Annotated in this window: 192 protein-coding genes, 1 tRNA gene, 2 pseudogenes and 1 CRISPR repeat array (2 of these 196 only partly in view); of the genes and pseudogenes, 144 read left to right on the forward strand and 51 right to left on the reverse strand. The window is 56.5% G+C overall.

The genetic code is table 11. From position 1 onward, the window contains the following. Together JS530_RS06580 and JS530_RS06585 are read left to right on the forward strand one after the other, a co-directional pair. Positions 1-193, forward strand: partial view of a GNAT family N-acetyltransferase gene (locus tag JS530_RS06580; RefSeq protein WP_214376394.1) — the final stretch only. It extends 467 nt beyond the left edge of the window; only the last 193 of its 660 coding nucleotides appear in the window; the start codon falls outside the window, past its left edge; it ends in the stop codon at positions 191-193. 33 nt (positions 194-226) lie between these two features. Further along, positions 227-412: a hypothetical protein gene (locus JS530_RS06585; protein WP_214376395.1), complete on the forward strand. Its 186-nt coding sequence runs from the start codon at positions 227-229 to the stop codon at positions 410-412. Positions 413-564: 152 nt separating this feature from the next. On the opposite strand, the gene JS530_RS06590 is transcribed toward JS530_RS06585, so the two are convergent. Together JS530_RS06590 and JS530_RS06595 are read right to left on the reverse strand one after the other, a co-directional pair. Next, positions 565-768, reverse strand: a complete 204-nt coding sequence (locus tag JS530_RS06590; protein WP_214376396.1) for a hypothetical protein — start codon at positions 766-768, stop codon at positions 565-567. Continuing rightward, a complete protein-coding gene (locus JS530_RS06595; protein ID WP_214376397.1) occupies positions 765-911 on the reverse strand; it encodes a hypothetical protein in 147 nt (48 codons plus the stop codon). Before JS530_RS06595 ends, JS530_RS06590 begins: the two co-directional genes overlap by 4 nt. Positions 912-1,205: 294 nt before the next feature. On the opposite strand from JS530_RS06595, the gene JS530_RS06600 reads away from it, so the two are divergent. From JS530_RS06600 to JS530_RS10815, 3 genes are all read left to right on the forward strand, one after another. Then, the gene (locus JS530_RS06600) at positions 1,206-1,790 is read left to right on the forward strand and encodes a VG15 protein (RefSeq protein ID WP_214376398.1); all 585 of its coding nucleotides are present in this window, start codon (positions 1,206-1,208) and stop codon (positions 1,788-1,790) included. Positions 1,791-1,863: 73 nt separating this feature from the next. Then, positions 1,864-2,178, forward strand: coding sequence for a hypothetical protein (locus JS530_RS06605; protein WP_214376399.1), 315 nt, complete (start codon positions 1,864-1,866; stop codon positions 2,176-2,178). Positions 2,179-2,341: 163 nt separating this feature from the next. Beyond that, positions 2,342-2,938: a hypothetical protein gene (locus tag JS530_RS10815; RefSeq protein ID WP_240541124.1), complete on the forward strand. Its 597-nt coding sequence runs from the start codon at positions 2,342-2,344 to the stop codon at positions 2,936-2,938. 81 nt (positions 2,939-3,019) lie between these two features. Here JS530_RS10815 and JS530_RS06615 read toward each other — a convergent pair whose 3' ends face one another. Continuing rightward, entirely contained in the window at positions 3,020-4,531 is a 1,512-nt protein-coding gene (locus JS530_RS06615; RefSeq protein ID WP_214376400.1) for an MFS transporter, read from the reverse strand. 142 nt (positions 4,532-4,673) lie between these two features. On the opposite strand from JS530_RS06615, the gene JS530_RS06620 reads away from it, so the two are divergent. The 12 genes from JS530_RS06620 to JS530_RS06675 all read left to right on the forward strand — a co-directional run bounded on the left by JS530_RS06620 (position 4,674) and on the right by JS530_RS06675 (position 22,537). Beyond that, positions 4,674-5,294 carry a TetR family transcriptional regulator gene (locus JS530_RS06620; RefSeq protein ID WP_214376401.1) on the forward strand — a complete coding sequence of 207 codons (621 nt, stop codon included), beginning with the start codon at positions 4,674-4,676 and terminating at the stop codon, positions 5,292-5,294. Continuing rightward, the gene (gene cas3, locus JS530_RS06625; RefSeq protein ID WP_214376402.1) at positions 5,260-7,812 is read left to right on the forward strand and encodes a CRISPR-associated helicase Cas3'; all 2,553 of its coding nucleotides are present in this window, start codon (positions 5,260-5,262) and stop codon (positions 7,810-7,812) included. Before JS530_RS06620 ends, cas3 begins: the two co-directional genes overlap by 35 nt. 318 nt (positions 7,813-8,130) lie before the next feature. Next, positions 8,131-8,787, forward strand: coding sequence for a type I-C CRISPR-associated protein Cas5c (cas5c, locus tag JS530_RS06630; protein WP_214376403.1), 657 nt, complete (start codon positions 8,131-8,133; stop codon positions 8,785-8,787). After that, positions 8,784-10,580, forward strand: coding sequence for a type I-C CRISPR-associated protein Cas8c/Csd1 (gene cas8c / locus JS530_RS06635; RefSeq protein WP_214376404.1), 1,797 nt, complete (start codon positions 8,784-8,786; stop codon positions 10,578-10,580). The genes cas5c and cas8c overlap by 4 nt, the downstream gene beginning before the upstream one ends. Further along, positions 10,573-11,505 (forward strand): type I-C CRISPR-associated protein Cas7/Csd2, encoded by a 933-nt coding sequence (cas7c, locus tag JS530_RS06640; RefSeq protein WP_214376405.1) that lies wholly within the window; start codon positions 10,573-10,575, stop codon positions 11,503-11,505. Before cas8c ends, cas7c begins: the two co-directional genes overlap by 8 nt. A 107-nt stretch (positions 11,506-11,612) precedes the next feature. Then, entirely contained in the window at positions 11,613-12,326 is a 714-nt protein-coding gene (gene cas4, locus JS530_RS06645) for a CRISPR-associated protein Cas4 (RefSeq protein WP_214376406.1), read from the forward strand. Further along, entirely contained in the window at positions 12,326-13,357 is a 1,032-nt protein-coding gene (gene cas1c, locus JS530_RS06650) for a type I-C CRISPR-associated endonuclease Cas1c (RefSeq protein WP_214376407.1), read from the forward strand. Before cas4 ends, cas1c begins: the two co-directional genes overlap by 1 nt. 5 nt (positions 13,358-13,362) lie before the next feature. Beyond that, positions 13,363-13,653 (forward strand): CRISPR-associated endonuclease Cas2, encoded by a 291-nt coding sequence (cas2, locus tag JS530_RS06655; protein WP_214376408.1) that lies wholly within the window; start codon positions 13,363-13,365, stop codon positions 13,651-13,653. 328 nt (positions 13,654-13,981) lie between these two features. Beyond that, positions 13,982-19,617: a CRISPR direct-repeat array (repeat unit 33 nt; unit sequence GTCACCCTCCTCACGGAGGGTGCGGATTGAAAT). Positions 19,618-19,891: 274 nt separating this feature from the next. Next, the gene (locus JS530_RS06660; protein ID WP_214376633.1) at positions 19,892-20,098 is read left to right on the forward strand and encodes a helix-turn-helix domain-containing protein; all 207 of its coding nucleotides are present in this window, start codon (positions 19,892-19,894) and stop codon (positions 20,096-20,098) included. Positions 20,099-20,311: 213 nt separating this feature from the next. Continuing rightward, complete coding sequence (locus tag JS530_RS06665) at positions 20,312-20,545, forward strand: hypothetical protein (protein ID WP_214376409.1); 234 nt, start codon at positions 20,312-20,314, stop codon at positions 20,543-20,545. After that, positions 20,538-20,927 carry a type II toxin-antitoxin system YafQ family toxin gene (locus tag JS530_RS06670; RefSeq protein ID WP_214376410.1) on the forward strand — a complete coding sequence of 130 codons (390 nt, stop codon included), beginning with the start codon at positions 20,538-20,540 and terminating at the stop codon, positions 20,925-20,927. The genes JS530_RS06665 and JS530_RS06670 overlap by 8 nt, the downstream gene beginning before the upstream one ends. 449 nt (positions 20,928-21,376) lie before the next feature. Then, positions 21,377-22,537: an MFS transporter gene (locus JS530_RS06675; protein ID WP_214376411.1), complete on the forward strand. Its 1,161-nt coding sequence runs from the start codon at positions 21,377-21,379 to the stop codon at positions 22,535-22,537. 32 nt (positions 22,538-22,569) lie between these two features. Here the strand turns inward: JS530_RS06675 and mmuM are convergent, their stop codons facing one another. Both mmuM and JS530_RS06685 read right to left on the reverse strand, forming a co-directional pair. Beyond that, complete coding sequence (gene mmuM, locus JS530_RS06680) at positions 22,570-23,541, reverse strand: homocysteine S-methyltransferase (RefSeq protein ID WP_214376412.1); 972 nt, start codon at positions 23,539-23,541, stop codon at positions 22,570-22,572. A gap of 121 nt (positions 23,542-23,662) precedes the next feature. Beyond that, entirely contained in the window at positions 23,663-24,223 is a 561-nt protein-coding gene (locus tag JS530_RS06685; protein ID WP_214376413.1) for a DUF3592 domain-containing protein, read from the reverse strand. A 153-nt stretch (positions 24,224-24,376) separates the two neighbouring features. On the opposite strand from JS530_RS06685, the gene dtd reads away from it, so the two are divergent. After that, positions 24,377-24,862, forward strand: coding sequence for a D-aminoacyl-tRNA deacylase (gene dtd, locus JS530_RS06690; RefSeq protein WP_214376414.1), 486 nt, complete (start codon positions 24,377-24,379; stop codon positions 24,860-24,862). 93 nt (positions 24,863-24,955) lie between these two features. Here the strand turns inward: dtd and JS530_RS06695 are convergent, their stop codons facing one another. Beyond that, positions 24,956-26,566: a PolC-type DNA polymerase III domain-containing protein gene (locus JS530_RS06695; RefSeq protein WP_214376415.1), complete on the reverse strand. Its 1,611-nt coding sequence runs from the start codon at positions 26,564-26,566 to the stop codon at positions 24,956-24,958. 224 nt (positions 26,567-26,790) lie between these two features. On the opposite strand from JS530_RS06695, the gene JS530_RS06700 reads away from it, so the two are divergent. From JS530_RS06700 to JS530_RS06710, 3 genes are all read left to right on the forward strand, one after another. Further along, the gene (locus JS530_RS06700) at positions 26,791-27,621 is read left to right on the forward strand and encodes a histidine phosphatase family protein (RefSeq protein WP_214376416.1); all 831 of its coding nucleotides are present in this window, start codon (positions 26,791-26,793) and stop codon (positions 27,619-27,621) included. A gap of 119 nt (positions 27,622-27,740) precedes the next feature. Beyond that, the gene (locus tag JS530_RS06705; protein ID WP_214376417.1) at positions 27,741-29,030 is read left to right on the forward strand and encodes a uracil-xanthine permease family protein; all 1,290 of its coding nucleotides are present in this window, start codon (positions 27,741-27,743) and stop codon (positions 29,028-29,030) included. A 337-nt stretch (positions 29,031-29,367) separates the two neighbouring features. Then, positions 29,368-31,278, forward strand: coding sequence for a DEAD/DEAH box helicase (locus JS530_RS06710; RefSeq protein ID WP_214376418.1), 1,911 nt, complete (start codon positions 29,368-29,370; stop codon positions 31,276-31,278). A gap of 102 nt (positions 31,279-31,380) precedes the next feature. On the opposite strand, the gene JS530_RS06715 is transcribed toward JS530_RS06710, so the two are convergent. Then, the gene (locus tag JS530_RS06715) at positions 31,381-32,673 is read right to left on the reverse strand and encodes an alpha-amylase family protein (RefSeq protein WP_214376419.1); all 1,293 of its coding nucleotides are present in this window, start codon (positions 32,671-32,673) and stop codon (positions 31,381-31,383) included. A gap of 181 nt (positions 32,674-32,854) precedes the next feature. On the opposite strand from JS530_RS06715, the gene JS530_RS06720 reads away from it, so the two are divergent. Together JS530_RS06720 and JS530_RS06725 are read left to right on the forward strand one after the other, a co-directional pair. Continuing rightward, a complete protein-coding gene (locus JS530_RS06720) occupies positions 32,855-33,907 on the forward strand; it encodes an inorganic phosphate transporter (RefSeq protein WP_214376420.1) in 1,053 nt (350 codons plus the stop codon). Positions 33,908-33,921: 14 nt separating this feature from the next. Continuing rightward, positions 33,922-34,545, forward strand: a complete 624-nt coding sequence (locus tag JS530_RS06725) for a DUF47 domain-containing protein (RefSeq protein ID WP_214376421.1) — start codon at positions 33,922-33,924, stop codon at positions 34,543-34,545. Between the two features lie 3 nt (positions 34,546-34,548). Here the strand turns inward: JS530_RS06725 and JS530_RS06730 are convergent, their stop codons facing one another. Together JS530_RS06730 and JS530_RS06735 are read right to left on the reverse strand one after the other, a co-directional pair. Then, positions 34,549-35,199: a response regulator transcription factor gene (locus tag JS530_RS06730; protein ID WP_214376422.1), complete on the reverse strand. Its 651-nt coding sequence runs from the start codon at positions 35,197-35,199 to the stop codon at positions 34,549-34,551. After that, complete coding sequence (locus tag JS530_RS06735; RefSeq protein ID WP_214376423.1) at positions 35,196-36,563, reverse strand: sensor histidine kinase; 1,368 nt, start codon at positions 36,561-36,563, stop codon at positions 35,196-35,198. The genes JS530_RS06730 and JS530_RS06735 overlap by 4 nt, the downstream gene beginning before the upstream one ends. A 182-nt stretch (positions 36,564-36,745) precedes the next feature. Here JS530_RS06735 and JS530_RS06740 point away from each other — a divergent pair, with 182 nt between their 5' ends. Genes JS530_RS06740 through JS530_RS06750 form a run of 3 tightly spaced genes read left to right on the forward strand, consistent with a single transcriptional unit; the run spans position 36,746 to position 40,456 of the window. Beyond that, positions 36,746-37,735 (forward strand): ABC transporter ATP-binding protein, encoded by a 990-nt coding sequence (locus JS530_RS06740; protein ID WP_214376424.1) that lies wholly within the window; start codon positions 36,746-36,748, stop codon positions 37,733-37,735. A gap of 32 nt (positions 37,736-37,767) precedes the next feature. Then, the gene (locus tag JS530_RS06745; protein ID WP_214376425.1) at positions 37,768-39,027 is read left to right on the forward strand and encodes an ABC transporter permease; all 1,260 of its coding nucleotides are present in this window, start codon (positions 37,768-37,770) and stop codon (positions 39,025-39,027) included. Continuing rightward, complete coding sequence (locus tag JS530_RS06750; protein ID WP_214376426.1) at positions 39,014-40,456, forward strand: ABC transporter permease; 1,443 nt, start codon at positions 39,014-39,016, stop codon at positions 40,454-40,456. Before JS530_RS06745 ends, JS530_RS06750 begins: the two co-directional genes overlap by 14 nt. 14 nt (positions 40,457-40,470) lie before the next feature. Here JS530_RS06750 and JS530_RS06755 read toward each other — a convergent pair whose 3' ends face one another. From JS530_RS06755 to JS530_RS06765, 3 genes are all read right to left on the reverse strand, one after another. Further along, entirely contained in the window at positions 40,471-41,952 is a 1,482-nt protein-coding gene (locus JS530_RS06755; protein WP_214376427.1) for an ATP-binding protein, read from the reverse strand. Between the two features lie 276 nt (positions 41,953-42,228). Next, positions 42,229-43,590 carry a nucleobase:cation symporter-2 family protein gene (locus JS530_RS06760; RefSeq protein WP_214376428.1) on the reverse strand — a complete coding sequence of 454 codons (1,362 nt, stop codon included), beginning with the start codon at positions 43,588-43,590 and terminating at the stop codon, positions 42,229-42,231. Between the two features lie 35 nt (positions 43,591-43,625). Continuing rightward, the gene (locus JS530_RS06765) at positions 43,626-44,207 is read right to left on the reverse strand and encodes a xanthine phosphoribosyltransferase (protein ID WP_214376429.1); all 582 of its coding nucleotides are present in this window, start codon (positions 44,205-44,207) and stop codon (positions 43,626-43,628) included. 170 nt (positions 44,208-44,377) lie between these two features. Between JS530_RS06765 and JS530_RS06770 the strand changes: the two genes are divergently transcribed. The 11 genes from JS530_RS06770 to mltG all read left to right on the forward strand — a co-directional run bounded on the left by JS530_RS06770 (position 44,378) and on the right by mltG (position 56,501). Further along, entirely contained in the window at positions 44,378-47,014 is a 2,637-nt protein-coding gene (locus tag JS530_RS06770) for an ATP-dependent helicase (RefSeq protein WP_214376430.1), read from the forward strand. Positions 47,015-47,254: 240 nt separating this feature from the next. Next, complete coding sequence (locus JS530_RS06775; RefSeq protein ID WP_214376431.1) at positions 47,255-47,653, forward strand: DUF4418 family protein; 399 nt, start codon at positions 47,255-47,257, stop codon at positions 47,651-47,653. A gap of 11 nt (positions 47,654-47,664) precedes the next feature. Continuing rightward, positions 47,665-48,882, forward strand: coding sequence for an ABC transporter permease (locus tag JS530_RS06780; RefSeq protein WP_214376432.1), 1,218 nt, complete (start codon positions 47,665-47,667; stop codon positions 48,880-48,882). A 1-nt stretch (position 48,883) separates the two neighbouring features. Beyond that, on the forward strand, positions 48,884-49,732 hold the full coding sequence (locus JS530_RS06785; RefSeq protein ID WP_214376433.1) for an ABC transporter ATP-binding protein: 849 nt from the start codon (positions 48,884-48,886) through the stop codon (positions 49,730-49,732). Positions 49,733-49,934: 202 nt separating this feature from the next. After that, on the forward strand, positions 49,935-50,561 hold the full coding sequence (rpsD, locus tag JS530_RS06790; protein ID WP_214376434.1) for a 30S ribosomal protein S4: 627 nt from the start codon (positions 49,935-49,937) through the stop codon (positions 50,559-50,561). 106 nt (positions 50,562-50,667) lie between these two features. Continuing rightward, the gene (locus JS530_RS06795) at positions 50,668-51,342 is read left to right on the forward strand and encodes a histidine phosphatase family protein (RefSeq protein ID WP_214376435.1); all 675 of its coding nucleotides are present in this window, start codon (positions 50,668-50,670) and stop codon (positions 51,340-51,342) included. 51 nt (positions 51,343-51,393) lie between these two features. Then, on the forward strand, positions 51,394-51,777 hold the full coding sequence (locus tag JS530_RS06800; RefSeq protein WP_214376436.1) for a DUF948 domain-containing protein: 384 nt from the start codon (positions 51,394-51,396) through the stop codon (positions 51,775-51,777). After that, positions 51,777-52,013, forward strand: coding sequence for a hypothetical protein (locus JS530_RS06805; RefSeq protein ID WP_214376437.1), 237 nt, complete (start codon positions 51,777-51,779; stop codon positions 52,011-52,013). Before JS530_RS06800 ends, JS530_RS06805 begins: the two co-directional genes overlap by 1 nt. Before the next feature lie 131 nt (positions 52,014-52,144). Further along, on the forward strand, positions 52,145-54,826 hold the full coding sequence (gene alaS, locus JS530_RS06810) for an alanine--tRNA ligase (protein WP_214376438.1): 2,682 nt from the start codon (positions 52,145-52,147) through the stop codon (positions 54,824-54,826). Positions 54,827-54,831: 5 nt separating this feature from the next. After that, positions 54,832-55,305, forward strand: a complete 474-nt coding sequence (gene ruvX / locus JS530_RS06815) for a Holliday junction resolvase RuvX (RefSeq protein WP_214376439.1) — start codon at positions 54,832-54,834, stop codon at positions 55,303-55,305. A gap of 11 nt (positions 55,306-55,316) precedes the next feature. Further along, positions 55,317-56,501 (forward strand): endolytic transglycosylase MltG, encoded by a 1,185-nt coding sequence (gene mltG / locus JS530_RS06820; protein WP_214376440.1) that lies wholly within the window; start codon positions 55,317-55,319, stop codon positions 56,499-56,501. 129 nt (positions 56,502-56,630) lie between these two features. On the opposite strand, the gene JS530_RS06825 is transcribed toward mltG, so the two are convergent. Then, positions 56,631-57,101 carry a peptidase A24 gene (locus JS530_RS06825; protein WP_214376441.1) on the reverse strand — a complete coding sequence of 157 codons (471 nt, stop codon included), beginning with the start codon at positions 57,099-57,101 and terminating at the stop codon, positions 56,631-56,633. Positions 57,102-57,153: 52 nt separating this feature from the next. On the opposite strand from JS530_RS06825, the gene aroC reads away from it, so the two are divergent. The 11 genes from aroC (at position 57,154) to JS530_RS06880 (ending at position 70,217) form a co-directional block, all read left to right on the forward strand. Continuing rightward, a complete protein-coding gene (aroC, locus tag JS530_RS06830) occupies positions 57,154-58,341 on the forward strand; it encodes a chorismate synthase (protein WP_214376442.1) in 1,188 nt (395 codons plus the stop codon). A gap of 18 nt (positions 58,342-58,359) precedes the next feature. Further along, positions 58,360-59,982, forward strand: a complete 1,623-nt coding sequence (locus tag JS530_RS06835; protein WP_214376443.1) for a bifunctional shikimate kinase/3-dehydroquinate synthase — start codon at positions 58,360-58,362, stop codon at positions 59,980-59,982. 9 nt (positions 59,983-59,991) lie between these two features. Continuing rightward, positions 59,992-60,438 (forward strand): type II 3-dehydroquinate dehydratase, encoded by a 447-nt coding sequence (aroQ, locus tag JS530_RS06840; protein ID WP_214376444.1) that lies wholly within the window; start codon positions 59,992-59,994, stop codon positions 60,436-60,438. Between the two features lie 97 nt (positions 60,439-60,535). Then, the gene (locus JS530_RS06845; protein ID WP_214376445.1) at positions 60,536-62,200 is read left to right on the forward strand and encodes a CTP synthase; all 1,665 of its coding nucleotides are present in this window, start codon (positions 60,536-60,538) and stop codon (positions 62,198-62,200) included. Positions 62,201-62,350: 150 nt separating this feature from the next. Continuing rightward, a complete protein-coding gene (locus JS530_RS06850) occupies positions 62,351-64,015 on the forward strand; it encodes a L,D-transpeptidase (RefSeq protein ID WP_214376446.1) in 1,665 nt (554 codons plus the stop codon). 193 nt (positions 64,016-64,208) lie between these two features. Beyond that, complete coding sequence (gene sufB, locus JS530_RS06855) at positions 64,209-65,708, forward strand: Fe-S cluster assembly protein SufB (protein WP_281067690.1); 1,500 nt, start codon at positions 64,209-64,211, stop codon at positions 65,706-65,708. Positions 65,709-65,713: 5 nt separating this feature from the next. After that, entirely contained in the window at positions 65,714-66,949 is a 1,236-nt protein-coding gene (gene sufD, locus JS530_RS06860) for a Fe-S cluster assembly protein SufD (RefSeq protein ID WP_214376447.1), read from the forward strand. A gap of 25 nt (positions 66,950-66,974) precedes the next feature. After that, positions 66,975-67,754, forward strand: coding sequence for a Fe-S cluster assembly ATPase SufC (gene sufC, locus JS530_RS06865; protein WP_214376448.1), 780 nt, complete (start codon positions 66,975-66,977; stop codon positions 67,752-67,754). A 24-nt stretch (positions 67,755-67,778) separates the two neighbouring features. Continuing rightward, entirely contained in the window at positions 67,779-69,053 is a 1,275-nt protein-coding gene (locus tag JS530_RS06870; protein ID WP_214376449.1) for a cysteine desulfurase, read from the forward strand. Between the two features lie 11 nt (positions 69,054-69,064). Then, positions 69,065-69,619 carry a Fe-S cluster assembly sulfur transfer protein SufU gene (gene sufU, locus JS530_RS06875; protein WP_214376450.1) on the forward strand — a complete coding sequence of 185 codons (555 nt, stop codon included), beginning with the start codon at positions 69,065-69,067 and terminating at the stop codon, positions 69,617-69,619. 7 nt (positions 69,620-69,626) lie between these two features. Then, complete coding sequence (locus tag JS530_RS06880) at positions 69,627-70,217, forward strand: metal-sulfur cluster assembly factor (protein ID WP_214376451.1); 591 nt, start codon at positions 69,627-69,629, stop codon at positions 70,215-70,217. Between the two features lie 68 nt (positions 70,218-70,285). Here JS530_RS06880 and glgC read toward each other — a convergent pair whose 3' ends face one another. The 3 genes from glgC to JS530_RS06895 form a co-directional block, all read right to left on the reverse strand. Then, positions 70,286-71,530: a glucose-1-phosphate adenylyltransferase gene (gene glgC, locus JS530_RS06885; protein WP_214376452.1), complete on the reverse strand. Its 1,245-nt coding sequence runs from the start codon at positions 71,528-71,530 to the stop codon at positions 70,286-70,288. 221 nt (positions 71,531-71,751) lie between these two features. After that, positions 71,752-72,633, reverse strand: coding sequence for a TrmH family RNA methyltransferase (locus JS530_RS06890; RefSeq protein ID WP_214376453.1), 882 nt, complete (start codon positions 72,631-72,633; stop codon positions 71,752-71,754). A gap of 89 nt (positions 72,634-72,722) precedes the next feature. After that, a tRNA-Leu gene (locus tag JS530_RS06895) sits at positions 72,723-72,810 on the reverse strand. Between the two features lie 96 nt (positions 72,811-72,906). Here JS530_RS06895 and JS530_RS06900 point away from each other — a divergent pair. The 6 genes from JS530_RS06900 to era all read left to right on the forward strand — a co-directional run bounded on the left by JS530_RS06900 (position 72,907) and on the right by era (position 78,352). Then, positions 72,907-73,704, forward strand: a complete 798-nt coding sequence (locus tag JS530_RS06900) for a 16S rRNA (uracil(1498)-N(3))-methyltransferase (RefSeq protein ID WP_214376454.1) — start codon at positions 72,907-72,909, stop codon at positions 73,702-73,704. A gap of 62 nt (positions 73,705-73,766) precedes the next feature. Next, complete coding sequence (locus JS530_RS06905; RefSeq protein WP_214376455.1) at positions 73,767-74,105, forward strand: histidine triad nucleotide-binding protein; 339 nt, start codon at positions 73,767-73,769, stop codon at positions 74,103-74,105. A 12-nt stretch (positions 74,106-74,117) separates the two neighbouring features. Next, positions 74,118-75,284 (forward strand): PhoH family protein, encoded by a 1,167-nt coding sequence (locus JS530_RS06910; RefSeq protein WP_214376456.1) that lies wholly within the window; start codon positions 74,118-74,120, stop codon positions 75,282-75,284. Continuing rightward, positions 75,274-75,822, forward strand: a complete 549-nt coding sequence (gene ybeY, locus JS530_RS06915) for an rRNA maturation RNase YbeY (protein ID WP_214376457.1) — start codon at positions 75,274-75,276, stop codon at positions 75,820-75,822. The genes JS530_RS06910 and ybeY overlap by 11 nt, the downstream gene beginning before the upstream one ends. A gap of 102 nt (positions 75,823-75,924) precedes the next feature. Further along, the gene (locus JS530_RS06920) at positions 75,925-77,358 is read left to right on the forward strand and encodes a hemolysin family protein (RefSeq protein WP_214376458.1); all 1,434 of its coding nucleotides are present in this window, start codon (positions 75,925-75,927) and stop codon (positions 77,356-77,358) included. Position 77,359: 1 nt separating this feature from the next. Next, positions 77,360-78,352 carry a GTPase Era gene (gene era, locus JS530_RS06925; protein ID WP_214376459.1) on the forward strand — a complete coding sequence of 331 codons (993 nt, stop codon included), beginning with the start codon at positions 77,360-77,362 and terminating at the stop codon, positions 78,350-78,352. 201 nt (positions 78,353-78,553) lie between these two features. Here the strand turns inward: era and JS530_RS06930 are convergent, their stop codons facing one another. Next, positions 78,554-80,590, reverse strand: a complete 2,037-nt coding sequence (locus JS530_RS06930; protein ID WP_214376460.1) for an AMP-dependent synthetase/ligase — start codon at positions 80,588-80,590, stop codon at positions 78,554-78,556. 224 nt (positions 80,591-80,814) lie between these two features. Between JS530_RS06930 and JS530_RS06935 the strand changes: the two genes are divergently transcribed. Genes JS530_RS06935 through JS530_RS06945 form a run of 3 tightly spaced genes read left to right on the forward strand, consistent with a single transcriptional unit; the run spans position 80,815 to position 83,738 of the window. After that, a complete protein-coding gene (locus tag JS530_RS06935) occupies positions 80,815-81,987 on the forward strand; it encodes an NAD(P) transhydrogenase subunit alpha (protein ID WP_214376461.1) in 1,173 nt (390 codons plus the stop codon). A gap of 21 nt (positions 81,988-82,008) precedes the next feature. Continuing rightward, positions 82,009-82,314: an NAD(P) transhydrogenase subunit alpha part 2 gene (locus JS530_RS06940; protein ID WP_033890970.1), complete on the forward strand. Its 306-nt coding sequence runs from the start codon at positions 82,009-82,011 to the stop codon at positions 82,312-82,314. Continuing rightward, positions 82,314-83,738 carry an NAD(P)(+) transhydrogenase (Re/Si-specific) subunit beta gene (locus JS530_RS06945; protein ID WP_214376462.1) on the forward strand — a complete coding sequence of 475 codons (1,425 nt, stop codon included), beginning with the start codon at positions 82,314-82,316 and terminating at the stop codon, positions 83,736-83,738. The genes JS530_RS06940 and JS530_RS06945 overlap by 1 nt, the downstream gene beginning before the upstream one ends. Before the next feature lie 232 nt (positions 83,739-83,970). Here the strand turns inward: JS530_RS06945 and JS530_RS06950 are convergent, their stop codons facing one another. After that, complete coding sequence (locus JS530_RS06950) at positions 83,971-84,969, reverse strand: alpha/beta hydrolase (RefSeq protein ID WP_214376463.1); 999 nt, start codon at positions 84,967-84,969, stop codon at positions 83,971-83,973. A 340-nt stretch (positions 84,970-85,309) separates the two neighbouring features. Here JS530_RS06950 and JS530_RS06955 point away from each other — a divergent pair, with 340 nt between their 5' ends. The 5 genes from JS530_RS06955 to JS530_RS06975 all read left to right on the forward strand — a co-directional run bounded on the left by JS530_RS06955 (position 85,310) and on the right by JS530_RS06975 (position 90,007). Beyond that, positions 85,310-85,933: a 50S ribosomal protein L25/general stress protein Ctc gene (locus JS530_RS06955; protein ID WP_214376464.1), complete on the forward strand. Its 624-nt coding sequence runs from the start codon at positions 85,310-85,312 to the stop codon at positions 85,931-85,933. Positions 85,934-86,154: 221 nt separating this feature from the next. Then, positions 86,155-87,282, forward strand: coding sequence for a branched-chain amino acid aminotransferase (locus JS530_RS06960; RefSeq protein ID WP_214376465.1), 1,128 nt, complete (start codon positions 86,155-86,157; stop codon positions 87,280-87,282). A 169-nt stretch (positions 87,283-87,451) separates the two neighbouring features. Further along, on the forward strand, positions 87,452-88,216 hold the full coding sequence (locus JS530_RS06965) for a metallophosphoesterase family protein (RefSeq protein ID WP_214376466.1): 765 nt from the start codon (positions 87,452-87,454) through the stop codon (positions 88,214-88,216). Positions 88,217-88,225: 9 nt separating this feature from the next. Beyond that, the gene (locus JS530_RS06970) at positions 88,226-89,209 is read left to right on the forward strand and encodes a T4 RnlA family RNA ligase (protein WP_214376467.1); all 984 of its coding nucleotides are present in this window, start codon (positions 88,226-88,228) and stop codon (positions 89,207-89,209) included. Between the two features lie 51 nt (positions 89,210-89,260). Beyond that, positions 89,261-90,007, forward strand: a complete 747-nt coding sequence (locus JS530_RS06975) for a trimeric intracellular cation channel family protein (protein ID WP_214376468.1) — start codon at positions 89,261-89,263, stop codon at positions 90,005-90,007. 104 nt (positions 90,008-90,111) lie between these two features. Here JS530_RS06975 and rpsT read toward each other — a convergent pair whose 3' ends face one another. Further along, on the reverse strand, positions 90,112-90,372 hold the full coding sequence (gene rpsT, locus JS530_RS06980; protein ID WP_033890964.1) for a 30S ribosomal protein S20: 261 nt from the start codon (positions 90,370-90,372) through the stop codon (positions 90,112-90,114). Positions 90,373-90,518: 146 nt separating this feature from the next. On the opposite strand from rpsT, the gene lepA reads away from it, so the two are divergent. Together lepA and hemW are read left to right on the forward strand one after the other, a co-directional pair. Beyond that, positions 90,519-92,399: a translation elongation factor 4 gene (gene lepA, locus JS530_RS06985; RefSeq protein ID WP_214376469.1), complete on the forward strand. Its 1,881-nt coding sequence runs from the start codon at positions 90,519-90,521 to the stop codon at positions 92,397-92,399. A 133-nt stretch (positions 92,400-92,532) separates the two neighbouring features. After that, complete coding sequence (gene hemW, locus JS530_RS06990; RefSeq protein ID WP_214376470.1) at positions 92,533-93,771, forward strand: radical SAM family heme chaperone HemW; 1,239 nt, start codon at positions 92,533-92,535, stop codon at positions 93,769-93,771. A 30-nt stretch (positions 93,772-93,801) separates the two neighbouring features. On the opposite strand, the gene JS530_RS06995 is transcribed toward hemW, so the two are convergent. Then, the gene (locus tag JS530_RS06995; RefSeq protein ID WP_214376471.1) at positions 93,802-94,389 is read right to left on the reverse strand and encodes a TetR/AcrR family transcriptional regulator; all 588 of its coding nucleotides are present in this window, start codon (positions 94,387-94,389) and stop codon (positions 93,802-93,804) included. Between the two features lie 167 nt (positions 94,390-94,556). Here JS530_RS06995 and JS530_RS07000 point away from each other — a divergent pair, with 167 nt between their 5' ends. The 3 genes from JS530_RS07000 to JS530_RS07010 all read left to right on the forward strand — a co-directional run bounded on the left by JS530_RS07000 (position 94,557) and on the right by JS530_RS07010 (position 98,108). Next, complete coding sequence (locus JS530_RS07000; RefSeq protein WP_214376472.1) at positions 94,557-95,852, forward strand: NADH:flavin oxidoreductase/NADH oxidase family protein; 1,296 nt, start codon at positions 94,557-94,559, stop codon at positions 95,850-95,852. Between the two features lie 93 nt (positions 95,853-95,945). After that, positions 95,946-96,356 carry an SDR family NAD(P)-dependent oxidoreductase gene (locus JS530_RS07005; RefSeq protein ID WP_214376473.1) on the forward strand — a complete coding sequence of 137 codons (411 nt, stop codon included), beginning with the start codon at positions 95,946-95,948 and terminating at the stop codon, positions 96,354-96,356. Between the two features lie 408 nt (positions 96,357-96,764). After that, positions 96,765-98,108, forward strand: coding sequence for a metal-dependent hydrolase family protein (locus tag JS530_RS07010; protein WP_214376474.1), 1,344 nt, complete (start codon positions 96,765-96,767; stop codon positions 98,106-98,108). Positions 98,109-98,348: 240 nt separating this feature from the next. Here JS530_RS07010 and JS530_RS10945 read toward each other — a convergent pair whose 3' ends face one another. After that, on the reverse strand, positions 98,349-98,477 hold the full coding sequence (locus tag JS530_RS10945; protein ID WP_264371451.1) for a hypothetical protein: 129 nt from the start codon (positions 98,475-98,477) through the stop codon (positions 98,349-98,351). A 358-nt stretch (positions 98,478-98,835) separates the two neighbouring features. Between JS530_RS10945 and JS530_RS07015 the strand changes: the two genes are divergently transcribed. Next, positions 98,836-99,864 carry a LacI family DNA-binding transcriptional regulator gene (locus tag JS530_RS07015; RefSeq protein ID WP_214376475.1) on the forward strand — a complete coding sequence of 343 codons (1,029 nt, stop codon included), beginning with the start codon at positions 98,836-98,838 and terminating at the stop codon, positions 99,862-99,864. Here JS530_RS07015 and JS530_RS07020 read toward each other — a convergent pair. Then, a complete protein-coding gene (locus JS530_RS07020; protein WP_214376476.1) occupies positions 99,861-100,394 on the reverse strand; it encodes a peroxiredoxin in 534 nt (177 codons plus the stop codon). The genes JS530_RS07015 and JS530_RS07020 overlap by 4 nt on opposite strands. Positions 100,395-100,641: 247 nt before the next feature. Here JS530_RS07020 and JS530_RS07025 point away from each other — a divergent pair, with 247 nt between their 5' ends. Further along, a complete protein-coding gene (locus tag JS530_RS07025; protein ID WP_214376477.1) occupies positions 100,642-101,964 on the forward strand; it encodes an ATP-binding protein in 1,323 nt (440 codons plus the stop codon). A 65-nt stretch (positions 101,965-102,029) separates the two neighbouring features. Here the strand turns inward: JS530_RS07025 and JS530_RS07030 are convergent, their stop codons facing one another. Both JS530_RS07030 and JS530_RS07035 read right to left on the reverse strand, forming a co-directional pair. After that, positions 102,030-102,689 (reverse strand): YczE/YyaS/YitT family protein, encoded by a 660-nt coding sequence (locus tag JS530_RS07030; RefSeq protein WP_214376478.1) that lies wholly within the window; start codon positions 102,687-102,689, stop codon positions 102,030-102,032. A gap of 3 nt (positions 102,690-102,692) precedes the next feature. Next, positions 102,693-103,124, reverse strand: a complete 432-nt coding sequence (locus JS530_RS07035) for a MarR family winged helix-turn-helix transcriptional regulator (RefSeq protein WP_214376479.1) — start codon at positions 103,122-103,124, stop codon at positions 102,693-102,695. Between the two features lie 177 nt (positions 103,125-103,301). Between JS530_RS07035 and JS530_RS07040 the strand changes: the two genes are divergently transcribed. Further along, the gene (locus JS530_RS07040) at positions 103,302-104,330 is read left to right on the forward strand and encodes a PPK2 family polyphosphate kinase (RefSeq protein ID WP_214376480.1); all 1,029 of its coding nucleotides are present in this window, start codon (positions 103,302-103,304) and stop codon (positions 104,328-104,330) included. Between the two features lie 77 nt (positions 104,331-104,407). Here the strand turns inward: JS530_RS07040 and JS530_RS07045 are convergent, their stop codons facing one another. Next, complete coding sequence (locus JS530_RS07045) at positions 104,408-105,667, reverse strand: MFS transporter (protein ID WP_214376481.1); 1,260 nt, start codon at positions 105,665-105,667, stop codon at positions 104,408-104,410. A 429-nt stretch (positions 105,668-106,096) separates the two neighbouring features. Here JS530_RS07045 and JS530_RS07050 point away from each other — a divergent pair, with 429 nt between their 5' ends. The 7 genes from JS530_RS07050 to JS530_RS07080 all read left to right on the forward strand — a co-directional run bounded on the left by JS530_RS07050 (position 106,097) and on the right by JS530_RS07080 (position 115,920). Continuing rightward, a complete protein-coding gene (locus JS530_RS07050; RefSeq protein WP_214376482.1) occupies positions 106,097-107,461 on the forward strand; it encodes a glycoside hydrolase family 28 protein in 1,365 nt (454 codons plus the stop codon). A 49-nt stretch (positions 107,462-107,510) separates the two neighbouring features. Further along, positions 107,511-109,736, forward strand: a complete 2,226-nt coding sequence (locus tag JS530_RS07055) for an alpha-galactosidase (RefSeq protein ID WP_214376483.1) — start codon at positions 107,511-107,513, stop codon at positions 109,734-109,736. Positions 109,737-109,771: 35 nt separating this feature from the next. Next, positions 109,772-111,445 carry a glycoside hydrolase family 43 protein gene (locus JS530_RS07060; RefSeq protein ID WP_214376484.1) on the forward strand — a complete coding sequence of 558 codons (1,674 nt, stop codon included), beginning with the start codon at positions 109,772-109,774 and terminating at the stop codon, positions 111,443-111,445. Positions 111,446-111,594: 149 nt separating this feature from the next. Further along, entirely contained in the window at positions 111,595-112,908 is a 1,314-nt protein-coding gene (locus tag JS530_RS07065; protein ID WP_214376485.1) for an ABC transporter substrate-binding protein, read from the forward strand. A gap of 59 nt (positions 112,909-112,967) precedes the next feature. Next, positions 112,968-113,921, forward strand: coding sequence for a carbohydrate ABC transporter permease (locus tag JS530_RS07070; RefSeq protein ID WP_214376486.1), 954 nt, complete (start codon positions 112,968-112,970; stop codon positions 113,919-113,921). Continuing rightward, positions 113,921-114,835 (forward strand): carbohydrate ABC transporter permease, encoded by a 915-nt coding sequence (locus tag JS530_RS07075; protein WP_214376487.1) that lies wholly within the window; start codon positions 113,921-113,923, stop codon positions 114,833-114,835. Before JS530_RS07070 ends, JS530_RS07075 begins: the two co-directional genes overlap by 1 nt. Before the next feature lie 5 nt (positions 114,836-114,840). Then, on the forward strand, positions 114,841-115,920 hold the full coding sequence (locus JS530_RS07080; RefSeq protein WP_214376488.1) for a LacI family DNA-binding transcriptional regulator: 1,080 nt from the start codon (positions 114,841-114,843) through the stop codon (positions 115,918-115,920). On the opposite strand, the gene JS530_RS07085 is transcribed toward JS530_RS07080, so the two are convergent. After that, positions 115,921-116,532 carry a TetR/AcrR family transcriptional regulator gene (locus JS530_RS07085; protein WP_214376489.1) on the reverse strand — a complete coding sequence of 204 codons (612 nt, stop codon included), beginning with the start codon at positions 116,530-116,532 and terminating at the stop codon, positions 115,921-115,923. It abuts the gene before it with no gap. A 213-nt stretch (positions 116,533-116,745) separates the two neighbouring features. On the opposite strand from JS530_RS07085, the gene JS530_RS07090 reads away from it, so the two are divergent. From JS530_RS07090 to JS530_RS07120, 7 genes are all read left to right on the forward strand, one after another. Continuing rightward, positions 116,746-117,447 (forward strand): ABC transporter ATP-binding protein, encoded by a 702-nt coding sequence (locus JS530_RS07090; protein WP_214376490.1) that lies wholly within the window; start codon positions 116,746-116,748, stop codon positions 117,445-117,447. A 2-nt stretch (positions 117,448-117,449) separates the two neighbouring features. Continuing rightward, the gene (locus tag JS530_RS07095) at positions 117,450-120,848 is read left to right on the forward strand and encodes an ABC transporter permease (RefSeq protein WP_240541127.1); all 3,399 of its coding nucleotides are present in this window, start codon (positions 117,450-117,452) and stop codon (positions 120,846-120,848) included. A 367-nt stretch (positions 120,849-121,215) separates the two neighbouring features. Continuing rightward, positions 121,216-125,787 (forward strand): glutamate synthase large subunit, encoded by a 4,572-nt coding sequence (gene gltB / locus JS530_RS07100; protein WP_214376491.1) that lies wholly within the window; start codon positions 121,216-121,218, stop codon positions 125,785-125,787. Between the two features lies 1 nt (position 125,788). Beyond that, positions 125,789-127,327: a glutamate synthase subunit beta gene (locus JS530_RS07105; protein ID WP_214376492.1), complete on the forward strand. Its 1,539-nt coding sequence runs from the start codon at positions 125,789-125,791 to the stop codon at positions 127,325-127,327. Positions 127,328-127,548: 221 nt separating this feature from the next. Continuing rightward, a complete protein-coding gene (locus tag JS530_RS07110; RefSeq protein WP_214376493.1) occupies positions 127,549-129,189 on the forward strand; it encodes a peptide ABC transporter substrate-binding protein in 1,641 nt (546 codons plus the stop codon). 278 nt (positions 129,190-129,467) lie between these two features. Beyond that, entirely contained in the window at positions 129,468-131,351 is a 1,884-nt protein-coding gene (locus tag JS530_RS07115) for a DUF5696 domain-containing protein (RefSeq protein WP_214376494.1), read from the forward strand. Positions 131,352-131,390: 39 nt separating this feature from the next. Further along, entirely contained in the window at positions 131,391-131,855 is a 465-nt protein-coding gene (locus JS530_RS07120; RefSeq protein ID WP_214376495.1) for a tripartite tricarboxylate transporter TctB family protein, read from the forward strand. 423 nt (positions 131,856-132,278) lie between these two features. On the opposite strand, the gene JS530_RS07125 is transcribed toward JS530_RS07120, so the two are convergent. From JS530_RS07125 to JS530_RS07130, 3 genes and pseudogenes are all read right to left on the reverse strand, one after another. Then, the gene (locus tag JS530_RS07125; protein ID WP_214376496.1) at positions 132,279-133,010 is read right to left on the reverse strand and encodes a hypothetical protein; all 732 of its coding nucleotides are present in this window, start codon (positions 133,008-133,010) and stop codon (positions 132,279-132,281) included. A gap of 174 nt (positions 133,011-133,184) precedes the next feature. Next, a pseudogene (locus tag JS530_RS11090) lies at positions 133,185-133,250 on the reverse strand (zinc-ribbon domain-containing protein); the annotation flags it as partial. A gap of 244 nt (positions 133,251-133,494) precedes the next feature. Further along, positions 133,495-134,625 carry a hypothetical protein gene (locus JS530_RS07130; protein ID WP_214376497.1) on the reverse strand — a complete coding sequence of 377 codons (1,131 nt, stop codon included), beginning with the start codon at positions 134,623-134,625 and terminating at the stop codon, positions 133,495-133,497. 591 nt (positions 134,626-135,216) lie between these two features. Here JS530_RS07130 and glgA point away from each other — a divergent pair. The 8 genes from glgA (at position 135,217) to JS530_RS07170 (ending at position 144,387) form a co-directional block, all read left to right on the forward strand. Beyond that, the gene (gene glgA / locus JS530_RS07135) at positions 135,217-136,467 is read left to right on the forward strand and encodes a glycogen synthase (protein ID WP_214376498.1); all 1,251 of its coding nucleotides are present in this window, start codon (positions 135,217-135,219) and stop codon (positions 136,465-136,467) included. A 128-nt stretch (positions 136,468-136,595) separates the two neighbouring features. Further along, complete coding sequence (locus JS530_RS07140; protein ID WP_214376499.1) at positions 136,596-137,444, forward strand: ABC transporter ATP-binding protein; 849 nt, start codon at positions 136,596-136,598, stop codon at positions 137,442-137,444. Between the two features lie 104 nt (positions 137,445-137,548). Further along, positions 137,549-138,976, forward strand: a complete 1,428-nt coding sequence (locus JS530_RS07145) for an ATP-binding protein (protein ID WP_214376500.1) — start codon at positions 137,549-137,551, stop codon at positions 138,974-138,976. Positions 138,977-139,055: 79 nt separating this feature from the next. Further along, positions 139,056-139,898 (forward strand): HAD family hydrolase, encoded by an 843-nt coding sequence (locus JS530_RS07150; RefSeq protein ID WP_214376501.1) that lies wholly within the window; start codon positions 139,056-139,058, stop codon positions 139,896-139,898. Positions 139,899-140,005: 107 nt separating this feature from the next. Beyond that, positions 140,006-141,601, forward strand: a complete 1,596-nt coding sequence (locus JS530_RS07155) for a hypothetical protein (protein ID WP_214376502.1) — start codon at positions 140,006-140,008, stop codon at positions 141,599-141,601. Positions 141,602-141,624: 23 nt separating this feature from the next. Beyond that, the gene (locus JS530_RS07160) at positions 141,625-142,527 is read left to right on the forward strand and encodes a tellurite resistance TerB family protein (RefSeq protein ID WP_214376503.1); all 903 of its coding nucleotides are present in this window, start codon (positions 141,625-141,627) and stop codon (positions 142,525-142,527) included. Positions 142,528-142,552: 25 nt separating this feature from the next. After that, positions 142,553-143,548, forward strand: a complete 996-nt coding sequence (locus JS530_RS07165) for a hypothetical protein (RefSeq protein ID WP_214376504.1) — start codon at positions 142,553-142,555, stop codon at positions 143,546-143,548. A gap of 11 nt (positions 143,549-143,559) precedes the next feature. After that, complete coding sequence (locus tag JS530_RS07170; protein WP_214376505.1) at positions 143,560-144,387, forward strand: nitrilase-related carbon-nitrogen hydrolase; 828 nt, start codon at positions 143,560-143,562, stop codon at positions 144,385-144,387. A gap of 89 nt (positions 144,388-144,476) precedes the next feature. On the opposite strand, the gene JS530_RS07175 is transcribed toward JS530_RS07170, so the two are convergent. The 3 genes from JS530_RS07175 to JS530_RS07185 all read right to left on the reverse strand — a co-directional run bounded on the left by JS530_RS07175 (position 144,477) and on the right by JS530_RS07185 (position 148,858). Further along, entirely contained in the window at positions 144,477-146,564 is a 2,088-nt protein-coding gene (locus JS530_RS07175; RefSeq protein WP_214376506.1) for an SWIM zinc finger family protein, read from the reverse strand. Between the two features lie 424 nt (positions 146,565-146,988). After that, positions 146,989-147,840, reverse strand: a complete 852-nt coding sequence (locus JS530_RS07180; RefSeq protein ID WP_240541128.1) for an SDR family NAD(P)-dependent oxidoreductase — start codon at positions 147,838-147,840, stop codon at positions 146,989-146,991. A 163-nt stretch (positions 147,841-148,003) separates the two neighbouring features. After that, a complete protein-coding gene (locus JS530_RS07185) occupies positions 148,004-148,858 on the reverse strand; it encodes an aldo/keto reductase (protein ID WP_214376508.1) in 855 nt (284 codons plus the stop codon). A 307-nt stretch (positions 148,859-149,165) separates the two neighbouring features. On the opposite strand from JS530_RS07185, the gene tenA reads away from it, so the two are divergent. Then, the gene (gene tenA / locus JS530_RS07190; RefSeq protein ID WP_214376509.1) at positions 149,166-149,903 is read left to right on the forward strand and encodes a thiaminase II; all 738 of its coding nucleotides are present in this window, start codon (positions 149,166-149,168) and stop codon (positions 149,901-149,903) included. A gap of 391 nt (positions 149,904-150,294) precedes the next feature. Here the strand turns inward: tenA and JS530_RS07195 are convergent, their stop codons facing one another. Together JS530_RS07195 and JS530_RS07200 are read right to left on the reverse strand one after the other, a co-directional pair. Continuing rightward, complete coding sequence (locus JS530_RS07195) at positions 150,295-150,912, reverse strand: alpha/beta hydrolase (RefSeq protein ID WP_214376510.1); 618 nt, start codon at positions 150,910-150,912, stop codon at positions 150,295-150,297. 100 nt (positions 150,913-151,012) lie between these two features. Then, a complete protein-coding gene (locus JS530_RS07200; RefSeq protein WP_214376511.1) occupies positions 151,013-151,378 on the reverse strand; it encodes a nucleotide pyrophosphohydrolase in 366 nt (121 codons plus the stop codon). A gap of 70 nt (positions 151,379-151,448) precedes the next feature. On the opposite strand from JS530_RS07200, the gene JS530_RS07205 reads away from it, so the two are divergent. The 16 genes from JS530_RS07205 to JS530_RS07280 all read left to right on the forward strand — a co-directional run bounded on the left by JS530_RS07205 (position 151,449) and on the right by JS530_RS07280 (position 171,665). Next, positions 151,449-153,623, forward strand: a complete 2,175-nt coding sequence (locus JS530_RS07205) for a DUF2075 domain-containing protein (protein WP_240541129.1) — start codon at positions 151,449-151,451, stop codon at positions 153,621-153,623. A 93-nt stretch (positions 153,624-153,716) separates the two neighbouring features. Further along, on the forward strand, positions 153,717-154,796 hold the full coding sequence (locus tag JS530_RS07210) for a tRNA (adenine-N1)-methyltransferase (RefSeq protein WP_214376512.1): 1,080 nt from the start codon (positions 153,717-153,719) through the stop codon (positions 154,794-154,796). 94 nt (positions 154,797-154,890) lie between these two features. Next, positions 154,891-155,448: a SixA phosphatase family protein gene (locus JS530_RS07215; RefSeq protein WP_214376513.1), complete on the forward strand. Its 558-nt coding sequence runs from the start codon at positions 154,891-154,893 to the stop codon at positions 155,446-155,448. A gap of 115 nt (positions 155,449-155,563) precedes the next feature. Further along, positions 155,564-157,867 carry a 5-methyltetrahydropteroyltriglutamate--homocysteine S-methyltransferase gene (gene metE / locus JS530_RS07220; RefSeq protein WP_214376514.1) on the forward strand — a complete coding sequence of 768 codons (2,304 nt, stop codon included), beginning with the start codon at positions 155,564-155,566 and terminating at the stop codon, positions 157,865-157,867. Positions 157,868-157,924: 57 nt separating this feature from the next. After that, positions 157,925-158,770 carry a methylenetetrahydrofolate reductase [NAD(P)H] gene (metF, locus tag JS530_RS07225; protein ID WP_214376515.1) on the forward strand — a complete coding sequence of 282 codons (846 nt, stop codon included), beginning with the start codon at positions 157,925-157,927 and terminating at the stop codon, positions 158,768-158,770. Between the two features lie 161 nt (positions 158,771-158,931). Beyond that, a complete protein-coding gene (locus JS530_RS07230) occupies positions 158,932-162,162 on the forward strand; it encodes a bifunctional [glutamine synthetase] adenylyltransferase/[glutamine synthetase]-adenylyl-L-tyrosine phosphorylase (protein WP_425350861.1) in 3,231 nt (1,076 codons plus the stop codon). Between the two features lie 117 nt (positions 162,163-162,279). Next, positions 162,280-163,242: an aspartate carbamoyltransferase gene (pyrB, locus tag JS530_RS07235; RefSeq protein ID WP_214376637.1), complete on the forward strand. Its 963-nt coding sequence runs from the start codon at positions 162,280-162,282 to the stop codon at positions 163,240-163,242. After that, on the forward strand, positions 163,242-163,661 hold the full coding sequence (locus tag JS530_RS07240; RefSeq protein WP_214376517.1) for an aspartate carbamoyltransferase regulatory subunit: 420 nt from the start codon (positions 163,242-163,244) through the stop codon (positions 163,659-163,661). Before pyrB ends, JS530_RS07240 begins: the two co-directional genes overlap by 1 nt. Further along, entirely contained in the window at positions 163,658-165,190 is a 1,533-nt protein-coding gene (locus tag JS530_RS07245; protein WP_214376518.1) for a dihydroorotase, read from the forward strand. The genes JS530_RS07240 and JS530_RS07245 overlap by 4 nt, the downstream gene beginning before the upstream one ends. A 17-nt stretch (positions 165,191-165,207) precedes the next feature. Further along, complete coding sequence (gene pyrF, locus JS530_RS07250) at positions 165,208-166,182, forward strand: orotidine-5'-phosphate decarboxylase (protein WP_214376519.1); 975 nt, start codon at positions 165,208-165,210, stop codon at positions 166,180-166,182. A 31-nt stretch (positions 166,183-166,213) separates the two neighbouring features. Next, on the forward strand, positions 166,214-167,038 hold the full coding sequence (locus JS530_RS07255; protein WP_214376520.1) for a dihydroorotate dehydrogenase electron transfer subunit: 825 nt from the start codon (positions 166,214-166,216) through the stop codon (positions 167,036-167,038). Then, positions 167,026-168,018 (forward strand): dihydroorotate dehydrogenase, encoded by a 993-nt coding sequence (locus tag JS530_RS07260; RefSeq protein WP_214376521.1) that lies wholly within the window; start codon positions 167,026-167,028, stop codon positions 168,016-168,018. Before JS530_RS07255 ends, JS530_RS07260 begins: the two co-directional genes overlap by 13 nt. Before the next feature lie 5 nt (positions 168,019-168,023). Continuing rightward, entirely contained in the window at positions 168,024-168,719 is a 696-nt protein-coding gene (gene pyrE / locus JS530_RS07265) for an orotate phosphoribosyltransferase (protein ID WP_214376522.1), read from the forward strand. 100 nt (positions 168,720-168,819) lie between these two features. Beyond that, positions 168,820-169,962, forward strand: coding sequence for a DUF2974 domain-containing protein (locus JS530_RS07270; RefSeq protein ID WP_214376523.1), 1,143 nt, complete (start codon positions 168,820-168,822; stop codon positions 169,960-169,962). Positions 169,963-170,082: 120 nt separating this feature from the next. Further along, positions 170,083-170,778, forward strand: a complete 696-nt coding sequence (locus JS530_RS07275) for a hypothetical protein (RefSeq protein WP_214376524.1) — start codon at positions 170,083-170,085, stop codon at positions 170,776-170,778. Next, the gene (locus tag JS530_RS07280; RefSeq protein ID WP_214376525.1) at positions 170,775-171,665 is read left to right on the forward strand and encodes a hypothetical protein; all 891 of its coding nucleotides are present in this window, start codon (positions 170,775-170,777) and stop codon (positions 171,663-171,665) included. The genes JS530_RS07275 and JS530_RS07280 overlap by 4 nt, the downstream gene beginning before the upstream one ends. 163 nt (positions 171,666-171,828) lie before the next feature. Here JS530_RS07280 and JS530_RS07285 read toward each other — a convergent pair whose 3' ends face one another. Further along, positions 171,829-172,752 carry a LysR family transcriptional regulator gene (locus tag JS530_RS07285; RefSeq protein ID WP_214376526.1) on the reverse strand — a complete coding sequence of 308 codons (924 nt, stop codon included), beginning with the start codon at positions 172,750-172,752 and terminating at the stop codon, positions 171,829-171,831. Between the two features lie 145 nt (positions 172,753-172,897). Here JS530_RS07285 and JS530_RS07290 point away from each other — a divergent pair, with 145 nt between their 5' ends. Next, complete coding sequence (locus JS530_RS07290; protein ID WP_214376527.1) at positions 172,898-173,134, forward strand: helix-turn-helix domain-containing protein; 237 nt, start codon at positions 172,898-172,900, stop codon at positions 173,132-173,134. Positions 173,135-173,374: 240 nt separating this feature from the next. Here the strand turns inward: JS530_RS07290 and JS530_RS07295 are convergent, their stop codons facing one another. Together JS530_RS07295 and JS530_RS07300 are read right to left on the reverse strand one after the other, a co-directional pair. Then, positions 173,375-174,004: an HAD family hydrolase gene (locus JS530_RS07295; RefSeq protein WP_214376528.1), complete on the reverse strand. Its 630-nt coding sequence runs from the start codon at positions 174,002-174,004 to the stop codon at positions 173,375-173,377. A 58-nt stretch (positions 174,005-174,062) separates the two neighbouring features. After that, the gene (locus JS530_RS07300; RefSeq protein ID WP_214376638.1) at positions 174,063-175,940 is read right to left on the reverse strand and encodes a bifunctional ADP-dependent NAD(P)H-hydrate dehydratase/NAD(P)H-hydrate epimerase; all 1,878 of its coding nucleotides are present in this window, start codon (positions 175,938-175,940) and stop codon (positions 174,063-174,065) included. Between the two features lie 198 nt (positions 175,941-176,138). Between JS530_RS07300 and JS530_RS07305 the strand changes: the two genes are divergently transcribed. Continuing rightward, positions 176,139-177,740 (forward strand): ABC-F family ATP-binding cassette domain-containing protein, encoded by a 1,602-nt coding sequence (locus JS530_RS07305; RefSeq protein ID WP_214376529.1) that lies wholly within the window; start codon positions 176,139-176,141, stop codon positions 177,738-177,740. 11 nt (positions 177,741-177,751) lie between these two features. Beyond that, positions 177,752-178,459, forward strand: a complete 708-nt coding sequence (locus JS530_RS07310) for an SDR family NAD(P)-dependent oxidoreductase (protein ID WP_214376530.1) — start codon at positions 177,752-177,754, stop codon at positions 178,457-178,459. A gap of 75 nt (positions 178,460-178,534) precedes the next feature. On the opposite strand, the gene JS530_RS07315 is transcribed toward JS530_RS07310, so the two are convergent. From JS530_RS07315 to JS530_RS07340, 6 genes are all read right to left on the reverse strand, one after another. Continuing rightward, positions 178,535-179,179: a hypothetical protein gene (locus tag JS530_RS07315; RefSeq protein ID WP_214376531.1), complete on the reverse strand. Its 645-nt coding sequence runs from the start codon at positions 179,177-179,179 to the stop codon at positions 178,535-178,537. Between the two features lie 16 nt (positions 179,180-179,195). After that, entirely contained in the window at positions 179,196-180,719 is a 1,524-nt protein-coding gene (locus tag JS530_RS07320; RefSeq protein WP_214376532.1) for an ABC transporter ATP-binding protein, read from the reverse strand. Further along, on the reverse strand, positions 180,719-181,408 hold the full coding sequence (locus tag JS530_RS07325; RefSeq protein ID WP_214376533.1) for an energy-coupling factor transporter transmembrane component T: 690 nt from the start codon (positions 181,406-181,408) through the stop codon (positions 180,719-180,721). Before JS530_RS07325 ends, JS530_RS07320 begins: the two co-directional genes overlap by 1 nt. Further along, positions 181,408-182,070: an MptD family putative ECF transporter S component gene (locus JS530_RS07330; RefSeq protein ID WP_214376534.1), complete on the reverse strand. Its 663-nt coding sequence runs from the start codon at positions 182,068-182,070 to the stop codon at positions 181,408-181,410. The genes JS530_RS07325 and JS530_RS07330 overlap by 1 nt, the downstream gene beginning before the upstream one ends. A gap of 73 nt (positions 182,071-182,143) precedes the next feature. Then, positions 182,144-183,577, reverse strand: a complete 1,434-nt coding sequence (locus tag JS530_RS07335) for a sensor histidine kinase (protein WP_214376535.1) — start codon at positions 183,575-183,577, stop codon at positions 182,144-182,146. Positions 183,578-183,652: 75 nt separating this feature from the next. Then, positions 183,653-184,324 carry a response regulator transcription factor gene (locus JS530_RS07340; protein WP_214376536.1) on the reverse strand — a complete coding sequence of 224 codons (672 nt, stop codon included), beginning with the start codon at positions 184,322-184,324 and terminating at the stop codon, positions 183,653-183,655. A gap of 135 nt (positions 184,325-184,459) precedes the next feature. Here JS530_RS07340 and JS530_RS07345 point away from each other — a divergent pair, with 135 nt between their 5' ends. From JS530_RS07345 to JS530_RS07385, 9 genes and pseudogenes are all read left to right on the forward strand, one after another. Beyond that, positions 184,460-185,407 carry a hypothetical protein gene (locus JS530_RS07345; RefSeq protein ID WP_214376537.1) on the forward strand — a complete coding sequence of 316 codons (948 nt, stop codon included), beginning with the start codon at positions 184,460-184,462 and terminating at the stop codon, positions 185,405-185,407. A 212-nt stretch (positions 185,408-185,619) separates the two neighbouring features. Next, positions 185,620-186,453: a hypothetical protein gene (locus JS530_RS07350; protein ID WP_214376538.1), complete on the forward strand. Its 834-nt coding sequence runs from the start codon at positions 185,620-185,622 to the stop codon at positions 186,451-186,453. A gap of 41 nt (positions 186,454-186,494) precedes the next feature. Beyond that, entirely contained in the window at positions 186,495-187,610 is a 1,116-nt protein-coding gene (locus tag JS530_RS07355) for a peptidoglycan-binding protein (protein WP_214376539.1), read from the forward strand. Further along, positions 187,607-188,305 (forward strand): ABC transporter ATP-binding protein, encoded by a 699-nt coding sequence (locus JS530_RS07360; protein WP_214376540.1) that lies wholly within the window; start codon positions 187,607-187,609, stop codon positions 188,303-188,305. The genes JS530_RS07355 and JS530_RS07360 overlap by 4 nt, the downstream gene beginning before the upstream one ends. Continuing rightward, entirely contained in the window at positions 188,298-189,497 is a 1,200-nt protein-coding gene (locus JS530_RS07365; RefSeq protein WP_214376541.1) for an ABC transporter permease, read from the forward strand. The genes JS530_RS07360 and JS530_RS07365 overlap by 8 nt, the downstream gene beginning before the upstream one ends. Positions 189,498-189,555: 58 nt before the next feature. Beyond that, on the forward strand, positions 189,556-191,094 hold the full coding sequence (locus JS530_RS07370; RefSeq protein WP_214376542.1) for a DUF3375 domain-containing protein: 1,539 nt from the start codon (positions 189,556-189,558) through the stop codon (positions 191,092-191,094). Next, positions 191,091-191,723, forward strand: a pseudogene (locus tag JS530_RS07375) (DUF4194 domain-containing protein); the annotation flags it as partial. The gene JS530_RS07370 and the pseudogene JS530_RS07375, both read left to right, overlap by 4 nt. A 187-nt stretch (positions 191,724-191,910) precedes the next feature. Next, positions 191,911-195,441 (forward strand): ATP-binding protein, encoded by a 3,531-nt coding sequence (locus JS530_RS07380; protein WP_214376544.1) that lies wholly within the window; start codon positions 191,911-191,913, stop codon positions 195,439-195,441. Between the two features lie 39 nt (positions 195,442-195,480). Further along, a complete protein-coding gene (locus tag JS530_RS07385; RefSeq protein WP_214376545.1) occupies positions 195,481-195,660 on the forward strand; it encodes a hypothetical protein in 180 nt (59 codons plus the stop codon). A 50-nt stretch (positions 195,661-195,710) separates the two neighbouring features. Here JS530_RS07385 and JS530_RS07390 read toward each other — a convergent pair whose 3' ends face one another. From JS530_RS07390 to JS530_RS07405, 4 genes are all read right to left on the reverse strand, one after another. Beyond that, complete coding sequence (locus tag JS530_RS07390; protein ID WP_214376546.1) at positions 195,711-196,589, reverse strand: nucleoside triphosphate pyrophosphohydrolase; 879 nt, start codon at positions 196,587-196,589, stop codon at positions 195,711-195,713. 131 nt (positions 196,590-196,720) lie between these two features. Further along, positions 196,721-197,032 (reverse strand): VapC50 family PIN domain-containing toxin, encoded by a 312-nt coding sequence (locus JS530_RS07395; protein WP_214376547.1) that lies wholly within the window; start codon positions 197,030-197,032, stop codon positions 196,721-196,723. Then, positions 197,013-197,387 carry a helix-turn-helix domain-containing protein gene (locus JS530_RS07400; RefSeq protein WP_214376548.1) on the reverse strand — a complete coding sequence of 125 codons (375 nt, stop codon included), beginning with the start codon at positions 197,385-197,387 and terminating at the stop codon, positions 197,013-197,015. Before JS530_RS07400 ends, JS530_RS07395 begins: the two co-directional genes overlap by 20 nt. A 159-nt stretch (positions 197,388-197,546) precedes the next feature. After that, positions 197,547-198,863: an MFS transporter gene (locus tag JS530_RS07405; protein ID WP_214376549.1), complete on the reverse strand. Its 1,317-nt coding sequence runs from the start codon at positions 198,861-198,863 to the stop codon at positions 197,547-197,549. 399 nt (positions 198,864-199,262) lie between these two features. Between JS530_RS07405 and JS530_RS07410 the strand changes: the two genes are divergently transcribed. The 20 genes from JS530_RS07410 to JS530_RS07505 all read left to right on the forward strand — a co-directional run bounded on the left by JS530_RS07410 (position 199,263) and on the right by JS530_RS07505 (position 220,509). Next, a complete protein-coding gene (locus JS530_RS07410; RefSeq protein WP_214376639.1) occupies positions 199,263-199,664 on the forward strand; it encodes a VOC family protein in 402 nt (133 codons plus the stop codon). Positions 199,665-199,759: 95 nt separating this feature from the next. Further along, positions 199,760-200,626 (forward strand): EamA family transporter, encoded by an 867-nt coding sequence (locus JS530_RS07415; RefSeq protein WP_342590061.1) that lies wholly within the window; start codon positions 199,760-199,762, stop codon positions 200,624-200,626. 35 nt (positions 200,627-200,661) lie between these two features. After that, on the forward strand, positions 200,662-201,150 hold the full coding sequence (locus tag JS530_RS07420; RefSeq protein WP_214376550.1) for a GNAT family N-acetyltransferase: 489 nt from the start codon (positions 200,662-200,664) through the stop codon (positions 201,148-201,150). Positions 201,151-201,289: 139 nt separating this feature from the next. Further along, complete coding sequence (locus tag JS530_RS07425; RefSeq protein WP_214376551.1) at positions 201,290-201,526, forward strand: hypothetical protein; 237 nt, start codon at positions 201,290-201,292, stop codon at positions 201,524-201,526. Then, positions 201,519-201,788, forward strand: coding sequence for a DUF4160 domain-containing protein (locus tag JS530_RS07430; protein WP_214376552.1), 270 nt, complete (start codon positions 201,519-201,521; stop codon positions 201,786-201,788). The genes JS530_RS07425 and JS530_RS07430 overlap by 8 nt, the downstream gene beginning before the upstream one ends. A gap of 11 nt (positions 201,789-201,799) precedes the next feature. Continuing rightward, the gene (locus JS530_RS07435; protein ID WP_214376553.1) at positions 201,800-202,099 is read left to right on the forward strand and encodes a DUF2316 family protein; all 300 of its coding nucleotides are present in this window, start codon (positions 201,800-201,802) and stop codon (positions 202,097-202,099) included. Positions 202,100-202,245: 146 nt separating this feature from the next. Next, positions 202,246-203,472: an MFS transporter gene (locus JS530_RS07440; protein WP_214376554.1), complete on the forward strand. Its 1,227-nt coding sequence runs from the start codon at positions 202,246-202,248 to the stop codon at positions 203,470-203,472. A 209-nt stretch (positions 203,473-203,681) separates the two neighbouring features. Beyond that, a complete protein-coding gene (gene uvrA / locus JS530_RS07445) occupies positions 203,682-206,711 on the forward strand; it encodes an excinuclease ABC subunit UvrA (protein WP_214376641.1) in 3,030 nt (1,009 codons plus the stop codon). Positions 206,712-206,841: 130 nt separating this feature from the next. After that, complete coding sequence (uvrC, locus tag JS530_RS07450; protein ID WP_214376555.1) at positions 206,842-209,178, forward strand: excinuclease ABC subunit UvrC; 2,337 nt, start codon at positions 206,842-206,844, stop codon at positions 209,176-209,178. Positions 209,179-209,286: 108 nt separating this feature from the next. After that, positions 209,287-210,258, forward strand: a complete 972-nt coding sequence (locus tag JS530_RS07455) for a shikimate dehydrogenase family protein (RefSeq protein ID WP_214376556.1) — start codon at positions 209,287-209,289, stop codon at positions 210,256-210,258. Further along, the gene (gene rapZ / locus JS530_RS07460; RefSeq protein ID WP_214376557.1) at positions 210,258-211,223 is read left to right on the forward strand and encodes an RNase adapter RapZ; all 966 of its coding nucleotides are present in this window, start codon (positions 210,258-210,260) and stop codon (positions 211,221-211,223) included. Before JS530_RS07455 ends, rapZ begins: the two co-directional genes overlap by 1 nt. A gap of 155 nt (positions 211,224-211,378) precedes the next feature. After that, a complete protein-coding gene (gene whiA / locus JS530_RS07465) occupies positions 211,379-212,329 on the forward strand; it encodes a DNA-binding protein WhiA (RefSeq protein ID WP_214376558.1) in 951 nt (316 codons plus the stop codon). 152 nt (positions 212,330-212,481) lie between these two features. Beyond that, positions 212,482-213,687 carry a phosphoglycerate kinase gene (locus JS530_RS07470; RefSeq protein WP_214376559.1) on the forward strand — a complete coding sequence of 402 codons (1,206 nt, stop codon included), beginning with the start codon at positions 212,482-212,484 and terminating at the stop codon, positions 213,685-213,687. A gap of 76 nt (positions 213,688-213,763) precedes the next feature. Next, complete coding sequence (gene tpiA / locus JS530_RS07475; protein WP_214376560.1) at positions 213,764-214,567, forward strand: triose-phosphate isomerase; 804 nt, start codon at positions 213,764-213,766, stop codon at positions 214,565-214,567. A gap of 63 nt (positions 214,568-214,630) precedes the next feature. Then, entirely contained in the window at positions 214,631-214,879 is a 249-nt protein-coding gene (gene secG, locus JS530_RS07480) for a preprotein translocase subunit SecG (RefSeq protein ID WP_033890868.1), read from the forward strand. Positions 214,880-214,994: 115 nt separating this feature from the next. Next, positions 214,995-215,945 (forward strand): L-lactate dehydrogenase, encoded by a 951-nt coding sequence (locus JS530_RS07485; protein WP_214376561.1) that lies wholly within the window; start codon positions 214,995-214,997, stop codon positions 215,943-215,945. Then, entirely contained in the window at positions 215,942-216,850 is a 909-nt protein-coding gene (locus tag JS530_RS07490) for an HAD family hydrolase (protein ID WP_214376562.1), read from the forward strand. The genes JS530_RS07485 and JS530_RS07490 overlap by 4 nt, the downstream gene beginning before the upstream one ends. A gap of 5 nt (positions 216,851-216,855) precedes the next feature. Beyond that, on the forward strand, positions 216,856-217,920 hold the full coding sequence (locus JS530_RS07495; protein WP_240541132.1) for an ADP-ribosylglycohydrolase family protein: 1,065 nt from the start codon (positions 216,856-216,858) through the stop codon (positions 217,918-217,920). After that, positions 217,917-218,852 carry a PfkB family carbohydrate kinase gene (locus JS530_RS07500; RefSeq protein ID WP_214376563.1) on the forward strand — a complete coding sequence of 312 codons (936 nt, stop codon included), beginning with the start codon at positions 217,917-217,919 and terminating at the stop codon, positions 218,850-218,852. Before JS530_RS07495 ends, JS530_RS07500 begins: the two co-directional genes overlap by 4 nt. Before the next feature lie 112 nt (positions 218,853-218,964). After that, positions 218,965-220,509 (forward strand): aminotransferase class I/II-fold pyridoxal phosphate-dependent enzyme, encoded by a 1,545-nt coding sequence (locus JS530_RS07505; RefSeq protein ID WP_240541133.1) that lies wholly within the window; start codon positions 218,965-218,967, stop codon positions 220,507-220,509. Positions 220,510-220,640: 131 nt separating this feature from the next. Here JS530_RS07505 and JS530_RS07510 read toward each other — a convergent pair whose 3' ends face one another. Together JS530_RS07510 and brnQ are read right to left on the reverse strand one after the other, a co-directional pair. After that, a complete protein-coding gene (locus JS530_RS07510) occupies positions 220,641-221,750 on the reverse strand; it encodes a 5-methyltetrahydropteroyltriglutamate--homocysteine S-methyltransferase (RefSeq protein WP_214376564.1) in 1,110 nt (369 codons plus the stop codon). Positions 221,751-221,976: 226 nt separating this feature from the next. Beyond that, entirely contained in the window at positions 221,977-223,332 is a 1,356-nt protein-coding gene (brnQ, locus tag JS530_RS07515; RefSeq protein ID WP_214376565.1) for a branched-chain amino acid transport system II carrier protein, read from the reverse strand. A gap of 295 nt (positions 223,333-223,627) precedes the next feature. Here brnQ and JS530_RS07520 point away from each other — a divergent pair, with 295 nt between their 5' ends. Continuing rightward, positions 223,628-224,791: a pyridoxal phosphate-dependent aminotransferase gene (locus tag JS530_RS07520; RefSeq protein ID WP_214376566.1), complete on the forward strand. Its 1,164-nt coding sequence runs from the start codon at positions 223,628-223,630 to the stop codon at positions 224,789-224,791. Positions 224,792-224,926: 135 nt separating this feature from the next. On the opposite strand, the gene tal is transcribed toward JS530_RS07520, so the two are convergent. Both tal and tkt read right to left on the reverse strand, forming a co-directional pair. Continuing rightward, on the reverse strand, positions 224,927-226,030 hold the full coding sequence (gene tal, locus JS530_RS07525; protein ID WP_094729408.1) for a transaldolase: 1,104 nt from the start codon (positions 226,028-226,030) through the stop codon (positions 224,927-224,929). A gap of 81 nt (positions 226,031-226,111) precedes the next feature. Beyond that, complete coding sequence (gene tkt, locus JS530_RS07530) at positions 226,112-228,214, reverse strand: transketolase (protein ID WP_214376567.1); 2,103 nt, start codon at positions 228,212-228,214, stop codon at positions 226,112-226,114. Between the two features lie 473 nt (positions 228,215-228,687). Between tkt and hrcA the strand changes: the two genes are divergently transcribed. After that, entirely contained in the window at positions 228,688-229,782 is a 1,095-nt protein-coding gene (gene hrcA, locus JS530_RS07535; RefSeq protein WP_214376568.1) for a heat-inducible transcriptional repressor HrcA, read from the forward strand. 94 nt (positions 229,783-229,876) lie between these two features. Next, positions 229,877-230,686: the 5' portion of a molecular chaperone DnaJ gene (dnaJ, locus tag JS530_RS07540; protein WP_214376569.1), read on the forward strand. 336 nt of this gene lie beyond the right edge of the window; the window shows 810 of its 1,146 coding nt (coding positions 1-810); the start codon lies at positions 229,877-229,879; its stop codon lies off the right edge, out of view.

The following is a 230,686-nucleotide window of genomic DNA, read 5'->3' on the forward strand; positions in this document are numbered from 1 at the left end:
CCAATCCGGTCGCGTGATGGCCAAATGCGGCATGAAGACGGTCTGTGAGTCGAAGCATGACTACTTCGGACTCATTGACGAATACCATGATGATGTCTTCCACATCATCATCGCCGACGAATGGAGATCGGAACATGAGGTTATCGGATATGCGAGTGACTTTGCGCTGAAGATGTCGGAAGAAGCAGAATGATAGAGCCTTCCGGGTTGCGCACTGTGAGGAGGCGTGGAAGGCTGCTATTGGTTTGAATCCTATTGCGTGACCATGACCGTGCACAAGCCGATTGCCGGCGAGCTGTTGGCGGTTCCCTGCACCACAGCCGACTTCTGGACCAACCCTCAGACCGATTGCGACCTGCTCACCTTCGGCCCTAATGCCCTCGGTGATATCCATCTGCTTGTGGATGTCTGACCCGAAGGGTTCTTGACAAAGACGCATACTGCCGTCGTGTATATGTCCATAGTGGTCATTTCCATACCTGCGGTACGGGACTGACAAAGCGCCTACATCATCGAAGTTCGTCTTCACGACGGCCTACGACATGATGCGGGCGCTTTCGCATATCAGTTCTTGTTTTTCCTTGGCCTGCCGCCGCCGACTCCACGGCCGGGACGATTGGCGTTCCATTCGTCGATGGTCTCGGGGAGCCAGCCGCGTGTGCGTCCGATCGTCGCGTCGGGTTCTGGCAGCTTGTAGGCGCTGACCGCCGCGGTGGATATGTCTAGCCGTTTGGCGACGTCGGTGACGCTCATGTAATGCACGGTCATTTTGCCCACCCCACTGCTATGCACATGATGCCCGCCGCGATGGAGAACAGTCCTGCTGCGAGTGTATGTCCGGTGATGCCATTGGCGAGTCCTGCGATGCCGAGCGCGAGCCCTGCGATTGCGAGTAGCTTTCTTGTGTTCATAGTGTTCCGATGTGTACTCTGGGAGAGGGGTTCCGACTAATTGGTCTAGCCGGAACCTTTGTCACTTCTTGCGACGCTTCGGCGCTGGCCTGTCGTCCCGTTCGATTGTCGCCATCGCGGCTGCGATGATGCCGAGCGCCGTGTTGACGTCTTCCAGAATCCTCATCGTTCACCTCCTTTCTCTGTTATGTTTTCCTTGGCATAAATAATATTATCGCAGATAATAAAGATAAATAAGGTGGTAACGTGCGACATGCTGAGTATTCCAACGATTTCAGGAAATAGGCCTATGGGTTGGTTGGTTTGCTCCACGCCGAGCGCTACCAATTGGGGGAGATCAACTGCAGCCGCAGCCGGTTCCCCGATGCCATGAAACGCGGTCTCGTGGCGAACGTGGAAAGAATGGTGAGGGTCGGAGACCGCGAAACCATCGGCAAGGCCGTGAGGAACGACCCGCACGGTGCCCGTTACGCCAGAATCCCCAACGGCCCTACCTGCGGCTTCTGCATCATGCTCGCATCCCGCGGCACGATCGAGGACATGCTGACCGAGAAACACTACAGGGAAACCTACGTGGACACGTTCATCCCCCAATTCGAGGATGATGAGCCGGTCAGCTTCGACAAGTGGGCGATGCGGCAGATCGCCGCCGAAAAATGGATACGCGCGACCGTCAATGGCTGTTCGACGGAGCCGAACCGAAGCGGACACAAGGGGATGGGGCCGATTCGTCTCCAAAGGAAATCGGAGTGGCTGAACGGATGGAACGCAGCGGATTCCGAAAACAATTCTGGAAAACCGCAGAATAATCGAGAACGTGGTAGCCGCCGGGGAGAAACGCGGAATAGTCATTGGTATGATCGATGGCATCACGATTAACGTCGCTTTCGCCAAAACCGGTAACAACCCGGTGCGAGTGACGAGCATCCATCCTGTGGGGAAAGGGTAATCCATGGCACGCTCGATAGAGCAGATAAGGCTCTCCGAACAGCGAGGAGACCAGCTCGCCCTTGCCATGATCACCTTCCTCAAGGCAAACGGATATGACAATGACGCCGCCTACGCGCAGGAATTGTTCGATCATGACGGATCAACCTATCCGATAGAAACCGGATTGGAGGTCATCATGGACAATCATCTTGATCCCGCGCCGGCGTTGCCTCTATTCAACCTCTTATATGAGGATGATGACTTGTTCCGCGAGGAGTATCGTGATTTCCATGATTACATCGCTCGGTGGCGGTCTGACCACCAACAACGACAGTAATTAGATTCGTGAAGCCACTCATTCGAGTGGCTTTTCTCATATTCATAGGACTTACGCCCATACGTTTCGGCATGGGTGGGCGCAGCCATGCGCATTGCAACAAGAATGGCAGTCCACGCGCGGCTTCAGCGCGGCAAACCAGCAACAGACAGGAGCCAACATCATGGCAGAAGAACAGGTGGAACAGCAGTCATCTCCGGAAAGCGGCGAACAGACTCATGATACGGATAGGAGCACTGCGAAGCCGAACGTTCCGGCGCAGCGCACCTATTCGGAAGAGGATGTGAACCGCATCGTCAAGGAACGATTGGCCCGGGAGCGAGCCAAGAAAGCCGATTACGACGAATTCAGGGAAAAGGCTGGCAAGGCCGACGAGCTGCAATCCGAACTGGAGAAATCCAAGGCCGAGACGGCCGAGCTCCGTGCGAAGGTCGAACAGGCCGAACATGAGAAGCAGCTGGCGAACATCCGTTCCAACGTGGCCGCGAAATACGGTATCGCCGATCCGACCATGAATCGTAAATCCGCAGGTCTTGACCTGACCCCGGAGACCCAAGCCGAAATCTGGCAGAAAGCGGCATACCAGAGCGCGTTCATGCAGCTCGTCCCGCAGATCAACCTGCCGGGCAAGGGCGTGCGCGTGCCTATCATCACCGGCGACCCGGTCGGCAGCGTCGCGCTCAAGCCCGTCAGCCATTACACCATTGACCCGGTCGAGGCCGATGATGCACTGCGGATGAATGGCATACTGCATAGCTAGATTATTCCGGTTGTGCGTAATGCGTAGACGTTGTCGTTAGAAAAACAACGCGGCTTCCACGTTACTTATAGATCTGGGTCCTTATTGCATGGCCTTACGTGATATCAGCGCAACGATTCCGAGAGTGACGATAATGATTGCGGCTGCTGCGGCGAAGCTGCCAATCATCGCAGATTCGTAGGCGTGGGAAGCTGTCTGTCGTATCAGCTCACCTGTCACGTTAGTGAATTCAGTTGCCTGTTGGAAGTCCAGCGTTACGGAACCGGCGGATTGCGGATTCAGTCGGGCGGATTGTGCGAGATGATGGAATCCCGTCACGTACAATCCACTTTGTATGCTGCCGAAGATTCCCACACCGATGATGGATCCAAATTGACGGAACACCGTCAGCAGACTGGAACCGGCGCCGGACTGCTCAATAGGCACCCGGCCCATCGCCCAAGTCAGCATTGCCGGCTGGCCTGCCCCCAGTCCGAATCCTGCCACGATCTGACCGATCAGCACTGTCGACTGTTTCGCGATTTCGCTAGGCCACCACATCGCGGCGCCAATCATCAGCATACCGGCAGCCAAACATCCCAAAGACAATAAGCTCGCTCCGCGCGAATTCATCCGAGCAACAATCCAATCGTTCATCCGTGCTCCCACAATGGATGCGATGACCAGTGGCGTCAACAGCATTCCGCCAATGAACGCGTCGTGACGCAGCACCGTTTCTAGGTAAGCCGGCATGATGAATATAATGCCGTACATTGAGAAGTTCAGCATCATCAATGCCGGTGCGCAAGCGGCAAACGACGGATCCTTCATCAATCCGATTTCCATCAGCGGATTGTGGGATGCGCGATCATGCAGTACGAATCCAGCAATCATCACAACGCCAACCAGCATCGGAATCCAGGCGTTCACGGCCAGAACACCATGCTGTGCATTGACCAGGCCAGCGGAGAACAGGGCGAATCCGGTGAACATCATCGCAACCGACAGCCACGGCATATGCAACGATTGGACTTTGCGCGACGCGTTCGCCTGCGGAACAATCGCGCGGATAATCATGATTACAGCAAGGAACACTAGGCCATCAAATCCGAAGATACCGCGCCAACCCAGCGACGCGGTGAGCGCGCCGCCGACGAGCGGGCCGAACGGGACACCTAGCGTGCCGGCTATCGCCCATGTGGTCATGGCGCGGGACAGTTCGGGACCTCGAAAGAGGATGCCGAGCAGCGCCTGTCCCATCGGGATGACCACACCTGCGCCGGCGCCCATGACCGCCCGTGAGACGAGCAATACCGGTACATTGCCGGCTGTAAGACCGATTACCGATGCGACGACGAACAATCCCAATCCGGCAAGCATGGTTTTCAGATGGCCGAGTCGGTCGCCGAGAAATCCCGCCAGCAGAACTACGGCCGCGAATACAAGATTGTAGATGGACACGACCCATTGTTGCTCCGCCATATTCGCTCCGAATGATTCGGCGATGTTCGGCAGCGCCACATTAAACGCCGTGGTGTTGATCATCATCACCAGTTCGGCTGCGCATAAGCAAAGCAAGGCATGATTCAGTTGCTGAGTACTTGTGTTATTCATTCTTCATCCACTAAGATACGAATCCGTTTCTTATAAACAACATGTGATTATAGAGAGCTTTAAATAAGAAACGCCGTAGTATCCTGTAGGGGGCAATATAAAGAGTGATTATCCACAACGCCCATGCCATTGGAGATAGCCCATGGAAGCGAGCACCGCATCAAAACAAACGCGCCGTAGAGGTAAAGCTTTGGAAGCAGCCATTCTGGAGGCCGCATGGGAGCAGCTATCCACATGCAGTGCCGAAGAGTTCACCTTCGACAATGTGGCCGCCAAAGCGCACACCAGCAAGCCGGTGCTGTACCGACGCTGGCCGAATCGCACGGAATTGTTCGTGGCCGCCATGAAGCAGCATCGTGTCCATGCCGCCATTGAGCGGCCGAACACCGGCACGCTCAGGGGTGATGTCATCTCCATTCTCCAGCAGCTCAACAGCAAGCAATCCGATGCGGTGATGGTGCTAGCCAAGTTCGGCGTCTACGCCAACTGGCTCGGTGTGAGCGCGCATGAACTGTATGAGCGCACGATGATTAGCGACCAGCCCAGTATCATGATGGCCATCGAAAACGCGCGGGCGCGCGGCGACATCACCTGTGAACTGCCGGAGTCATTGTTGCGTATGTCCGGAGAACTCGGGCGTGCGACCATCGTGCGAGACATGCGTCCGTTGTCCGAAGCGGACATCATTGCCACGGTCGACGAGCTGTTCCTTCCGCTCGTTGACCATTATGAGCATCAAGCGCGAATCGCCGCCAAGAAGTAATGTATTACATGTAGCTAGATGGACAGTGCAGAAAGGTCCAACGGTGCAAAGTGGCAATAATACCGTGAACTCCACGATTCGATATGCAACTTCTAACCCTTTTTACGCTCGCACGAGTGATCACGGGTATGAGACTTGCGTGGAACACTTGTGCATGACGGGGTGCCTGGCTGGCGGTTTTGCGCAGCAATTCAGACACCTTGATGACGGATTGTTAGCTGGCCTGTTTCATGATCTCGGCAAGTACTCGCAGGGTTTTCAAAAAAGGATTCGAGATCCTGAGCATACTGGCAAGGTGGATCATTCTACTGCAGGGGCAATGTTATTGGTGCAGAATCGTCGCTTTGCGTCAGCTTTGGCGGTGGCAGGTCATCACGCAGGATTGGGTGATTTTGGAAGTGCAGGGGACCGAGAGGGTTCGACATTCAGTGCGCGTATGAACAGAGCTTTTAACGCGGGTGATAATAATCCGCTTGCCTTAGCGAGTGCGTGGAAAAAGCAAATAGACGTCCCGCAGTCAGCATTACAGGCGAGGAGTGTGACTGCTTCAGAAAAGAACTCTCAAGTCAAACAATCAGAGGACGACCATTGCTACTCCGACATGATGCTAACGCGCATGCTGCTGTCGGCATTGGTAGATGGAGACCGGCTTGATGCGGAATTCTTCACCTCCAATCGTGAAGATCGTGCCGAGCATCAGCTGTTGGAGCGGCTGAAAGAACAACTAGGTTCGGAAACTCTGTCGGGATGCCGAGCTCCGGAGTGGAATGATCTGCGTGAAGCAGCATTGGCAACATCCGCTGATTATCAAGCAGGGAATCACAGTCGGATTAATTATCTGGCCGATGCCGTGGAAAACGTGGCTCGTCGGTATCTCGAAAGCTCGCACAAAACACCTCTTGATGTTAAGAGGTGTGAACTTCTTACTCAGTGCCTTAACCAAGGCCGTAGTGAATCACACAAGCCTGGCTTGTATACTCTCACAGCTCCTACTGGCAGCGGCAAAACCATTGCGTCAATTACGTTTGCGCTTGAACATGCTCGTACGAATAACATGCAGCGAATCATTTACGTAATTCCCTACACGTCGATTATTGACCAGACTGTTGGCCAATTTGAGAAGATTTTTGGTGAGGGCCCCGTGTTGCCGCATTATGCGGAAGCGTCGTATCAGCTTAAAGATGAGTCCGATATGGACGGAATCGATCTTCGGCGTGCGCTTGCGGCGGAGAACTGGAACGCGCCAATTGTAGTCACTACAGCGGTGCAATTCTTTGAGAGTTTGTACTCGAATAAGACCTCGCGATGTCGCAAATTGCATAACATCGCAAACTCTGTCATCGTGTTTGATGAAGCGCAAACGTTGCCGGTGCCGTACTTGCGACCATGCGTTAAGGCAATTGCCGAACTTGTGGAGCACTATGGCGCCACTGCAGTTCTTTGTACCGCCACGCAACCGGAATTACAACGGTTATTTGTCCAATCGTTTAGTGATGGAAGATGCGCTGATATTCCTGAAATATCGCCATTCACAAATGAGGATTATGAACAATTCCGACGTGTGACGGTTGAGCGCATTGGGGATATCGAGTTGGATGCACTCGCAAATCGACTGGATAAGCATGCGCAAGTGCTGTGTGTGGTAAACACGCGTAAGAAAGCGCAGTACCTGTATAACCGTCTGAATCGAGAGAGTGAGTCGGAAGGAACATTCTGCCTTACAACGCTGCAGTGTGCTGCTGATCGAAAGCGTTTGCTCACTAGGATTCGAAGTCGTCTTGCGGCAGGGGAGACATGTCGTGTGGTGTCTACTTCATTGATTGAGGCTGGTGTAGATGTGGATTTCCCGGTTGCTTATCGTGAGGAGACAGGCCTTGACTCCATTATTCAAACGGCCGGACGATGCAATCGCGAAGGTAAACATGCCGCAGATGAGAGTATGGTGTACGTGTTCTCCACTGCAGGTGGTCAGGCGCCGTTTTTGCAGCAGAATCTTGTGGCATATCGTGAAACGGCAGCACGATATCCAGATTTGATTTCAAATGATGCGATTCGTACATATTTTGGGGAACTATTGGGGATGCTGGGCGATAATAACAGCAATATGGTTGCTGGTAATGATGCGCTCGATGTACATCGAATCATTTCTTTGCACGGGTGCGGCAGGGGCATGCCCTTTGAGCGTATTGCTCGATTGTTCAAACTTATCGATACGCCAACAGTGCCGGTGTATATTCCGTTGTCTGATGATGAGTTGGGTGATGAAGGTGCGCGATTATGTAATCAGCTGGAGCAAGGTGATATTGATCGTGCGCTATTTCGTAAACTAGGCAAATATGCGGTTAACGTATGGCCGCAGCATCTTGAAAAGTTACTGTCGGCAGGTGCGGTGTTGTCTGTTGGGGGAGAGACTGGGGCTGCAGAAGAGAACTGCTATATTCTGAGAGATTTGAGCCGGTACTCGTCACAGCTGGGGTTGCAGCTGGAGAATGTGGCTGCCGATGGCATTTTTGTTTAAGAGCATCGGTGTGCTCGACTTTATATGAGAGCCGAGCACACCGGGTGGCCTGTACTCCTAGACAAAAGCCAGTAAATTCCAATCCACGTCTTCGGAAAGAAGACGGCTGTGAAAAAGTAGAGCACAGATGGGCACTCATCTACGTTCATCAAGAGCGCTTCTGATTGCCATAGTACATAATATCAATGTTCTTTTTAGATTAAAACAAATAAGAGTAGTATTTCTTACTTGCTTTAGTCTAAAATATGATTTATAGTTATCTGTGTTGGAAACATTGACGTTCCCGGAGTAACCACCACTCCATGAAAAGGAGGGTATATGCCGATTCGCTTAGAAGTTTGGGGCGATTATGCGCTTTTCTCGCGTCCCGAGATGAAGACAGAACGCGTCACCTACGATGTTATGACACCATCGGCGGCGCGCGGAATCCTGGAAGCTATTTTCTGGCATCCAGGATTGTGCTGGCGGATAGATCGTATCTATGTGCTCAATCCTATCCGTTTTGACAGCATTCGCCGTAATGAGGTCGACAGCGTCATCAATGTAAGCAAAATTAGATCGATGGCGGAAGGGAAAGGCGACGGCGGTGCTATTAATACATCCGAATCCATCCAACAACGTTCAGCTACCGTTTTACGCAATGTCAGATATGTGATTGATGCGCATTTCACGATTGACCGCAGAAAAGCAGCGCCTGAAGATTCTGCCGAGAAATTCCAAAGTATGTTCATGCGGCGTGCCGCGAAAGGCCAATATTTCCATCACCCGTATCTGGGTACGAGAGAATTTCCTGCAGACTTTCGACTCTGGGAGAAGAATGAGGATCCGATTGGATTCGAGCAAGGGCATCGTGATTTGGGATTCATGCTCTTTGATTTTGACTACCGCAATCCCGCGTCTCCAAAACCATCATTCTTCCGTGCCGCGTTGAATGACGGTGTGCTTGACGTTGCATCGGCGGAGGTGAAGTCATGATTATTAGTGATTTGTGCAACGAGTACAACGTATTAGTGTCCAAGCAACAGGCTCCGGTCTACGGCTATGACAACATCAATGTTCCGTATGGGTTGGTCATCGATGATAAGGGTACTTTGGTCTCAGTGCGTCCACTGGGTGACCATACCAATAAGAAACCGGTAAATATTATCCCGGTACCAGCTCGAGTCACCAGGTCATCTGGTATAGCGGCGAACTTCCTGTGCGATACCGTTGCATACATGCTGGGGTTTGATGCCAAAGGCAAGCCGGAACGCGCACTGCAGGCATTCCAGGCATGTGCTGAGTTACATCAGCGCATATTGGAAGGCATTACCGATGCTCCCGCTATAGCTACTCTTGCGTTCTTCGAGAATGCGCCCCAGTGGGAAACCGCTCAACAGTTGATGGGGAACAAGGTATGGGACTCTTCGCTGACATTGAATTTCGTTTTGCAATTTAGCGATGGGGGAAGCGTCATGTTTGTCGGTGATTGCCCCGCGGTACAGGAAGCTTGGAACATATATTACGATCGGGAAGCTAACGATGAAGCTGCGTTGTCATGTAGTCTGATTTCAGGTGTCCCGGTCATTCCGGCTAAGACCCATCCTAAGATCAAGGGAGTCGCTGGTGCTCAGTCATCTGGTGCATCATTGATTTCATTCAACGCGCCAGCATTCTGTTCACATGGCGCGGAGCAAAATGCAAATGCGCCGATGAGCAAACGAGAAGCGTACGAATATACGACGGCGCTTAACACGCTGCTTGCGGATCGTGATCGTGTTCAACGCATTGGGGACGACACCGTTGTTTCTTGGGCCCAATGTGGTGAGACCGCGTACGTCGATTCATTCGGCGGAATGGCTTTTACCTGGTCGTCAAATAATTCGGAAAAGCAATCCGCTGGTCTGGACGAATTGACAGTCAAGAAAGCTACGCAGGCCTTGGCTCAAGGCCAACCGTACGATTTCGAGGGAGTCCGCCTCAATCCCAATGAGGAATTCCATGTCCTTGCATTGTCGCCGAATGCTGCTCGGTTGTCGGTGCGCTTTTACCTGACAAACACATTCGGTGCATTCGCACGAAATATATGGCAGCATTACCGCGACCTTGAGATACGACGCCCCAGTTACGATACGACGATGTTCCTACCAACATGGCGATTGCTGAATCAAACTATCAGGCAACAGAGCAAAAATGCGAAGATATCGTCTGAGATGGCAGGATCTGTTATGAAGGCGATTCTCAATGGCACTGCGTATCCCACGAGTCTTATTAATGCTATTGAGATACGCATCAATGCCGAGCGTGATATTTCACCTGATAAAGCGGCAATCATCAAAGCATATTACTTACGAAAAACAACAAACGAGCAGTTCAAGGAGGTACTGCAAGTGGATATTAATAGAGACAGTGATTATGTGCCATATGTGCTTGGCCGATTGTTCTCTATATACGAACAGATTCAGTTGGCGGCCATTCCTGGCATTAATACGACGATTAAGGATAAATACTTCACCAGTGCATCCACGACGCCTGCTCGTATATTCCCGATTCTGGGTGACCTTGCAGCGAAACATATGCGCAAAACCTGGCAGTCGCAAGGCTATAAGGTCAAATTGGAAAAGGCTTTAGGCGAATTGACGGGGAAGGTGGGCGACCACTATCCGTCGAGACTTACGCTCGAAGAGCGTGGGGCTTTCCAGCTTGGATACTATTTCGAAAATCAACAGCGATTCAACAAGACCAGTAAAGCCATCGAGGATAATAACCAAGGAGCAGACAATGACTGAACGTAAACCCATTGAAAATCGTTATGACTTTACGATTCTTTTTGACGTGGAAAATGGTAACCCCAACGGCGACCCTGATTCGGGTAACATGCCGCGCGTCGATCTTGAAACTGGTAACGGACTCGTGACTGATGTGTGTATCAAGCGTAAGATTCGCGACTATGTGCAAACTGCTATGAGCGAAGAATCTCCGTGGCGCATCTATATTCAGAATCGGAAGACACTCAATCGTCTTGACAGTGAGGCGTTGGAGGCTGAACACATTGATGCAAGGCCTGAAGACAAGGACTTCGCTAAAGAAATTAAAGCCTTGAAAAAAGATAATCCTGAACTGGATCGTCGCCTACGTGATTATATGTGTGCGAACTTCTTCGACATTCGCACCTTTGGTGCAGTAATGACTACCTTCGTCAAAGGCAGTCTAGCCTGTGGGCAAGTTCGCGGCCCAGTTCAGCTTGGATTTGCCCGTTCAATCGATCCGGTGAGTATTCAGGAGATTTCCATCACTCGTGTTGCTGTGACGACAGAAGCGGATGCTGCGGAAAAGAATAATACGATGGGTAACAAGTTCATCATCCCTTACGGCTTGTATCGCATGAACGGTTATGTATCCGCAAAGCTTGCGCAGAATGTCACCGGGTTCAGCGACGAAGATCTTAACTTGTTGTGGCAATCGATTCTGAACATGTTTGAATTTGATCGTTCTGCAGCGAGAGGCAGCATGGCAGTGCGTAAGCTGTACGTGTTCAAGCATGATAGTGCGCTTGGCGATGCACCTTCGTGGAAGCTGTTCGATAGTGTCGATGTTCACAAACGTGATGGCATTGATATTGCGCGTAGCTTTGGGGATTATGTAGTGAACGTAAACAAGGAATTGATTCCAGATTCCATCTCCGTAAGTGAAATGGTTGATGGCGAACTATAAATAGGCGGCGTGGCCGGACTGGTGGTTCTTTCATCAGCTCGGCCACGCTCATATGCGTAGCGCATCTTTGGATGAGCTTTGTAAAGACATGAGACAAAGGGGTCTGCGTGGTGGAACCGGCAAGTTATCCAGAAGAAGATTGGCTGGTTCTTTCGGGTATCCAGCATTTCTCATTTTGTCGGCGACAGTGGGCGTTGATTCATATTGAGCAGTTGTGGGAAGACAATGTGTTGACTACGGCTGGTTCATTGGAACATGAGCGGGCACATGATTATGATGCTTCGGAAAAGCGAGGAGATCTGCTTGTTCTCCGTGATTTGAAGGTATTCTCACGCCGATTAGGGGTGACTGGAGCCTGCGATGTTGTAGAGTTTCGGCTGTCTCCGGATGGCGTGCCACTGCAGGGGCGCAGCGGCACGTGGCTACCTTATCCGATTGAGTATAAGCACGGTCGGCCTAAAACGCAGGATGCCGATAGGCTGCAATTATGTGCTGAGGCGATATGTTTAGAGGAAATGTTGGCCTGTAATATACGTGAAGGAGCGTTATTTTATCAGGGAACAAGGCATCGAGAAGTTGTCGAATTTGATGAATCATTACGTAGTGCAGTAACGGAAATGTTCCGTCAGATGCATGACCTTTATGCACGTGGGCATACGCCAAAAGTCAGAGTCAGGAAAGAATGTCGCGCATGCTCGCTTAAAGACATATGTCTACCTGAATTATCGAAGAAAAAATCAGTGCGCGTTTATATTGATACGCGTATTCGTGAAATCATGAGCGCTTCTGAAACCGAAGATATGAATCAAGGAGGTGAATAATGCGAACTATGTTGAATACACTGTTTGTAACCAGTGAGGATGCTTATCTCTCATTGGAGACTGACAACGTAGTTGTTCAGAATGGTGAAAAGACCTTGGCAAAGGTTCCGCTTCGTTCTATTGAGCAGATTCTTTGTTTTTCATACAAAGGAGCATCTCCTGCCCTTATGGGTAAATGTGCTCGTCTGGGCGTTGGCCTGTCATTCTATTCGCCTCGCGGACGGTTCTATTGCTCGGTGCTTGGCGAGAATAACCGCAATGTTCTGTTGCGAAGAGAACAGTTTCGTAGAGCAGATTCTCCAAACCAGGCTCGAGATTTCGCTGCCGCATTCGTGATTGGGAAAGTGTTCAACTGCCGTTGGGTTGTGGAGCGCACGAAACGTGATCATGCACTACGGGTGAATGTGGAAAGATTAACGCAACAGAGCGCGTTGTTAAAAGATGAGGTAGGAAGAATTATGGCTTCTACTTCGGTGGACGAGGTACGAGGCATTGAAGGCAAGGCAGCAAAAGACTACTTCTTTGCGTTCGACGACTTGATTCTGCGGGACAAGGACTCGTTCTTCTTCGAACAGCGTAGTCGGCGTCCTCCTATGGACAGGATGAATGCGTTGCTATCGTTCACATATGCTTTGCTGACGAATGATTGTGTTGCGGCACTGCAGGGAGTTGGCTTAGATCCATATGTGGGATTCCTGCATGTCGACCGACCGGGTCGGCCTTCTCTCGCTTTAGATCTTATGGAAGAGTTTCGTCCGGTTGTGGCTGATCGTTTTGCTTTGACTCTGGTTAATACTGGTGCCGTGCGAGTTTCCCATTTTGCAGAACGGGAGAACGGTGGCATATTTTTGACTGATGCAGGACGAAAAGTTGTACTTGCAGCGTGGCAGCGGCGGAAGACCGAACAGATTACACATCCTTTTCTAGGGGAGAAGATTCCATGGGGATTGGTTCCGCATGTGCAGTCATTGTTATTGGCGCGATGCATACGCGGTGATTTGGACGCCTACCCTCCATTCATGTGGAAGTGATAATAATGATGGTTGTAGTTGCATACGATGTGAATACTGAAACGGATTCCGGAAGAAGACGTTTGAGGCTCGTATCAAAAGCTTGCATGAAATATGGTCAGCGTGTGCAGAACAGTGTTTTTGAATGTTCGGTTTCGCCGTCAGACTATTTGCAGCTTCGTCATGAGCTGAATGACATCATCGACATGGACAGCGACAGTCTGCGTTTTTATAATCTGGGTGCGAAGTATTCGGATCGTATCGAGAATGTCGGTAAACAACGGCATCTGCCAGTTGATGATGTCATGTTGATATAAGACGGTTCGATGTGCTGCGTATCTTCGTTTGCCTTGAATTTGTTTCTGGGGAATAGGATGCTCAGGAGCGAATGGTGCGATGTATGAGCTGTCATAAAACTAACAGAGGTTCGCACCGCCGTTGGTGGGGCGAAGGATAATCTTTAGGTGATTTGGCATATATTCCCAATATCGCTTGCAGCTTGATAACAAAAGAGTGGTTAGAGATTAGCCCGATATGTAGGATGTGACGTGAGTTTAGGATGATACGAGGAATGAATATTTGATACACTTCAGATATCCATGAACATGTCGTCCAATATGTGGGCTTATATATCTCATGGATGCTGTCACCCTCCTCACGGAGGGTGCGGATTGAAATGCTTAATCATTTTCAGCGTCCTTCCAGCCCATCAGGTCACCCTCCTCACGGAGGGTGCGGATTGAAATTGGCTTATGTTTTGTTGTTAATATCAATATAACACGTCACCCTCCTCACGGAGGGTGCGGATTGAAATGGAACCTATGGGCAAACCCTCTGGTGGAATACATGTCACCCTCCTCACGGAGGGTGCGGATTGAAATTACGACGGAAACGATTGCGTTGAAAATCGCTCCGAAGTCACCCTCCTCACGGAGGGTGCGGATTGAAATGTGCAGAGTTCCCACGAGTAGGGAATGGGGGCCATGGTCACCCTCCTCACGGAGGGTGCGGATTGAAATTAACCTGAAGCTGGATAAGCTGAATAACGTCGTCGTCACCCTCCTCACGGAGGGTGCGGATTGAAATAGCTTGGAGGTGCAAATTACGCCGACTCGCGGCACGTCACCCTCCTCACGGAGGGTGCGGATTGAAATCTCGTCACTGCGTCTCAGAGCATTAGACTCACTCCGTCACCCTCCTCACGGAGGGTGCGGATTGAAATCGATGGTTCGATTGAACTGGACGCGACGATTGACGTCACCCTCCTCACGGAGGGTGCGGATTGAAATAATAAGGCCATAATGGATTTGGGTATGACTGACGGTCACCCTCCTCACGGAGGGTGCGGATTGAAATACGCTATTGTCTAAATCCATGCTGAGGCTCCCAACAGTCACCCTCCTCACGGAGGGTGCGGATTGAAATTGGATAGTCTCATTGCCAGTCCTTTACTTGGTTTGGGTCACCCTCCTCACGGAGGGTGCGGATTGAAATGTTTAGATGGTCTAGGAGGCAGATGTAGACGAGTGTCACCCTCCTCACGGAGGGTGCGGATTGAAATGGCTGTGCTGGTGGCCTTAATCATGTTCGCGCCAGTCACCCTCCTCACGGAGGGTGCGGATTGAAATTTGATGATTATGTTAGCGATATCTGTAATAGCGGTCACCCTCCTCACGGAGGGTGCGGATTGAAATACGTAATCGCGTCCGTTAATCTGGAAAACGTCACCGTCACCCTCCTCACGGAGGGTGCGGATTGAAATAACAGTTCGGGATGAACGACCCTATCGCGGTATGGTCACCCTCCTCACGGAGGGTGCGGATTGAAATTGAGCATAATTGACTCCGACTACTGGCAGGTTATGGTCACCCTCCTCACGGAGGGTGCGGATTGAAATCCATCCATTATCATCGAAACGCAGGTGAAAAAAGTCACCCTCCTCACGGAGGGTGCGGATTGAAATGAGGATTAGCGCTAATGCTACTGTGGTGCTTTTGGTCACCCTCCTCACGGAGGGTGCGGATTGAAATAGTATTTATGGAATGCAACCCGCGCCCAAAGGCTCGTCACCCTCCTCACGGAGGGTGCGGATTGAAATTATTTGATGAATACACCAGTGTGGTAGACCGGACAGGTCACCCTCCTCACGGAGGGTGCGGATTGAAATATTCATGCTCCGAAAAAAAGTATCACGCTCCGAAGTCACCCTCCTCACGGAGGGTGCGGATTGAAATCTCCGGGAACCACCATAGGCTATCCGGCTCGAAGTCACCCTCCTCACGGAGGGTGCGGATTGAAATGGGTAGAGGTCGTATCGTTTTGCTTTTTGCGCGTAGTCACCCTCCTCACGGAGGGTGCGGATTGAAATATGTATCGGCAGAAATCACAGGTCTTCGCGTCGTGTCACCCTCCTCACGGAGGGTGCGGATTGAAATTGAAATTCGCGGGTGCAGAGCACGCGAATAGGATGGTCACCCTCCTCACGGAGGGTGCGGATTGAAATTTGATGATTCGATTGTCAGCTTTACTCCTTTTCAGTCACCCTCCTCACGGAGGGTGCGGATTGAAATGTAGCGTGCTCGAAAAACTATCCCATCGTAGCCAGGTCACCCTCCTCACGGAGGGTGCGGATTGAAATGGTTCGAAGGTCGCCGTTGCATCACCCCAAAGATGTCACCCTCCTCACGGAGGGTGCGGATTGAAATTTAATTGTTCGTCTCGAATGTCCTCGTTGCGTCTGGTCACCCTCCTCACGGAGGGTGCGGATTGAAATATGTCGGTCATGATGGAGCGGAATTTGCCGAGGTCGTCACCCTCCTCACGGAGGGTGCGGATTGAAATTTTGGCGTTACCCGCGTAGGGCACTAGCTCTGCTAGGTCACCCTCCTCACGGAGGGTGCGGATTGAAATATTACGGGGTTCCGTTCGATGTGTCCGGCGAGGGTCACCCTCCTCACGGAGGGTGCGGATTGAAATTCCTTCCGTTGGTCGCCGCGCCGGTCGCCCGTCGTGTCACCCTCCTCACGGAGGGTGCGGATTGAAATTGCTGGGTCATGCCCTGGCCGCCCTCGTCCTTCGGCGTCACCCTCCTCACGGAGGGTGCGGATTGAAATACAGTGTCGCTGGGAGACCCGTTCGGCTTGGAGGGTCACCCTCCTCACGGAGGGTGCGGATTGAAATGAGCAATTCCGAGCCTTATGGATGGCCAGAGGCAGTCACCCTCCTCACGGAGGGTGCGGATTGAAATACGGTGAGCGAGGACTACAGCCGAGGGTATGGCGCGTCACCCTCCTCACGGAGGGTGCGGATTGAAATCCGTATTTTCGCGCGTAATATCGTTGAGCCATCTGTCACCCTCCTCACGGAGGGTGCGGATTGAAATACGGTTCCGGCCGTGTTGGGCACCCACTCGAACGGGTCACCCTCCTCACGGAGGGTGCGGATTGAAATATGAATTGGCAGCCCGGTGATTGCGGTCTGAAGGTCACCCTCCTCACGGAGGGTGCGGATTGAAATATGACGTCTTCGGACACGCCGAGACGGGTGAGAGACGTCACCCTCCTCACGGAGGGTGCGGATTGAAATCATGCGTGCCGTGTCGAACTCGGTGGCGCTCCAGTCACCCTCCTCACGGAGGGTGCGGATTGAAATACCGAGGCACGCTATCTCAAATCGCCGGTTAATTGTCACCCTCCTCACGGAGGGTGCGGATTGAAATAAAAAAGGCGGGAACGTCGTTCACCTTTTTCTGTTGTCACCCTCCTCACGGAGGGTGCGGATTGAAATAATCAGGCCATAATGGATTTGGGTATGACTGACGTGTCACCCTCCTCACGGAGGGTGCGGATTGAAATAGCTACGTTTGATAGGGGAGGTAAACAATGGCTCGTCACCCTCCTCACGGAGGGTGCGGATTGAAATAGCACGATTGGCGGCACGCTCGCAGACATGGTGGGGTCACCCTCCTCACGGAGGGTGCGGATTGAAATCCTGATTATTCGCATGGGAAGGTTCGCGTGCTCGGCGTCACCCTCCTCACGGAGGGTGCGGATTGAAATTCTGAGTATCCGAGAGGGCGTGATATCCGTATGAAGTCACCCTCCTCACGGAGGGTGCGGATTGAAATTACTGGTCAGGTATCCGGTGGTGCTGTGGGGTGGGTCACCCTCCTCACGGAGGGTGCGGATTGAAATACGCTGAAGCCAATGACTACGGACGTGTATTTCACGTCACCCTCCTCACGGAGGGTGCGGATTGAAATAAGTACAGTCTCAACGATGTGAGCGCGACTGGCAGTCACCCTCCTCACGGAGGGTGCGGATTGAAATACCGTGAGCGAGGACTACAGCCGAGGATATGGGGTCACCCTCCTCACGGAGGGTGCGGATTGAAATACGCCGGGCTGAGCTTGCGCCCACTCACGCCGCGGTCACCCTCCTCACGGAGGGTGCGGATTGAAATCCCGTAGTCTATTACGAGGGCGGGAGCGATAACAGTCACCCTCCTCACGGAGGGTGCGGATTGAAATACACTGGTTTTCACCGCGTTGGTGATGGCGTCCGCGTCACCCTCCTCACGGAGGGTGCGGATTGAAATTCAATCTTGACAGGCAGATCCAGGAAAGGCAGCAGTCACCCTCCTCACGGAGGGTGCGGATTGAAATTTGAAATGGTCGCCCGCGTCCTTGCCGGTTTGCGTCACCCTCCTCACGGAGGGTGCGGATTGAAATAACATGAACCAGCCCTGGTATCCGCGTCACCGCATGTCACCCTCCTCACGGAGGGTGCGGATTGAAATCTGTAGTCCGGCATATAGGTTTTCATATGCCTCGAGTCACCCTCCTCACGGAGGGTGCGGATTGAAATATCACCCATAAGTCAAGGTCGGCCAACTCGTACAAGTCACCCTCCTCACGGAGGGTGCGGATTGAAATGTCTCGTCGGTTGCCGAACGCGCGCGCCCATCCTGTCACCCTCCTCACGGAGGGTGCGGATTGAAATAACAAACGGCTTGACTCATGCCGTGCCGGCGCGCGTCACCCTCCTCACGGAGGGTGCGGATTGAAATTTGTTCTTCGTCTTCACGTCGCCGCCGAAGGCGAGTCACCCTCCTCACGGAGGGTGCGGATTGAAATCGACATAGCGCGAGGATTGGTCGCGGAAGCCCTGTCACCCTCCTCACGGAGGGTGCGGATTGAAATGATATCGTGTCCGCCGCTGGAGATTCAACTGGCCGAGTCACCCTCCTCACGGAGGGTGCGGATTGAAATGATAATCAGGGAGGGGAAGCGCGCTTCAGAGTCTAGTCACCCTTCTCACGGAGGGTGCGGATTGAAATACTATCGGCCTGTACCCCTCGGGTACTGTGCCGAGTCACCCTCCTCATGGAGGGTGCGGATTGAAATATCGATGATTGCAAAATCAATGCAGTCAATCACCTGTCACCCTCCTCACGGAGGGTGCGGATTGAAATTCTTTCCGAGTCCCCTCGTCAAGCAACCTACGCGGTCACCCTCCTCACGGAGGGTGCGGATTGAAATACTGGCCCTTATGCGATGCGGGTGAGGCTGACCCGTCACCCTCCTCACGGAGGGTGCGGATTGAAATCTGTTGTGCTCGCGCTGCCATGAGCAGTACGTGGTCACCCTCCTCACGGAGGGTGCGGATTGAAAAATGACCCGTTGCAATACAGAACCTACATTCTGAAAGTCACCCTCCTCACGGAGGGTGCGGATTGAAATGATTTTCTCGAGTCGCTGCGGCACGGGGCGTGGCGGTCACCCTCCTCACGGAGGGTGCGGATTGAAATAACTAACAAAAAGAAAACCCTCCACTCCACAAGGAGTCACCCTCCTCACGGAGGGTGCGGATTGAAATTTCAGCACCCACCTCGCCGAAACCGGAGCCCCCGAGTCACCCTCCTCACGGAGGGTGCGGATTGAAATTCGACGGGCACACCGAGGGCGGCAGCCAGACCGGTCACCCTCCTCACGGAGGGTGCGGATTGAAATAACGCGGTGCCCAGCAGCGGGAACTTCTGGCCGGCGTCACCCTCCTCACGGAGGGTGCGGATTGAAATACCTGCAAGGTGAGGCGCTCCTTGAGGCGGATGGCGTCACCCTCCTCACGGAGGGTGCGGATTGAAATTCAGATGCCGGTGGTGGATGCTGTGGCCGCTCCACGTCACCCTCCTCACGGAGGGTGCGAATTGAAATCACGGGCACGAGCTGGAGGCGTGGCTGATCTGCTGTCACCCTCCTCGCGCAGGGTGTGGATTGAAATTACAAGCCGGTGGCCGCACTGGTCATGGCGGCCAGGTCAACCCTCCTCGCGGAGGTATGGATTGGAATGCCATTGTCCGCACGATAATCGCTTAAGGCCACGTTGCTTGCCTCTAATACTGATTAAGCAACGGCACTTTACCGGCCACGGTATCGGTGGCGGTGTCATGTTCACAAAGTGGACTCGGTTGTTTAAGCCGGATACCCTCACTAGACGTGAATACGATAAGCGATTGATAGGATAAGGTTCACAGATCTAAGGATAGGTGGGCGTTATGGGCTTAAGGGAATTGCGACTGAAACGCGGCTTGACGCAACAACAGCTAGGCGAAAAAGTTGGCATGAGTCAGGGTAATCTTGGTGATTATGAGACTGGACGCCGGCCAATCGAGAACATGACGTTAGGAATGTCTCTCAGACTTTGCGACGCTTTGCGTGTGTCTAATCCGCGTAAGTTGCTGGATGATTCCCCTAAATCCTAGGTCAATCCGTACGGCTGACATTATGTCAGGTTGGGCGAGTGGTAAGGCTAGGTCTCCATTGTTGGAGTGGTGCTATACCGGCGTAAAGGTCGGTGGTTGCCAACATGCTTACATCATTTGTCTTTATGGCGTGATGTAGGCGCGTAGACAATTTTTAGCGTGTCTTAACGTTGTTGGGATACGCTCACTACTACTAGCGAAAGGTGGTGTGCTATGACAATGGTTGAAAGTTTGCCGGCTTACGCTTCGGCTGAGGCAGTGGCCAAAAGAAAAGGCGACAATCTGATTAGTCTGCTTAACGCTTACCTTGCTGGGTATGCATCTGCCGGTACGCCGGTTGATGATGCCGCTATGGGTAAGGTACTGCATGCGCTGCCGACCGATACCGTCCTACGCACTGACGCTGATTTCGATGCGTTCGAGCGTGAGGTGTTGGAGGATGATTGAGGTTGCTTATTCAGAATTGGCTAAGGCTGACGTTAAGCGACTGAAGCGTTACCGTCGTGATTACGCGGCTGAGGTGCTGCGTATCGTGCGTGAGGAATTGCGCGTAAGTGGTTGCGTTGATGCAGCGTATAAGCCTCATATCTTGACCAAGACCGATTTGCCTTATTCGGGTTATCTGGAATTTCATGCGTTCGATGATGTTCTCGTACTGTATTATCCGCCTTACCCGAACGGGTTTGTTCGAGTCATGCGAGTATGTACTCATTGGGAACTTCATACCGGTGTGTTTGGTTCTGAGTGGCCTGATCCTAAGATTGAGTCTGTGGCTAAGGCTGAATACGGTTTGACTGATGATGCCATAGAGGCTGAATGGTTCAAATAGGTTATTAAAGCAATCTAATAACCGTCAGGTTCAATCGGACAAAACCTGAGATTTGAAGTGGTCTGTTTTTGTTCCGACTCTGCTAAGAGACGGTTTGTGTCAGCTGTATTTGATGTAGTTTTTCATCTGATGCAACTCGACATGTCGACAACCTTTCTAATGATGACTTATCTGTATTTTTCTAGACTGTTGCAAAAATCACCGTGCACGGTTTAAACGTTTGTGCCAAGGCTTATTGGCGGTTCTTGATTCGCTGATTTCTTCGCCTTAGATGAGTTCGTTGTAATGTGAATGGTTTCTATGCTCACGGATTCTGAACAGCGAAACAGGGTTGCATATAACATTGACCTCCAACCCGCGGCATATACTCGGGGACGGTTTGTTAGCGCGCACAAAAACAGCGCAATGGCTATGCAAGACTGCAAACTGCTAGGGGAGGGAACCGTCGCATGAAGAAAAGCCTGCTATCGATTGCTGCAGGAGCATTCGTGCTCGGTGCGGCCGAATTCGTGATGATGGGCATTCTGCCGCAGACGGCAGCCGCCATGAACGTGTTCATTCCAACTGCGGGCCACTTCATCTCCGCCTACGCCATCGGTGTATGCATCGGCGTCACCATGCTCGTCTTCGGCCGTAAAACCAGTCCGAAACATCTGGTGATTCTCTTCATGGCGCTCGCATTGATCGGTAACGCGCTGAGTGCTGCCGCGCCGAATGCCATTGTGCTGGTTATTGCCCGATTCATCGCAGGCCTGCCCCACGGAGCATTCTTCGGCACAGGCACGGTGATTGCCAAAGCGCTTGCCGACAAAGGGCGCGAGGGCAAAGCCGTATCCGTGATGGTCACCGGTCAGACCCTCGCCAATATGCTCGGCGTGCCAGCAGGCACACTGCTTGCCGAATATCTCAACTGGCGACTCGCGTTCATCATTCTGGCTCTTGGCGCAGGACTCACCATCGTGTTGACGCTGGCTTGGATGCCGCTTATCGCAGCCGTGCCGGATGCCGGCCTCGCCGGTCAATTCCGATTTCTCGCCAAGCCCGGCCCTTGGCTGGTGCTTGGTGCCGTGTTCGTCGGCAATTCCGGCGTGTTTTGCTGGTGGAGCTACGTGTCTCCATGGTTGCAGAAAACCGGTGGCTATGATCCGCAGCTGATTCCACTGCTGATGATGCTGGCCGGATTCGGCATGGTGGTCGGTGGTCTCGCTGGAGGTCATCTCGCTGACCGTTGGCTGCACTCAGTAACCGCAGCAGTCGGTCAATCAATCTCAGCAGCAGGATTGCTGATGGTGTTCGTAGTGCCCGGCAATCTGGCGACCTGTGCAATGCTGACCTTCTGGATTGCTTTCGGATTGTTCTTCATCAATGGCCCGCAGATGCTCCTGATGGCCGAAGCAGGCAAGGGAGGCGGTGAGCTCATCGGCGGTGCAGCCGTACAGATCGCGTTCAACGGCGGCAATGCGGTCGGCTCTCTGATCGGTGGCATGGCATTAAACGCATCCGGCATGAACTATCACGTTATTGGTCTTGCGGGTCTGCCATTCACGCTGGTCGCAGTCGTGCTGCTTGTGATGTTTGCGCTGCTGTACGAGAGGAAGAAAGCGCAGTAGTTTGCAGAGGCTAGGTGCTGCAGAAGAACTCATTACTGATGCACAGCCTTGGCCAGATGGTAAATATCCGCAGGGGAGGTGCGGCAACAGCCGCCGATAAGCATGGCTCCCGCTTCAACCCATCGGGGAGCCATGTTGCTCAGAGACAAAGCCCCTGCACATCGCGTCCAGGTCTTGGTGTCAGGATGATAGACGTCGCCATTGTTCGGATATACGATAATCGGTTTGGCGGTAACGGCCGCTATATGGCCGATTGCGGCAGTGACGAGCTCCGGTTGCACGCAATTGACGCCGATTGCACTGATTTGCGGGCATGCATCGGCAATGGCTGCAGCAGTCTCCAACGCTGTGCCATCGCATAAATGCCCCGAATCACCAAGACTGAACGACACCCATGCCTCGCGATCAGGGAACTCCGCACTCAGCAGGTCGATCAACGCTTGAACCTCGCCGATATTGGGCATAGTCTCAAAAGCGAAGAGATCTATACCGCTGTCAGACAGAATCTGCATTCGTCTGCGATGAAAATCCTGATAGGCAGTATGCGAAAGATGATAGCTGCCGGTATATTCGCTGCCATCTGCAAGAAAGGCACCATACGGGCCCACACTGCCAGCAACCAGCAACGGTCTCGCATCATCAAGGAAGGAATCATCCGATAAACCATTACCGGCATTGGCAAGATGATGCCGGTAATGCTCGCGGGCATCCAGTGCAACGGATACAGCTGTACCGATAAGATGCTCTGCCTCTCCGGTTGTCAGACCAGCCTTTTCAAATGCGGGAATATTCGCCTGATACGTGTCCGTAATGGCGATATTGGCTCCTGCCTGGAAATATGCTTCATGCACATCGCGTACCAATTGAGGAGAATCAATCAACGCAGTTGCAGACCATAGCGCATTCGCGGTATCCACGCCTCGATGTTCCAATTCGCTGGCCATCGCGCCATCAACGATCAGCGGAGATTGTGCGGTGAGAGCTTGCCTGATGACGCCGAGCATGGTTGCCTCCTTGTCCTTCTTGTATATGGTATGCGCCATAGACGTAATCACTATGGGCATACGCCAATTAATAGGACAGCCGAGAATGTAACAGCGAGATAGCTATCTTGCTCTGTCTTATTCAGTACGGCAGCTGCTGTGATGCTTTGCTGCTGGGATTATTGTTTTTGTGAATCACCACTGCTATGGGCAGCACTGATGTGAATCCTATGCACATGAGCATGAGGGCGAGCAACAACACGAGAGCGGAATTATCGCCCTTTACCACATAACGGCTCGGATTGGTTGGGTCATACAATATCGCAACAGCCTGGCCGACCTTGTATTTCGGCGGCGATGATGATATCGAAAATCTTTGCTCGTATGTCTGTCCGTTGACACTGTACCGGAATACCGGCGTCCATGTATCTGAGGAATCATCATCGGATTCGTCGGCAGGATTCAACACGAGCTGTGTTACGATTCCGTCAGTCAGCTCGGTACAGTCTCTGCGGAGTTGTATCTCATTGACTAGGGACATGATATTGACCACGAGCATAATCGCGCCAACTATGCTGAATAAACCGCAGATGAGGATCCATGATTTGTCGCTTTTGGAGCTGCGAGTCTTGCGGTGTCCATGAGCATAGTTGTGATTGATGGTGTTAGTTGGTGCGGATGTGCCGTTCTGCTCCGATGCCATGATTCCTGCTCTCTATGAGTGCCTGTGATGAACCGCATACAAGGCGACGGTGACGTTGCGAAAACCACTCGATTCAAGCGTATCAGTCGTGTCCGCCGCGCTCGCCGGAAAGCCAGGTGCATCCTGTTTCCTGAAGATGGCATAATCGGGCGTATGCGTATTGTGATTCAGCGAGTAAGCCATGCCAGCGTTGACGTTGTCAACGAACTGGGAACCCTTGACCCCACATTCGAGCCGCAGCAGATTGGCCCCGGCTACATGATTCTGGTCGGTGTTTCCGATATGGATGGCGATGCCGAAGTGGCATGGCTTGCCCATAAGGTATTGAATCTGCGTGTTTTCGAAGACGAACAAGGCAAGATGAATCGTTCGATTCAGGATATCGGAGGTGAGATTCTCTCCATCTCACAGTTCACTCTGTACGCCGACGTGCACAAGGGCAATCGCCCAAGCTTCATCAAAGCTGGTAAGCCCGAGCACGCGGATATCACATGGATCAAATTCAATGAAGCGCTGCGTTCCGGGGGAGTGCCGGTCAGGGAAGGCCGTTTCGGTGCGCACATGCGCGTTGGCCTCGTTAACGACGGTCCGGTAACCATCATCGTCGATACCGAAACCGATATGCCACATAAAAACTAGCATTCAAAAAATGGCGCTAGCCTCTCTGATTGAGAAACTAGCGCCATCTACTATTTGCTTACTAGTTGTTGTGTGCTATTGCGCTATTGGCGTTCAGTCATAAATCGGCGTGCGGCGTTCGTGACGCACGAAATGACGCTTCTTGGTGATGCGTTTGCCGCCTACGCCGGGCTTGCCGTCAGGGCCCCAGGGGCCGCGAGCCTCAGCCTTGAGCTGCGTGAGATGATGCTTCATCGCCAGCAGCATGATATGCGTATCCTCTAGACCCAAATGGCGTTCATTGTCATCCTCACGAAGCGCGCCCTGACGCTTGGCATATGCGTCCAACGTATTGTCGCCATCCGGATGGCCTTCGCAAGGAATCGAACCCTCATCCCACAGGCGGCTCATCGGCAGTGTATCGATGATGGTCACATGGCCATTGCGGTATGCCTCGGCATAGCCAGCCACATTGAGCATGAAGAAGCTGTGTTCGAACGTGGCCATATGCGCCACGAACGGCTGCGAAGTCAGACGCTTCAACAAATCGGCCTGAGCTTCAGTATCCTCATCGAACAACGGATACTCATCGCCCACACGCTGGCTCACATCAATACCTGTCAACTGGATGATGAACGGGTTACCATGACGCGCCGCCTCAGGCGTCACGCCAAACGAGAAACGGTGCTGATCATACGCATCACCACCCTGATAGTAATCCTTATCGTAGGTGTAATCGGATGGAGCATCCGCCGGACGCGGCGACTTCATGTTCATGTATTCAAAGCCAACATCGATGATGTAGGTGCGGTACGGTTCGGTGCCATTGGTCTCCAGATCGATGCCCATCACCTTGTCCACATCGCGGCCAGGCAAGAACACGGCACGCCAATACTCCTTGGACTCAGCATTCTGGCGCGATGCCACATGTTCGGCGGCGGCATGACGGAACCGGGCGAACGTCGGCTCGGATACGGCGGTTTCATCCACCGCAATCTGTTGCGTATCCGGCACCGCAGGATTGTCATCGTTGATAACCGGCTGACCTTCGATTAAATAATCGGGAGAGCCGGCATCCGAACTGGAATCAGCCGGCGCGGATTCATCAGGGCCGGCCTCAACGGAACCATATTTGACCTCATCGGCATTGAACAATGCCATCTGACGATGATGCCGTTGTGCCTCGCGCGCAGCCCTATCGGCCTTGCGCTGTTCGGCGCGCGCGTTGATGATTTCCGCAGTGTGATCCTGAATATCATCGACCACAACACCATCGCGGGCTGCCGTCAGCACCGGCACCGTGACGCGCTGACGTTCCTCATCGGTAACGGTCCACAGTCCTTCCGCCACACCGCGATCGCGCAGCAGCACAATCTGATCATTCAAACGACGATTGGCATATGCCAGCGCGCGTGGCAGCTCATAGGTCTTGATATGACGGTCGAAATCACGCATGAACACCATGCTCATCTTCGCGATGATCGCCTCAAGACGGTCGCGAATCTGCAAATCAGCCTTCAGCAAGTCATGAACATTCGACTCAGCACCTGACTCGTAGTCAGCCGGCGTCGCTACGCCGATGCCGTGTTCGAGATCGAGCGAACGCACCCAATCCCAATCAATATCGTTGTTATCTGCATCCTTCAACATAATGTACGACCACTGGCCAATGCTCTCCTTAGCGGAGGTAAGCCATGAACGGTCAATTCTTGAGTTATTCCCCATAGTTTCCTATCGTAGTGCGTTCAGGTTTCGGCTTGAACGCATGAACCAATATTGCAGTTGAGCTATGGCTGAATTGATGGTGAATTCTTTGACCCAGCTTGGTGAGGAATCGCACGGTTCACCGGCGATTCGACTAGGCTGGTGGTCAATTCTGATTACCAGATCGTGTATTTACCTAAACGTTATGGATAGCACCATAACCACAGATAAAGGAATGACTCAATATGAGCATGCCGCTTGATTTGTATGTGATTCGGCATGGCGAATCCGAAGCGAATGTGATTGTACAAGCCGGTGAACAGGGTGACGAATCCTTGTATACGCAGGATAATGTCACGGTTCCCGACCGCTCGTGGAGGCTCACGGCCACAGGACGCAAGCAAGCTGACTGCATCGGCCGCTGGATTGTAAGCCAGCAGCAGCTGTTCGACCGATATCTGGTGTCCCCGTATGTGCGCACGCGCGAAACCGCCGCCACCATGGCGCTGCCGAAGGCCAAATGGGAGGAGAATCGCGTGATTCGCGAACGCTCCTGGGGTGAAATCAACACCATCACCAAAGATGAGTTCAAAACCAACTATGCGCGCAATTGGATGTTCAAGAACACCGATCCGCTGTATTGGCGTCCGCCGGCAGGCGAATCCATCGCCGACGTGGCTGAGGACCGCGTGCACAATGTGCTCACATCGCTGAGCCGCAAATCGGATGCCGAATCAGTGGTGATGGTCACCCACGGTGATTTCATGCTGGCCATGATGCTTACCATCGAGGATCTGTCCGATGAGGAATTCCTGCACCGTGCGGATGCCGACGAATGGCGAATCACAAACTGCACCTGCCTGCATTATTCCCGTCGCGACCCGGAAACCGGCCGCACATCCAAGCGAGTGCGGTGGGAACAGACCGCTCGTCCGGTACAGGATGAGGAAACCGGGCGTTGGGAGGTCAAAGTGGAGCCGTGGCGCGAATTCAAGCGCCCATATCTGTCCAACGGCGATTTGGTGGATGTGGTGCGCACCGTCGATCCGCATCTGCTGGAGTATTACGGTAAGTAAACGCAGTTAATACTTGCTGTCGAGAGTGCCATTTCGGGCTATCTCCATGCGATACAATGGCGAGCAGTGCGCGGCCGGAGGTATGGCCGCGCCCTCAGCCACAAGCGAGGAGAGAAGTAATGTCCAATCTATTCACATGGCAACTGCACGGCGACGGCAAGACGCTGCAGCCCGGTGAAGTCGTTGAACCCGATGAGCGCCTGACCTGGGTGCGTACTGCGGGTATCGGCGCACAGCATGTCATCGCTATGTTCGGCGCCACCTTCCTGGTGCCGATCCTGACGGGATTCGACCCGTCCACCACACTGTTCTTCACGGCAATGTCCACCGCACTGTTCCTGCTGATCAACAAGAACGTGCTGCCAAGCTACCTTGGCTCGTCCTTCGGCTTCATCGCCCCGATCACCGCGGTCACCACCGCGCATAAGGGCATCGCCGTAGCCAGCTTCGGCATCATGGTCACCGGTATCCTGCTCGCCTTGATCGGCGTACTCGTGCATTACGCCGGTGCCAAGTGGATCGATATCATCATGCCGCCGGTGGTCAACGGTGCCATTGTGGCCATCATCGGCTTCAACCTGGCTCCCTCGGTGTGGACGAACTTCCAGGCCGCGCCGGACACCGCCATCGTCACGCTGGTGGCAGTGCTGCTCGTAGCCGTACTGTTCAAGGGTTTGCTCGGCCGACTCAACATCCTGATCGGTGTGCTCATCGGCTACATCTACGCATGCTTCCGCGGTCAGGTTGATTTCTCCGCCATCGCTGATGCCGGCTGGATTGGCTTCCCGAAGTTCCACCTTCCGCAGGCCGACTTCTCGATTCTGCCGATGTTCATTCCGGTGGTGCTGGTGCTCGTGGCCGAAAACGTCGGCCATGTGAAGTCCGTGGCACAGATGACCGGTCGTGATTATGACAATCAGATTGGCACCGCGCTTATGGCCGATGGTTTGGGCACTACGCTCGCCGGCTTCGGCGGCGGCTCCGGAACCACCACCTACGGCGAGAACATCGGTGTGATGGCGGCCACCAAGGTCTACTCCACCGCAGCCTACTGGTGCGCAGCCGTATTCGCCCTGATTCTGTCGCTGTGCCCGAAGTTCGGTGCTGTGATCAACACGATCCCGGCCGGCGTGCTCGGCGGTGTGACCACGCTGCTGTATGGCATGATCGGCATGATCGGCGTGCGCATCTGGGTGGAGAACAAGGTCAACTTCGATAAGCCGTTGAACATCATGGTGGCTGCCATCACGATGATCATCGCCATCGGCCAGTTCGCCTTCACCATTGCCGGAACGTCCTTCAACGGCATCGCCATCGGCACCATCGTGATTCTGGTGGCCTACCACGGCCTCAAGGCCATCGGCAAAGCGACCGGCACCATCGACAAGGATGACCCGGACATCCTGTAATGCATGATGCGGGGGCAAGCCCACCGTGTGGTGAAATTCTCACCGTGTGGTATCCAAAATGGCGGAATTCCGCCAAACCTAAAAATGGCGATACCACACCGTGGATGGATTGCCACACGGTGGGCTTTTTTATGCCATGAGTAGACGCTCCATTACACGGTATTGCGTTGGATGCCCATAAAGTGCCCATAAAGTAGGGGGCTCGGGCTAGTCTCGGATAGTTTGCATATTTCACGCGATTATTATGCGTGCCTGATGATGAAAGGCCACTGTGCCCTATACAGCATTTGATGATACCGCTGATGACACTTTGAGCAGCGGGGAAGAAACCCGTCCGATGACTTTCGGAGAACTTGGCGTACCCGGACCGATTGTCCGTGAACTTGCCCGCGATGATAAGAAAACCGCTTTCCCCATCCAAGCCGATACGTTGCCCGATTCCCTCTCCGGCCGCGATATCCTCGGCCGCGGCCGTACTGGTTCCGGCAAAACCCTGGCGTTCTCCATTCCACTGGTCGCACGTCTTGGCGAATACGATTCGCTCGGTGAATTGGCGATGGAGGAATTCCGCCGCGAAATCAAACGCCGCAAGCAGGAGAAACTGGAGGAACGTCGCGCCGACGATTTCCTGCCGCATCCACGCGGATTGGTGTTGGCTCCGACCCGCGAGCTCGCCAATCAGATCAATGATGTGATTGCTCCATTGGCCCACGTATACGGCATTAGCACCACTACGGTGTATGGCGGTGTGAACCAGAACCGTCAGGTTCGTGACTTGCGTCAAGGCGCGGATATTGTGGTCGCATGCCCCGGCCGTCTCGAAGACCTGCTGCGACAGAAGCATCTGACGCTGTCCAGCGTGGAGGTCGTGGTTATCGACGAGGCCGATGAAATGGCCGACATGGGCTTCCTGCCGCCAGTCAAGCGACTGCTTGAACAGGTTCGTCCGGATGCCCAGCACATGCTGTTCTCCGCCACGCTCGATCATGGCGTGGACACGGTGGTGGAGGAGTTCCTTAAGGATCCGAAGGTACACAGCGTGGATGAGGCCAACGCTGAGCCTGATTTGATGACCCATCATGTGTTCGAAACCACGCGTGCGGATAAGCATGAACTGGTGCGCACGTTGGCTTCCGGCGCAGGCCAGCGCATCCTGTTCACGCGTACCAAGTTCCAAACCAAGAAACTGGCGAAGAACCTTACGCAGAATGGTATTCCGGCTGCCGAATTGCATGGCAATCTGAATCAGAACCAGCGAGACCGCAACCTTGCGGCGTTCGAATCCGGCGATGTGCATGTTATGGTGGCCACGGACGTGGCTGCCCGAGGCATCGACGTATCCGGTGTGGAACTGGTGGTGCAGGTCGAGCCTCCGGAAGACCCGAAGGCTTTCCTTCACCGTTCCGGTCGTACCGCTCGCGCCGGTCGCGCCGGCGATGTGGTCACCATCGTGCTGCCTGAACAGCGCCGACAGACCCGTCGTATGCTGCGTGAAGCTGGAATCACCGTCAAACCGGTTGAAGTAACCCACGAGTCCCCCGAGGTAATCGAACTGGTGGGGGAGCGCGCGCCTATCGTCAATGATTGGAACTTGGATAAGTCCCAGCCGGTGGGTGGCAAGCGTCGCGGTGGCAAACCGGAGACTCCGCGTCTGAGCAAGGAGGAGCGCGAGGCTCGCGCGCGTCAGCTTGAGCAGGAGCGCAACGCCCGTAAGAAGGATCGCCGTCGTCGCCGTGCTGCCGAACGGTTGGAAGCCGCCGAGCGAGCCAAGCTCGATATGGAGCGTCAGGCTCGTGATGAAAAGCCGAGCAAACCGCGCAAGCAGAATCGTGCTGAGCGTCGAGCTGGTTTAAGCGACCGTGAGGCCGAACGTCGCGACTACTTGTTCGAGCATCCCGAGGAGCGTAGACGTTCAGGCGGTAAGCGTCGTCAAGATCGTCGACAGGAAACCGGCAAACGCGGTGATTGGCGTAATGACACTCATCGTGGTGCGGATGCCCACAGCCGTCGTCATGATGATCATGCTGGTTTCAACGGTGGCAAGCGCATTCATCGTCGCAATGAGAACCGCATCATCGTGGACGAGCGCGGAGAGGCCGCAAAGCGTCACGAACGCCGCATGCAGGCAAAGTACGGTAATGGCAGTGCGGAAGGCTCGCAGCAGCGCCACACCAAGCATTTCGGTAAGCAGTCCAAAACCAGGCGTGCCCCGTTCCGCATGCAAGGCACCCGTTCAGGTCGCCGCTAATGTGCCTCTCTCCCTCAGTCGCACTGCGTGCGCCAGCTCCCTCATCAGAGGGAGCCGAATAGAGGTGCAGCCGACTGAGGGAGAGTCTGTCAAACAAACTGGCTAATACCGGTACAGCACGGTACCGTTGACGTCGGTAATCGTAAACGTGGGCGTTGCCTCAACGTTCAGCGCCACGGTCAATGCCTGACTGCCATCCGCGCTGACCGAACGGTACATGAATCGCTTGTTTTCCAGTTCGAGTGCTTCGGTGCGCGCGTCCAACAGCCAAGCATTGCGTCGGCGCAAAGCGATCAGCGCCTGATGCAATCGATACGTGGGCTCACCGAGCTTGGAAAGCTCGGTAGGGGAGAGCGGGAACTTAGGACGAACATCATCGTCGCCGCCGAAGCGCTCCTGCTTGATGCCCACATAACCCTGCTCGTCGCCGTAATAGATGCTCGGCACGCCGCCAACGGTCATCAGCACAGCCAAGGCCAGTGCGGCCTTAGCTGGTCCGATCTGCGAGGCGATGCGCGTCACATCATGATTGCCGATAAACGTCTGAGGAACAAACGAATCCAGGAACGCATTATGGCGCTTGAGATTCCAATCCAGCTCGAAGAAATTCTCGGTTTCCAACGCATGCTGAATCGACTTCCACAGTTCATATTGCGTGACCGAATCCAAACTCGCATCCGCAACGATCTGCGGATAATCACCATGAATCACCTCGCCGAACACCCAGGAATACGGGTGTGCAGCCTTAACCTGCGGCAACACCTTGGCCCAGAACGAGGTCGGTACGGCGTATGCGGCATCCAAACGCCAGCCTGCGGCGCCACGGTCCAGCCAATGGTTCATCACGCGGGCCACATATTCCACGGTTTCCGGCGCATCATGATCGAGGTCGACCAGATCGCCATGCCCCTCGAACACGTCGAGCTGCGGTTGCCCATCCTGTCCCATATGGGCGCGTACCAAACCATGCCAAGGATTATCCGGCGTACCGTTACCGGCGACTTCGTCCAGTGCGGCCTGCACTGCCGGATGTTGCCGGCTCACATGATTGAATACGCCATCGAGAATAAGCTGCAAGCCCATATTCCGACACGCTTCGGCCAGTCGGTCGAACGACTCATCCCCACCAAGGCGCACGTCAATATGCGTATGATCCAGTGTGTCATAGCCGTGCGTGGCCGATTCGAAGACCGGTCCCAACAGTAGACCGGATGCACCAAGATCACGGGCATACTCCAGCCAGTCGATCATCGAATCAAGGCCACGGCCGTTGAAGGTGCGAGGGCCGTGCGGGCGAATATCCGCACCACAGAATCCCAATGGGTACACCTGCCAGAACACGCCGTAGCGCACCCAATCCGGCAGATCGCGGCTTGAATCAGTGGTCACAACCATCACACACCTCCTGTTGACACTGCGTCTATTTTCTCATATCGGGTCACGCAACACGGTGCGACACGGAATCGAGCGCGTTTTGCTAGGGCGACGCCACCAATGCAAGCTACGTAGTCACCAATCGGTTACAATCGGTGTGACGACTTTCCGCCGCCCCCGAAGAAGAAGGTGAAGATTAGCCGTGGACGTATCCTTGGCCTATTTCATCCAGCAGGTATTCTCCAATCCGGCCTTGGCTGTAACAACGTTGTTGACGCTCGGAGTCATCTTCGTCAATGGTTGGACCGATGCGCCCAACGCCATCGCCACATGCGTCACCACCCGCTGCATGCGTGTACGCTCTGCGGTCATCATGGCTGCCGTCTTCAACTTCCTCGGTGTGTTCCTGATGACGCAATTCAACGCATCCGTGGCTTCCACCATCTCCAACATGGTCGATTTCGGAGGGAACACGCATGCGGCGCTGATCGCCCTATGCGCGGCGCTTTTCTCCATCGTGGTCTACAGCGTGGGTGCATCGATGCTGGGCATCCCCACGTCCGAAAGCCATAGCCTGATCGCCGGCCTGACCGGTGCTGCCATCGCCATCCAGGGTGGTATCGCCGGCGTCAACATGGGCGAATGGGTCAAAGTGCTGTATGGTTTGGTGGCGAGCCTCGTCATCGGTTTCGGCATGGGCTGGGTGGTGTGCAAGATCGTGACCCTGATCTGCGCAGGCTTCGACCGCCGCCGTACGAATGGGGTCTTCACCTACGCGCAGATCGTTGGCGCGGCCGCCAACAGCTTCATGCACGGTGCACAGGATGGTCAGAAATTCATCGGTGTTTTGTTCCTTGGCATGGCTTTCTGCAATGGTCAGTCCACTGTGGTCGGCGTGGTGATTCCGGTATGGCTGATGATTCTGTGCAGCACCATCATGGGTGTGGGCACTTCGGTCGGCGGTGAGAAGATCATCAAGTCCGTGGGCATGGACATGGTCAAACTGGAGAAATACCAAGGCTTCTCCGCTGATCTTTCCAGTGCCCTATGTCTGCTGGTGATGACCGTGCTCGGCATCCCGGTCTCCACCACGCACACCAAAACCAGCGCCATCATGGGTGTGGGCGCGGTCCGTCGCCTTTCCGCCATCAACTTCGGCGTGGTACGCGACATGATGCTCACATGGGTGTTCACCTTCCCCGGTTGCGGCATCATCAGCTTCGCCATGGCCAAACTCTTCATGTTCGTGTTCTAGAAAGGAACCCAGCAATGGCAAGAAAAAACGATTCCTTTTACTTCGACGGATTCCGCGAAAGCGCCGCATACGCGTGTCAGGCGGCTCACCTGCTGAGCGAAGTGATGCATGACTTCGACCCTGAACGGTTGAAGGACAGCATGGAGCAGATGCATCGCATCGAACAGTCGGCCGACAAGGTACGCCACCGTTTGATGGACGAGTTGGTGACCGCGTTCATCACCCCGTTCGACCGTGAAGATATCGGTCAGCTGAGCTACGTGCTCGATGATGTGATCGATAGCATCGAAGGCGTGCTCGATCGCATGTACTACGACAATGTGACGGTGATGCGTCCGGAGGCGCTGCAACTGACCGAAATGGTGGTGCACGGCTGCGAACAGATCGAAGCCCTGGTCGGTGAACTGCCGCAGTTCAAGCGTTCGAAGACGCTGCGCGAGCGCGTGTTCGCCATCAACACCATCGAAACCGATGCCGATCACGTGTTCATCGAGGCCATGCGCACCCTGCACACCACCTGCACCGATCCGCTGCAGGTTTTCGCATGGCATGACGTGTTCCGTCATCTCGAACAGTGCGCCGACGACTGCGAATCCGTGGCCAACGTGGTCGACAGTATCGTCATGAAAAACAGCTGATTGCTACCGGTGCTCACGAATCCACTCAATCGCCAGCTGAGTGCGATTCGTGAGCCCTAACTTATCCAAAGCGGCACTGATGCGATTGCGCACGGTACCCTCGCTTAAGCACAGTCGCGCAGCGATATCGCGATTATCCAAACCTTCGGCCACCAGTGCCGCGATTTCCTGCTCTCTCTCGTTGAGCAGACTTGCGATGGGCTTGCCTGATTCATTTGCGGCCTCGTCGGATTCGGCTACTTGACTGCCAGTCAATTTGCCCAACACTTCCGCGCCGAGCACCACCTGTCCGGCCATCACCGCTTGCAATGCTGGGCCCACAGCAGCCACATCCTGCTTGATGAGATAGCCTTTGGCGCCAAGCGCCATCGCCTGCGCAATATACGACTGGTCGGCGAATGTAGTGAGAAACAGGATACGGGCGGCAGGATCCTTCTGCAGTATTTCGTGAGCAGCCTGAAGCCCGTCCTTACCAGGCATCTGCACGTCGATGAGTAGCACATCCGGATGATTCGAAGGCCCCGAAAAATAACGCGTGACCGCCATATCGCCATCATTCGCCGTCCACAGCACATCTGCAGTATTCGTGGCGGAAAGAATCGTCGCCAACGACTGGCAGACAATGGGATCATCATCCACAATTGCGATTCTCATCGTTTCCCTGTCTCCTTCATCCACGGTTGCTTGGGAATGGAAACGAACACCCTCCAACCATGATTGTACGGTCCGCAGGTCGATGTGCCGCCGATGGCGCGCACACGAGAATCGATGTCGGCCAATCCCATACCGCGCTGCAGCTCATGGTTGGCTTTATTTGCCGGTTTGCCATGGGTCGATAAGTTGTTCACCGGCCCGTCATCCTGAACCACCAATTGCCAGAACGCCGGAAAATCACGCAACGTCACATTGGCGCTCGTCGCTTCACTATGGCGCACCACATTGGTCAACGACTCGCGAATCACCGTTGCCAAGCATCGGGAGACCGGTGCGGGCGCAGCGGCAATGTCATTGACGAGACGTACTGAGAAACCGGGGGAGATGCCATCGAACGACGCAACCGCATCGTGTATTTGCGCAGCGAAATCGGTACCATCATCCTCCAAATCATGCACAGATCTGCGCACCATCGTCATTGCACTGTTCAACGTGTCACCCAGTGCGGCAAAGCCATGGGCCGCAGTCGTATCATTGGTGGCATCAGCCACCGTTTTGCCGGCTTGTGCCTGCATGATCGCACGGGTCAGCAGATGACCGACATTGTCGTGGATTTCTCGAGCGATGCGTGTGCGTTCGCCGAGGGTGGCCATGCGAATCGACTGTGCACGCTCTTCATCCACATCGGCGAGCCTCAGTTGGTGGACTCGGGCGGACTGCCTTGTCTGATCCTGCATCACGCGCAGCCCATGGCGTAAAGCGGACTCCTTGTTCGCCCGGGAACCCAAGGCAAAGCTCACCGCGCAGATTCCCATGATGACTGCACAGTCGCGAATAGTGAACAGTGTGGTCCACGCAATGTCTGCAATGAGGCAAACCTTGCCGAACGCCACGGTTATCGGCATCAGCCACAGCCATCGCGCTACCGCATTGCCGAGCAGCAGTATGCGTTGCCACGATGGTTCAGCAGATGGTTCAACAGTAGGTGATGCCGCAGAAGACGGCGCAATGCCATGAGCTGGGGTTGAAGGGCTCTGCAGTGCGCGCAGGGTTCGAATAGTGGCGGGCAATGGCTGGGTGGTCCTTGCGGCGTCATACGCCATGACTGGCAGGAACATAATCCACGAGGGTGCCAGTAGCGTAGCGATGGCATAGCAACAGGCCGGCAGCCAAGACCAGGTCCGTCTGCCCAACCATGTCGCCAGTCCTGTGGCGGATACCGCAATCAACAGACCTGCGATCAACTCCACATAATGTTGCGATGCATACGCGTATGACGGACCGGAATCGGCAGCAATGGACGATGTGAGCATCAGAGCCATGCTGAACATCAGCAGCAGCCCCTTCTCTATCATCGTCCACATGGCATCCTCCCGCCGTTCGCAATGGACTTCCCAGATTCCAAGCCTACTCGAGTAAGAGTGCTTTGTCGTTGATCCGATGCACATGACAAATGTCACGACATCTGGCGGCACTCGTGACGAATGTGGCTGGTTCTATGCGCTCGCGCTTGGGATGATGGAATCATCCAAGGAAGGGAGTGATTATGGCAAGCGAAACCAACACCAACGCTCAGCCCATCCAAGCCGCTCAAGCAACTGTCCCGGCCGTACATGTGAGCCAGCTCGTCAAACGGTATGGCGACATGGTGGCACTCGACTACTTCGACCTCGATGTGAAGCAAGGTGAGATCTTCGGTCTGCTGGGTCCCAATGGTTCCGGCAAGACCACGGCCATCAACTGCATTCTGGCGTTGCTCACCTACGATAAAGGCACAGTTCGCGTATTCGGCGAGCCGATGACCCCTACCAGTTATGCGTTGAAGCGCCGTATCGGCATCGTGCCACAGAACGTGGCCGTATTCAACGAGCTGACTGTGACCGAGAACATCGACTACTTCTGCTCGCTATATGTGCCGAAGAAAGCCGACCGCGCACCCTTGGTCGAGGAAGCCATCGAATTTGCCGGATTGCAGGACTTCCGCAAATTCCGTCCCGGCAAACTCTCCGGTGGCCTGCTGCGCAGACTCAATATCGCCTGCGGTATTGCGCATAAGCCCGACCTGATCTTCTTCGACGAGCCCACCGTCGCCGTCGACCCGCAAAGCCGCAACGCGATACTCGAAGGCATCCAGAAGCTCAACAAAGCCGGCGCCACCGTGATCTACACCAGCCACTACATGGAGGAAGTCGAACAGATCTGCGACCGCATTCTCATCATGGATCATGGTCGTCACCTTGCGCTCGGCACCGCCGACGAACTCAAAGCCATGATCGACACAGGCGAGCGCATCACCATCGAAACGCTCGACCTGACCGATGAGACACTTGCCGCCGTACGCGCGCTCGCATTCGTCATCGAAGCTTCCTATGACGGGCGCGAACTGGAGGTGCGTTGCCGTCGCGGTGAGCACAACCTCGTTGACCTCATCGGCGTGCTACGCACTTCAGGCGCGAACATTGGACACCTGACCAGCCGGCCGCCAAGCCTCAACGACGTGTTCCTAGAACTCACCGGCAAGGCGTTACGCGACTAAGGATCCTCCCAATCCAAGGAAAGGAGAACGCCATGTGGAGCACTTTCATAGTCACGCTGAAGGCGAACCTCAGAGATAAAAGCTCGTTGTTCTGGCTCATCGTGTTCCCAATCGCTCTGGCGACCATGTTCAATGGCGTGTTCGGCAACCTGGACCAAGCCATGAGCATCACCCCGGTATCCGTGGCCGTGGTCGAAGACACGAATTGGACGAACGCGATCGGTGCAGACACGCTTATCACGGCATTGTCCGGCAAGAGCAGTGATACGAGCAAGACTCACGATGACAATGGTACGAATGCCGTGAATATCGATCCCGGCGTAACCCTGCTGAACGCCACCAAGGTCGACTCGACGCTACAGGCGCGCGAACTAGTATCCCAAGGCAAAACCGACGGTTACCTCAAAGCTGACGACGATGGTCGCATCGAGCTCACGCTCAGCGACGATACCGTGACCGTGGCCAACAACGGCACGCAGGAAGCGGGACTCGACGTCTCCCTCTCGGCGCTTGACAACGTGCTCGACCAGTACAACCGCACCAGTGCCACAGTGAAATCCGTGCTTGAAGACAATCCGACTGCCCCAATCACTCGCACATTCTGGAACGGCATCAACGCATCCATGAATGCCACCAAGGAAGTCACGCTCACCAACTTCAAACCCAGCGTGATGGCGAGATACTATTACGCGCTCATGGGCATGGCATGCCTGGTCGCCATGTCGTACATGATCCATACCGTCACCACCGCGCAGGCGAACCTCTCCGCGCTCGGCATCCGCCGCACCGTCGCGCCGCTCGGGCGAGCCAAGCAGCTCGTGGCAGGATTCCTTGCAGGATGGCTGTGCTCCTGCGTCTGCCTGCTCGTAGCGCTCGCCTACATCCGCTACGGTTGCGGCATCGAAGTCGGTGGACGCGAACCGGCAGCTGTGATCGCCGTGGTCGTCGCCTCATTCATGACCTGCGCGTTCGGCACGATGATCGGCGCAATCCCCAAGCTCACGACTGGCGTCAAACAGGGCATGGCCACCGCCATCGCCTGCTCGCTATCCCTGTTCAGCGGACTGTATGGCGGATTCGCCATGGAACTGAGCGACCTGATCTCACGCAAGGCGCCACTGCTCGCCGCCATCAACCCCGCCCAACAGGTGACCGACCTGTTCTACTCACTCATGTACTACGACAGCTACCAGCCGTTCATCCGCACCTGCGCCATCCTACTTGCGATGAGTACGGTGTTCCTCGCGGCCGGCGTGATTATGCTCAGGAGGCAACGCTATGAACACCTGTAAAGCCACCGTGCGCGTACTGCTCGCACACCGCACGTACATCATCATCTATTTGGTGCTCATGGGTATCATGATGTTCACGCTCAGCTGGTCACAGATTAGTGCAGCCACCCGTACGGTGGCCGACACCTACGAGCCGGAGAAGGTCAACGTCGCCGTCATCGACCGGGATACGAACCGAGGCGGTATCGCTGAGGGACTGCGTGACTATCTGTCCGATTCCGCCACGTTGGTCGAACTGAATGACGATGCCGAATCGTTGCAGCAGGCCGTCGCTTCGAACTGGACCGATCTTATCGTCATCATCCCACGCGGTTACGCCGCCGACTTCCTCAAGGCCGCGCAATCCGGCGCTGACATGCCGAAGGTCGAAACGGTCACCAGCTACACGTCCGGCGCCGGCACCATCGGCGGTATGAACGTGAACGGGTTCCTTACCCTGACTCGTATCGCATTAATCGGCGGGAATGTGAAGATCGACGACAGTGCGCTTGCCGCATGGTATGCACAGTATGCAAGCAGCTCTGCCGTCTCCGGGCAGAATGGCGATTGGTCGCAGGTCATGGACGGCTCATCCACGTTCGACCTTAACTCGCTGCCAGAGGGAACGTTGTCCGATCTGACGACGAGAGACGTACAGTCCGCCGCCAAGCGAGCCGCACGTACGGCACACGATGCGAAAGTCAACCGTCCAGTTGCCGTGGAGAACGTCACAACACAGAACGACCGGGAGACAACTACGACGAACTCCGGCGCCTCCGGATTCGGCGACACGATGAAGACGGCGATCTATCCGTTGTTCCTGACGCTCAGCGTATGCGTGAGCCTGGTGGCCCGCGTGTTCGGCGCGGGGGAGCTGCGTCGCAGGCTTATGGCCTCTCCCTCCACGGCTTCGATTGGACTCAAACGCATGGGAGTCCTGTGCGGTTTCGCGCTGCTGATCTGCGTGGGCTATCTGGCCGTTGCGCTTGGATTGATCGCAGCGGCAGGCGTGGATATCGCATCGATACCGGTGAGTGGTGTCGTAATGACCTTTGTCTCGATCTGCATGTTCGCTCTCATGTGCACGGCTTGTGGATTCATGCTTGGTGAATTCGGCGCTTCAGACATGGTGGCCAACGGTTTCGCCAACGTGTTCGGCCTGCTCATCCTGTTCACCTCGGGTATCGCATTCCCGATGAGCATGATGCCGGACATGATGGTCACCATTGCACGGTTCACGCCCGGCTGGTGGTACTGCACGGCAATTGACAACGCGCTCGGTTTCGGCTCCGCCACATCCGGCGTGGACGTTGGGGACTGGGCTGTGGCCACAGTCATCGTGATGCTGTTCTCCCTCGCATTCGTCTGCGTGGGACTCGCCGCCGGGAAATACCGCCGCTCCCGGCCGAATGCAGTCGCCTCGACCGTCACTCAGCTCGCCGAAGCATAGGTGGAGTACAGCTCTTACATTCCCTTCAACCTATATCGCTGGGTCGGATCGTCTTGGAATTTCACCTTGGCGACCCGACCTTCGCATATCAGCTCACGCATGCCGGAGGTAGCGGCTAGAGGAGTCAATTGCAGTTCGCGGATAATTTCCTTGATGCTCATCGCCGAATGGCGCTCCAGCACGGTCAGAATCGCTTTGGAAACATCACTCGGCGTACTGTTCTTCGCCGTGCGCTGCTTGGTGATGGTCATCGTGAACGTATTGATATCGTTCTGTGTGGTTGCCGGCTCTATGCCGGCTTCGCGCAGCGCGGCAGCGATACGTTGCAAGCCATCGCCGCCTTCCGGATTCACGAATCCGCCATCCGGATAAGGAGTGGACTCCAACAGGGTGAACAGGAACTGGTTGCGGGTGGAAACGAATGGGACCCCGGTCACTGGATTCGGATTCGCCAGTACGTCATGGGTTACCGTGCCGTACAGGCCGCCGGGATTCGTGATTTCAATACGGTTGGTGAATACGCTGATGCGAACCTGCGTGCCGCGCGCATCGGGGGAGTAGTCGCGGTGGGTGAGTGCGTTCGCAATGGCCTCGCGCAGTACTACAGGTGGATAGTCGAGTTTCTTGGCTCCCACCCATTGCATTAAGGATTCCACGGCGTCATTGATCATCACCGGAATCGGCCCCACGATGGTTTTTGTGGCTACCAGGCGTTCGTCGCCGCGGAACACCTCATCCCGGTTCGTACCGGGGAACACGGCGATGGCGATGGACAGTCGTGGGTAATACTTCTGCGGGTACCGGCCCAATGCCAGCAATCCGGCAAGTGTGGGTCGCAGCACGCCGCCCACTTCGCTGTCGTCGGAATCATCATGGCGCAGCACTTGCAAGTCGAGCAGCGTATGCGTGGCATCGCGGTCGGCGAACACATGCGGATGCTGTTCGCGGGCGCGAGCCAACAACCCTGCAATCAGTGCCGGATCGAGATCATCGGTGGTGGCATGCGGCACAATATCCAAGTCATAGGTGGGCTGCAGATGCTCTTCAATGAGCCTGTCCACCTCATAGGCGGTCATTCGTCGGTCGCCGTCGCCGGTGCGGATGAATGAGCCGCTGTGCGGGCCAAGCGCAGTGGTGAAACAGGGCTTGTCACGTGGCAGCATTTCATCGACTCTGGCGAATACCAGATTCGAACCTTCGAACGGGCAGGTCACAATCACCGGGCGGACTACAGGAGTCATCTTCTCGCAGGCTTGACTTAATGCCTCTTGCATGGCACGCGCATTGAAATCCTCAACTGGCGTAAAACCGGCTTTTTCGGAAAGCCCGAGAATAATCCAGCCGCCAGAGCCATTGGAGAATGCGGACAGCGTATCGGTGATAGTGGAGGAGATGCGACGTTTGCATTCCTTGACTTCGCACTGCTGTGTGTCATTGCCGATCATGCGCATCAGCTCGATGAGCTCAGTCATTTTTGCGGTGTAGTCGTCAACCATGGGAGCGCCTCCTTGCCACTATTGTGCCGCATAAGTATGTGCTACGGCGTGCTGTGGGCAAGCATAGGTTGCCAATTCATGGAAAATTCACTCGTCGGGCATACTCGACTATTCCCGGCAGACAGCCCAAGCTTGACAGGAGAATAAGAAAAGTCCTCTTAGCCAATATCAGCTAAGAGGACTCCGAAGTAGCGGTATGTGCTTACTCTTCCTTCGTGGCAGGGGCGCTCAGCCTGTGCTTATGCTTCCTTCGTGGATGGCGCGCTCAGGCTGTGCTTATTCTTCCTTCGCGGCGGGCGCGCTCAGGAAGTGCTCCTCACTGGGCAGAACGGCGTTGAGGATTACGGCGACCACGAAGGCCACGGCGATGCAGTTGGAGGCGAAGATCTGCTGGAACAGGGAGGGGAAGTTCACGAAGATATCGCTCACCTGGGTGAAGCCGATGCCAATGGTCAGCGACAGCGCGGCAATGGTGATGTTACGCTGCGAGAAGCCGGCCTCAGCAATCATCTGGAAGCCGGAGAGAATGATGTTGCCGAACATCATGATCGTGCAGCCACCGAGCACCGCCTGAGGCAAGGAGTTGAATACTTCGGCGATAGCCGGTACGAAGCTGGCAAGAATCAGAATCAGGCCGCCGGAGAGAATCACCTTACGGTTGACCACCTTGGTCATGGCCACGAGACCAATGTTCTGAGCGAAGGAGGTCAGCGGCAGGCAGCCGAACAGGCCAGACACCGAGGAGATCAGACCATCGCCAGCGATGGCGCCAGCGGTTTCACGCTCAGTAGGCGTACGGTTCAGACCCACCTTGGTCAGGGCGGCGGTGTCGCCCAACACCTCAACCGAAGAGACCACATAGAGCAGTCCGATGGAGATGATGGCGCCCCAGTCGAACTCGGGCTTGAATGGCATCAGCTGCGGTACGGAAACGATGGCGAGATCTTGGAAACCGGAGAAATCAACCTTACCCATGCAGATGGCCACCACATAGCCCACGACCAGGCCGAACAGCACGGACAGCTGCTTGGCGGTGCCCTTCATCAGCAGTTGGAAGGCAAGGCAGGCCACCAAGGAGATCAGGCCCAGCGTTAGGTTCTGCCAGGAACCGAAGTCCTTGGCCCCTGAGCCTCCGCCGAACGAGGTCGCACCCACGTTGAGCAACGAGAAACCGATGGAAGTCACCACGATGGCGGAGACGATGGGCGGCACGAATCGGCGCCAGTACTTGGCGGTCAGACCAAGCACCAGCTCCAACAGGCCGCCGACCAACACGGCACCGACCACCGCGCCATAGCCCTTATCCGCGCAAATGGCCACGGCAGCGGCCACGTAGGTGAAGGAAATACCGGTGACCATCGGGAGCCTAGAGCCGATGCGCCATGCGCCGTACAGTTGCAGACAAGTGCCGAGACCTGCCACCAACAGGCCTGCCTGAATCACGGCGGCTGACTGTGCCGGCGTCATCTTGGCAGCGGACGCCACAATGAAAATCGGGGCCAGATTCGCCACAAACATGGCCATGACATGCTGCAGACCGAACGGAATACCCTTCCAGAAGGAAACGGGTGCGTCCAGCGAGCTCAATGCCTCAAACGAAACAGCGGATGCCTTGGAAGATTGCTTCTCGTCGCTCATACTTTTTGTTCTCTCTCACTTTCTCCAGCGGATGCTCAGTGACGGAATTCGATCTTGCCGGTTTCCGGATCCATGGATTCCACGATGGCCAGGGAATCCACGTCGTAGCCGTCCGCACGCAGTTGATCGCCGCCTCCTTGGAAACCTTTCTCCACGGCGATGCCAATGCCTTCGACCGTGGCGCCCGCCTCTTCGCACAGTTCGATCAGACCGCGCAGTGCTTTGCCATTGGCGAGGAAGTCATCGATGAGCAGCACGTGATCGCCCGGGTTCAGATACTTCTTGGAGACGATGACCGGGAATTCCTTCTGCTTGGTGAAGGAATACACGGTAGTGGTGTACTGATCACCGTCCAGATTGATGGATTGGGCTTTCTTGGCGAACACCACGGGCACATCGCCGAAATGACGGGCCGCACAGCAGGCGATGCCAATGCCGGAAGCCTCGATGGTCAGGATCTTGGTAATGGTCTTGCCTGCAAAGTGCTCGGCCCAAGCCGCACCCATGTGGTCGAACAGGCGCACATCGCACTGGTGGTTCAGGAATGCGTCCACCTTCAGCACATCGCCTGCCTTGACGGTGCCTTCGGCCTGGATTCGTTCCTCAAGTTCCTGCACTGGAATACCTCCTTGTTGACATCACAATGACATAGCCATCGGCATAGCTATCCGATATGGCAAACCAGCTTACGCTGACCGGCGCATATGGTAGATATGAATGTCGCGCGAAGAAGGAACAGGATTGTCCGCGCGCGTTCATCACGGTAGGTTGTCAAGGGGAGAGCATCATGTTCGATGAGCCGGAAGTCATTGCGCGCAGCGCCCAGGAACTGGTAGGTGATCTGAACCCGCAGCAATCCGAAGCCGTGCAGTATCGTGGCCAGGCGCTGCTGATCGGCGCAGGCGCAGGCTCTGGCAAAACCCGTGTGCTGACCCGCCGCATCGCTTGGATTTTAAGCCAGTTCGGTGCATGGCCGAGCCAGGTGCTCGCCATCACCTTCACCAACAAGGCAGCCGCCGAGATGCGCGAACGACTGGGCTCCCTGATCGGCCCGGTGGCGCAGCGCATGTGGGTTTCCACTTTCCATTCCGCTTGCGTGCGTATCCTGCGCCGTGATGGCAAATCCATCGGGCTGAAGTCAGGCTTCTCCATTTATGATTCCGCCGATTCCGAACGCCTTGTCAAAATCATCGCCACCGAATTCAACTTGGATATCAAGCGATACACGCCGCGTTCTATTCTCGGCCATATTTCCGATTTGAAGAACAACCTCACCGGTTGGAAGGAATATCTGGCCCTGCATGCCCCGGACTTCACTCCCGGCCAGCGCGGCTACCAATTCGGCACCGTAGGTGACCTTGAAGCCATCTATGCGGTGATTTACGCCGAATACGAACATCGACTGGCGCTCGCCAATGCCGTGGATTTCGATGACCTGATCGGGCGGACCGTGGAACTGCTGCGCTCCGACCCGCAGGTGGCCGAGTACTACCACCATCGTTTCCGCTACATTCTGGTCGATGAGTATCAGGACACCAATCATGCGCAGTATGTATTGGTGCGCGAACTCGCCGGCGTCGATACCGGCGAACGCAGCGTTCCGGGCGCTCCGAACGCCGGTAAGACAGGCCCGGCGTGGATTACCGTGGTGGGTGATTCCGACCAGTCCATCTACGCATTCCGCGGCGCGGACATCCGCAACATTCAGGATTTCGAGCAGGACTTCCCGAATGCCAAAACCATCATGCTGGAACAGAACTATCGTTCCACGCAAACCATTCTGGACGCCGCCAATGCCGTAATCAGCAACAATGAAGGCCGCAAGCCGAAGAAACTGTGGACCGCGCTCGGCAAAGGCGAGCCGATTGTGGGCTATGCAGCGGACAACGCCCAGCAGGAAGCCCAGTGGGTTGCCAGCGAAATCGCGCGACTGCACGCCGAAGAATCCATCGCCTACTCGGATATGGCCATCATGTACCGAGCCAACGCACAGTCCCGCTCGCTGGAAGAGGCATTGATCAACGCAGGATTGCCATACCAGTTGGTCGGTGGCACCAAGTTCTACGAGCGTCGTGAAATCAAGGACGCCTTGGCCTACCTGCAGGCATTGGTGAATCCCGATGACGACGTGAATCTGCGCCGTATCCTGAATGTGCCGAAGCGCGGCCTGGGCGATCGAGCCGAGGGAATCCTGCTCGCCTATGCGCGTGAACATGGCACGAGCTTCTTCTATGCGTTGATGCACTTGGACGAGATTCAGAACATTCCAACTCGTACGGCAAACCAACTCAAAGCATTCCGCGAACTCATGGGTGCACTTTCGCAATTCACCCGCGCGCATGACAATAAGCCAAGCGAAGTCGTTGCCGAAGTGTTGGAGAAGTCGGGGCTCAGGGCGGAACTGGAGAAATCCGTCGATCCACAGGATGCCTCGCGTCTGGAAAACCTCTCCCAGCTGCAATCCACCGCAGCTGAATTCGAGCAGAACACGCCGGACGCCACGCTGTCCGCTTTCTTGGAAACGACCGCTCTGGTGGCTGACTCCGATCAGCTGCCTGGTGAAGCCGAGGATTCAGGCAAGGTGACACTGATGACCTTGCACACCGCCAAAGGCTTGGAGTATCCAGTGGTGTTCCTGACCGGTATGGAACAAGGCACATTCCCGCATTCGCGCTCGATGGAAGACACCACCGAATTGCAGGAGGAGCGTCGACTCGCATACGTGGGCATCACCCGCGCCAAGCGCCGTCTGTATGTGACTCGTGCCGCCGTGCGTTCGCAGTGGGGACAGGCCGCGGACATGATGCCGAGCCAGTTCCTCGATGAGATTCCTGCCGAACTCATCGATTGGAAGAGTAAGGACGCCGGTGTGGAGCGCATGCGTTCAAGTTGGCAATCCGATGGCGATGGCTTCTCCGATGATTTCGGCGGCTGGGATGACGATGATTTCGGCGGTACCACGTTTGGTGGAACCTCGACATTCGGCAGCCGTGGTTCGGGATCCTCGTATGGTTCACGCTCGCGTTACGGCTCCTCATATGGCTCGGGTTCATCATCGTATGGCTCAAGGTCCTACGGTTCCAGGTCTTCCTATGGCTCCAGCTCCTATGGGTCACGTGGCTCGGGGTCTTCCTCCTATGGCTCCCGTTCCGGCTCATCTTCGGATTCCTACGGCCATACGCGCGGCGGCAAGGTGACGACCCGTCATACCACGCCAAAGACCTCTGCTTCGGCGGCCAAGAAAGACAATGGTCTGAATGCCGCTGATTTCGCCATCGGAGACAAGGTGGTTCACGATAAGTTCGGCCTTGGCACAGTCATGGATATTCAAGACAAGGGCATCAAGTCGGTGATTACCGTAGACTTCGGCTCGGCCGGAGTCAAGCGCCTGATGCTGCGCGTAGCGCCTATTGAAAAGCTCTGATGAGCTTTCAATAGGCGCCCGTCGAGGCAAGCCTCTCCCTTCGGCTACAGGCAGTCCACTGGACTGCCTGCTTCACGCCTCAGCTATTGAAAAGCTCTGATGAGCTTTCAATAGGCGCCCGTCACGGGCGATAGCAGAAAAGGGAACAAAAAACAAGACTTGTTTTTCTGCTTACGGCATGGGCATAATGCGAAGGTTGTGCTCGCGAACCCCGCCTCAGGGGAGAGAAAGTAAGAGAAAATGAAGAACAAGCTGTTTGCATCCGTTCCCAATATTCTGCTCGGCCTGCTGATCGCCGTTGCCCCGCAGACTTTCGCCCACGCCTGCATCGGCCATGATATGCCGGGCGCATGCCACTACTCACAGCAGGCCGCCACCGGTATCGGCGTGGTTATTCTCGTGCTTGGCACCGTCGCTCTGTTTGTCAATCATCAGATTCGCGTCGGTTTGAATATTGCGGCCATTGCTAATGCATTGCTGCTGCTCGCGGTGCCGACCTTCCTTATCGGCGTATGCAAAGGTGCCATGATGCACTGCCGCATGGTTATGCTGCCTGCGCTTATTGTGCTTGGCGTGCTTACGATGGTGTTCGCGGGCATCGCCATCTGGCTTGACTCTCGCTCCACTGCGCGCGGCTGAAAGAGCCAACCATGCATTCCGTAATCACATTACGTGGACTGCCATATGAGAATCTCAAGCGTAAGCCATTGCGCACGGCAGCATTGCTCACCATTGTCACTGTCCTGTCGCTGACGTTCTTTGGCGGAACCATGCTGACGATGAACCTCAATACAGGCATGACCAGCATGGAACAGCGCCTTGGCGCCGATCTTATGGTCGTGCCGCAGAACACCGCGCAGCAAGCGGAAGCTTTACTAACCAACGGCAGTCCAAGCACGTTTTATTTCACTACCGATATTGCGGACACAATCAAGAGCGCCGATGGCATCGAACAAGCCAGCGAGCAGACCTACATATCATCACTGGCTGCTGCTTGCTGCGATGAAAAACTGCAGATTATCGGATTCGATCCCGATTCCGACTTCGTTATTGAGCCTTGGATTGCTTCCCAATTTGATGGCACACTTCAAGACGGACAGATGATTGCCGGAGCCAACGTGAATGTGTCTGTTGACGGCACTATTGAACTGTATGGACGTGATTGGCCAGTCGTCGCTCAGCTTGCCAACACCGGTACCAATCTCGACAATTCGGTGTTCATCAATACAGCCACTGTGCCTCAGATGGTGTCTGTTTCATCGAAGATGACCAAAAACAGTGCGTTCGCCAAGAATGCCGATAAAGCTGTTTCGACCGTACTCATCAAAGTGAAGCAGGGATATGATGCGCAGACGGTGGCTGACAACATCAAACATCTTGATTCCCGTTTTTCCGATTTGGGCTATGTGTATCCAGGCGGTATCACTGCCACTACGAAAAACTCGCTGAACGCACTGGTCTCCTATCTTGCAGCGTTTGTGTCTGCTATTTGGGCGATGGGTGTGATTGTGCTGCTTGCGGTTTTCACCTCGTCGGTGAACGAACGCAAACGTGAATTTGCATCGTTGCGTATCATGGGTGCCACTCGCGGCATGTTGAATGCGATTATCGTGAAGGAATCGATAATGATTGGGGCATCCGGTGGCGTTGTCGGAGTCGGGCTGGCCAGCTTGATGATTTTCCCATTCAGCTCGCTCATCGGTACGCAACTGCAACTGCCGTATCTTCAAGCTGGACCCATCGCGATTATTGGGTGTGCGGTAGTGACTCTTGTTTGCTCCACTGTCATCGGCATTGCTGGATCGATGCTGACTATGTGGCGGTTAAGCAAGCCGGAAGCATATCTCACCTTGCGGGAAGGGGACTGACATGGCAAGTACTTCCCATTTGCTTGTGCTTTGCGAAGTGACCCGTCAGTTCATTCGCCGTGGCAAGCCGTTCAACGCCGTAGATCATGTGAATCTTATTGTTGATGAAGGCGAATTTATTGCAGTCGTTGGCCGATCCGGCAATGGTAAAAGCACATTGATTAATATGGTCGCTGGACTGATTCGCCCTACTTCAGGATCAGTGACCGTCGATGATCGCAATGTGGCCGCTCTCTCGGACAATGAGCTTTCCAGGCTCAGGAACCGCACTCTCGGTTTCGTGACCCAAGGTCATACTCTGTTGGGTAACCTGACGGTGCTGGACAATGTGATATTGCCGGCCACAATGTTCCCCGATCCTTTGCCGTTTGCCTGCGATGGTGAGGACGAGGTTTCCGAAGAAGGTCAGTCATTATCCGATGGTGAGGCGTTGGCGGCTGATTCCAGCCTGCCGGACACCATTGTCCCCTTTGCCGATGATTCCGGCGCCAAGTCAGCGGATGCGCAGAATATTCAGGCCGGTCAGAGGCGTGCGCTGATTTCTCGTGCACAAGACCTGCTGAACCAGCTTGGCATCGCTGATCTGGCGGATAGTTACCCGCGCGAGCTGTCCGGAGGAGAGATGAGGCGCGTATCCATCGCTCGTGCGTTGATGAATCAGCCGAAATTGCTGATTGCTGATGAGCCGACCGGCGATCTTGACCAAGAGAGTACTGATATTGTGATGCGTCTGCTCAGGGCTCAAGCCGACAATGGCATGGCGATTCTTATGGTCACTCATGATCCTGATGCTCTCGCATGGGCGGACACGGTATATCGCATGGATGCTGGAGTGCTGTCCAAGGTATAGGTGTATCATTGCCTGCTGGTGTCTGCTGTACGGCAGATGCCGTCTGGAGTCATAGCCCATCAACGGGTCGGTGGATGTGTTCGTATGAGTGCAGCCATTCGTGAGCAATCACGACGAAGCGTTGGAGAGGCCCGACTCAGCGTGCGGCGTCAGTAGTGAAGTCGCGCGTTCCGTTCAAATAACGACAGAAGGATTAATCCAAATGACGAACGTTCAGCGTTCTCGCCGTCAGGTGCGCCTTTCCCGCGCCCTCGGCATCGCACTGACCCCTAAGGCTCAGCGCATCTTCGAAAAGCGTCCGTACGCTCCTGGCGAGCACGGCCGTGACCGTCGCCGCACCGAATCCGATTACGCGGTGCGTATGCGCGAAAAGCAGCGTCTGCGCGCTCAGTACGGCGTCTCCGAGAAGCAGCTTCGCGCCGCTTACGAGAAGGCCACCCGTACCGCAGGCCAGACCGGTAACGCTATGCTGGTCGACCTCGAAACCCGTCTTGACAACCTGGTGCTGCGTGCCGGCTTTGCCCGCACCACCGCTCAGGCTCGCCAGTTCGTGGTGCACCGTCACATCCTCGTTGACGGCAACGTTGTGGACCGCCCGTCCTACCGCGTCAAGCCCGGCCAGACCATTCAGGTCAAGGCTAAGAGCCAGACCATGGTTCCGTTCCAGATCGCCGCTGAAGGCGTGCACCGCGATGTGCTGCCGGCGGTTCCTGGTTACCTCGACGTGAACCTTGCCTCCCTGAAGGCCACTGTGACCCGTAAGCCTGAGGTCGAAGAGATCCCGGTGCAGGTCAACATCCAGTACGTGGTCGAATACTACGCCCGCTGATCCGGGCCCCTCTGGTCAAAACAATCCAGGACATACCGCTCGAACCCCGCGCACAACTGCGCGGGGTTCCTGCGTTCTGGAGTCCAATGGGCGTAGCATAGACGCTATGATTCTTCATTTGCATCTGGTTCGCCACGGACAAACCTATTTCAACCGATACAATCGCCTGCAAGGCTGGTCCAACTCGCCGTTGACCGAGTCAGGCATCGCCGACGCTGCCAAAGCGGGGGAAAAGCTCAAAAACCTGACGTTCGCTGCAGCCTATTGTTCGGACACCACTCGAGCCCAACAAACCGCGGAAACGATTCTTGACATCAACGAAGCTGCCGGCAATCCGCGTCCAGCATTGGTTGCGGACATGCATTTCCGCGAACAGTTCTACGGTTACTACGAAGGCCTTGACATGGCCATGGCATGGTATGCCGCCGGTGCGCCACATGGCGCAAAAACCTATAACGAGATCGTGGAACGATTCGGTCTTGGCGCATCGCGCGACTTCCTCAAAGAAGCCGACCCGTTTCACGATGCGGAATCCGATCAGGAATATTGGACACGTGTGGAAGGCGCGTTCAGGCTCATCGCCAGTAATCCCGATCTACACGACGGCGACGATATACTGCAGATTTCCCACGGCAATACGTTGCTCAGCTTGGCTCACCGGTTCGGTGGCCCTGATCTTGATTTGAGTGAACGCCCCGCAAACGGTTCCGTGACGGTGATCGATTTCGATACCGATAAGCCGTTCAATGAGGCCGTAACCATCATTTCCTATGGGAAATAGAGCGCAAGTGCTACTCTTGTGCGAGTATATGTGACCTCAAGGAGGCAACAAATGGGAGTCGGAGAGATCGCTGGCCTGATTGCGGCCATCGCGTTCGCAGTATTGGCCGGTTTCATGATCTATCCGCTGATTAGGCTCGGCAGGATGTTCGACCAGATTGCGCTGACGGTTAAGGAATCAGGCGAACATGCCATTCCAGCGTTGGATGAGAGTGTGACCACCGTACAACAGGTGAACAAGTCCCTTGAGGACGTCAACCGTATTTCCGCTGCAGCATCCACCACAGCCAATAATGTTGGCGCACTGACCGATTTGTATGGCTCCTTCCTGGGCAAGCCCGTCATCAAGATTGCATCCGCCATCTACGCGCTGAAGTCCACCGCCCAGTCCTTCATCGCCAAGAACGCTGGTGACAACGCTCAGAAGGGGGAGTGATGTTCAAACGCATCTTCTGGGTCGCAGTCGGTGTGGGCATCGGCATCGTGACCGTTACTAAAGCGCAGGCGTATGTGAAAGCCAACACGCCTGATGCTGCCCGCCAGTTTTTGCTGGGGCCAGATCAGTCCAACGTGCCGATGAGAACGCTTGAAGGCCTGGTCAAGGAATTCAACGAGACCCGTCGAGCCCGTGAGGCTGAGCTCAACAATAGATACAACGTGCAAGCCGACTGAGGGGTTTACCTCAATCGCCGAGAATCCTCAAACCGCGGTCAGTACCACGTACTGCACGGATTAATCAAGTCTTTCCAATTTAATGCCAAGGCGTTATTACGCCCAAAATCAAACAAGGAGTACATCCCGACATGCGCACTGCGGAAATCGCAAAGCGATACCTCGATTACTTCGCCAAGCATGACCACCTCGTCGTGCCTTCGGCGTCGCTGATCTCCCCGAATCCCACCACGCTGTTCACCATCGCAGGCATGGTGCCGTTCATCCCATACCTGATGGGTGAGCAGACCCCGCCGAAGCATCGTATGGCCTCCAACCAGAAGTGCGTGCGTACCCTTGACATCGACGAGGTCGGCAAGACCACGCGTCACGGCACCTTCTTCCAGATGCTTGGCAACTTCTCCTTCGGCGACTACTTCAAGGAGGAGGCTATCCACTATGCATGGGAGCTGCTGACCACCCCGCAGGATCAGGGCGGTTACGGTTTCGACCCCGAGAAGCTGTGGATGACCACCTTCACCGACGATGACGAGGCCCGTTCCCTGTGGATCAACGAAGGCGTGGACCCCGAGCATATCCAGAAGATGGGTATGGAAGACAACTTCTGGACCACCGGTGGCCCCGGCCCTGGCGGCCCGTGCTCCGAAATCTACGTTGATCGCGGTCCGGAATTCGGTAAGGAAGGCGGCCCGATCGCCGACGAAAACCGTTACATCGAAATCTGGGATCTCGTGTTCGAGAACTATGAGGTCGATAACGTCAAGTCCAAGACCGACCTGCATATCGTTGGCGAACTTGAGAACAAGAACATCGATACCGGTGCTGGTCTGGAACGTCTTGCCTACCTGCTGCAGGGCAAGAACAACATCTACGAGACCGATGAGGTCTTCCCGGTTATTGCCGCCGCCGAGCAGCTGTCCGGCCTGAAGTACGGCGAAAACGAGGAAGCCGATGTACGCTTCCGTGTGGTGGCCGACCACGTGCGTTCCGCGCTGATGATCATGTCCGACGGCGTGCGTCCTTCCAACGTCGGCCGTGGCTACGTGTTGCGCCGCCTGCTGCGTCGTACCGTGCGCTCCATGCGTATGCTCGGTGTGACCGATCCGGTGCTGCCCACTCTGTTCCCGACCTCCAAGACTGCCATGGAAGCCAGCTACCCGGAGCTCAACGACACCTTCCATGAGGTGTCCGAGTCCGCATATGGTGAGGAAGACGCTTTCCGCCGCACGCTGGAAACTGGTACCACCATTCTTGACGTGGCCGTGAACAAGGCCAAGCACGACTCCTCCGAGCCGACTGTGACCGGTGAGGATGCGTTCAAGCTGCACGACACCTACGGCTTCCCGATCGAGCTGACCCTTGAAATGGCCGCCGAGCAGGGTGTGAAGGTCGATGAGGCCAAGTTCCGCGAACTGATGGCCGAACAGAAGTCCCGCGCCCGCGCCGATGCGCTGAAGAAGCGTCACAACGTGGACCTGTCCGTCTACGACGACTTCAAGAAGACGCTGGCCAAGCCGATTGACTTCCTCGGCTACACCGACATGTCCGCTCGTGCCAAGGTGATTGGCATTATGCAGGAGGGCAAGGGCTCCGTGCCCGCCGTGACCGGCCCGGCCAACATCGAGGTCATCCTCGACCGTACCCCGTTCTATGCGGAGGCCGGCGGCCAGCTTGCCGATCAGGGTGAGATTCTCTCCGATGATGGCGCCGTGCTCGAAGTCGACGATGTGCAGAAGCCCATCAAGGACCTCATCGTCCACCAGTGCCGCCTGACCGAAGGCACCCTGGTGGTCGGCGCCGAGGTGAACGCCAACATCGATCTGAACCGTCGTGGCGCCATCGCCCGTTCCCACACCGCCACCCACATGGTGCACAAGGCACTGCGCGAGGAGCTTGGCCCGCAGGCCACCCAGCGTGGTTCCGAGGATGCTCCGAACCGTCTGCGCTTCGACTTCCAGTGGTCCAAGGCCCCGGCGAAGTCCGTGATCTCCGCAGTCGAGGAGCGCGTGAACGACAAGCTGCGTGACAACCTTGCCGTGACCACCAAGGAAATGAAGTTCGATGACGCCATCGCCCTCGGTGCCATGCACCTGTTCGGCGAGAAGTACGGCGACATCGTGCGCGTGGTCTCCATCGGTGAAGACGGTTGGAGCCGCGAGCTGTGCGGTGGTACTCACGTTGACCACGTCGGCAAGATCGGTATGGTGAACATCCTTTCCGAAGCTTCCATTGGCCAGGGCGTGCGTCGTGTGGATGCCGTGGTCGGTCAGGGCGCTTACGACTTCAACGCTCGTGAACATGCACTGGTTTCCCAGCTTTCCGATAAGCTCAACGCCCGTCCGGACGAGCTTGCCGAGCGAATCAACACGCTGCTCGCCAAGCTCAAGGAATCCGACCGTCGTTTGGCCGCCATGTACGAAGGCCAGTTGGCTGCTGCCGTACCGGCACTCGTCGCCGATGCAAAGGCATCCGACGCTCCGGTCAAGGCCGCGGTCAAGAACGTTGGCCACTTCGGCACCTTCGACGCGCTGCGCAAGACTGTGTTGGATATCCGCGGTCAGCTTGGCGAGGATGCTCCGGCCATCGTGGCTCTCGCCGGTGTGAACGAGGATGACAAGCCTATGGTGGCCGTGGCCACCAATGAGGCCGCCCGCAAGGCCGGCATCAAGGCCGGTGATTTGGTGCGCGGCGCATCCAAGATCCTCGGCGGTGGCGGCGGCGGTAAGCCAGACTTCGCCCAGGGCGGCGGTGCTGACGCATCCAAGATCGATGAAGCGCTCGAAGCTCTGACGCACGAGGCACAGAAGGCCTGACGCCTGTGGTGTGGTTAGGCGTTGATTTGGGTAATGCTCGGATCGGACTGGCACTGTCCGATCCCGAGCTTACCTTTGCTCACCCGGCAGGCGATATCTATGTTGCCGGGGACTATTTCTTTGCTATCGACGATGTGCTCGACGTGATTGAAGACGAGCATGTGACCCATGTGGTTGTGGGTCTTCCCTTGCAGATGGACGGCACCGAAGGCAAAAGCGCTAAAAAAGCGAAACGGTGGGCTGACAATCTGCGCAAGCGTCTGCAGCAGATTCAGGACGAAGCGCAGACGGACAATGATGCATTAGCGGAACATTGCAACATACAGGTATCATTGGTAGACGAGCGGTTGACTACGGTCAGTGCCCATCGCCAGCTGTTCGAGGCGAACAAATCCTCGAATAAGCACAGGCCTCTGGTCGATCAGCAGTCGGCAGTGGTGATTTTGCAAACGGCACTCGACCGTGCCGGGAAACAATGAGGTACGGGTTCATGTCAGACGATATTCATGATTTCTTTGACGAAAACACGCATTGGGTCGAGCAGGGGACCGGATCTTTGAACGGTGGCAGTGAGCCGCCGCGTCCACCTAAATCTCGCAGGGAGATGCGCAAGCGTCGCAAAGCGCGCAAGCAGAAACGATTCGGCATGCTCATCGTCATTATTGCGGTGATTGCATTGGTCGTCGGTGGCGGGTTTTTCGGTGTGCGCAAGCTGCATGAGATTCGTGACAGCCGTAATCAGGAGAGCGCGGCAGTCGCGGATTATCCGGGGCCTGGCTACGGCGAAGTGACCTTCACCGTCAAGGAAGGCCAAGGTGCCGTTGAAGTCGCGGATGCGTTGGTGAAGGCCGATGTCATCAAATCCGCTGCCGCATTCACCAGTGTGGTCGGGGCCAATGATGCGAAACTGTATCCCGGCACCTTTACCCTGAAAAAGCATATGGCTGCAAGCGATGTGCTGACGGTGCTTTCCGATAGTTCCAAAGCTGCCGGATTCCTTGAAGTCAGGCCAGGTGAACGCGTCAGTGCCGTTATCAGCGACGCTGTCTCGCTATCCGGCATTGCGCAAAGCGAGTTCGATACCATCATCAACAACAAGGGCGATGGCATACTCCCGGCGGAAGCGAACGGTAGCTTCGAAGGTTGGCTGGAACCCGGCACCTACAATGTCAAGGGCATGGGTAGTGCATCGGACATTATGAAGGCCATGGTCGATAAGCGAATCGCCAAGCTGGATGATCTGGGAGTGCCGACCGGTGCCGATCGCGAAAAGATCATGATTATTGCGTCCATTGCCGAAGCCGAGGTCAACAAGGCCGACTACTACGGCAAGGTGACGCGTGTAATCGAAAACCGACTTGATCAGGACATGGCACTGGGCATGGATTCCACCGTGGCCTACGGCAATAATGTGAAGCCGGGCGATGTCACCACCGCGATGATTCAGGACGATTCCAATCCATACAACACGTATGTGAATAAAGGATTGCCGCCTACACCGATCAGCAATCCCGGTGACAACGCCATTGAAGCGGCGTTGAACCCGGAGAGCGGCGATTGGTTGTACTTCTGCACGGTGAATCTTGATACCGGTGAAACCAAGTTCGCCACTACCGCGGAAGAACATGATAAGAACGTCGCCGAGCTGCGTCAGTGGCAGGCGAACAATCAGTGATTCGCCAGTGATACTCGAACAAAAGCGCCTTCCTCGTAAGGAAGGCGCTTTTGCATAGTGTCATAGTTTCTCAGTTGCATGCATATATGCAGCAGATACATGTGCATGCGATGATACTGGCTGCGGATCTTACAGAATCCAATTCAAAGCCAGAGCGATTATTGCCGCAATAAAAATCACCGGCACATAGGGCACTTTGCCATCGCCGTCAGTGTCTGACTGTTTGAATAAACGAGTCCCGCACCAGATCCATAGGAGACCACAAACGCCCATGGCCAGCCACCAGAGCACCACAGTGGAAAGTCCAAACATGCCGACTGCAAGTCCCGCGGGAATCAGTGCGGTCACATCACCGAACCCCAAAGAGCGTGGCACAATCAGTGCCAAAGCCAGCTGAATCAGGCAGCAGAGCAGCGTAAACAGCAGTGCCTGCACCAGTACGAATAAATCATTGGTGATCACGCCATAGACGAACACGGCAATCAGTTGCAGTAGAGCGCCCACACCGACCCAAGGCAGGGGAACTCGCCTCATTCGCATGTCTTCGATGGACAGTGCAAGCTCACATAGCAGACCGGGAAGAGTGAACAGGTATGGCATGACTTACCATTATCCCCTAGTTATTGACCATTAGGCATGAGAGGAAATGGCTATGTTGCGCTGGCAGACGGCGGGGGAGTCTCACGGAGAGGCCTTGGTGGCCATGATTGAAGGGCTGCCGGCTGGCGTCCGGATCAGTACAAGCGATATCGTCGGTGCTTTGGCGCGTCGTCGTCTGGGATACGGTCGCGGCGCCCGCATGAAGTTCGAACAGGATCAGGTGCGTTTGCTCACCGGCGTTCGCCATGGACTGACCCTTGGCTCGCCGGTTGCCATTGAAATCGCCAACACCGAATGGCCCAAGTGGACCGAGGTGATGAGCGCGGATGCACTCGACCACGAACTGCCGCGTGAAGGCCGCAATGCGCCGTTGAGCCGTCCTCGCCCGGGCCACGCCGATTTGACCGGTATGCGCAAATATGGTTTTGATGATGCCCGTCCGGTGCTGGAGCGTTCCAGTGCTCGTGAAACCGCATCCCGCGTGGCGCTTGGTGAAGTGGCTCGTCAGTTCCTGGAGCAGGCATTTGGCATTCGCACGGTGTCTCATGTAGTGGCGCTCGGTGGTGTGGCCACGAACCCTGATTTGCCACTGCCTACGCCGGATGACGTGGACGCCCTTGACGCATCACCCGTACGCACTTTGGACAAGGAAGCCGAGCAGCGCATTATCGAGCGCATCGATGAAGCAAAGAAAGCAGCCGATACGCTGGGCGGCGTGGTAGAAGTGCTGGCATATGGCGTGCCGGCTGGCATTGGTACTTACGTGGAATCCGATCGTAGGCTTGACGCTGCATTGGCCAGCGCCATTATGGGCATTCAGGCGTTCAAGGGTGTGGAAATCGGCGACGGTTTCCTCGAGGCCGCCCGTCCGGGATCCGAAGCGCATGACGAAATCGTGGTCAATGCTGATGGCCGCATCGATCGCCTGTCCAACCGTGCCGGCGGCATCGAAGGCGGCATGTCCAATGGGCAGGTGATCCGCGTACGCGGTGCCATGAAGCCGATCCCATCCATTCCGAAAGCATTGCGCACGGTCGATGTGCTGACCGGCGAGGCGGCAAAAGCCATCAATCAGCGTTCCGACAGCACCGCAGTTCCGGCTGCCGCGGTAGTTGCCGAAGCCATGGTTCGCCTGACGCTTGCCCAGTATGCTCTGGATAAGTTCGGTGGCGATAGCGTTGAGGAAACGCATCGCAATCTTGAGGCCTACCTGGCATCCTGGCCTGAGCACATGCGCTGATTGGCGGGACGTAAAGCTATGGCAGCACATCCCTATGCAGTGATTCTCGGCATGATGGGTGCCGGCAAAACACGAGTCGGCAAAGAAGTGGCACATATGCTGCACCTTCCATTCGCCGATGCGGACGCTGAAATCGAACGTGAAGTCGGCATGAAGATTCCCGCATACTTTGAACAGTATGGTGAACCTGCTTTCCGCGAAGTGGAAGCGGATGTGATTGCCGATTTCCTCGAAGATTTCGACGGCATTTTCTCCCTCGGCGGGGGAGCGCCGATGACACCTTCCACACAACGCGAATTGGCCGCGTACATCGACCGAGGCGGTAAGGTCGTCTATCTTGACGCTGATCCGCAGGAGGCTATGGAACGCGCAAACCGGGGCGGTGGTAGGCCGATGCTCAACGGTGACGCCAATGCACGGTGGAAGAAGCTGTATAAACAGCGTGACCCGGTATTCCATGAAGTATCCAACGTCCATGTGCATACGCGCGGACTCACCCCTCAAGGTGCCGCCAAGAAAGTGATAGATATGGTATCTCAGCGAATCGTTCATGTGGATGGCGCAGCCATCGAACCATATGTTGTGGCCATTGGCGAAGGTTCAATGAATCGCTTGGTCGATGTACTTGGCACCAAACCGCGGAAAATCGCCCTTATTCATACTCAGCCGGTGCAGCGTCACTCCGATCGCGCGCGTGCATTGCTCCGCCAAGGTGGCTACGACGTATCGGATATCGTGATTCCGGATGCCGAACCGGGCAAGACCATCACCGTGGCTAACGGTATCTGGGAGAGACTCGGCAATGAAGGATTCACCCGATCGGATGCCGTGGTCGGTCTCGGTGGTGGCGCGGCAACCGATTTGGCTGGTTTTGTGGCGGCAACATGGATGCGTGGTATCCGCTATGTGAATTGCCCGACCTCACTGCTTGCCATGGTTGACGCATCCACCGGTGGTAAAACCGGCATCAATACGCCGCAGGGTAAGAACCTTGTCGGATCGTTCTACACGCCGGCCGGTGTTCTGGCGGATGTGACCACGCTGTCTTCGCTGCCCAATGACATTTTCATCGAAGGTTTGGGCGAAGTCGCGAAGTCCGGTTTCATTCGTGACACCGAGATTCTCCATATTCTTGAAGAACATGCGAGCGAATTGAAGCACTTCGACGGCCAAACATTCCTGGGCTCGCCGTTGGAAGAGGTCGTGGCTGAGCTGATTGAACGCACGGTTCGAGTCAAGGCCTACCATGTATCCTCCGATCTGAAGGAAAAAGGCTTACGCGAATTCCTCAACTACGGTCACACCTTGGGACACGCCATCGAAAAGCTGGAGCATTTCCGTTGGCGCCATGGCAATGCGGTGGCTGTGGGCATGGTATACGCCGCAGAGCTCGCCAATATCATGGGGCTCATCGATCGCGATGTGGTGGATTATCATCGTTCGCTGCTTTCTTCCTTGGGACTACCGATTTCGTGGAATGGCGGCTCCTTTGAAGATGTGCTGGCTCTTATGCACCGTGATAAGAAGGCGCGTGGCAATGAGTTGCGTTTTGTGGTGCTCGATTCCATTGGCCACGTAGTGCATCTTGACAATCCATCCACCGAAGATGTGAAAGAGGCGTTCCGCCGTATCCAGCAGTAAGGAGTACACATGACCAAAGTCATCGTTGTCAATGGGCCGAATCTCGGTCGTCTCGGCGTTCGCCAGCCAGATGTCTATGGACGACAGGATCTCGAGGAATTGCGCCGCCTGTGCACCGAGTGGGGCAAGGAGCTCGGCCTTGAGGTCGAGGTGCGTCAAACCGATGACGAAGCTGAAATGGTGCATTGGATGCATCAGGCTGCGGATGAAAAAACGCCTGTGGTGATGAATCCCGCTGCATTCACCCATTACAGCTACGCACTCGCCGATGCCGCGCATATGGTGGGCGATGCCGGTCTGCCGTTGATGGAAGTGCATATTTCCAACCCTTCCGCACGTGACGAATTCCGCAAGCGCTCGGTGATCAGTCCGGTGGCCACCGGTACGATCACCGGTATGGGCTTCTTCGGTTACAAGCTGGCTCTTGAGGCGGTTGCGCATATCGTCGCCGAATAACTGCCTTCAGTGAGTCACACGAAATCACGTATTGATTCGGCTGGGAGGGAACACACGGCTGACACCGCGTCATGTGAGGATGATAGAGTGAAATTCCATGGTTAGAAGAACACATGGTAATGCTCAAGAACACGTCACCAAGCATATTTTCGTCACCGGTGGTGTTGTTTCCTCCCTCGGTAAAGGTCTGACCGCTTCCTCCCTTGGACGCTTGCTGCGCAGCCGTGGCATCCACGTGCTCCAGCAGAAGCTCGATCCTTACATCAATGTGGATCCGGGTACCATGAACCCGTTCCAGCATGGCGAAGTCTACGTGACCGAAGATGGTGCGGAAACCGATCTCGACATCGGACACTACGAGCGCTTCCTTGATGTCTTCCTCTCTCAGAAGGCCAATGTGACCACTGGCCAGATCTATCAGGAAGTGCTGCGCAAGGAACGTGCCGGCGAATACCTTGGCCAGTGCGTCCAGGTCATTCCGCACATCACCAACGAAATCAAGTCCCGCATGCGCGCCCAGGCATCCGATGATGTCGATGTAATCATCACCGAAATCGGCGGTACCGTGGGCGATATCGAATCCCAGCCGTTCCTCGAGGCGGCACGTGAAGTGCGTCGCGATTTGGGTCCGGAGAACTGCATGTTCGTGCATGTTTCTCTGGTGCCGTATATTTCCGCCGCCCATGAGCTCAAGACCAAGCCGACTCAGCATTCTGTGATGATGCTGCGTCAGCTCGGTATCTCCCCGGACGCTCTGGTGCTACGTTCCGACCGACCGCTGAACCAAGGCATCAAAGATAAGATCTCCCTGATGTGCGATGTGGATCCGGAAGGCGTGGTCAACTGCGTGGATGCCCCGAGCATCTACGATGTGCCGAAGATCCTGTTCGAAGAGGGTCTCGATGCCTACGTGGTTCGTGAACTGGGACTTCCGTTCCATGATGTCGACTGGGATGAGTGGGCGGATTTGCTTGAGCGCGTGCATCACCCCAAGCATGAGGTCAATATCGCCATTGTCGGCAAGTACATCGACCTGCCGGATGCCTACCTGTCCGTCACCGAGGCCATCAAGGCTGGCGGTTTCGCCAACTGGGCCAAGGTCAACGTCAAGTGGGTTGCCGCCGATCGTTGCGAAACCACTGAAGGCGCTGCTGCCGCACTCGACAACATCGACGGCATCGTGATTCCGGGCGGCTTCGGCATCCGCGGTATCGAGGGCAAGATCGGCGCGCTGAAGTTCGCTCGTGAGAACGGTCTGCCGGCTCTTGGTCTGTGCCTCGGTCTGCAGTCGATGGTCATCGAATATGCTCGCCACGTGCTGGGCATCGAAGACGCCAACTCCACCGAGTTCGAGCCGGATTGCGCCAACCCGGTCATCGCCACGATGGAAGAGCAAAAGGATATCGTGGCCGGCAAGGGCGATATGGGACACACCATGCGCCTTGGCTCCTACCCGGCAGAGCTGGAGGAAGGTTCCCTGGTCGCCGAGCTGTATGGCACCACCCATGTCACCGAGCGTCACCGCCATCGTTATGAGGTCAATGTGGCCTACAAGGATCGTCTGCGTGAGGGCGGTCTGCGTATCTCCGGCCAGAGCCCGGATGGTGAGCTCACTGAGTTCGTGGAGCTTCCGCAGGATGTTCATCCGTTCTACGTGGCCACCCAGGCCCACCCGGAGTTCAAGTCCCGCCCGACCAAGCCGCACCCGCTGTTCGCTGGTCTGGTCAAGGCCGCGCTGGATCACCAGGAAGCACGCAGCTGAACATCAATACGGCTAACGTGATGTAAATCACGTACGCTCAATGAGTATTAAGGCCATGAATTCGCTTGGAATTCATGGCCTTAGTGCATAATGAGACCCAAGGTGCTTACGGCACTCAAGGAACAGTAAGAAGATACGTAAGAGTTCGATATGACTGATAACTATCAACCGGCTATGGGCGCATCCGAGCCCGATGCCATGAAGTCTGTGAGCGATGCTGAATCCACAGCGGTGTTTACTCCGTTTGAAGTCGCACAGCCGCCGATTGAAGATGGTGCAGGTAACGGCGCGCATACCAAGGCAGTGAAGCGTCACGTTTGGCCTTGGATCGTACTTGGGGCAGTTGCTGTTCTCGCTGCCGTGAGTGGTGGCAGTTACTGGTACTTCCAGTCTCACGCGTTGCCTGGCGTGACATTGTGGGGTAACCCGGTAATGGGTCAGAGCCAGAGCCACATTGCAGCCAAGATCAACGATGTTGTGGAATCCACCACCGTGCCGGTGAAGTACAACGGCAAGACGGTGAACGTGTCCATGAAGGATCTGGGCCTTACCGTTGACTCCGATGCCATCGCTTCCGATGTGGTGAACGCCAAGCGCGGTGATGGATGGCAGCAGTACGCATTCTGGGTCAAGAAGGATGTCACTGTTGCGCCCGCCAGCGCAGATGCCGCGGATTGTGCAACGCTGAACAGCAAGCTCTCGGTGAGCGAGGTCAAGGCCGTTGACGCTGTTGTGCAGCTCAATGGAGACAAGAATGGTTTCGATGTCTCTGGCGGTCAGCAAGGCAAGGGCATTGACGCCACTCCGGTGGCCAAGGCTGCTATCGCTTCCGTGAAGTCCCTCGGCAAGGATCAGCCGCAAGCTGTTACTGTGTCGCTTCGTGACACCGAGCCTGTGGTGAGCGACACTGTAGCCAACGAAGCTAAGGCTACGCTGGACAACCTGATCAAGAACCCGGTAACCATTAAGGTTGAGGGACATGATATCGCCTCCATTGATGCTGCAGCTCTGGCTGCATCTACTCGCATCGATGCCAATAAGAACGGTAAGCTCAAGGCCAACGAAACCCGTAATGGTTATGTGGTGTTCGATGCTGACAAGCTTCAGCAGTACTACGAAAACACCATCAAGAAGAGCCTGCATACCGGCCGAGAGGATCGTGACGTTATCGTCAACGGTGTCGGCGATGTGCTGAAAGTCAATTCCGAAGGCCATGACGGCGTGACCGTCGCCGATGGCGCGGATACCAATGTTGGCCGTGATGCTGTCAAGGCGCTGGCCAAGGGTAGTGGTTCCGTGACCGTGAAGGGTCAGGTCGACCCGATGCAGACCAAGACCACCAAGCGCACCGTGGTGGTTGACCTTTCCGATCATACTGTCACTGCATATGAGAACGATAAAGTTGTCATGAAGTTCAACGCTGGCGTTGGTCGTAACAACAATCCCACCACTGGTGAATGCAATGGTGATTTGTGCACACCGACCTACTGCGATCCGAACAAGTATGACAACTGCACCGCGTACGGTGATTTCAAGATTTGGCTCAAGTACCGTAGCCAGAACATGACTGGCAACCTGACTCTGAGCGATGGCAGTAACGAGACTTGGGATGCGAAGAATGTTGGCTTTGTCAACTACTTCTCCAAGACCGGTTGCGCAATTCACCGTGTCGCTACTCAGTCCGCATTTAACAATGCCCAGCTGGTCAACGGTGGTGGTCTGTGGTCCCATGGATGTGTTGGCATTGGTTGGGATGTTGCCCAGCAGTTCTATGATTGGGCGCTCATGGGTACTACCGTGCATGTTCAGGCATGAGTTTGCAGTGCCTTAGTTGCTGCTAGTTCATAAGAAAAGGATTCATCTTCGGATGAATCCTTTTTCTGTTTATCTGTCCGATATGTGCGCCACATCACGTAAGCGCACAGCCAATATTCAGTGTGGCTAGTAGTGTTTCAGCACAGGTTCTGTTAGGTTTGCTTAGGACTAAGCGAGCAATAAGGAAGGCAGGATGGTGAGCGAAAACAAAGCGCCAAACGCCGCCGCTGATGTGGAGATGAGCCAGTACGTGGCTGATCGAACCCGCGTCAACGAGGATAAAATCAAAAAAGATGATGAGATCATCAGCCAATTCGGCGATTACAGCTATGGTTGGCATGATTCTGACGCCGCCGGCGAGGCCGCAAAACGAGGCATTGATGAGAATGTAGTACGTGCCATCAGCGCGGATAAGGGCGAGCCGCAATGGATGCTGGACATGCGTCTACGTGGATTCAAGGCATTTCTGGAAAAGCCCATGCCCAAGTGGGGTGTTGACCTATCCGGCTTTAACGCGGATGATTTCAAGTACTACGTCAAGCCCATCGACAAGCAGGCCAAGAGCTGGGATGAACTGCCGGACGATATCCGCAACACCTATGATCGACTCGGCATTCCGGAAGCTGAGAAGAAGCGTCTGGTCTCCGGTGTGGCTGCTCAGTACGAGTCCGAGGTGATTTACAACTCCATCCAGGAGGATCTAAAGAAGAAGGGCGTTATCTTCGTGGACACCGATACGGCTGTACGCGAATACCCTGATTTGGTGAAGAAATATTTCGGCACCGTCGTTCCGCCGGAAGACAACAAATTCGGTGCGTTGAACACCGCCGCATGGTCCGGCGGCTCCTTTGTCTATGTGCCAAAGGGCGTACACGTGGATATTCCGCTGCAGGCCTACTTCCGTATTAACACGCCGGCAATGGGTCAGTTCGAACGCACCCTGATCATCGCCGATGAAGGCTCCTACGTGCACTACGTGGAAGGCTGCACCGCACCGATTTGGTCCGAGGATTCCCTGCATGCCGCCATTGTGGAGATCATCGTCGAAAAGCATGCACGCGTTCGCTACACCACCGTGCAGAACTGGTCGAACAACGTGTACAACCTGGTGACCCAGCGCGCGTACGTGCGTGAGGGCGGCACCATGGAATGGGTCGACGGCAACATCGGCTCCAAGGCCACGATGAAATACCCGGCATGCATCCTCGCCGAGCCATACGCCAAGGCTTCCACCATGTCTCTGGGCTTCGCAGGCAAGGGGCAATACCAGGACACCGGCGCTAAGATGATTCATCTGGCACCGCATACTTCCTCCACGATTGTGGCCAAGTCCATTTCCCGTGGCGGTGGCCGATCCGCTTACCGCGGTTTGGTCAAGATCGTCAAGGGCGCGGAAGGTTCTTCCAATTCCACTGTGTGCGACGCACTGTTGGTGGATGATTTCTCCCGCTCCGACACATACCCGCATGTGGATGTTCGTGAAGACGACGTGTCCATGGCTCATGAGGCCACCGTTTCCAAAATCTCGGAAGACCAGCTCTTCTACCTGATGAGCCGAGGTCTGACCGAGGAGGAAGCGCAGGGCATGATTGTGCGCGGCTTCGTTGAACCGATCAGCCGTGAGCTGCCTATGGAATACGCGCTCGAACTCAATAGACTTGTGGAACTTCAGATGGAAGGATCGGTGGGCTGATACCAATGGCCGATACAACAACACCCGTCAAGGAAATCAAGATTCCAGTCGCGGATCCGAATGACCCGTATGCCATTCCGGCAGCCATGCCGTCATCGGTGGATCATGCCGTGCGCTCGTTCGATGCGAATGATTATCCGATGCCTGATCGCAAGCAGGACGACTGGCGATACACCCCGATTGAACGCATCAACGAGTTCTTCACTGTGTTCAAACCATCCGGTGAAACGCAGATTGAAGTGTCCATGATTGATGGTTCTGAACTCGCCGAAGGAGTGAACCTCTCACAGGTGAAGCTTGGCGAAGGCCTCTCCGGCACGGTGTCCAAGCCAAACGACCGCGTTTCCGCTGTGGAATGGAATTCCGGAGCCACCGCAACCGTTCTTGAACTGAACGGTGAAATCGAACAGCCGGTACTGGTCAAGGTGCATGGCGCAGGTGAGGATCTTGATGCCTTCCATCTGGTGATCGCCGCTGCAGACCGTGCACATGCCGATGTGGTCGTGGAACATGACGGTGACACTCGCCTCGCCGAGGGTGTGGAAATCACCACCGGCAAGGATTCCCATGTTTCCACCACCTTCATTCAGGAATGGGCGAAAACCGCCAAGCACGTGGGCAATCACCGCATTCATGTAGGCGAGGGCGCCTCCCTGCGCCATTCCGTCGTGACCTTAAGCGGCGATATCGTTCGACTCCGTATGGATCAGGATTTCGGCGGTGAGCAAGGCGACCTCAACATGCTCGGCATCTACTTCGTCGATCCTGGCGAACACATCGAACATCGCACGATGGTGGTGCACAACCACCCTGATTGCAAGTCTCGTGTAGTGTACAAAGGCGCATTGGACGGAAAGGGCGCACATTCCACGTGGGTCGGTAACGCGCTTATCCAGCCCACTGCGCCTGGCACGGATTCCTATGAGCTGAACCGCAACTTGGTATTGACGCCGGGAGCCATTGCCGATTCCGAGCCGAACCTCGAGATCGAGAACGGCAATATCATCGGTGCCGGTCATGCCTCCTCGGTGGGTCGTTTCGATGATGAGGAACTGTTCTACCTCGAATCCCGCGGCATCCCTGAAGCTGAAGCCCGCAAGCTTGTGGTGCGTGGCTTCTTCGGCGAGCTGGTGGAGGAAATTGGCATCCCCGCCATTTCCGAACATTTGATGGACGTAATCGACCGTCGTTTGGCTCGCGGAGAAGATGCAGCCATGACGCAGGTCCTCGAAGACAAGTAAGAACAATCGTTTTAGGAGCAATAACATGTCAACACTCGAAATCAAGGACCTGCACGTCCATGTGGAAACCAAGGAAGGCACCAAGGAGATTCTGAAGGGTGCCAGCCTCACCGTACACTCTGGCGAAACGCACGCCATCATGGGTCCCAACGGCTCCGGCAAGTCCACGCTGGCCTACACCCTTGCTGGTCACCCCAAGTACGTGGTCGACTCCGGCGAAGCGCTGCTGGACGGCCAGGATCTGCTGAAGATGACCCCGGATGAGCGTGCCAAGGCCGGCCTGTTCCTTGCCATGCAGTATCCGGTGGAAGTGCCGGGCGTCTCCATGACCAACTTCCTGAGGACCGCCAAAACCGAAATCGATGGCGAAGCCCCTGGCATCCGTCAGTGGGCCAAGGATCTTTCCGCGGCCATGAAGCGTCTCAAGATGGATCCGAAGTTCGCTTCCCGTTCCGTGAATGAAGGTTTCTCCGGCGGTGAGAAGAAGCGCGCGGAAGTTCTGCAGCTCGAACTGTTGAAGCCGAAGTTCGCGATTCTCGACGAAACCGATTCCGGCCTTGACGTGGATGCCTTGCGCATCGTGTCCGAAGGTGTGAACCGCGCTAAGGAAGCCAACCAGTTCGGCATCCTGATGGTGACCCACTACACCCGTATCTTGAAGTACATCAAGCCGGACATTGTGCATGTGTTCGCAGATGGCCACTTCGTTAAGACCGGTGGCCCGGAGTTGGCTGACGAGCTGGAAGAGAACGGTTACGACGCTTACTTGCCGGAAGGCGCCGATTCCGAGTCCGCTCTTGCCTGAAACCGCGGATAAGAGGAGAAACTGATGGTTGATTTCAAGGCGATTCGGGATGAGTTCCCGATTCTGGATCAGGAGATCCACGGGCATCCGCTCGTCTATCTCGACTCTGCGGCGACTTCGCAGAAGCCCGAGTGCGTGATTGACGCTGAGGCGAACTTCTACCGCACGATCAATGCCGGTGTGCACCGCGGTGCCCATGAGCTGGCAGCCCGTTCCACTGTGGCTTTTGAGGAAGCCCGCGCCAAGGTGGCCAAGCTGGTTGGCGCCAATGCCGAAGAAGGCCAGGAAGAGATCGTGGTCACCGGTGGTGCCACCGCGGGTTTGAACCTGCTGGCTACCGCGTTTGGCAATGCATCATTGGGGCGTGGGGGAGAAGCCGCCAAGCGTTTCGCCCTGAAGCCCGGTGACGAAATCGTCGTCTCCCGCGCGGAACATCATTCCGTGCTGCTGCCATTCCAGGAGCTGGCCTACCGTACCGGTGCCACATTCAAGTGGATTGACCTGACCGAAGACGGTCGTGTGCGCACGGACAACCTCGACGAGGTCATCACCGAGCGCACCAAGGTGGTGGCGGTGACCCATGTGGGCAACACGACTGGAGCGATCACCAATGTGGCTCCAATCATCAAGCGTGCCCATGAAGTGGGTGCTGTATTCATTCTAGATGCCTGCCAGTCCGTGCCGCATCTCAAGGTTGATTTCCATGCACTGGATGTTGACTTCGCCGCTTGGAGTGCCCACAAAATGTATGGTCCAACCGGCGTCGGCTTCCTCTACGGTAAGCGTGACATGCTCGAAGCATTGCCCCCGGCCAATTTCGGTGGTTCTATGGTGGAGCTCGCCTACATGGATCATGAGGCGCAGTACATGGCGCCGCCTGCACGTTTTGAAGCTGGCACCCAGCCGGTCGCCCAAGTGGTAGCCGCAGGTGTAGCCGCTGAATGGATGATGCACATCGGCTTGGAAAACATCGAAGCCCATGAGCGTACGATTACCGACGAGCTGTTGAAGCTCGGCGATATTGAAGGCATCAGGATTCTCGGACCTCGTGAGAACAAGGACCGCATCGGAACCGTGGCGTTCGATGTTGCCGGTGTGCATCCGCATGATGTAGGTCAGTACATCGATGCTCAAGGCATTGCCATTCGCGTGGGTCACCATTGTGCTCAGCCCGTACATCGCCATTTCGGTCTGTACGCATCTAACCGCGCCTCCAGCGGCGTCTACAATTCCGTGGATGATGCCAAGGCGTTGGTCGATGCAGCCAAGGGCATTCGTAAGTTCTTTGAAGTGGAGTAGTAACAGTAATCATGAGTGATTTCGGTATGACCGGAGATGAGCTGGAGCAGATGTATCAGGAAGTGATTCTTGAGGCATCCAAGCACCCGCACGGCAAAGAGTCTTTCGCGCCGGACATGGCTTCGGAAGCCTCCGGCGACACCGCTGGTAATACCACGGTTCAGGCGACGCATGAATATTGCACCCCAGGCGAATCCCACCAGTTCAATCCGACCTGCGGTGATGAAGCCACCGTGCATGTTGAGGTCTCTGATGAGGAGCCCCATACCATCAAACGTCTGGTATGGGATGGTCATGGTTGCTCGATTTCCCAGGCCAGCCTGTCGGTGATGGTTGATTTGGTAGACGGCAAAACCGTGGATGAGGCCATGCAACTGGAGCAGGTATTCCATAAGCTGATGGAATCTCGTGGTGCCGGCCTCAGTGATGAAGCGTTGGAAGACGAACTTGGTGATGCCGTGGTGTTCCAAGGCGTCTCGAAATACCCTATGCGCATCAAGTGCGCTCTGCTAGGCTGGGAAGGGCTGAAGGACTCCATTGCCAAAGCCCTTGCCGCAAAGAACTGAGGTAACAATGACGGATAACAATCTGGTTCCCGAACCGCAGCCATCCATTTTTGACGCTGTGAACGAAGTGCTTCAGGATGAAGAGGCCTCCCGACGCGTCATGATGAATCCGTCACTGGCCAAGGGATTCCCCAACGGACACCCGGTGGAACCCGCTGAACAGGCCGACGATACGTGCGCGTGCGGCAATCATCATGGCAAGTGCGGATGCTCTGATGATGAGCAATCCGATGGTAACGATATCCCGCTGAAGGCAGTGGATGATATCGGTCGTGCGACAGCCGAGGACGTACGCGAAGCGCTGCACCAGGTCATCGATCCCGAACTGGGTATTGATGTCATCGATCTGGGTCTGGTCTACGGCATCGAAATCGATGAGCTGGGCCGCGCCATCATCACGATGACGCTGACCACGCCGGCATGCCCGCTGACCGATCTTATCGAAGACGAATGCGCTTCCACGCTTGCCGGTTTGGTGGAGGAGTTCCGCATCGACTGGACGTGGGATCCACGCTGGACGATGGATCGTATTACGCCGGAAGGCCGCGATCAGCTTGCGGCACTCGGCTTCAACTTTGAAAACATGCCGAAGTACTGATTGCCGGCAAACGGATATGGGAAAGCCCCGCAACCTTTTGGTCGCGGGGCTTTCCCATTGATGCTGAATCAGTCGTCAACGATAGTGTTCTTCGGCACCACCGTGATGCCGTCCGGTGTGACGGTGAAACCACGAGCCAAATCATGCTCGGTATCAATGCCCACCGTGGAGTTCTCGGTCAGCACCACGTTCTTGTCGAGAATGGCCTTGTACACGCGTGCACGACGGTTGATGACCACGCCATCGAAGAGCACGGAGTCAACGATCTGCGCCCAGGAGTGGATGCGAACGTTGGGGGAGAGCACGGAGTGATGCACTTCACCGCCGGAGACAATCACACCCGGGGAGACGATGGAATCCGTGGCATGTCCCAGACGGTCGCGGCCGGCATGCACGAACTTTGCCGGCGGCAGGTTGCCGGACATCGTGTAAATCGGCCAATCCTGGTTGTACAGGTTGAATTCCGGCACATAGGCAATCAGATCCATGTGTGCATCGTAGAACTGCTTGATGGTACCCACGTCGCGCCAGTAGGCGTGATCGGTGGCGGTGGAGCCCGGGATCTCATTGGAGTTGAAGTCGTAGACGCCGGCCTCGTTACGGGCTGCGAAGTACGGGGCGATATCGCCACCCATATCATGCTTGGTGTCGGCGGCCTTTTCATCGAGGGCCAGAGCCTCGAACAGCGCCTTGGTGTTGGCCACATAGTTGCCCATGGACGCCAGAATCTGGTTCGGATTATCCGGCAGACCAGTGGTTGTGGCCGGCTTCTCCTGGAAGTTCTTGATCATGTTCGGGTGATCCGGATCGACCTCAATCACACCGAACTGATTGGATTGCTCGATGGGCTGGCGAATACCGGCGACGGTGAACTCGGCGCCGGACTCGATGTGCTGCTGCACCATCTGTTCGAAGTCCATACGGTACACGTGATCAGCGCCGACAATCACCACGATGTCAGGCTGCACGTCCTCGATGATGTTGATGGTCTGGTAAATGGCATCTGCGGAACCGAGATACCAATGCTTACCAAGACGCTGCTGGGCAGGCACAGGGGACACGTAGGAGCCCAGAAGCGGGGAGAAGCGCCACACCTGGGAGATGTGACGGTCCAGCGAATGAGACTTGTACTGGGTGAGCACGACTACCTGACGGTATCCGGAATTCACCAGATTGCTGAGGGGGAAGTCAATCAAACGGTACACGCCGCCAAAGGGTACGGCGGGCTTCGCTCGATCCCTGGTTAACGGCATCAGACGGGTCCCCTCGCCGCCTGCAAGCACAATCGACAGAATCTTGGGATTCTTGGCCATCGCTACTGTCCTCTCTTGTCGTAAGCGTCTTTCGACACCGCACTACTTGGCCAAGCGCATCGTTGCGTTTGGTTTACATAGTTAATAATTGCAGAAAAAAACGAACACGCAAGGCTATCGCTTCCGCGTGCCGTGAACTTGTGATGAATAGTTGTGCGATTTTGTGAAAAAATCCCGGTTTTCTGCGGATGAGAGACTGTTCGGATAGTGGTTGAAAAAAATCAGTGGCGCGTCGCATAGAATGCCACGGCGCTGGATGCAGCCACATTCAGGCTGTCCACACCGTGACTCATCGGAATCTTCACCGTGAGGTCCGCTCTGGCAATGGTGTGATGGGACAGGCCATCGCCTTCGGTGCCGAAAATCAGCGCGAGCTTGCCGATATGCGTGGGATCGTTTTCCGGGGCATGGAGACGGCGGGTGAGTTCGTCCAGAGAGATGGAGCGATCCTCAAGTGCCATAGCCACGGTGGTGAAGCCCAGGGACTTCAGTTCATCGATGCCTTTGAACGGCCAGTAATGCTTATCTTCAGTGCCGTCGTCGTTGAAGCCGGTGATGCGGGTCCATGGCACTTGGAACACCGTTCCCATCGACACGCGTGCGGCACGACGATACAATGGATCGCCGCACGAGGGGGTGACCAATACGGCATCCACATCAAGTGCGGCGGCGGAGCGCATTAACGCGCCAACATTCGTATGATCGACGATGTTCTCCATCACTGCCACTCGGGTGGCGTTCGCACATACTTCGGCGACCGAGGGGAGCGGCCAACGACGCATGGCGCACAGGGCGCCACGGTGCAGTCGATACCCGGTGAGCCTCTTGAGTTGCTCTGGAGAAGCCACATACACAGGAATGTCGTTTCCCCAATGCTGGTCAATGAAGTCGAAGGTGTCTTTCATGCCTTCGAGCCAAGGTTCTTCAACCAGCAGGGAAAGCGGTTCTCGCATCGCAGCCAGCGCACGGTCAATGACTTTCGGGGATTCGGCGATGAACACGCCTTTTTGCGGCTCGAGCTTGTTGCGCAACTGCATTTCTGTCAGGCTCACGTACGCTTCGACGCGTGGATCATCAACGGATTGAAGCGGAACGAACTGCATGATGCCCTTCCTGATGAGGCCTGGACCGGCCTGATGGCTATTTTGGGGAAGATACTGAAAAACCCCTTGCAATGCAAGGGGTTTATCTGTGCCCGAGACGGGACTTGAACCCGTACGCCTGTATAAAATAGGCACTAGCACCTCAAGCTAGCGCGTCTACCATTCCGCCACCCGGGCAGGTGTCGTTTGGACAACGAGTAGATACTTTAGCATGGAATTGCGGGGATGCAATTTGAGCGTGTCTTTCGGCGTGTCGCGTGTAGCCTAGTAGGCATGACAGATGCGCTTTTCCTTTTCGATCCAACGGTTGACGATGTTCCGGTCAACAGCGATGAACTGCACGCTGGCTGGAAGCTCACGCTACCGGCACACATCAAGCGTCACGCCGTGCAGGCCATGCGTCTTCAACGAGGCGATGGCTTGCAGCTTTCCGATGGCAACGGTTTGCGGGTTCATGCCGTGATGGCCGATCCGGAAGCGGGACTGGCTGAAGTCGATGAAGTATGGCGTGAGCCTGAACCGGTCACGCGACTGGCGCTGATTCAGGCGTTGGCGAAAACCGGGCATGATGAGCAGGCCATCGATATGGCCACGCAAATTGGAGTTGATCAGGTAGTGCCATGGCAGGCCGACCGGTCCATCGCCAAATGGAAGGCCGGGAGAACAGACAAGAAATGGTCCGCCGTACTGACCGCCGCCACTGAACAGTCACGGCGAGCCTTCAAACCGCAGCTGGACGAATGCGTCTCCAGCAAGCAGGTAGTGGCCATTTGCCGCAGGGCATGCGTGCATGGCGACCTGGTGGTGGTGCTGCATCAGGATGCCACAGATACCTGGAGCGGAGTGGAATCCAAGGTCGCACAATTGATGGAACGCAGTTTGGCTGACGGTAAACCGCGTACCGTCAACGTTGTCGTTGGACCGGAAGGTGGCATCAGCGAACAGGAGGTCGAACAGTTCACTGAAGTCGGAGCCATCAGCTGCGTATTGGGGAAGAACATCCTTCGCGCAGCCACGGCAGGACCGGTTGCGCTGTCGTTGCTGTCCCGGGCATTGGGCCGATACGAATAAGGGGACATGCCCCCGCGCTAAGCTGATGATTAGCACAACAATCAAAAACAACGAGGAGCATGATGAGCGAATCCAGCGATTGCCTGTTCTGCAAAATCATTGCAGGCGAGATTCCGAGCAGCAAGGTGTATGAAGACGAATCCACATACGCTTTCAAAGACATCAATCCGAAAGCCAAGGTTCATGTGCTGATTGTGCCGAAGAAGCACTACGCCAATGCCGCCGAACTGGCCGCCGCCGATCCTGCCGAACTCGCGCACATCGTCTCCATTGCCCAGCAGATCGCCAATGAATCCTTCCATGGGGCGTATCGACTGGTGTTCAATACCGGTCTGGATGCAGGCCAGACCGTATTCCATGTGCATGCGCATGTACTGACCGGCGAAAAGCTCGACGAATAGGAACCGTTATTCGTGGCAACGACTACACGTACCATCACCGTCCCGTCCCAGCTTGATCCGGTGGCTGTATTCGGTCCGATCGACGAGGTCATTCGTGAGGTGGAACGCGCGTTTCCTGAGCTGACCATCATTGTCCGCGGAAATCGTGTGGCCATCGTATCCAGAGCCAAGCAGACCGAAGCGCAGGCCGCACAAGCAGAGGATCTGATTCATACCATCATTCAAGCAGCCTTCACGGCACCGATGGATGCGGATACCGTGCGTCGCATGCTCGACCAGAATGTGCTGAAGAACCATGTGCGTCTGGAACATCCGGGGCATGGTCCGGCGCACGATAAGCTGGTGCATTCCACAGCTGCAGACAAGGGCAATGCGCGCGGCGGGGGAGCGCAGAACACCAACTATCGAAAACCTACGGTGCCCGGTGTCATCACCTTTGCCGCAGGCGTGCCGGTTCGTGCGAAAACCGCTGGCCAGGTGGCGTATGTGAATGCCATTGAATCGCATACCATCACGTTTGGCATCGGCCCGGCAGGCACCGGTAAAACGTATTTGGCGGTAGCCAAAGCCGTACGCGCATTCCAAGACAAGCAGATTCGGCGAATCATTCTCACGCGTCCCGCCGTGGAGGCGGGAGAGAATCTGGGATTCCTCCCGGGAACGCTCAACGATAAGGTCGACCCGTATCTGCGTCCGCTGTACGATGCCTTAGGCGACATGCTGGGTGCCGATCAGCTCAAGCGTCTTATGGACGACAACACCATCGAAGTGGCTCCGCTTGCCTATATGCGCGGTCGCACGCTGAACGATGCCTACGTTATCCTCGATGAGGCGCAGAACACCACCGAACAGCAAATGAAGATGTTTCTGACCCGACTCGGATTCAACACCAGAATGGTGATTACCGGCGATATCACACAGGTGGATCTTGCTGTACCGCGTTCCGGATTGGCCACAATCGAACGCATTCTCGGCGGTATCGATGACATCGCCTTCGTGCACTTGAACACTGAGGATGTTGTGCGTCACCAATTGGTCGGTAAAATCGTGGCCGCCTATGACCGCCATGCCGCCATTGCCGGTGACCATCGTCGCATGAGTCAGCGAACCAACCACAGCGAAACAGATAAGCCGGGTATCCGGAACAGCGATGCAAGCGAGGAAACCGATGAGCGTTGATGTGACCAACGAAACCCAATGGAATATCGATCCCAAGGTGTTCTCCGATTTGGGTATCTGGGTGCTTGACCAGATGAGGGTGAGTACCCAGTCCGATTTGACCATCATGTTCGTCGATCCCGATCCCATCGCAGAGCTGCATATGCGCTGGATGAGGTTGGAAGGGCCGACCGATGTGATGAGCTTCCCGATGGACGAACTTCGTCCTGGTGATGGTAAAACCGTGATGGAAGGCGTGCTGGGTGATATCGTAATCTGCCCGTGGGTGGCGGCTCAGCAGGCCGCCGCCGCAGGACACAGTACGATGCAGGAGATGCTGCTGCTCACCATTCACGGCATCCTTCATCTGCTTGGTTATGACCATGTGACTCCGGATCAGGAACGGCAGATGTTCGGGTTGCAGCGTCAGCTGCTGCTCACCTTCTTCGCGTTGCGCCAAGATGCCAACGTGCAGGCCACGTTGCCGGCGGGCACGCCAGACGCCTTGGCTCTCTATGATGCATCGCACGGCACCGGTCGCGACTTGAACGCGCAGTAAACGCATACCGATGCAGTAACCCGTACTCAATCAATTCATACCCACCGCACAACCACATTCACAATCACATCCACATCAAACCCAAGGATGGCATCGAACATTATGGAGTATCTCAGTACCACCGACATCGCACTCACCGTTGTTTTGGTGTTGGTCGCAGCGCTCTTCGTATGGCTTTCCCTGACTATGGCGGCGGCCGAAGGCGCAGTGGCGCGCGTAACCCGCGCAAGCCTCAATAATCTCATCCTTGAGGTGCAAACGGACTCCGAGACGAGCCAGTTCCTCAAGATGAAGAAGATTGACAAGATTCATCGCGTGCAGCGGCTGATCGCCAACCGTTACGCCACCGCGGGAAGCTGCGCCTTCTTCCGTATCACCTGCAATGTGCTCGACGGCGTGCTGGTATGCTCCATCACCTCACTGTGGGGAGCGCCCCTGTGGGCGAGTCTGCTGGTCGGCTTCCTGTTCGCCATCATCGTGGCAGTAGTTTCCGTATTGGTGCGACCGCGTACTGCGGGCATGGCCAAGCCGGTCGATATCATGCTCGCACATTCGCGCATCGTCTCGCTGGGTTGCCATCTGACTCCTTTCGCTCGCATCGGTTCGGAGAAAAGCGGCAAGTCGCAAGGTCGCCGATCCTCCAAGGATTCGGATTTGTCCGACGATGAGGAACTGGAGAAAATACAGCTGGAGCAAGGCAAAGCAGCCATCGACCGACTCGTGGAATCCAATGATTTCGACCCTGAGGTCTCCGAAATGCTGCGCAATGTGCTGACGCTTTCCGATACGCTGACGCGTGAGATCATGGTGCCGCGCACCGACATGATTTGCATGGAACGAGACACCACGCTGGCTTCGGCACTGAAATTGTTCTCGCGATCGGGCTTCTCTCGTGTGCCGGTTATCGGCGAAGACGTTGATGATCTGATTGGCGTTGCGTATCTGAAGGATGCCGTACGTGCCACGGCGTTTAATCCGCAGGCGCTTGATCGTGAGGTTGAATCCATTGTGCGTCAGCCTCTGCTGGTGCCGGAATCCAAACCTGTGGATGACTTGTTCCATGAAATGCAGCGTTCTCGTCAACATGTGGCCGTGGTTGTTGACGAATATGGTGGCATTGCCGGCATGGTGACCATTGAGGACACGCTCGAGCAGATTGTGGGTGAACTCGAGGACGAGCATGATCGTACGCAACGCAGCGAGCCGGAGAAGGTCGGCGACAACAAATGGAAGATGCCGGCACGCACCCCCATTGCCGATTTGGAGGAGATTTTCGAGATCGATATCGATGAGGATGATGTCGATACTGTGTATGGTCTCTTGACCAAGCTGCTTGGTCGTGTGCCGATTGTAGGCGCTTCCGCTGTGACCCGTGGACTCAGATTGACCGCTGTGGATTCCGCAGGCAGGCGTAAGAAAGTCTCCACCATTGTGGTAGAGCCGGCGCACGTCGAGGGTGACGGGGAAGATAGCAAGACCAGTGAAGAAGCCGGCGACGATATCGCCGAGGATGATTCGACCGCCAGCAAGGAGTGAGATGAGCGATCAGAACAATACAGTGAATGCTGCCAAGCCGGCAACGCAGGACGTGCCGTACCGTTCCGGTTTCGTGGCTGTGGTAGGCCGTCCGAACGTCGGCAAGTCCACGCTGATCAATGCGCTTATCGGCAAGCAGATTGCGATTGCCTCTTCTCGCCCAGAAACCACGCGTAAAGCCATCCGTGGCATTTTGACCACCGAGCATGCGCAGTTGGTGTTGGTGGATACGCCTGGCATTCACCGTCCGCGCACGTTGCTCGGCCAGCGTCTGAATGATGTGGTTGAGGAGTCCCTATCCGACGTGGATGAAGTGGCTTTCCTGCTGCCGGCCGATCAGGAGATCGGATCTGGCGATAAGCGCATTCTTTCCCGTTTGCGCGCCGACTTCGCCACCAAACGTGATGACGGCACCTTTGCATGGAAGGTGCCGCTGATTGCCATTGTGACCAAAATCGATGAGCTCAATCGTACCGAACTGATTAATAAGCTCATGGAGATTAATGAGTTCGCTGATTTTGCGGATATCGTGCCGGTGAGCGCTCTGGAGCACGATAACTTGGCTGAAGTCAAGAACGTGCTGATTGAGCACATGCCGGAAGGCCCGCAGATGTATCCGGATGATCAGATTAGTGAGGAACGTCCGGAAGAGACCATCGCCGAACTGATTCGCGGCACCTTCCTGGAAGCATTGGATGATGAGCTGCCGCACTCTCTGGCAGTGGTGGTTGATTCCATCGACTATCCGGAAGACAATGAGACCGGTGTCGGCTATGACGGTAAGGCACAGGTGCATGTGTCGATTTATGTGGAGCGTGATTCCCAGAAGCCGATTATCATCGGCAAGGGCGCTTCGAACCTGACGTATGTGAAGAAGAAGCTTCGTACGCCGGTCAACCGTATCGTTGGACAGAAAGCCAAGCTCGACCTGCATGTCAAGGTGGCCAAGGGCTGGCAGTCCGATCCTAAGCAGTTGGAGAAATTAGGATTCTAATTTCTCCAACTGCTTAGGATCGCCTCGCAGCTCGCTATCGCGGCTGCTCACTTCGCCTACAGACAGTCCACTGGACTGTCTGCTTTACGGCTCAGCTCAGCAGTTGGAGAAGCTTGGCTTCTAGCCAATTGCTGAGTTTGTTTGTCATACAAAAGAAGGCTTCCTCATACGAGGAAGCCTTCTTGGGTTAATACGCAGCTACTACTTTTTGCGGGCTACGTACATTTGGGTGTTGAGCAGGGTGGTGTAGCGCTTGATGACCTTCGGACGAATCACCTTCATGGAAGCGGTCATCAAACCGTTCTCCTGCGTGAACTCCTCGGGCAGAATGATGAATTTGCGCACGGATTCAGCGCGGGACACGCCTTCGTTCGCCTGATCGACCCACTTCTGCACTTCGGCACGAACCGCGGCGTTTTGCGTGGCGTCTTCCATGGACATGTTCTCATCCAAGCCCTTGGAAGCGAGCCACGGCCGCAACGATTCCTCATCCAGAGTCACCAGCGCAGAGATGAACGGGCGCTTATCGCCCAGCACCAGCGCCTGAGAGACAATCTCGCAACGCTGAATGACTTCCTCAATCGGACCAGGCGAGACGTTCTTACCGCCAGCGGTGATGATCAGATCCTTCTTGCGGCCGGTGATGTACAGGAATCCATCGTTGTCGATACGGCCCAAATCGCCGGTGGCATACCAGCCATCCTCGGTGAAGGACAGTTCGGTTGCCTCGTCGTTCTTGTGGTAACGGGGGAACACAGCGCGACCCTTGACCTGAATCTCGCCATCCTCGGCAATACGCAGCGAGAAGCCAGGGAATGCGATGCCCACGGAACCGGCATGGAACGGAGTGCCCAACGGGTTGAACGCGCAAGGAGCGGTGGTTTCGGTCAAACCATAGCCCTCGTACACTGGCACGCCGGCACCACGGAAGAATGCGAGCAGATCCGGATCCAGCGGAGCGCCGCCGGCCACAATCCACTTGGCGCGACCGCCCAGTACCTCACGCAGCGAGGAGTACACCACCGGGTCGAACGCCGCACGCTTGGTGCGGGTCAGCGCGCCGGCCTTGCCGTTGGCGGAAATCTCCTTCATATAGTTCTGCGCGGCCACTACGGCGGAGGCGAACACCACACCCTTCGGGCCATGGCCGGCCTTCTGGGATGCCGCGTTATACACCTTTTCCAGCACACGGGGCACCACAATCATGATGGACGGCTTGGCTACCTGCAGATCGGAAATCAAGGTTTTGATACCCTGTGCAATATAAATGTGGATATTCGAGGCCACCACAATGTAGTTGATGGCACGGGCGAAGGAATGTGCCTGCGGAAGGAACAGCAGAATGGTGTTCTTCTTATCGTGCAACAAATCCGGCATGTAATCCGGCAGGTTGAGTGCGGTCTGGCAGTAGTGCTCATGGGTCATCTCCACGCCCTTCGGCGCGGCGGTGGAACCGGAGGTGTACACGATCGAGCACAGGTCGGTCTTCTTAATCGAATCGATGCGCTCGTCCAGCTGCGCGTCGGAGATGCCGGCACCATATGCCTTGATTTCGTCGAGACCGCCATTGTCGATGCAGATGATGTGCTCCAGTGAGGGGCATTCCTCGACGGCGCCATCGGCTTTGTCGCGCATATCCGTGGTCTGCACAATGAGCAGGCGTGCATCGGAGTTGTTCACGATATTGCGAATCTGCTCAGCGGAATCGGTATCGTAAATCGTGGCCAACACACCGCCGCAGGCCATGACAGCCGCATCCGTCAAATCCCACTCATAGGAGGTGCGGCACATGAAGGCCACGCCGTCGCCCTTCTTCAGACCATAATGCAACAGGCCCTTGGCGATGGCGCGCACTTCGGCGAGGAACTCATTGGCGGTGACCGTGGTCCACTCGTTGCCGGACTTGTAGGTGTACAGGGGCTCATCACCCATGCGCGCGGCGCGATCGGCATACAGGTCGTAGATGGATGTGCCTTCATCCAGCTCAGGGTTGCCTTCGGTGGAGGTAGTCAACAGGCCGGTCGCCGGATCGATTTCAGTGGTGGTCAGATGGCCATCGTCCCAATCATCGGTATGAGGCAGTTCGATGTTCGATTCGTTGGGCACATCCGCATTGGACAGGTAATCGGGTTCGTCCGGGGTGTCGTCGTGCACCGGATGAACGAAGTCAGCGCCGAGCCTCAGCGCTTTACGCGTAAGGTCGATGGTGTGCTGCGTGAAGGAATTGATAACCGACAATTCTTGCTCCTGCTATACATGTCACTGTCGTTTGGCCGCGGCAAACCGTACCCAAACGCTTCTCAACGGTTAAATTGTAATCGGGTGAGCCGAACTCGTCACCTTACGCAACCGTAGGAAAACCCTACGTAATCGTAAGAAATAGCCATACTTTTCCGTGATTTGCGGTTACACTGTGGAGTTGGATAACCATTTCCATTCAATGTAGAACAGAAAGGGCTCTCATGGTTGAAACCCAAGAAGCCACCGTGGTCTTCGGCGTGTTGAATGAAACGTCCGAAACGGAATCCCGAGTGGCGCTGACGCCGGATATCGTCACCCGGCTGAAGAGGAGCGGAGTCTCCTCGATAATTGAATCCGGTGCCGGCATCGCAGCTGAATACACCGATGAGGATTACGAAAAGGCAGGCGCGAAGGTCGCTGATCGTGCCACAGTGCTGGCTGAAGCCGATGCGCTTGGCTTCGTGGACAGGCCGTCCGCGGATATTGTGGCTTCATTGAAGCCGGGGCAGTGGGTAATCGGTATGCTCGGTTCCTTCACCGATACTGAATACATTGCTTCCCTTGAACAGGCTGGGTTGGTTGGTATCGGCATTGAAAAACTGCCGCGTAAGCTGTCCAGCGCACAGTCGATGGATGAGATGACTTCACAGAATTCGGTGATGGGCTACAAGGCTGCCATCACTGCAGCTGATGCGTATGGTTCCTTCCTGCCGATGATGACCACGGCAGCCGGCACTATTCGCCCCGCCAAGGCGCTTGTTCTTGGTGCTGGTATCGCTGGCCTGCAGGCCATTGGTACGTTGCGTCGATTGGGTGCCGTCGTCACCGCGTACGATGTGCGTCCGGCTTCGCAGGGTGAAGTCGAATCCCTCGGCGCCAAGTTCCTCGATTTGGGCCTTGACTTCTCCAAGGGGCAGGGTGAAGGCGGCTATGCCCGCGCGTTGAGCGCCGAAGAGCAGGCGCAGCAGCAGGCTGCGGTCGACGAGAAGGCTTCAGGTTTCGACATCATCATTACCACTGCCAAGGTTCCCGGCCGCAAACCTCCGGTACTGCTTACCGCGGCAGGCGTGAACGGTTTGCATCGCGGCGCCGTGATCGTGGACTGCGCGGCTTCCGAACTTGGCGGCAACGTTGAAGGCTCCACAGTGGGGGAGCAGGTCACCGAGGGCGGTGTCACGATTATCGGCGCCCCGTATCTCGCGTCCGGCGTAGCCACTACCGCATCGAATCTGCTGGCTCGCAATGTGGCTGACATCCTCGTGCATTTCATCCGTGATGGCAAGCTCAGCCAGGATCTCACGGAAGAACTGGACGATGCTCTGGTGGTTGCCGGTCGTACTGAAGCTGCCGGTACTGCCGAGACAGACGAAGAACCAGCCGCGAAGTCCGAGTGAGACAAGGAAGAAGGAAAAATCATGCCTACACTCGTTGTATCCATCACCTTATTCGTACTCGCACTGCTCATTGGTATTGAGGTTATCGGCAAAGTGCCGGCGACCCTGCACACGCCGTTGATGTCCGGTGCGAATTCCATTCACGGCATCGTCATTGTCGGTGTGGTGATTGTGGCCGCCGAGGCCAATAGTCCTTTGGCTTACGTGTTCATCTTCCTCGCCGCAGTGCTCGGCACGATGAACGTGGTCGGCGGCTATGTGGTCACCGACCGCATGCTGGAGATGTTCAAGTCCAACAAGAATGAGAAGAAGGGAGAGTCGAAGTAATGACCTCCGCAACCGTGGGAACCATCGACATCGTCGCATGGTTCGTATACCTGTTCTCGGCCGTCATGTTCGTAGTCGGCCTGCACTTCATGAACTCACCGAAGACCGCGCGTAAGGGCAACCAGATCTCCGCGTTCGGCATGGTCGTGGCCGTGCTGATGGCGTTCGTGGTGCTCTTCGCCAAGGGATTCGTGAATATCGTGGCCGTGGTGGTGCTCGTTGTCGGCATCCTGATTGGTGCAGTGGCTGGCGTGGTCTCCGCCAAGAAGGTCAAGATGACCGACATGCCGCAGCTGGTCTCCGTGTTCAATACCGTGGGTGGTGGCGCAGCCGCACTCGTGGCGCTGAATGACATCCTTACCAAAGATGGCACCCCGGATATCGTGGTGTTGATCACCGCCGGCCTCGGCATCCTGATCGGTTCCGTGACCTTCACCGGCTCGCTGATCGCAGCCGGCAAGCTGCAGGGCATCAAGTGGGTCAAGAAGTTGGCTTTGCCGGGCAAGGGTGTGTGGAACATTCTGTTCGCAGTGCTCTCCATCGCTTCTCTGGTGATGCTGTGCGTGCAGCCTGAGCAGCGACTGCTCTGGTCGATTCTGACCACCGTGTTCGCTCTATGCTATGGCTTGGTGTTCGTGATTCCGATCGGCGGCGCCGACATGCCGGTCGTGATTTCCGTGCTCAACGCCTGCACCGGTACCGCAGTGGCCATGTCCGGCCTCGCCATCGACAACGTTGCCCTGATTGTGGCCGGCGCACTGGTCGGTTCCGCAGGCGTGACCCTGTCCATCCTGATGGCTCAAGCCATGAACCGTCCGCTGATTTCCGTGCTCGCCGGCGGCTTCGGAGGCGGTTCCGGTGCCGCCGCAGCCGGTGACGGTCCGGAAGGCACAATGAAGGAAACCACGCCCGACGATTTGGCTGTGCAGCTCGTCTACGCCGAGAAGGTCATCTTCGTGCCCGGCTTCGGCCTGGCTCAGGCACAGGCTCAGCGTGAACTCGCCGACCTTGGTGAACTGCTCAAGAATCATGGTGTTGAGGTTTCCTACGCCATTCATCCGGTGGCAGGCCGTATGCCGGGCCATATGAACGTGCTGCTGGCTGAAGCCAATGTGCCGTACGAGGAGCTTGTCGATCTCGAGGAGATCAACCCGCAGTTCCCGCAGGCCAACGTGGCGCTGGTCGTTGGTGCGAACGACGTGACCAACCCGGCCGCCCGCCGTCCGGGCACCCCGGTCTCCGGCATGCCGATTCTCGATGTCGACAAGGCTCAGAACGTCGTGGTCATGAAGCGCGGCCGCGGTATGGGCTATGCCGGCATCCAGAACGAACTCTACTTCGAGGACAACACGCAGATGCTGTTCGGCGACGCGAAGAAGAGTTTGCAAGCTGTCATCGCCGCCGTCAAAGAATTGTTGGCCTGATGGAGTGTCAGCTTCGATAAGCCGTTAAACGGACAGTCCAGTGGACTGTCCGTAGGCGAAGTGAGCGGCTGTGCCGCGAGGGCTGTGCAGAGCACAGCTCCTCAGTCGCGGTACCTTGTGTACCGCTTCCTTCGGTGCGCCTTGCTGACACACGCATTACACAAGCAATTTCATTGTTGGCCTGATGAAGTTGCTATGGCTCCCCTCGATGAGGGGAGCTTTTTTTGTGTTTCTACAGGTTGAAGGTGCGTGCCACGAAGTTGGTGACGCGCTTCCAATAGAGTTCAGGTTGCGTGCTGGCGCTCATGGCGTGCGTGGCTCCCGGAACCAAGAGACGTTCGCGGTCGATACTGGCGCAGGCTGCGAAGTTACGATCCAGAAAAGCCGGATCAACGAATACGTCATCGCTGCCATGAATGAACATCATAGGAATCGTCGTATGTCGCAGTGAGTTGACGCTCGATGCTTCTGCGAAATCATATCCGGCTACATGTTTTGCAATCTTGCTCATAGCAGCCACTGTTGGTATTGCCATCCAGCGCCGGGGAAGATGATACATACCTTTCGCGTTATAGAGGAACTGATCCCAAACCGAGGAATATCCGCAATCCTCAATGGCGGCTACTACATTGCGTGGCAAATCCGGTTCGCCAACCGCCATCATCACGGTGGCAGCGCCCATGGAGATGCCGTCCAGCAGAATGCGTGCCTCGGAGTCGCTTTCCACAATCAAATGAATCCATCGCATAAGATCGCGGCGTTCCAGCCATCCCATGCCTACGAATCTGCCTTCGCTTAGTTCGTGGCATCGTTGGGCAGGGACTAGTACGGTGAATCCCATGCGTGCGAATCGATGTGCGTATTTGGCCATCTCGGCGGGTGTGCCCGTATAGCCATGCATGCAGATGGCATACAAATGCGGCGCTGGTGAGGCATTGTCCGGTTCGAATATCCAACCATGCAGTTTCAACCCATCCTCGCTGGTAATGGTGACCGGTTGCTTGGTGCTTTCGAACCATTGCGCAGCTTCTCGTTCTTCGTCCGCATCGGCGTGCGGTGTTTCCAGATAATCAGCCGCGGCATCATGAGCCATCAGCTTTACCATCCACTTTGCGCAACGCTTATCGAGCGAAAGATGGAACATAACATCAGCGACGGCAAAGGTGCCTGCGCTGAGTACAGCGGTTGCTGATGCCGCAGCGATAATAAGATTTCTAGTAATGCGCTTCATCGCGGCCCTCGATTCTGTATTTCACTATCAAATATAGGACCAATACATGAAAGTCATGGCCTTGTGTATACTTGACTGCTGTTGCTTTGGCAGGCTGAGCCGTGAAGCGGACAGTCCGGTGGACTGTCTGTAGGCGAGGGGAGCGTGGTTTACCGCGCGACCTTGTACCGAGCCAAAGCGTGTTGCTTTGGCGAGGGAAGAAAAGGTCTCGTAAGAGTCCGGATCTTCCGTTATCGACTCGGCGTGAGATGTTCACCTCCTTGGGTGTTTGTTCTGCGGCGCGTCGTGGCGTCAAACAGACAAAACGATAAGTAACACCAGTAAACAAGGAGTACCCATTATGGCTACCACTATCAAGCTCGAAGGCGAAGCCCGCACCGAGTTCGGCAAGGGCGTTGCCCGCCGTCTGCGCGTTGCCAAGAAGATTCCGGCCACCATCTACGCTGGCGGCACCGAGCCTGCCTTCGTGACCCTGCCGATGCGTGAGACCACCCTGGCTCTGCGTCACACCAACGCTCTGTTCTCCATCTCCTTCGGCGGCGAGACCAAGATGGCCGTCGTCAAGGACGTGCAGAAGAACCCGGTCAAGCGCATCATCGAGCACGTTGACTTCCTCGAGGTCAAGGCTGGCGAGAAGATCGACGTTGAGGTGCCGGTGTTCGTTGAAGGCACCCCGAAGGGCGCTGCTGTGGCCTTCGTCGACATTCAGGAGCTCAAGGTTCGCGCTGACGTTGCCAACCTGCCTGAGAAGATCGTGGTGAGCGTTGAAGGCCTGACCGACGGCACCAAGGTGTTCGCTAAGGATGTCGTGCTGCCTGAGGGCGTTGAGCTCGACGTTGAGGATCCGGAAGAGTCCGTGGTCACCGTTGAGGTGCCGGAGGACGCCACCGAGTCCACCGCTGCTCCGGAAGCTGCCGCTCCCGCTGCTGACGCCGATGCCGCTCCGGCTGCTGACGCCAAGTGAGTTACGCGGCTGAAGCATAATCGCATACAGCCGAACTCATAGGAATCGTTGAACCCGCGCCCACAAGAGATCTGGGCGCGGGTTCCTCGTTTTCACCATGTGAAACCTCTTGCACACCGCACGCGATGGTGTGCGAGAGTATGCACAGAGCTTGCGCCACAAGCGCAGCAGACCATTATCACGGCGGTTCACACCGCCAAGTCAAGAAGAAGTAACGACTAATGACTGAAAACACGCACCACGATCCGGCGGCGCTTGATAAGCTCACCGAACCGTTCACCGTACTGCCGAACGAGAACCCCGCATCCGATGAGAAGCGTCAATCCCTCATCGATAAGCCGGCTTTCGGCCAGGTGTTCTCCGATAACATGACCCACATGACTTGGACCAAGGGCGAAGGCTGGTCCGATCGTCGCGTTGAGCCGTACGCTCCGCTGAAGATGGATCCGGGTGCTTCCGTGCTGCACTACGCACAGGAGTGCTTCGAAGGTCTGAAGGCTTACCGTCATGCTGATGGCTCCACGTGGCTGTTCCGTCCGGATGCCAACGCCGAGCGTTTCCAGAACTCCGCCAAGCGTCTGTACCTGCCGGAACTGCCGATCGATGACTTCCTTGGTTCCGTGGCCGCACTGGTCAAGCGTGATGCCGCATGGGTTCCGTCCCGTCGTGAGTACACGCTGTACATGCGTCCGTTCATGTTCGCTTCCGAGCCGTTCCTTGGTGTGCGCGCTCCGCAGGAAGTCGATTACTGCGTGATCGCTTCTCCGTCCGGCCCGTACTTCCCGGGCGGTGTGAAGCCGGTGAGCATCTGGGTTGAAGACAAGTGGTTCCGCACTGGCCCTGGCGGCACTGGTTTCGCCAAGTGCGGCGGCAACTACGCAGCATCCCTGCTCGGCGAATACACTGGTATTGCCAACGGCTGCCAGCAGGTCTGCTTCGTGGACGCTGCCACCAAGACCTACCTTGAGGAGCTCGGCGGCATGAACATGATGGTCGTCCACAAGGATGGCCATGTGGAGACCCCGTCCCTGACTGGCAACATTCTGCCGGGCGTCACCCGTCGCTCCCTGATTCAGCTGCTGCAGGATAAGGGTCGTGACGTGGTCGAGACCATGATTCCGCTTGAGCAGCTGCTCGAGGACATCAAGTCCGGCGAAGTCACCGAGGTGTTCGCTTGCGGTACCGCCGCTATCATCACCCCGATTGGCCGCTTCAAGTCCGAGAAGTTCGACGTCACCGTTGCCGATGGCAACTCTGGCGAGCTGACCGTTGCATTGCGCAACGAGCTGCTCGGCATCCAGCTTGGCGAGATCGAAGATCCGCACAACTGGATGTGGAAGGTGTGCTGATTAGCAGACTCCGATAGACATTCGAACCCCTTGGAATCCCAATGATTCCAAGGGGTTTCGTTTTGCGCTGGGAAGCCCTGACAGTACGGATTCTGCAATATTCCACAACATCGGCGGACACGTTATGTGAGTAAGCCTTAAGCATGACAACAGCAGAAAAGAGAACACAATGAAGTATTTCACTACTGACACGCATTTCGGACATCCATTGGTGAGTGCGTTGCGCGGATTCACCACGTTCGATCCGGACAGAGCCCAGTACACGAATATTATGAACGCAGAAGGCCGCAAAGCTGCCGAGGATTGGGTGAAGCACATCATCCTTGATGATTCCAGACTCAACTTCCGCAAGGCTGCTAACACGGATGCACATGATGCTGCGGTGGTCGCGAACATCAATGACATCGTTGGAGAAGACGATGAGCTGTGGATTCTCGGCGATATCGGATTCCGTACGTCCGTCAAGCATCTCAAGGATTGCTTGCGCCAGCTCAATTGCCGCCATCTGCATGCGGTGATCGGCAACCATGACGACTGGTGGATGGACAATCAGCCTGCATTGAACCTGTTCGAGAGCATCGAACCGAACGATGCGGTCGAGTTGACAGGCTGTAATCCCGATAATCCAGAGATGCTGGAAACGGTGAATATGTCGCATTTCCCGTATCGCGAGGATCTCGCCTACGGTTGGCCGGATGATGCGGTGCGCTTCCATGATCAGGCATTGCCGTTCGACGGTCACAAGCTGCTGTACGGCCACACGCATCAGTTGTCTCCGGCTGGCGCACGACCGGAATCGTTGAATGTGGGCCTTGATGCTTGGGACTTGATGCCGGTCTCACAAAATCAAGTGGCGGCTTGGTTCCGTGATCATTGCGGTCATAATGCTGATGCCACTACAGCGCCAGCGCATCTTGAAATGCCCTCGTTCTAGAGGCGAATCATGCGTAAGAGCAGCATGGAGATGATGCAGGCGGATCCGGATGTTCGAGTCGTGCCGGTGAACAATGAAACCGGTTTTTTCGCATGTAATTTCACGCCGCAGGCTTTTCGTGAGGGACATTGGAATACGCATACGATTAATGCGCGTGGCCTGTTCGTGAATACGGATGGGCATGTGGTCCAACGTGGATTTGAGAAGTTCTTTGCTGTGGATGAAACGCCGGCAACCCAGTATGACAAGGTGATCACGCACGGTGATGTCAATCCACAAGCGTACCCGGTGCGTGTGGAGCGTAAGGAGAACGGCTTCCTCGGATTGATCGGGGCGGCTCAGGAACACGGTAGATTCCGCTTCTGGTCGAAGTCCGGACAAACCGATTACTCTGCCTTGATTGAACGATTGTTCCCGAAGGATTCAGATGTCCGAGAACGTTTATGGCTTCGGTTGCGTGCATGGAACGACACTGCCGCATGCGAGGTCATCGATATGGAATCCGATAGGCATATCGTTGGATATGACAATTCAGGACTGCGTTTGCTGCATCTTATTCGTAACCGGCAGGACTTCGCCATTGATTACGCGCATGAGGAGGAGTTTACGGAAATTGGAGGATTCCAGCGTCCTGAAGTAGTCGCTATTTGCAATAGTGCCGCTGAAGTGGCCAAGGCCATTGATGATGCACGGCAAACCACTCGTGAAGGCGTGGTGCTGTACTTCTCCGACGGCTGTATGGTGAAGGTCAAATCCGATCATTACAAGTTGGTCAAGTCGATGCGTCCTCTGCTGCAACGTGTGGTGCTTCGCGGCCGCTCGTTCAATAAGGCAGGTGAGATCGCCGATCTGGCAAGACAAGTCATCGATTATGCGAAGCTTCACGACATTGACCTTACGTACCAGCGCCAGGCATTTGGCGAACGTGATATCGATATGATTGCAGCCGGTGCCATTCTTTCGGCAATACTTCGGGACAAGCCCATGTTGTAGTCTCGTGATGGCTAGTGCCAAGCTCTGCGGTCCAGGGGAAGGGAGCGGCTCATGCAGGTGGCGTTGGAGAGCAACGCGGTATTCATCGGCATCGAATATCTCGCCATCCTATGCTGGGGGCTGTCGGGAGGTTTGGCGGCGATCCAAAAAGGCTATGACATTTTTTCCATCATGCTGTGCGGTTGGTTGACCGCTCTCGGCGGTGGTCTGTTCCGTGATGTGATGCTGGGAGACTTGCCGCCGGTGGGCATTACCGACAAAGGGTATGTGTTGACCACGTTGTTCTCCGGCGTGGTGGTTGTGATCGCTCATCCGGAAATCAAAAAATTCAAATGGACGATGACCTTCATCGACGCGTTAGGACTGGGACTATTCGCAGTCAATGGTACGGCCAAAGCCTTGGCGTTCGGCACTTCCGGTATGACGGCGGTGTTCCTCGGCATGTTCACCGCACTGGCTGGCGGCTTGATTCGTGACATTTTCATCGGTGATGTGCCGATGATTATTCGCGACAAGCACCTGTATGCGATTCCCTCATTCGTCGGATGCATATTAACCGTACTGGTATGGCGAGGCGTGCGCTACGGATGGTTTGATTTACGCTCCGAAATGGTACTTGATGTGCTGATTGTCATCATCGTGGTGGCGATTCGACTGCTGTCGGTAGCATTCAATGTCACGATGCCGGGCGCCATGCCACGAACCCATGTATATCTGCCGGGGGAGAAGCGTTACTTGGAGCGCCCGGATATCACGCCACACAAGTCCGGAAAGGATGACGATACGAACGGCGAGTGATTTCACACGTAAGTATGATTCGTTAGCAGTCCGCAAACAAACACAAAGCCCTGCAACCCGAAAAGGATTGCAGGGCTTTGTTCAAACCTTGAAAAGGCTTATGCTCACAGAGCGTTGATTGCCACAGCGAGGCCGGACTTGCGGTTAGCGGCCTGGTTCTTGTGGATCACGCCAGCGCCAGCAGCCTTGTCGAGCTTCTGGGCAGCGACCTTGTAGGCGGCCTCGGCGGCAGCCTTGTCACCGGCGGCGATGGCTTCGCGAGTGGCGCGGATAGCGGTCTTCAGGCCGGACTTCACAGCCACGTTGCGAAGGTGACGCTTCTCATTGGTGAGCACGCGCTTCTTCTGCGACTTAATGTTTGCCACGTTTACTCCAAACGATGTGTTTTACAAGGACATACAAAAGTAAGAGGATAGCATGTACCCCGGAAAAACCCGCGCAGTGCCACGCCGAATACAGTCCCTCGGCTACACTAGGTGAAGTTTGAGTATATGCCAAGAGGAGGAATGCGTTGGTCGTCCAACACAATCAGCCGGGTTCCACTGATCAGTCACTGATTCGTAACTTCTGTATTATCGCGCATATCGATCACGGTAAGTCCACCGTGGCCGATCGCATTCTGCAGTTGAGCGGTATCGTGCCCGAACGTGAGATGCGTGACCGTTTCCTGGATCGTATGGATATTGAGCAGGAGCGTGGCATCACTATCAAGTCCCAGGCTGTGCGTGTGCCGTGGACGTTCGATGGTACTGAATATACGCTTGGCATGATTGATACTCCTGGCCACGTGGATTTCACATACGAGGTTTCCCGTGCACTTGCGGCATGCGAAGGCGCGGTGCTGCTCGTGGATGCCACGCAGGGCATTGAGGCGCAGACCCTCTCCAACCTGTACATGGCCATCGATCATGACCTGACCATCATTCCGGTGCTCAACAAGATCGACTTGCCGTCCGCAGAGCCGGACAAGCACGCCGAGGAGATCGCGGGTCTGATTGGTTGCAAGCCTGATGATGTGCTGCGTGTGTCCGGCAAGACCGGAGAAGGTGTGGCTGAACTGCTCGACCGTATCGTGTTGGAAGTGCCTGCGCCGCACGGAGACCCGGAAGCTCCTGCCCGTGCGCTGATCTTCGATTCCGTCTACGACTCCTACCGTGGCATTGTGACCTACATCCGTATGGAAGACGGCGAGTTGCGCGACCGCGAAAAAGTGCACATGATGGGCATCGGCATGACCCATGATCCGATTGAAATCGGCGTCATCAGCCCGGATATGATGCGCACCAAGGCGCTCGGTGCTGGCGAAGTCGGCTATATTATCACCGGCGCCAAGGATGTCAGCCAATCCAAGGTGGGCGACACTCTGACCTCTGCCGTACGCCCGGCAACTGAACCGTTGCCCGGTTATCGCGATCCGAAGCCGATGGTGTACGCGGGATTGTTCCCAATTGATAATGCACAGTTCCCGGAACTGCGCGACGCGCTCGATAAGCTCAAGCTCAACGATGCAGCGCTCATCTATACTCCGGAAACCTCCGTGGCATTGGGCTTTGGCTTCCGCTGTGGCTTCCTTGGTTTGCTGCATATGGAAATCGTCAACGAGCGACTGTCTCGCGAGTTTGGTCTGGACCTGATTCAGACCGCGCCGAACGTCACCTACGATGTGACTGCGGAAGATGGCAGCGAGCATCACGTGACCAACCCGAGCGAATTCCCGGACGGCAAGATCAAGAAGATCGTGGAGCCGATGGTTGCCGCCGACATCATCACGCCGAAAGAATTCATCGGCGCTGTGATGGACCTGTGCCAGGATCACCGTGGCATTATGGGCACGATGGAATACATTTCCACCGACCGTGTGGAAATGCATTACCGCATTCCGCTGGCCGAAATCGTGTTCGACTTCTTCGACCAGCTGAAGTCCCGCACCAAGGGCTACGCGTCGCTCGACTACCACGAGGACGGCGAACAGACCGCCGATCTGGTCAAGGTGGATATCCTCATCCAAGGCGAGAAAGTCGATGCGTTCAGCGCCATCGTGCACCGCGATAAGGCCTACAGCTACGGTGTGATGATGACCAAGAAGCTGCGTGGCCTTATTCCGCGCCAGCAGTTCGAGATTCCTATTCAGGCTGCTATCGGTTCGCGCATCATCGCCCGAGAGAACATCCGCGCATTACGCAAGGACGTGTTGGCCAAGTGCTACGGCGGCGATATCACCCGTAAGCGCAAGCTGCTGGAAAAGCAGAAGGCCGGCAAGAAGCGTATGAAGATGCTCGGCCATGTGGAGGTCCCGCAGGAGGCGTTCATCGCAGCGCTCTCCACCGGTGAGGAGTCCAACGACCGCGACACCAAGGACAAGATTCGCGCCGCCCAAAAGACGGAAGGCTGATTGATTGTTAGCTCGGCTCCCTCTGACGAGGGAGCTGTCAGCGAAGCTGACTGAGGGAGAGACCGCAGTAACGACTGTTGGAATGGTTGAACCGGTCTTCGCGCTATCTCCCTCATGAGAGGGAGTCATACCCATGACCTACGAAATCTACATCCATGTCCCGTTCTGCCTTCGTCGCTGCGGATACTGTGATTTCAACACGTACACGGCGGTCGATCTCGGTGCTGGTGCCTCACGCGGCAATTATGCCAATATGGTCATTCGCGAGATGAAACTGACCAAGCAATGGCAACTTAACCACGGCATCAAAGAGCCGCCAGCGTCCACGGTGTTCTTCGGCGGTGGCACGCCCACGATTCTGTCCGCCGATGATTTGGTGTCCACGCTGAATGCCATTCGTGAGACTTGGGGCATCGCGTCGAACGCTGAAATCACCACCGAAGCCAATCCGGACACGGTCAACGAGTACTACATCAACCGTCTTGCCGAGGGTGGCTTCACCCGCGTTTCTTTCGGCATGCAGTCCGCCGTGCCGCATGTGCTCAAGACCCTTGATCGCACCCACACGCCGGCCAATGTAGCCGCCGGTGTCGAGGCGGCGAACAAGGCCGGACTGCGCTCGAGCGTCGATTTGATTTATGGAGCGCCAGGGGAGAGCTTGGATGATTGGCGCACCTCGGTCAAGACTGCCATCGATTTGGGCGTTAACCACATTTCCGCATATGCGCTGACCGTGGAACCGACCACCAAAATGGGGCGGCAAATCGCGTCCGGTACCCTGCCCAAGCCGAATGACGACGATGAAGCGGCCAAATACGAGATTGCTGACGAGTTGTTTACCGCGTCTGGACTGCAATGGTACGAGGTCTCTAATTGGGCAAAACCCGGATATGAAAGCCAGCACAATCTCGGTTATTGGCGCAATGTCGACTGGGTGGGGCTTGGTCCGGGCGCGCACAGCCACTACAATGCCCGACCGTCGTTCGATGCTCTGCGCGCGTGGGATATCGCGCATCCGCGTCTATGGGGCACCGCCATCAACGAGAACCGCATCCCCTGGGGCGGCAGTGAGGAAATCACGCCGACTGAAAACCTCGAGGAGCTCATCATGCTTGGGCTGCGTATCCGCGAGGGCTTCGATCTGAAGCGCATCAACAATGCGATTGCCGCGATGGGGGAGCAGCCCACCGAGGCCGGTGATGGAACGAGATTAAAGCCCATCGATGTGGCTCAGCTGCAGCCGATGGTCGAGGAAGGGCTTATCACCATCGTCTCTGATGACGACGGCCACAGCCGGGTCGTCCCTACCCGCAAGGGTCGTCTGCTGAACGACGCCGTCATCGAACAATTCTTCGATCTCGCTGGCATCTGAAGCTGCATAGACCTGATCTGTTCACTCCAATCAGAGTGATTCCGTGAATTCCACGCCGCGCAGCAAAGCGTGTGCGTAGGCATGCAATTGCTTTCGGGTGAGCATATGGCCGCGTAAGTACGACCAGTCGAGCACGAGCATCACCGTGTTTGCGTAGTGGTCGGCAATCAGCTCGACCGGCAAGTCAAGACGATTGCGATCAATGCAGGTGAGCATCAGTTCCCGTGCACGCTGCTCGATGAACATATGCAGACTGGAGAACAATGGGCCCTGAGGTGGGTTGTATTCCAGGATTGATCGAAGCAGATCGGCGTGGGCTTCTAGCAAGTCAGCCATGGAATCCAGCGCCACATCCACGCGGCGGGAGGATTCAACCGCGGTAAGGTCAGCGGAGCCCGTCTGTTGGGACAGCGCAGTCCAGCAGTAGTTCAGCAGGTCGTCGCGGTCTTCGAAGTAGTTATAGAACGTGGCACGTGGATAACCGGCGTGTTCGCAGAGTTCGTTGATGCTGATGTCAGTGAACGATTTCGCGGCAAGTAGTGCGGTCATCGCGTCGAAGAAAGCATCCAATGTACGTTGTGTGCCACGTGTGAGTTTTGCATTGATGTCTTTCTTCATTTCCCTTTGTGTTCCGTGTCTGCGCAACCTGCCAAAGCAGTTTTGCGCTTGTCTGGGGCGTATTGCTTGGACTTCAGCATAGCCTATCGTCCATATTTTTACAATCGTCTAAATCTATGTTATTTTAGACAACTGTAAAAATATGGACGCATGGAAAGATGAGAATCATGACTAACGATAGTGTGCCAATGGTGATCGCCGAGCCCTTGACCTTGCCTTGCGGAGCGACCATCAAGAACCGGTTCTACAAGTCCGCAATGAACGAGGCGCTCGCCGGCCGTGACTGTGCACCGACCGAAGCGCACGCACGCCTGTATCGCACGTGGGCGCAGGGTGGCGCTGGTGTGCTCGTCACCGGCAATGTGATGGTCGACCATACTCAGCTGGGAGAGCCCGGCAATGTTGCGGTGGAGGACGAACGCGACCTCGCGATGCTGCGACGTTGGGCGGAGGCCGGCACCGAAAACGGCGCGCACTGCTGGATGCAAATCAATCACCCAGGTCGCCAGTCGCCGATTACCATCAATCCGCATCCATTCGCGCCCAGCGGCGGCGCAGTCGACGGTGAATACGGTCGGTTCTTTGCCGAGCCAACCGAACTGACGCGCGAACAGATTCACGACATCATCCGCCGCTTCGCCAACGCCGCCCGCATCGCCAAGAAGGCCGGATTCACCGGCGTTGAGATCCATGCGGCGCACGGCTACCTCATCAACCAGTTCCTCTCGCCGCTTGACAATCGCCGCACCGACGAATACGGTGGCAGCCTCGAAAATCGTGCGCGCTTCCTGTTTGACGTATTCGATGCGGTGCGTGAGGCGGTCGGTCCGAAATTCCCGATTGCGGTAAAGCTCAACTCGTCCGATGTGCCGATTGCCATCAAGATCAATGAACAGAACGGCGCGCCGGGAGGGTTCAGTAAAGAGGAATCCATCTGGGTGATGAAGCGGCTCGAAGCCCGCGGCGTCGACCTCATCGATATTTCCGGTGGCACGTACTCCAAGCCGGTTATCCAGACCAATGACGGTGCGGCCGAAGATCTCCGTCGCGGTGTCTACTTCACCGACTTTGCACGCCGCATCAAAGGCGAATTGACTGTGCCGGTCGCGCTGACTGGTGGATTCCGCAACGCCGACGATATGGATCAGGCACTCAGCGAGGGCATTACGCAGATGATCGGCATCGCCCGTCCGCTTGCTCTCGTACCCGACCTGCCGAACCGCGTCATTCGCGACGGCTGGCGCGGAAACGTGGACCTGCCAAGGATTTCGATCGGCATCAAGTCGCTCGACAAGGCGTTCGGCGGCATCCTTGTCATCAGCTGGTTCGAACTGCAGATGAACCGCATTGCGCGCGGCCGCCGCCCAGATTCGCGCATCGGCGGTATGCGCGCGTTGCTGTTCGCCATTAGACAGCATGGTCCCGCAGCGCTCACCCCGCGCCGCCGCAAAGGGCATCAGTGATTTGAGGACATCAACGATCGACCAGGCAAACCACCTGTACACGTCGAAACGGTGCCGATGGGGGATACACGGAAATACAGGAAGGACAACACAATGGGAATCGCCATCATCACTGGCGCATCATCCGGTCTCGGATGTGAATTCGCGCCAATGCCGTGGCAGGCGGTCTATGGGGCCAGTAAAGCATATATGCGTTCGCTCGTATTCGCGATTTGCGAGGAGGAACGCCGCCACGGCGTGAACATCATGCTGCTCAGTCCTGGCAACATGGACACCGAGATGAACGTGCGCGGTTCGGGTGGCGGCAAAATCGGCATGCTGCCGTACTTGGACCTTGCCAGGACGGTCGAACGGTCGTTGAGTCTCGCTGAGCGTGGCTGCGGCGAATACACGCCGGTGTTGTTCTACAAGGCGTACCGTTTGCTGGCCAAGCTTGTTCCCGCAACGCTTATAGCGCGGTTTACTCGTCTGGACTCGGGCGGCACGAATGGCCGGGGACTATAAGCCTTACGGGGGTAATAAGAGGCTTCGGAATGACTGTATGTTCGCGCAATGACGAAGGCTGCGCGTACTTAAGGATGATTGAGGTGCCATATTCGTCACTATGTACGCGCATGGTTCGTCCGTGCGCGTACCTAGTGACGAATTCACGAATTACAGTACCATGATCATCGTCGACGAAGCCGCAGAACGATGGGCTTCGTCGACGCAATGAGACGAATCAGATGGGAAGCGGATGGCGCTGAGGAACCTGGCTGCCTCGACATCGTCGTAGCCTACGTGCAGGGTCGGTGGAATCAGATTCCGTATGTCGCGTATTGCATGCACGCAGTTCTTCGAGAGTATTCTTGTAGGTTAGGCATGGATACTGAGGTTCATCCGTATCGGTTTTCCAATGAAGGAGCATATGCCATGAGTCGCTACCAGACTGTTATCGAACCGTTCGCGCTCGCCCATGTAAGGGTTGTCTCAGGGGACGCTTCAGGAACCGTGCGCAATAACATGACCATTCTGGTGAACGCGGCCGGTCGTATCGAACAGGTGGCACCCAGCATCGAAACAAGTATTCCCGAGGAATATCACTACTTGGACGGCACTGGTAAAACCGTGATGCCTGGTCTGATTAACGCGCATACGCATTTGTTCGCTCAGGGCAAGCCTCTGAATCCCAAACTCGCCACACCGCAAGGTCAGCGCGTGGTGTCCAAGTTGGTGCATTCAGCGCTGGGCAAGCCATATATGGCGACAACGGTGAAAGCCAATGCACAGACATTGCTGCAATCCGGCGTGACCACTATTCGTACGCTTGGCGATGCGGGTTATGAGGTGGTGGATCTGCGCGATCGTATCGTCGCCGGAGAGGTCGCCGGGCCGAGAATTCTGGCATCCGGCCCATTGCTGGCGATTCCGGAAGGACACGGAGCACCACTGATCGCGTTGACGAGTTCCACGCCCGAGGAAGCCCGCGAGAATGTGCTACGCAATATTGAGCATGGTGTCAATGCCATCAAGATTGCGGCTACCGGGGGAGTGACTGATGCACAGAAGATCGGTGAGGCCGGCAGCCCGCAGATGAGTGTGGAGCAGATGCGCGCCATCTGTGAAGTGGCTCATACGCATGGCATTATCGTAGGCGCGCATGCGCAAAGCGCCGAGGGAGTGCGTCGTGCGCTTGAAGCCGGCGTGGACACGATTGAGCATGGCAGCGTGCTGGATGATGAGCTGATTGCGTTGTTCCGCCATAATCCGAATGCATTGCGTGGTTATTCCGCTCTGGTGCCGACGTTGTCTGCGGGATTGCCGCTGACGATGATCGATCAGAAGGTGACCGGTATCACGGATATCCAATTGGAGAATTCCAAGACCGTGGTCGAGGGCATGGTGACCGGTGCTCGTCAGGCGCATGAGGCAGGCCTCATGGTGGGGGTCGGCACGGATACGGGTATGACGTTTGTGCCGCAGTATGCCACATGGCGCGAACTGGTGCTGTTGACTCGCTTCGCTGGTTTTACGCCGGCTCAGGCGATTCATGCCGCCACGCAGGTGAATGCTCAAGTGCTTGGCGTGGATGATGTGACCGGTTCTCTGGATGCCGGTAAGGCGGCTGATCTGCTAGTGCTCAACTCAAATCCGTTGGAGGATTTGCATGCGCTGGAGCGCCCGGCGTTAGTGGTAGCTGCTGGACGACCGGTATTCCGGCCCACGGTAGAGCATTTCCAACAAGTCGATGAACTGCTGGACCGTGTGTACGAGTGACTTGCAACCAAGCTCCCCTCTGTGAGGCTGTGAGGGGAGCTGTCAGTCGAGCTGACTGATAAGGCTGTAGTAGTGCACATACGCGCGAAAAAAATGAAGCGGACGCCGTTGTCCGATTATTCAGTTATGCCAGCTTGATACTGACTGTTGAATTATCGAATCTTCAGTTGTGTGACCTGTTCGGTCCGGTGAGAAACGCCGCTATATGCGATTCTCCATGAGCGTCTGAGCGCCGGTGATTCAGCGAGCGATCTTCTCGGAATCGTTGACGATGTCAGCGACGACCTGGCCGTTCTTCATGCCCGGCTGAGCCACAGAGTTGGCGCCGTAGAGAGCGAGACCGCGCAGCATAGAATCCTTGAGAGACATGATTGTTTCCTTTCGTTAGTCAAAGCCGGTTGGCTTTGATTGTTTGTCGGCTTCGTTTGAAACCGGTTTCAGAATACCGTGGAATACGATGCTTGGCAAGTTACCCGATGGTCATCGGCGTTTCGCGCCATTTTCCGCCATTCTTACTCCCGCTTGAATCGAACCGGTTCGATATGTTCGAGGGGCTTTCGGCTTTGCGCAATCACCATCGATGGGCGCGGGGAAGAGCTCATGCGCGATTTCGCTGAGGCTGGCTTCGCCCATTCCTGATTGTGCCGGCGTTTTCCTATGCTTAAGACTGGCAGTGTATTGCTGAACAATACAGAACCTAAACGGTTGACTTCGAAGGGGTGGGGACATGGCGAGGAGCACAGGGCATTCACGCCCGGTCATCAAGGATGTGGCCAAACTTGCCGGCGTTTCGGCTCCCACGGTATCCCGATATTTGAACGGCACCGCGAACATCGCCGAGGATAAGCGCAAGCGAATAGCCCAAGCCATCAAGGAATTAGGCTACGCACCCAGCATGGCAGCTCGTGCACTGTCTAACCGAGAGATGGATGCTGTTGTGGTCTTTGCCTCCAAACCGGACGAGTTCTCTACTTCCGCCACGAATCATGGTGTCGAGGCGGCAGCTCGCAAGCGCGGCTTTCTGCTCAATATCGTCTCGCTTGATGAGTCGGATATTGCTTCCGTCGAAGCTCGTGTACGGATGGGTTTGGCGGTGCGGCCCGCCGGAGTGCTCGTCTACGAGTATGGCTGGGCTGGCGTGGAGGCATTGAAGGTAATTCCGCAAGGGGTGCCAACCGTGGTGGTCGGCGGCGGGTTTGGCGATGGCGATTACCAGGTCATTAACGCCGAACGTGATGGTGGCCGCTGGATGACCATGCGACTGCTGGATTTAGGGCACAAGACGGTATTCCATGTGCAGTGGGATCAGGAATCGGGCGACAATTCCCGTACCAACGGTTGGCGGGATGCGCTTGAAGAGCGTGGGCTCGATGTGCCTGAGCCAATGGTGGTGCCTGTCGGTGATTTGCAAAAGGCAGTGGCGGCAGGCCGAAAACTGGGACGCCACAAGGATGTTACAGCGGTTTTCGCCGCCACCGATGAACTGGCTATTGCGGTAATGAAAGGCTTGCGTGAAGTAGGGCGCAGAATTCCTCAGGAGGTGAGTGTGATTGGCTTCGACGATATGGCGTTCGATGCCATGTGGGAGCCGCCGCTGACCAGCTACACCCAGAACTTTCATGAGATGGGTCAGCGTGCGTTCCGTATGCTCTTCGACCAGATCCAAGCGAAGCGAGACGGAATGGAATCGCCTCCCGCACAAGTCGAAATCGTGCAGGGGCGCCCGTGCCTGCGTTCCTCGGAAGCGGCTCGTTAGCTCAGCTTCTTGAGCAGTGATTCCACATGCCTTTTGGCGCGCACATTGTAGCGGGCCAGTTCAATGGTTCCATTGGAGCCGACGGCAAAGGTGGAGCGCAATACGCCCACATGCGTCTTACCGTACAGTTTCTTCTCGCCGTAGGCGGCGTAGAGCTTATGTACGGTCAGGTCTGGGTCGGAAAGCAGCGGGAACGAGAGATGATCGCGCTCGCGGAACTTCTGCAGCTTGGCCATTGAATCCTTGGAGACGCCCAGAACGGTGTATCCAAGCGTGCCAAGCCGCGCCATATTGTCGCGAAAATCGCAGGCTTCCGTGGTGCAACCGGGTGTCATAGCCGCTGGATAGAAGTAGAGAATTACGCTCTTGCCTTGTGCGGTAAGCGAGGAAAGAGTAATCGTTGATTCACTGCCGTCCGGGTTGACGGCCGGCAAAGTGAAGTCTGGTGCCTGTGTTCCCTCGTTCAGTCGTGCTGGCAGTTCGGTAGGAGTCAATTCGGTTTGTTGTTCTGTGTTTGTCATGATTCCCATCGTAATCGTGAGGGTTACTGTTAAGCGTTTTGATTCACTGCGGCTGTTGTCGAAGCGCTATTGGGCAACTGCGGTGAGACGAAGGTCAAATTCGTGAAAATGTCGAAATAATGAAGATAAAATTAAGAAAAATGCTAAATGTCGCTATTTGAAATAGGGGAAAACTGTTAATTCAGCAAATCAGAAATTCAGAAAACTGTTATTTCCGCTATAGTTGATTCATGGAAGCTGTGAGAAAGGCATAGTGATGGTGGCACTGCAGCGTAAGGCATACAGTCGGTTCGAGTTCTGGAAGCAGCACAAGTCAAAGCAGGCGTTGCTGGTAACCGGCGCCCGACAGGTTGGAAAGACGTTTCTTATCCGTGAATTCATGAAGGCGAACTATTCCAATGTCGTTGAGATTAACCTTGCTGATGATGCTGCGGCCCGTCGGTCATTCGCCGCTGCCGAAGATGCCGATGATTTGATGTTGAGAATCTCCGTCGCCGCAAGTACCCGGCTTGTTCCGCGCGAAACTGCCATATTCTTTGACGAGATTCAAGAATGCCTAAGTGTAATGAGGCACATCAAGCAGCTTGTGGATAAAGGTGACTATGATTTCATTCTTTCTGGTTCCCTGCTCGGTGTGAAACTGGAAGGGGTCGATACCCTCCCAGGGGGTTATCTGACCCAGGTGGAGATGTTCCCCCTTGATTTCGAGGAATTCTGCTGGGCGAACGGGCTACCGCAGAAAGCATGGGAAAAAGCGCGTGAATCATGCCTGGCACATGTTCCAGTTGTTGACTTCATCCATGAACAATTAATGAAGCTGTTCCACCGATATCTTCTTGTAGGGGGAATGCCTGATGCGGTTAATGCTTTTCTCAAGAGCGGAACGATTGATCAGGTGCGAGTTGTGCAATCAGAAATCATTCGTGTGTATAAGCGTGATATCGCTCAATACGCTCCAAAAACTCATCGTTTGGTTATCCAGAACATTTATGATTTGGTTCCCAGCGAGTTGACGGGAACGAGCAAGAGATTCAAGTTCAGTTCCATAGAAAACGTTAAGCGGTTCAATCAGGTGACCGATGAGTTTTTGTGGCTAATTAATGCTGATGTGGCTATCGCCACATATAACGCGACGGAACCGAAGCATCCGCTACTCATCTCGAAAAACGACAACCGTTTCAAGCTTTTCTACTCAGACGTAGGTTTGCTGACTAGTACATTCATTAAGCGTGCTTCTATTGACCTGCTCGATGGAGGAACCAGTATGAATATCGGAGGAGTATATGAGAATGCTGTGGCTCAGGAACTGAATTCACATGGCTTCGCTACCTATTATTGCGCAAACAAGCGGTTAGGGGAACTTGATTTCGTTACCGAGCGGGCCAATGGGGATGTACTGGTTTTTGAGGTGAAATCAGGTTCTTCGTACCGAACACATGCTTCGTTGACTCGTGCCTTGAACGACCCTGGTAATGGCATCAGCCAAGCATTCGTTCTAGCTGAAACCAATGTGGAAGTATATGGGGACGTAACATATTTGCCGATATATGCGGTGGCGATGTTCCACATTGACGATTAGGGAAAGCGATGCTCCGGTACTAGAGGAACTATCTGCTCCGATGACGGTGGCGCATCATGGTGATGCTATATCTTCTTAGAGTCCGTTTCCGGCTCGACGGGGGAGACGAAACGAACATGGCGGTTGAAGAAGTTCACAATCAGCCCGGTGATGGCCGCGGCGATGATCGTGCCGATGCCAAGTCCGTTAAGTCTGCCGAAGAAGATGAATGAGAGCACGCTGGCGATGACGATCAGCGAAATGTCGAAGCAGACCTTGACTGTGCCGAAGCGCACTTTGGTCACCATCGAAAACGCGCGCACGATGCCTTCGCCGGGCACCATGATGAGTTTTGGGGCCACTTCCATGCAAATGCCGAATGCCAACAGTATGGTACCCAGCAGCAGGCCAATGCCGCGAAGCCACCAGGAATCAGGGGAGAACCAGCACAGCAACAACATGCTCACGTCGAGCGTGGCGGCGAACCAGAAGGTAACCGCCAATTGCAGATACTGCACGGCGTGAAAGTCACGGCGCAGCAACAAAACCTCAATCAACACGAATATCGCGTTCATCGCAAACGTAGTGACGCCGAAACTGATCCATGGGAATCTGAGCGTCACCACCCATGCGATGCTGGAGATCGGGGAGGTGCCCAGATTGCTTTTGGTAATCAATGCGATGCCGAACGATTCGATGGCAAGTCCCACAAGCATGGAAACAGAACGCTTGACGAAATATGGCATGATTTATTCCTTCCCCTCTTGCTCTATGTTGGCGATGACATGACGTAGCCCCTCGCGTAGAGTTTCCCGTTCGGTTTCGCTCATGCCTTGCATGGCTGTTTCATCGGCCTGTTGCATGATTGCAGCAATACGCGAGGCATAGTCATGCCCTGATTCGGTGAGGAAGACCCGGTATGACCGTTTGTCGGTTTCATGGATTTCACGCCGCACAAGTCCGCGCAGTTCCATGCGGTTCAGGAGTCCGGTCATCGTGGATTTGTCAAGAATGCATTCAGCGCAAATTTCCTTGGCGGTGCGGCCATCCTGCTCGGCCAGACATTCGATGATTTTTGGCTGACCCGGTAGGAGCCCTATGCGTCGGATTGCCTCATCGATTCTCCGGTTGGAATGGTTGAACGCGCGCAACAGCAGGAAATGCAATTCGTCATCCAGCATGATATACGGCTTCCTTCGATATGAGAGAGATCTACAGAAATGTATGAATTCATTCGATTTCCTATAATAGCATTTTTAGTTGGCATGCAAACTATAAATGCGGTGTACGATGAATGTATTTGATGGAAACAATGTGGTTTTTGTGGTTTCGCTGATGCGGCCAATGGGGGTGTACTGATGAGCAAGGAACGCGACATGATTGGCAAAAGCACCAAGCATAAGGATACAGCCAAACATCAGCGTGAACAGTCGAAACGAATCAATAGGACGCTTGATCGTGCAGCCGACTGTCTATCGGCACTCGGTGAAGCGAAAGCTGAGGTCGAACGACGTGATATGGCTGAGCGTGCGAGCGATCTGCTGAGCAGCGTATGGTCGCTGCCTCCCGCGCAACGGCTTGTGTTTACGGAGAGCATGAATCTTACGGATGTGGATCCTGGTTCCACGCCGGGATTCGAGGGGACCAAGGCCGATGGTGAGCGCTTCATTGAGGTGTCCGCCGACGATTTGGCCCGGTGCCAGATGCTGATGTATGCCAATGGCGTGCGAGGGTCCAAGCGTAGGCTGCTCATTGTGCTGCAGGGCATGGATGCCTCCGGCAAAGGCGGCATCGTGCGCCATGTGTTCAGCCAGGGCAATCCGATGGGTATGCACTACAAAGGATTCGGCAAGCCCACCGAGGATGAGCTGCGCCATGATTTCCTGTGGCGGGTGGATAGGGAATTGCCGCAACCTGGTTGGATTTCCATCTTTGACCGCTCGCATTACGAGGATGTGGTCATGCCGCATGTATACGGCACTTATCCGGAATCGGTATGGCGGCCGCGCTACGAACGCATCAATGAGTTTGAGTCGCAGCTGGTTGCCGACGGTTGCGTGATCATCAAAATCTTCCTGGTATCCAGCAGGGAGGAGCAGCGCAGGCATTTTTTGGGGCGGCTCGAGGACCCCACGAAATACTGGAAGTTCGATATCTCCGACTTGGATGCTCGTGATCGATGGGATGACTATATGGCCGCATGGCAGGAGGTATTCGAGCTCACGAGCACTGCGGCTGCCCCGTGGTACTTGGTCCCTGCCGACAATCGTTGGTATTCCCGTGCAGTAGTCAGCGAATTATTACGCGATGCAATGCGACGCATGGACCAACACTGGCCCGAATTGAACGTCGACCCAGATGAGGTGCGCAAGCGTTTGGCGAAGTAGGGGGCGGAGTACAGAAAAAGGGCGTGGCCATGACGAGCCACGCCCCTTGAGCAGGAGTAGTCAGAAGCTGACGAGAATCACTTCACGTTCTTCATACCGAGGATGGACAGTGCGCCGAGGGTCAGCACGATGAAGCCCATCGGGAACAGGCCGGCGTAACCGAACTGGTGGAAGACCCAGGCGCCCAGCAACGGAGCCAGCATCTGGCCGACGGTGCCCATGGCGTTGATGAAGGACAGATCCTTGGCGGCCTGATCCGGGTTCGGCAGCACGGAGGTCATCAGGGACTGGTCGATGGCGATGAACAGACCGCCGCCGATGCCGGAGAGAGCCACGTAGATGGTGTACATAAGCGGGGTCGGAACGATGAGCGGCAGCCAGCACGGGACACCGACAAGGAACATGCCCACGGCAGCCGGAATCTTCATGCCGCCCTTGAACAGCATGGAAACAGGGCCGGAGAGAGCGGACATAATGATGGCGAAGATGAGGCTCAGCATGGACATCAAAGCCATCCAGGTAGCTGCGGATGCAGCAGAGGTGTGCATCCAGTCGGTCAGGGTGTACAGACGGTAGGTGCCAATACCGCCAGGCAGCATGTAGAGCAGACGGGAGATGCAGGCGAACCAGTAGTCACGGCCAGCGTGGGTCGGGGGCAGGAACTGCTTGAAAGCGGAGAGATCCAGCTTGACCGGCGGAATGTCTTTGTTGGACGGCTCAGCGGTGACGATCACAGCGATGATCATGGCGATATCGGCGATCACCAAGGTGACGAACACGCCGTTGGACACGGCGCCGACGGAGGCGACGAACAGGGAGCACAGGGACTGGAAGCCATTCAGGCCAATCTGAGTAGCAATACCGAAGGAAGAAGAAGCGGAACCGCGGTACTTCTCAGGAATAAGGTCATGCATCCAAGCCATACCGGCGGACATCATAGCGCTGTAGCAGGCGGTGTACACGAACCAAGCGGCCATGGCGATGGCGGTGTTGTCGTTGACAGCGAAGATGATGAGGCAGACAGTGGCGACGACAGAAGTGCCAATCAGCCACGGGGTACGGGCGCCGAAGCGGGAACGGGTCATATCGGACAGTGCGCCGAAGATGATACCGGCGAACACGGAGATAATCAGGGTCACCGTGGTCGCGGTAGCGGTCAGGTTCACCTTGTTGACCGGATCAATGAAGCCGATCTTGGCCGGCAGCAGGATGCCGCTGATGCCGAAGAACGGGCCGTAGAAGGCGATGGTGCAGAAGAACTGGCCGATAACCGGGCGCCATGGGTATTTGCCCGAGTCCTTCGGCTCCATAGTCTTGGTGGATTCTGCATTACTCATTGTGTTGTTTCTCCCTCCTCAGGAAAAAACGCATGGCCGCGATGCCTGGGCAAGCTGCCGTGCTTGGTTTTGTAATTAGTTACATCGTAACATCATTTTCTGTAACGGCAAACTCAGGTAATGCAAAAGTGTGAGCGTTCACGGCGTGTCACGTACTTCTTACCTCTGGTTAAGAAAACGATTTCATTAGTCGTAAAGTGTTGAAAATAAAGGGTTTTCGCGATTATCAAAAAATGGAAAATCGCAATTACCGATAAACCAAATTTACGGCGTGTCGCATGTAACTGGTTTCACAAAATGACGGAAACATGTTACATTGAATTCAGCAAAACAGTCAGTGTTGCAGTATCCGACTTACAGGTTGGGTATTGACTCTGAGACAAAGCGGTCGAAGCAAAGACCTGAATACAGAGGATGGAAACAGTAATCATGACTACGCATGATGTACGTGATTATGGAGCGGTAGCTGATGGCGTCACCAACAATGCCAAAGCCATTCAGGCTGCAATCGATGATTGTGCGGCCAATGGCGGCGGCATGGTGACGCTCGCAGGCGGCACCTATATGTCCGGCACCCTTTGGATGAAGTCGAACGTCACGCTCAACATCGACGTCACCGCTATTCTGCTGGCGAGTCCGAATATCGAAGATTATTCGGCCGAACATGTGCACCACCAGCGTTACCGCAACGAGACCAACCTGGACCGTTGCTTTATCTATGCTGAGGATGCCCATGACTTCGCCGTCATCGGCCATGGTGAGATCAACGGCAGTAACAAGGCCTTCCCGAATGAGGGTTCCATCTACCGCCCGATGATGTTCCGCATGCTGCGCTGCAACCATGTGCGTCTTGAAGGCATCAAGATGGTCGACTCCTCATCCTGGACCTGCGCATTGCTCGACAGCGAATACTTCTGGGCCCACGGCATCGACATCCACAATTCCGGTAAGCCCAACGGCGACGGCCTTGATTTCGATGGCACGTCGCACGTCTATATTTCCGACTGCCACATCCAGGGCACCGATGACAACATCTGCCTGCAGTCCAGCTCCAAGGACTACCCGGTCCACGACTACCACATCACCAACTGCGAGCTGTCCAGCATTTGCGGCGGCATCCGCATCGGCCTGAAGTCCATCGGCGACATCCATGACGTGACCATCTCCAACTGCACGTTCAACCGCATCTGGCGCGAAGGCATTAAAATCGAATGCACCGAGGGCGGCTCCATCTCCGACATCACCGTCTCCAACTGCACGATGCGTGACGTGACCCGCCCGCTGTTCGTGATTCTCAACAACCGCTACGAGCCGGACGGATGGGGCAGCTCTGTGGAACTCGACCACATGCCCGAGATCGGTACATTGGAGCGTCTGTCCTTCTCCAATCTCACCATCACCGATAGCGAGGAGATGGCCAACGTGCACCACGGCTTCGGCAACGATATTCAAGGCCAGCCCAAGTTCGCAGGATTCCGCTTCGACGCAGCGGAAGGCCACCCGATTAAGGACGTGACGCTGCGCGACATCCGCTACACCTACATCGGTGGCGTGAAGAAGTCCGATATTCCATCCGATTACCCACGTCTTGTGGACAAGATGGTCGAGCCGGACGTTAAGTCCAGCGAAAACTACTGGCCGGACTGGTCCCGTACCACGTTCATGGATATTCGCAATGTAGATGGTCTCGATGCTCAAGGCGTTCGTCTGCATGCCATCCATGCCGATGAACGCCCGGCGACGCAATTCGACGGTACCCGATTCGTCACGAAGCCGGACATCGTTGTTGCGTAAGTAATCAGTACACATGAGTAATCGGTAGTTTTCAAAGGAGAACGACATCATGTCCATCATCAATCAATATGAGGGAACCGGCTCAGACGGTACTGCCATCAGTGTGGTGTACGCCGAGCAGCCAGAGGCGAACATCGCGTTCGCGCTGGCATTCACCGGTGACCAACTGCCTCGACTTGTGCATTGGGGGAGGCCGCTTGCAGATCCCCAGGCTGCCTTGGCGCTCTACGATGCTGTCCGCCCGCAGCGCGTTTCAGGTGTGCTCGACTACACGCCGTGGCCGTCAGTGCTGCCTACCCAAGCTGAAGGTTGGATGGGCACGTCACGCTTCAATGTGGCCCGCGATGGTGTGGAACTGTTCTGCAAATTCACAGTCAGCAATGTGACCATCGGCAAGCATGATGATGGCATCCCCGGTGCCGATGTGCCGACCGTGACTGTGGATGCGGCGGATGATGAGCAGGGCGTCGGTCTCGTCTGGACCGCGGAACTGCTGCCGGGCGGACTCATTCGTCAGCATGCCACCGTGCGTAATCTCACCGACGGCGAGCTGGAAGTAAACAAAGTGGAGCTTGGCTTCGCTCTGCCGGCAAATGCCAACGAAGTGCTCACCACCACCGGACATCACCTGCGTGAACGCCAGCCGCAGCGGCATCTGCTCGGCGTGGAACGTATCGAAAAGAACTCCGTGATCGGTCGCCCGGACTTTGATGCTTCGCTGCTGCTTGCAGCTGGCGAACCAGGATTTGGATTCGAGCATGGTGATGTATATGCCGCGCATGTGGCATGGAGTGGCAATTCCACATTGACTGCGGAACGCACCCCGTACACGCAGACCCTGATCGGTGGCGGTGAAGTGCTGCTGGCCGGCGAAATCGCTCTGACCAAGGGTGGCGAATATGCTACTCCTTCAGTGTTCGGCGCATATGGCGATGGACTGAATGAAATCGGCAAACGCTTCCACTCCTATGTGCGCTCCCTGCACCCGGAACTGATTGCAAAGCCGCGCCCGGTAATGCTGAACACGTGGGAGGCCGTGTTCTTCGACCACAATTTCGATACGTTGAAGGCTCTGGCGGACAAGGCAGCAGCCTCGGGCGTGGAACGCTATGTGGTGGATGATGGTTGGTTCGGCTCCCGTCGTGATGACACCTCCGGCCTCGGCGATTGGCAAATCGCCCAGGACATCTGGCCGGACGGTCCCAAGTCCCTGAAGGCATTGGCCGACTATGTGCATGCCAAGGGCATGGAATTCGGCCTGTGGTTCGAACCAGAGATGATCAACCCAAACTCCAACACGTATCGTGCCCATCCGGATTGGGTGTTGAAGCCCACCAAGAACCGTATGCCGATGGAAGGTCGCCATCAGCAGGTGCTCGACCTGAGTAATCCGGACGCCTACCAGTACATCTACAATTCCATTAATGGTCTGGTCGATGAGCTTGGCATCGACTACATCAAGTGGGATCACAACAAGCAGGTCACTGAGGGCGTTTCCCCATACACCGGCCGCCCTGCGGTGCATAGCCAGACCCTTGCCGTCTACCGCATCTGGCGTGATCTTAAAGCTGCCCACCCTGACCTCGAAATGGAAAGCTGCTCTTCCGGCGGTGGACGTATGGATCTGGGTATTCTGCGCTATGCCAGCCGAGTCTGGACATCCGATTGCGTGGATCCGGTGGAGCGCGAGGACACCCAGCGCTACACGTCATTGGTTGTGCCGCCGTGCATGATGGGCGAACATATTGGCCACAGTCCCGCATATGCCACTCATCGCGCCACCAGTCAGGAGATGCGCATGGCGATGGCCTTCTTCGGCCACATGGGCATCGAATGGAACCTGCTCAAGGAACCTGACGAGGCATTGGCCAAGCTGGGGCAGTGGGTCACAGAATACAAGCAGCATCGCGAATGGTTCGCTCAGGATACCTGCGTGCACGCCGACCAATGCGATCCCGCGGTGCGCGTGGATGGCATGGTCAAGCCAGACAAGTCCGCAGCCATCTATCGCTACACGATGCTCACCACGTCCAGCACTTACCCGACCGCTCCGGTGCATCTGCCCGGACTCGACCCGGATGCCAACTACCGCGTATATCCGTTGGCCATCAACCTCGACCTTGACGCCTCCGGCGCCAATGTTGGATTCTCGCCACTTGGCTGGTGGAATGAACAGGGTATCGTGCTGCCTGGCCGGGCTCTCACCACCTATGGCATTCGCCCGCCGGAATTAAACCCTGCTCAAGCCGCACTCTTCGCCGCCGTCAAGGCATAAACGACATAATCAGATTAAGGAAAGGAACACTACCAATGACCACGATGATCACCAACCCGATTCTCAGGGGCTTCCATCCGGATTCCAGCGCACTGCGTGTTGGAGACGATTACTACATTGCCACCTCCACCTTCGAATGGTGGCCGGGCATCGACATCTACCATTCCAAGGATTTGGTGAACTGGGAGTGGGTCGCCGCCCCTGTCAACCGCGAATCCCAGGTGAACCTGCTTGGCAACTACAACTCCGGTTCTCTGTGGGCACCGCACCTGAGCTACTCGGACGGCAAGTTCTGGCTCGTCTACACGGATGTGAAGACCTTCGGGCCGATCATGAACACGCTCAACTACGTGATTACCGCCCCGACCATCACCGGTCCGTGGAGCGAACCACACTTCCTGACCGCCTCCGGCTTCGACCCGTCCATCTACCATGACGACGACGGCCGCAAGTGGTTCCTCAACATGCTCTACGATCCGCGCCCGGGCCATCAGCTGTTTTCCGGCACCGTGATTCAGGAATTCGATCCAGACACGATGGAACTCATCGGCGAGCGTAAGCACTTCTACAAGGGCACCAAGCTCGGCGTGTGCGAAGCCCCGCAGATCCTGAAGAAGGACGGTTGGTACTACCTGCTGTGCGCTGCCGGCGGTACCGGCTATATGCACGCCGCCACCGTGGCCCGCGCCCGCAGCCTCGAAGGCCCGTTCGAAGATTCGCCATACACGCCGATTATGACGACTCGCGACGAGCCGACCAACCCATTGCAGAAGTCCGGCCACTGCTGCTTCCTGCAGATTGGCGACGAATGGTACATCACCCAGATTTGCGCCCGCCCGCTCACCGAACGCGGCAACTGCACCCTCGGCCGTGAAACCGGCATCCAGAAGATTTACTGGACTGAAGACGGCTGGCCGCGCATGATCAACGACTCCATCAGCCCGATGCTCGAGGTGCCGGCGCCGAAGGGCTCTCAGGGCGTGGTGCAGAAGACCGACCATTCCGAGCGCATCGAGTTCGAGGCGAACTGGGATGTGCAGAAGAACGCGCCGCTCACCTCGGTGACCGATCCGTCCATTCCGTCGAGCTTCAAGACGCTGCGTACCGCGCTCGTGGCCGAAGAGAATTATTCGCTCACCGCACGACCGGGTTGGCTGCGTTTGCAGGGTGGCCAGACGCTGTGCTCCCTGTTCAAGCAGTCTTTGTTCGCCCGCCGTTGGCAGTCCTATGACTTCGATGCGGAGACCGTGCTCGACTTCGACCCGAAGAACTATCAACAGCAGGCCGGCCTGGTACTGTTCTATGACACCGACAACTGGATCTACGCCTACGTGTCCTTCGATACCGAAGGCACGGACCGCCGCGTGGTTCAGGTGCTGCGGAACGATCACGGCAACCTCACCCAGGGTTCCGACTTGGTGCCGCTGGAGGACGGCCTGGTGCGTCTGAAGGTCGAAGTGCGCCACGATAAGGCCAACTTCTTTGTGACACAGGGCGAGAACATGTACGGCGACAACCCTGAGTGGAAGGCCGTCGGAAGCGATCAGCCGGCCGACCACATCAGCGACGACTACCTCGAAAAGCACAGCAACCCGTTCCGCTGCGCATTCACCGGCGGCATGGTTGGTATCTGCGCCCAGGATACCGACGCCCACAAGTCATACGCCGACTTCCAGTACTTCGACTATCAGGAGAAGCACGAGAAGTAAGTTGGTACTGTTGTCTTCCCGCAACGCGGGAGGGCAACAGGCAAAATGGATTGCATTGGACCTGGTTCTTTGGCTTCCCAAGTAAAAGGAGCCAAAGAAAACCAAGTCAACAAGAGATATCGCAAGATTAAGAATTAGGATTGAAGGTTATGAAAGGTTTGCATCGTTGGGGCCGCATTATGGCAGCCCTTACGGCGGCATCGGCATTGATCATGCCGGTAGCCGCCTGTGGTTCCAGCACCGCTCAAGATGGCCGCGTAACCATCGAATGGTGGGGCTACGAGCAAGGCCAGCAGGAGCAGGCCGATGCCTTCAATCAATCGCAGGACAAGATTCGGGTGGTTTACCATCGGCAAGCCACCAATGTCAAAGCCGAGGAGTCTCTGGTCAATGCCGTCAAAGCTGGTCAGGATGTTCCTGACCTGTTCGAGGCGGATATGGATTCCACCATTTCGCTGCTTGCGGATGGCACCATCCAAAACATAGGCGCATACCACCCGGATCTTTCCAACGTCAATCCCAATGCAGTTAAGTCGTTCACCGTGGCGAACCGTCTCGCCGCGATACCGTTCAAATTCAGCCCGCAATTCATCATCGCCAACCAGCGCACGTTCGATGAACATGGTGTCACCGTCCCCACCAATTGGGACGAGTACATTCAAGCCGGCGAGCAGCTGAAAGCAGCCGATCCGAACATCAAGATCATGAACCTGGCCGGCGAGGATCCCACCATGCTGGTGGTGCTCGCCCAGCAGTTTGGCGCGCAATGGTATTCGGTCAACGGGGATAGCTGGATCATCGACATCAATGGCGCACCCACCAGAAAGGCCATCGGCTATCTGCAACGCATCGTGGATGAGGGGCTGTTCAGCCAGAAGACCTTCATCGAATGGGACGCCCTGATGCAATTCTTCCAGTCCGGTGATTTGGCCACGATTCTCACCTCCACTTGGCAACTTTCCGCCTACCAGTCCAACTTCCAGAAATCATTGGGGGACTGGAAGGCCTACGACTGGCCCAAAGAGTCAGCGGATTCGCCGCTGGTCTCACCATTGAACGTGCAAGGCTATGCGCTTCCCACGGGAGCGAAGCATCCCGAAGAAGCTTTGGAATTCGCGCTGTGGCTCGCCACCAACAGTAAAGCCGCCCATATCGCCGCCAGCCCAACAACTGGTAACGGCACTTTCCCGGCAATGAAGGATGCTACGCCGTATATCGCCGATTCGTTGCCGGATAAACTGTTACAGGATAAATCCGACGCCGAGCAGGTAGTCAAGGATTCCATTGATTCCGCAACCCCATATTCAACAGGCATCAACTGGTCCAGCATGTACAAGCAATTGCAAGATCAATGGGCCAAATTCCTCAACAAGCAGGTCACCGGCGAGCAGATGCTTGATTATCTGCAGCGGTGGACCGTCGCGGATTTGGAGAACAAAGGTATTAATGTTCGCGAGGCTTAGGTGATGATCATTCGTAACACTCATATGCGCCAGCGTTGGAGGGCATGATGACGAACACTATGACAAAGCCCAGTGAAGTGGCTCAAGAACCTCAAAATAACCGCGCCATGAATCCAGTGGCTGCATGGCATCGCCATCGTGGGCTCAAAGGTGCGTTGTTCTCTCTTCCGTTCTTCGCGCTATTCCTGTTCTCCTTCATTCTGCCGTTCCTATACGCGTTGTGGGAAAGCTTGTTTGTGCTGAAGTACAGTGGACTGGGCTTGGACGGTCCTCATCCTCGGTTTGCTGGTTTGACGCAGTATGCTCGCGCTTTCCGGGATGCGGCATTCTGGAGCGGCATGGGGCGCGTGGCATTGTTCACCTGCGTTGCCACGCCGTTGATTATGGCTTTCGCGGCCGTAGAGGCTTTGTTGCTGGATGCTGCCAAGCGTTCCGCCAAGAAAGCCTATCGGTTCCTGCTGCTCGTGCCATACATGGTGCCGACCATCGTCTCCACACTGGTGTGGGTATACCTGTATTCGCCGGATATCGGCCCGTTGAAGCGATTCTTCGCGCTACTTGGTTTCTCCGTGGATTTCTTCAGCCCCCAGTTGCTTTGGGTCTCCATGGCGAACCTGCTGCTGTGGGTCAACGTCGGCTTCAACATGCTCATCATGTATGGTTCGCTGACGGCCATCGATCCGTCGCTCTATGAAAGCGCACGCATCGACGGTGCCAGCGAACTACGCATCGCTTGGTCCATCAAACTGCCAATGATTCGCGGCACCTTGCTGCTTACGGGTTTGCTATCGATGATCGGCATGCTGCAGCTATTCGACCAGCCGTTGTTGTTCCGCTCCGCCTCGCCGCAGACCGTCACCGCGAACTTCACGCCGATTATGACCATCTATAACTACACGTTCTCGGCCGGCGGCGACTACAACTATGCAGCGGCGCTTTCGGTGGTGCTGGCACTGGTAATCGCGGCTATCTCCGCAGTCGTATATGGCGTGACCAATAGGAAGGGGAAGTGATGGCACAGCAATTCATGAAGCCCCGATACGGCAAGGCGGCTGATGGTTCGTCGACGGCTGCTCGTTCTCGTGCGTCCAAGTGGAGCCGGCCGGGCGTGCTCATTGGTCTGGTGCTGCTCACGTTCTACTCGATTGCACCATTATGGTGGCTGGTGGTCTCCGTGACCAAAAGCCGTGTGGAACTGTACAACTCCAGTGGACTCTGGTTCGGTTCGCAAAACCATATCGTCGAGAATTTCCGCCAGCTGTTCACCTATGAAGACGGTATTTTCTTCCGTTGGATGGGTAACTCCATTCTTTACGCAGGCGTGGGTGCCATCGTGTGCACCGTCATCTCCATCGCAGCCGGATACTCGTTGAGTAAGTTCGAGTTTCCTGGCAAGAAGATCGAGATGGCGCTTGTCATGGTGTCGTTCCTGGTGCCTACGGCGTTGCTGACTCTTCCGCTCTACCTGTTATTCGCTGGCATGCATCTGACGAATACCGTATGGGCGGTGCTGATTCCATCGTTCGTCAATGCGTTCGATGTGTATCTCGCCAAGGAATACATCGATGGCACGGTGCCGGATGAGCTACTTGAGGCCGCCCGTGTGGATGGTGCAGGAGAATTGCGTATCTTCGGCCAGATTGTGGTGCCGATGCTTTCCACGCCGGCCGCTACCATTTTCATTCTGACGTTCGTGTTGCAATGGAATAATTTCTATCTGCCGATCACCATGTTGCGTGGCTCGGATAAGTGGACGCTGGCACTTGGCTTGTATAGCTTCATGCAAACCAAGCAGTCCTCGTTGTTCGATCCGACCACCATCGCGCTTGCCGGTTCGGTGGTCTCCATTATCCCGTTGGCAGTGGTGATGATTCTGATGCAACGGTTCTGGCGTTCAGGTGTGGCACTTGGCGCGGTGAAGGGGTGAATGATATGACTGAAACAACGGATGCTGTTGTAAAAACATCCAAAGGTCCCGCTAAAACCGGCAACGCCAATATCAGGGATATCGCCGCAGCCGCTGGGGTTTCCGTGGCTACCGTATCTCGTGTGATGCGCGGCAATGCCCGTGTCTCTGATGCGACTCGAGCCAAAGTTGAGCAGGCGGTGAAAGCGTTGGGATATGTGCCCAATGCGCATGCCCGTGCGTTGACCACACCGCCGAATTCCATCACGCTGGTGATGCGCGCATTGTCGGGCGGAACCTACAATGCCATGGCGGGGGCGCTTGCTGAGGAAACCGTGCGTAGGGAAATGTCGTTCCGCGTCATCGTGACTGGCGGCGCGTATACAGGCTCCCGTGTTGATGCCAAAGTGGTGCTTACCGATTTGCTGGGGCAGCGCCCGCGTGTGGCAGTTATTACGGCTGATGACGATCCGGGTTCCATCAAAGATGATGAGCTGAACACCTATGTGAATCAGTTCCAGGAAGTGGGTACCTCTCTGGTGGCGCTTGGCCGTCCGCGCATGGGATTGGATCCTCGCATTAATGTCGTCTACTATGCTGGCGAGCAAGGTATGCACGAGCTTACTCGATACCTCATCTCAATGGGGCATCGCGACATTCTTTATGTGGGAATTCGGCCGGAATCAGAAGTGTTCAATGAACGCTATCGGGGATTCCTTGCAGCGTTGACCGAAGCTGGGATCCGCCATGATGTGTCGCAGGATCTCCCCTTTGTGCGCGATGGCGGCGCTGATATGGTGCAGATTGCTGCTCGCTATAACAACGGAGCGCCGTTTACTGCGATTGTCGGGGTAACCGATATGGTGGCGCTCGATGCCATCAAGGCATTGATGTCCGTCGGCGTTTCCGTTCCTAATCATGTTTCGGTGGCTGGTTTCGATGACATGCCTTTGGCCGGTGATCTCATCGTGCCATTGACCACGGTGCGAGTGCCGTATGAGCGCTTGGGTGCCGCATCTGCTGATGCCGGATTAAACAGCATCCATGATGTCATCATGCCCACCGACGTGGTGGTACGCCGATCGACGGCACCCGTCGCAGCATAATCACCACAGCACGTCAATCGGCGCGGTGGTTTTGTTAATTTCGATGATATGGCAGATTTGCTCCGGGGTCTCTTTGCAGCCGCGGCGAATCCACAGCCATATGATTGAGGAGACGGCGGAGACCAGGATCTCCATTGCATAATCGGCGGGAATACCGTTGTAATCATGCTTGGGCTCCTCGCCAAAACGCTTGGCCTGCGCCACAATCAGCTGCTTCAACACGTTCTTCAGGCGATCATAGAGCTGCATATCGGTACCTGAGCGGGAGACTGCATTGAAGAATGCGTAATCGTTCTTGACGTAATGCAGTGCTTTGGCGATGGCTGTTTCCTTGAACGCATCGCAAATCGCCTTGCCGTCGGAAGTGACGGTCTGCCCATTATCGTCTGAGTTCTCCACGAGAATCCGGGTCAGATCATCGATGGTGTCGTCGATAAGCTGTTGGCGAAGATCGAACTTATCGATGTAATGCATATAGAACGTGCCGCGATTGATGCCGGCCGCGCGAGCGATGTCGCTCACGGTCATGGCATCGAAACCTTTGGATTGCATCAACGAAGTAAACGCCGCCTTGATTTTCGCCTCGGTTTTGGTATTGCGCTTACCTGCCATATCTGCCTCCGTTCTTGATTCGTATTCTGTCTGACTATGTTGCGCAATCACTGATTCTATCAACACGTTGTCTGATTAGTGAGCGAAATCGGCAATATTTTCGGAAGTGTTCAATTTAGACAGTTCGTCCAATTGTGATCATTGACCGACTGTTCTTTACGAAATTACGATGTAGGCAATAAATCAACACGTTGTTTAATCAAGGAAATCTTCATGGCATACATCGAAATGGTTCATAGCTTCAAGCGGTATCAAACCGGCAGCACCACCATCACCGCCAATAACGATGTCAGCTTCGGCATTGAACAAGGCGAGTTGGCCATCATCCTCGGTGCATCCGGAGCCGGCAAATCCACCGTGCTCAACATCCTGGGCGGCATGGACACCAACTCCGAAGGACAGGTGATCATTGACGGCAAAGACATCTCCAACTACAACGCTCATCAACTCACCGACTACCGCCGATACGACATCGGCTTCGTCTTCCAGTTCTACAATCTCGTGGCCAACCTGACCGCCAAAGAGAACGTGGAACTCGCCTCCGAAATCGTCAAAGATGCACAGGACCCGGTACAGACACTGATTGACGTCGGGCTCAAGGACCGCATCGACAATTTCCCCGCGCAGCTTTCCGGTGGCGAACAGCAGCGCGTGGCCATCGCCCGAGCTGTGGCCAAGAATCCCAAAATCCTTCTGTGCGACGAACCGACCGGCGCGCTCGACTACAACACCGGCAAACAAGTGCTGCAGATCCTGCAGGACCAAAGCCGTAAGAAAGGCGCCACCGTGGTCATCGTGACCCACAACTCAGCCATCGCACCGATAGCGGACCGAGTCATTCACATGCACGACGCGCGCGTCAAATCCATCGAAATCAATGAACATCCGATGGATATCAAGGAATTGGAGTGGTAAACATGACTGATTTCAACGATTTCCTGGTTGCCGACGAAACCGATGCTCGACAGTCATCGGCTCGTTGCAGCCATAAACGAAGCACGACATCACGCACCGGAATGCTGCGCAAACACATGCTGTGGAAGGACATCTTCGCAACCCTCAACAAATCCAAGGGTCGTTTTCTTTCCATCGTGAGCCTGATGCTGCTCGGCTCGTTCGCGCTCGTCGGACTGTTCGTCACTGGGCCGAATATGCGCATCACCGGTACCGATTACTACCGCGACAATCATCTGGCTGACGTCACTGTTATCAGCGACTACGGCCTAACCGATGAGGATGCGCGCATCATCCGTGGTACTGCGGGAGTCAAATCCGCGGAATTCGGTTACTTCAAAGACGTGACCATCAAGAACAGCAACCATAGCCTGCGTGTCTACTCCAATCCGGAATCCATCTCCACGTTCGCCGTGGAAGAAGGGCGATTACCAAGCAAAGCGAACGAAATCGCCCTGGACCGTACCGAACGGGATAAGTATGCCATCGACAGCACCATCACCCTGAGTGAGCAGCCGGATATCGCGGGGGACAAGGTTCTGAAGCGCAGCAAGTACACGGTGGTGGGATTCGTGAATTCCACCGAGGGACTATCGAATGTGAACCTCGGTCAATCCACGGCGGGCACCGGCGAACTCGATGGTTACGCAGTAGTTGCGGACGCCGCTTTCGATTCCAAGGTGACGATGATCGGCCGCGTAACCTTCAAAGACACACAGAACGTCGATTACTGGACCAGCGAATACCGCGATCTCGTGCAAGCTCATAAGGAAACCCTGGCCAAGCGTCTTGCCGACCAGCCCAAGGCTCGTGAGGAATCCATCAAAGACGAACGCCGTCAGCAGATCGATAAGGCACAGTCCCAAGTCGATGCAGCCAAACAACAGTTGAGCGATGCCCAAACACAGCTCGATGATGCGAAAACCCAAATCGAATCAGGCAAAGACCAACTGACTGATGGCAGCGTTGAGGCGGTCAATCAGGCATCATCGGCGCTGGCGGAACTTTCCGGTGCAAACGCGCAAATCGCCTCCGCTGGTTCCCAGCTCACCGCAGCGCAAACCAAGCTGGCTGCAGGCGGACAGCAACTCAACCAAGGACAAAGCCAGCTCAGTGCGGCCTGGCAGCAGCTGTCGGACGCCAAAGCACAGCTGGACATGGCGCGCACCGCACTGGATGCTTCCAAAACCGTACTGGACAAAACCGGGCAGTTACTGCAATCTTGGGCGGAATCCGGGCTTACCGGCAATGCCTACGCGAGCGTGAAGGCACAGTATGAGCAAGCCTTGCAGTCATACAACAATGCGGTGAAGCAGTACAACGAGAAACTCGATGCGTACAACGCAGCCTTGCAACAGTGGAATGCCGGTGCCTCGGCTCTTGAGCAAGGCAGTAAGGAATACCAACAGAACGCGGCAGCCATTGCGGATGCCGGCAATCAACTGGCCAACAAACAGATCGAGCTTGGCGCCGCCGTATCCAGTGCACCAGCCAGCGCGTCCGCAGGCGTGAGCCAGTTGATCGAAGGCAGTCGAAGCATCGACAAAGCGGAGGATGAATACAACCAGAAACTGCAGGAGTTCAACGATGCCAAACCGGCCGCCGAACAGAAAATCAAACAGACGGAACATGATATCGCCCTAGCCCGCGAAAAGGTGGATACGCTCGAAGTTCCCGCATATTCGATAGACGGACGCCGAGAGGGATTGACTTCGGAAGGCTACCGAGTCTACGAGATCATTGCGAACATCGTGGAAAAACTGGCGATGATTTTCCCGGTGTTCCTGTACTTTGTGGCCGCTCTCGTGACCTTCACCACGATGGGCCGCATGGTGGATGAGGAACGCACCAACTCCGGTACGCTAAAGGCCTTAGGCTACGGAAACCAGGACATTCTGAAGAAATTCGTATTCTACGGGTTCACCGCTTCCACTATCGGCACGATCCTGGGCGTGCTGCTCGGCCACACCCTGTTGCCGATGATTGTCTACCACGCGTACAGCGACGGGTTTACCGTGCCTCGCATCGCACTGGTGTTTCATCCGGTGGTAACTCTTGCGGCATTCCTGCTCGCATGGGTGAGTGCCGTGGTGCCGGCCGTGCTCGCCGCATACCGTGAGCTGCGGGAGAAGCCGGCAGCCCTGTTACTGCCGAAGCCGCCGGCCAAAGGTTCGAAGATCTTCCTGGAGCGTATCAAGCCGCTATGGAATCGACTGAATTTCACGCGCAAGGTCACCGCCCGCAATCTGTTCCGGTACAAAACCCGAGGACTCATGACCATTGTCGGTGTGGCCGGAGCCGTGGCACTGCTGACCGCAGGGCTTGGTGTGCAAGCCTCCATTGACCAGATCGGCGAGCGGCAGTTCGACGAGATCATCCACTACGACCTCATCGTGGCCGAACGCAGCGATAACAACGAGGAACAGAACAAGACGGTGGCCGATTCCATGAAACATTCGGCTGTCGATTCCTCCACGCCGATTCGTTACGAGGAGCTCACCAAAACCGCCGGCAAGGAGCATGATAAGCAGACCATCACCTTGTTGGTCACTGATGATGCCTACAACTTCGGCGATTACCTGACGCTGCGTTCGCGCGTTGGCCGCAATCCACAGGTGCTCACCGACCGTGGCGCGATCATCTCCGAACGCATGGCGGCCATGCTGAATGCCAAGGTGGGGGATACCATCACCGTAACCGACAGCAACGGTGTTGATCGTCGCGTGCGCGTCGACGGCATCACCGAAATGTATATCGGCCATTTCATGGTGATGAGCTCCGGTGAATACGAGCATGTGTTCCATAAGGATTACCAGTCGAACGCATACATGGTGAAGCTCACAGACAACAGCATCGAGAACGCCGAACGCCAAGGTGCGAAGTTCATGACAGTGGACGGCGTGAGGGGAGTGGTGCAGAACACCACGATGAAGAACCAGGTGGCCACCATCGTGAACTCGCTCAACCAGATAATGGAGGTGCTGATTCTGGTGGCGGCACTGCTTGCCATCGTGATCCTCTACAACCTCACCAACCTGAACGTCTCTGAGCGAATCCGCGAGCTTTCGACTATCAAGGTGCTCGGCTTCCACTCGAACGAGACCACGATGTACATCTATCGCGAAACCATTGTGCTTTCGGCGTTGGGCATTGTGGGCGGTTACGCGTTCGGCGGATGGTTGCACCAGTACATCATCACCGAAGTGCCGCCGGCTGAAGTGATGTTCGATCCGGCGCTCGGCTGGCTCGCATTCGTGGTGCCGTTGGTACTGATTGCGGTGGTGCTGGCACTCCTGGGAGTGGTGGTTTACCGACGGCTGCGCACGGTGGATATGCTTGCCGCGCTGAAATCTGTGGAGTAGTGGCCGTTATGTCCGTCTGTTATGTCCGTATGTGCGCGCAACTGACGACTGGTGCGCGTACATACGGACATTTGCAGGGGTGTTTTTGTCCGTATGTACGCGCAAGCTCCGTGAACTGCGCGTACATACGGACATTATTTGCGTGGCATTATGCGCCGCCAGCCATTTCTTAACATGACGTGGAAGTGCATGACGCGGCCGATGGTGAAAGTGTCCCAAAATTGCGTAAAATTGACTCTTGACTTTTTCCGCAACTCGGTATATGGACAGCGAAACGTAAAAGACATAGTGCAACGCTACGCTATCAACAGCAACTGAGAGGAGTGGCGCGTTGTTAGCGCGCCCATAAGCAATTGAGGTGATTTCGGTGACATTCAAAGCCCCGCTTGATCTCACGGTCCATGCTCCGGACGGCATGTATGACCCTTCCAACGAGCATGACGCCTGTGGTGTGGGTATGGTCACCACTCTGAACAAGCGCCCCGAGCACAAGATTGTTAAGGACGCCATCGAGGTGTTGGTCAACCTCGACCACCGTGGTGCCGTGGGCGCCGAGGAGAACACTGGTGATGGCGCCGGCATTCTGATGAGCATGCCGGATGAGTTCATGCGCGCCACCGTGCCCGCGGACCTGCCGGAAGCCGGTCATTACGCCGCAGGCATCGCATTCCTCGACCGCGATATCGAAACCTCCGGCCAGCAGGAACAGGCCATCGCCAAGATCGTGCGCGAGGAAGGCCTCGAAGTCCTCGCATGGCGCGTGGTACCCACCAACCCGGACGGCCTCGGCCTTCAGGCATTGGCCGCCATGCCGGGATTCAAGACACTGGTCATCGCCTCCGAAGATGGTTCTTTGGGTGGTGTGGAACTCGACCGCAAAACCTTCCGCATCCGCAAGCGCGTGGAGCATGAGGTCGGCGTCTACTTCGCCTCCCTCTCCGCCCGTACCATCACGTACAAGGGCATGCTCACCACCATGCAGCTCACCCACTTCTTCCCGGATCTGGTCGACGAGCGCATGAAGGCCACCGTGGCCATCGTCCACTCCCGCTTCTCCACCAACACGTTCCCGAGCTGGCCGCTCGCACAGCCGTTCCGCCTGATCGCCCACAACGGCGAGATCAACACCATCCAAGGCAACCGCAACTGGCTGTCCGCCCGCGAAGGCCGCCTGAGCTCCGAACTGCTCGGCGAATTCAAGCCGCTGCTGCCGATCACCACCCCCGGCTACTCGGATTCCGGTACTTTCGACGAGTGCCTCGAACTGCTGCACCTCGCCGGTCGCTCCCTGCCGCATGCTATCTGCATGATGCTGCCGCCGGCATGGGAGAAGAACAACGATCTCGACCCGGACGTGCGTGCCTTCTACGAGTACAACAACACGCTGATTGAACCGTGGGATGGCCCGGCGGACATCGTCTTCACCGACGGCACCCAGGTTGGCGCTCTGCTCGACCGTAACGGCTTCCGCCCCGGTCGCTGGCAGCTCACCGATGACGGCTACATCGTGCTCGCATCCGAAGCCGGCGTGCTGCCGGAAACCGAGCAGGATCACATCGTATCCAAGGGTCGCCTGGAGCCGGGCAAGATGTTCCTTGTGGACACCGCCGAAGGCCGCATCATCCCGGATGAGGAGATCAAGAAGAACCTCGCCGCCCAGCACCCGTACCGCAAGTGGGTGGAAGGCAACTCCGTGGAGCTTTCCGACCTGCCCAAGCGCGAGCACGTGAGCCACTCCGGCCAGTCCGTGCAGCGTCGTCAGCGCGCATTCGGCTACACCGAGGAAGACCTGAAGCTGCTGCTGACCCCGATGGCCAACACCGGCAAGGAACCGCTCGGCTCCATGGGTAACGACACCCCGCTGCCGGCCCTTTCCAAGCGCAGCCGCATGCTGTTCGACTACTTCATGCAGAAGTTCGCACAGGTCACCAACCCGCCGCTGGATTGGGAGCGTGAGGAGATCGTCACCTCCCTCGAATCCGCCATCGGCCCTGAGCCGAATCTGCTGGCCGATTCCGAACTGCACGCCAAGAAGATCCTGATTCCGCTGCCTGTGGTCAACTCCGACGAGATGGCCCAGCTCAAGCGCCTCGACCGCGCCCGCATCCTGGGCGACTACTACCGCCCGTACGTGGTCAAGGGCCTGTATCAGGTGGCCGGCGGCGGCAAGGCTCTGAAGGAACGTCTCGATGAGATCTTCGCCGAGATTGACGAAGCCATCGAAAATGGCAAGAACTTCATTGTGCTTTCCGATCGTGACTCGAACCACACGTGGGGTCCGATTCCGTCCCTGCTGCTGACCGCAGCCGTGCAGCATCACCTGCTGCGCCGCCACACTCGTACCCAGATCTCCATGGCCGTCGAGGCTGGCGATGTGCGCGAGATTCATCATGTGGCATTGCTGATCGCCTACGGTGCCGCCTGCGTGAACCCGTACCTGGCCTTCGAATCCGTGGAGAACCTGGCCCGCACCGGTTACCTCAAGGTAGACGAACGCACCGCTGTGAAGAACCTCACCAAGGCGCTTTCCACGGGTGTGCTCAAGATCATGTCCAAGATGGGCGTCTCCACCATCATGAGCTACCGTGGCGCACAGCTGTTCGAAGCCGTGGGTCTGAGCCAGGAAGTCGTGGACGAATACTTCACCGGCACCACTTCCCGAGTGGGCGGTGTTGGCTTGGATGAGATCGCCGAGGAGGTGGCCATCCGCCACCGTGTGGCCTATCCGAACCAGTGGACCGCAGCGCCTCACCGTAATCTGCGCACTGGCGGCGACTACAAGTGGCGTCGTACCGGCGAGGATCACTTGAACGATCCGGAAGCCATCTTCCTGCTGCAGCAGTCCACCCAGCGTGGCGACTACCAGATGTTCAAGAAGTACTCGCACCACATCAACGACACGTCGAACCGCATCATGACCCTGCGCGGCCTGATGAAGTTCAAGAACACCCGCAAGCCCATCGACATTTCCGAAGTCGAGCCGGCCAGCGAAATCGTCAAGCGCTTCTCCACCGGTGCCATGAGCTATGGCTCCATTTCCCAGGAAGCGCATGAGACGCTTGCTCTGGCAATGAACTCCATCGGCGCCCGCTCCAACTCCGGTGAAGGTGGCGAATCCGAAGACCGTATCAACGATCCGCAGCGTTACAGCCGCATCAAGCAGATCGCATCCGCTCGCTTCGGCGTGACCTCCGATTACCTGGTGCATGCCACCGATCTGCAGATCAAGCTCGCTCAGGGTGCCAAGCCTGGCGAAGGCGGCCACCTGCCGGGTGCCAAGGTCCCGCCGTGGATCGCCCACGTGCGTCACGCCACCCCGGGTGTGGAGCTCATCTCTCCGCCGCCGCACCACGACATCTACTCCATCGAGGATCTGAAGCAGCTGATCAACGATGCGAAGATGGCCAATCCGAAGGCCCGCATCCACGTCAAGCTCGTCTCCGAGTTCGGTGTGGGTACGATTGCTGCTGGCGTGGCCAAGTGCCATGCCGACGTGGTGTTGATTTCTGGCTACGACGGCGGTACGGGTGCAGCCCCGCTCAACGCCATCAAGCACGCCGGCACCCCGTGGGAGATCGGTCTGTCCGAAACCCAGCAGACGCTGATTCTGAACGGCCTGCGCTCCCGCATCGTCGTCCAGTGCGACGGTGAGCTCAAGACCGGCCGTGATGTGGTCATCGCAGCATTGCTCGGTGCCGAGGAATTCGGCTTCGCCACCGCCGCTCTGATTGTCGAAGGCTGCGTCATGATGCGCGCCTGCCAGAAGAACACCTGCCCGCAGGGCATCGCCACCCAGGATCCGGAGCTGCGCGCCCGCTTCCGCGGCAAGCCCGAGCACGTGGTCAACTTCTTCATGTTCATCGCTGAGGAAGTCCGCGAGATTCTGGCCCAGCTCGGTTTCAAGACCCTCGAAGAGGCCATCGGCCACGTCGAGTGCCTCGACCAGAACGAAGCCATCAAGCGTTGGAAGTCCGACGGCATCGATTTGAGCAACGTTTTGAAGCAGGCCGGCCCGGTTCCGGGCACCATCCTGCACCAGACCATCGAGCAGAACCATGAGCTCGAAAAGGCGCTGGACAACGAGCTCATCAAGCTCGCCGAACCGGCGCTCGAACGCAAGGAACCCGTGCGTATCGAAATGCCGATTCGTAACGTCAACCGTACGGTCGGCACGATGGTCGGCTACGAGATCACCCGCCGCTACGGCGAGGAAGGTCTGCCGGACGACACCATCGACATGACCCTGCACGGCTCCGGCGGCCAGTCTATCGGCGCCTTCATCCCGCGCGGCGAAACCCTGCGCATCTACGGCGAAGTCAACGATTACGCCGGCAAGGGCCTGTCCGGCGGCCGCATGATTGTCCGTGCTGAGGAAGGTGTCACCTTCGACAAGCATGAGAACGTCATCGCCGGCAACGTCACCGGTTTCGGTGCCACCTCCGGCCAGATGTTCGTGGCAGGTCGCGCAGGCGAACGCTTCGCCGTGCGTAACTCCGGCGCCACGTTCGTGGTGGAGGGCGTGGGCGACCACGGATGCGAATACATGACCGGCGGCACCGTTGTGGTGCTCGGCCCGACCGGACGCAACTTCGGTGCAGGCTTCTCCGGCGGCAACACCTACGTGCTCGACCTCGACATGAAGAAGGTCAACCCGGGTGCCATCAAGTCCGGCAGCCTGCTGTTCAAGTCGCTGAACGCCGAAACCGCCAAGCTGGTGCACGACCTCGTCAAGCAGCACGCTGAGGAGACCGGTTCCCAGTTCGCCGCAGCACTGCTCGAAGACTGGAACGAAACGGTCAAGCGCTTCACCCATGTGGTTCCGAAGCAGTATTTGGCCATGACCCGCGCCATGGAAGAAGCCAAGGCCAACAACATCGATTTCAACTCGCCCGGAGCCTGGGAGAAGGTTTACGAGCACGTCACGGAAGGAGTGCGCTGACATGGGCGACCCAAGAGGATTCCTGAAAGTCCGTACCCGCCGAGAGCTGGCTGAACGCCCCATTGAGGAACGTATCAAGGACTGGTTCGACGTGCACGCCGAATCCGGCCTGCAGCCGTGGACTCGCGAACAGGCGGCACGCTGCATGGACTGCGGCACCCCGTTCTGCATGACCGGCTGCCCGCTCGGCAACGTGATTCCTGAGTTCAACGATCTGGTTCGTCAGGGCAAGTGGGAGGATGCGTACAACCGTCTGTCCCAGACCAACAACTTCCCTGAAGTGACCGGTCGTATCTGCCCGGCACTGTGCGAGCAGGCATGTGTGCTCGGCATCCACCAGCCGCCGACCATGATCAAGAACGATGAGTGCACGATCATCGATCAGGCTTGGGATTTGGATTACGTCAAGCCGCTGCCGCCGCAGCGCCTGACCGACCAGACCGTGGCCGTGGTCGGATCCGGCCCCGCCGGTCTGGCAGCAGCCCAGCAGCTGACCCGCGCCGGCCACACCGTGGTCGTCTACGAGAAGGATGATGCCATCGGCGGTCTGATGCGCTACGGCATTCCGAACTTCAAGCTCGAAAAGGGTCTGCTCGACCGCCGTGTGGAGCAGATGGAGGCCGAAGGCACCCGCTTCCGCACCAACGTGGAAATCGGCAAGGACATCTCCTGGGATGAACTGCGCGACCGTTACGATGCCGTGGTTGTGGCCATCGGCTCCCGCGTGCCTCGCGACATGAAGATTCCGGGCCGTGAGCTCGACGGCATCCACTTCGCCCTCGACTTCCTGCCGGATGCCACCCGTCGCGTCTTCGGCGTCAAGCCTGTCAACGACATCACCGCCAAAGACAAGCATGTGGTGGTCATCGGCGGTGGCGACACCGGTTCCGACTGCCTCGGCACCTCCATTCGTCAGGGTGCCAAGGACGTTACCGTGCTGCAGATCATGCCGAAGGAACCGGAGACTCGTCCGGCCAACCAGCCATGGCCTACCTTTGCACGCACCTACCAGAAGACCACGTCCATGGCCGAAGGTGGTACCTACCTGTACAGCACCGATTCCGTGAACTTCGTGGGTTCCGAAGAGGAGCAGTCCAAGGTCACCATCGAGAACTCCGCCACCGCGGAAGGCTTCGTGGCCGATGAGCACGGTCACGTGACCGGTTTGAAGATCGTGAACGTTGCCCCCGGCGAGAACGGTCCGTTCACTCGTCAGCCCGGCACCGAACGCGTGATTCCAGCTGACCTTGTACTCATCTCCGTGGGCTTCCTGCACCCGGACACCACCACGCTGCTCGATCAGCTGCCGGTCGATCTCGACAAGCGCGGCAACATCGCTCGTAACGATAACTTCGCCACCAGCCAGGATGGCGTGTTCGTCTGCGGCGATGCCGGTCGCGGTCAGAGCCTCGTGGTCTGGGCCATCGCGGAAGGCCGCTCCTGCGCCGCCGCTGTGGACGAGTACCTCTCCAGCGAGCAGACCAGCGAGCTGCCGGCCCCGATCAAGGCGTCCGACCGCCCGATGATGCTGCCCCGTTGACGCTCCAGTAAGTCAGCTAACGCTCAAATCAGACAGCCGTTCAAGTGGCCTTGATAACAAGGCTTTGACTGAAGCGACTGCACTGAAACCATAAGAAACCCCTGTCGGTAATCCAGCGGGGGTTTTCTTATATTACGAGAATATGCATACGTAGTTAACATAAGGCATCTATCGTGAGTTCCCGTCGCTGAACCGCGACAACAACACTGTGGGAGAGAATTATGAAAGCACGCCACATCACTTCACTGGTTGCAGCTGGAGCGGCCATCGTCATGATGCTGTCCGGTTGCGGATCGACCGGCAGCTCCAACAATGCGAGCAGCACCGCCGGCTCCAACATCATTTCCGTGTACGGTAGCGAACCGGCACACCCGCTGTTCCCGGGTGCCGTCACCGAAGCAGGCGGCGGCAAGGTCGTCGATCAGCTGTTCGCGGGCTTGGTCACCTATGATTCCAAGGGAGGCCTGCACAACGAGGTTGCTGAAAGCATCACCTCCAGCGACAACGCCACGCATTACGTCATCAAGATCAAGAAGGGCTGGAAGTTCACCGACGGCACGCCGGTCACCGCACATTCCTTCGTGGATGCATGGAACTACACCGCCAACAGCGCCAATAAGCAGGGCAGCGCCAGCTTCTTCAGCACCATCCAAGGCTATGACGATCTGCAGAAGCCGGATGTGGACCCCAGCGCCACGCTTTCCGGCCTGAAGGCAGTGGACGACTACACCATCGACGTGAAGCTCAGCCAGCCTGACTCCGCATTCCCGGTCAAGTCCGGCAGCCACGCCTACATGCCGCTACCGGAATCCGCCTTCAAGGATCCGAAGAAGTTCGGTGAGAACCCGGTCGGCAACGGCCCGTACAAGTTCGTCTCCTGGAGCCACAACCGTAGCATCAAGATGGTCAAGAACCCTGACTACAAGGGCAACCGTGTGGCCAAGAACGATGGCCTTGACTTCATGATCTACACGTCCCCGGATTCTGCCTACGCCGATTTGCGCGGCGGCAACCTGGACTTCACGCACGCCATTCCATCCACCGCGCTGAAGACCTTCCAGTCAGACAAGTCGATCAAGGCCTACAACCAGCCCGGCGGCAACACCCTCACCTTCACCATCCCCGAGTGGCTTGACCACTTCGGCCAGAACGAGGAAGGCAACCTGCGTCGTCAGGCCATCTCCATGTCGATCGACCGCAAGACCATCGCCGAGAAGATCTTCAACAACACGTCCACCCCGGCCGTGGACTTCCTCGCCGCTCCGATCAGCGCCTACTCCAAGGATCTCAAGGGCAACGAAGTACTCAAGTACAACCCGAAGAAGGCTAAGGAACTGTGGGCCAAGGCCGACGCCATCTCCCCGTGGAGCGGCGACTTCAAGATCGCCTACAACGCCGACGGCAACGCCAAGGGCTGGGTCGAGGCCGTGTGCAACTACGTGAAGAACACGCTTGGCATCAAGGCCGAAGGTGCTCCGATGTCCACGTCCGACGAGTTCCTCTCCAACGTGGACTCCGGCAAGATGACCACCGCATACCGCAGTGGTTGGGGCCCGGATTACCCGTCTGCAGACAACTATCTGGTGCAGCTGTACGCCTCCAGCTCCGCCGATGGCAAGGGCGCGAACTCCGGCAACTACAAGAACCCTGAGTTCGATGCCATGATGGACAAGGCACTGTCCGCACCATCCACCGAGGAAGCCGACAAGTACTACCAGCAGGGCGAGGAGATTCTGCTGCAGGATCTTCCGGCCATTCCGCTGTGGAACCAGAACGCTACCGCAGTGAGCACTCAGTCCGTCTCCGGCGTTGAATTCGATTACGGCGGCGGCCCGGTGTTCACCGAGCTCACCAAGAAGTAAACCGCCGATTGCATCATCGTTCGCAGTGCTGATTGTGCGCAATGCGCGCATAATCGTACATAGATTGTGCACTGCAGACTGTGCAGCAGATTGTGCAGCAGACTGTGCACATTGCGAACGATGACTGCTCAGTAACAGACGCCCGTTTGCCTTCATCAGGCAGGCGGGCGTCTTGCCGCCTTCTTGCCACGGCGGACGGTACAATCCAAACCAGTATCCAGTAATCAGTACCCGGTAGTCATACTGAGCAATCACCAACAGAACGAGGAGTTTATCCAATGGAATTCAGCGTATCCGGCACCACCGTGCGATTCGATGAACGAACGCTGCAGTTCGCCATCGCCCGCAACGGTGCCGAATGGAGCACCTGCGCCGACTTCACGCCGCAACTGACCGCAAACCAAGGAACATTCGCGTTCACCGACGCCGTATCCATCAGCCATGAACAGCGCGAAACCGGCACCGGCATCGGCGTTCACAGCATCTACACTGGCTTTGGCCATAGCGCGTACGCTTTCGCCACGTATGTGTGGGTGGAGCGCGCCTCCGGCGACGTGCTGTTTGAATGGATTCCGCTCAACGAACAAGGCCTCAACATCACCAACGTTGCCTGGCCGGCTCCGTTTGCTTTCGACGATGCGAACGACCACGATGCCACACTGATCACCCATGAACAAGGCGTGCTAATCCCCAATACATGGCCCACCGCGGTAACCACCAAAGACATCGCCTTCGACGGTCGGTATGAGACCGCCGGCGGCTACATGCCATGGTTCGCGCAGATTCGCGCCGACGCGCACGCGTACATCGCCATTTGCGAAACCCCGTGGAACGCCGGCTACAGCATCGACCATCCGGAAAACGGCCCCTACACCCACGTCGGCACTTGGTTCGAGCCGAGTCTGGGCACTATGGATTACCGCCGTGTGGTCCGCTATCGTTTCCTTGACAACGCCGACCATACCGCCGTATGCAAGTCCTACCGCGATTATGTGAACGAACGCGGCCGTCTGCGTACGCTCGCTGAAAAGGCGGCTCGTAACCCTTCCGTGCGCGACCTGATTGGCCGTTCCTGGGTACATGTCGGCATCAAAACCAAGGTGCAGCCGGACTCGTCGTTCTTTGACCCCGAACATCCGGACAAGAATGATTCACTGGTCACGTTCGCCCAGCGTACCAAGCAGATGCGCACGCTGCATGATATGGGTGCCGGACGCCTGTACATGCACTTGGATGGCTGGGCGCAACCCGGCTACGACAACGCGCACCCCGACTATCTGCCGGCATGCGAGGAAGCCGGCGGCTGGGAAGGCATGAAGGCTCTCGTGGATGCCGTCCATGATCAGGGTGATATCTTCGGTACGCACGACCAGTACCGTGACTATTACTTCACCGCGAAAACCTTCGACGCAAACAATGCGATTCGTCTGGCGGACGGCACCATGCCCGAGCACGCGCGTTGGGCAGGCGGCCACCAAACCTATCTGTGCGCCGAACTCGCACCGGATTATGTGCGTCGTAACTTCGCTGAAATCGCCGCGCATGGTGTTGATTTGGATTGCGCATATCTGGACGTATTCACCTGCAACGAAGGCGACGAATGCTCCAATCCGGAACACCGCATGACTCGACGCGAATGCTACGAGCGCCGCGCTGAATGCTTCGAATACCTGCTCTCGCACGGCATCCTTTCCTCTTCCGAGGAGGTCTCGGACTGGGCTGTGCCGAGCCTCGTGTTCTGCCATTACGCCCCGTACGATTTCCAGATGCGTTCGCCTGCTCAGCCGCGCCAAGGCGTGCCGGTACCGCTGTACAACCTCGTCTACCACGATTGCGTGATTGAACCGTGGATGATGGAGCGTGTGGTAGATGGCGACGACTACATGCTCTACGCCCTGCTGAACGGTGGCGCACCCTACCTGATCCGCGATGCCGCTTACGTGGGCGTGGACGGCGACATGGACGACGAGCAGCGTGCTCGCACGGAAAACGACATCGAACGCTGCCATCAGGTCGCGGCCTTCCACGAGCGCGTCGGCATGCAGGAACTGGTTCGCCATGACTTCGTTGACGACGATCCACTCGTGCAGCGCTCGGTGTTCGCGGACGGCACGGCGGTCACGTGTGACTTCCATACGCAGACCTATTGCATAAGCGAGTAATATAACCATCAGTGTCAACGTCGAAACAGGAGTAGTGGAATGCCGAATCGTCGAGAACGTCGTGCCCAGGCCAAAGCCAATCGTAGGGGAGTGCCGTCACAGTACGACCAGACCCAAGGCCGTGGCCGTTCGGGAATGATCGATGAATACCAGCTGCAGCAGAAGTCCATCCGCTTGCAGGACGGTACCGATGGTAAGGAATGGAAGCCGAGTGGCGGCAAAGTAGAGGAAACCGAAACCTTGCTCACCACCAATCCGAACTATACGAATCCGAAGATGTTCAAGGCGCCGCATTCGGTGCGCCAGTGGTTCCGTGTGGGAAGCTGGACGCTGATTGCCCTGTCCATCATCGCGTTCTTCGTGGTCATGTGGCTGCCGAGCCATCCGATGTGGCTCATCGCCACCGTCTCCGGCGTGTTCATCGTCGGTGTGGTGAGCCTGTTCTTCACCGCCGGCAACTCGAAGGACAATCCGAACCTCGATCAGAACGGTACCGCCGTCTGATTTACGGGTGGCTTTCGGTCCGTTAAGGTCTGGCGGTGGAGCGTTCGGTAGCGTTCCTTGACGTTCCGCAACGTTCCGTAACGGAATGGACTGATTGTGTTCCCGGTAAGTCCCGCAGTGAAGCCGGTAAACACTGGTGAACACCGGTGAACACCGGTAAAAACCGGTAAACACTCACCTTGTAAATCAGGTAAACTTTCAAACCCTCACTAAGTATGCGGCTCAACGAGCGCCTCGCATACATAGTGAGGGTTTTCGTACTGAAATCCTCACTAAGTATGCGGACCAACGAACATATCGCATACATAGTGAGGTTTTACAGGCCTAAGTCCTCACTAAGTATGCGGAGCCGCGGTTGACACGCATACATAGTGAGGTTTTCCGCACCCTGCATGAGCCGCTGAACCGTTGCACCAGACGGTCTTAACGCCCGTTCGCACCGTCGACGGAATGCAACGTGGGCGGCACGGTGGAGGTGAGTGCATCGCCCGCAGCGCGGTCGCTCGTTGAATAGGTGATCTCCACGGCGAGAATCTTATCGTCGGTCACAAGTTCACGTATGTAATGAATCGTGTCGCCGTCTTGATAACTCAGGTACACGGACTGCCCGGCTACGGATTCATACGAAGGCGACATCGGAGCATTGGCCCTCATGGATTCGAGTTCGGACTGCGGCGTGCTATGAGCTACCACATCATTCCACGCACCCCACACGGTGATGACCACTGAGGAATTCGGATCGTAGATTGTGCAGCCGTCGCTGGAGTCTGATTCTGGCCCTTCAATGATATTCGACGGATAGTCTACGGAATACCCGAAAAATGCATTGGCATAGGTGCTCATCGTGGCACTGGCATTGTTCGAACTGTTACCGGTAGCGTTGTCTGACTGATTGGTTGCGGAATCCTTTGCATCGGTGGATTCCTTGGTTGTGCTCTTGTCGGATTGTTTCTTGGAGTCTGTGCGGGATCGCTTCGATGTATTGCTGTCAGTGCGACTGGTTTTGGTTGTAGTTGCAGAGGCCGAAGCATCCTGATGATTGTCGAATACGCCGGTTCCCCATGCCACAAAGCCGGCAATACCCAGTGCCACAAGTACGATGGCGGCGATGAGCACAGTGATGATAACAGTACTTGCAGTCGTGCGATGATTCACGCTGGCTGTTCGTTCTGCGGTTCCATTCATTACCGGTGTTGGCACGGGTGACGAATCATTGCTCGGCAACGGAACTGGATACGGTATCGGTTGTGTTGCCGGCAGGGAATCCGGCTGTGTGGCCGCCTGTGCTTTCGCTTGCGGTATAGAGGCTGGCGCACTGGCCGGGCGAGGCGCGCCACATTCCTGACAGAACAGATCGTCATCTGCCAAAGGCATTCCGCACTGCGGGCAGTTCATAGTCGACTTCCTCTCCCTGTCGTCTCTCTATTGGCCAAGCCTACAAAGCGGGATGACTTCTGCACAATGCGCACTATGGGAGATTTGCATTGAGCTGTGGCGGGACAGCCGGCTCCAGAATCATCACAATGTACGCGCGGTTCACGAACACTGCGCGTACATAGTGACGTTTTGTTGCTCGCCCGGTCGCGATTCCGCTGATATCTGAGCAGTATTGACCTAGCAGCCGGGCCGATACGTTTTACTACCCGAGTGCGTCACATTGACCGCTGTGAATCGCTTCGGCGGCTTTATCGGTGAAGTCGCTCATCAGATACTGCTCATGATGGTTTTGCGCGGCATATTGCGCACTGCGCTTGATCCAGCCCGCATTGGCGCCCAAGTATTTGATGGCGTAGCTGTTGGTAACGCCCTCGAAACGGTTCACGCCATCCTGCACCACCACTGGCGGCTGAATAGTGCCGCAGTACATATGAATGGCGTGATGCGCCAGCTCATGGCGGATGCCCGCCGACTGGGCGTAGCCACTTCCGTTACTCCAGTCGGGTGCGCTTGAATTGGCATAGATCACATTCGGTGTTACCGGGCAGTAGAAGGCGAAGGTCTCATTGTCGTCGAGCGCCTTCATGTCCGGATTGTTGGAGCCTGATTTCGTGCAGTACTGCATGCCCGCGTTCATATCCCAGTTGATTGACAGGCCGGCAAGTTCCACGATCGTCTGTGCGCTTTCGGCATCATTGGCCCCGAGATTATTGGCCGCCGAAGCGATCTTCGGTTCCAGATCCGCCCAGAGCGGCTTCAACTCCACGGAATTCTGGCCGTCGACCGTATAGGTCTCGCCGTTGGATCCTTTCAGCGTAAGCTGCACGTCCAGTGGCTCGCCTTTCTTGAAATGAGCCTCGACGGTATCGGTGGTGGTCTTGTAGGATGCGATTTGGTCGTCCATCTCGTTCGGATCGATGCCGATGGTGTCTCCGATGGACTTCAAGTCAACAGCGTTCTTACCCAGCACGGCGATGAAATCGGTGACGTACTTGCCGCCGTCATCGCTGTTGGGAATGCGGTACTTATCCATGAAGCCTTGTAAATCGTCCAGTGCTTCCTTGCTGTACTGCTCGTACTTGCCGTTCACATAATCGTAGGTTGTCTTATAGGTGGGCCGGTCGCTCATCTTGATGTATTTGACAGCCGGCTCGGTTTCCTGCCCGGTTTCCGGCTGGGTCTCCTGCGAGGTTTGATTTTGCTGCGCATCACGCATGGCATTGGCGAATATGGCATTCGCTGCGATGGCATAGCCGCCCATGATTATTACGAACAGCAATACGGGCACGAGGAAAACGGCGACGACGATGGCTGCGACACCGCCGCCGCTCATACCGCGCTTTCGTGGCATTGGTCGCGCGTAATAATACGGAGACTGTGCCGGCTGCGCGGGTCTTGGAGCGTAAGGGTTGTGTGCGGTATTCGGCTGTGTATAGGGGTTTGATTGCGGCGCCCCGTAACGAGGCTGACCATATGACTGGTTTACGTACGGATTCGGCTGTTGGATAGGTTGCCCGGGGCTGGGCTGCGATGACACTGAACTTTGGTATGGGTAGGTCGGCGGTTGATTGCCCGCGCCGGGTGCTGTGTTTGGTGGCTGTTGCCCGTATGGTTGCGGTTGTTGGCCTGTCATAAAAACCCCTTCTCATCATCGAGCACTGCACGTATCCGCTGTGCACGTATCCTCAGTCTAGGCCGAGATTGTGTCCGCTGTCTATCTTTGGCGCGTAATTGTGCCCTAACGCGCGATGGCGTTTTGGTTAATGACTACGGAGCGGATGGGAGTTCATAGAGATGGATGGGGAATCCTCGGAAGATGACTATGCGCAAAACGCACGTAGGAAGTTGTTCGTTTTTGCGGGCTCAGTGCCTTAAAGTAGAACTTGCTTCCAGTGTTCTGATGAAAGAAGGAGAGGCAAGTCCAATGAAGGTCGACATTCTCACCCGTGAATACCCGCCGCACGTTTATGGTGGCGCCGGCGTACACGCCGAAGAACTGTCCAAGGTTCTGGCCGAACGTATCGATGTGACCGTACGCGCTTTCGATGGCAAGCGCACCGAGGCTGATGTGCCGGCGATTCCGAACGCCGCTGAAGCCAAGGGCAGCCTGAAGGTCGTGGGCTATGGCACTCCGGCCGAACTCGCTGAGGCGAACCCGGCGCTGAAGACGTTCGGCGTGGATCTACAGATCGCCAACGATGTCGATGCCGATATCATCCACGCACACACCTGGTACGCCTGCCTCGCCGGCTATCTGGCCAAGATGCTGCATGGAACCCCGCTGGTCATCACCGCCCATTCTTTGGAGCCGTTCCGCCCCTGGAAGCGTGAGCAGCTCGGTGGCGGCTACAACCTGAGCTCCTGGGCCGAGAAGGACGCCTACGAGCATGCCGATCGTGTGATCGCCGTCTCCGGCGGTATGAAGAAGGATATTCTCGCCGCCTACCCGAGCCTCGACCCAGACAAGGTGGTTGTGGTCTACAACGGCATCACCATGTCCGAGTTCGCCACTCCGGCCGACGATGATCCGGGTTGGAAGGTGTTCGAGCGCTATAACATCGACCGCTCCAAGCCCACCCTGCTGTTCGTGGGCCGCATCACCCGCCAGAAGGGCTTGCCGTACCTGCTCAAGGCGCTGCACTTCGTGAATCCGGATGTTCAGGTGGTGCTGTGCGCCGGTGCCCCGGACACCCCGGAGATTATGGAAGAGGTCAAGAACTCGTTTGCCGAGCTGGACAAGGAACGCGGCAACATCGTCTGGATTGAGGAGATGCTGCCGAAGAACGAGCTGTCCGCTCTCGAGCACGGTTGCGATGCCTTCATTTGCCCGTCGATTTACGAGCCGCTGGGCATTGTGAACCTTGAAGCCATGGCCTGTGGACTGCCTGTGGTGGCCTCCGCCACCGGCGGCATCCCCGAGGTCGTGGTGGACGGTGAGACCGGCTACCTGGTGCCGATCGACCAGCTGCATGATGGTACCGGTACGCCAACCAACCCGGACAAGTTCGTGCACGATATGGCCGACGCCATCAACAAGATCATGGCCGATCCGGAGCTTCGTAAGAAGATGGGCCAGGCCGGCTACGAACGCGCCCGTGACGTGTTCAGCTGGGAATCCATCGCTGATGAAACCGTGAAGGTCTACCAGTCCGTCCTCGACGAACAGAAGAAGTAGTCCGTTCCTAGCCTCCCTCTGATGAGGGAGGTGGCACGCGAAGCGTGACGGAGGGAGAGACGTCGCCTATAAGACGATGCTTTCCCTCCATGTGTTATTACCGTTATCATTTTCTAGGATTATTCGCTATGCCCACTACCGTTCTGCAACTCGACAACGTTGAATTCCGCCGCAATCGCCGCGTGATCATCACCGACGTGAACCTGACCGTCAAGGCGGGGGAGCGGTGGGTGCTGTTCGGACCGAACGGCATCGGCAAATCAACGGCGGTGGGCATGCTCGCCACCCGCACCTTCCCCTCAGAAGGGCGTGTATTCATCCTCGGTCATCAGCTCGGCAAATACGATGTATTCAAGCTGCGCACACGCATCGGTCTCGCCTCGGCTGATTTAGGCCGCCAATTCCCTGATTTCGAAGATCCACTGGACGCTGTGGTCACCGGTCTTTCCGCGGTGACCGGCCGCTGGCAGGACACCTATACCGAGGATGAATATGCTCGTGCACGTCAGCTGCTCCATGACTTCCGCGTGGGCTACTTGGAAGGCAAGCAGATGTGGCGTTTGTCCGAAGGCGAGCGCACGCGTGTACTCATTGCCCGCGCGCTGATGGGTGACCCGGAACTGCTGATTATGGATGAGCCGACTACGGGCCTTGATTTGGGTGGCCGCGAACAGGTGATGCGCACGTTGAGCCGTATCGGCGAGGAGAGTTCCAATCGTGCGGTGGTACTCGTGACCCACCGTTTGGAGGAGATTCCGGCAGGCTTCGACCATATCGCCATCATGGGTCGCAAGCCGATTCCGGCCGAGGATGCCACGAGCGATGGCATCGATGCAATGGGCAACCCCGGTGCCGGCACTATTATCTACTCCGGTCCACTTGAGGAAGGCCTGACCGACGAGCGTCTTTCCGACCTGTTCGGCATGCCCATCGAAGTCGAACACAGTCACGGCCGCTGGTCCGCCTACGCAGTGTGATTCATGCGATATGGAGCAGCGGGACTATGTTTGCTCAGTTATCTTCTGCGGTATAGAATCGTATTTTAGTAAGTTACGATTCTATAAATCGGAAGTAGGTCCTTATGTTCGTGGGCAGGGATAGAGAACTCGCAACTCTGGAACGGCGTTGGAACTCTTCGCAATTCGAATGTGTGATTGTGTATGGAAGGCGACGGGTAGGCAAAACCACGCTTATCAATCACTTCTTGAAGGGGAGGCCGGCAATCTTCTTCCCGGCTATAGAATCCAATATGGATGGCAATCTAAAAACGCTGAGCAACAGTATTGCCATGTATCGCAGCATGGTTGATAACGCTGGGACTGTGACAGATGATTTCGGCGATACGGTGGCTTCTGCACCCGTGTATCAAGATTTCGAGTCAGCGTTGGAGTCGATTTTCCAGCTTGCGCGAAGCAGACGTTTAGTATTTGTCATCGACGAATACCCTTATCTTGCAAAAGCCGACCGATCCATTAGCTCTGTGCTGCAGCATGCCATCGACAGGCATAAGGATGATAGCAAGCTCATGATTATCCTGTGCGGCTCATCGATGTCGTTTATGGAACGTCAGGTACTTGGCTATACGAGCCCGCTCTATGGTCGTCGAACCGCGCAGATCAAGGTGGAGCCATTCGGTTATACCGATGTGCGAAAGTTCCTGCCTCGATATACGCCCGAAGATGCGGCAATCGCCTATGGATTGACTGATGGCATACCGCAGTATCTTCGTCAAATTGATGACACCATGAGCGTTCGCGATAACGTCCGCTGGAACATCATTGATCCCGATTGCTATCTGTTTGAGGAACCTGGCAACCTGCTGAAACAGGAACTCCGATCTCCCGCCGAGTACAACTCCATAATCCAAGCCATTGCATCCGGCGCGTCGCGGTTGAATACCATTGCAACATCATGCCACATGGAAACGTCGTCTTGCTCCACATATTTACGCAATCTCATTGATCTTGGGATTGTACATAAGGAAACGCCATTTGGAGAAGATTCGCCGCGCAAGACGATTTACCGTATAGAGGACTCCTTCTTCCGATTCTGGTATCGCTTCGTACCCGCGAATATGCCGCTTATACGATCCGGCAACGGTGATATTGCCGTCGAGCGCATCATGCAGTCGATGAATGATTTCATGGGAATGGTATTCGAAGACATGTGCATTCAATGGTTGTGGGCGAATAATGCCTCCGGCAAGTTGCCGTTCTTGCTGCTTGATGCTGGACGTTGGTGGGGCGCTGACCCGAAGACCCACAGTCAGGAAGAAATAGACATTGTGGCCACAGGCGATGAACCGAAGTCAATGTTGTTTTGCGAATGCAAGTGGAGAAGCGTTCCATCAAGCCTGCGTCAGCTCGAAACCTTACGCTACCGATCTAACCTCTTGCATGCTGAGCATTGCCATTTCATGCTGTTCTCTAAAACAGGATTTGATGACCATGTCATCGCGCGCGCGAAGTTGGACGATGAGGTGACCCTTATCGATTTCGCTGATATGTGACGGCGAATGGGAATCATCGACTGCTATATTCATCGGTGTGAATGCAGTCGGTTAGGATATGAGGTGAGGGGAAAGACATATGACCACAAGCAAACTTGTTTTCATTGATATCGACGGCACGCTGGCGGACGAGAACCATGTAGTGCCCGAATCCGCGCAGGCAGCATGCCATGAGGCGCAGCGCAACGGACACAAGCTGTTCATCTGCACCGGTCGCTCTATGCCGAAAATCGAACGCAGCATTCTGGACCTGGGATTTGACGGCGTGGTGTCCGTAGCCGGTGCGCAAGCGAACGTTGGCGATACCATCCTGTTCCAGCACTTGGTACCGGCCGCGGCAGTGGATGCGGCGATGGAATACTTCAAGCTGCACCACATTGAAAGCTACCAATGGCAGGGGGCGGATGGCATGTATATTTCCGAAGGATACCGCCGCCATTTGGAGTCCAAAGGCAAAGCATTCAACCGCGGTGAGTTTGCGAAGTTCTGGCATCGTATCGACGAGGTGGAAGTGCCGTTCGGCTCCACGCTGGGCGAGACCATCAAAGTCAGCAAAGGCTCGTACTTCACCGGCCCGAACCCGGATGTGACGTTTGAGCAGACCAAGCGTGATCTGTCGCCCTGGTTCGAAACTGTGCACGGCTCATACGACAAGATCTCTCCGAACAATGGCGAGCTGCTGATCAACGGTATCGATAAGGGTACTGCCGTGCGCAATGTGGCCGACGCGCTTGGCTACACCATTGCCGACACGATTGCCATCGGTGATTCGGACAACGACACCGCCATGCTGAAGGCCGCAGGCACGTCCGTGGCAATGGGCAACGCGATTCACGGCATCGAACAGTTCTGCAATCTGCAAACCACCGATATCCATGACAACGGTCTCGCCAACGCCTTCCGCGCCCTCGGACTGGTGTGACAGGGAAAATTTTTACCGCGATGAAAAATCTGGCATACCATCTATAGCAAGGGATTACGTAGACGGCAACTCTACCGTAAGGTCTTGCGGCGTGGAAGGAGCATACAATGGTCGCAAAGGCTGACAACGACGTCACGCACACGAATCATGAATCGAAGCATGAGAAGGAACGCCGCATTATGCAGAAGGCTTTGGAAGGAGCCGCTGCGGAGACGGTGCAACGCTTTGGTGCCGCTGCCAAAGAGCATCTTGTGGCATACGCTGGCAAGGATTATGAAGCAGGTGCCGCTGACGGCAAACCGGTGCCGCATAATAGTCTGAAAGCCAACGCTGATTTGGCGGACAGGCAAGGAGTGAAGCAGCTAGCTGGTTTTAGCGCGGAAGTCGAGTCATCCGCCCGGAGGAATGCCGACCGCATTATCAATGGCGAATCGGAACGTTTCAAGCGCTACGACGCAGTGAAGGGCAAGGCCAACGATCCGATTGTCGACATCGTTGAGATCGATGCTTCCGGGAACATTCTGGCTGGTTCCGAGTCCCAGATGAAATTCGTGGGTAGCGATCCCAAAGCTCTACTGAAGGCTTTGAAAAGCAAAGAGTACGCAAAGTATCGCGACAGCGGTGTCATCATGGATATTCCAGATGATTACTACGACGTGCTGATGGGCTCTGGACCCGATGGCATTGACGCCCAGATTCACAGCATGCAACGCAAACTGGATTCGGGACAGCTCACGGAAGCATCCTCTGAACGCGTTCAGCAAGAGATTGATAAGCTCCAAACCATTAAGAAGAGCCTGCGCAAAAGCGGACTCACCAAACACGAAGCCGAGCAGGCGGTTATGCACCCGAAGTTCACGGTGGCGAAGGACGTGGCCAAATTGGCGCATCGTTCCGGTATGGCACAAGCGAAAACCGGTGCGTTGATTGGTGGCGGAACCTCGCTGGTTCGTAATCTGGTCGGATGCATCAATGGCACTATTGAGCCGCAAGAGGCAGCGAAACGCGTGGGAGCGGATACCGCGACAGCCGCGGCATTCAGCTATGTCACGGCATTTTCAGGCACCGCCATCAAAGGCGCGATGCAGAATGCGTCGAACGGATACATACGAAGTCTATCCAAGACCAATGTTGCGGCGACGCTGGTCTCCACCACCGTTGATGTGTCGAAAGCTATTGCCGGGTATTGCCGTGGCGAGTTGACGGCAGCGCAATGCATCGAACACATGGGGCAGCAGGGGCTTGGAGAAATAGGTGCGGTAATGGGTACAGCCGTAGCAACGTCCGCTGTCAGCGCCGCTGGAATCACTGGAGCCGCAGCGATTGCCGCTGGCATGCTGGGCAGTACGCTTGGCTATACCGCTGCCATCGCCGTATATGAAGAGCTTGCAACGGCATTGCGCGAATATGATATGGCGAAAGAGGAACGTATTCGTGTGGAGCAGGAGTGTGCCGAAGCCGTTGAACTTATCCGCCAGTATCGTAAAGACTTCAATACTGCGGTCGATACGTATCTGGCCGATCAGATGGAAACCTTCAATGCAGGCTTTGATGCCATGGATGCGGCGATAATCGCGAACGATATCAACGGGTATCTGGCCGGTAATACGGTGGTGCAGGAGGCTTTGGGATATCAACCGCGATTCCATACCCAGCAGGAGTTCGATGACCTGATGAACTCCGATGGCAACTTCGTTCTGTAGCTCTATAGAAAGGCAGGGATGCAATGACCTACATTCAGCGTAAGGCTGCTTTGCAAGCATTCTATTATCTGATGGCCGTGGATGGTGCCGTGAAAGCCGAAGAAATGGAACGGTTCAACGGCATCGGCAAGGAATTAGACAACGATCATTTCCATGAATACGCCGACCGATTGGTGCATTCCTGTGATGATTACTTATCACAGTATGCCGGTAAGGACGATGACCGATATGACGTGATCGTTGAAGGGGTCGATAAGGCTCTGTCGAAACATGCTGATTCCGTAGATGGCGTGGCATCCCGCCTGCTGTTGTGGAACATGCTTGCAGTGGCGTATGCGGATGGAGACTTCGATCAGGCTGAGCGAAAACTGATCCGACATATTGCGAGAACGGTTATCAAGGAACGTTCCATCTATCCTGAGATGGAACACCTGATGAGAGCCGCTCAGTCGGTACGGGAGGAACTGGCATGGATCACGTCATCGAATCGCCCGTATGCTGAAGTGCAGCCTGTGGTAGAGACTCTTCGCGAACGGGAAGAGGCAATCCAACTGGCGGCGACTCAGCTGGTGGCGGATGAAATGGTTCCTCAAGCGCCTGAGGCCATGACCGTGCAAAAGGATGTATTCGATATCGCCAAGGAGAATGTCGATAAGGCAGTGTCTCCAGTAGTTGGACAGGTGCAACAGGGTGTGCAGGAAGCCGCCGATACGGTGAAGCATGCCGTCGCCAATGTTCCTGGAGTGGCACAGGCTAGTGATGCTGTTAACTCCGCTGTGAAAACGGTTGGCGATGCGCTGAATCCGGTAGGAGATGAAGTGCGTAAACAAGCTGATCAAGCAGCGAAGGAAGCACAAAAACAGGTCGGGAATGCAGCCAACGCGGTGAAAGGTTTCGTTGGCGGGTTATTCGGCGGCAAGCGGTAAAGCACGCAAAGAAGGAGAGAAAAACATGCCGGTTTTCATCGCACCATTATTCATGGGTCTTGCCGCTGTCGGCGGTATCGCCGGAGTCGGAATGGGTGCCAAGGGTGGTCTGGATCAGTTCAAAGCCGACCGTCTGAATGTCAACTCCAATAATCGCATCCAATGGGCTGCCAACCGTCTCGAACAGCTTCGCAAGCAGTGTTCGCAATCGCTCAATGCGCTCGGTAAAGAGAAGATCATTGTGCTGGATGGGAATATGAGGCGTTTCCTCAACGCGTTCGGCCAACTGAAGAACGTGGATTTCACCCCGTCGGAAGGCCTGGATGAACTGGAGAAGCTTCGTATCGATAAAGCCGCCTTTGAAGAGCTTGAATCCATGGGCAATATGGCGTCTTCTCTTATGCAAGGCGGTATCACGGGGGTTGCGAGCGGGGCACTTACCGCATTTGGCGCCTATAGTGCGGCCACAACGTTCGCCACGGCATCCACTGGAACCGCCATTAGCGCATTGAGCGGTGCCGCAGCCTCCAATGCCACGCTGGCGTTCTTCGGTGGCGGTTCTTTGGCCGCCGGCGGAATGGGCATGGCCGGAGGAGCTGCCGTTCTGGGAGGATTGGTGGCAGGGCCGGCACTGCTGGTGATGGGGGCCATCGTCGGCGCCAAAGGCGGTAAGAACCTCGAAGAGGCGAAAACCCAGTCGGCCAAAACCGACCAATACTGCGAAGAAATGATGGCCGGAAGCGATCAGTGCGTTGCCATCCGTCGGCGCAGCTCCATGTTCTATGCGCTCTTGGCTTGGCTGGATGCGAAATTCCTGCCTCTGATTTACGAATTGGAACACATCATCGATACCGAGGGCGTTGATTATTCGCAATTTACGCTTGATAGCAAACATAGTGTAGCGGCGGCAGCTGCCACAGCTGCCTCTATAAAAGCGGTGTTGGATACACCGTTATTGTCTGAGAACGGGGCGCTCACCGCGCAGTCCGCAGCTCTTGTGCAACAGGAACTCGGCGAGTGACTGGCGGACGTATGAGGAACGATGGATGCACCAGGTTGCCCGTAGCCGTGGCACAGTTCACTGTGGCGCGGAAGCCGGAACGTAATCTCGAAATCATTGACGGATTCGCTGGTGAGGCAGCCGCCCAAGGCGCACGATTGCTGGTGCTTCCCGAAGGACTGATCGCACGCGATGGCGATGATGATGCGTTCGCTGCAGCGCACGCACAGCCCATGGATGGGTCGTTCGTTTCTGGACTCATAACCATCAGCACCAAACACAACATCGCGTTGATGGGCACGGTTCATATCGCTCCAGCCGAAGGCTCGGCAGACGCCCGCGTATCCAATGTGTTCCTGACGATTCGTGACGGTGAAATCGTGGCAGCATACCGGAAACTGCACTTGTATGATGCGTTCTCGGCTAAGGAATCCGCAGTGGTCAAACCTGGTGAGACATTGCCGCCCATCATCGATATCGATGGGTGGCGCGTCGGTGTCATGACCTGCTATGACGTGCGCTTCCCTGAAATCGCGCGTTCCCTAGCCGTTCGAGGAGCGGATGCAATCGTGGTCGCGGCCGCATGGGGGCGAGGCCCGCTCAAGGAATATCACTGGAAGCTGATGACTGCCGCACGGGCGGTGGAAAACACCTGCTATGTGCTGGCTTGCAGCGAGGTAAGCAGCCGCAACATTGGCTGCAGTCGCATCATCAGCCCACTTGGCGAAGTACTCGCCGAAGCTGACGACAGTACCGCGGAGCTGATTGCCGCCAACCTTGACCGCAACGCTCTCGAGTCAGTGCGGCGAACGCTGCCCGTGCTGCACAATCGTCGTTTCGCGGATCCTCAGTTGCAGTGACGGTTACGTTCTAGGTACTGATTCTAGGTACTGGTTCTAGGTACTGGTTCTAGGTACTGGCCGTATGATCTATTCGTCAACTCCACGGATCATAAGGCAAACGCAAGCTCCTCGCGCAGTGCGGTACGATTCGGGTAACGGCTCACGATATCGTGAGCCAGCGTGCGCGTCTCCTCGGGGCCGAATACCGATGAGTATCGCCGCAGCTGCTTGGCTATCTGCTGATAGGTGCTGCGTCGTGCAGGCAAGGCGTCACCGGAAGGCGAAGCTGCCGAATACTTGAATACAGCAGGACCCATGGTGCCGCGAGGCATGGCATTGAGGATAATCGTTTTCGCTGAATCCGGATGGTCGATGGCAATGGTGCGCAGCAACGGCAGCGGAGGATAGGTGATGGTGCTGCAGTAGGTGAGAGCCGCATCGGAAAGCCGCTCATCAATGATGAGCTTTTCATAAGCAGGATTACGCCAGCTACTGTGACGTTGCGTGCCGCCGAACGTAGTCATTTCCGGTTGGTATTTGATACGGTCAAGGATGTTCCGTGCGCAATCCCTGGCGAGGTTGCGCGCGACTTGACCCCATTCCTCAAGGCTCAACCCGCCATACATGCGCAGTAGATTCCTCAATACACTGACATAACGAGCGTCTGACTGATCGTTGCAGGATACGATGTAATACCGGTAGATGCTGGCGAGCATGGTCACATCGTTGAGCCCTTCGGCGCAGGCTTCCATCAGCGTATGCCAGCCGTGCGGCAGTAGGCCGTGGAGCACTCCATTGTGGTTGGCTTCTAAATCCGCCTCCTGTTCGTTGCTGCTCATATCGAGAAAACGTTGTGCGGTCATCAACGCCGCTTGGAAATGCCCGTCTTGGATCAGACTTACGGCGCGCATGATCATCAGCGTTGATGAGTCGGGATTGTCGTTGAGCAACCGGTTGCGTCCATCGTCATCATGGGACAATGTGTAGAGGTCATAGGCGATTATCTGCGTGAACGTGCGAATGATTTCATCATGTAGTTCGGCATCATCGAGTGCGTCATTGGCAGCGGCATTCGCGATATCGCCGTCGGTATGAGCATCGGTCTGACGGCTGGCTGAATCGGCTGAAGAAGTTTCGTCGCCTTCCTCGAGATTGCGGCTCATCTCATGTTCGACGACGTCGTATGCCCAGAGACGTGTGCCGTCATAGCGGGCAAAGGACAGTGCGGAGGAGACGAGCAGCATGCTATTGAGCGGATCGCCATGCCGCAGGTCTACATCATGTGCGGCTTCAACAATACAGGTCAATGCTTTGCCGGCGGTGGCTGGATCCGCGAATGCCGCGACGTTTTCCATATAGCAGCGGATTCGCATGACCAGACCATCCAGAAGCGCGAACAAGGGCGCGAGATCGGCTTCAATGGTGTGCAGGTAGGTGCACACCGCGTGGACGCATAAGCGAAGATTGATGCAGGCGTGCTCATAATCGGTGGATTGGAACGCATTCATGGCAACCGCTTGGACTGTTTCGATGAGCTCGCGACAGTCGGCGGCATTGCCTGAATCGTTGACTGCTGGTTCCTGATGATGTGGGAGTCGCCCGTAATACTGATCGATGGAATCAAGGAAGAGATGCTGCACTTCGACAGGCGAGATCAGCGGCTGCTCATCATCTGTGTCAGAAGTGAAGGTACGTGCGACCGTTTGCAGATGCGGCGACCACAGGAACAACAATGTGCCGTCTAATTGCTCAGGGCGTGCGGCGAGTTCCTCTTGGATGCGGTGGAGTACGGTGTGCGGCAGCGTGATTGAAGACGATTCGCTGGAGGAATCATGGTTTCCATTGTCGCGGCGTTGGGTCGTGCTGCTTGGCATAAGTCGTTGGCGCAGTTCGTAGAGCATCGCCCCGATATGCTTGCAATACGGCGTCCGCTCATATGGGCAGGTGCATGCGGCGGATTGGATGCGAATGGGATTGCTTGTGTCTTTGGCATCGGTGTGATTCAAGCGGATATCCACGTCGTAAGCGTCATCGCTGCTGCCGGAAATCTGCGTATGGAACAGATGCGGCGCTATCTCCTGAATATCGCCCACGCGCCCGGATTCCCAATAGTCGGATGCGCGTTCGAGAATCAGCGGAGTGTTCTCGAACATGGTTTCAAACGTGGCCAACATTGGCTTTTCTGGAGCGCTCATAGTTTCGATTGTAGTGGGTGGGGGCTGTCGAAAAACGCATGGCAAAGCGGCTGCAGGCTGATGATGCAACATGATGGTTGGGCGGCGTGCATAATAACGGTATGGATGAACGATGGGTGAGGGCGCTGCAGGCCAAGAACATGAGTGTTCCGGGGCGCGCGAAAAGTGACGGCAATCAGATGAATGGCGGCAATGCACATGCAAACAAAACGGCTGCGCGCGGCACATCGAACACGTCGATGCGTCACGCACAGCCGTTCAAAGCTACCGGTCACAAAGGCGGCATCAGCAGGCAGGGAAGCTGAACTGAGTGTGCGGTAGAGACTACCCCTCAGTCGGCTTGCGCCGACAGCTCCGCCGACAAGGGGAGCTAGTGTTGGCGGTGGGCGGCATCAGCAGGCAGGGAAACTGAACTGTTGACCGATTAGTACACGGAGTAGCCGCCGTCCACCTGCAGGTTGGTGCCGGTGACATACGAGGACGCGTCGCTGGCAAGGAACAGCACCGCGGTGGCGATTTCCTCATTCGTGCCGAAGCGACGCATCGGCACAGGAGCGGTCATCATATCGTGCGCTTCGGGAACAATGCGGCCTTCGAAAATACCGGACCACACGTAGCCGGGGGAGATGGCGTTCGAGCGAATGCCATACGGGGCCAGTGCGGCCGCCAAGTAGCGCGCATATTCATAGATGCCGGCCTTGGAAGCACCGTACGCGGCTACCGGGGAAGGTCCACCGGCGATGAAGTTCGCGTTATGCGCGGACAGCGACGATGTGAACACCAAAGAGCCGCCGTGATTGTGTTCGCGCATGATGTGCTGGGCGATCTGTGCGGTCAGGTAGGCGCCGGTCAGGTTGATGTCGATGGTTTTCCGCCAGACCTCGTACGGTTCGTCGGCATCGTCGCCGGGCACGTTCACGCCGGCATTGATGAACGCCACATCCACGGTTCCAAGCTCGTCAACCAGCGAAGTCTTCAACGCGTCGACCTGCGCTTTATCGGAAACATCGCAGTACAACGGCACTACCTTCACGCCGTAACGTTCAGACAGTTCCTGAGCGAGCGGTTCCAGTGTTTCCTTGGTACGCGGCAGGTCGACGATTGCCACATCGGCACCGGCTTCCGCCCAGGCGGCGGCCACATTGCGGCCGAGCCCACCGGCACCACCGGTCACGAAACCTTTCCTGCCTGCGAGCGAGAAGCGGTCCATGATGCGGTGGGATGGTTCTTTCCATTGATCGAGTGGGTACTGATCGAATACTGAAGCGTCGGTCATGTTATTCTCCATTCGGTTCGGTGGCGGCGTCCTTGTTGCCATCAACAAGGCGAGCCTATCACGGACAATCGGGTTGTCTGCGATAGGCTCGCCTAAAAAGTTCAGGAAGTTAACATTCGCGTGATTGCGGATTCATGAGGCTGCTCGCAATCACCGAAAATAATCAGTCTTCCTCATGCCAATGCGGATTCTGGCCGAACGTGTAGCCTTCCGGATTATCCATGGCGGCGATGTCCTGCATATCCTGCTCGTCCAGCGCGAAGCCGGTCAGGTCGAGGTTCGCACGCTGGCGGTCGGCATGCATCGACTTTGGAATCGCCACATCGCCCAACTGCAGATGCCAACGCAGGATTGCGGCCACAGGGGAGACGCCATGCTTTTCGGCGATGCGCACGATGGTCGGATCCTTCAACATCTGATTGGCGCGGCCGAGCGGGCTCCATGCTTCGGTGATGATGCCGTGCGCGTCATCGTAGGCACGCTGCTCGTTCTGCTGGAAGAACGGATGCAATTCCACCTGATTCACGGCCGGAGTCACACCAGTGGCGCGAATCAGCAGATTGATATGACCGGGCAGGAAATTGCTCACGCCGATATGCTTCACAATACCTTGCTGTTGCGCATCGACCAATGCCTGCCATGCTTCCACGAACTGACCCTGGGATGGGTTCGGCCAGTGAATCAGATACAGGTCGATGTAATCCAAACCCATGCGTGCCACGGATTCCTCAATGGTCACGCGAGCCTGATCATACTGATGATGGCGGCCCGGCAGCTTGGACGCCACGATGATATCCTCGCGCGGCACCTCGGATTCGCGAATCGCCTTGCCGACGATGCCCTCGTTCTCATAGTTGAACGCGGAATCAATCAGGCGATAGCCGACTTGAAGCGCGGACTTGATGGCTTCAGCACCCGCGAAACCGTTGACCTTGTACGTGCCGAAACCGATGGCCGGCAGCTCCAAACCATCATGCGCCTTGCGAACCGGAATCGCCGGCGGTTCCATTAGTGCCATACCCACTCCTTTGTTGTTGTCTCCGCACTGTTGCGTTGTGACTGCTGCATTCCAAGAATCGCAGTCAACACCAGTGCTCATCTCACAATGCTTACTATAGTGAGCCGGATTCGCGCATCATTGCATTACGCGGGCTGTGTACGGGCTGTTGCAAATGGCGTTGACACCGTATAATAAGGCCGTTGCAGGGGAACTCGGCATGCTTGCGCAGCGTAGAAAACACAACGCACAGCGAAGCGCCGGGTTGAGAAAGGCGAACGCCTGACCCTTGGAACCTGTTGGCCAACACCATCGAAGGGAGCAATCCATGACTTTCGACGCCGTCCAATTCGGCCCGATCACGCTCAATCATCTGCCGCCATTCGCCCAGCGTCTGCGCAAAGCCGCCGACTTGGTATGGGAGGAAGGCTACAAGCAGCCGTTCCTTCGCGAGCTCGGCAACGGTACGCTGGCACGCGAGAAATTCGCGTTCTACCTGCTGCAGGACTACCGCTACCTGAAGGATTACGCCAAGGTGCACGCGCTCGCTCTCACCAAGACGCAGGATCCGGAGATCATGCAGTTCATGGCCAACGTGCAGAACGCGATCTTCAACGTGGAATCCTCCATGCATCGCGAATACATGGCCAGTTTCGGCATCAGCGCGGAAGAGATGAACAACGTGCGTCAGTCCGCGTTCGCCCGCGCCTACACGTCGAACATTCTCTCCATTGCGTACGGCGGTTCGCTGGTGGACGTGCTGGTGGCCGTACTGCCATGCGCATGGGTGTACGCCGATTATGGTCAGCGTCTGGCCGCCGAGTTTGCTGATTCGCTTGAGGGGAACCCGTACAAGAGCTGGGTCGACATGTATAAGACCGAGGAGTTCTGGAGCTCCTCCGCATGGCTGCTCGCGCATATCGAAGAGCTGGTCGAAGGCCTGAGCGAGGAACGCAAGCAGGAGCTTGAGGACATCTTCGTGGCCGGTGTGGAACATGAATACATGTTCTGGGCCTCCGCGTACGACATGCAGTACACGTGGAAGCCTGAATGGGACGTGCGCTAGGCGCGCTTGAAGCGTAAACGTATCTTCCACACGGGGTGAGGTCGGTGTTTAAGTGTCTCTGATGGGTGCCTGATACCGACCTCACCGCAGTCTTGGCGTGTATCTCGCTTACAGGGGGTTGATTCCCCTAGTCTGGAACATCTATCTGCTTTACAAGGGGTTCTTCCACGGTTAAACCGCAAGTAGAATAGGCATCATGCCAACGCCATTCCGCCATTTTTGCGGTTTATATACTTGGCGAGGAACCCCTTGTAACGCAGATAGACCTCCGGTGAGGTGCAAATCAACCCCTTGTAAACGAGATAGCACGGTCACCAGGCTGCTGATTGCTGTTTGCAGTGCATCGATGGGGCTGCCGCAGATAAACGTTATGGTTCGCGCAATGTATTTATTACTTGTGAGCGGTTAGGAAGGCGCGAATGTCCGCGATTTCCTCATCGCAGATGGCGTGGCCCATGCCCGGGTATTTATGGTGTACGAAATCTCTGCCGGATTCCAGTACTGTACGGGCGTTGATCTGATCCTGGAACGGAATGGTGCTGTCCAACGAGCCGTATGCAAGGAAGAAGCGGGTATGGGAATCCGGGAGCTGTGCTCCTATCTCGCCTTGGAATGATGGGCTGAGCAGTATCGCCGCATCGAATAGGTACGGGTGTGCCTTGGCGAGCCGGTACGAGAGATAGCCGCCTTGTGAGAATCCGATAAGAACCTTGCGTCGATGCTCGAATGTCGGTGCGTTAAGCAATTGCGTCAACGCTTCACCGACCGCCGCGCATTCGCGTTGCCGCTCGTCAACGCCGCATCCGTCCGGATACCAATAGTGTCCGCCCATATAGGGGCGCGCATAGGTGCCGCGGAACGACAGATAATCAGGCTTCTCACCGGTGCCTGCATACACCGCGTCGATGATGCGGACCATTTCGCTCTCGTCGTTGCCGTATCCGTGGAACATGAGGAACAGCGGACCTGTGCCGTCCGTATCGAAATCACTGACCATTTGTAGCCGCATGTCTATCACCTCTAGCCAATGAGTGTATAAAACTTGCTCGTGAGCGTTTCTCAACGATCTTCGTTTGTCGATTAAGGCGCGCAAGTGTAGCCGAAACTATTTATTCTGCATTTCTGTGTAATCTACGTGCCGCGAGATGTCTGGCCTCGTACTCTTCGAAATTATCTCGAACAGCCGTCGCTGGATACTTCTGCTTGGTCTTTGACAATTTGTGCATGATGATGTCGTCCATATCAATTTCGAGTGCATCGGCCATCATGATGCAATACATCAGCACATCCGCTAACTCTTCTTGAGCATGTTCTGATTCTGCGGCGGGTGCCTCTGGTGTCCATTGATAGCATTCGAGCAGTTCCGCTGCCTCTATGCAGATAGATTTTGCGAGATTAACCGGCGTATGGAATTGTCCCCAATCTCTTTCGTCAGTGAATTCGCGTATTGCCTGGATAGTGCTGTCGCTAATCATGATTGTCATTCTAGAAGACGTTGACCTGTTTGGATGCATTTTCTACAGATATAGGGGGCATAATAAAACCATGTCCATCGAGCGTATGAAACCTATCATCGTCAAGTTGCCGTACGGAAGATATGGGAAAGCGGATTTTGAAAAGGCATTGAATGAAACCAAGGGAGGTATAAGCGCTCGCAAACTGGTCAAGGACTCTGAGCTGGAGAACACCATGCTCTATCTATTGGCATATCCGACGGTATATATCGTTTGCTCTGAGACCAGAAACCGGTATTCCGCCAAGAATGAGTACACGGCATACGTTGGCGAGACAAATAATATACGGCAACGGACGAAAGAACATCTTAGCGCCGATGCTCGGAAACGGGATGATTGGCGGTTTGTATTCGAAAGTGTCAGCAAAAATGCTGATGCCGTTCAACAGTATGTGATTTCTCATCCAATGTTCAATAAATCCTTGACACTGGATGTCGAGAATCGCCTCATGCATTACATGTCCAGCACCGAGTCTGTCAAGAAGCTCAATAATCGACGTACAAATGCGCAAGGGGCGTATTATACTTCCAATCATTTTGATGAAATCTTCTCCAAGATATGGTTGCGTTTGCATCGCTCTGATCCAGAGCTGTTTCCGGCCGAGGAAATCATCCGCGACTCGGCGTTGTTCAAAGCATCGCCATTCCATAAGCTGAGCGAGCAGCAGATGGACGCGGAAGAGGCCATTCTTGAGCGACTTAATTTGATTCTTGAATTGGGCAAGGGCAATACCCATGTAGTGAGTAATCCTCAATTGATCTTTGTTCAAGGTGCTGCCGGCACGGGAAAAACTGTGCTCTTAAGTCATTTGTTCTACCGCATTGCTACGGAAATAGGCATTCAAGGCAATACATATTCCGAAGATGAAGAACAACAGGCTCTCAGCCACACGTATACTGATGATCTTTCCGCGTACATTCTGGTGAATCACAAAGAACAAGTTCATGTTTATAATCAGATTGCTCTCAAACTTGGATTGCAGAAGAAACCCAACGAAGTGGTGATGCTGCCCAGCCAATTCATCAATCGGTTCAGCGAAACAAACGGTCATGGCAGAGGGCTCCCTGATAAGCCCAAGGGCAAAGCCGATATTGTGCTCATCGATGAGGCGCATCTTCTGACTACACAGGGAACTCAAGGCTATTCAGGAAAGAATCAGCTTTACGATATCTTGAAACGTGCGCGCATTGTCATTGCGGTATTCGATCCGGACCAGATCCTTCAGTCTCGTCAGCAGTGGCATAGGGCTGTTCTTCAACGATTGCTCCTCGATACCAAGGCAAGCAATGACAAGGCCAGTAACGATGATATTGGAAAAATCAGTAAGCCTGATACTGTCAGTCTGGGAGAAGAGGATGGCCTTTCCACTATCTCTATTGATGTATCTCATATTCGGCTTGCACAACAATTCCGCATTGATGCCAGCGATGAAGTCGTTCAGTGGATAGACCATTTCGTTGCAGGCGGGCAGGACCTTGGCCCTATTCCCCGAGATCGGGTTCCGCATAGTTCTAATGGGGAACTATGCCGTCAGCCATATGAAATCAAGGTGTTCGATTCGCCCATTGAGCTCTTCAATGCAATAGTGGAGAAAACACGGGAGTCTGCCGGCGGATGGAACGGTGTTGGCTTATCTCGGGTACTCGCCACATACGATTGGAGATACTCCACTTCCTCTAATGACGGCGATCCAAATGGGTTCTGGAACGTGGCAATGCATTGCGATGATTCAGGCCATTGGCATATGGGACTTGCTGATAACGATAAGGAAGGCTATATTCCAGGGGACACCAACCCGCATCGTTTCTGCAAACCGTGGAATTATCAACTTACTGATCCTAGTCCGAAAGGCATCGATAAGAATTTATCTTGGGCCGAGAAGGACTACACCATTAACGAAATTGGTTCCACATTCACCATTCAGGGTTTCGATTTGAATTTCGCCGGTGTGATTATTGGCCCTTCGGTGCAATATCGGAATGGGAAAACCGTCTTCAATCCCCAAGAAAGCCATAATTATTTGGCGACGAACAAACGCAAGGATTTGGAGGAAGACTATTCCAAGCAGAAAGAACACTATTCCATGCAGAACATTAGGCATGAATTGAATGTTCTGTTGAAGCGCGGAGTTCATGGTCTCTATCTGTTTGCGGTAGATGAGGAGCTGCAACAGCGTTTGAAAGAATGCTATACGTCGGCGCGCTAGAACAAGGTTGAGAGAATCTCTCATGGCAACATTAGACTGAATCGTCTTCTATGAGATTTGAAAGCGAATCATTGAGTATTACAAGGAGAATCCATGAATCCCAGGCGTGGAGCGTTTATTGCGGGCGAGAAGGTGCAGTTCACCGATCGCAAGGGCAAGAAGATCACCGACCAGCTGGTGCCGGGCGGCTCCACGCAAACCGAACATGGGTTGATCCTGCACGATGATGTGATCGGCGCGGTGGAAGGCACTGTGATCACCACCGTGCATGCCAAGCGCGAAGCGCAGGTCAACCAGGTTTATCCGGAGAAGGACAAGAACAAGCCGTGGAAGTCCTCGCGAGCCATCGGCGGCTGGGAGTATGCGGCCATGCGTCCGCGACTTGCCGACTATGTGCTTTCCATGCCGCGCGGTGCGCAGATCATGTACCCGAAAGATATCGCCCAGGTGATTCAGCTCGGTGACATTCGCTCCGGGCTGCGCGTGCTGGAATCCGGCGCTGGCTCGGGTGCCATGAGCTTGAACCTGCTGGATGCCGTGGGGGAGTCTGGCCACCTGACCACCATCGAATTGCGCTCCGAATTCGCCCGCGTGGCCGAGGCGAACGCCACACTGTATTACGGTGAGAAGCCGGCTTGGTGGGATTTATTGACTGGTGATTTTGATTCCGTGGCAGCAGGTCTTCCCGAGCACTGGTTCGACCGCATCATGCTTGACATGCTGGATCCGTGGAACCGTCTTGAACAGGCGTATCGTGTGATTGCCCCCGGTGGCGTGCTGGTCTGCTACGTAACCACCACCACGCAGATGAGCCGACTTGCCGAAGCGCTGCGTGCAGCCGGCTGCTGGACCGAGCCGCAGATTCAGGAGACGCTTGAACGCACGTGGAAAGCGCAAGGTTTGGCGGTTCGTCCGGATCACCAGATGATTGGTCACACCGGTTTCCTGGTGATTTCGCGCGCCATGGCACCGGGCTTCGTTGCGTTGAAGAAGCGCGAACGCTATTCGAAGGACACGGTGACCGATGTGGATGAGTTGACCGATGAGCAGCGCGAAGCACGTCTGGAAGAGCTCGAATTGCGAGACATTTCCGATCACAAGCTGCGCAAGGTGCTGCGTGATTTGGACCGTCAGGTCGGTGAATTGAACCAACTTGGTGAGGAGACTGCCTGAACGGTTATGTGAACGCTCACAATGGGGCTATAATGAATTGCCTATATAGCGTTGTTTGTGAGCGATGCAACCCTTTAGGAAAGGAAGCCTCGAAGTGGGCATCAAGCTGAGCAAGGTCGCCAAGGCGGCGAAGAAATACAAGCACATTCTCATCATCATGAGGCATGCCAAGGCCGAGCCGTTCGGCGGCAAGGACGATTTGGAACGCGAGCTCACCGAAAAAGGTCTGAAACAGGCCAAAACCGTGGGCAAAGGTATTGAAGCGCTTGGGCTTAAGCCCGATCAGATCTCCTGCTCGGCGGCGACCCGCACTCGGCAAACACTGGATCGCATGCTCAAGATCTTTGGCGACGAGCCGATTGTCGATTACCGCATCAACCTCTACGACGGGGGAGTGCAGGCCGTTTTCGACGAGCTCGCCCATGTGAAGTCCAAGCAGCGCGTGTTCATGATCGTTGGCCATGAACCCACCGTATCCATCGCCTCACAGTGGATCGCATCCGCCGACTCCGATGCCGAACGTCTCGATCTGCTGAACTTGGGTCTTTCGCCGGCTTCCATCGTGATTTTCGGCTCCGATAAACCGTTTGACGAATGGCAGGTGCACAGTGGAGAGCTGCTTGCCGTGATCAACGTCAAGGATTTTGACTGATTCTCAGACGGCTATAAGTTCGCCCTATAACGACACTCAAAGTGTTCTTATGAGTGTGAATCTGTGATGTTTTGGTAGCCTGAGTCGGGTTACGAACGCATACATTGGAGGATTCATGTCCACTCTGACTTCCGTCTCCGGCTTCCCACGCATCGGGCAGAACCGTGAACTGAAGAAGATCATCGAAGGTTACTGGAAGGGCGCCAACGATCTGGCCGCCGTCAAGGCCACTGCAGCCGAATTGCGCGCCAAGCACTGGAAGTTGCAGCAGGCTGCCGGCATCGATCTGATTCCAAGCAACGACTTCAGCTACTACGATCAGATGCTGGACACCGCCATCCTCCTCAACGTGATTCCAAAGCGCTACGAGCGTCTCGCCTTCGAAAACCAGGAAGACACGCTCTTCGCCATGGCCCGCGGCTACCAGGGTGAGAAGGGCGATGTGACCGCCCTGCCGATGAAGAAGTGGTTCACCACCAATTACCACTATCTGGTGCCCGAAGTCGAACCCGGCGAGGAGATCAAGCTCAACTCCACCACGCCGTTTGACGAGTTCAACGAAGCCAAGGCACTCGGCATCCTCACCAAGCCGGTTTTGATCGGCCCGTACACCTTCCTGAAGCTCGCCCGCACCGATCAGGCCACCGAGCTCGAATACGACAAGGGCCTCGTCAACGCCGTGGCCGCCGTCTACGCCGAAGTGCTCACCAAGTTCAACGAGCTCGGAGCCGAATGGCTGCAGCTCGACGAGCCGTACCTCGTGCTCGACAAGGAGCCGGGCGACGTGGAGCTCTTCAAGACCCTCTACACCAAGATCCTGGCCGCCAAGGCCGGCGTCAAGGTGCTGCTCAACACCTACTTCGGCCACATCGCCGACGTGTACGAAACCGTGAACCTGCTCGGCTTCGACGGCATCGGACTGGATCTCAATGAAGGCCGCGAGGAGAATCTCGAAGCCGTGGCCAAGTACGGCGTGGCCTCCAACACCACCATCTTCGCCGGCGTGGTCAATGGTCGCAACATCTGGCGCAACAACTACGCTACCTCCCTCGGCCTGGTGGACGCGCTGAAGCAGGTCACCGACAATGTGGCCGTCTCCACCGCATCCTCCCTGCTGCACGTGCCGTTCAGCACCGAAGGCGAAACCGGTATTCCGGCCGAAGACCTGAAGCACTTCGCCTTCGCCGTCGAAAAGCTCGGCGAACTCAAGGAAGTCGCCGTGCTCACCGACGCCACCGAAGACGAAAAGAAGGCATCCGAAGCCCTCGCCGCCAACCAGGCACTGTTCGACGGCACCCGCGTGGCCGCCGACCCGGCCGTAGCCGCACGCGTAAACGGTCTGACCGCCGACGACTACGTTCGTCAGCCTGCCCGCGAAGAGCGCCAGAAGCTGCAGCGCGAGGCTCTTGGCCTGCCGCTGCTGCCCACCACCACCATCGGCTCCTTCCCGCAGACCAAGGAAGTGCGTGCCGAACGCGCCAAGCTTCGCAAGGGCGAAATCACCAAGGAAGCCTATGACGCATTCATCAAGGCCCAGATCGACGCCTGCATCAAGCACCAGGAGGAAATCGGCCTCGACGTGCTGGTTCACGGCGAATTCGAACGCAACGACATGGTCGAATACTTCGGCCAGAACCTCAACGGCTTCCTGTTCACCAAGAACGCCTGGGTGCAGTCCTACGGCACCCGCTGCGTAAAGCCTCCGATCGTTTGGGGCGACGTCTCCCGCGCCAAGCCGATCACCGTGGAGTGGTCCGCATACGCCCAGTCCCGCACCAATCATGTGATGAAGGGCATGCTCACCGGCCCGGTGACCATCCTCAACTGGTCTTGGCCGCGTGAAGACATCACCCACGAGGAACAGACCAAGCAGCTGGCCCTCGCCATCCGCGACGAAGTGCTCGACCTCGAAGCCGCCGGCATCAAGGTCATCCAGATCGATGAGGCCGCTCTGCGCGAGAAGCTGCCGCTTCGTAAGTCCGATTGGCACGTCAAGTACCTTGACTGGGCAGTGCCGGCCTTCCGTCTGGTGCACTCCGCGGTGAAGCCCACCACCCAGATTCACACCCACATGTGCTACTCGGAGTTCAACGACATCATCCGCGACATCGATGCAATGGATGCCGACGTGATCTCCTTCGAAGCCTCCCGTGGTGATCTGGTGGTGCTCGACGCCATCCACGACGCCCACTTCGAAACCGAAGCCGGCCCGGGCGTCTACGACATCCACTCGCCGCGTATCCCGTCCGAGAAGGAAATCGAGGATCGTATCTACGAGATTCTCGACAAGATGGACGTCAACAAGGTGTGGATCAACCCGGATTGCGGTCTGAAGACCCGTGGCAACGCCGAAACCTGGCCGAGCCTCGAGCATCTGGTCGCCGCAGCCAAGGCCGTTCGCGCCAAGCTCGGTAAGTAGAACATCGCAGGCTCCCTCTTAATGAGGGAGCCATACTTTAGCCAAAAGGAACTGATTATGCATTCGCCGATGTTTTCATTGGAAGTCTTCCCGCCCAAGCGAGACGCTCCAGTGGGAACCATTTATGACACGTTGGACGGTATTGAAGATCTGAAGCCGGACTTCATCTCCGTTACCTACGGTCACGGCACGCATTCCGATCGCACCGCCACCGCCCGCATCGCGAACACAATTGTGAACGAATACCGTATTCCGGCAGTCGCCCATCTGACAGCCCTGTATTCGGACCAAGCGAAAATCGATGAGGCGCTGGACATGTTTGAGAACGCCGGCGTCAACACCGTGCTCGCCCTGCGAGGCGACTACATCGATGGCGAGCAGGTGATTGGTGCATTCGAACATGCCAGCGATCTGGTGGCCTATATTCGCGAGCGCAAGCCCAATTTCACCGTGTTCGGCGCATGCTATCCGGAAGGCCATTATCAGGCCGAATCATTGGACAAAGACATCGAACATTTGAAGATCAAGGTGGATGCTGGCGTCACCCATCTGATTACCCAGCTGTTCTACGACAACGATGACTTCTACCGCTTTCGCGATAAAGTGCGCGCAGCCGGCATCACGGTGCCGATTGAAGCGGGCATCATGCCGGTGCGCGGCGCCAAATCAGTGCGCCGCATGGCCGTGCGCAATGCCTCCCGCATCCCTGAGCATCTCGATGCGCTGCTCAACCGTTGGGAAGGCAATGCCGAGGCGCTGCACAACGCGGGCATCCTCTACGCATCCGAGCAAATCGCGGATTTGGTGGCGCACGGAGTCGACGGTGTGCACTTGTACACGATGAACCATCCGGCAACCACCCGCCGCATCTGGCGCAACGTCAAATCGCTGTTCAACGAGTAGCAATCGCCAGTCATTGAGCGTAAGCCAAGTCCGGCTCTCTGACTTTTGCCATGCTGGTTCGATGATGTAGCCGCTCACTATGGCCTCTGTGCTGTGCATTCAGATGGGAGAATGCAAGGCGCAGAGGCCATAAGCGTATATAGTGGAACTTTATGGAAGCAATGACGACGTTCAAACCCAGTGCCATGTCGTTGATCAGGGCGGGATTGCAGGATCTCGATAAAGCCCGCGAGCTCTTCGACCAGTTGAAAGCCGATGGCATCTCCGACTCCCATCGCAGCGAACTGCTGGGCTATCTCTCCCACGCTGGCGACCCGGATATCGCACTGCGTAATTTCGTGGACATCGTCAGCGCCATGCAATCCAGCGGCCGCGACTTGACGCAGGTCATGCCGGACGGTGATGCGTTGAAGCGACTCATCACCGTGCTCGGTGTTTCCGATGCGTTGGGCAAATTCATGCGGTTCAAGCCGGACTTGGTTGAGGCGGCAGCAGTCGATCATTGCAATAGTCATCTGTTCAATCATGAGCAGCGCAGAGCGCACCTGCTCAAAGCCTTGGGCGCGGACCCGGCGGAGAAGGCCAGTCCCAAAGCCACCAAAGATCTGGCGGAAGCGGCGACCGCGTTGCGCGCCAGCTACCGCCGTCAGCTTGCCGCCATCATCGCTCAGGATGCCACTGCCGACGACCCGACCGTTATCCAGCCAACCATCAGCCATGAGCTTTCCGACCTGGCTGATGCCGCTCTGGAAGGCGCGTTGGCCATTGCGCGCAAGGAAGTCGAGGGCAGCGATCAGGTACGATTCACCATCATCGGCATGGGCAAACTCGGCGCCCAGGAACTGAACTATGTGTCCGATGTGGATTTGATTTACGTGGTCGAACCGGCCAGCAAGGAAGTCGATCACCAGACATTGATTCGTGTGGGCACCAAAATGGGCACCACATTGCAGCGCGTATGCCAGTCGGCGATCATGGGCGTGGCCGAACAGCCGTTATGGCAGATCGATGGTGGCCTGCGACCGGAAGGCAAGGATGGTCAGCTGGTGCGCGTGCTCGAATCGCACAAAAACTACTACGAACAGTGGGCGGAAAACTGGGAGTTCCAAGCACTGCTCAAGGCCCGCCCGGTAGCCGGCGATCCGGAGCTCGGCCAAGCCTACATGGACATGACGCGACCGTTCGTCTGGAGCGCATCCAAGCGCAAGAACTTCGTCTATGACTGCCAGAAAATGCGCAAGCGCGTCGAGGATCTGATTCCGGCACCATTGAAGGACCGTGAAATCAAGCTCGGTCGCGGTGGTCTAAGGGATGTGGAATTCACCGTGCAGATGCTGCAATTGGTGCACGGTCGAACCGATGAAACCTTACGCACCAGCAACACGTTGGACTCGTTGCAGCGGCTTTCCGAAGGTGGTTACATTTCCCGCAAACAAGCCGTGCGCATGTCTCAGGATTATCGTTTTGAACGTGTGATGGAGCATCGCCAGCAGATCTGGTCGCTGAAGCGTACGCATCTGTTCCCGGATCTTGGGCGGGCCTCGGTGGGTGGGCTCGAGAAGAAGCGTGACATCGATATTGACGAGCTCAATCAGAATCAGGAGCTGCGCCGACTGGCCCGTGCGTTCGGCCTGCATCCGGAAGAACTCGTGGAGAAATACGACGACACCCGCCGCGAGGTGCGTCACCTGCATCTCGACATTTATTACCGTCCGATGCTGCCGGTCAGCGCACAGCTCGAAGACGATCAGATCAACCTGAGCGTTGCCGCCGCACAGGAGCGTTTCGCATCCATTGGATTCGGCGACCCGGATGCCGCCATTCGCCACGTGCAGGCGCTTACCGCGGGCGTGGGCCGCGCGGCGAAAATCAACCGCATCATCCTGCCCGCCGTACTGCAGTGGCTGGGCGAGGGCCAGAATCCGGACATGGGTCTGCTCAACTGGCGCAAACTGGAAGAAAACTTCGGCACCCAATCCGGATACCTCGGCTTCCTACGCGACTCCACGTCGGCAGCACAACGCCTATGCCATGTGCTCTCCAACTCGCGATTCCTCGGCGACGCGCTCAACAAGTCGGTGGAATCCATCAGCTGGCTGGGCGACGACGACAATCTCAAAGCCCGCACCCGCGAAGCACTGGACATTCAAACGAATTCCGCACTCGAACGATTCGGTTCGAGCATGAACGAATTCGCCAACTCCGTGCGTGCGATGCGCCGCCACGAAATCGAACGCATCGGACTGGCATGGATGAGCGGCGTGATGGATGACGCCACCTGCCTGAAAGCCATGACCGACGTATACGATGCGATCATTGACGCTTCATTGAAGTGGGCCGTGCGCCACCAGACCGCTGTATTCGGTTTGGATTCAGCCCCGGCGGATATCACGGTGATCGCCATGGGCCGCTACGGTGGCCGCGAAGTCAACTTCAGCTCCGATGCCGACGCAATTTTGATTTATCGCCCGGCCGATGATGCCGATGATGCGCAGGCCAATGCGTTCGCCAAGAAGGCCGTGGAAGATCTGCGCAACATCCTGCAAGGCCCAACCACCTTCGAGCCGAAGATTGAGCTTGATCTTGATCTGCGGCCGGAAGGCAAGAACGGTCCGATCGTGCGCTCGTATGCATCCTGTGAGGAATACTACGAATCCTGGGCATCCACATGGGAGCATCAGGCACTGCTGCGCGCACGCTATGCTGCAGGAGACGCGGAACTGGCACGCGACTTTCTCATCAATATCGCCGATCCGCTGCGCTACCCAACTGCAGAGCTCAGCGACACCGAACTGCAAAGCATTCGTAAGCTCAAGGCGCGTATGGAAGCCGAGCGACTGCCGCGTGGCGTGCGCCGCGAACGCCATCTGAAGCTCGGCAAAGGCGGACTTTCCGACGTGGAATGGACCGTGCAGCTATTGCAGCTGCAGCATGCAGGTACCATCAAGGACCTGCGTGTCAACGGCACGTTGGAAGCATTGGATGTGCTGGAAGACAAGAAGCTCATCAGTGCCATCGATGCCATTCAGCTGCGCAAGGCGTGGACCACATGTACGGCAGCGCGCAACGGCAACTATCTGTGGTCCGGTCGTGCCAATCAGGCGGATATCTTGCCCGATGACATCTATTCGCTCGGCGGCATCGCCGTGTACCTCGGCTATGGCGCCCACCGCGGCCAGCATTTCGAAAACGATCTGCTTGGCGTGATGCGCAAATGCCGCGACGTATGCCAGCGACTGTTCTACGGTATGACGGAAGAGGATGGTGCCGCTGCTTCAACGGTTGCCGGACGCTCGGGCGGGGCAGCCGGTGTGCCGCAAAAGCCCGCAAAACCGCGCATGCACGTTATCGCTCCGCGCCTGGCGGCCAACCGTCGCCGCGCCCAGCGGTAGGGTGAACACTCGGTGAACATGGCTGTCCGAAAAATGGCGTAAGTTAGATAAGGTCACATAAAGGGTGGCCACCTGTAACCACGAGCGAAAAGGTGAGCCTTGTCTAAAGAAACACCCATGGTCGGCAAAAGCGTTGTGACGCTTGACGACTTGTCTACCAATCAGATTCTCGAAATGTTGCATAAGGCCGAGTACATCGACGCCCATCGCAAGGAAGTCTCGCACACCTGCGAGGGTCGCGTGCTCGCCACCTTGTTCTACGAGCCTTCCACCCGCACCCGCCTGAGCTTCGAAACCGCAATGCTGCGTCTCGGCGGCAAGGTCATCGGCTTCGCTGGCGCACAGCTGGCCTCCGTGACCAAGGGCGAAACGATTTCCGACACCCTGAAAACCGTGTCGAACTACGTGGACGTGGTCGCCATCCGCCACCCGAAGGAAGGCGCCGCGCTGGTGGCCTCCCGCGCAGCATCCGTGCCGGTGATCAACGCCGGCGACGGTGGCCACATGCACCCCACGCAGACACTGGCCGATCTGGCTACGCTGCAGTCCCGTTTCGGCCGCATCACCGACCTGACCGTGGGTCTGTGCGGCGATCTGACGTTCGGCCGCACCGTGCACTCCCTGATCGAAACCCTCTGCCGCTTCGGCAACGTGCGTTTCATCCTCATCAGCCCGGAAGAGCTGAAGACCCCGCAGTACGTGATCGACCGCATCAACGCCACGCCGAGCTGCTCCTACGTGGAAGTGCGCGATCTGGCCTCCGTAATCGGCGACCTCGACGTGCTGTACATGACCCGCGTGCAGAAGGAACGTTTCTTCAACGAAGACGATTACCTGCGCCTGCGCGACACCTACATCCTTGACGAGAGCAAGATGGCCCTCGCCAAGCCGCATATGGCTGTGCTGCATCCGCTGCCGCGCGTCAACGAAATCGCCGTGGAAGTGGACGATGACCCGCGCGCAGCCTACTTCGAACAGGTCAAGAACGGCATGCTCATGCGCATGGCCCTCGAAAGCTCCGTGGTAGGCGATGACCTGCCTGGCTACGAACCGCTCAACCCCAAGGAGGTGCAAGCCTGATGGAAGTCACCAGCATCGTTAACGGCATCATCATCGATCATGTGCCGGCCGGCACCTCGCTGAAGGTACTGGAATACCTGAAGATCGATCCGTCGAAGACCAAGCTCGCGCTGATCATGAACACCACATCCAAGCGCTTCGGCACCAAGGACATCATCAAGATCGAAGACGATAAGGACATCGATCTCGACGTGCTCGGTTTCGTGGCACGTCAGGCCACCGTGGACGTGGTACGCGGCGGGCACATCGTCGAAAAGAAGCAGCCGCACCTGCCCGAGCACATCGTCGGCGTCATTAAGTGCGTGAACCCTCGCTGTGTGACCACCAGCGAGCACGACATTAAGCAGATGTTCCACTTGGTGCACTCCGATCGACTCGAATACCGCTGCGACTACTGCGACGAGGAAGCGAAACTGTGAGCATCACCCTACGCAACATCAAGGTCTGGAACACCGGCGAAATCATCGACCTCGTGGTTCCAGGCCTCGCTGACGCCTACTTCGCCGATACCGACACCGTGCACGATGGTGCCGATATCGATGCCACGGGACTGACCGTGGCCCCCGGCTTCGCAGACCCGCATGTGCACTTCCGCGATCCCGGCCAGACTTACAAAGAGTCCATGGTTTCCGGCTGCCGTGCCTCGGCATCCGGCGGGTACACGAACGTGCTCATCATGCCGAATACGCTGCCTGCACTTGACGGTCAGACGGTGAGTGATGCGGATGCCGCTGCCGATAAGCCCGGTGCACGCGAGATGCGCGAGGCTGGTTTCAGCAATGTCATCGATTTCCTTCAGAACTACGATGCCGCGCATGATGTGAAGCTGCCGGTTCGCTACGACCTGTGCGTGTGCGCATCCAAGGATCGCGCCGGCAAGGAGGCAAGCGACACCGCTGATTGGCTCAAGTATGTGCCCGGATTCGATGATGATGCCAAGACCCCGGCCATGTGGGCTCATCCGGTTACCGCTATCAGTGATGACGGTGCCGCTGTACCCGAGCCGATTCTCGATCAGGTGCTGGCGAATGCCAAGGCTTCCGATTTGTATCTGATTGAGCACTGCGAGCATCACGATACCGGTGCCGTCAATGAAGGTCCGGTGTCTCGCCAGCTTGGTGTCCCCGGCATTCCGGAGGATACCGAGCTCAAGATCGTGGCCCGTGATATCGAAGCCGCACGCCGCACCGGTATCCACGTGCACTTCCAGCATGTAAGCACCGCGATTTCGTTCGAGGCCATTCGCAAGGCCAAGGCCGAAGGACTGCCGATCACTTGCGAAACCGCACCGCATTATCTGGCTTTGAGCGACGAGGCGCTGCTCGAATATGGCACGCTGGCCAAGATGAATCCGCCGCTGCGCTCCGAAGCCGACCGCAAGGCCACCATCGCGGCCATCGCCGACGGCACGGTCGACCTGCTGGCCACCGATCACGCCCCGCACACAATGGATGAGAAAGCCCTGGGATTCCTCGAGGCACCCAACGGCATCATCGGCTTGGAATGCGCCTACGGCGTATGCCACAAGGTGCTGGTGGATGGCGGTCACATTTCGGATGAGCGACTGATCGAGCTTATGTCCGTGGCGCCGGAAGCGCTGATGGGCCATGATGCCACCGATATCGCCGTACTCGTGGAGGACTGGGCCGAGCCAGCGCCTACCGGTGATGATCCGGAAGCGGTGATCGCCGAGGAACGCGAGGCAGAGGAAAGCCACGAAGCTGATCGGACTGCCAAGCGTGAAGGTGTGAATCGTCTGCTTGACTTGAGCCGTGTGGATGATGCCGCACACGTGGATCTGGCCATCTTGAACACCGATGAGGAATGGACCGTGGATCCGGAACGCTTCCACTCCGCCGCACGCAACACCCCGTTCGGCGGCTGGAAGGTCACTGGACGTCCGCTCGCCACCATCATCGGCTCCCAATTCATGTTCAGCCGCCTGTAGAGAACGAAAGGACTTCGATGGATCGCTTGATCGAAGCAATCAATAACGTGCAGAACCCATCCGTCGTGGGTCTGGACCCCACCGAAGCACTGGTACCGCCGCAGGTGGTGGCCAGCTTCGCCGACGAAGTGCGCGACTCGGTGGATTCCCCGGAAGAGCTGCCCGCCGCACAGCTGGCGGTCGCCTACTTCGAATTCAACCGCACCATTATCGATGCGGTGGCCGATATCGTGCCTGCGGTCAAGCCGCAGATCGCCATGTACGAGGCGCTCGGTCCGGCTGGTGTGGATGTGTACACGATGACCTGCGAATACGCCGCCCAGCAGGGCCTGTACGTGCTTGGTGACGTGAAGCGCGGCGACATCGGCTCCACGGCTGCCGCCTATGCCCATCACTTGAACGGTGTTTCCGCCGCTGCGGAAGATGGCACTGCTTTCGACCCGTGGCATGAGGATGCCGTGACCGTGAACCCGTATCTCGGCACGGATGGCATCACGCCGTTTGTTCAGGCCGCCACCGAAGCCGACAAGGACATTTTCGTGCTGGTGCGCACCTCCAACCCGTCCTCCAGTGAGCTGCAGATGCTCGATCTGGCGGACGGCAAGAAGGTCTACGAGCATGTGGCCGACCTTGTGGAAGGCTGGGGTGCCGAAACCATCGGCGAACACGGCTACTCCCGAGTAGGTGCCGTGGTCGGTGCCACGCATCCGGAAGAAGGTCGTGCACTGCGTGCCCGCATGCCGCACACGTTCTTCCTGGTGCCGGGCTACGGCGCTCAGGGTGGTACCGCTCAGGATGTCGCCGGCATGTTCGACGCCGATGGCAGTGGCGCGCTCGTCAACTCTTCCCGCGGCATCATCGGCGCATGGAAGAAGAGCGGCAAGTACTCCGAATCCATGAGCGCCGATGAGGCACTGGATTTGGTTGCCGAAAGCGCCCGACAAGCCGCTCTCGATATGCGCGACGCCCTGCGCATCGCCGTCTATCGCTGATCGGCGGACCAGAACTGAGACAAGGAATCTTATGACTACCTTCACTCCAACGCATGATGTGGTGGCTGAAGCCACCGCAGCGGGATTCTTCCCGCCGCGCCACACCGTGGAAGTCACGGCAGTACGCGAACTGACCGACCATGTGGTGCGCTTGACTTTCCGCGACGCGTTCATTGCCTCCCATGCCAAGCCCGCACAATTTGTTAACCTGTTCACGCACGACGATTTCATGTTGATGCCTCGCCCGTTCGGTGTCAGCGAAGTCGAGGGCGACGAGGTCAGTGTGATCTTCGCAGTCATTGGCCACGGTACTGAGCAGCTTGCGCAGCTTGAAGTCGGCGACACGGTGGACGTACTCGGTCCGCTCGGCCGCGGCTTCAACCTGAAGCAGGACGCCAACTACATCCTTGTCGGTGGTGGCCTTGGCGTACCTCCGCTGGTGTACGCGGCACAGAAAATCGCCGACATGGCCGGTTCCGTGGCAACCTCCGTAATCGGTTACCGTGACGCCCACTTCGGTGAGGAATTCGTCTCCCGCTACACCGATCGCTCCTTCAGCATCGACAACGCCCAAGGCAATGTCGTTGATCTGCTGAACCAACTGGAACAGTCCGGCGAGCTCTATGTCACCGATCATGCGCCGATTATTCTCTCCTGTGGTCCGTTGCCGATGATGAAGGCGGTCGCCCAGTGGGCCGCCGAACGTGATATGCCGGCACAGCTCAGCATGGAACAGCGCATGGGCTGCGGTTACGGAACCTGCGTGCTGTGCACCGTGGACACGGTAGACGGTCGACTCAAGGTGTGCTCCGATGGCCCGGTATTCACCCGCGAACAGCTCGGATGGGGGGAGTGACGATGAGCCTTACCACAGCAACGACTGCCGCACGTCAAACCGACAAGCACATCAACATCTACGAGCCGCACGAGTGGAAGCATTCGACCAAGGTGGCTGGCGTCACTTGGAAGAACCCGGTCGGTACCGCTTCCGGAACCTTTCAGTATGCCGCCGTCCGCTGGTTCTATGATGTCAGCCAGCTTGGCGCGGTGTCCACCAAGGGATGCTCGCCGATTCCGTGGGAAGGCAATCCGTCCCCACGCACGGCGGAAGGCCCCGCATCGAACCTCAACGCCGTCGGTCTGCAGAATCCCGGCGTGGACCATTATCTCGAAGATGACCTGCCCAAGCTGAAGAAAGCCGGCGCATTGGTGGTGGCCAATGTGGCGGGTCACTGCGATGACGATTACATGCAAGTGGTCGCCAAACTTGCCGATTCCGATGCGGACATGCTCGAAATCAACGTCAGCTGCCCGAACGTGACCCACGGTGGCATGAGCGTCGGCACCGATCCCGTGGCCTTGGCCGCGCTGATGGACAAGCTGCGCCCGATGACCGACAAGCCGATGATCGTCAAGCTCACGCCGAACGTCACCGACATCACCGTGCCGGCTCGCGCGGCCGTGGAACATGGTGCCGATGCGCTGAGCATGATCAACACCGTGCTCGGCATGAGGCTCAATATCCGCACCGGTGAGCCGATCATCGCCAACAAAACCGGCGGTGTGTCCGGTCCGGCCGTGCTGCCCATTGGCATCGCCGCCGTATACCGCGTGCGTACCGCGTTGCCGGAGATTCCAATCATCGGCATCGGTGGCATCGACTCCGGTGAAAAGGCGTTGGAATACTTGTACGCCGGCGCGAATGCCGTGGAAGTGGGCGCGGCAGCGCTCTTCGACCCGGTGGCACCGCTGCGCATCGCCCGTGAATTGGATGACCTGTTGGACGAGCGTCCCGAGCTCGCTGCTAAACTGGCCGCAGGCAAAACTTGGAGGTAAATGCTATGGCAGAAACGCTTGCACATCGTTTTACGGAATTCCTGCTGGAATCCAACGCATTGAAGTTCGGCGACTTCACGCTGAAGTCCGGCCGCCAGAGCCCGTACTTCATCAACGCCGGTGCTTTCGATGACGGCAAGAAGATCGCGACTTTGGGTGCTTTCTACGCCGAGAAGATCAGCCAGGCCATCGTGCACAACACGATTCCGCGCGACATCGACACCGTGTTCGGCCCGGCATATAAGGGCATTCCGCTGGCTGTCTCCACCGCCATCGCACTGACCGCAGGTCATAACATGACCGTCGGTTACACCTTCGACCGCAAGGAAAAGAAGGATCACGGCGACGGCGGCTGGATGGTCGGCACCCCGCTCACCGACGGCATGAAGGTGCTGCTCGTGGACGATGTGATGACCGCCGGCACCGCAGTGCGCGAGGTCATTCCGAAGCTCAAGGCCGAAGCCAACGTCGAGGTCGTGGGTCTGGTGCTCTCCGTGGATCGTATGGAGAAGACCAAGGATTCCGACCTGTCCGCAGTCAAGGCTGTGGAGCAGGAGTTCGGCTTCCCGGTGCTCGCCATCGCCAACGTACGCGAGATCTTCGACGCCGCCGCCAAGATGAAGAAGGCTGACGGCACCCCGCTGCTCGACCATGACATCAAGCAGCGCGCCGACGCCTACCTCGAACAGTACGGGGCGTGATTCGGCTCATAGCAGTTTATGAAAGCGGGCATTATGCCCGCTTTCTTCGTAAGTTGCCGCTACTACAATCATGCAATGAACAGACCGTAGAGGAGCTGGCATGGGCAATATCACGGACGATATTCGGGAGCATTTTGACACTTTTGCCGAACTGCCGTTCAACGAGACGGACAGCTTGGCGTTGGCGCAGTTGGCGTATGCGCGCATGCCGGATAACGTGCCGCGATATCAGGCGAATCCACAGGTAGCAGTCGAATCTGCAGAACAATCATCTCTGCCGATGGTGTCCGTTCGCGAGCTTCTGCGTGCGGAATGCTATGACGCCATGTTCGGCAGAGTATGGTCGCCGCAGATGAACGTGGATTTGCTACGTGCGATGTGCGAAAACCCGCGTTGGCGGAACCTCCGCGTTGGCGAATACGTGGATGAATTCGATCCGGAAACCACCAAGCAGTTCTCGGCATGCGCGTTCGCAATCGGAGACGCGGCCAACACCCTGTATATATCGTTCCGCGGCACCGACAGTTCCATCATCGGCTGGAAAGAGGATTTCACGATGGCCTTCCGCAGGCCGGTCGCCTCACAGGAGGCAGCAACGGAATATCTCGCCAACGTAGCACAGCGTTGGAATGGTCCGATCATGGTCGGAGGCCATTCCAAAGGCGGCAATCTTGCGGTATACGCCGCCGCCTGCGCGCCGGCCGGAATCCAGGACCGTATTGCCGCAATCTTCTCCCACGATGGCCCTGGTTTTGATGACGATTTCTTTGCCCTGCCTAGCTTCAAACGCATCGAATCCAAGGTGCACAAGTCGGTGCCTGGCTCCTCGATCATCGGCATGCTCTTCGAAACCCGTGAACAGTTGAGCGATGGCTATACCGTGGTCAGTAGCGATGGCATCGGCATCATGCAGCACTTCGCTTTGCACTGGCAAATCGATCATGGCCAATTCGTGCAAGCAGATGGGCTTACGCCCAGCGCGCAGTACTTGGCGCGTACGGTCAACGGCTGGATGGCGCAATTCGATGACGAGCATCGCCGCCGGTTCATTGAGAACCTGTTCGCCATCTTCGAAGCCAGTGGATACCGCACATTCGGCGAAATGACAGCACATTGGACGCAGTCACTGCCGTTGATGCTTGCATCCGCGCGCAATATCGACGCCGAAGATCGCGATGTGATGATTGAAGTAGTCAAAGGATTCGCAGCAACCGCTGCCAGCGCAGTGCTGCCAGCCAAGTAACACTGCGATCACTACAGTTGCTAAGCCAGCCCAGGTCAGCGGCGAGCCATCGACAATATCGAAAATGAACTTTAGGTGACATTGCCCCAGCGCAGCAATCAACCTCAGTACAGTGGAAGTATGAAGGAAGGTTCTGGCAAACGGAAGATCAGCGTCGTCGCCGCCGTGGTTGTCGTTGCGCTGATAGTGTTTGCAATGACGTTTGCAGTGGGGCGTTTGTTGAAGGATCCCACCACTGACCAAGGATATCAAGCAGTCGCATCCAAAGTGGCAAAGGCGCAATCGGAAACACAGACCAATCGCGGGAAAACCAAAGCGCTCACCAAGCAGCGTGATGAGTTGCGCAGTCAGGTGAAAACGGAGAAGCAGCAGTCCGAAAAAGATCTGCAATTGGTTCAGCAGTATGCTGCGGAACCTGATTCCAGCAAACCTGATTTGATTCTGGAATCCATCAGCCCGGATATCGACCCGCTGTACACGGAGCTCGGCGGCGGCATCGACCTGTACTACTATCCGAGGTTCACAGTGCGCAACAACACCGGGCATGTGATGTATGGCGCCAGCTTGGATTACCAGGTCATCGGCAAAGACGGTGGCGTGGTGGATGGTGACGAGAGCGCATACGTGTCGAATGTGGTGATCTATCCCGGTAAAACAGTGGTACTTGAGGACATGCTCAAAGACGCCGGATACTCCGGAGATACCATCAAGCCTGTCAAATTCTCCGCGTCGGTAACGAATCCCAAATATCCAGACTCCACGCAGAGCGTCGAAGGACAGTATGCCGATGATGTGAAGACGGTGGTGATTCCATGAGCAATGATACGAGCGACGATATGAACGATGATGAAGCACATGGTACTCGTGCGAACGCAGGTGGCTCGAACGCAGCCGTCTCGAATGCCGATGGCGCGAACCAGCACGAGCTGAAGCATGCTTGGGAGCATGAGCCGCAAACAATAGGCGATCGCATCTTTACCTTGCTCGATGATGGTTTGACCAAGTTGAAAACAATGCCAATCGACACGATGGTCAGTGACGCATCCCAACGGGCTGTCCGCATTGCGCACGCCGCAGTGAAGCCGCTTACTATTCTTGCCGTCCTCGCTGTGTTGGTTGGCGTTGGCGTAGCTGGTTGGACAGCGGGCGGCTATTCTGTGGCGGTGCAGAACAGTCCGGAATATCACCGGGAAACCGAAAAGCTCAAGTGGGCGACCAGCGATCTAATGGAATCAAAACAGGACGTTGAGAATCGAAACCGACAGATCAGGCAAGCGCAAAGTCAACTTGATGAGATTGCGCAGCAGCGCAAACAGTACGGGCAGATTGTAAGCGAAATCAAACAAGCCCAGCAGCAGTCGGAAGATCCGAAAATCACGGTGACCGCCATCGCTGATTATACGAAGTCGTTCACGTATTACACGGTGCCGATTACTGTGCACAACAATACGCAGGATACGTTGACGCGCTTCACCCTCTACTATCAGGCGGTGGATGGATCCGGCAATGTGGCACATAACGGGTTCGCGATGGGGGAGAGCGGCACCACGTGCGCGCCGAATGCGGATTGCGCGATTCGCATCTTCGATATGTACAATCCCGCCGGCACGAAAATCATCCCAGTGTCATGGAATGTGACCACACAAAGCGGCGAAAGCAGTAACGGGCGTTACGGTGCCGATGTGCTCAGCAGGCAGTTCTAGTTCATGTTCTAGTTCTCATGGGTGCAGACTGGTTTAGTTTGGTTCGGCAGATTGAGTTGTAGAGCGTTTTGAGAGCCACTGATGACTCTCGATAACTCTCGTGAGCTCGCCGAAAACAATAGAGGCTCCCTGATGGGAGCCTCCTCAATGCAATGCGGTTTCGCTAGTTGATGAGCTTGTAGCCATGATCGGCGACCACGGACTTGAGCTTCTCAAGATAGGTTTCGGCGGCCTTCGAGAGCTTAGCGCGCTCATTGGTGATCCAGCCGACCAGCATGGTTTCGTCGGAATCGAGCGGAACCGTGACAATCTTCTCATTGTTGAGATCGCCATTGTCGATGCCGGTGCACACGGTGTAGCCGTTAAGACCGATGATGAAGTTCAGGATCGTGGCGCGGTCGGTCACGTTGATCTGCTTGGGGGAGTACTCCGGCCAGACGGCTTCCTCATAGAAGTAGAAGGAGCCTTCCTCGCCCTGCTCATACTGGATGAACGGGTATGGCTTCAGATCTTCCATCGTGATGATCTTCTTGGCGGCCAGCGGATTGTTGCGGGAAATGAACACGTGCAGCGGAGCGCGGAACAACGGATGGAACTCCAGATGCTTTTCACGCAGCAACTTGCCGATCACATCCTTGTTGAAGTCGGACAGGTAGAGGATGCCGATTTCGGACTGCATGTTGGCGACCTGGTTGATGATGTCGCGTGTGCGGGTCTCGCGGATGGTGAACTCGTATTCGTCGGACTTGATGGAGTTGATCATCTCCACGAACGCCTCGACGGCGAACATGTAATGCTGGGTGGAGACCTGGCACAGCTGTTTGCGCGGCTTGGCGTGCTTGTAACGCTCTTCCAGAAGATCGGCCTGATCGAGCACCTGACGAGCGTAGGTGAGGAATTCCGCACCGTCCACGGTCAGCGCGATGCCTTGGGAGGAGCGGGTGAAGATTTCAATGCCGAGCTCGTTCTCCAGTTCCTTCACGGAGGAGCTCAGTGCCGGCTGGGAGACGTAGAGGGCGTGGGAGGCCTCGTTCATCGAACCGCATTCGACGATCTTGACGATGTATTTCAGCTGAAGCAGAGTCATAAGATTCATTTATAGCAGCGAGGCTGGCCGTTGTTAAGGTTATAGCTTTTGATTTCAGAATAGGTGGCGAATAGTGAGATACGATGCGGTCTCTGCCTATAATGACCTTGGTTTGTTTATGCATCGGAGCATAAGGGGGTAAGCAGTGGCTGATAAGGATTATGTATACCCGGAAGTGGGAGATGCATTGCGCAAGGCTCGCGAGGATGCGGGCATGAGCCAGGATCAGTTGGCTGAGCGTTCCGGAATCTCCCGTATCACCATCAGTCGTATCGAACAGGCGCACATCAACCCGTCATTCCGTTCTTTGGAGGCGCTGGCACAGGGCATGGGGCGCAAATTGACAATCAGCTTCGACGCTGAAGACAAATCTGTCAAGTAATTGACCGTAATTATCCGCGTAATCGTTCGTATGTACGCGCAAATTACGACCCTTGCGCGTACATACGGAAGATTTAGCGGGTGAAAACGTTCGTATGTACGCGCAGGCTACGATAGATGCGCGTACATACGAACGTTTTGGCCGTGCATTTTGTCTCAATGTACGCGCAGGGTTCGTTCGGTGCGCGTACATACGGAGGGTATTCGTAAGGGATCGGTCGATTACAACGCGTACAGCGGATTACAGCTGCACGCCGAGCTGTGCGAGACTATCGCGAGCCGCAATCGCGCCCTCGAACAGAATGCCGTGAATGCCCACTTCGTTGGCACCGACCACGTTCTTGGCGGTGTCGTCGAAGAACACGCACTGTTCGGCCTGCAAGTCGAAACGCTGTAGCGCCAGCTCATAGATATCCGCATTCGGCTTGTGCATTTTCTCCACGCCGGACACCACGGTGCCGTCCAGCAGCTGTTCGATGCGTGGGAACTTTTCGAACGCCAGATGGAAGGTTTCATGCGACCAGTTCGTCAAGCCCCAAACGCCATAACCGTGCGATTTCAGGTCGGCGAGCAGTTCAACCATGCCAGGCAAAGTACGGGGCAGGGCATCCGCGTAATGGTCGATGTAGTACTTGAAAATCTGAGCGATATCCTCGCCTTGTTCGCGCACCACGTCCGGGTAGATGTCGGCGAAATCCTCACCGGCATCCATACGGTCCTCATAATGGAAGAATCCATGCGGGTCGTCTGGCGCGCAGATGGCGGCGACCACATCATCAGGGAACTTGCCTTCCAGGCAGGCACGCGTATTCCAATCCAGCAGTACGCCGCAGAAATCAAAAATCACATCGGTGATGGGGGAGTGAGTCATTGCATCTCCTCAAACATGAAGCAGACAGTATTGAGTCTCAGTGTACTTTGAGGCGGAACTAAGCAATCACATCGGCGATGGCATCGGGAATCGTGCGGATCACATCGCTCGCAATGATGGGATGGCCAAGCGTCAGGAATTGCTGGCGATGCTCACGCCCGCCAATCAACTCCGGCTCCTGCCAGCCATGCTGTTCGGATTCGGATGCGATGGCAGCGGCCGCCCCATGCAGATATGCCGCAGCAGCAACGGTTTCCGCTGTAGTAATGCCGCCAGGCTGCTGGGCGAGCAACGCGCCAAGCAACCCGGCCAGCACGTCGCCGGCGCCAGCGGTAGCCAACCATGCTGGAGCACTGCCGGACACGTACACATGATCTTCGTCTACCACGATGGTGACCGCGCCCTTGAGCAGCACCGTGGCACCGGTCAGCTCATGAGCGCGCTGGGCTGCGGCCAATGGGTGCAGCATAACGTCGGTGGCGGTGTAGGGTTCGCGCACTGCGGCAGCGTTGGCGGCATCGTCAGTACCCAAAGCAGCCGCGGTACCGGCGGCATCGTTGGCTGCCGCATCGTTCAGGTTGGATTCCTCCTGTGCCGCAGACGAACGTTGCTCCAGACGATTCAGCAGCGCGGCCATCTCACCGGCATGAGGAGTGATGACCACCTGACCGGGCACATGCTCAGGCAGTAGATCCAGAGCACCGGCGTCCACCACCAGCGCAGGCATATCGTACGCGGCGCCGGTATTGGCATCAGCATCCGCGTTCTCAGCGTCGGCGCGGGAAGTCTGCGCCGAATAATGCTTGAGCAGGGCGGCGATGGTTTCACGCTGCAAATCAGCATCCGCGCCTTCGGCATCGGCTGTAGGCACGCCGGAGCCAACCACCCAGGACTGCACATGACCTTTGCCGAGCACCGCTTCCGGAACAGCAGCCAACACCATGGTTTGCGCGCGCTCCGGACCCAGATAGCGAATCATGCCGGTATTGGCACGAGCGGCAGCACGAGCGGTGAGCACGGCGGCACCCGGGTAACGCTGCGAACCGGTCACCAGACCGACCACGCCGCGCGCATACTTGGAATCCTCATAGTGCGGCAATCGAATCGCATCCGAGGCAAACAGGTGATCGACAACCTCCACAGTGGGTTCCACATCATCGATGGCGAAGCCAAAGTCAACCAGCTGAATGCGACCGCAGCCGAACGTTGCCGGCGGCAGTACCGCGCACGGCTTCATGGCACCAAATGTCACCGTCACATTTGCAGGCAGGTATGAGCCGGGCAGCGAACCATCGTCAACACCAACACCGGACGGCGTATCCACGGCAAGAATCAATGGAAAATCGCGGGAGGATTCACGGCCGGGCAGGGCAGGTTCATTCGGCACTTCGCCGTCAAGCCCAACGGCTGCAGCCAAAGCGGCTGGAATACCGCGCAATGCACCATGAATGCCGATGCCGGTCATCGCATCAATCACCAAGTGCGACTTATTGATCAAGGCAACGGCAGCTTGCAAGCGTTCGCCGGCTTCGCCTGCTGAGAATCCTGAAGAGCAGCCGGGGATTTCCGCGGCGGGATCAAGCACCAATACTTTGCCGCCGGCGCGCACGAATTCCGCAAAACCAGTCTCATGCAGCGACTTGCCGACAGCCACGGCGGTCACCGCGGCACCTTCCTGAGCCAAGGCGGCTGCGGCGAACAGGCCATCGCCGCCATTGTCGCCCGCACCGGCGAGCAGCACAATGGAGGAATCCTCAAGTGCCAGATCCTCATCGTCCAGCATGCCGGCAGCGGTATGCGCCACAGCCTGCGCAGCCATACGCATCAACGGTACGCCTTTATCGAGCAGCGGACGTTCCATGTCACGTACCGTCTGTGCGTCATAAGCGCTGTGCAGCAGCAGTTCGCGGCGGTCGACATCATCGGCGTATTCCATGGCAATCCCCTTCACGGTGCAGGTATGTTCTGGAGTCGATTCTAGCCGGTTTGTGCTGGGCTTGCCTGCAGCGAACGCTGGGATGATGCCGATGGCTGGCTGATTCTTCACGGCTTCCGTTACTATGGTCTGTTGGTTATTTTTGAGATGCTGCACAGATGTGTAGGTAACAGATTGTAAGAAAGCGAAGGGTGAGGTATGGCGATTGAGGCACAGGGTCTGGAGATTCAGATCGGCGCGCGTACCTTGCTGCACCCCACCAACTTCCATGTGGCCAAGGGTGACAAGATAGGTCTGGTGGGCCGCAACGGCGCCGGTAAGACCACGCTGACCCGCGTGATCACCGGCGATATGCTGCCCACTGCCGGCAAGGTTCGCGTATCCGGCAAGCTTGGCTATCTGCCGCAGGATACGCATGCCGCAGATCCGAATCAGACCGCACTCGACCGTATGATGAGCGCGCGCGACATCGCCACCATCATCAACCGCATTCGCAAGGCCGAAAAGGAGATGACCGACCCGGATCCGGATGTGATGACGAAGGCCATGGCCCGGTACGACAAGGCCATGCAGGATTTCGATAAGGCCGGCGGCTATGCGGCCCAGTCCGAGGCAATCTCCATGGCGGCTTCGCTTGGCTTGCCGCAGGAGACCATGCAGCAGGAGCTCGGCACGCTCTCCGGTGGTCAGCGTCGCCGTATCGAACTGGCTCGCATCCTGTTCTCGGATGCCGACACTCTGATTCTTGACGAGCCGACCAACCATTTGGATGCCGATTCCATTGAATGGCTGCGCGGCTACCTGAAGAAATACGAGGGCGGATTCCTCGTGATCTCCCACTCCACCGAACTGCTGGATGAAGTGGTGAACAAGGTCTGGCATCTTGATGCGCAGCTCGGTCAGATCGACATGTATTCGCTGAGCTGGAAGGCCTACCTGCATCAGCGCGTGGTGGATGAGGAGCGTCGCCGCCGCGAACGTGAAGTGGCGGAGAAGAAGGCCGAACGCCTGATGAAGCAGGGCATTCGTCTGCACGCCAAGGCTACCAAGGCCGTTGCCGCCCAGAACATGATGCGTCGCGCCGAAAAGCTGCTGTCCGAAACCTCTGAGGCGCAGAAGAAGGAGAAGGTGGCGGATATCCGCTTCCCGGAGCCCGCGCCGTGCGGCAGGACGCCAATCATGGCCAAGGATATTTCCAAAGCGTATGGTTCCAACATCGTGTTCGCCGGTGTGAATCTGGCGATTGATAAGGGCTCTCGTGTGGTGATTCTTGGCTACAACGGTGCTGGTAAGACTACGACGCTGCGCTTGCTGGCGCATATTGAGGAGCCGGACACCGGTTCGGTGGATTATGGCCACGGCTGCAAGATTGGCTATTTCGCCCAGGAGCACGATACGTTGGATTTGGATGCCACTGTGTTGGAGAACCTGCAGCATGTGGCGCCCGAATTGGACGACACTCATGCGCGTTCGATTCTCGGCTCGTTCCTGTTCTCCGGCGATGACGCGATGAAGCCGGCGCGCGTGCTCTCCGGCGGTGAGAAGACCCGTCTGGCATTGGCGACTCTGGTGACCTCGCGCGCCAATGTGCTGCTGCTCGATGAGCCCACCAACAACCTTGACCCGGCCTCCCGTGAGGAGATTTTGAAGGCCATCGCCAAGTATGAGGGTGCCATCGTGCTCGTCACCCACGATGAGGGTGCCGTCGAGGCCCTGAACCCGGAGCGCGTGCTGCTTATGCCGGACGGCGACGAGGATCTGTGGAACGACTCCTACCTAGAATTGGTTGCAGAGGAGTAAAGGAGATAGTTATGACCACTGCAAGCGGACAGAAGATTGCCATTGTTACCGGTAGCGCACTGGGACTCGGCTACGAGTTCGCCAGCCAGCTGATCGAAGCCGGTTGGCTGGTGGCCGGCGTCGATTTCAACGCTGAGCGCCAGACCGAATTGACCGCGCAATGGCCGGCCGAATCCTACCGTGCCTATGTGGGCGATATTACCGATGAGGACTTCGTGCGCAAGTCCGTGGCGGAGATCGCATCCTTCGGCCATATCGATCTGCTTATCAACAACGCGGGCCAGCCATCCTTCAAGGTGCCGACCGCTTACGAGGCTGCGGACGTGGATAAGTGCTTGAAGGGTTTGAAGGGCATGATTCTGTGGACCGTGGAAACCTTGAAGGCCTGTGGCGAGCAGGACGTCAAGATCGCGCAGATCATGAGCACCGCCGCCACCCGCGGTAACGCAAACGAAAGCGTGTACTGCGCCACCAAGTGGGGTGAGAAGGGCTACACCAAGAGTCTGCAGGCCGCATACAAGGGCACGAGCGTCAAGGTCGTGGCCGTCTACCCGGGCGGTATCGATACCGCGTTCTACCGTGACAGCCACGATTACGTGTCTGAGGAAAAGCAGCACACGTTCATGCAGCCCGGTCCGCTGGCCGAAGTGATTCTGTTCAACCTCATCAACGAGGCCAACCTCACCGTCACCGACATCGAAATCAACCGCAACAGCTGAGGCCGGGGCCCACTTCCGCGCAGTTACTGCCTGGTCTGACAGTCGGAGAGGCAGTAACTGCGCGTACCGTGACGCTCAGTCCAGATGATGCAACGCGCGAATAATCCTGCAACGGTCTTCAATAGTTCCCTCATCGGCACACATCGTCGCATACCAGCGCGGATTACGCAGGGTTTCTGCTCCGGAATCATCAGTGTCGATGAGCGTATGCAGGTCATTGGCGTACTGGAAATGCAGATGGCTGAGCAGCCCGCCCTCACTGAACGCAGCACGCGAAGGCAACGGCGCAATGGTCAGCAGCCAACGGAATGGGCTATCTTCCGCATGCGAATCATCGGTCACGAACACATAAGTCGGTGAGCCCTCCAAGCCATGTGCAATCACATGATCGATGCGATAGTCATAGGCGTCAAGGTTCGTGTTGTCTTCCGCATACCAGGTGATACACACATCGGCGTCCGCGTTTTCAGGCTCGCCGACGGTCCAATACCCAATATGAATGATGTTCTCCGGGCTGGTGGTAGAGCAGGCCATAGCCCAGAACTTGCGGATGCCGTTCGCTGCCATCGGCGCCATCTGAGGATTGGCAAGCACAGCCTGCTCCGCCTTGTCCCAAGTACTGCGAATAGTTTCATCCTCGGCATCAATATAATGCTCGAAGCTCTCCCAGTCCCCAAGCCAGTCGGTGAGTTTGAAGTTTGCTGATCGGTCACTCATCATGTACCTCTTTCGATTGTTATTCGGTTTTTGAATAAGGATGTTCTAGGTTGATGATGGAGGTGCACCAGCCGGCGGCGAGTTCCTCGTCATGCGTGACTACGAGCACGGTTTTGCCTTGTGCGGCGAGCTGGTGGAGAAGTTCGCCCACCTGTTCCATGTGGTATCGGTCGAGGCCGCTGGTCGGCTCGTCCAGAATGATGAGATCCTTGCCGCACATCAATGCCGATCCGATAGCCACGCGCTGTTTCTGGCCACCGGACAGACTCATCGGATGCCGGTCGACGAACTGTGTCAGGTCCAAATCCTCGAGCACCTGATTGCAGCGTTCGATAATTGCCGGATCGGTTTCGTTAAGGCCGAGCAGTAATTCCTCGCGCACACTGTCGGAGAACAGCTGGTAGTTGACGTCCTGCATGACCAGGAATCCGGTACGCGTAAGATCGCGTGGCTTGGCTGGTTTGCCATTCAGCATCACTTTGCCGGATACCGGTTTGATTAGGCCAGTGAGCGTACGGACCAGCGTGGTTTTGCCGCAACCATTATGGCCCATCAAGCCGATGATTTGGCCGGAATAGAAATCAAGGTCCGGGATGGTTCGTGAGAATCCGTCGCGTCCGCGGTAGCCGATGCTGAGATGGCGCGTGGACAGTAGCGGTCTTGAATTTGAGCTGGACGGCTGCGCAAGATTGTGCTGCATAGATGCCGAACCGGAACCGTCGCCCATATTGGAAGCCGTAAGTTCGCGTTCGTTCGTTTGCGATTCCAGTAGCGCGATGCGTTGCCTGTACGGCTGCAGATCAAGCGTGCGCAATCCCATTGCGGCGATGCAGCCGGGGGAGAGCGCGAGGAATTCGCTGGCTTCGTATTCGTGTGATATGCGCCCGTTGTCGAAGATGACGTATCGGTCGGCGATGCCGTTCAGCCAGGCAAGCCGATGCTCGGCGACAACAATGGTCATACCTGAAGCTTTCAGTTGCGCGATGAGCTCGCGCATTTCCGCGATTGCCACCTTGTCCAGATTGCTGGTGGGTTCGTCCAACACGAGCAGCTTCGGATGCAGCATGGTGGCCGCAGCTAAGGCGATGCGCTGCTTCTGGCCGCCTGATAGATGGAAGATGCTGCGATCCAGCAAGGGTTCGATAGCAAATCGCTGCGCGGTCTGTACGATTCGGTGGTTGATTGCTTCCGGTTCCAAACCCATGTTTTCCGCGGGGAATGCCAGTTCGTCGATGACTTTGGCGTTGAAATATTGGGTTTTTGGATTCTGGAATACGCTGCCGACTACAGGGGTAAGTCGGTCGATTGATTCTGCAGCGGTATCGAATCCGCAGGTACGCTGCTCTCCGTTGAATTCGCCGTGGAAAAATTGGGGAATCAGACCGTTGATGATGCGCGAATACGTGGTTTTACCGCATCCGCTGGCACCACACAGCACAACGCACTGTCCGCTCGGAATGCTCAACATGGTGTTGATTACAGCAGGTTCGTCGGCATGGTCATAAGTAAACGACACGTTGTTGGAATAGACTTCTGCGGTCATTATCGAATCACCCTGGCAATATCAAGCACCAACGGAATCATTACGACAATCATCATGAGCCAATCCACGATTCGCATGCGGATTTCAGTACGCGAGGTGTGCACGCCTTCACGGCCAAGGCCTTTGGTCAGTGCCGCCACAGACAAATCCTGAGCCACATTGGTGGCGTTCATCAACAACGGGATGAAGATGTATTCCAATGATTGCGCGGGATGACGAACCAATCCCCATCCGCCTGAGGCGATACCGCGCAGGGCCATCGCATTGCGAATCTGCCGGTAATCCTCGGCTATGGTGGGAAAGAAGCGAATCACGACCACGCAAGGGATTACCACGGATTCAGGCGCATGCATGCGACGCATCGCACAGATAAATGCGCTGGGGGAGGTGGTTGTGAACGCGTATGCGCCGGTGATGAAACATGGCAGCATCATCGTGCAGCCAACCGACAAAGCGGCAACCACATGCAGCCACGGCAAACCAAAAGCGTCTGGATCCAGGAAACCCAATCCGGTAAGTACGGCAAAGGTGAGGCCGAAATTCGCGGTCATTTTCCAACGGCCCGCAACCGCAAGCGGCACCAAAAACAACAGAACCATGATGATCTGCGTAATGACGCTGACGTGGAAGAACAGCATGAGATTTGCGGCCAGGAGCAGGAATAGCTTGGTCCGCGGATCAAGTAGCATCAGACGATGCCGGCCTTGATGAAGTGCTTCTTCATCATCTTCTGGCCAAACCAGCCGCCGATAATCGCGCACACCAAGATCGCGGCCATCGAGATGAAGAACGTGCCGGTGTTAATGTTCGCGAACACGCCATCAATGTAGGCCGCATCCTTGCCGCGAGCCTGAAGGCTGGCGATATAGGCGTCCCTCATGAACCAGAGCGGCAGAATCGGACCGGTGAGCCCATAGGATAACACCACGTAGCTGACCAGCAGCAGCGCCTTGCTCTTGTACTTGCCAACGCGGGCAATCACATCGGCGGCCACCGGGAATACGATGCTGGCGATGAACGAGAGCACGAAATGACCGGAAATGAAGAGGAACAGGCCAATGACCACGCCCATGACGGTAATGCCACCGAATTTGCCGAGTCGTGCGGCCAGCAGCATGTAGACGCAGCCGGAAATCAAGGCGGCGATGGCAGGCAGGAAAATGGAGCCGAAACCACCGGTGAACAGGGTACTGACCAACGTGGCCACGCACACCATCACAAAGTACAGTGCGGCGAACACGCCGATGGTGATGAGGTCGGCGACCTCGAGTTTACCGGTATTAGCAGGTTTGCCGGAGCTCTGATTAGCGGTCTGGGCGGTGTTGTCTGCGGGCGAATGCGAAGCGGTCACAATACTTTCCGTTTCATGCGAGGGAACTTATACCTCTCGCCAATGTATCGGGGATTGGGAGGAAAGGCAATACCTAATTTTGGAATCGGATGGTGGCTTGGAACTTGGTTGGTTCCGGCTGGCTGAGTTCCAGGGTGGCGTGCATGGCTTGGCAGGCGGCGTCTGCGATGGAAAGGCCAAGGCCCACGCCCGGTGTGGCGCTGATGCGTGAATTCTGGCCGCGATGGAACGGCTGAATGAGTTCGGCCAAATCGTCGGGTAGCGTTTCATCGGTGGAATTAGTCACGGTCAGCATTACGCCAGTCGTGGATTGACTGTCAGCGCCATTGCTGTCATCATCAGCGTTGCCCTCCACGGCAGCATTAGTATGCATTGCGGTGCTGATTGCAATATCAATGGACCCGTTGTCCACGTTATGTACTGCGGCGTTTCGCAACAGATTGCTTACTGCCAATCCCAGTAATGCAGGGTTCGCGGACACTGCAGCATCACCTTCGATGCTGACGGCAATCTTGGCTTGGGCGACTGCATCATCAATATCAACAAGTGATTGTTCAACGAATTCATGTAAGTCAATGCTGCTCGCAATCTGAGCCTTATCGCCGCCAATCGTGCCGCTTTGAATGCGAGACAACGTAAGCAACGCCTGCACGAGTTCGGCGCCTCGTCTATTGGCTGCGAGCGCACGACGCACCGATGGCTCCACGTCGGCTGGGAAGCGGCCTTGGGAGAGCGGCGCGTCAAGATTGGTTTCCACTGCGGCGATGGGCGTGCGCAGTTCGTGCGAGGCATTGGATACGAATCGTCGTTCGGCTGCCGCGCTGGCTTCCACGCGGTCGAGCATGCCGTTGATGGAATCGACCAGTCGGTCGATGTCGTCATGGCCGGGTTTCACATTGATTCTGGCGCTTAAATCATTCGGCTGCAGCGAGGAAACCTGCTTATCCACTGCGGTGACTCGCCGGGATAGCATTGTGCCGATCAGCCATGCGGCAAGCACGGCAATGAGGCCAAAAACTGCCAGCGCGATGATGGAGACCGTGCGCATGCTGGTGGTCAGCGTGTTGGCGACGACGTTCGCCGTGTTGATCATCACGCCGTTGTATTCGTCGAGAATCCAAGGGCTGCCGTTTTTGGTTTGTTCCTTTGCTGTATCCCATTCCTCGGAGTTAAAGGGCACGTACAGTTTCATGCCGTCGAGATTCTGTCTTGTACCCGTATAGCAGACTAATGCGCTGACTCCGGTGCCATTGACGGTAGGCGCGGTTTCGGCGTCCATGCCTGTGGTGACGGAAACGGTACCGTCCGAGTTCGCGCACATGGTCATGGTCTGGCTCGCTTCGGCTGTGGTGCGTGCCACGATGACGTTCTGCGTAATAATCAGTGCTGTCATCATCACGATAATGATGAGCGCGATGGCCAGCGTGATTTTCGCGCGGAATGATTTCGGTGTGAGCTTGCCGGCGATGGCAGTAAAACGCGTTTGCAACGATTGGAATACTTGCATATGGCTACCCCTCAGTCATGCTTCGCGCGCCGGCTCCCCTGGCAAGGGGAGTCAGAACCAAGTTAGAAAAACGGTTCATGCGAGTCGGTATCCTTCCCCGCGCGTGGATTCGATGGTTTGGGCATCGCCCAGCTTGCGTCGCAGTGAGTAGATGGTGGATTTGACTACATCAGCTGGTTCAACGGCAGCCGCGTTATCCCAAACGGTTTCATAGAGCTCGTTCACGCTTACATAGCCGCCGTCCGCACGCATGAGCTCAAGCAATATGCCGTACTCCTTGGGCGTGAGTTTGACGAGAGTGCAGCCTTGGTCACGGAATACGAGACGCCGAGTGGTGTCGAGGGTCAGGTCGCCGTGCGTAAGCACCGCGGCCGTAGCATGACCTTTGCCCGCACGGCGTTGCAGCGCTCGGATCCGGGCCAACAGTTCCGGGTAGGCGAACGGCTTGGTCAGATAATCATCAGCGCCCAAATCAAGACCGCTCACCCGGTCGCTCACTTCAGCGGCGGCCGTCAGCATGATTACCGCCACGGGCATCCGGTTCGCGGCGATGGTGGCCATCACCGCATCTCCTGAGAGCACCGGCAGATCACGATCCAACAGCACGATATCCACGGTTTGATCGGCGAGCATTTGCAGCGCTTCCACTCCGGTTGCCGCCACGCATGTGGCGTAACCTTCGTAACGCAGAGCGTCATCCAATGCGGCCGCCAGTTCGCGGTCATCCTCGACAATCAGAATCCTCATCTCGCGCCCTTCGCCCAATGACTATGCCATCCTATTATCCGCCCAATCGTGCGGTATTTGTTGTATTCTCGAGCGTCTTAGGTAAGGCGAAGGTAATGCTTTCTCTCACCGTCGGCGCACCGGATAAGGCGTTGAATGGAGGTAGCCGCAGCGAAGCGGCAATTACGAGCATTGGAGGGGCAGATCATGATCCGCGAACACAATGGCGGTGCGGCATATGTGCGGCCGGTCATCCGCAGCATGATGAAAAGTCTGGCGGTACTGGCATGTCTCATATCAGTGGCGTCATGTTCATCTTCGACCGCGACCGTTGGCACCGATGCCAATAGTGCAAGTTCGGCCGAAAAGAACGCCGACAATACGCCACAATCAGCGGATGACACTGGCAGCAATCCATCCGCCAACTTCAGTACCGACGAACTGGAGACCATCGCCAAACGATTCGCAGCCTGCCTGGTTGAGAAAGGATTCGACGCGAAAGTCACCGGAAGCTATGGGTTGCAGCCGCTTGGCTCATCGACTGACGACGCTCCGCAAACCACCGTGGTGGTTCGCCGGCTCGGAGCAGACGGCACTCCGATTGTGCCCGGCCCCGGCGTGGTAATCAGCGCTGACTCGGACCCGCTCTACCCGGACGTGATGTACACCATCGTTTCCGCCAAGGAAGGCGCATGGGTGGGATTCAAGAATTCCAAGTCGCTCAAAGGCTCCATGTATGCGGACAAGCAGGCTGATTATGCGGCATGTGAGGCTGCGAATCCTGATTTCGCGCAGCCGAATTATGCGAGCGTTACCGCGTCAGGCGGAAGCAAATCCGGTTCAAGTACCGCGGATTCCGACAATCAGCAAATCTTGATTGACTTCGCCCGCAAGGCTCGTGCGGACGGATTCGCTTGGATGGCCGACCCCGCACCTGGAGAAACTCAGGCTGTGGAAATACCGCCTGACGTGTCCTATGAGGAACTGAAGCGATTCTTCAACACCTATTCCGGTGACCAGTGGCCCAGCCATGACGGCATTCCGTTCGGGACCTCATGCTCCGGGGAATGCGCCGCCTACAACCGTGTTCTCAGCGAACAGTGATCGGCAGTCTTATTCGCGGATCCTTTGTCAGGGGAGTTGTCGGCAAACACCGACTGAGGGGTAGTCCGCAGTAATTCACGCGAATTTGTCCTGAAGCTTTTCCCAAATCCAGGTAAGGCGAAAGTAAGACGATTCCTCACCGACATGCCACTGCAAACGGAGTTTGATGAAGCCATCGCATACATACGAATCTTTTGCCGAAAGGAACCATCATGGTTAGCATCTTCAATCACATGCTCAATCGAACTCCACAACGCACATTAGCGGTGAGTTTCGCATCTGCATTGTGCCTGATTGCGCTCGCCGGCTGCTCTACGCCATTTACCAATCAAGCATTGCATACCGACGATAATGACAACACCGCTGGCGGCACGGATAACATCGCGACTGATGCCAATGCCAAGAAATTCGTCTCATGCCTAACCGGCAAAGGCTTCGAAGCACAAGCTGCGGTTGCACCCAGAACGTCTGATTCATCCGGCAAAGCGAAAACCCCAACTACCAAGAACATGGTCATGCTGCGTATGCTTGATGCAAACGGCCAACCGGTTGAAGCCGGTGATAATGGCATGAGTGTGAGCACCGATTCCACCACCCAGCAGATGTACGCCAATTCCATGTTCACCTCCATCGACTACGGCACGGTATGGGTGGCGTTCAAGGATTCCACCGCGTTGGCCGGCAGCCCATACGAGTCGAAACGGCAGGATTACGCGGACTGTGAAGCCAAGAATCCAAACTTCTCTCAGCCCGCTCAGAACTTGAGCCAGACTCCCACTTACACAGATGCGGATAAGCAGGCCGCGCTTGACTTCGCCAAGAAGGCTCGCGAGAAAGGCTTCAGCTGGGTTGCCGACCCTACCGGCGATGAACCGACCACCATCCTTATTCCCAAAACCGTGAACGAAGACGAATTGCGCCGATTCTTCAAGGAGTGCCCTGTCGGCGACGCGCACATCACCTACGGTTTTGATGGGACAGCCGAAGATTTCGGCTACGACTACACCAAAGTCATGGATGAGGCCATGGGAGTGGTGTCCTATTGAAATGGGAGTGGTGTCCTATTGAAGACCGATTGGAGCGTATCATGACGAGAACGGAAGCGCGACGATTCTCCAAACGCCGCAGAATCATTACCACAGTCATAGTGCTTATCGCCGTGATAGGTCTCGCCGCAACCTGTGTGATCACACGTCCGTGGACACTTATTGGCCATATGACCACGGCAGGCCAATCATCCACACAACAAATCGACGTGACCACGTTGCGTGCACAACCAGTCACTAAAGGCGTGCTCAACGCGGAAACCCGGCTTGGTGCGACCCTTCAATATGACGATGCCTCCGATTTCGCCGTCGCTACCGGCATCATCACCCAGTTGCCTGTTGCCGGAAAACAGATCAACACCGGCGAACAGGTGTATGAGATGGATGGTGTGCCGGTACCGCTATTCCATGGCGAGCGCCCCTTCTGGCGCACCATCGAAGTGGGTATCGCAGACGGTCCGGATGTGACTCAATTGGAGCAGAATCTCAAGGAACTCGGCTTCTATACCGGCGAAGTCGGGCCGCATGTCAATTGGCTGACCCGAGAAGCCATCAAACAATGGCAACGATCTCTCGGACTCACCGGGGACGCGGTCAACGGGGTGTTTACTCCCGGTTCCGTGGCCTTGGCATCTTCGGCTCCGGTCCGCATCAAAACCGTGAACGCCAAACTCGGGGACACCAATGTGAGCCCGGCAAGCTACACGGGTGTGACCTTGCACGCGCAATCCACCATCACTGCCACACAAGCCGCCACGTTCAAAGCAGGCGATAAGGCGCAAGTGATTCTGCCGGATAACACCACTGTCGACACCATGCTGACTGCCGTCGACCAAGGCGGCCAATCCACTGGCAAGGACGGGCAGGTCACTTCGCCTTCCGTACGCATCGATTTTCCCGACCAGACGCAGGTGGCGCAATTCGGACCTGCGACCATCCAAGTCATCGTGCCGAACGCGAATGCCTCCAATGAGGAGACGCTCATCGTACCGGTCACCGCACTGATCGCCGGTGCCGGCAACTCGTACGCGGTCGAAGTGATCCGTGGCGATGCGATCAAACGTATCAGTGTTGAGATCGGATTGGTGGCGGGAGCCCAAGCGCAGATCGTCAAAGCGAACGGCTTGCGGGAAGGCGACAAGGTGGTGGTCTCATGACTGCATTGCTGAGTCTGGACCATGTCACCAAAGCGTTCACCGGCAAGGACGGCAATCCGCTGGAGATTCTGCACAGCACGTCGTTGACCATTGACCACGGCGAGCGCATCGCCATCGTGGGCCCATCCGGTTCCGGCAAATCCACACTGCTTTCCCTGCTTGGCACCTTGGATATGCCGACCTCCGGCACACTGTCCTACGACGGCGAGAACGTGGCGGACATGGGGGAGAAGCACCGAAGCGTGCTCAGGGCAGCTCGCATCGGATTCGTCTTCCAACAATTCCATCTCATCACCACCGTTTCGGCATTGGAGAATGTGATGACCGGACTGCAATACACTGCATTGCCCCGTGCGGCCCGGCGAGAACAAGCCATAGAGGCACTCGAACAGGTGGGACTCGGCGAGCGCCTATTCCATAAGCCCTCCCAACTGTCGGGCGGCGAACAGCAACGCGTGGCCATCGCCCGCGCTCTGGCCAAGAAACCCGACATCATTTTCGCAGACGAGCCCACCGGCGCGCTCGACACCGACACCGGACAAGCCATCATCGAACTGCTCATGGGAGCCGCCGATCAAGGCGCAAGCCTGGTAGTCGTTACCCATGATCCCAATATCGCCGCACGATTCCCACGCCGCCTGCACATCCAGGATGGCGTGGTCACGGAACTTGGAGAAGGAGGCTACCATGCGTAAACCGCTTACCACGCGTCTGGCCGACCTTCTGCACACGGCATGGATCGGCGCCACGGGACGCATCTCACGTACCATTCTCGCCTCACTCGGCATCGCCTTGGGCGTGGGCGCCTATGTGGCGCTTTCCGGCATCGCCGCATCCAATCAGGCCGCACTGCTTGCCCAACTCGATGCGCTTGGCGCGAACCTGCAGGTCGTGGCCCCTGGTCAGGATGCCTCAGGCCAACCCGTACCATTGCCGGAATACGCGCCCCAAACCATCGGCCGTCAACCGGACGTCGAACAGGTCGGCGTATTCCTCACCCCGCCCAAGGATGCTCAGGTCTTCAAAAACGAGCTTGTGCCGAAAACCAACGGCAATGCACTGGCCGTATCCGTAATGCAACCGGGCGCACTGAAAGCCGTTGACGCCACGTTCGCCCAAGGGCATGGCATCGACGCGCGCAACGAGAACCTTCCGGTCGCGGTCCTCGGCTCCGAAGCAGCCTATCGACTCGGCGTCAACCAGCCGGGCGACCGCATCCTCATCGACAACGAATGGTACGGCGTCATCGGCATTCTTGAACCTGCCCCGCAGGCACAATCCATCAACTCATCCGTCATCATCGGTGCTAAATGGGCGATTAGCCATTATCCCGATCAGAAAGAATCGATAACGCAGATCAGTCAGATCTATGTGCGCACCAAACCGGGGAACGCCGAAACGCTGCGCCGCATCATCGCGCATGCGGCGAACCTTTCCGGCGGCAACGTATCCGTCGCGGCTTCGGCGAATCTCTCCCAAGCCCGTAACGCCACCAACGATTCCCTGACCACCTTGGGACTCATGATCGGTGTCATTGCGCTCGCCGTAGGCGGCATGAGCATCGCGAACATGATGATCGTCACCGTGATGGAGCGACGCGGTGAAATCGGACTGCGGCGCGCGCTCGGTGCCACGCCCGGCAATATTCGCATGCAATTCGTTGCCGAAGCGGCCCTGTTGTCGGCCATTGGCGGATTGGCAGGCGTCTTGATCGGCGCGGCGACCGCCGTGGGCGTTGCCGCGCATGCCAGTCAGCCATTGACTTTGGATTGGGCCGGATTGCCGGCAGCGTGGGGCGCTGCAGTGCTGGTCGGCGTCATCGCCGGTCTTTATCCTGCTTCACGTGCCGCTCGTCTGACGCCCACGGAGGCGTTGCGCGGCGAGTGACGCTCCCGTGCATGTGCTAGCGTCGATACGTCATTCTGGCACGACGCAAAGGAGACGCATGGGCGATATCAGACGGGAAATGGAACGTCTGCGGCCGATTTACGAAACCGGTGTGCTCCGTCTGCTTTTGCGTCAGCATGCCATGTTGTATGTGGCATTGCTGCGTGCCGCCTTCGACCCGTTGACCGGCGAGCTGCCGCGCGAAACCGTGGAGGAACGCTTCGCGCATAGCCTGGAACTGCTGGCCTCCAGTGGCGAATATACGTTGAAAGACCAGTCCTATGCTGATGCGGCCCATCGTATTCTCGCCGACCTGACCCGCGAAGGCGAAGGTGATTACGCATGGCTGGCCAACTCGCACGATGCCGCATCACACCGATTCCTCTACAGGCTCACCGCTCGCGCACATCGCGCCATCGAAGCGTTAAGCCGTCTGGAAGACGAATCCCGCGCATTGTCCGGCGCACAGGCGAACAGCATCATCATGGAAATCGAGCATGCACGCATGCAGCTGACCGCCGACCCCGGCGAGCGAGTCCGATTGCTCAACAGTGAGATCAAGGAACGCAAACACGAAATCAAACGCATCCAACAGGGGCAGCAGCATGCCACATTGAGCCAGGCCCAGGTGGAGGATGTGATCGCAGTAATCCATAACACCCTTCGCGGTGTACCCATCGACCTGCGTGAACTCGTGCTCACCGAACGTGACAACGGCGATGCGTTGCGCCGCCGCATGCAGGCCGGCGATATGAGCGTGGACGAAACCTTGAACCGGTATCACGAGGAATATCGTCGATCGTTCAGCGAATCCGATTCCGGCCGCCGTTTCGAAGACGCGTTCCAAGTGATCATCACCGACGAAGGCCGCCAACAGATCGACTCCGCATTGCGCGACATCGCGAAAACCCCATATCTGGCAGGGGAGTCCGCAGCACTATTGGGACAGATTCGAGACGAACTTTCCCGCATCTACGATGGCATCGAAGCGGTACGTCATCAGATGCGCGTCTCCGATGAGGCGATCAGCCGCTTAGTGCGCCAGCAGACCGATACGCGCTACCGTACGATGATGAGTCGCTTGAACCGGCTCTACGTGAACTTGAACGCGGACGCGAAAGCCCACGTCGGCGACGCTTCACGACCATATGCAACCGATACATCGAGCGCTCTGTTCGCCCCATTGCCGATGCGCCCGGCACGTTCGATGACCTATACCGAAACTCCGGGATTGGAATCCTCGGTGACAGCCGACCGCGAGGCTCCACAGGTCAATCTCAAGGACATGGTCGAAGGTGGAGGCCCACGTCTGCGACACATGGTGGAGCTGATTCGCCACAATCCCGCCATCGAACACGGCACAGTGAACGTGGCAGCCAGTTTCAACCGTCTGCCCGAACGGGAACGTCGCGAAAGCGAAATCGTAGGCTTCTTGGGTAGTCTGCCATCGGCATCAGTGGCAGACGAAGCCTCGGATACCAGTGCAGCTAATACGGTGTGGCATTGCATCGCCTTGGATGGAACGCCCAGAGACTGGATCACCAGCCCGGTATGGGCGTCGTTGGAAGAACTTGACAGCATCGTGGAGGAAGGATGAACATGAGCGAACCAGTCGCCAACCCATACGCCCTGTTTGAAGACGACCACGGCGATATGACCGCGGATGCGCGCATGGCCGCCATCGCCTTGAAACGCGAACGCTATATTTCCGGCCAGCTCTACGATCTGGTCAACGACAATCGCGAGGCGGTGGAACGCTCACTCAACAACGATCTGCTCGCCCTCGTAATCAACGAACGCTACCGCATCATGTACGCCACTCCGGTGGCCAACGACAACGTGGCATTGCGAGCGCTCAAAACCCGCGCCAGTCTGAAACGCGAGGAGGCTGCCTTGCTTGCCTTCCTGCGCATTCGCGTGCTCGAATACGAGAACACCAGAACCAATCAATCCGAATGGCTGGTGAGCTTCGAGGAGATTCGCGCTGCGCTCGCATCCGGTGCCGGCTATCTGGCCTCGCGCAACGATGAGGAAGGCGTATTAAAGCAGGTGAGCGCCATCGTCTCCGCCATGATCACCTACGGGTACCTGAATCGATTGGATGATGAGGCCATGTATCTCATCACCCCACTGGTGCCCGTGGTGCTTGACCGTGAACTGGCCGACACCTGGCTGGACACCGCGGCCAAAAACCTGGACGATGCCCACGACGTGCGCGGGCCAGAAACCGCGAAAACCGAACAGGAAAACCTGGACTCTGATTCGGAGGAATCAACTGAGGATATTCCGGATGAAAGCCTTTTTACCGAACCATTGTTCAGCGCCTCGGATGGCGACACGCAAGCGGCGAACGGTGATGGTGAAGATGATGGTGCAACCGATACGAACGACACTGTGAAGGAAGGGGAGTGAGATGGCAGCTGAACTGCAGATGATCGCCGACCGTTGGATGATGGTCAGCCGCAGGCTCGTCAACTGGGGCTCCTACGAGGGTTATCACGAGTTCCGCCCCTCCACGGATTCCACCCTCCCGGTGACCTTGCTCGCCGGCGCCAGTGAATCCGGCAAATCCACATTGGTGGATGCGCAGATCTCCCTGCTTTACCCGACAGGCACGCCGTTCAACAAAGCATCCAATTCCGGGCGTTCGGAACGCAGCGACTACACATATCTGCGGGGCATGATCGGCGTGGGCAGCAGCGAGCATGGCGACGAACCCATCTACCTGCGTGGCAAAGACAAAGTGACCGGAGCGCCGCAGGCGGTATGGGGCGCCATCGTGGACACCTATCGGAACCAGACCTCCGGGCAAATCCTGTCCTGCGCCAAATTCCTGTATCTGATGCCCGGCGATGGTCGCGCCGACGTTCGCCGCCAATACGCGGTCTGGGGCAAGCCCATCGACCCGAGGCTCATGGACCAATATCGTGAATCACCGTTCACGCCCGGCCAATTGCGCGACACCTACCCCGACTGCCTGACCTTCCCCAGTGCTGAGGCCTTCCACAGTCACATCTGGTCGATCATGGGCCTGAGCGAGGAAGCCTGCCGACTGTTGCATAAGATCCAGTCCGCGGACGCACCATCCAAGCTCGACGACATCTTCAAACAAGGCGTGCTCGGCGTACCGGAAGCATTGGAACTCGCGCGCGCCACGGTCGAGGATTACGAACGCTATGACGCGAACTTCCATGCGATGGAGGAGAAAACCAAGCGCATGGACGCGTTGCACGGCATCCAGGATGCCTATGGCGAGTATGCCAAAGCCAACCAGCGCGTACATATGTTCGACACTGTTGCAGGCGGCGATGGTGAGGCGGCTTCGGCGCCCTTGCACGATTGGGCCATGACGCGCATGCGCGCGGAAGTCAGTGCACAACTGCCTGTAGATCGCAGCGAAGCACAAGCCTACGAGTCCGAAGCGCGCAACGCGCGACGCAATGCCGAAAACCTGCGCAGCCGCATCGACATGATCCGCAGCCAGATGCAAGGACTCGATGGCGGCAACCTCACTCGCCTCGAAATGGAACTGGACCAAGCCAAGCGAGCGTTGGAGGAGACTGAATCCACCCGCAAACGCATCGAACAAACGTTCGCATCCATTGATGAACAACTACCCGTCAGCGAACAGGTATGGACCGAACGACGCATCAACGCCGTGGAATTCAAGCGCACCTATGATGACCGCGTCAGCGCATGCGAGGAGCAGCTCGCGGCAGCCATGAACACGCGAGCAGCAGCGCGAGATGCGCTCGAACGATTGCAACGCGACTATGATCGCCAGAAATCCCAGCGCACCCGCATCACCCAGCACATGGATGAAACCCGGGCGATGCTGGCACGCGCCACCGGATTGACTCCGGCGGACCTCCCGTATGTGGCCGAACTCATGGACGTCAAGGAAACCGACGAACAATGGCGCATTGCCATGAACGTAGCCTATGGCTCCTTCGCGCAAACCATTCTGGTAGACAAACGTTATGAACAAGGCTTCGCAGCCAAAGTCAGCACCATCGACCCGCATGCGATGAGCCGGCGCACCTGGCAATTCGTAGACACCACACGCGACTATGCAGCCGACGGTAAGCATGCCGACGTTGACGAATCCGCACACGCAGAAGACGACTGGCTCTCCGGCAAACTGCGTTACCGTGAAGACTCGCCGTTCGCCGGATGGCTGCGCTCGCAGACCCAAGCCGAACGTTACGATGCACTCTGTGTGAGCACCATCAATGACACCGACCGCACCACCCGCCAAGTGCAGACGGACGGTCAAATCAAATCCGGTGCACGCGGCCAGCACGGCATCAAAGACCGAGCGCAAGTCATCGGATTCGTCAACGAAGCTTATCTGGATAATCTCAAGCAGCAAATCGATCAATCCCAAGAGGAATTGCATAAGGCAAACGCCGATTACACAGCAGCCAAGCAACAATCGGACAAACTGCATCGCGAACTCGAACTCGCCAACCAGCTCGCCTATACATCCTGGGAGCGCATCGACATCGATGGAGCGCGCAAGGCCATCGCGGATATCGAAGCTTCCATTGCCTCCATCAAGAACGATCCCAAGCTCGCCGAACTTGCCGCTCGCAAGGATGAGTTGACCGCTGAACTGGAGCAATTGGACGAACGCCGCATGCAAGCCGAACAGTCTGCAACCTCGGCCTCACAGGCTGTGGAAGCGGCACTCCTGTGGCTGAATCATCATACGGATACAACGCAAGAGCAGACCGGTGCGGAAACTTCGACTACGCCGGCTATGCCGAACGATGTGACTGCCGTTCTGGCCGAAGCCTATGAGAATCGTTTCGCTGGCTTGGAAGGTGCGGCGATGCGAGCGCATATGATCATCGGTGCGGGAGCTGCCTCGTCTGATTTCGCCGAGCGTGTGCTCACCGGCATGGTCAAGGATATCGACGCGCGTATCACCATGCTGAAGGCGCAGGCTTCCGCGGCACGTACGGCCGTCGAATCGAAGATGAGCGCCTACATCGGCATCTGGGCGGCGGATGATGATGCGCTCACCGCCAGCGTGGAAGACTACCGCTACTACCTCGATGAGCTCGAAAGTCTTACGCAGCTGGCCGCCACCACGGCCACGGAAGCCGAATACCATCGTTGCCTCGACCAGTTGCTGATGAGCTTCCTGACCATCAAGCGAGCCATCGACACCGATGCCACCGACATCCATGACCAGCTCGACCGCATCAACGCCATGCTCAAAGGCCAGCAGTTCGGCCCCAAGCACGGCAGCCTGTCCCTGCAGGCGGATGTACGCAGACCGGAACGCACGTTCTCCAGCCAGCTCACACGAGCCATCGGCATCTTGAACGATTGGAAGAGCACTGACGGAGCATCGGATGATTCGGCAAAGCGCACCGAATCCCGCCGTGCTTTCGCCGCTTGCGCTCCAATGGTTGCGTTGCTGAAGGACGAGCTCGCTCAAGTCAAGGATGCGAACGGCATCAAGCAATACGGCGCCCGCAACCTCGACCCGCGTTGCCGCTCCTCGTTCTATGCCATCGTGCACCATGCGGACGGCCCGGACGAGCGCATCACTTCGACCGGCGGCCGATCAGGAGGCGCATTGCAGGAGCTCACCTCGTTCGTCTATGGCGCTGCATTGATCTACCTGCTGGGCGGCGGCATGGAGAACCGCTTGAAGCCGAGTTATACCACACTGTTCCTCGATGAGGCGCTCATCAAGGCGGACGGCCGTTATACGCAACGTGCGTTGAGCGTGCTGCCACGACTTGGCTTCCAGGTCATCGTCTCCGCTCCGGAAAGCAAGACCGGCGAAATCCTTGAGGTGTCCACCAAAGCCTACGTGACCTACAAGGATCCTGACACCGGCCTCACCTCCCTGCGCGAAGCCAGCTTGGATGGCATCGACGAAGAGGATATGAACGCGACTGAAGCGCCGCAATCCGTATCCGAATAGTTTGTGATGCAGCTAGAGGGGTGAAAAGGATATCCAATCATGACTGGTATGAACGATGACAGTAAGCCAGCTGATGGCGTGCATTCACTGAAGCGCCGGGATAATGAACGCACTGTAGCTGGCGGGCATCGCAGAATGCGGCGAGCGGATCGGGAGATCGTCGATTTCACACAGATAGGTGAGATCATCAGCCGCTGCGACATCGTTGATGTCGCATAGCCGCATGCATACTCAACGGATTGCATAGCGGAGTGCTTCCTAACAAATAATCATGCTTCGCCATCAAGTTCTTGCTCATGCGAGGCGATGGCGGTTTCTACATCGCGCAGTCGGTTGCGTAAGACAGCTTCGATATCGATCCCCTCGGATTGAGCATGGCGTACGATGGCGAGGATCTCATCGGCATAAGTCGAGGCCTTCGAATCAGAAGGATTCGTTGTGATTGGTGAATCCGATGTGTCTTCTTCGTTGTAATTCTGAGCATCATTCGTTTTGATCGCCTCATCGAAGACGGCGAGTAGGTCATCCTTGTGCGCTGATTTCATGATGCGTGAAACCACTTTGGCCGCTCGCGGCAACGCACCTTGCGCATGCGAGATGCCTTCGAGCACGGACTTGCGATGCTTCTCCTGCTGTTTCATCCGTTCCCACAGGGCGAGCGTCTCCTCCGGGGAAAGCGTAGTCCCGTTTACTTGTGCCTCATCGTCTGCATCAGCGACATCATCATCAGGCTCGAAGACGTGTGGATGGCGGGTGATGAGTTTGTTCACCAGACGATCAGCCACCTCGTCAATGTCAAATGGATCGGTTGAGTCGGAAGCGCACACCCGTGCTTGGAACACCGACTGCAGCAACACGTCGCCCAGCTCCTCGCGCATGTTATCTCTGTCGTTCGTCTCCACTGCATCCACATACTCGTAGGTCTCCTCGAGCAGCGGTTTGAGCAGCGAACGATTCGTCTGCTTGCCATCCCAAGGGCATCCGCCCGGCGAATACAGAATGTCCACAATGGCTTTGACCCGCTCCAACGCACTCGGAGCCTGTGCTACTGGTTTCAGCTTCGAGCACCGTTCAAAGCCAGCCGGTAGACGATATCCGCGTTGTTTATTCGAAGTCTGCTCTTGGATGCATTCTGTGCCGCTATCCATGCTGTTTTTCCTTTCACTCGAACCGTGAATCTGCCTGCTCTAGACATACCAATTATGGCTATGCGTCGAAGAAACGAACTTATTGAAGTGCTTTGGAGGGGGAAATAATGGATTGTGGATTAAGATTCAGACTAGTTGCACATTAATTTGCGCATCATACGGGCGAATCTGGCCAGACCGGAGTTTTCAAGCCGCTCCAGTTCTTCCTGCATGGTGCGCGGCGGATGCTTCTTTGATAAGACCAGTTCGTTCATGGCTTTGATTGTACGTTCCGGATATGCCTCGGCGACATTAGTTAGAAACGCGTCAGGATGACGGGCGGATAATCCGATTTTAGCGAGTTGGTTCGCTGGAAAGTCCTTCAGATTGAAAGTGACGATCACATCCACATCGCCGTTATAGGCTGCGGCCGGCAATACGACCTCACCGGTCGTCCAATCCACCTTGGCTAGCGACCTCGCGCATGTTTTCCAATGATTCATGACTGTGGGATTCCGACTTGTTGCGGTAGGCGATGACCTGCGCGCGGGAAACCATGCGATTGCCTTTCGCACCGTAGCGCACGAATGGAATCTCGCCGGCGTCAAGCATGCGGGCAACTGTCTTCGCCGATACGCCGAGAATCTGTGCGGCTTCGCCGGTAGTAATCATCTCTGCCGAATTGTCATCGTGCACGATGGCCGCAAACGCGCGACGCAGCTCCTCCGCATCCAACGGGTACGCTTTGCCGTCGCCCGTGGTGATGTATGCGGATCCTTTGCTGATTTGGGAAATGGGAATTGCCTCGAATGTGGTCATGGCTGATCCTTTCCTGAAACCTTATTCTCAGCCTACCTCAGACCAGACATTTCGGCAATATTGGACATATCGGACAATGAGCCGATTCTGATATACGAGGGCGCGACGCGATTTATCGCGGTGCCCTCGTTCGATTGCCTTGCACTGCCGGTCATTGTCTTACAGTTCAGCCTGCTCCCATCGTGCCGGTAGCGGGATGCTACGTGTCGGGGTGACGCAGGCGAGCAGTAGGCCAAGACCTGCACAAGCAACGACCAGTATCATGACCGCGTGGAAACCGAGCCCGGGTGTCTGTAACAGCCAGCCGACCAGTGCCGGCGTCAAAGCTCCGGGAATGCCGATTGCGGTTTCGAATACGGTAGACACTCTTCCTTGCATGTCATCCGGCGTGCGTCCGTAGATGAAGCCGAGTTCGCCGGCATTCAGCGCGGGGAACAGCAGGGAAGCCATCACCATGCATACGACGATTACACCGTATGAGTCGGTGAACAGCAACGGTATCATCGCAACCGTAAACACGGCAAAGGTGAGCATGATGAGCTTGCCGGTCGGAATATGATCGACCAGCCAGCCGGCAGCCAGCGAACCAATCAATGCGGCAATGCCTGTGGCTGTGCCGACCATGCCGATAAGCGCAGCGTCCGTACCGCGTGAGGCAAGCATGATTTGTACGCCGATGATGCTTCCGCAGCAAGCGACGTTGATGACTGCTCCTTGGACGATGGCTGCAAGAACCGTTCGTCTGGTTAACGTCCATCTCCAGCCCTCAAGAAACTGGGCAATGAATGACGAATCCATTGTCGGGTCACTGACGATTTGTCGATTCGCCAGACCGCTCTCGGCTGTCCCTTTCGTCTTCCTCGGCAATGCCAGTGCAGTGAGCGCCGCTGCCAGATACAGCACTGTGGACGCGAGGAACGGGCACCAACCGGCGATCCTATACAGCAGTCCGCCGATCGCCCCGCCGGACAGTTCGACGCAGGATTCACGTGCTTCGCGTATCGCCTGCGCCTTGGCGAATCGTTCCATCGGCACAATTGATTTGAGCATCGCGTCATTGGAAGGTCCAAGTAGACCATTCATAATCGCAAACATAATGACGAACATCATGAATAGTGCTGCATTCATCATGCCAGAAGCGAGAAGAACGGTCGCTGACATAGATAACACCATGCCGACGATTCCGAGCAGAATCATCAGCCATCTACGGTTGTACCGGTCAGCTATCGCGCCACCGATGGACATAAGCACTAGCCCTATAGCGGATTCGATAGTGACCAGTAGCCCCGAGATAAAAGCGGAGTCGGATAAAGCCAGACCAATCAGCGGTATGGCAAACGTACGAAGACTGACTGCGAAAACATCGGCAGTGTCGGCAATGAACCAGTTACGGTATGCGGCCAAGCGCCACAGCGAACGAGGATTTTGCGCGGTTTCGGTGGTGGAGTGATTGGATCGGTGAATATCGGTGTTCATGGTGAAACTCGTTTCATGACTGCCATGAACGGCACGCGAAAGCCAATCGAATTACGGCTGGTTATGGCATCGCACATCGCGTTCATGGGATGCGTTCTGAAATCAGGCATAACAACAAATCGCGCGAGCCTTAATTAGCTCGCAGCGATAGAGGAAACGGCAGGAAGACGAACCGTCAACCCGCTTAGTCGTATGCGAACGATTCCAGAACGTTGTACATGCAAGTCTCCTATGACCGATGAAGTGCTACGAAAAATCCTCGATGATTGGTTCCGTAGCGATACCTATGGATTCCATGGTAATCGGTCGGGAATAGCAAAACGCCATCATTTGGAGTGCCTCTGAGAATAGTGATCAGGAGTCAAACCGACCAAACACAATGCGCGTACAGTGGCAATCATGTTGGATCACATCACGTTGCATGTACAGGATATTGAACGCAGCATCACGTTCTATGAAAAGGCGCTCGCACCACTGGGATACATCGCCAAGGCGCATCACGAACCGACGATCGGCTTCGGCGTGGACGACGGAACGCCTCATTCCGATTTCTACGTTTCTCCGATGGATGATACGACAACCTCGCCGGTAACCCATATCGCATTCCTCGCTCCCGATCCTGAAGCCGTGCAAACGTTCTACCGGGCCGCGCTCGCAGCCGGTGGTCAAGACAATGGGGCACCTGGTCCACGGCCTTACCATCCCGGCTACTATTCGGCGTTCGTTCTCGACCCGGACGGCAATAACATCGAGGCCGTGGTCGACTGGGCCGGCTGGTTTGAAAAGCGTCAAGAAAACTGAGTACTATCAGCGGTAACGCGTGGACAGTGGGGAACAGCCACGCTTGGAGGGGAAAAATGCAGACGCTTCAAATACTACATTCTGAACGTGGCCGTGTGGTGGCTGCAGCAGGCATGGTGATAGTCGGCTCGTTGGGCATCCAGACCTCGTCGTCACTGTCGGCATCGTTGTTCGATGCGTTGGGGCCGATTCCGGTCAGTTCGATGCGCATGCTCGTCGCCGCAATCGTCATGCTTGTGCTTGTTCGCCCGAAACTCACGGACCGGTCGAAAGACGAATGGGTGGGCATCGTGGTCTATGGGCTGGCGATGGCAGCGATGAACATCTGCCTGTACTCGGCCATTGACCACATCCCTATGGGCGTGGCCGTCACCTTGGAATTCCTCGGTCCCTGCGTGGTTGCCCTGACCGGATCTCATCATTGGCGAGAAGGACTGTGCGCGCTGGTCGCACTGGCGGGTGTGGGATTGATCTCGTTCACGCCGGGAGGCTACTTCAACCCGGTGGGATACCTGTTCGCGCTGGGGTCGGCCTTCTGCTTTGGTTTGTACACGCTGTTCGCGGACAAGGTCGGCAAGGCGGGCACCGGATTGGATGGACTGGCCCTGTCGGTCACGGTCGCGGCTCTCGCCACTATGCCGGTGTCAGTCGGTCATGCCACGCATGCGACGCCCGCTCAATGGGGCGTCATCGCCGCATCGGCCCTGCTGGGAGTGACGATTCCCTACACGATGGATACGTTGTCCGGGCGTATCACGTCGGCACGGGTGGTCGGCACACTATTCTCCATTGACCCGGCCATGAGCGTGATTATTGCCTCGTTGATCCTACGACAGGCCATCACGCTCACGGCTGTATTCGGCGTTATCGTTGTTTCCCTCGCGGGGGCTCTTCTTGTATGGGTGTCCGGAGGCAATGGCGGGAATGGAGAATCTCATGAAGAATCTTCCGAAGCTGAATGAGCCAATCCTTCTGAATCAGAAATGAAAGAGACGGAATGATGATTCGTATCGCTTCAATCGAACCACGGTGGTTCGAGGAGAAGGCACAGGTGCAGTCCCAGACATGGAGGGAACTCAATCAGGGGCATATCCCGCAGGAGATCGTGGACGTTATCACCCCGCAGTTCGCACTGAAACTCACCGAAGCTCATGTCAAGTATCCGGATCAAGTTACGTTGGTGGCTATCGATGACGGACATGTGATTGGATTCGCTGAGATGTTGCGCACGCCGCGTCCTCCAGCCGATTGCTCTCAGGTTGCAGAACTCGCATCGCTGTACGTACTGTTCGGCCGACACAGGCAAGGTATCGGACGTATGCTGGTCGAAGCTGGCAAGCGGGCCATCGGTAACGATCGGCTTGTCTTGTGGGTTGCCGAGTTCAACACCAATGCACGAGGTTTCTACCGACATATCGGTTTCCATGAGACTGGCCTTACTCAGGCCGAGGATTTAGGGCTAGAAATCGAGATGGTGAACCACTAACGGCTTCCTATTTGAGGGATAGAAAACTCTTTTTCATGTTTGTACGTAATACAGTTGCGCGGATGAGGAAACAGATTCAATAAGCTAATACTCATACAATGGAGCCTAAGATGCTAATAGATGAGATTTGGAGGCTGCCATGGCAAGAATCGGCATGAGTAACCTGCTGGAGGCTAACGGTCTTCGACTGGGATATACGGCAAAAACTGTTACGGTTACTGAGCCGGCGACTGGATTCAAAATCGTGTTCAACAACGACGGTACGGTGCGTAGCAATACATTCCCTCCTGAGTCGTTTCCTCTAGTGGAAGGATATTTCAAACGTTCCTACCCATTTGTGGAGGATGCGCGCGAAGTGGACCGCGAATATGCCTGAGATATGGTTTGAAGACGTCGCCGGTTATGAGTTTTACGTGACCAGCAATGACGGCGGTCATGGCGTACATTTTCATATCAAACGCAACAACTCGTACCGGCTCGCCAAATTCATATTGACTGCCGATGGGGATGTAATCGTAGATTCAACTACCTTGGATGCCAAGACAACACGAAAAATCCAGTTATACATACGCCGCAATTGGAATGGCTTTGTACAGGCTTGGCGTAGTTTCTTCGGCAATTGCCATTTCGACAAGTAGCGGAAGTCGATATGTCTTTGACGAGTGAGCAGCGGGCGGCGACCATTCGCGAGTTCCGTGAGAATATGGCATTGCTGGGATTGACTGCAGAACAGATCGGTGCTGATTTCGGGGTTTCCGGTTCGACCATTGAAAACATCATCGAGTTACGGTCCGGCGTGCTCGAGTACCCGTGGATCGTACGCCGTTACCTGCTCGACAAGGCCGCCGCCGCTGGCGTGGAACCAGTGCCCTTTACTGCATTACGCGGTGACCCCCACGATTATTGGTTCCTTGATGACCGAGTCATAGATGCGAACAAATTGGATTGACTGGCCTTTGCTGCATGTCCATGCTCGCAACTTGTTCTGATACATACCCGTAGCTATTCGACATACCTCGTTCACCATCTGTTCACCTTACCTATTACAATCTTCCGCCGAACCGTAACGAGAAGAGCGGAGGGATAGCCATGTTCATGGCAGATAAGGAAACGGTGGATAAAGCCAGCGGCATGAAACATTACGCCGGTCTGGCAGTATTCTCCTCGGCGGTCGGGCATGCGCTCGACGGCCTTGATCTGATGATTCTGGGCTTCGCGATGTCCGGCATCATGGCCAGCTTCAACATCGACAAGACCACGGCAAGCACGCTGACTACCATTACGCTGGCCGGCGCATTCCTGGGCAGTCTGGTGTTCGGACGTCTGGCAGATAAGTACGGCCGTATTCGCGTACTGACCTATTCGGTGATTTTCTTCGGTGTGTTCACACTGTTCTCCGCGTTCGCGCCGAACTTCTTCCTGATGGCACTGTTCCGCTTCCTCGCCGGCGTGGGTATCGGCGCTGAATTCGGCATCGGCATGGCCATCGCAGCCGAAGCCTCCAGCCCGGCCAACCGTGCCAAGGCCACTTCCGGCGTGGGCCTCGGTTTCCAGGTTGGTGTGCTGCTGGCTTCACTCCTGAGCGCCCCGATCCTGACCGCCTTCGGTTGGCGTGGCTTGTTCGCCATCGGCATCGTGCCGGCCATTGTGGCCATCTTCATCCGTGTGTTCGTGCCTGAACCGCCGCTGTATCTGAAGCACCGCCAGACTGCCAAGGAGCATGGCTCGATTCGTCAGCTGTTCTCCACGCCGGAGCGTGTGCGCTTCTCCATCGCCATCATCATCCTGTGCACCGTGCAGAACTGCGGCTACTTCGGCATTATGACCTGGTTGCCGAGCTACCTCAACACCGAATTGAACCTGTCCCTGACCTCCACGGGCATTTGGACCGCCGTCACTGTGCTCGGCATGATGCTCGGCATCTCCGTGTTTGGCTTCCTTGCCGATCATCTTGGCCGTCGCCCGGCATTCTGGATCTTCCAGATCGGCGCCGCCGTCATGGTGGTGATCTACAGCCAGCTCAAGGATCCGACCGCGCTGTTGGTTGGTGGCTTCTTCATGGGCATGTTCGCTAACGGTATGATCGGCGGCTACGGCGCGCTGATCTCCGAACTGTTCCCGACCGAGCTGCGCGCCACTGCACAAACTGCGCTGTACAACACCGGCCGATTCATCGGCGGCGGCCTCGGTCCGGTCGTCATTGCGGCCATCGCCACCGGTCACGGCTTCGGTTTCGCACTGGCCACCATCGCATCCATCTACATCATCGCGTTCATCACGATGTTCTTCATTCCCGAGAAGAAGGGTGTTGCGCTTGAGTAAGCGCTACGCGTAATTGCTGATGATTTACCAAGGCCTTGGATACATTATCCGAGGCCTTTTTCATACGCTTGGTACGCATCTGGCTTTGAACACGCCATCGAACATGCGTTCGACTGTAGTCGGGTGTTCGGGTATTCTTGGGGCAGATTGCAATGTGCGAGCGCAGCGTTCAACGCTCGCATGTGAACGTACTTGACAGGGAAGGCGGGATTGCGGTGGCGGCAACGCAGACTGGCACAAAGCGCACGACTGGGGGAGCGAAGGCCGGCAAGGGCAAGAATGGTGAGGTCATCGTTGAGAAGGTTATGACCAGCGATTCCTTCCTGAGCCGCGAGATTAAGAAAGCGCCGCTGATCGAACATGATGGTTCTTTGGTGGCGGATATCTCCCATATCCCCAACGATCTGAAAATCACGATCCAGGGCGCGCGTGAGCACAATCTGAAGAACGTGAATTTGGCGATTCCACGCAACCGTATGGTGGTGTTCACCGGCTTGTCTGGTTCCGGCAAATCCTCGCTGGCGTTCGACACCCTGTTCGCCGAAGGCCAGCGCCGATATGTGGAATCCCTGTCTGCCTATGCGCGCCAGTTCCTAGGACAAATGGATAAGCCCGATGTGGATTTCATCGAAGGCTTGAGCCCGGCCGTCTCCATCGATCAGAAAACCACGAACCGTAATCCGCGGTCCACTGTGGGTACGATTACTGAAATCTATGATTACCTGCGACTGCTGTTCGCGCGTACCGGTGTGCCGCACTGCCCGGAATGCGGTGAGCCGGTGGCCTCGCAAACCCCGCAGCAGATTGTGGATACGCTGCTGGATTACCCGGAACGTACGCGCTTCCAGATTCTTGCCCCGGTGGTCAAAGGCCGTAAAGGCGAGTTCGTGGACATGCTCGAGCTGCTGCGCTCCGACGGTTACGCCCGCGCGCTGATCGACGGAGAAATGAAGCAGCTTTCGGAAGACATTAAGCTCGCCAAGCAGAAAAAGCACACCATCGAAGTGGTAGTGGATCGTCTGGTGATCAAGGACGGTATTCGCCAGCGCTTGACCGATTCGGTGGAAACCGCCCTGAAACTCGCCAACGGCAGCATCGTCATCGACCTCGTGGACGAGGAGGAAGGCTCTCCGGCCCGCCGTCGACCATTCTCCGAGCATCGCAGCTGCCCGAACGGCCACACCCTGGAGCTCGATGAAATCGAGCCGCGCACCTTCTCCTTCAACGCCCCCTACGGCGCATGCCCGGCTTGCACCGGTCTCGGTTTCAAGCTGGAAATCGATCCGGAACTTGTGATTTCCGATCCGGAGAAGTCGCTGGCCGAAGGCGTCATCGAACCGTGGAGCAATACGAAGATGACCTCCCAGTATTACGGCCACGTGCTCGAAGGCTTGGCACGCGAGATGGGCTTCTCGATGAAAACCCCGTGGAAGGACCTGCCGGAGGATGTGCAGCATGACATCCTCTACGGCCACGACTTCAAGGTGGACGTCTCCTACCGCAATCGTTGGGGTCGTCTGCGCGAATACTCCACCGGTTTCGAAGGCGTGGTGCGTACGCTGATGCGCCGCCACGACGAAACCGACTCGCAGTCCATGCGCGAATACTACGAATCCTATATGCGCGAAGTGCCCTGCCAGGTATGCCATGGGCGCCGTCTGAAGCCGGAAGTGCTGGCGGTCACCGTGAAAGGCAAATCCATTTTCGATGTCTGCGATATGCCGGTGGTCCGCGAACTCGCATGGGTCAACGGCCTGAAACTCGAAGGTTCGGCACAGCTCATCGCCGGGGAAGTGCTCAAGGAAATCAAGGCACGTCTTGGATTCCTCAATGATGTCGGCCTTGATTATCTGACGCTCTCACGCGCCGCTGCCACACTCTCCGGCGGCGAAGCGCAGCGTATCCGGTTGGCCACGCAAATCGGTTCCGGTCTGGTCGGCGTCATGTACGTGCTCGATGAGCCGTCCATCGGCTTGCACCAGCGCGACAACGAGCGTCTGATCGAGACCCTGCACCATCTGCGTGACCTCGGCAATACGCTCATCGTGGTCGAACATGACGAGGATACGATTCGTCAGGCCGACTGGCTGGTGGATATCGGCCCCGGTGCCGGCGAACATGGCGGCGAAGTCATCTACTCCGGCCCAGCAAAGCATCTGATTGAAGCAAAGCGTTCCATCACCGGCGATTACATCGCACATCGCCGAGAAATCGCCGTTCCAACCCATCGGCGCAAGGTCAACAAGACCAAGATGCTTAAGGTGGTTGGTGCACGTGAGAACAACCTGAAGAACATCAACGTAAGCTTCCCGCTTGGTGTCCTCACGGTAGTCACAGGCGTCTCCGGCTCTGGTAAATCCTCCTTGGTGAACACGATCTTGTACCCGGTGCTTGCCGACAAACTCAATGGCGCACGCATCGTACCTGGCAAACATACGCGCGTCGAAGGCGTCGATCAGGTGCGCAAGGTGATTCATGTGGATCAGAACCCGATCGGCCGCACGCCGCGCTCCAACCCGGCCACATACACCGGCGTGTGGGATAAAATCCGTACGCTTTTCGCCAAGACGCCGGAAGCCCAAGTGCGCGGCTATGGGCCGGGCCGATTCAGCTTCAACGTCAAAAGCGGTCGATGCGAAGCCTGCCACGGCGACGGCACGCTGAAGATCGAAATGAACTTCCTGCCGGACGTGTATGTGGAATGCGAAACCTGCCACGGCAAACGCTACAACCGTGAAACCCTTGAAGTGAAATACAACGGCAAAACCGTGTCCGACATTCTCGACATGCCCATCGAGGAAGCCGCCGACTTCTTCAAGGCATACACCGGTATTTCCCGCTACCTGAAGACGCTGGTGGACGTGGGTCTCGGCTACATCCGTTTGGGCCAGCCTGCCCCGACGCTCTCCGGCGGTGAATCGCAGCGCGTGAAGCTCGCCACCGAACTGCAACGCCGTTCGGACGGCAAGACCGTATATATCTTGGACGAGCCGACCACCGGTCTGCACTTCGAAGACGTCAACAAACTGCTCAAGGTACTGCAATCCTTGGTCGATAAAGGCAATACGGTGATCGTCATCGAACATAATCTCGATGTGATCAAGGAAGCGGATTGGCTGATCGATCTGGGACCCGAGGGCGGCGACGGCGGCGGTACCATCGTCACGCAGGGTACGCCTGAGCAGGTGGCCGAATGCGCGGATTCCTGGACCGGCAAGTTCCTCAAGCCAATGTTGTGACCTGAGGAGGGGAAGATATGCGTTGTGCGACACACTCACGGCCGTTCGGCCAAGCCTACGGTCTTACAACGCATATTTTCCCCTCCCGATTCGTTCCAATCAATAAAGCTCGGCAAAGAGGAGCAGGATTATGACGAACGATATTGAACGGCATAGTCCGGATGAGTGGCGCAAAACCGCTTCGGCGCTAATGTCTGAACATGCGAACAATGATGCAGCGCCCGGAAACGGGGGAGCGGCGAACGTCAATGTGAACGGTGCGCCACTACTCGGGGATACACGCGACCTGTTCCGTCCGAAAACCTCGGATATTCCAGCCAAACCAGGCGTCTACAAGTGGCGTGACGGTGAAGGCCGGGTCATCTACGTGGGCAAAGCCAAGAACCTGCGCAATCGACTGACCAATTATTTCCAGCCGTTGTACCTGCTGCATCCGCGCACGCAAACCATGGTGCTCACCGCTCGCAGTCTCGAATGGACCGTGGTCGGTACAGAATTGGAATCATTGACGCTGGAATACACGTGGATCAAGGAATTCGATCCACGATTCAATGTGCAGTTCCGTGACGATAAAACCTACCCATATCTGGCTGTCAGTACGGGTGAGCGAATTCCGCGAGTCTGGGTCACTCGTTCGCGCAAACGTCGCGATACACGGTATTTCGGACCGTATGCCAAAGTATGGGAACTGCGGCACAGCTTGGATAGGCTCTTGCGCACATTCCCGGTACGCACCTGCACGCCCAACGTGTTTCATAAGGCTGAATTGACGGGTCGCCCGTGCCTCTTCGCATCCATCGGTAAATGCTCGGCGCCATGCATCGGACGAATCACTCCCGTCGAGCATCGTAAACTTGCCGAACAATTAGTCGGCGTGATGACCGGACGTCTCGGTCGCTCATACATCGCCCAATTGACCCGAGAGATGAAAGAGGCCAGCGCCGAACTTGAATTCGAAAAGGCGGCACGTCTGCGCGACCAGATTCAGATGCTGGAAACCGTGGTACAGCAGAATGCAGTCGTGTTCGATCAGGATGTCGATGCGGATGTATTCGGTTTCGCCAGTGATGAGTTGGAAGCCTCCGTGCATGCGTTCTATGTGCGTGCAGGAGCGATTCGTGGCGAACGCAACTGGAGTGTGGAACGCGTCGAAGACATCAGCGACGGCGATCTGATGGCCGACCTCATCGTACAGGTGTATTCGGATGCGGCCGGGAGCGCTACACCAACCAAGCAGACTCACGAGGGCGCGGCATCCATCCAGGAGCAACGTGAAGCCATCGGATCCACGCAAACCATCACCGCCACCGATGCCGTCGCACGCGCAAAAGCGACCCGCGAACGGAATACGCGTCAGGAAGTCACTGGTCGCGCTGATCTCCTGGCACCTATCGCACCAGTGCCACGCGAAATCATCGTGCCGGTCGAGCCAAGCCGACGAACAGAACTGGAGGAATGGCTGACCAGCCTGCGCGGGGGAGCGGTCGGCATTCGCGTGGCCTCGCGCGGCGACAAAAAGCAGCTCATGGATCGAGCCAACGAGAACGCGAACCAAGCACTGCAACGCAGTAAGCTCAGCCGAATCTCGGATATGGGTGCCCGCACACAGGCCATGAACGATGTCGCCAAAGCATTGTTCCTACCCGAGGCGCCGCTGCGCATTGAATGCTACGACATCTCCAACACCGTCGGCGGTGCTTTCCAGGTGGCTTCGATGGTGGTGTTCGAGGATGCGATAGCCAAGAAATCCGAGTATCGCCGCTTCGCCATTCGCGGCAAGGACGGCAAAGGCGCGCTCGATGATCTATCGGCATTGCACGAAACCCTGACCCGACGGTTCAAGCACGGCAACATTGCCGGCGACTCAGGCGAAAGCATGGACGCCGAACAGCGAGTCGCAGCAGCCAACGCATCAACTTCCACTGGAACCGGTACTGCTACGGGACCGAACAGTATTGCGCAAGCCGAGGAGACCGTACAGCAGAACACTGATCGCCATCATTTTGCCTATAAGCCGAACCTTGTGGTGGTCGATGGCGGCAAGCCGCAGGTGATGGCAGCCGCCAAAGCCCTGGCGGATTGTGGCGTCGATGATGTGGCCGTATGCGGGCTCGCCAAGCGACTGGAAGAGGTTTGGGTGCCGGACGATGATTATCCGATCATTTTGAAACGTCAGTCCGAAGGCATGTATCTGCTGCAACGCGTACGTGATGAATCCCACCGTTTCGCCATCACCTACCACCGCCAGCAGCGCAGAAAAGGCGCATTGCGCAGCGCATTGGATGATATTCCCGGAATCGGCGAAAGCTACCAGAAGAAACTACTCAATCATTTTGGTTCCGTCAAAGCCATGCGCGAAGCCAGCGTGGATGATTTCATGAAGGTCAACGGCATCGGCAAAGCCAAGGCGGAGGCATTGGTAAAAGCGTTGCATGTCGATCAGTCCGACGAATCGGCACAGGATTGAACGGTAATCTGAATGTTGCGAGCCTGCTGAGGTGGACGGTTTTTCTCATACCGTAACCGGATCTGCCCATAACTTCGGTTAGCATGGGAAGAAGTTGAAGGAGGGGTTATGATCAACCACCGTTGCGCGGTACTTGGCAAGCCGATTGCACATTCGCTTTCGCCGGTACTCCATAACGCCGCATATCAGGCATTGGGTTTGGATGATTGGTTCTACGACAAGCATGAGGTTGGTGAAGACGATCTCGACTCGTTCCTCAAATCCCTCGACCCCGCATGGGCGGGACTGAGTCTCACCATGCCATTGAAGAAAACGATCCAGCCCTACGGTGTGCCCACGAATCTATGGGCCAAAGAACTGAAGGTGGCCAATACCGCCATCTTCGACTGGTCGCAAATCACTGATGATCCGGCTTGGCCGCACGGCAAACCCGCCATCAAGTTGTACAACACGGATGTGATTGGCATCCAACTGGCGTTTGATCATGCCAATAGGGAACTCGGCGAGCATCACAAGCCCGACCATGCCGGCAACGCGCTGATCATCGGCAACGGCAACACCGCCACATCCGCTCTGGCTGCCTGCTGCATGATGCCGGAAATCGGCCATGTGACTGTGGCGGCTCGCCATATTGGCAAAAACACCGCGCTTCAGCCGCTTGCGGAACGATATATCACATCGCAGGCACCGTATCGTGAAATCGATTTGGCTGATACGTCATCGCTGATTGATGCCGCACAAAACGCCACGTACGTGATCAATACGATTCCAGGTCACGCTGCCGATGGCATTGCGGATGCGCTTACCGCTGCTCATCCCGGCTCTCTCAATGGGCTATTGCTGGACGTGGTCTATGATCCCCGCCCCTCCAAGCTCATCGAAGCATGGCGCGCCAACAACGGCAACGCGATTGGCGGTGAGGAGATGCTGCTCTATCAGGCACTGATTCAAGTGCTGCTCATGACCGGCATATGGGATAACGATCCGCCGAGCGACGCCGACAATCGACTGCAGGACACCACCACCGAAGACGACCAATTGGAGATAGCCATGCGTCATGCGCTTGAGGAGGCCTTGTGATGGATATTGAGACACCTCATTCCACCGTAAACCAACAGCAGACCGAGCATTCGGCCAGCACTGCTGCGGCGAATACTCCGAGCCCGGCGGAAGGATTCGAAGTCCTGCTGATTACCGGCATGTCCGGTGCAGGCCGTTCCCGTGCCGCCGGCACCGTGGAAGATATGGGCTGGTATGTGGTCGATAACCTGCCGCCCAAACTGCTCGTACCGCTCGTGGATATGATGACCACTTCAGGTTCCGACGGTGGCATCCATAAGCTCGCCGCGGTCATCGATGTACGTTCGCGTAGCTACTTCGACGATCTGGCAGCCGTACTCAGTCATTTGGATGATCTCGGCGTCAAAACGCGAATCCTCTTCCTCGATGCCAGCAATGACGTGTTGATCAAACGATACGAATCCGTACGCCGCCCACACCCGCTGCAGCACGGCAACCGTCTCATCGATGGCATTCTCGAAGAACGTCATTTGTTGAGCCATCTCAAGGAGCGCGCCGACTGGGTCATTGACACCAGTGCGCTCAGCATCCATCAGCTGTCCACCAAATTGTATGAGACGATGCTTGGTTCGGGACCCACCACCGTGGCCGTGCATATCTTCAGCTTCGGATTCAAATACGGCACTCCCATCGATGCCGATTTCGTGGCCGACGTGCGCTTCCTGCCGAACCCATTCTGGGTGCCCAGCCTGCGCGAACTCACCGGACACGACAAACCGGTTGCCGATTACGTGCTTTCCAGCAAAGGTGCCACAGAGTTCCTGGACGCATATGAGAAGGCCATCGAAACCGCGCTCGAAGGGTACGCTCGCGAAGACAAGCACTTCGTGACCATCGCCATAGGATGCACCGGCGGTCAGCACCGATCGGTGGCGATGAGTGAGGAATTGGCCCGCAGATTACGCGCCCACGGGCTGAAAGTCACCGTGTCCGCACGCGAACAGCATAAACATCACTCATCCTGAGTGACCACACTGCGAGAAAGTAGAGCCCGAAAACCCCATCGAACGGGTTCGCTTGTCCACGAGATTAGGTATCACAGTAAGCCGATGGCTTCCGGCGTGCGACGGCACGAAGCGGCTGAAGCATTGGGAAGAACGAGACTGTAGGAGGTTGGATCTTGGCTCTTCTGGACGATGTCAAAAGCGAGTTGGCAGCTTTTGAGGGTGACTCGCCAGCCGCGATCAAGGCCCAAGCGGCGGCCATGATTCGTTTCGGCGGCGGATTGCGCCCCGTACAGAACTCATACGTGATTCAATCCGTATACACGTCGCTTGACGCAGCCGAATGGCTTCGCAACACGTTGAGGAACGTTTTCGGCCATGAAGCCGAAATCAAGCATCTGACCCGTCAGACGCCGAACGGACCGGTGGAGACCTATGTGGTGCTGGTGACCCGCAATGTTGTGGCGCTTGCATTGCAGACCGGTTTGGTCGACCGCCGCAAGCAGCAGGTGCATGGTCTGCCGGCCGAAGTGGTCAACGGTTCGATCGCCCAGATCAAGGCCGCATGGCGCGGTGCGTTCATGGCCCGTGGTTTCCTGTCTGAACCGGGCAAGGCAAGCTTCCTGGAGATTGCATGTCCGTCCGAGGAAGCGGCCATGGCATTGTGCGGAGTGGCTCGCCGTCTCGGCATTCAGGCCAAGCATCGCACGCTGCGCAGCTCCGAGCGCGTAACGCTCAAGGACCCCGATGCAATCGAACGTATGCTCAAGCTGATGGGAGCGTCCCGTTCTGCTCGCGAATGGACCGGCAAGCGTTCCGACGGAGAGACCCGCGGCAAGGCGAATCGTCTGGCCAACTTCGATGATGCGAACATGCGTCGCAGTGCCAAGGCGGCGGCCGAGGCCAGCGAAAAGGTGCAGCACGCATTCGAGGTGTTGGGCGACAACATTCCGGAGAACCTGCGTCAGGCCGGTCAGCTGCGTATCGATCATGTGGATAAGAGCTTGGAAGAGCTTGGTAAGATCGCGGAACCGCAGATCACCAAGGATGCCATTGCCGGCCGTATTCGTCGTCTGCTCCAGCTCGCCGAGAAGGTCGAGAAGCAGCGCGCAGCAGAAGCAAAATAATCGTCGCATCCCGGCATTCCGTCGGGTTATAACGAAATCGCAACACCGCATTCGCCTTGTGGGGCAATGCGGTGTTTTGTTCTTCAATGCCTGTAATATGCAAATTGGCAAAACTGGCCACTTTGGCGTTGAACGTCAAGGAAAGGATATTCATGAAGACACTCAAGGATCTTGGAGATCTCAAGGGCAAGCGCGTTCTGATGCGTGCTGATTTCAACGTCCCGCTGGACGGCACCACGATCACCGATGACGGTCGTATCAAGGCCGCCCTGCCGACCATCAAGGCTCTGCGCGAAGAAGGCGCAAAGGTCATTCTGATGGCTCACCTCGGCCGCCCGAAGGGCAAGGTCGTTCCTGAGCTGAGCCTGGCTCCGGTTGCCGCCCGCCTCGGTGAGCTGCTCGGCATTACCGTGCCGCTGGCCAAGGACACCTACGGTGAGGACGCTCAGGCCAAGGTCGCTGCCATGAACGACGGCGACGTTGTGCTGCTCGAGAACGTTCGTTTCAACCCGGAGGAGACCAGCAAGGATCCGGCCGTGCGCGCTCCGTACGCCAAGAAGATCGCCGCCCTCGGCGAGGTCTTCGTTTCCGACGGCTTCGGTGTTGTGCACCGTGCTCAGGGTTCCGACTACGATGTGGCTGCCGATCTGCCGGCTGCCGCAGGCCTGCTGGTCGAGAAGGAAGTCAAGGCACTGTCCAAGGCCACCGAGAACCCGGAGCGTCCGTTCACCGTGGTGCTCGGCGGTTCCAAGGTCTCCGACAAGCTCGGTGTGATCGAGAACCTGCTCGACAAGGCCAACCGTCTGGTCATCGGCGGCGGCATGGTGTTCACCTTCCTCAAGGCCAAGGGCTACGAGGTCGGCACCTCCCTGCTCGAAGAGGACCAGCTCGACAAGGTCAAGGGCTACATCGAGACCGCCGAGAAGAACGGCGTCGAGCTCGTACTGCCGACCGATATCGTCGTGAACCCCGGCTTCCCGGCTGGTGACACCCCGGTTGCCCCGGAGGTTGTGGCCGCCGACGCCATCCCGGCCGACAAGATGGGTCTGGACATCGGTCCGGAATCCCAGAAGCTGTTCCACGACAAGATCGTGGACTCCAAGACCGTGGTGTGGAACGGCCCGATGGGCGTGTTCGAGATTCCGGAGTTCGCCGCTGGCACCAAGGCCGTGGCCCAGGGTCTCGTCGACGCCACCGCAGCCGGTGCGTTCACCATCGTCGGTGGCGGTGACTCCGCTTCCGCCATGCGTAACCTCGGCTTCCCGGAGGACGGCTTCTCCCACATCTCCACCGGTGGCGGCGCTTCCCTCGAATTCCTTGAGGGCAAGGAGCTGCCGGGCCTGAAGGTTCTGGAGTAGTAGCCTCAAGTGGTTCATATAGGCTCCCCTTCATCCAAGGGGAGCCTATTATGTTGAAGGGGAAGAAAGGATGAGCATGGCGTCAAAGCGCATTCCATTAGTGGCCGGCAATTGGAAGATGAACTTCAATCATCTGGAGGCCACCTATTTTGTGCAGAAGCTGGTCTGGCTGCTGCGAGACGCGCATTTCGACTTCAAGCGCTGCGAGGTCGCCCTGTTCCCCTCCTTCACGTCGCTGAGAAGCGTGCAGGTGCTGGTGGAAGCCGATAGGATGCACATCAACTATGGCGCCCAATCCGTATCCGTCACCACGCAAGGCGCGTTCACCGGCGATGTTTCCGCGGATATGATCGCCAGCCTCGGATGCAAGTATGTGATCGTCGGTCATTCCGAACGTCGCAAATATCATCCTGAAGATGATGCGAACATCGTCGATCAGGTGCGCGCGGTGCTTGCAGCCGGCATGCAGCCGATTCTCTGCGTGGGCGAAAGCTTTGAGGAACGTCGCCAAGGCATCGAACTCGATTTCGCAGTCGGTCAGGTCCATGATGTGACCCGCGATCTGGACACCGAACAGGCCAGTAAGCTCATTGTGGCCTATGAGCCTGTCTGGGCCATCGGCACCGGCATGGTGGCCACGCCGCAGACTGCGCAGGAAGCCGCCAACGCCATTCGCAATGATCTGCGCGCCACGTTCAACCAACAGGTGGCCGATAGCGTCCGCATCCTATACGGCGGTTCGGTTACTTCAAAGAACGCCGCCGAACTCATTTCCCAGCCGGATGTTGACGGATTCCTGATTGGCGGCGCTTCACTGAACGCCGAAGAACTGTCGAAAATCGCTCGTTTGGCATTGAAAACCACAAATTCGCGGGTCTAATGCTACTGTTTTCCAACAGATGCGCTATGCTATTCATCAGTTAATTGGACTCGGAGGTACCCTGTGACCGCTCTTAAGATCACGCTCGAAGTTATTGTCGTCGTGCTCAGCTGCTTGCTGACCCTGCTCATCCTTATGCATAAGGGTAAGGGTGGCGGCCTTTCCGATATGTTCGGTGGCGGTCTCACCCAGAATGCCGGCACCTCCGGTGTTGCAGAGAAGAACCTGAACCGTTGGACCGTTATCATCGCCCTGATTTGGGTTGCCCTGATCATCGGTCTCGACATGATGACCAAGTTCAATCTCGGCTGATTACTTGTATATGTGGCATACGACCCATGACCGTTGATTCGGTCATGGGTCGTATGCATTTCAATCGGTAGTATCGCACAGCGTTCACGCGCAGTGCAGCAGGAGGATTACACCTATGGTTACCATGAATCGCAATAAAGTCGTCATCGTCGGCACCGGTCAGGTCGGCTCCACCGCAGCGTATGCCATCGTGACCCACGGCCTGTGCAACGAGCTGGTACTGATCGATCATTTTGCCGAAAAAGCCATTGCTGAAGCGCATGACCTTGATGATGGCAGCGAATTCCAGGACCGTCACGTCAAAGTGCATGCCGGTGATTACTCGGATTGCAAGGATGCCGACATCGTGGTCATCACCGTGGGCCGCAAGCCGCCGGCGAATTCCACGCGTATGGCCGAACTTGGCTTTACTGTAGGCTTGGTCGGCGATGTGGTGGATCAGGTCATGGCTTCCGGATTTAACGGCGTCATCATCATGGTGTCCAATCCGGTCGATGTGATGGCCTGGTACGCGTGGAAGCGCTCCGGCCTGCCGCGCACCCAGGTGCTGGGCACCGGCACCGCACTGGACACCTCTCGTCTGAAGACCATCATCGGTGAGGAAACCGGATTGGATCCGCGCAACGTGGGCGGTTTTGTGATGGGTGAGCATGGCAATTCCCAGTTCACCGCATGGTCCACGGTGTCGCTCGGCGGCAAGCCATTCAGCCGATTCCTCGCCGACAATCAGGATCGATTCTCTTCTGTATCCACTGCGGAAATCGAAGAGAAGACCCGTACGCGCGGCAATGAGATCGTAGCCGCCAAGCACGGCACCAACTATGGCATCGCCTCCACTGTGGCCGGCATTGTGCAGACGGTACTGTGGGATGAACGCCGCATTGTGCCCGTCTCCACACTGCTGGATGGCGAGTACTGCGAACACGACGTGTTCCTTGGCGTGCCCACTGAGCTGCGTGCCAATGGCGCCAATGAAATCGTGGAACTTGAGCTCAACGATGAGGAGCTCGCAAAACTGCACCATTCCGCTGAACTGGTACGTGAGCATTGCAAAGGACTGCTGTGACCAATACGATTGCCGACAATCCCACACTGCTGGTAGCCGACCTTGATGGCACACTGCTGCATGATGCAGCGGTTTTTGAAGATCGAAACATCACCCAGCACAGCATCGATGTCATCCAACGCGCGCATGACGCCGGCTACCGGTTCGCCATCGCCACCGCCAGACCGGTAAGCACCGGGCTGCGATTCGCGCAGATGCTGCCGGCGGACGCCGTGATCTATCTCAACGGCGCACTGATCGACTTCGATCCGGCGCATTCCGATTTCACCACGTTGACCGCCGACAATCCCGATGAGGATGCCAGTCTCGTCAAAATCGGATTCCCCTCTGAACGAGCCTGTGCAGTATGCCGGGATCTTCTGGCGCACATGCCTGATTTGCAGCTCGGCATTGTCATGAACGATGTTCGTTACACGAATTTCGATGTCCGCCAGTATTGGAAAACCCAGTCATTCCAATACACGAATTTCCAAGTCGGCACAGGTGCGCCCGAACAGCATGACATCATCAACATGGAACCGGATGCCGAGCATCCCATCACCGTGCCCAAAGGGATCGCTGATAAGATAACAATCTTTCCGAGAAAGAATCAATGGGAGGCTTTGGCATCACTCATTCCGGACGATTTCGCCGTGTCGATTTCCGAAGGCGTGATGTGGATGCTGATGAATCCCCAAGCCAATAAGCAACATGCGATGACCATTGTGTGCGAACGTCTGGGAGTGCCACTGGCGCAGACGGTCGCGTTCGGCGACGATCTTATCGATATCGATATGATGCATGCCGCAGGCAGGGGAGTGGCCGTGGCCAACGCAAATCCAAAGGTCCTTGACATGGCGGATGAGGTCTGCGCGGCGAACAATGAGGACGGCGTGGCCCAATGGATTGAGGCAAGGCTACAGTAGGAATCATGAACAACACTATGGTGGAGGAACGCGCATACGGCGCGTTGGTTGGGTTGGCTATCGGTGACGCGCTCGGCATGCCTACGCAAAGCATGTCACCGGATCAGATTCGAGCCGAGTACGGCGTGAAGCCGATTCAATCATTCGCGGATGCGTCACCGAAGCAGCCCATCGCACCGAATATGCAGGCCGGGTCAATCACCGACGACACCGAACAGGCACTTGTTCTGGCAAACCAGCTGATTGCAGGGGCTGGCGAACTGGACATTCACCAGTATGCGCAGTCATTGCTCAACTGGGAAGATGATATGAAGGCCAAAGGTTCGCTCGATCTGCTCGGACCCTCCACCAAGTCGGCATTGGAACTGTTCAAAGCCGGGGTGGACGTCAACCTCACCGGTATCCATGGCACCACCAATGGCGGAGCCATGCGCGCCTGCCCTATCGGCATTGCGAACCGACCAGACACCCATCTGGCGGATATCGCACGTCAATCCTCCATAGTGACGCACAACACCACGCAAGGCATCGAATCCACCATGCTCATCGCAGCAACCGTGAGCTATGGTCTGGAGGGCGCCGAAGCCAGTGAAGCCATGATGCTGGCGTTGAACTATGTGACCGCATATCTTGCCATGAACCGTTTTGAAGGCATGGCGGTAGGACATTGGTCGCCCAAGGCGTCGGTCATTGCCCGCACACGTTGGGCCATCAACTGGGCTCGTGAGCATAATGGATCCCAGGCAGGCGATATCTACGATCATGACATGTTCGGCGACCAGCTGCGTGCGCTCGTAGGTACCAGTGTGGAAGCCAACGAGTCCGTGCCTGCCGCGTTCGCCATCGCCGCCCGGTATGCCGAGCGTCCTTATGATGCGTTGTGCGTGGCCGCGAACATCGGCGGCGACACCGACACCATTGGTGCCATGGTCGGTGCCATGCTGGGTGCAGTCCATGGCGTTGAAGGATTCCCCGCGGATATGGTGCACACAGTGCAGGACGTCAACCATATTGATTTGCAGCAGGTAGCCAAGGATCTGCTTGCCATCTCCAGGAGCGTCAGGCAATGAGCAAAGTCATTTCCCTCGGACAGATGCTGGTCGATCTGACCATGCGCATCGATCGCGTACCCGAACCGGGCGGCGATGCCTTTGCCGACGAAGCCGTGGCTCGCGTGGGTTCAAGTTTCAATATTCTGCACGCGGTTCGGCAGATGGGAGTCGCTGCCGCGCACGGTGGCATCATTGGCAGCGGACCATGGGCCACGCAGATTCGCGAAGCACTAGCCTCAGACGGCATCGAGCATATTGGACTGACCGATTTCTCCCGGGATTCCGGCATCTGCATGGCCATGACGGATGCTCGCGCCGAACGTACGTTCGTCACGGTGAGAGGCGCGGAAACCCAAGGCGATGAGCATTGTTTCGATGCCATCACCCCTGAGCCAACCGACATTGTGCATATCAATGGCTACACGTTCGCGCATCCCACGGCCCGTGGCCTGTACACGTTCCTTCAGCGATACCAATCCCACGAATTCACCACAGTCTTCGACCCGTCTTCGGTAACGGCGGGCGCAGAGGATCGACTGCTCACCGCAATCATCGCGCACAAGCCCATCTGGTCATGCAATTATGAGGAAGCCTTGGCACTGGCCCGCAGACTAGGCGTATCCGGCTCCGCACTTGACGATACCGGCAAGACATGCGCATCCTTGAGCTGCGCGGTACAGGCTCCGGTGATTTTGCGCGCTGGCGCATCCGGTGCCTGGCTGTGCGCGGGGCCCGGTGCGCAGGCCGAACTGATTCCCTCGCATCACGTTCATGCCGTAGACACCAATGGTGCCGGCGACTGTCATGTGGGTGTAATGAGCGCAGAGCTTATTCGCGGCGCATCCCTGCATGATGCAGTGCGTACCGCGAATGTGGCCGCGGCAATCTCCGTAACGCGTCGCGGGCCGGCCACCTGCCCGTCTCGCGAGGAATTGGCATCAATCCTGTGAGCATGGCTGCTATGTTTCCATTGTTACAACACGCAAATTGAACTCGAATTGAACTAGGTGTACTCTTTGAACCGTTGTTCAACATGAAATTGAACTTCTGTTTGGAGGGACTATGACCGTCACGGTATTCGCCCAGCGTTTGCGCAACGCCATGGACAGCAGGGGATTGAAGCAGGTCGACTTGGTGCATGCGGCGGAACACCGTGGCGTCAAGATGGGCAAAAGCCATATCAGCCAATATGTTGCCGGCAAAACCATGCCGCGTGAGGATGTGCTTGAGTTCCTCGCCAGCGAGTTGGATGTTGATGCCAACTGGCTCAAAGGAGAGACCAGTGAAGCAACGGAAACCAGTACCGAGGGAGCATCCATCATGTCCACGAATCAGTCGAATAGCATCACCTCGCGCAACGAATCCATCGAGGAGATCCCAGCCGGCCGCCGCAGGGCTTTCGGCAAATCCCACAAACTCGACAACGTGCTCTACGATGTACGCGGCCCGGTGGTCGACGAAGCCGCACGCATGGAAGCTGACGGCACGCACATCCTGAAATTGAACATCGGCAATCCGGCACCATTCGGTTTCCGCACGCCGGATGAAGTCGTCTACGATATGGCTCACCAGCTGACCGATACGGAAGGCTATTCGCCGTCCAAGGGTTTGTTCTCCGCACGCAAAGCCATCATGCAGTATGCGCAGCTGAAGAATCTGCCCAACGTGACCATTGATGACATCTACACCGGTAATGGTGTGAGCGAGCTCATCAACCTGTGCATGTCCGCATTGTTGGACGATGGTGATGAAGTACTGATTCCAAGCCCGGATTATCCGCTGTGGACCGCATGCGTGAACTTGGCCGGCGGCACCGCAGTGCATTACGTGTGCGACGAACAGTCGGAATGGTACCCGGACATCGACGATATTCGCTCGAAGATCACCGACCGTACCGTGGCCATCGTGCTGATCAATCCGAACAATCCGACCGGTGCATTGTATCCCAAGGAAGTGCTCCAGCAGATTGTGGATATCGCCCGCGAACACCAGCTCATCATCTTCTCCGATGAAATCTATGATCGTCTGGTTATGGATGGGCTGAAGCACACGTCCATCGCGTCTTTGGCACCCGATTTGTTCTGCGTCACGTTCTCCGGATTGTCGAAGTCCCATATGATCGCCGGCTATCGAGTGGGCTGGATGGTGCTTTCCGGCAACAAGCGCATCGCCAAGGATTACATTGAAGGCATCAATATGCTGGCGAACATGCGCATTTGCTCGAATGTGCCGGCGCAGTCCATTGTGCAGACGGCACTCGGCGGCCACCAAAGCGTGAACGACTACATTGTGCCCGGCGGCCGACTGTACGAACAGCGCGAATACATCTACAACGCCATCAACAGCATTCCCGGTTTGACTGCGGTCAAGCCCAAGGCTGCGTTCTACATCTTCCCGAAAATCGATGTGAAGAAGTTCAACATTCATGATGACGAGCAGTTCGCCCTTGACCTGCTTCACGATGAACGCATTCTGATCACCCGAGGCGGCGGCTTCAACTGGGGAGAGCCGGATCACTTCCGAATCGTATATCTGCCACGCATCGAAGTGCTGAAGGACGCCACCAACAAGATCGCCAACTTCTTCAGCTACTACTGGCAGAACTAAGTTGATGTCGAGGCTGGCATACAGTGCTGGACACACTCAAGGCCGTTCGGCCAAGCCTACGGTCCCGCATTGCATGCCAGCCTCTCTGACTCCGATTACGAAGACATCACACGAAAAGCGATATCAAATTATCAGTCCCACACCTCTTCGGCGATAGAGCGAACCAGGGCGATCTTTGCCCACTGCTGTTCCTCGGTAAGATGATTACCCTCCTCGGTGGAGGCAAAACCGCACTGCGTGGACAGGCACAGACGCTCCAACGGCACATACTGTGCAGCCTCGGCAATACGAGCCTTAATCACTTCGGGATCTTCCAGTTCCGGCTTCTTGGAAGTAATCAGTCCAAGCACCACCTTCTTATCCCCGGACACCTTGGCGAGCGGTTCGAAATCACCGGAACGATCATCATCGAACTCAAGGTAGTAGGCCGCCACGTTCTCTTCACCGAACAGCACGTCGGCCACCTGGCCGTAACCGCCGGCGGAGAACCACTGGGACTGGTAGTTGCCGCGGCAGATATGCGTGGTGACCACCATGTCATCCGGCACGGCGGCAATCACCGCATTGTTGACTGCAGCATACTGGCGCTGCACAGTCTTGGCGTCCACGCCGAACACCGTATCCTTGAAATCCTCACCAACGAACGCACCCCACGTACAATCATCGAACTGCAGCGTACGGCAACCAGCCTCGTACAGATCATGAGCCACCTGGATGTAGGCGTTGGCGATGGCTTCGGCCAGCGCATCGTTATCCTTGTACGGACTGTTGGCTTCCTCGGCGATGCCCTGCTGCAGCACAAACAATGTCTGTGCGGGGGAGGGCACGGTCTGCTTGGCGATGATGTTGTCATCTTCCAAAGCCTTGACGAACTTGTAGTGCTCCACGAACGGGTGATGCTCACCGCTCAGTTCAGCGTATACGCCAGCGGCTTCAGTCACAGGAGTGCCATCGGAACCCTTGAACAGAATCGGGGCGGTACCGCGCTTGACGCCGTGCAGTCCCCACATGAAGTCAAGATGCCAGTAGGCGCGGCGGAATTCACCATCGGTGATCACATGGAGTCCTGCGGCCTTCTGCTTGGCAACCAGTTCGGTAATGGCCTTGTCTTCCACAGCCTTCAGTTCTGCTGCGTCAATACGTCCGGCTTCAAAGTCGGCACGAGCAGCTTTGAGCTCGGCGGGACGCAGGAAACTACCGACCACATCGGCGCGGAACGGAGCATTATGCTGATACGTCATGGATGCACTCCTTAACGATGATTGGGTGCAGCAACTTGAATAGCCGCTGCACCCAGAGTTGATTCGATTATGGCAACATCGTCTGCCTATCACGCGATCCTTGTGCAATAGACTTGTGCAATAGACTTGCGCCATTGGCAAACGCATACGTTGGGTACCTTATCAGCGCAGGAGCAGCACCATGCGCAGATGTCTCACAAAGCGTCACCGCAACGCCGTACTACCATTACACCTGAGCGTTATGGCCCAGTCTCAGTGAATCAATCACGCCGATCACCGCGCCAACAATGGCGGGCGTCAGCCAACCAAGCTGTTGCTGTTCAAGCGGCAGCAGCTTCAGCACCGATTCCAGCCAAGGCAGCGAACCACCGAACACCATAGCCAGTGAGGCGATGCAGCCGGCCAAGGCCACAATACCCACCATCAGTACCATCCAGAAATACACACGGGGGAACCGCGCCGCAAACACCTTATGCGTAATAGCCAGCAGCACCAGCACAATCGAAATCGGATACAATGCGGAAAGCACCGGCACTGACACCTTGATAATCAGACTCAACCCAGCATTGGAGACAATGAAACTGAACACGGTGAACGCCACCTGCCAAGTGCGGTAGCTTACCGACTTGCCGGCCACCGTGGGGAACTTGGTGTGGAAGTACGTGGCACAGGTGCAGATGAGCCCAGTGCACACGTTAAGACATGCAATGACGAACACCACGCCGAGGAATGCGGTGCCTGCAGTGCCGAATACCGCACTGGTGAGATTCGTCAGCACGGTGGCTCCGGTGTCGCTGTCCGCATTGATGGCGGTAATGGAGCCGGACACCGCGCCCACATAGCTCAGCGCACCGTAGATCAGAATCAGCAGAATACCGGTGCCAAGGCCGGCGACTGCGGTTTCACGCTGCACCTGTGCCTCCTCAGTGACCTCAAGCGCGCGCACGTTTGCGGAGATGACGATGCCGAAGTACAGTGCGGCGAGCAAATCCATCGTCTGATAACCGTCAAGGAATCCACGGGCCATCTGATTGGTCTGGTAATTGCCGGAAGGTGCGGCGGCAGCATCAATACCATGCACGAGACAGGCCACGAACAATACCGCGATCAGCACCAGCAGCAGCGGCCCCATGAAGCGGCCGAGCACTTTGGAGAGTTTCTCAGGATGCTGGGCAAAGAGAAACGCCAGTGTAAAGAACACCAGGGAATACACCAGCTGCGCAACCCATCGGGAACTATCCGGCGTGAATGGTGCCACCATCATTTCAAACGATGTGGTGGCAGTACGCGGAATGGCGAAGCAAGGACCGATGGTCAAAATGATGGCAATGCCGAGAAACAGCGCGAATTTGGGGGAGACGCGACCGGCGAGTTTATCGAAACCATCGGCGAACGTGACTGCCAATACACCAAGAATCGGCAGACCCACAGCGGACACAATGAATCCGATGGCAGCGGGCACTGTAGCCGCGCCAGCCTGTGCGCCGACGAACGGCGGGAAGATCAGATTTCCTGCACCAAAGAACATGGAGAAGAAGGTGAAGGTCATCACCACTCGTTGACGACTGTTCAGTGAATGCATGGTGTCCTCTCGTAGGCGTGTCTCATGGTTGCTGCATAGATCGGTGATGCGTCTTACTGTGCCGACGCCACCATTTCGCCACCATTTCGCGAACTTACCAGTCGGCGGCATCGGCGGCAAGGGCGACTCATGACGATGGCATAGGAATGCCCACGTTTCGGTCATTACCGGATTTGCGCGCTACTGGACTTTCCCAGTCATGCTGAAACATGACATGCTTACAATGCAGAGCATTGTGCTGCACTTGCGTAATCAATGCAGCCAACGGTACGAGCAAGTATGAGGAGGTCGGGGGATGCCTGCTATTTCATGCCGCGCACAGCACGCCATGTATCCCAGCGTCAGGGAGATGTTCGAACTTGCGGCTCATGTGCCGGATGCGATTTCGTTTGCGATAGGGGAGCCGGGCTTCGATACGCCGCGGCCGATTATCGACGCATCCTATGCGGCGGCCATTCATGGCGACACTCATTACACGCCGAATCGCGGAACCGCGGCGTTGCGCCGAGCATGGTGCGAATATCGGCATCATCAAGACGGACTCGCCTATGTGCCACAAGACAATATCATCATCACCGCAGGCGGTATGGAAGCCATGTATCTGGCGATGATTGCCACGCTGGATGAGAATGACGATATTCTTATTCCCGATCCTGGATACGCGAACTATTTCGGCCAGGTGCAGATGGTGCACGCGCACGTGGTGCCTGTGCCATTGCATGACAGCAACGGGTTCCGTATGCGCGCGGCTGAGGTGGAGGCTGCAATCACGCCTCAGACGAAGGCGCTGCTGCTGAATTCGCCATCGAATCCCACGGGCGCGATTATCGAACCAGACGAGCTTGCCAAGATAGCCGAAGTCGTTAAGCGGCATGATCTGTGGGTAATCAGCGACGAAGTATATCGGGCGTTTGTCTATGATGACCGTGTTCGTTGCCTTTCGATTGCCTCAATGCCGGGGATGCTTGACCATACGATTATCGTTGACTCGTTTTCGAAGACCTTTGCGATGACCGGTTGGCGTATCGGCTGTGCATTCGGCCCTAAGGCTGTAATCGATCAGATGATGATCATGCAGGAGAATGTGGTGTCTTGTGTGCCGGGCGCGTTGCAAGTGGGTGCGGCGGCCGCGTTGGAAGGGTCCGCGGACATTCTGACTACGATGAAAGCTGCCTATCGTAAGAATCGGGATATGGTAGTTGACGCAGTGCAGCATATGCCGTTAGTCAGTTGCAGTATGCCGGATGGTGCCTTCTATGTGCTGATGAATGTGAAAAACACAGGATTAAGCGATCATGATTTTGCGGTGCGACTCTTGCACGAAGCTCGAGTTGTAGTCACGCCGGCTTCGGGCTTCGGGTCACGAGGCCAAGGCTTCGTGCGATTATCGTATGTTGGCTCAGTTGAAGATACCGCTGAAGGATTGCGTCGTATGCATACGTGGCTTGAATCGTTATAAGCAGATAAGTCACATATGCACGCATCAGTTGATAGGAGCTGATACAAACAGTTGGGCCCTGATTCATGCATATTGCAAAAATCAGGGCCCAAATACTGTTGATGTGCTATATGTACATCAATCAGTTAGCATGTCTCAGGCGTTCACGCGATCGATGCCGGACTGAACGTCAGCCAGCACGGAATCCCAGGACTTGATGAAGGCGGCGACACCGTCGGCCTCCAGCTTGTCGGTGACGTCCTTGAGGTTGATGCCGAGCTCAGCCAGCTTGTTGATGATGGCGTGGGACTCTTCGTAGGTGCCCTCGATGGACGGAGCGCCGTTGCCGTGGTCGGCCAGAGCGTTCAGGGTCTTCTCCGGCATGGTGTTGACGATGTGCGGAGCAACCAGCTCGTCAACGTACTTGCAGTCGGAGTAAGCCGGGTTCTTGGTACCGGTGGAAGCCCACAGCGGACGCTGAACCTTGGCGCCCTTGGCAGCCAGCTCGGCCCAACGCGGATCCTCGGCGAACTTCTTCTCGAACAGCTCGTAAGCCAGGCGAGCGTTGGCCACAGCAGCCTTGCCCTCCAGAGCCTTGGCTTCGTCGGAGCCGTTGGCTTCCAGCAGCTTGTCCACAGCGGTGTCCACGCGGGAGACGAAGAAGGAAGCGACGGAGCCGATGTGCTTCAGGTCGTGGCCGTTAGCAGCAGCCTGAGCGATGCCCTCGATGTAAGCGTCGATGACCTGCTCGTAACGCTCGAGAGAGAAGATCAGGGTGACGTTCACGGAGATGCCCTTGGCCAGGGTGGCGGTGATGGCCGGCAGGCCTTCGAGGGTTGCCGGGATCTTGATCATGGCGTTCGGACGGTTGACCTTCTCCCAGAGCTCGACAGCCTGCTTCTCGGTGGCTTCGGTCTCGTGGGCAAGACGCGGGTCGACCTCGATGGAGACGCGGCCGTCGACGAAGTCGGTCTTCTCGGCGATCTCACGGAAGATGTCGGTGGCGTTGCGCACGTCGGTGGTGGTGAGCTCGCGAACAGCGGTCTCAACGTCAACCTTGCCGAGCTCCTTGAGCTGAGCATCGTACGGACCGACCTGGCTCAGGGCCTTCTGGAAGATGGACGGGTTGGTGGTGACGCCGACCACGTTCTTGTTGGCGATGAGGTCCTGCAGGGAGCCGGACTCGATGCGGGAGCGGGACAGATCGTCCAGCCAGATGGAAACGCCGTTGTCGGACGTACGCTGAGTTGCTTCAGTCATATTTTTTCTCCTTGTTATTGGCTCCCCTCCCTGAAGAGGGGAGCCGAAATATTATTGGTTCAAGCTTCGTGAGCTTGAGAATCAGGCGTTAGCCTCGGCGATGGAAGCCTCAGCAGCCTCGACCACGTGCTCGGCGGTGATGCCGAGGTCGATCATGTTCTGAGCGCCGTCACCCTGCAGGCCGAACTGCTCGATGGAGACAGGCTTGCCGTAGGAGCCGAGGTACTTGTACCACGGCATGGCCACGCCGGCCTCGACGGAGACGCGAGCCTTGACGGAAGCCGGAAGCACGGCCTCCTTGTACTCGGCGTCCTGCTCCTCGAACCATTCCATGGACGGGAAGGAGACCACGCGAGCCTTGGTGCCCTTCTCAGCCAGGGTCTTGGCGGCGGCGACAGCCCACTGGACTTCGGAACCGGAGGCCATGATGATGACGTCCGGGGTGCCCTCGGTGTCGACGAGCACGTAAGCGCCCTTCTTAACGCCTTCCTTGGCCTTGGCAGCGGTCTCAGCCAGAACCGGCACACCCTGACGGGTCAGCACCATGGCGCCCGGCAGCGTGTTCTTCTTCTCGAAGAAGTAACGGTAGGCTTCGGCGGTCTCGAAGGCATCGGCAGGACGGATGACTTCGAGCTGCGGGATGGCGCGGAAGGAAGCGAGGTGCTCAACCGGCTGGTGGGTCGGACCATCTTCGCCGACGGCCACGGAGTCGTGGGTCCAGACGTAGAGGTTCGGGATCTCCATGAGGGCGGCCAGACGAACGGCGGAACGCTCGTAGTCGGAGAACATGAAGAAGGTGCCGCCGAACGGACGGGTGTGGGAGCCCAGCAGGATGCCGTTGGTGATGCAGCCCATGGTGAACTCACGCACGCCGAAGTGCAGCTGGCGACCGAACTCGTTGCAGTTCGGCCACTGCTTGGTGGCGCACTCGGCCGGGGCGAAGGTGGCAGCGCCCTTGAGGTCGGTCTTGTTGGAGCCACCGAGGTCGGCGGAGCCGCCCCAGAGTTCCGGCATAACAGCGGCGATGGCATTCAGCACGGAGCCGGAGGCGCCACGGGTGGCGACACCCTTGCCGACTTCGAAGGTGGCCTCAAGGTCATCGATGGCCTTGTCGAAGCCTTCCGGCAGTTCGCCGGCCTTGATGCGGTCGTACAGGGCAGCCTTGTCCGGGTTGGCCTTGCGCCAAGCGTCGAACTTCTCGTCCCAAGCCTTGTGGGCTTCGAGACCGCGCTCGGCGACCTTGCGGGCGTGAGCCAGGGCCTCCTCGTCGACGTGGAAGGACTCTTCCGGATCGTAGCCCAGAATCTTCTTCAGGCCGGCAACGGCCTCGGCGCCAAGCTTGGAGCCGTGGGAAGACGGGTCGTTGGTCTTGCCCGGGGTCGGCCATGCGATCAGGGAGTGAACCTTGATGAGCTTCGGCTGGTCCGGGGCGGCGGCCTCGGCCTTGGCGATCACGTCGGCCAGGCCTTCGATGTCCTCCTTGTAGGAGCCGTCAGGCTGGATGAAGCTGAACTCGTCGGTGTACCAGCCGTAGGCCTGGAAGCGCTTGAGCACATCCTCGGCCAGCACCAGGTTGGTGTCGCCTTCGATCTGGATGCGGTTGGCGTCGAAGAACACGGTCAGGTTGCCGAGCTTCTGGTTGGCGGCCAGGGAGGCAGCCTCACCGGAGATGCCTTCCTCGATATCGCCTTCACCGCAGATGGCCCAAATCTTGTGGTAGAACGGGGACTCCTCCTTCGGGGTCTCCGGATCGAGCAGGCCACGCTGGAAACGCTCGCCGTAGGCGAAGCCGATGGCGGAAGCGAAGCCCTGGCCCAGCGGGCCGGTGGTCATTTCGATGCCCGGGGTCAGGCCGTACTCAGGGTGGCCCGGGGTGCGGGTGTCAGCGCCGCCGCGGAAGTGCTTGAGGTCATCCAGGGTCACGCCGTAGCCGGAGAAGTACAGCTGGACGTACTGGGTGAGGGAAGCATGACCGCCGGAAAGGATGAAGCGATCGCGGCCTTCCCAGTTGGGATCGTTGGGATCATGCTTGATGAAGTGCTGGTACAGGGTGTAGGCGACAGGCGCCAGGGAGATAGGGGAACCGGGGTGGCCGGAACCAGCCTTCTCAACCGCGTCAGCCGAAAGGACCTTTGCCATCTTGATGGCGCGCTCGTCGAGCTCGGTCTCCTTGAATTCGGTCATGGATTTACTTTCCTTCCAATTGGTCGGGCCGCGTATCCGGCTTGTGCCGGGCGCTTGACGCCCTCACATTGCGTTTCCCATGTTAACGTCGTAAGCAGACGTTTGTGGTGCATATTTGGCGTGTTTTGGTAAGTTGTGTTCTGTTAGCGTTCACAATTAACACGCCTTCGCTGCCGACGAACGGATTAGCACTCGAAACCAATGAGTGCTAATACAATAGTCAATGCGCCGTTTGCCGTCATCCGCGATGCTTACGGCACACCGAGACACGCCGAACACCATGGATTATGCCTGTTCAGCGTGTCGCAGCGAGGTACGCCGACCGAACGCAAAGCATATTTCGCATGAACAATGATCATCGAGGACTGATCATCGAGGACGTAGGGCGTGATTGTCCAATCCATCCCGCTTCGGTCCGCGATGATTGCTAGTGCACAAGCGCATGATTATGGCAGGTATATAAGGAGGCGCGCATGACGCAATCGAGACGCATGTTGGTGCTGCGCGCCGTGGTTGAGGACTACATCCGCTCGCAGGAACCAGTCGGCTCCACATCATTGACCAAGGCGCATGATCTTGGCGTCAGCTCCGCCACGATTCGCAATGATATGGCGGCACTTGAGGATGAAGGCTATTTGATTCAGCCGCATACGTCGGCCGGTCGAGTACCCACCGAAAAAGGGTACCGATACTTTGTCGATCGGCTGGCCACTGTTGTTCCTTTAAGCGAGGCGCAACGTCGAGGCATCAACAGCTTCCTCTCCGGCTCGGTCAGTCTTAAGGACGCCTTGCAACGAGCGGCTCGACTGCTCTCCGAAATCACCGGGCAAGTGGCTGTAGTGGCTTCGCCTTCGTTGGCCAAGGCCACGCTTCGCCATGTTGAGATGGTGCCGGTGGCCATGAATACGTTGCTTGCCGTAGTCATTACCGACACCGGACGCGTGGCCCAGCATGGTCTTGCCGTGGGCACCATGCCAGCAATCGAGGCAATCAATCGACTGTCATCAACCGTCAACGAACAGTGCGTCGGACTCTCACTTGCCAAAGCGGGGGAGAAGGTTCGCGCCATTGCGGAAAGCGCCGGGTTCGAAGAAGTCCGCGATGTTGCGCAGTCGCTGGCTGATGCTTTCGGATCGATGGCGCTCGACGAGCGAGCCAATGAATTGTACATGTCCGGTGCGTCGCATCTGGCACATTCGAGCTCTCTGGCCGATTTGGCGCCACTGTTCGACGCATTGGAGGAACAGGTGGTGCTGATGAAGCTGATGAGCAATCTCAGCGAGGAATCCACCGCCTCCGGCGTCGGCGTATCCATCGGTTCGGAAAGCCATACGCCAGGCTTGCTGCACGCCTCGGTGGTCAGCAGCGGTTACGGACGCAATACCCGTACCGAAGAAGGGGATGCGGATGGCAGCGCTGCGTCAATTGATACCAACGATAATGAACCCATCGCTTTCGTAGGTTCCATTGGCCCCACGCATATGGATTATGCGGCAACCATGGCTGCGGTCAAGGCGGTGGCCAGATATCTGAGCGCCTTTATTTCAGAAAGCGGCCCTGAACAATAACACTTCCTGCCTTGGCTCTTTCGAAACCGATACCGGCTGACCGAGGGCTGTGGCACAATATCCGGCAGATTACACGAGCACAAAGGATTATCCAGTGGCAGATTATTACGAGACCCTGGGCGTTGACCGCAACGCCAGCGACGCCGACATCAAGAAGGCCTACCGCAAGCTCAGTCGTAAATATCATCCCGACATCGCCGGTCCTGAATTCGAAGACAAGTTCAAGGAAGTCAACAATGCATACGAAGTGCTGTCGAACCCGGATAAGCGCCGTATGTACGATTCCGGCGTGGATCCCAATGATCCGAACGCCGGTACGGGCGGCTTCTCCAGCGGATTCGGCGATATGGGCGATGTTTTCTCCACGTTCTTCGGCTCCGCATTCGGTGGCGGCGCGCAGGGTCCTGTGCCACGCACTCAGCCTGGCCGCGATTCCTTGGCTTCGGCATCCATCGACTTGAAGACTGCCGTATTCGGCGGTACCGCACATGTGAAGATCAACACATTCGCGCTCTGCCAGGATTGCGGCGGCTCCGGTGCACAGGGCGGCGCGCAGCCGGTCACCTGCCCGGACTGCCACGGTCAAGGCTTCGTGCAGAAGGTGGTGCGTACCATGCTGGGCCAGATGATGACCTCAGCTCCGTGCGAACGTTGCGAAGGGCACGGCACCATTATCCAGAACCCATGCCCGAGCTGCATGGGTGCAGGCCGCGTGCGCACCACTCGCAGTGTGGGCGTGAGCGTCCCGGCGGGTATCAACGACAACGCACGTCTGCGTCTCGCTAACCAAGGCGAAGTGGGTGAAGGCGGCGGCGCTGCGGGTGACCTTTATATTGATATCCGCATCCGCAGCGACAAGCAGTTCACTCGTGACGGCGACAATCTGCATTGCTGGATTCAGGTG

Origin of the sequence: Bifidobacterium colobi (assembly GCF_018555455.1) — a bacterium.
GTDB lineage: Bacteria > Actinomycetota > Actinomycetes > Actinomycetales > Bifidobacteriaceae > Bifidobacterium > Bifidobacterium colobi.

Coding starts and splice junctions, on each gene's coding strand:
- JS530_RS06590 (WP_214376396.1), bottom strand. CDS start 768: ATGACCGTGCATTACATGAGCGTCACCGACGTCGCCAAACGGCTAGAC.
- JS530_RS06595 (WP_214376397.1), bottom strand. CDS start 911: ATGAACACAAGAAAGCTACTCGCAATCGCAGGGCTCGCGCTCGGCATC.
- JS530_RS06605 (WP_214376399.1), top strand. CDS start 1,864: ATGGCACGCTCGATAGAGCAGATAAGGCTCTCCGAACAGCGAGGAGAC.
- JS530_RS10815 (WP_240541124.1), top strand. CDS start 2,342: ATGGCAGAAGAACAGGTGGAACAGCAGTCATCTCCGGAAAGCGGCGAA.
- JS530_RS06615 (WP_214376400.1), bottom strand. CDS start 4,531: ATGAATAACACAAGTACTCAGCAACTGAATCATGCCTTGCTTTGCTTA.
- JS530_RS06620 (WP_214376401.1), top strand. CDS start 4,674: ATGGAAGCGAGCACCGCATCAAAACAAACGCGCCGTAGAGGTAAAGCT.
- cas3 (WP_214376402.1), top strand. CDS start 5,260: ATGAGCATCAAGCGCGAATCGCCGCCAAGAAGTAATGTATTACATGTA.
- cas5c (WP_214376403.1), top strand. CDS start 8,131: ATGCCGATTCGCTTAGAAGTTTGGGGCGATTATGCGCTTTTCTCGCGT.
- cas8c (WP_214376404.1), top strand. CDS start 8,784: ATGATTATTAGTGATTTGTGCAACGAGTACAACGTATTAGTGTCCAAG.
- cas7c (WP_214376405.1), top strand. CDS start 10,573: ATGACTGAACGTAAACCCATTGAAAATCGTTATGACTTTACGATTCTT.
- cas1c (WP_214376407.1), top strand. CDS start 12,326: ATGCGAACTATGTTGAATACACTGTTTGTAACCAGTGAGGATGCTTAT.
- cas2 (WP_214376408.1), top strand. CDS start 13,363: ATGATGGTTGTAGTTGCATACGATGTGAATACTGAAACGGATTCCGGA.
- JS530_RS06660 (WP_214376633.1), top strand. CDS start 19,892: ATGGGCTTAAGGGAATTGCGACTGAAACGCGGCTTGACGCAACAACAG.
- JS530_RS06665 (WP_214376409.1), top strand. CDS start 20,312: ATGACAATGGTTGAAAGTTTGCCGGCTTACGCTTCGGCTGAGGCAGTG.
- JS530_RS06670 (WP_214376410.1), top strand. CDS start 20,538: ATGATTGAGGTTGCTTATTCAGAATTGGCTAAGGCTGACGTTAAGCGA.
- JS530_RS06675 (WP_214376411.1), top strand. CDS start 21,377: ATGAAGAAAAGCCTGCTATCGATTGCTGCAGGAGCATTCGTGCTCGGT.
- mmuM (WP_214376412.1), bottom strand. CDS start 23,541: ATGCTCGGCGTCATCAGGCAAGCTCTCACCGCACAATCTCCGCTGATC.
- JS530_RS06685 (WP_214376413.1), bottom strand. CDS start 24,223: ATGGCATCGGAGCAGAACGGCACATCCGCACCAACTAACACCATCAAT.
- dtd (WP_214376414.1), top strand. CDS start 24,377: ATGCGTATTGTGATTCAGCGAGTAAGCCATGCCAGCGTTGACGTTGTC.
- JS530_RS06695 (WP_214376415.1), bottom strand. CDS start 26,566: ATGGGGAATAACTCAAGAATTGACCGTTCATGGCTTACCTCCGCTAAG.
- JS530_RS06700 (WP_214376416.1), top strand. CDS start 26,791: ATGAGCATGCCGCTTGATTTGTATGTGATTCGGCATGGCGAATCCGAA.
- JS530_RS06705 (WP_214376417.1), top strand. CDS start 27,741: ATGTCCAATCTATTCACATGGCAACTGCACGGCGACGGCAAGACGCTG.
- JS530_RS06710 (WP_214376418.1), top strand. CDS start 29,368: ATGACTTTCGGAGAACTTGGCGTACCCGGACCGATTGTCCGTGAACTT.
- JS530_RS06715 (WP_214376419.1), bottom strand. CDS start 32,673: ATGGTTGTGACCACTGATTCAAGCCGCGATCTGCCGGATTGGGTGCGC.
- JS530_RS06725 (WP_214376421.1), top strand. CDS start 33,922: ATGGCAAGAAAAAACGATTCCTTTTACTTCGACGGATTCCGCGAAAGC.
- JS530_RS06730 (WP_214376422.1), bottom strand. CDS start 35,199: ATGAGAATCGCAATTGTGGATGATGATCCCATTGTCTGCCAGTCGTTG.
- JS530_RS06735 (WP_214376423.1), bottom strand. CDS start 36,563: ATGTGGACGATGATAGAGAAGGGGCTGCTGCTGATGTTCAGCATGGCT.
- JS530_RS06740 (WP_214376424.1), top strand. CDS start 36,746: ATGGCAAGCGAAACCAACACCAACGCTCAGCCCATCCAAGCCGCTCAA.
- JS530_RS06745 (WP_214376425.1), top strand. CDS start 37,768: ATGTGGAGCACTTTCATAGTCACGCTGAAGGCGAACCTCAGAGATAAA.
- JS530_RS06750 (WP_214376426.1), top strand. CDS start 39,014: ATGAACACCTGTAAAGCCACCGTGCGCGTACTGCTCGCACACCGCACG.
- JS530_RS06755 (WP_214376427.1), bottom strand. CDS start 41,952: ATGGTTGACGACTACACCGCAAAAATGACTGAGCTCATCGAGCTGATG.
- JS530_RS06760 (WP_214376428.1), bottom strand. CDS start 43,590: ATGAGCGACGAGAAGCAATCTTCCAAGGCATCCGCTGTTTCGTTTGAG.
- JS530_RS06770 (WP_214376430.1), top strand. CDS start 44,378: ATGTTCGATGAGCCGGAAGTCATTGCGCGCAGCGCCCAGGAACTGGTA.
- JS530_RS06775 (WP_214376431.1), top strand. CDS start 47,255: ATGAAGAACAAGCTGTTTGCATCCGTTCCCAATATTCTGCTCGGCCTG.
- JS530_RS06780 (WP_214376432.1), top strand. CDS start 47,665: ATGCATTCCGTAATCACATTACGTGGACTGCCATATGAGAATCTCAAG.
- JS530_RS06785 (WP_214376433.1), top strand. CDS start 48,884: ATGGCAAGTACTTCCCATTTGCTTGTGCTTTGCGAAGTGACCCGTCAG.
- rpsD (WP_214376434.1), top strand. CDS start 49,935: ATGACGAACGTTCAGCGTTCTCGCCGTCAGGTGCGCCTTTCCCGCGCC.
- JS530_RS06795 (WP_214376435.1), top strand. CDS start 50,668: ATGATTCTTCATTTGCATCTGGTTCGCCACGGACAAACCTATTTCAAC.
- JS530_RS06800 (WP_214376436.1), top strand. CDS start 51,394: ATGGGAGTCGGAGAGATCGCTGGCCTGATTGCGGCCATCGCGTTCGCA.
- JS530_RS06805 (WP_214376437.1), top strand. CDS start 51,777: ATGTTCAAACGCATCTTCTGGGTCGCAGTCGGTGTGGGCATCGGCATC.
- alaS (WP_214376438.1), top strand. CDS start 52,145: ATGCGCACTGCGGAAATCGCAAAGCGATACCTCGATTACTTCGCCAAG.
- mltG (WP_214376440.1), top strand. CDS start 55,317: ATGTCAGACGATATTCATGATTTCTTTGACGAAAACACGCATTGGGTC.
- JS530_RS06825 (WP_214376441.1), bottom strand. CDS start 57,101: ATGCCATACCTGTTCACTCTTCCCGGTCTGCTATGTGAGCTTGCACTG.
- aroC (WP_214376442.1), top strand. CDS start 57,154: ATGTTGCGCTGGCAGACGGCGGGGGAGTCTCACGGAGAGGCCTTGGTG.
- JS530_RS06835 (WP_214376443.1), top strand. CDS start 58,360: ATGGCAGCACATCCCTATGCAGTGATTCTCGGCATGATGGGTGCCGGC.
- aroQ (WP_214376444.1), top strand. CDS start 59,992: ATGACCAAAGTCATCGTTGTCAATGGGCCGAATCTCGGTCGTCTCGGC.
- JS530_RS06845 (WP_214376445.1), top strand. CDS start 60,536: ATGGTTAGAAGAACACATGGTAATGCTCAAGAACACGTCACCAAGCAT.
- JS530_RS06850 (WP_214376446.1), top strand. CDS start 62,351: ATGACTGATAACTATCAACCGGCTATGGGCGCATCCGAGCCCGATGCC.
- sufB (WP_281067690.1), top strand. CDS start 64,209: ATGGTGAGCGAAAACAAAGCGCCAAACGCCGCCGCTGATGTGGAGATG.
- sufD (WP_214376447.1), top strand. CDS start 65,714: ATGGCCGATACAACAACACCCGTCAAGGAAATCAAGATTCCAGTCGCG.
- sufC (WP_214376448.1), top strand. CDS start 66,975: ATGTCAACACTCGAAATCAAGGACCTGCACGTCCATGTGGAAACCAAG.
- JS530_RS06870 (WP_214376449.1), top strand. CDS start 67,779: ATGGTTGATTTCAAGGCGATTCGGGATGAGTTCCCGATTCTGGATCAG.
- sufU (WP_214376450.1), top strand. CDS start 69,065: ATGAGTGATTTCGGTATGACCGGAGATGAGCTGGAGCAGATGTATCAG.
- JS530_RS06880 (WP_214376451.1), top strand. CDS start 69,627: ATGACGGATAACAATCTGGTTCCCGAACCGCAGCCATCCATTTTTGAC.
- glgC (WP_214376452.1), bottom strand. CDS start 71,530: ATGGCCAAGAATCCCAAGATTCTGTCGATTGTGCTTGCAGGCGGCGAG.
- JS530_RS06890 (WP_214376453.1), bottom strand. CDS start 72,633: ATGCAGTTCGTTCCGCTTCAATCCGTTGATGATCCACGCGTCGAAGCG.
- JS530_RS06900 (WP_214376454.1), top strand. CDS start 72,907: ATGACAGATGCGCTTTTCCTTTTCGATCCAACGGTTGACGATGTTCCG.
- JS530_RS06905 (WP_214376455.1), top strand. CDS start 73,767: ATGAGCGAATCCAGCGATTGCCTGTTCTGCAAAATCATTGCAGGCGAG.
- ybeY (WP_214376457.1), top strand. CDS start 75,274: ATGAGCGTTGATGTGACCAACGAAACCCAATGGAATATCGATCCCAAG.
- JS530_RS06920 (WP_214376458.1), top strand. CDS start 75,925: ATGGAGTATCTCAGTACCACCGACATCGCACTCACCGTTGTTTTGGTG.
- era (WP_214376459.1), top strand. CDS start 77,360: ATGAGCGATCAGAACAATACAGTGAATGCTGCCAAGCCGGCAACGCAG.
- JS530_RS06935 (WP_214376461.1), top strand. CDS start 80,815: ATGGTTGAAACCCAAGAAGCCACCGTGGTCTTCGGCGTGTTGAATGAA.
- JS530_RS06940 (WP_033890970.1), top strand. CDS start 82,009: ATGCCTACACTCGTTGTATCCATCACCTTATTCGTACTCGCACTGCTC.
- JS530_RS06945 (WP_214376462.1), top strand. CDS start 82,314: ATGACCTCCGCAACCGTGGGAACCATCGACATCGTCGCATGGTTCGTA.
- JS530_RS06950 (WP_214376463.1), bottom strand. CDS start 84,969: ATGAAGCGCATTACTAGAAATCTTATTATCGCTGCGGCATCAGCAACC.
- JS530_RS06955 (WP_214376464.1), top strand. CDS start 85,310: ATGGCTACCACTATCAAGCTCGAAGGCGAAGCCCGCACCGAGTTCGGC.
- JS530_RS06960 (WP_214376465.1), top strand. CDS start 86,155: ATGACTGAAAACACGCACCACGATCCGGCGGCGCTTGATAAGCTCACC.
- JS530_RS06965 (WP_214376466.1), top strand. CDS start 87,452: ATGAAGTATTTCACTACTGACACGCATTTCGGACATCCATTGGTGAGT.
- JS530_RS06970 (WP_214376467.1), top strand. CDS start 88,226: ATGCGTAAGAGCAGCATGGAGATGATGCAGGCGGATCCGGATGTTCGA.
- JS530_RS06975 (WP_214376468.1), top strand. CDS start 89,261: ATGCAGGTGGCGTTGGAGAGCAACGCGGTATTCATCGGCATCGAATAT.
- hemW (WP_214376470.1), top strand. CDS start 92,533: ATGACCTACGAAATCTACATCCATGTCCCGTTCTGCCTTCGTCGCTGC.
- JS530_RS06995 (WP_214376471.1), bottom strand. CDS start 94,389: ATGAAGAAAGACATCAATGCAAAACTCACACGTGGCACACAACGTACA.
- JS530_RS07000 (WP_214376472.1), top strand. CDS start 94,557: ATGACTAACGATAGTGTGCCAATGGTGATCGCCGAGCCCTTGACCTTG.
- JS530_RS07005 (WP_214376473.1), top strand. CDS start 95,946: ATGGGAATCGCCATCATCACTGGCGCATCATCCGGTCTCGGATGTGAA.
- JS530_RS07010 (WP_214376474.1), top strand. CDS start 96,765: ATGAGTCGCTACCAGACTGTTATCGAACCGTTCGCGCTCGCCCATGTA.
- JS530_RS10945 (WP_264371451.1), bottom strand. CDS start 98,477: ATGTCTCTCAAGGATTCTATGCTGCGCGGTCTCGCTCTCTACGGCGCC.
- JS530_RS07015 (WP_214376475.1), top strand. CDS start 98,836: ATGGCGAGGAGCACAGGGCATTCACGCCCGGTCATCAAGGATGTGGCC.
- JS530_RS07020 (WP_214376476.1), bottom strand. CDS start 100,394: ATGGGAATCATGACAAACACAGAACAACAAACCGAATTGACTCCTACC.
- JS530_RS07025 (WP_214376477.1), top strand. CDS start 100,642: ATGGTGGCACTGCAGCGTAAGGCATACAGTCGGTTCGAGTTCTGGAAG.
- JS530_RS07030 (WP_214376478.1), bottom strand. CDS start 102,689: ATGCCATATTTCGTCAAGCGTTCTGTTTCCATGCTTGTGGGACTTGCC.
- JS530_RS07035 (WP_214376479.1), bottom strand. CDS start 103,124: ATGCTGGATGACGAATTGCATTTCCTGCTGTTGCGCGCGTTCAACCAT.
- JS530_RS07040 (WP_214376480.1), top strand. CDS start 103,302: ATGAGCAAGGAACGCGACATGATTGGCAAAAGCACCAAGCATAAGGAT.
- JS530_RS07045 (WP_214376481.1), bottom strand. CDS start 105,667: ATGAGTAATGCAGAATCCACCAAGACTATGGAGCCGAAGGACTCGGGC.
- JS530_RS07050 (WP_214376482.1), top strand. CDS start 106,097: ATGACTACGCATGATGTACGTGATTATGGAGCGGTAGCTGATGGCGTC.
- JS530_RS07055 (WP_214376483.1), top strand. CDS start 107,511: ATGTCCATCATCAATCAATATGAGGGAACCGGCTCAGACGGTACTGCC.
- JS530_RS07060 (WP_214376484.1), top strand. CDS start 109,772: ATGACCACGATGATCACCAACCCGATTCTCAGGGGCTTCCATCCGGAT.
- JS530_RS07065 (WP_214376485.1), top strand. CDS start 111,595: ATGAAAGGTTTGCATCGTTGGGGCCGCATTATGGCAGCCCTTACGGCG.
- JS530_RS07070 (WP_214376486.1), top strand. CDS start 112,968: ATGACAAAGCCCAGTGAAGTGGCTCAAGAACCTCAAAATAACCGCGCC.
- JS530_RS07075 (WP_214376487.1), top strand. CDS start 113,921: ATGGCACAGCAATTCATGAAGCCCCGATACGGCAAGGCGGCTGATGGT.
- JS530_RS07080 (WP_214376488.1), top strand. CDS start 114,841: ATGACTGAAACAACGGATGCTGTTGTAAAAACATCCAAAGGTCCCGCT.
- JS530_RS07085 (WP_214376489.1), bottom strand. CDS start 116,532: ATGGCAGGTAAGCGCAATACCAAAACCGAGGCGAAAATCAAGGCGGCG.
- JS530_RS07090 (WP_214376490.1), top strand. CDS start 116,746: ATGGCATACATCGAAATGGTTCATAGCTTCAAGCGGTATCAAACCGGC.
- JS530_RS07095 (WP_240541127.1), top strand. CDS start 117,450: ATGACTGATTTCAACGATTTCCTGGTTGCCGACGAAACCGATGCTCGA.
- JS530_RS07105 (WP_214376492.1), top strand. CDS start 125,789: ATGGGCGACCCAAGAGGATTCCTGAAAGTCCGTACCCGCCGAGAGCTG.
- JS530_RS07110 (WP_214376493.1), top strand. CDS start 127,549: ATGAAAGCACGCCACATCACTTCACTGGTTGCAGCTGGAGCGGCCATC.
- JS530_RS07115 (WP_214376494.1), top strand. CDS start 129,468: ATGGAATTCAGCGTATCCGGCACCACCGTGCGATTCGATGAACGAACG.
- JS530_RS07120 (WP_214376495.1), top strand. CDS start 131,391: ATGCCGAATCGTCGAGAACGTCGTGCCCAGGCCAAAGCCAATCGTAGG.
- JS530_RS07130 (WP_214376497.1), bottom strand. CDS start 134,625: ATGAGCGGCGGCGGTGTCGCAGCCATCGTCGTCGCCGTTTTCCTCGTG.
- glgA (WP_214376498.1), top strand. CDS start 135,217: ATGAAGGTCGACATTCTCACCCGTGAATACCCGCCGCACGTTTATGGT.
- JS530_RS07140 (WP_214376499.1), top strand. CDS start 136,596: ATGCCCACTACCGTTCTGCAACTCGACAACGTTGAATTCCGCCGCAAT.
- JS530_RS07145 (WP_214376500.1), top strand. CDS start 137,549: ATGTTCGTGGGCAGGGATAGAGAACTCGCAACTCTGGAACGGCGTTGG.
- JS530_RS07150 (WP_214376501.1), top strand. CDS start 139,056: ATGACCACAAGCAAACTTGTTTTCATTGATATCGACGGCACGCTGGCG.
- JS530_RS07155 (WP_214376502.1), top strand. CDS start 140,006: ATGGTCGCAAAGGCTGACAACGACGTCACGCACACGAATCATGAATCG.
- JS530_RS07160 (WP_214376503.1), top strand. CDS start 141,625: ATGACCTACATTCAGCGTAAGGCTGCTTTGCAAGCATTCTATTATCTG.
- JS530_RS07165 (WP_214376504.1), top strand. CDS start 142,553: ATGCCGGTTTTCATCGCACCATTATTCATGGGTCTTGCCGCTGTCGGC.
- JS530_RS07170 (WP_214376505.1), top strand. CDS start 143,560: ATGAGGAACGATGGATGCACCAGGTTGCCCGTAGCCGTGGCACAGTTC.
- JS530_RS07175 (WP_214376506.1), bottom strand. CDS start 146,564: ATGAGCGCTCCAGAAAAGCCAATGTTGGCCACGTTTGAAACCATGTTC.
- JS530_RS07180 (WP_240541128.1), bottom strand. CDS start 147,840: ATGACCGACGCTTCAGTATTCGATCAGTACCCACTCGATCAATGGAAA.
- JS530_RS07185 (WP_214376508.1), bottom strand. CDS start 148,858: ATGGCACTAATGGAACCGCCGGCGATTCCGGTTCGCAAGGCGCATGAT.
- tenA (WP_214376509.1), top strand. CDS start 149,166: ATGACTTTCGACGCCGTCCAATTCGGCCCGATCACGCTCAATCATCTG.
- JS530_RS07195 (WP_214376510.1), bottom strand. CDS start 150,912: ATGCGGCTACAAATGGTCAGTGATTTCGATACGGACGGCACAGGTCCG.
- JS530_RS07200 (WP_214376511.1), bottom strand. CDS start 151,378: ATGATTAGCGACAGCACTATCCAGGCAATACGCGAATTCACTGACGAA.
- JS530_RS07205 (WP_240541129.1), top strand. CDS start 151,449: ATGTCCATCGAGCGTATGAAACCTATCATCGTCAAGTTGCCGTACGGA.
- JS530_RS07210 (WP_214376512.1), top strand. CDS start 153,717: ATGAATCCCAGGCGTGGAGCGTTTATTGCGGGCGAGAAGGTGCAGTTC.
- metE (WP_214376514.1), top strand. CDS start 155,564: ATGTCCACTCTGACTTCCGTCTCCGGCTTCCCACGCATCGGGCAGAAC.
- metF (WP_214376515.1), top strand. CDS start 157,925: ATGCATTCGCCGATGTTTTCATTGGAAGTCTTCCCGCCCAAGCGAGAC.
- JS530_RS07230 (WP_425350861.1), top strand. CDS start 158,932: ATGACGACGTTCAAACCCAGTGCCATGTCGTTGATCAGGGCGGGATTG.
- pyrB (WP_214376637.1), top strand. CDS start 162,280: ATGGTCGGCAAAAGCGTTGTGACGCTTGACGACTTGTCTACCAATCAG.
- JS530_RS07240 (WP_214376517.1), top strand. CDS start 163,242: ATGGAAGTCACCAGCATCGTTAACGGCATCATCATCGATCATGTGCCG.
- pyrF (WP_214376519.1), top strand. CDS start 165,208: ATGGATCGCTTGATCGAAGCAATCAATAACGTGCAGAACCCATCCGTC.
- JS530_RS07255 (WP_214376520.1), top strand. CDS start 166,214: ATGACTACCTTCACTCCAACGCATGATGTGGTGGCTGAAGCCACCGCA.
- JS530_RS07260 (WP_214376521.1), top strand. CDS start 167,026: ATGGGGGGAGTGACGATGAGCCTTACCACAGCAACGACTGCCGCACGT.
- pyrE (WP_214376522.1), top strand. CDS start 168,024: ATGGCAGAAACGCTTGCACATCGTTTTACGGAATTCCTGCTGGAATCC.
- JS530_RS07270 (WP_214376523.1), top strand. CDS start 168,820: ATGGGCAATATCACGGACGATATTCGGGAGCATTTTGACACTTTTGCC.
- JS530_RS07275 (WP_214376524.1), top strand. CDS start 170,083: ATGAAGGAAGGTTCTGGCAAACGGAAGATCAGCGTCGTCGCCGCCGTG.
- JS530_RS07280 (WP_214376525.1), top strand. CDS start 170,775: ATGAGCAATGATACGAGCGACGATATGAACGATGATGAAGCACATGGT.
- JS530_RS07285 (WP_214376526.1), bottom strand. CDS start 172,752: ATGACTCTGCTTCAGCTGAAATACATCGTCAAGATCGTCGAATGCGGT.
- JS530_RS07295 (WP_214376528.1), bottom strand. CDS start 174,004: ATGACTCACTCCCCCATCACCGATGTGATTTTTGATTTCTGCGGCGTA.
- JS530_RS07300 (WP_214376638.1), bottom strand. CDS start 175,940: ATGGAATACGCCGATGATGTCGACCGCCGCGAACTGCTGCTGCACAGC.
- JS530_RS07305 (WP_214376529.1), top strand. CDS start 176,139: ATGGCGATTGAGGCACAGGGTCTGGAGATTCAGATCGGCGCGCGTACC.
- JS530_RS07310 (WP_214376530.1), top strand. CDS start 177,752: ATGACCACTGCAAGCGGACAGAAGATTGCCATTGTTACCGGTAGCGCA.
- JS530_RS07315 (WP_214376531.1), bottom strand. CDS start 179,179: ATGATGAGTGACCGATCAGCAAACTTCAAACTCACCGACTGGCTTGGG.
- JS530_RS07320 (WP_214376532.1), bottom strand. CDS start 180,719: ATGACCGCAGAAGTCTATTCCAACAACGTGTCGTTTACTTATGACCAT.
- JS530_RS07325 (WP_214376533.1), bottom strand. CDS start 181,408: ATGCTACTTGATCCGCGGACCAAGCTATTCCTGCTCCTGGCCGCAAAT.
- JS530_RS07335 (WP_214376535.1), bottom strand. CDS start 183,577: ATGCAAGTATTCCAATCGTTGCAAACGCGTTTTACTGCCATCGCCGGC.
- JS530_RS07340 (WP_214376536.1), bottom strand. CDS start 184,324: ATGAGGATTCTGATTGTCGAGGATGACCGCGAACTGGCGGCCGCATTG.
- JS530_RS07345 (WP_214376537.1), top strand. CDS start 184,460: ATGGAGGTAGCCGCAGCGAAGCGGCAATTACGAGCATTGGAGGGGCAG.
- JS530_RS07350 (WP_214376538.1), top strand. CDS start 185,620: ATGGTTAGCATCTTCAATCACATGCTCAATCGAACTCCACAACGCACA.
- JS530_RS07355 (WP_214376539.1), top strand. CDS start 186,495: ATGACGAGAACGGAAGCGCGACGATTCTCCAAACGCCGCAGAATCATT.
- JS530_RS07360 (WP_214376540.1), top strand. CDS start 187,607: ATGACTGCATTGCTGAGTCTGGACCATGTCACCAAAGCGTTCACCGGC.
- JS530_RS07365 (WP_214376541.1), top strand. CDS start 188,298: ATGCGTAAACCGCTTACCACGCGTCTGGCCGACCTTCTGCACACGGCA.
- JS530_RS07370 (WP_214376542.1), top strand. CDS start 189,556: ATGGGCGATATCAGACGGGAAATGGAACGTCTGCGGCCGATTTACGAA.
- JS530_RS07380 (WP_214376544.1), top strand. CDS start 191,911: ATGGCAGCTGAACTGCAGATGATCGCCGACCGTTGGATGATGGTCAGC.
- JS530_RS07385 (WP_214376545.1), top strand. CDS start 195,481: ATGACTGGTATGAACGATGACAGTAAGCCAGCTGATGGCGTGCATTCA.
- JS530_RS07390 (WP_214376546.1), bottom strand. CDS start 196,589: ATGGATAGCGGCACAGAATGCATCCAAGAGCAGACTTCGAATAAACAA.
- JS530_RS07400 (WP_214376548.1), bottom strand. CDS start 197,387: ATGACCACATTCGAGGCAATTCCCATTTCCCAAATCAGCAAAGGATCC.
- JS530_RS07405 (WP_214376549.1), bottom strand. CDS start 198,863: ATGAACACCGATATTCACCGATCCAATCACTCCACCACCGAAACCGCG.
- JS530_RS07410 (WP_214376639.1), top strand. CDS start 199,263: ATGTTGGATCACATCACGTTGCATGTACAGGATATTGAACGCAGCATC.
- JS530_RS07420 (WP_214376550.1), top strand. CDS start 200,662: ATGATGATTCGTATCGCTTCAATCGAACCACGGTGGTTCGAGGAGAAG.
- JS530_RS07425 (WP_214376551.1), top strand. CDS start 201,290: ATGGCAAGAATCGGCATGAGTAACCTGCTGGAGGCTAACGGTCTTCGA.
- JS530_RS07430 (WP_214376552.1), top strand. CDS start 201,519: ATGCCTGAGATATGGTTTGAAGACGTCGCCGGTTATGAGTTTTACGTG.
- JS530_RS07435 (WP_214376553.1), top strand. CDS start 201,800: ATGTCTTTGACGAGTGAGCAGCGGGCGGCGACCATTCGCGAGTTCCGT.
- JS530_RS07440 (WP_214376554.1), top strand. CDS start 202,246: ATGGCAGATAAGGAAACGGTGGATAAAGCCAGCGGCATGAAACATTAC.
- uvrC (WP_214376555.1), top strand. CDS start 206,842: ATGACGAACGATATTGAACGGCATAGTCCGGATGAGTGGCGCAAAACC.
- JS530_RS07455 (WP_214376556.1), top strand. CDS start 209,287: ATGATCAACCACCGTTGCGCGGTACTTGGCAAGCCGATTGCACATTCG.
- rapZ (WP_214376557.1), top strand. CDS start 210,258: ATGGATATTGAGACACCTCATTCCACCGTAAACCAACAGCAGACCGAG.
- JS530_RS07470 (WP_214376559.1), top strand. CDS start 212,482: ATGAAGACACTCAAGGATCTTGGAGATCTCAAGGGCAAGCGCGTTCTG.
- tpiA (WP_214376560.1), top strand. CDS start 213,764: ATGGCGTCAAAGCGCATTCCATTAGTGGCCGGCAATTGGAAGATGAAC.
- JS530_RS07485 (WP_214376561.1), top strand. CDS start 214,995: ATGGTTACCATGAATCGCAATAAAGTCGTCATCGTCGGCACCGGTCAG.
- JS530_RS07495 (WP_240541132.1), top strand. CDS start 216,856: ATGAACAACACTATGGTGGAGGAACGCGCATACGGCGCGTTGGTTGGG.
- JS530_RS07500 (WP_214376563.1), top strand. CDS start 217,917: ATGAGCAAAGTCATTTCCCTCGGACAGATGCTGGTCGATCTGACCATG.
- JS530_RS07505 (WP_240541133.1), top strand. CDS start 218,965: ATGACCGTCACGGTATTCGCCCAGCGTTTGCGCAACGCCATGGACAGC.
- JS530_RS07510 (WP_214376564.1), bottom strand. CDS start 221,750: ATGACGTATCAGCATAATGCTCCGTTCCGCGCCGATGTGGTCGGTAGT.
- brnQ (WP_214376565.1), bottom strand. CDS start 223,332: ATGCATTCACTGAACAGTCGTCAACGAGTGGTGATGACCTTCACCTTC.
- JS530_RS07520 (WP_214376566.1), top strand. CDS start 223,628: ATGCCTGCTATTTCATGCCGCGCACAGCACGCCATGTATCCCAGCGTC.
- tal (WP_094729408.1), bottom strand. CDS start 226,030: ATGACTGAAGCAACTCAGCGTACGTCCGACAACGGCGTTTCCATCTGG.
- tkt (WP_214376567.1), bottom strand. CDS start 228,214: ATGACCGAATTCAAGGAGACCGAGCTCGACGAGCGCGCCATCAAGATG.
- hrcA (WP_214376568.1), top strand. CDS start 228,688: ATGACGCAATCGAGACGCATGTTGGTGCTGCGCGCCGTGGTTGAGGAC.